Below are 203,777 nucleotides of genomic sequence, written 5' to 3'. Positions count from 1 at the left end.
CGCCGGCAGCGGCCCGCAATGCCCGCAGTTTGACGAACCCGGTCAGCTGCCCCAAGATGATCCGGCAGCCGCACGGTGGTCCCTAGGTCGTGGCAACACCCTGGTCCCATGCTCCTGGCAAATGACAACAACGATCCCCGGAACGTTGAAACGATGTGGCAGGGTATCAGGGACTTTCGTGACCTTATGGATAGTCGCATAGATGCTTACACGGATGATCGGTCAACGGAGTTTACCCGCGCGCTACTGGTTATCGATGAACTCAGCCAGTTCTCAGCAATGAGCAAAGTTTACTGGGATTCCAGACGGGAGAAAAGCGATAGGGCTACCCCTCCCATGTGGAATGACGTTGCGGCTATCCTCTGGCAAGGAGCACAGTTTAAATGCTCAGTGCTGGTATTCGGTCAGAGGATTGAAAGCAGCACACTGGCCGGATTGACGGACAGTTTCGGGACGCGCCTACTGGCAGGATTCACGAAACGCACGTATGAGCGGCTGATAGCCATACCTCCCGTACCTGTCTCGCAACGTCAGCGCGGCCGGTTTCTCTACTTCGACGGTGAGCGGCCAGAGTGGATACAGCGGCACTCCGCAGAGCAAGCCGGGAGCCAAGAGCAAGCCAGCCGGTAAGGCAAAGCGGGATTGGTGGGAAGACTGAGCATAGCGATCACTGTCAGGTTATGAGTAAGCCCGCGCTGCCGAGGGTGGCGGTAGCGCGGGCTTACGTATGCGAGGTTAGCGTATCACGCAGAACCTTCAGCGGCTTTCGTATCCGGGAAAGGTGCATTCTGTATCAGGAATTGCAAGTCTTGGAAAATGGATATTTCGAAGTTCACGCCGTAGGCCGGAATGCCTGGCACTCGTGGTTGCGCGCGAAGGAGCGCAGGTGTACCGGACGCCTCGCGAAATATTGTCCGTAGGTGATTGACATGGATTATCAGCTCTGGGACTGTGGGCTTCACCAATTCTAGAAGGACCGAATTAATCGCGAGCATTGCCTGATCGATTATGACGGGTAGGCTGAGTTCCTGGTCTGGATTGTCGCGGAAATCGTTCTTGACCGTTGCAGGACACTTTGACGAGCTGACCATGTAGGACGCGGGGAAAGTGTAGGAGATCTCAGATACCGATTTGCCTGTCGTGTGCTCTAGTCGCTTTGACCGTTTAAGGCGGAGCGGCGGCATTTCTCTGTGTTGAACGAGATTCCGCAGGGCCTCAATTACTCGGTACGCCTGGGAACTGTCATATGCGTGGTTCCTTGCCAAGCGGAAATCGGCTAGCTCACTGCTGTCCTTTCCGAAACGCGAGCTAAGATCATGCTCGGATTGGTCAAGGACAAGACGCCAGACTAGAAGCCAACCAACGAAGGCACCAAGGAGATCTTCTGCTAGTTCAGGCTGCCATTGTTCCCGGGGAGCGTTAGAGACGTGCTCGAAAGTCTGTTTCCAGACTCTATACGATGAACTGAGCAATCGGTATGTGGGAATAGTTGCATACTCGCGGCAGAACCTAGCGGCAGCCTGTATTCGCTGGGCCTCATCCATGTCGACACAGCGCACAAATTTTGTCGTCTCGGGCCCGGTACTTTGCAATGTCCATTCCGGGCAAGCGCCGAGGTCAATCTGAAACGTCCGCTGTGGTTTGCGCGGCTCTCCAATGAAAACGGTTTGTTTCCAACTCTGACCAGGCATTATCTCTTCTTTATCGCCGATAACGATAACCGATTCGCCATCGGCAAGTGTGATTGCGTCTCCAATCTCAAGAGGCTGGTCTCGTTGCATGGTGCCCAGGATGGCACCGCCCTCATGTGAGCCTTGGCTGCGATTTCGGCTCGCCCTACCATCGCGGATCGTTATTTCTATCATCTGATCAAGGTAGCGCGATCCCTATCGAGTTGACCCCTACTTGTCAAAGGTGGCGAACCCCCACGGGGATGCTCACGGCGTATCTCCGCCACTGTCGCACCTGACTCGCCGGATGGCAGGCTTGAGACCAGGAGCGACACACCCTTAGTCCTCTGGCTGTGCCCACCTGGCCCGCGGCGTAACGATCATCCCGATACCGGGAGACGGTACAGCCATGCCACGCTCAGCCAGTCTCGCGTGTGCCTTGCTTGCGGTAGTCCTGGCAATCTCGAATCTCTGGTACAGAACGGTGACAGACGGTACGGCACTGCCGGGTTTCCAGACACCAGAGCGAATCTCACTCTCAAGTATCCGGGCAACCTGCACATAACGGGGCACTCCCGCATAGTCGTCAAGCTCTGTCACGCGGCCAGTCGTACCCGTAGACTCCGTGGCCTGATCACGCGGCGTACACGTAGGAGACGTGGGAGACGTAGGAGGGTAGAATCCTGACCAGCCACAATCGCAAGCGGAGGGTCAGACGATGGCAGGCTCAGGACCATGCTGGAACGGCGCTACTTCCCCTACTCCTGACACGTTCGGCTACGGAGCTGGCCGGGCTCGATGGCTAGATCAGGTAGCCCGTAAGGATGCGTTCCTAGCGGCACATCCCGAGTGGACTGTCACCTTCCAGCGGGACAGGGACATCTTCGAAGCGGTCAGGGAAGACAGGGCAGGACAGACCATCATCACTGACCGTTGGCTAGGGCCGTGCCTAGACAGGATGGAAGCGGCAACGCCTACGCAGGATCAGGAGTGAAGTCACAGTTCAGCGGGACAGTTGCCACGCGGGCACTCATGAACCCTGATCCTCGCACGGTCATCATAGACGGTTATGACTTCGCACTCACCGTGCGGCGCGGACACGTAGTCGTCAAACAGGGCAATCGAGAGCGTGTGCTGTCTCGCATCGATGCTGCCAAGACCAGTGACGGAATAGCCCGTATTATCATCCTGTCTCACCCGGATACGTGAGCATGGAAGTTCTGCGATGGGCGGCCGGGCTAGGCGTGGCAGTCTTCCAGGTAGACAGAGACGGAACTATCGGTTTCTGTTCTCCCGGTTTGCTCACGACAGACGCACGGCTTTACAAAGCTCAGGTTCTAGCACAGCCTGAGATGCCTAACGCGGCTACCGGACTTGAAATCGTGCGGGAACTTCTCACGGCAAAACTAGCGGGACAGCTAGAAGTCCTGCGGCTGACAGGCCAGGACTCACCGCGCATAGCCGAGTGCATCACTCAGCTAGCTACTAGTTCCAACCTGCGGTCAATGCTGGCCGTAGAAGGTAACGCAGCTATCGCCTACTGGAAACACTGGGAAAACCATGTGTTCGTGCCATGGAATCCCGATGCAATGAGATTCCTCCCGGCACACTGGGGAGTATTCAACGGCCGGGCCGGTAACGTCACACTCGGCAACGGTCACTCCAGAGCATCAAACCGCAACGCAACCGACTTTGTTAACGCATGCCTCAACTACGCTTACAAAGTCTGCGAGACAGAAGCAATGTACGCCTGTTACGCACTCGGCTTGCATCCCGGCATAGGACTATCCCACGGGGCAGTTTACGAGGATCAGCCAGCCATGTCTCTTGACATCATGGAACCGCTCAGGCCAGTAGCCGACAGAGTTGTACTCTCCTATTTCGACTACGGGAACGGCATACCATTTTCGGAAGACGGCAAGCCAGCCTATCTCGAAAAGGAATGCGCTTACGAACTGGAAGACGGAACCTGCCGCCTGTTTCCCCCGATGACAAACCGGCTAGCGTCTGCGGTTTCCATGGCGGTAGCGCCGCACGCGATGACATGGGCAGAGAGCGTAGCCCGGAACCTGGCCACGCGGGCACACGTGGCAGTGCTGGCACCGTTTGATCCCCGGATCAGGGAACGCTCAGCCGCACGGCAAGAACTGAACCCATCTCTCACAGCGTCAGACCTCATACCTGACGCACTCTGGGAACGCCTACCGCTCGACCCGGCCCCGGGGCAGGAGCGGGCGCTGCGCTCGCACGCGGGGGCGGCGCGGTTCGCCTGGAACTGGGCCCTGGCGGCGTGCCTGGAACGCTACGCGGCGGAACGCAGGTGGTATTCCGGTGCTGAGCTGCACAGGGATGTTCGACTACAAGACCGCCTGGCGCGGCGGGACGCTCGTCACCGCCGACCGGTCGTATCCGTCCACGAAGACCTGCTCGGGCTGCGGCACGGTGAAAGCCAAGCTGGGCCTGGCCGAGCGGACCTACCGGTGCGACGAATGCGGCCTGGTCCTGGACCGGGACGTGAACGCCGCCCGGAACCTGCTGCACCTCGCCGCCAGTGGGGCGGAGAGGCGAAACGCCGGGGGAGGGACGATAAGACCGCGCCCCGCGCGGCACGACCCGCCGAACCCGGAACCCGGCACCCCGCACGGGGACAAGACCGGGACCGCCGCCCGGCAACAGGCGGCTGCGGCATGAGCGCCCCTGAGCACTCAGCCGCAACGGGTAGGCGTGCCGGTACGACGACGCCCGGATTGGGATCGACGCCGAAGAAGAACGAGAAGCTGTACGTTCCTGGCGGGGTCTTCCAGTCGCCCTCGCGCTTGCGGCCGGCCAGGGCGATCCCGTGGTAGTCGACGCGCGCGGTCCACGGGCCGAAGACGAGGACCTTCTTGGTGCCGGTGACCCGTTCCGCCTTGCGCGTCGCGTTTGCCAGCCTAACAAGCGCGTCACTGTCGCCTCATCGGCAACGCCGCCGAAAAACTCATCGAGCACCTGACGGAACACGGTGCTGTCCGTCTCGGCGGTACCGTCGGTCTCAGTGCTTTCCGTCTCGGCGGCTGCGGCGAACAGCGTCATCGACGAGCGGAGTTTCATCGCGTCGACTGAGCCGAAGATCCGCTCCGCCGGCCTGCCCCTGGTGTCCGCGACCACGTGGGCACACTCCCGCAGCCGCGGGCCGAGCACCGGATGGCCCAGGTAAGCGCGGGCCTCGTCGAGCGAGGAGATCGCGTACTCACGGGCCATCGCACTATTGCCAAGGCCTGCGATCTGCGGGAAGACGAACCACATCCAGTGACTGGTCTTCGCGCCCGCGCGCAGTTCGGCGAGGGCGCGGTCGTAGGTGCCGTAGCGGTCTTGCGCCGCCACGAAACGTTCCAGCCGCCACGGGTCGCTCGGTGCGTCGCTCACCCGGCCATTGTGGCGCACCGGCCTGCTGTCAGGTGGCCGGGGCCGCGCCCAGGTAGCGCAGCACGGCGAGCACCCGGCGGTGGCCGGTGTCGCCCTGGTACAGGCCGAGCTTGGCGAAGATCGAGTTGATGTGCTTGGACACCGCGCTCTCCGTGATCACCAGCGCGGCGGCGATCTCCGGGTTGGACTTGCCCTCCGCCATCAGCGCGAGCACGTCGCGTTCCCGCTGGGTCAGCGCGGCCAGCGGGTCCGCGCCGCGGCGCAGCAGCAGCTGCGCGACCACCTCGGGGTCGAGCGCGGTGCCGCCCGCCGCCACCCGGCGCAGCGCGTCGAGGAACTCGGTCACGTCGGCCACCCGGTCCTTGAGCAGGTAGCCGACGCTGCTCGTGTTGGCGGAAAGCAGGTCGGCGGCGTACCGCTCCTCCACGTACTGCGACAGCACGAGGATCGCGATGTCCGGCCAGCGGCCGCGGATGGCGAGCGCCGCCCTGATGCCCTCGTCGGTGTGCGTCGGCGGCATCCTGACGTCGGCGATTACCAGGTCGGGCAGTTCCCGTTCCACGACGGCGAGCAGTTCCTCGCCGTCGCCTGCCGTGGCCGTCACCTCGAACCCGGAGCTCTCCAGGAGCTTGACCAGGCCGGCGAGCAGCAGCACCGAGTCTTCGCCGATGACCACTCGGAGCCGCTGCTCGCTTGTCATGCCCGTCACCCTATCCCTCGGCTACTCGGCTCGCAGCGCCGTGGCGGCGCGGGCACGAGCGGCCCAGCTCGCAGGGAGCAGCGCCCCGAGCACCGCGATGCCGAGCGCCGCCAGGGAGAGCAGCGCCAGCCGCACGATCGGGAACACCGCGGAGAAGCTCGCCGGGATCCCCGTGCCCGCGGTGCTGCCCATGGCGTGCAGCGTGGCGGTGTTCAGCGCGATCGCGGCCGGCGCGGCGATCGCACCCGCGATGATGGCGGGTGCCACGATCCAGCACACCACCATCAGCACCAGCTGGCCTGGCCGCATCCCGAGCGACTTGAATATCCCCAGGTCGTGCACCTTGTCCCGGGTGCTCATCAGCACGGTGTTGAGCACGCCGAGCGCGGCGGCGACCGCGACCATCAGCGAGAGCAGGCCGATCAGCGCGATGGCGATCACGTAGAACTGGCCGCCGGACGGGGTGAATGCGCGGAACGGGCTGTTCACGTTGGCGAGCGCGCTGTCGACCGAGCTGACATAGGCCGTCGTGCTGACCCCCGGCTTGAGCCCGACGTCCACCTGCCAGAAGTTGTCTGTGCGGCCGACTCCTGGCAGGGTCCGCGTGCTGCCGTAAAGGTGCGGATTCTTGTTCGGCTGGAACACCTCGCCGACAATGCGCACCGGCACCTGCGCGGCGCCGATCCGCAGCGTCGTCGTGTCTCCCACCGTCAGGCCGCTCTGGGTGAGGAACGAGGTGTTCACGTCCACCTCGTCGGTGCCCCGGTACCAGCGCCCGGCGATGAGCGAGTAGCCCGTCCAGGCGGCGGCACCGCTGAACGCGTAGGCGTGCACATTCTGCCCGAGGCCCGCGCCGCTGATCAGCGTGTTGTAGACAGTCACCCGGTGCGCGGTGCCCGGCTGCGCCCGCAGCGCCGCGTCCAGCGCGGACAGCTGCGCCCCGGACGGCCCCTGCTGCGGGCCGGCGCCGGGGCCGTTCTGCTGAATCTGCACCGGGACGGTCGTGGTCAGCTCCTGCGCCACAGCGGCCCTGCTCAGCGAGGAGTGCAGCCCGACCGCGAAGATCACCGCGGTGGCACCGAATGCGAGCGCGGCGAGCGTCACCACGGTGCGCGCGGGCCTGGAGAACGGCGCGGCGAGTCCGAGGCTGACCGGGCGCGGCAGCGGGAGCCGCGCGGCGAGCCGGTGCGCGGCGTACCCGCCGCGGCCGGCCGGCGCGCGCCCGTCGGCGATCGCCTTGACCGCGGACAGGCGGCCAGCGCGCAGTGCCGGGCCGAGTGCCGCGAGCAGGGTGAGCGCCAGCATGCCAAGCGGGGCGATCACCGACGCCCACCACGGGACCTGCTGCCCGCCGACGCTGTAGGCATCCGCCGACTTGCGCAGCACCGGTATCGCGAGCGCGTTGCCCGCGATCACGCCGATGAGGCAGCCGCCGAGTGCCGGCCAGCCGATCCTGCTCAGGTAGACGGCGACCACCTGGCCGGGCGTCATCCCGATGGACTTGAGTACGCCGATCCGTTGGTACTGGGCGACCACCGCGCCGCTGACCACGTTGGCCACGATCAGCACCGCCATGACCAGGCCGATCAGCGCGAACGCGACCACGAACGGCTCCATGATGGCCCCGTTGCCCGCCTCGTCCTGCTGAACCGTCAGCCAGTTCCTGCTGTCGGCGACCGCACCCTTCGGCAGCGCATTGGTGACCCGGTCCAGGTCCGCGCGCAGCTGCGCGAAGCTGGCGGCGCTCGAGAAGCGGTAGAGCACCTGCTCCTGCGTTCCCGAGAAGGACTGGACGCTCCCCGGCCCGGACTGCTGCACGCCGAGCTGTCCCGCCTTCTTCAGCGCCGCCTGTAGGTACGCGGCCTCGGCAGGGGTCACCCAGCCGTCGGCGGTGTTCGTGATCGAGTTGGCGAACCCGACAACGGTGAGCACCGGCGAGCCGGGCACGCCGAGCACCGTCAGCTTGTCACCGACGTTGCCGAAGTTGCCCGCGCTGCCCTCAAGGACCACCTGGCCGGGCCCGTCGGCCCAGTGGCCCGCGTTGAGCACCAGGTCATCAACGGGCCCGTCCGGTCGTGCCCGGCCTGCCAGGTTGTACCCGCCGAACGGCTGTCCCTGTTCGACGTTGACCGATGCCTCGGTGAACGGTCCGGAAACCGCGGTCACTCCCGCGAGCTTCGCCGTCGCGGCAACCTCGGCGGGAGTCACGACAGCCGAGTTCATGGTGAGCGTCAGGTCGGCGCCGCGCTGCGCGGCGAACGCGTGGTCGAAGGGGCCGCTGCTCGCCGCGAGCAGCGCCAGGCCCAGCGTCGCCGACGCGGTGGAGACAAGCAGCACCATGCCGAGGACCGCCGACTGTGCCTTGTGCCGCAGCATGCCGCCGGACGCGGTTCTGATCACGCTCAGCCACCGGGTTCGCGTCCCGGCGGCGGCGGTGGTCATGACCAGGCCCCCTGACCCGCCGCGCCCGCGCCGCCCGCCGTTGCCAGGCTCGCCCCAGAGAGCCCGGTGGCGACGCGCCCGTCAACGATCGCGATGGTCCGTGCCGCGTGCCGCGCGGCGAGGGCGGGATCGTGGGTGACGAGCACTAGCGTCTGGCCCGCCGCGTTCAGCTCGCCGAGCAGCCGACCGATCTCCTGGCCGGTGGTGCTGTCGAGTGCGCCGGTCGGCTCGTCGGCGAGCAGCAGCTCGGGAGCGTTGACCAGGGCACGTGCGATCGCGACCCGCTGCCGCTGGCCGCCGGACAGCCGGGCCGGATAGGCGTTGCGCTGCGCCTCGATGCCGAGCCGTGTGAGCAGCTCCCCTGCCCGCGCCCGCGCCTGGCGCCGCGACGCGCCGGCGAGCTGGGCGGGAAGCAGCACGTTGTCGGTGACGGTGAGGTCGTCGAGCAGGTTGAAGAACTGGAAGATGATCCCGATGTGCCGGGCGCGAAAGCGCGCGACCGCCCCCTCGCCCAGCTTGTCGATGCGCTGCCCGGCCACGGTGACCGTGCCCGCGGTCGGCCGGTCGAGGCCGGCGATCAGGTTGAGCAGTGTCGACTTGCCGCTGCCCGACGGCCCCATGATCGCGGCGACTTCACCGGAGCGCACGCCCATGCTCACGTCGGACAGCGCTGGCTGGGCGCCCGCCTGGTAGGCCTTGGTCACCCCGTCGAGCCGGATCACGTCGCCGGGACTACCCGGCGCGTCCTGCTGTCGTCTCATTACGAACCCTCCCCGGGAACGAATGCACTAAAAGCCGCGGCCACGGCGGCCGGACCCTCCGGTTACGATGCCAGCGGCGGCGGCCGCGCACAGTAGCCAAGGGCTCCGGATCGGAGGTGCAGCCAGCTTCACCATCGAACGGAGCCGCACTGCATGGCACCTCAGCGACCAGCGCAATAGCGTGGAGGTCATGGAAACCACGGTTGACGTTCCGCACCCGGCGCCGGGCAGACCCCATGCGCCCCGGGTGCCGTGGTCGCCGCGCGCCTGGGGCCAGGCAGTCCGCCTGGCCGGGGGCATCGTCGTCCAGGTCATCCCCTGGCTGCTGCTGACCCTGATCGTCGCCTGGGGCACGAGCGCTTCGCACGGCCAGTGGCGGTACCGGGGATGGCTGCTCTTCGTCCTGCTTCTCGCGCTGGTGACGCTGCTCCTCATCCCGGCACTCACCCGCGTCCACCGGCACCGGCTGCGCACGGCAGGGATCTTCATCCCCCCGCAGCCGAGGCGGCCAGACCAGCTGACCCCCCGCGGGATCGTCGCGACGCTGCGCTCCCAGCCGCTCTGGCGGCAGGTGGCCTACCACTTGCTCGCCGGGCCGCTGCTCGGCATCGCGGCGGCCATCGCCCTCGCGCTGTGGCTCGGCGGCCTGCTGTCCGCGACCGTCTACCTGTACGGCTGGGGCCTGCGCCCGGGCAGTGTCTTCCGGCGCGCGACCTACCCCACGGACGGCATCAACGCGCAGCACCTGGGCCACATCCCGGCCGGCGTGTTCCTCACAGCGGCCGGGATCATCGCCCTGGCGGTGGCCCCCGCGGTGACCGCGGCCGTCGCGGAGCTCGATGCCCGTGTCGGCAGGTCCTTGCTCGGCCCGAGCCGTGCAGAGGAACTCGCGCACCGGGTCGAGCACCTCACCCAGACCAGGGCCGGCGCGGTCGACGCCGCCGACGCCGAGCGGCGCCGCCTCGAGCGTGACCTGCACGACGGCACGCAGCAGCGGCTCGTCTCGCTGGCGATGAATCTTGGCATGGCGCGCACCCAGGCGGCCACCGCCGAGCAGGCGCAGCAGGCGATCGCCGACGCGCACGACGAGGCCAAGGCCGCGCTCGCCGAGCTGCGCGACCTGATCCGCGGCCTGCACCCGGCGGTGCTCGAGGACCGTGGCCTCGACGCGGCGCTGTCCGGCGTGATCGCCCGGACGCCCATCCCGGTCCGGCTGACCGTCGACATGACGCGCCGCCCGGCGCCGGTGGTCGAGGCGGTGGCCTACTTCGTGGTCTCCGAGGGCCTGACCAACATCGTCAGGCACGCACAGGCCAGCCAGGCCGAGGTCATCGTGCAGCGGGCCGGAGACCGGCTGCACGTCATCATCACCGACGACGGCGTGGGCGGCGCCGACCCGGCGCGCGGCACCGGGCTTGACGGCCTGCGCAAGCGGGCCGAGTCGGTGGACGGAACGTTCGACATCAGCAGCCCGCCAGGCGGGCCGACCCTTCTCACCGTGGACCTGCCATGCGTCAGATGATCACCACCGGCCAGTCAGGACCCGGCGTACAAGACGGCCCCGTGCGCGGCGGCTGGATCTGGGGCGCCGTCGGCATCGTCACCATCCTCGCCCTCGCCGTTCCCGGGACCTGGGCGTTCACCAGGGCCGGAAACGCTGGCGGCTTCGACAAGCCGCAGAGCGCGGTCCCGACAAGAACCGTCGTCATCACCGAGCCGGTAACCAGCATCAACCTGGAAAGCTACGGTGCGCCCATCAGGGTCATCGGCCGGCCGGTGAGCCAGGTGACCGTCATCGAGGCGATCAGCTTCAACCCGGACATGCCGCGGCCGCGGCAGGCGACTGACACCGACACGCGCGGCCTGCTGACCCTCGCGGCGCCCGCGTGCCAGACGCAGGACTGCAGCGTCGGGTTCACGGTGATCGCGCCGCCTGGCGTCACTGTCAACGCGACAGGAGACGGCGGCCCGGTGAGCGTGGCCGGCGTGGCGGCGTCCACCATCAACTCAAGCGGCGGACAGGTCAGCGCCACCGACATCAGCGGGCCGCTCAGCATCTCCGCCGGCGGCGGGAACGTGACGGTATCCAATGCGCCCAAGGCCTCCGTTGACTCCGGCGGCGGCACGGTGGAGGTGACCGCAATCGCCGGCCAGCTCAGCGTGCACGCCGAGGGCGGCCAGGTGAGCGTTAACGGCGCCGGCGCGGCCGATCTCGACTCGGGCGGCGGACCCGTCACCGTGGCCGACGTCACCGGACCGCTCCGGGTGTTCGCCGAGGGCAACAGCATCACCGTGACGAAGGCGCCATCGGCGGACCTCGACTCGGGCGGCGGCGCGGTGACCGCAACCTCCATCCACGGGGCACTCACCGTGCGGGCCGAGGGCGGCACGGTGCAGGCAACCGACGTGACGGGCGCGTTGGACGTCGACACCGGTAGCGGGCCGCTGACCGCGGTCGCCATCTCTTCCGTCACGGCGTCGGTGCGGAGCGAGGGCGGCGGCGCCGTGCTCGCGTTCGCCCAGGCCCCTACCTCCGTCCACGTCCAGACGGACGGTGGCATGGCCACCCTGTCGGTGCCAGGCGGCCCGTACGCGGTGTCGGCCGACAGCGGCGGCGGGCCGGAGTCGGTGGCCATCGCCACCAGCCCCGGCGCGTCAAGCACGATCAATGTCAGCACCGACGGCGGCCCGCTGCAGATCGGCCCGGCCTAGCCAGGCCGCCGGCGGGGCCGCTGCCCGCTGGCCCGCGAACTCGCGTCATCGCGCGATCGCGGGCCATCGGCGGCAGCCGCGAGCCAGATCCCGGCGGCCGCGTGGCGGGGGTGCCACGGGGCGATGCCGTCAGCGGACGAAGATCATGCCCTTGGTGCGGAGCACGGGGCCGGTGGTCGGCACGCGGGTGAGCCCGCCGGTCTTCATGCTGACGGTTGCCAGGTAGTTGGCCGGGAAGCCGGGACCTGGGCAGGTCGCCGGCGCGCTGCTCGAGTCGCACGGCGTCACCGACGCGTACATGGCGCCGGGCGCAAACGTGCCCGTCACCGTGTCCACCGTGTCATTGGTTCCGTCGGTGACGTACAGGGCGCCGCGCGGCGCGGTCGCCCAGGCGCTGTCGTCGACCGACGCGCGCAGGTGCAGCGCGGTCAGGAACTGCCGCGGGCCGGCGAAGCGGTCGAAGATCAGCTCCTGGTCGCCCTGGGAGTCGAGCATGAAGTCGCCCGCGTACTGGCGGCGATGGCCGGCACGACCTCGTTGGAGTCGGGGTCGGTCAGCGCCAGGCGGATCGTCTTCCCCGCGGCGGGACCGTTGGCCTGCCTGGCCCACGCCTCGTCGCCGAACAGCGGGCGCATGTGGGCGACCCTGGTCCGCGCGCTGAGCGTCACCACGTAGACCGCCGGATACTTCGGGTTCGGCGCCGCTGCCCCGGTGGTGCCCGGCGCCGACGCGGAGATGAGGATGCTGCCCCGGTAGATCGAGATGGCGTCGGTGCCGCCGTTGTGCGGCAGCGGCTTGCTGTAGGCGTAGTGGAGGACCCGGCCGGCGCGCGGCGCGATGGCGTACAGGCTGGAGTGCGCGTCCTCGTTGACGGTCGCGAGGACCTGACCCAGGTGCGGGTCGGCGGTGAGCCCGTCGCACTTGCCGTGCAGGTCCCACTGGGCGACCTCCCGGCCGGCCAGCGTGAACTCGACGATCGTGGAGTCCAGGTTCCCGACGGGCGACGCCTCGCCCTGTGGGCCGACGCCGTTCTGGAAGCTGACGAAGATGTCCTTGCCCAGCTGGGTGATGTCGTCGGGGCTTGCGAGGGCTTCGGTGCGCGCGGCACCCTTGCCGTCGGGCCGAAACCGGTGACGCAGGTCCTTGCCGTTGGCGATCCTGGTGACGTGAAGCGGCCGGACGGCGAAGCCGTCCGTCCTGGCGGGTGCCGGCTGCGCGCTGGCGGGCGCGGCGAGCGCACAGGCCGCCGCCACCACCCCCGCGGCTGCCGCGGCCGCGGCGGCGAGCATCTTGGCGTTGCGCTTGCTGTTAGAAATCATCACAAACGCTTATTACGCCGCTCTTGTGACACCGACGCTGCGCGACCCGAACACTGGGTGAAGCTCCGCCGTCCGGCAGCGGTCGGGAAACTGTGCCTCTTGTTAAGCGACCGGCATGGCCGCGGGGCCCCACGCCGCCTTTCCCGTGATGAGGTCGGCGGCACGCTCGGCGACAGCGACAACCGCGGCCTGGATGTCACCCGCGGGGATAACCGGGATCACCGAGGCGTCGGCGACGCGCAGGCCGGCGACGCCGATGACGTTGAGCTCCGGGTCGGTGACCGCGTCCGATCCCGTGCCCATGGCGGCGGTGCCGCAGGGATGGAAGGACGTCGAGCAGTGCTCGCGCACGAACGCCTCCTTCTCCCTGGCGGAAAGCCCGACCGCTGCCAGCAGCGGCTTGTCGATCAGCTCGGCGTAGGCGGCGGTGGCGGCCAGGTCCATGATCGTGTCCAGCGCTTCGGCGAGCGTGTCAAGGTCCGCACGCTCGGCGAGGAAGCCGGCGTCGATCTCCACCGAGTCCGGTCCCGTCTTCTCGGGGTCGCGGACAGTCAGCCTGCCCCTGCTCACCGAGCCGAGCAGTGCCGGGCAGATCGCGAAGACCCGGGGATCGCCTGCCAGGCCGTCCGGCGCAGCTCCGCCCGGCCCCGCGTGCGGACCCTGCACGACGAAGGCGTGCAGGTCGGGCCGGGGCGCGCGCGAGCTGCGCCAGTTCATGAGGGCGCCGCCGCCGTCATCGGTGACCAGGCCTAGTCGGTGCCTGGCCAGGAACTGCACGCCGCAGAGCAGCGGATGGTCCTGCAAGTTGCGGCCCACGCCCGGCAGGCAGGCCACCGGGTTGACGCCGAGCGCGCGCAGTTGCGCCGGGTCGCCGATGCCGGACCTGATCAGCAGTTCCGGCGTACCGAACGCGCCGAGGGCGAGCACCACGCCTGCCTGGGCGCGGGTCCTGCGAAGCGCTCCCCTGACGGTGTGCACCACCGCGTCGCAGCGCGGCCCGGGGCCGAAGCCGAGCCGCAGCGCCGTCGACCCGGTGAGCACGGTGAGGTTGGGCGGCGGCTCCGGCGCGGCGGCCCAGGCGCCGACCGGGACCTGGCCGGGCGCTGGCGGCGGCGCCCAGGCGGGCAGGTAGCCGTCGACCACGCTGAACCTGCGGCCGTCGGCGATGTTCAGGTTGGCGAGCGCCGCGCCTGCCGTGTCGCCGGCGTTGAGGTCATCGAGCCTGGCGAGGCCGAGTTCGGCGGCGCCCTCGACGAGCGCCGACGCGACCGGGTGCGGCTTACTCGGGCGGGTGACCCGCAGCGGGCCGCTCCCGCCGCGGTGCTCCGACGGGCCGCCCTCCCAGGCCTCGCTGCGCCGGAAGTAGGGCAGCAGGTCCGCGTAGTTCCATCCGGTCGCGCCCGCCCGCCCCCAGGCGTCGTAGTCGCCGGGGTGGCCGCGGAACCAGCGCATCGCGCCGGTCGCCCCGCTGCCGCCGAGCACCTTGCCGCGCGGGATGGGAATGCCACGGCCTGCCACATGCGGGGACGCCCGGTAGCGGTAGCCCCAGTCGAGCGCCGTGCCCGGCAGCTTGGTCCACTGCGGCGGGTCGACGATCTGCGCCACGCCGCGGCCGTAGGTGCCCGCCTCGATCAGCAGCACCGAGGCGGCAGGCAGTGCGGCGGCGAGCCGGGACGCGACGACGCTGCCCGCACTGCCGCCGCCGACGATGACGTAGTCATAGGCCGGCTCTGTCGCGCTCACCGTGCCCCCTTGGTTCGGCTCCGCCGTCCGGTGATCCCGGCGTCATCTTCCGACGATCGGCACTGGGCATTTCGGCTGCCGCCGTGAGCCGTTAACGCCCGGTTACGGCTGTCACGGCCCGGCGGCACAGTCACGTCCTCCTTGCCGGGAACCTACGGGGGCGCGGCGGCGCCCAAGTGGCATGCGACTCGGGATGCGGTTCTCACCCCTACTGCTCGCCGCTTCGCTGGTGATCTGCCTGTCTGGTCCGTGTCAGTGGTTCCTCCAGACGGGAGATGATCATGGAGACGGACATGGACGTCGGCCGCAGGCCCGCGATGGACGGGTGCGGGGAGCCACAGCCATTCACGGCGCCCGCCCAGCTGAATGCGGTTACCGGCCTGCCGTAATTCTCCGATGGCCGATGCGGCCTGTCGGTGCCATGATGTCTGCTGAGGGAATCCTTAGGATTTCCCAGGTCCGATGGGGAGCACGGAACCATGACGCGACGTGCGGCACTCATGTTGGCGACGGCCATCGCCTTCCTGCTGGTCACGGGGATCACGGAACCGGCAGAAGCCGCCCAGTCAGCGGCGTCCACCTGGGGCGGGGCAACCGATCCGCTCCGCGCCTCGATTGGCATCCAGAGCGCGCTGATCGAGCAGCTGTCATGCGCGTCGGCGGGGAACTGCACGGCGTTCGGGATCTACCAGACGGCCGGCGGACCGCAGACGCCGTTCGCGGTGACGGAGAAGGGCGGTAGGTGGCAGCCGCCGCAGGCCCTGGTCACCGGCAACACCGCCAATTACCTGACCTTCGCGGTGTCCTGCGCCTCGCCAGGCAACTGCGCCGCCGGCGGGTCAGCGCCCGGGCCATCCGAGGTCTACTCCGCCTTCGTCGTCAGCCAGGTCAACGGGAAATGGGGGCCGGTCACCGACCTCGTCGGAACGGCCAACGCGGCGGCTGCGGACTTCACCACGACCACGGCGATCTCCTGCTCCGTGCCAGGCCGGTGCACCGCGGGCGGGCAGTACACCGACGCGGCGGGCCTAGTCCAGGGCTGGGTCAGCGACGAGCAGGCGAACGGAACCTGGACACCACGGTTGCGCACCGCGGCCAACCTGAACGCCGGCAAGGGAACGGTGACCGCGGTGTCCTGCGCATCGCCGGGAAACTGCGCCGTCGCCGGCCAGTACACAGACGCGTCCAACGTCACCAGGGCGTTCACCGCCGACAAGCGCGGCGGCGTCTGGTTCCCCGCACACCCGGTGCCAGGTCCGCTGACCGCTGGAACGGCCGCGCTCCCCTCGGTCTCCTGCGACGCGCCAGGCGACTGCGTCGCGGGCGGCTACTACAAAGCGGCGTCGGGAAACGAGGCCTTCGTCGTCAGGGAAAAGAACTTCACCTGGGGCACAGCCACCGAGCTCCCCGGCACCGGCGCGCTGAACAAAGGCGGGGACGCCCGGGTCACATCGGTATCCTGCCGCGCGCCAGGCAACTGCTCAGCCGGCGGCCACTACACCGACGCCGGGCACCACCAGCAGGCGTTCGTGGCTGCCCAGCACGCCGGCCTCTGGGCCAAGGCGGTCGAGGTTCCCGGGCTCGGCTCCCTCAACGCCGGCGGCACGGCCGAGGTCACTTCGCTGTCCTGCGCGTCCGCGGGCAACTGCGTGGCGGGCGGGTACTACTCCCCAAGCGCCAATGCCCACGACGCCTTCGTCGTGAGCGAGCGGAACGGCAGCTGGCAAGGCGCGCAGCTGCCGCGCGGCGCGGCCGCCCCGGCGGGGCGGGACACCAGGGTGCTCTCCGTCTCCTGTCCAGCGGTGAGCTACTGTGGCGCCATCGGCTTCTACATCGGCAGCAACCATTTCTTGCACTCCTGGGTGGCCAGTGGGTCGGTCAGCCAGCGGACGACGGCCGCGGAGAAGCTGTCGGCCAGCACGGTGAAATACGGGAAGGAACAGAGCGTCCGGGTCAGCGTAACGGTCGCCGCGAAGTTCCACGGCCCGGCCACCGGGACGGTCACCGTGATCGCCGGCTCCGTCAAGATCTGCGTGATCACGCTGAGACACGGGGCTGGGTCATGCACGCTAACCGCGCGCAAGCTCGCGCCAGGCGCCCACAAGCTGACCGCCAGGTACGCGGGCAACGTTACCTATCAGCCAGCGCTGTCCGTCCCACGCACGCTCACTGTCAAGAGATAGCGGGCCGGTCGGGCGTTAAGACACGGCTGGCCAGGTAGTCGACGGGCCCGAGCCGCATCAGGTCGTCCTTGACCAGCGTGCCCTCGGCGGCGACGAGGCGGCTGGCCTGCCCGAGGCGGGCACGCTCAAGCGCGTTGCCCAGAGCGGGGCGTTGGCGAACCTGGGCTGGGTCATCCGGCGGGTCAGGTAGTCACGAGTCGTCTTCGCAGTGGCGGTCCCGTTGGCCTGCCTTGCCCACACCTCGTCGCCAAACAGCGGGCGCATATGGGCGACCCTGGTCCGCGCGCTGAGGGTAACGACATAGACCGCCGGGTACGTCGGGTTCGGCGCCGCGGCCCCGGCGGTGCCCGGCGCCGACGCGGTGATGGGCACGCGCATGGAACCGGCGCGGGTCCGACGGCGTCCAATGAGCATGCGACTTGGGATGCGGTTCTCACCCCTACTGCTCGCCGCCGGCCTGACGGCGGCTGTCGCCGGGTGCGCGAGCGCCACGGCACCTCGCCCCGCGCCGTCACCGGTCGAGGCCCGCGGGGTCGCGGCGATCGAGCCGGCCGCCGACCCGCGCCCGTTCGGCGCCGCGGACACCGCGTTCGGACTCGACGTGCTGCGCGCCTGGTGCGCGCAGTACCCGGGCAAGAACCTGGTGTTCTCGCCGTCCACGCTTGCCAGCGCCCTCGGCATGGCCTACGCGGGCGCCCACGGCGCGACCGCCGCCGCGATGGCCAGCGTGCTGCACCTGCCCGCGGCAGGCGGCACGAACCTTGCGGCCGGGCTGCAGGCGCGCGCGGACGCGCTCGGGGCACTCGGCGGGCCAGGCGTGACCCTCGCGCCGAGCGACGAGGTGTGGGCGGACCCGTCGCTGCCGCCGCTGACGAGCTACCTCAACGCGGTGGCGACCGGTTACCGAGCAGGCCTGGCCAAGGCGCCGTTCCTGAGCGACCAGGCCAAGGCCGCCGACGAGGTGAACGCGGCGATCGCGGCGGCCACCCGCGGGCACATCCCGCACCTGGTGTCTCCCGGCATGCTCAGCGACGTCGGCTGGGTGCTCACCTCCGCGCTCTACATGAACGCCAAGTGGGCAACGCCGTTCGACCCGGCCAAGACCACCAAGGACGACTTCACGCTTGCCAACGGGAAGACCGTGCTGCCCTTCTACCTGGAGGGCAAGGGGTTCGCCTACGCGAGGGCCGCAGGCTGGACCGCCGTCGACCTGCCATACAAGGGCGGGAAGCTGACCATGACGGCGCTGCTGCCGCCGGCTGGGTCCGCGTCCGGCTCCTGCGCGCTGCCGAGCCAGGCGGCGCTGACGTCGCTCACCGCGGTGCTGCGGGGCAGAGGTCTCGGGGCATCCAGCATCCAGGGCGCCGCCAGCTCGGCCGAGGTGGACCTGCCCAAGGTCAGCCTGAGCACGGGCGGGGACCCCGGTGACATGAAGCCGGTGCTGCAGCGGCTCGGCATGGGCGTGGCGTTCACCGCGCAGGCGGACTTCACCGGGCTCTCGAAGCTGGCGGGCAACCTGGCGTTCGTTCAGCAGGCGGCCACCCTCCAGGTCGCGGAGAAGGGCACGGTGGCCGCCGCGGCCGCGGCCGTGGGCGTCACGCCGACCTCGGCCGAGGTCAACCCGGTCACCGTCAGGTTCGACCGCCCGTACCTGATGCTGGTGACGGCCACGTCGACCGGCGAGCCGCTGTTCCTCGCCGAGGTGGCCGACCCGACCGCGAGCTAGCGGCATCGGTTCACGGGAGGCGTCCCGATGGCACATTCATCATCACGCCATGGCGGAGCGGGTCGGGGCCGGTTAGGGTCTGGGTAGTTCCTGAAGAATTCGCCTTGGGCCGTGGCGGTGGCCGGTGCCTGGCGCGGTAGGGCAGCGCGGTGCGGGCCGCGCAGTGGGAGGCCTGGGACAGTGTTCGGGATCATCCGGCCATGCAAGCACCGGCTCGGCGGGGAACTCGGGGACGCGTGGCGGGCGCACCTGTGCGGGCTCTGCCTGTCGCTGCGCGACGATCACGGCCAGGCGGCGCGGCTCGCGACCAACTACGACGGGTTGATCATCTCCGTGCTCGCCGAGGCGCAGGCGGACGGCCCGCCGGAGCGGCGCATGGCCGGACGCTGCGCGCTGCGCGGCATGCGCCGTGCCGAGGTGGCATCGGCGACTGCGCGCGGCTCGCCGCCACGGTGTCGCTGGTCCTCGCCTCGGCCAAGATCCGCGACCACGCCGACGACGGCGACGGCGCGCTCGGCACGCCAGGGGTGCGCGGCGCGGCGACCGCGCTGGCGGCGCGCTGGGCGGCGGCGAGCGCGCGGACCGGGCGTGAGCTCGGCTTCGAGGTCGGCGTGCTTACCGAGGCGATCGGGCGGCAGACGGCCGTCGAGGCCGCCGCCGGGCCCGGCACGTCCCTGCTCACCGTCACCGAGCCAACGGAGACCGCGACGGGCGCCGCGTTCGCGCACACCGCGGTGCTCGCGGGCAAGCCGGGCAACGCGGCGGCGCTCGCCGAGGCCGGCCGGCTGTTCGGCAGGATCGCGCATCTCGCGGACGCGGCCGAGGATCTCGCCGCCGGCCGGGCAGCCGGCGCGTGGAATCCACTGCTCGCCACCGGGACCGCCGTGGCCGAGGCACGACGGCTGTGCGACGACGCGCTGCTCGGCATCAGGCTCGCGCTCGCCGAGGCCGAGTTCCGCGACAGCCGGCTGGTGCACACGGTGCTCGTGCACGAGCTCACCCGTTCTGTGCACCGGATATTCGGCGGCGTCGCCCGCACCGAGCTGCCCGACGCGGCGGACGCCCCCGAGGATTCCTGCGCTTCCGGCGCGGCTGAATCGGGTGACCAGGCGGACGCCGCGCACGGCCACGGGCGCGGGCGCGGCCTGCCGCTGGCGGGCCTGGCGGCGCTCGCCGCCTTGCCGGGACTGATGTCGCTGCGCCGCCGGCGCGGCTGCTGCTGCGACTGCGGCGAGGACTGCTGCTGTGAGTGCAGCTGTGAGTGCTGCGGGGATGCCTGCTGCGACGGGTGCTGCGACTCCTGCGACTGCGGCTGCTGACCGCAAACCGCGCTGACCCGGCGCGCGCAAACCGGGCGATACTGCCGGGAATCTGGTGGGCGTGCTTGCTCGCGTACTTCTGCCTGCTGTCGTTCGTCCCGGTGGGGGCGGCGCATCGAGTGCGGTCCGCTGGGCAAATGCGCCAGCGACTAGGGGACTGAACCAGGCCGAAACGTTTCGAAAGTTTCGAAAGTCACTGGAGTCACGATAAGCGTCTCCAATCATTAACTTCTCGGTATGAATGCGGGAGTTGGCCATTGACAGGGATTATCAAACACGTTTAGCGTGCGCTCAATCAACAGATTCGTCCGAAATATTTCGGATTAGGCCGAAATATTTCGGGTTGAGCGAGAGGCGAACACATGGACGTGAAACGCCGTAGCGTTCTTGCTGCCGGCGCGGCGGGTGCCGCGGGCTTGGCGGCGACCCTCGGCGGCGTGACCGACGCGCGCGCGGCCACCGCCCAGGCGGGCAGGGCGGCCGGCCAGCAGGCGCCGGCCAGCGATTCGCTGCGCGACCTGGCCGCGGCGATCGGCCTGCGGGTCGGCAGCGCGATCATCCCGCAAGACCTCAACACCCCCGCGTGGGCAGCCGTTGCCGCCAGCCAGTTCTCCGTGGTCACCCCGGGCAACGAAATGAAATGGCAGGTCGTCGAGCCTACGCAGGGCAATTTCGACTGGTCGGGCGCGGACAACCTCATGGCGTTCGCGAAGGCCAACAACCAGCTGGTCCGCGGGCACACGCTGTGCTGGCACAACCAGCTGCCCGACTGGCTGACCACCGGCGTGTCGAACGGGACAATCAGCTCGTCGCAGCTGCGCGGCCTGCTGCAGCAGCACATCTACACCGAGGTCGGCCGGTACCGCGGCCGCATCTGGCAGTGGGACGTCTGCAACGAGTTCATCACCGACGCAAACCCGCAGATCAACCCGAACAACTTCTGGATCGCCAACGCGGGCCCCGGCATCATCGCCGACGCGTTCCGCTGGGCACGCCAGGCCGACCCGCACGCGCTGCTGTTCTACAACGACTACAACATCGGCGGCGAGGACGGCACCAACGCAAAGGCCGACGCCGCCTACGCCCTCGCGCAGCAGCTGCTCGACCAGCACGTGCCGATCGACGGCATCGGCATTCAGGGACACCTGGACACCCAGTACGGCTGGAGCCCGCAGCGGCTGCAGGAGGACATCGAGCGGTATGCCAGCCTCGGCCTCAAGGTCGCGATCACGGAGGCCGACGTCAGGACGTTCGTCAACAACGCCACTGACCAGGTGCCGACGGACAGCCTGTCGCAGTTCGCGCAGCCTTTTGAGTTCTCCGAGATGCTGAAGGCCGGCCTCGCGGTGCCCGAGTTCATCTCGTTCACCGTCTGGGGCTTCACCGATGCGGACTCCTGGGTGCCCGGCTTCTTCACCGGCGAGGGATACGCGACGATCTACGACGTCAACCTCAACCCCAAGCCCGCCTACTACGCGCTGCAGTCCGACCTCGCCATCGCCGCGCACGGCGCACCGCGCCGGGTGCGGACGTACTCGCCGCGCGCCTGATGCCGCCGGCCTGACGCCAGCGGCCCCACCCTCCACCGCTACGACGGCCGTCAGGGGTCATGGCGCGGGAACGGAGGCAGCCCCCGGGAGCCTCCCCTCGGCTTCCGGGGGCTGCGGACGGGTGCGGCGGAGCCACGCACCCGTTCCGAGTAATGACCTTCAGTGGCCTGCGAGATCGGCGCGGCGGATCCGGATTATGGTGACCGCCGTGACAAGCAACAGCAGCGAGATGGCCGCCGCCGCCAGGAACGCGCGGTCGAAGCCGGCCGCGAGCGCGTGCTGTTAGGCGGTAGGCGGCCGCCCGCCACGCCGCCGACGACGATCCGGCGGCGGTCCCCGCCGCGGTGGCCTGGGCGCGGGCGCTGTCGGAGACCACCGCCCAGGCCATGCGTTTCACGGGGCGAGGCGGGCGGCCTCGGCGGCGATGCGGGCCGACAGCGCGCGCTTGCCGTCGTCATCGAGCCAGCTTGCCGCCACGCCATCCAGGGCGAGGTCCACCATCTGGTCCCACGACCAGTTCCACGCCGCCGCACACGTGGCGTACTCGGCGGCCAGGTCCACGCCGGTCATCGCCGGGTCGTCGCTGTTGAGCGTGACAAGGACTCCCGCGTCGCGCAGCCGCGGCAGCGGGTGGCGGCCCACTGAGCCGCACGCGCGGGCGATGACCACGTTCGATGTCGGGCACATGGTCAGCGGGATGCCGCGGCCGGCGAAGAACGCGACCAGGTCCGGGTCGTCGATCAGCGACACGCCGTGGTCGATCCGTTCGGCGCCAAGGCCGACGGCGACGACGCCGATGGACGCCGCCGGGGCAACCTGGCCCTGGTGACCGCAGCGGCGCAGCCCGGCGGCGGCCGCCTCGCGGTAGGCGGGCGCGAACGACAGCGGGTCCACGGTGAGCTCGGCGGAGTCCATGCCGATGCCGATCACCCGGTCCGCGCCCGCCGCGTTCGCCCGGCGCAGCCCGATGAGCTCGGTCATGAGCTGCAGACCGGCCTCGCCGCCGTAGCTTCTGTCCATGTTCACGATGAGCCGGGTCGTGGCGCCGGTCTCCGCGTCGCCCGCCGCGAGTCCGGCGGACAGCCCCTCGATCACGGACGCGAGCGTCTGACCGGCCGCCAGGTGCCTCATCGGCGAGACGAAGACCTCGGCGTAGACCCGGCCCGTCGCGGCGCCGTCGAGCACCGACTCGTAGCCGAGCCGCTCCCAGTCGGACTGGTCGCCAAGGACCGACTGGATCAGCCAGAAGACACGCAGGAACTCATCGAGCGATTCCCAGCGGTACAAGTCGCGGACGTCGCCGGGCGGCAGCGGCACGCCGTTCTTCCTGGCCAGGCCGGCCACCGTCTGCGGTCGCAGCGCCCCTTCCAGGTGGCAGTGCAGCTCCACCTTGGGCAGCGCGCGCAGCGCCTCAGCCAGCGACAACCCTGATCCGGTCACGGGTGCCAGGCTAGCGGGCCCGCAGTCAGCGGTGCACGGCGGCGAGCAGTGCCGCATACGAGCGGACCAGCGCGGCGTGCTCCAGCGGAAGCAGTCCGCTGTCTGGCTGGCAGCCCTCGCGAATCCACTGATCGGACAGGTCCATGGCCCTGGCTCGCTCCACCGCCGCCTGGCGGAGCGCGGATTCCGGCTCGCCGTACACGTAGGAGTACAGACGGGTCAGTGCACCGGTCAGCTCCTCGCCGGGTTCGGCGTCGCCGGCGGGCTCGCCGCGGTCGCCCGCGTGCTGGCCCTCGCGATGCGCTCGCCACCAGTCGACCTCGAGTTCGGCGGCCCTGGCCGGGTCGTCGGGCTCGCCGTGGGCAAGCTTGACCAGGGCGTAAAACCGCCGCATGCGGGCGCGGGCGCCCGCCGGGTCGTTGCCGGGATACGGCGCCCACAACTGGTTGGCCCGCAGTACCAGCCAGGCGCCGCGCATGGTCCGGTACCAGCCCAGGCCGAACCCCACCCTGACCAGCCCGACCGAGGCGATCAGCACCCGCGGCCAGCGCCGCAGGTAGTACCCCACCCAGGCCTGGTACTCGAGGTCGGCGAGCCGGACTGGGTCGAAGGACCGCAGCCGGCTCGGCGCCCCGGCGCTGACCTTGACCGTGCCGATCATGACTGCCCTCCGGTACCGTGCGCGGCCGCCCCGTCAGGCCCGCGCTGCCCGCACTTGGTACTGATACGTCACATGCAGGCGCCAGGGATCACCCGGTTTTCTCTAGATGGGCTTGCGCCGCCTGGATGCCGTCACCTGCCGGTCGCGGGCTCTTCGCGCCCGGGTGCCGCGGCGCGGGCCAGCGCTTCTTCGGCCTGGGCGGCGAGAACGGCGACCAGGCCGGCCGCGGGCGGCAGGTCGGCGATCAGGCCGATCGCCTGGCTTGCCCAGTTCGGCGGCGGCAGCTCGCCGCTCGCGACGCCGGCCCTGAAGGCCTGCCTGGCGCGGGCGTCGGCGGCCAGCTCATCCTCGCGGCCGCGCCACTCGTCGAGGTACGGGTGGCCGAAGGTGCGGGCGGGATACTTCGCCGGCCAGGGGGCGCCGCGGGCGATGTCCAGGATGCGACTGCGTTCCGTGTCCTCACCGCCGCCCGCGACGATCGCCTGCTTGACCGCGTCATCGGTCAGGGCCTCCGCCGTGGCCTGGAACCTGGTGCCGATCAGCGCGCCTGCCGCTCCGACCGCCAGCACCGCGGCCGGCCCGTGCTCGAGTGCGAGGTCGACCACGCCGACAGCGGCCGACCAGCTCTGGAAGCCGACGCCCCAGGGCCTGCTCGTGCCCGCCGCGACGACCGGCAGTTCCCGCGCCAGCCAGGTCTCGTCTCCGGTCCCGCCGCCGAGCAGGCCGAGCCCGCCGCCGTTGGACACCGCGGCCGCGAGCGCACCGCCCGCCGACCCGCCCATCGGCGCCAGCGCGATCGGGTGCGTCAGCCCGAACATCCGGGTGAACTCCGTGGACAGTGCCATGACCGCATCATCCTCACTGGCCGACGGCAGGACAAGCACCGTCCGGGGCCCGGCCCCTCGCGCGGCGGGCCGCTTTAAGCGGCGCCGAGGCGCTGCAGCAGCAGGGCTTCCGCGAGCACCGCGCGCTCGAACTCGGGCAGGTGCAGGCCCTCGTTCGGTCCGTGCGCGCGGGTGTCGGGGTCCTCGACGCCGGTGACCAGAATGCTCGCGGCGGGGAACATCTCCTGGAACTCCGCGATGAACGGGATCGAGCCGCCGATGCCCATGTCCACCGGCGCCGTGCCGTCCCACGCCTCGGCGAGGGCGGAACGCGCGAGGTCGTAGGTCACCCCGGTGGTCCGCAGCACGGTCGGCTCCCCCTTGTCGACGACCGTGGTGGTGAGCTGGGCGCCGAACGGCACGTGCCGTTCCAGGTGGTCCTGGAGGCGGGCGATGCCGTTCGCGCTTGTGTCACCGGGCGCGAGGCGGATGGTGACGCGGGCGCGGGCGACGGGGACGAGAGTGTTGGAGGCGCCGGCGACCTTCGGCGCGTCGAACCCGGTGACGGTGATGGCGGGTCTCGTCCACAGCCGCTCGACGACCGGGCCCGCCCCGATCCAGCTGGTTCCCGGTGCGGCGCCGGACTCGGCACGAAGTCGTTCCTCTGGATACTCCACGTCGGCGGCGGGACCCGAGACAAGTCCGGCCACGGCCGGGCTGCCGTCCTCGGCCCATAGCGTCGCGAGGAGCTTGGTGAGCGTCATGATGGCGTCGGGGACGACACCGCCCCACATGCCCGAGTGGACGGCGTGCGTCAGCGTCCGCACCTCGACGTCCACCCGCACCAGGCCGCGCAGGCTCGTGGTGAGCGCCGGGGCGCCGATGTCCCAGTTTCCGGAGTCGGCGATGACGATGACATCCGCCGCGAGCCGGTCGCTGTACTGGCGCAGCAGCTCCGGCAGGGTCGCCGAGGCGACCTCTTCCTCGCCCTCGATGAAGAACCGCACGGTGACCGGCAGGTCGTCGCCCAGTGCGCGCAGCGCACCCACGTGCACCGCGATGCCGGCCTTGTCGTCGGCCGCGCCCCGGCCGTACATGCGATCGCCGCGGATGACGGGCTCGAAGGGCGCGCTGTCCCAGTCGGCCGGGTCGTTCTCCGGCTGCACGTCGTGGTGGGCGTAGAGCAGGACCGTCGCAGCGCCCTCCGGCCCCTTCCGCTCGCCGATCACGGCCGGCGGCGCGCCGTCGTAGGCGCGGACGATTTCCGCGCCAACGCCCTCGGCGGCAAGGAGCTGCGCCGTCTTCTGCGCAGACTTCTCCACCTCCGCCAGGCGCTCCGGGTCGGCACTGACGGACTGGATGCGCACGAGGTCTTCGAGGTCGCCAAGCAGGCCGGGCAGCAGGTCGTGTACACGGTTCTTCAGATCGCTCACACAGGCCACCCTACGATCCCGTGGTTCTGCCCGATCCGGCGGATCAGCCGATCGGGCAGCCTGGCTTCGCGCGAGCCTGGCCGGAATTGCGGTTGACCATGAGGCAGGATTCGTTGACCGCCACGAAAGACTTGGCCGGGATCTGCTTGAGCAGGGACACCAGGGCGTCCGGCCACTGCGGGTAGGCCGCGCCCTGGAAATACCAGTCGCTGCCGTTGTCGGCGAGTATCAGGCCGTAGTGCTGCATTTCCACGAGGACGGCCTTGGCGTCCGCGCAGTTCGGCTGCGACGAGCGGCAGAAGCTCGCCACGTTGAATGACGTCTTGAGCCTGAAGCGGGCGCCCATCGGCGGCAGCTTCGCGATGCTCCCCGAGCCCGCCTGATGCCTGGCCGGCCAGATGTAGGCGGCCGCGCTGCTGTCGGCGGTGAACCTGATCGCGTGCTTGATCGGCTTGCCGGCGCGCACCGCCGCCTGGATCTGCGCGAAGTTCAGCAGCCCGGGCAGGATCGGCAGGCCCGCCGCGTCGGCCGAGGTCCAGCCGGCCGGGCGCAGCGCGTCGGAGCGCAGGTTCCACACCGCGCCTGAGCCGGCCGTCGAGCCGTTCGCCGAGTAGCGCGCCTGCCACAGCTCATACAGCGTGCAGGTGGTCTTGTTGACTATCAGCGCGTGGCGGTCGGTGTCGGACGGCGCGTTCTTGCCGCCCTCGATCGGGGTGTCGGGGCCGAGCGGATACGGCACCCGGTTGCTCTCGCTGGCGTACCTGAACTTGACCTGCACGGTCTTGTGCGCGCTGGTGACGACCGCGTACGGGATGCCGTAGGGGTAGCCGCCATCGTTCGGGCCGAAGTCGGGGTGCAGGAAGGCGGTCGACGCGTGCATGCTGTGCAGCCAGGCGGTGCTGTGCGGGTCCACCGGGAGCTTGGAGATGTCGGTGTTCCATACGTTGTCCGCCGGGAACACCGGGCAGGCGGCCGCGCCGGGGAGAGTTGGCGCGCCGGGAAGAGTCGGCGTACCTGGCAGGGCGGGTGCGGCACCCGCGCTCGTGCTGGCGAACACGGCGCCAGCGGCGAGCAGGGCCGCCACGGCCACGGCACCGAGGGAACGAAGGCTGGCATGACGCGCAAACGGTCGCATTCGCCCAATGCTGGCACAGCGCTGGCGGGGACGCTGGCTCATCGATGCCGGTGGATTTATTGGTGGTTAACCGGGAATCTGGCCGCTAGCCAAGGATGTAGAACGCCTGGCCAGGGCCCGGCCTGATGACCTTCACCGACGGGTAGTTCGTGCCTGGGCGCCATGATGCCAGCTCCATCTTGGTGGTGAAGCTGAACTCGGCGACCAGGCTGTCGCCGCGGGCGGGCCAGCCGAAACCGATGAGGGCGTCGCTGCTTACCCAGGTGCCTGGCACGACCGCCAGCCTGCCGGTTGTTACCGGCGCGACCTCGAGCTGCATGGCCAGCTCGCCGCCGTCTCCGGTGCTGCCGAAGCTCACCTGAAGCGCGAGGTAGCCGCCGTCTGGACTGAACGCGCCGCTGACCGCCGAACTGCCCGCCGGCAGCGGTACCACGGTGTGCCTGCCTGTCGCCAGGTCGAGCAGCTGGATGCCGCACCGGGCTCCGGGGGGGTTTGGGGGGGTCGTCCCCCCGGGGCGGGGGGCGCACCGTGACGTCCAGGCGATCTCAGCGGCACTCGTCGCGAGTACCCCATGGAATACCTGGCTGGCCTGGGGAGCGGACGGGTCCCACAGCAGGTAGGCCGCCGTCCCTGGCGGCTGGCTGACCGGCGCCAGCAGCAGGCCGCGGTCCGTTCCCCGGACGATCGCATAACCAGGCGGGAGCCGCACCGGCCGGGACCGCTCCGGCGCGCCGGTGTCGCCGGCTTCCCGCGCCGCCCCTGCCGCGGTGATCATGTTGGCACCAGGCCGATAGCTGGTCAGCCAGGCGGCGCCGGCGGTGGCGGCCGGCGCGACCAGGTTGGCGGTGCCGAGTTGCGTCGCCGACCGTCCGCCGTCGGCGAGGAACCAGACCGGCGCCTGGGCCCCCGCGCAACTGCCGCAGCGGGCTGGCGCGGCAGCGCTTGACCGCACCGCCCAGCCGCCGGCGACGCGGGTGAACTGGTAACCGGACGGGTCAGCGGGCAGGCCAGCGATCGGCTCGGAACGGCCGGAGGCAGGCGAGAACCAGATGGGCCGCGATCCCGCGGCCGGCAGCCGGAGGCTGCGGTCCCAGGCCAGGGTGTGCCCGGTGATGCCGTTCGGCCCAGCCGGCACGGCGGGCGGAGCCGACGGAATCACCGGCGATGGCAGAGCGGTACCCGGCGTCTGCCGGACAGCCGCCGGAGCACCGTGGTGGCGCGGGATGCTGAGATAGACGGCACCGCCGACGACGACGGCGATGAGAGCCGCGATCACCGTCAGGCGACGCCGCCACTGACTGGGCCCGCGGTCATCGCCCTGGCTGAGGATGTCATCCGTCACGCGCGCCCCCCCACAGCATGCTGGACGCCCCGCATCAAGGATACGCGCCGGCCGCCTGCCCGCCCCGGCGGGGAATAACGGCCCGGGCGGGAGATGCCGCAACCCGTTCGGTATCGATGTTTGTGACTTCGGTGCGGCCGCGCGGTCACCCGTCATAGAGGGAGTCGATGACGTCGGCGTACTTAGCGTGCACGACGCGGCGCTTGATCTTGAGCGTGGGGGTCAGCTCGCCGGTGTCCGCCGTCCATTCCACGGGCAGCAGGCGCCACCGCTTGACCTGCTGCACCCGGGCCAGCCGCTCGTTGGCGGCGGCCACCCCGGCGCCCACCTCGGCGAGCACCCGCGGGTCGGCCGCCAGTTCGGCGAGCGACCCGGCGGTGATGCCCCGGGCCCTGGCCCAGGCGGGCGCGGCCTCGCCGTCCAGCGCCAGCAGGGCGACCACGTAGGGCCTGCGGTCGCCGTAGGCGAGCGCCTGGCCGATCAGCGGGTGGGCCACCAGCGCGTTCTCCACGCCGGCGGGTGCGATGTTCTCACCGCCGGCGGTGATAATCAGTTCCTTCTTCCGGTCCGTCACCGACACGAACCCGTCGGCGTCGATCGAGCCGATGTCGCCGGTGTGCAGCCACCCGTCGGCGTCGATCAGGGCTTCCGTCAGGGCGGGCAGCCCGAGGTAGCCGGGGGTGTTGTGCGGCCCGCGGGCCAGGATCTCGCCGTCCTCGGCGATCTTGACCTCCATCCCGGCGACCGGCCGTCCCACCGTGCCGAGCTTGAACTCGTCGGGTGTGTTGGCGGTGAAGGCCCCCGTCGTTTCCGTCATCCCGTACACGTCGAGGATCTTCATGCCGAGGCCGGCGAAGAACGCGGCCACGTCCGGCGGCAGCGGGGCCGCGCCACTGGAGAACGCACTGGCCTCGCCGAAGCCGATGAGACCGCGGATCGGCCCGAGCATCACCTCGTCCGCTATCCAGAACTCGCGCGCCAGTTCGTCGGACGTGACATGCCCGTACTGGCAGCTTTCCACGTAGCGGCGGCCGGTCTCCATGGAACGCGCCACGTGCGCGCGGACGTGCTCGTCCTGCTGGGCCGCGGGGTGGGCCTGGATGCCCGCCCTGATCTTCTCCCACACCCGGGGCACGCCGAAGAACGCGGTGGGGCGCACCTGCCCGATCACCGGGACGAGCCGCGTGGCATCCGGGCAGAAGTGAATGTGGCCGACGTTGCGGATGGGCAGGTAAACGCTGAACATGCGCTCGGCGATGTGCGCGAGCGGCAGGTAGGAGACCCACCGGACGCCGTGGGTGATGACGCCGACCCGGCCGGCCGTCTCCAGCGCGAAGAGGATGTTGCGGTGGGTGAGCAGGACGCCCTTGGGGTTGCCCGTGGTGCCAGAGGTGTACAGCAGGGCCAGCGGGTCGTCGGGCTTGATCGCCGCGACGCGGGCCGCGATCTCGCCCGGATCGGCTTTCAGGCGCTCCCTGCCAAGCTCCATCAGGTTCGCCCAGGTCAGGTACTGGTCACCGGCCGGGCAGGCGGACTCATCGCGCACGATGACCTTCGCGATCCCCGGCAGCCGGTCAAGGACCGGCTGCCAGCGGGCGAGTTCCGGCGCCCCGTCGAGCACGGCGATACGTGCGTCGCAGTCCGCGGCAACGTAGGCGATCTGCTCGGGCGCGAGCGTTGAGTAGAACGTCACCCCGAGGCCGCCCGCGTGCACCGCGCCGAGGTCGGCGATGACGTGCTCGCTTCGGTTCGGCAGCATCAGCGCGACCCGTCCGCCTGACGCCAGGCCAAGCGCGGCGAACCCGGCCGCCGCCTCGAGCACCCGCTGCCTCGCCTGCTCCCAGGTAACGGTCCGCCAGTCACCGCCCGCTTCGGCCTGGTCGGAGTACGCGCCGGCATCACCCGAGGTCTCCGCTACCTGCCGCAGTTCATCGCAGAGCGTCCGGCCCGCTATCGCGTCCTCGATCTCGGCCCGCTGCCGAGCAGTGTCACTGGTCATCCGTCATCTCCACGCTCGTCCGCACGGCGGCGGCTGCCGCCGTGCGGACGCTGGCGGCAGTGCCATGACGGAATCATCCCCACGGCCCGGGTACGGCACAAGGCCTGCACGCGGCTTGCTCGGCCCGGCCCGGCCGTTCAGTCTGGTTACGCGGCTGCGGTGTACCTGTTCTTCCTTGGTGCGTGCTCCTGATCCGGGTGATAGGCCTTAGATGACTGGCACCGTAGCCGACAGGGGGAGGCATCCCGATGAACGCACCCGACGCCAACGTCGCCGCGAAAGACCTGCGCAGCTGGTGGCTATCTCCCTCGCGACCCGGCACGCACCGCCTGATCAGTCCGTGGGAGTATCGCCACCTCGGCGTCTCCGGTGCCACGCGTGCCGCCGCCGGCGGCTTCCAGCTCGGCATCGGCCTCGTTCTGCTCTCGCTCGGCCGTCAAGCGGAAACAGACCGGGAACGGCGCAAGATGTACCTGTTGTCGGCGTTGTTCCTAGCGCCCGCGGCGGCGAATCTCGCGGCTGGCTACTGGTACACCGCTATTGCCAGCTCCGCGCCTGACCAAACCTGACCGAACCTGAGCGACCAGCTCCTGGCCCGAGACAGGTCACCGCCTGACGGCCATGAGCGGCAGTGGCTGCGACAATGGAGCCATGCGCTTGCCAGTGTCCGCACGCTCCCAGCAGGGCTCGGTTGGATCGATCCTGTCCATCGGCTCGACCGGGTCCATCCTGTCCATCGGCTCGAGCGGGTCGATCCTGTCCATCGGTTCCGCGGGCTCGATCCTGTCGATCGGCTCGGCGGGCTCGTTCGCCTCCGTGCTCTCGGTCTGTTCGTTCGCCAGCGTCGGCTCGCTGCTGTCGGGCATGTCCCGCTGGTCCGTCCTCGCCTGGCGGTCACAGGGGCGGGAATGAGTTCGCCGGGAGTGTTCGCGAACCTGACCGCTCAGCGGGCGTGCTGGCATCCGGTCGCGTTCGCCAGCGAGATCACCGACCGCCCGGCGCACGCCGACCTGCTCGGCGAGCCGCTTGTGGTCTGGCGCGGCGCCGACGGCACCCCGCGGGCGATGTCCGACCTGTGCGTGCACCGCGGCACCGCGCTGTCGCTCGGCTGGGTCAAGGGCGACGAACTGGTCTGCGCCTACCACGGCTGGCGGTACGGCGCGGACGGGCGGTGCACCGCGATCCCGCAGAAGGAGGACCCGGCGGCCGTCCCCGCCAAGGCCCGGGTGGCGGCATACCGCGCGCAGGAGCGGTACGGGCTCATCTGGGTCGCGCTCGACGAGCCCCGGTGGCCGCTGCCCGAGGTACCCGAACTGGAAGACGGCGAGTGGATCATCGTGCCCGCCGGCCCTTACCGGTGGCGCTGCGACGCGGCGCGGCAGGTGGAGAACTTCACCGACTTCGGCCACTTCCCCTGGGTACACCCGGGCCTGCTCGGCGACCCCGAGCGACCGGTGGTCCCGCCGTACCAGGTGGAGACCGACGGCCACGTGCTGCGCTATCAGATCGTCCGTCCCGAGGCGCCCAACAGCGACGACTTCCCGGTCTTCGCCAACGAGCAGGCCGGGCCGCCAGAACGGCGCAGCCGCTACGAACTGCACCTGCCCTACACGATCGTGCTGCGGCTCGGCTGGGGCGGCCAGCGCGGCATGGTGTACTTCTTCGCCTCGCAGCCGGTCGCCGCCGACCAGTGCGTCGGATACGTGGTCATCGGCCGCAACTACAACACCGACCAGCCAGACCGGGTGATCCAGGAGTTCGAGGACACCATCTTCGGCCAGGACCAGGTCGTCGTCGAGTCGCAGCGGCCAGAACGCGTGCCGTTCGACCTTGCCGCCGAACTCCACCTGAAGTTCGACGCGGTCGCCGTCGCCTACCGCAAGACCATGCGCGACCTCGGCCTTGCGGCAAGCGACGCGATCGGGATCACCGCCAAATAGCGGCGATCGTTCACGTTAGGGTGGGGCGGGACTGGTGAGGAGCGGTGATGCCGGTACTGCCGAGTTTTGAGCTGGACGACCAGGTCGCGCTTGTGACGGGCGCCGCCCGCGGGCTTGGCCGGGCCATCGCGCTGGCGCTCGCCGCGGCAGGCGCTGATGTCGCGCTCGGGCTGCGCGACGCGGGCGCCGACGGCGGCGTCGCCGCTGAGATCGAGGCGCTTGGCAAGCGCGCCCTGCCGCTGCAGATGGATCTGGCCGTGCCCGGCCAGATAGCCCCGGCGGTCGACGCGGCGGTGGCCGGGTTCGGACGGCTGGACATCCTCGTCAACAACGCCGGCATCGCACCGCAGAACCGCGCAGAAGACGTTCGCGAGGAAGACCTCGACGCGACCCTGGCCGTCAACCTCAAGGGCACCTTCCTGGCTAGCCAGGCCGCCGGGCGCGTCATGATCGGGCAGGGGTCGGGGCGGATCATCAGCATCGGCTCCCAGGCCGGCGCGGTGGCACTGCCAGGAGAGTCCGTGTACTGCATGACCAAGGCCGCCATCGCGCACTTGACCAAGTGCCTGGCCGTCGAATGGGGCAGCCATGGGATCACCGTCAACGCGGTAGCGCCCACGTTCATCCGCACCCCTGGCACCGAGCCCGCGCTGTCCGATCCGGAGTTCCGTGCGGACGTCATCGAGCGGGTCGCCGCGTTGCACCGCATCGGCGAGCCCGTCGAGGTGGCCGGCGTCGTGGTGTTCCTCGCGTCCCCGGCCGCCTCGCTGATCACTGGCGAGACCATCATGGTCGACGGCGGCTGGACGGCCCGCTAGTCCTCGCGACTGCTGGCGTGATTGTGGGTCATAAGCGGGGGCTCGCACATCCGGCGACACTCTTTGCTTAACCGCCGACCACTTTTCCCACCCTTGCTTAACCGGCGACCACATTCCCGTCCGCTTTGCACCCCTTATCTCACCGGTGGTTAAGCAAAGCCGGCAGACCCGGCCTCGGCAGCCGGCCCTCCCCGCGACTTTACATACCCGGCGACCACAGCGAGTCGGGTTGTGCACACGCATGGGTCGCCGCCCAGCAGCAGACGAAACCGCCCAGTGACCGGCGGGCCGCAGATAGCCCAGTTAGATCCGAGTGCGCCCGAGCCCAAGGATCTCAGGGTTCCCGAGGAAGAAAATACGCACGGGCCGTGGGTCTAGCCGATGTCGGCGGGGATACTTTATCGCCAGGCCAGCGACCTTACCCGCAGTGTCAAAGGCCACCTTGCCGATTGCTTCACCACGCCCGGCAATTAGAGGGACATCCACCACGGTGTAATCGCCGGACCGGCGGGCGAGAGGCGCGCCGATGCGCTTGAAGCTGCCAGCGGAGTCCGCCATGTCCCTCCACCCGCGGGCGAACCGATCCATGAACACGTGATCGCCCCACCTCGCGTCGAATTCGGGGCGTGCCTCTCCCCAGCGACGCTCGATGAAGTCGCCGAACAGCGCACGTGCCCGGTCCGCCGCATCCGGTGGGATGTCCTGGGTCACTGCCTTGCCCCTGTTCTGCCCGGTCGGCAACCCGGTTCTTGCCGCCGATCCCTAGTGTGCGCTGTCCGTCTCGTCGGCGCCAGTCCATCGTGGCCGGTGCAGCCGATGCAACGGACGGCCGGGAGAAAGGCTGGCCGCGCGGTGGGCTCCCCCCCGCAGGGTTGCCGTGCAACAAGGTTGCCGGCGAGGTCGGTGCTGGCGTCAGGGTTACTTGCGTCGACAAAGACCATCCGCGGCGCATATCGCCGCCGGTAGCCCACGATCAGGGAATCGGGCGGCCCACCTAGGGGAGGCCGTCACCGGCGACTGGGTCAACGCCTGGATCCGCCTCACGGCGGAGCGCCTGCTGTCGTACGCGGACGAGGCACCTCGCCGGAGGGACACCGGCCTTAGCCACCGCGGCTGGCGTCCGCGGCGTCGCTGCGCAGCGACCAGGTGGCGATTTCCGTCCGCGTTGAGTAGCCGAGCTTCGCGAGGATGCTGCGGACATGCGTCTCCACGGTGCGCTCGGAAAGCACGAGCCGCTCCGCGATCTGCCTGTTCGACATCGCCTGCGCGACCAGCGATGCCACCTCGCACTCGCGCGGCGACAGCGGGCTCGCCGCGCGAGCCCGCGCGTCGATGCCGGCCAGCAGGGCGTCCGCGGCGGCGAGCTGGCCAGGCAGGTCGAGCCGGCGGAACTCCGCGGCGGCCTCGGTGACCATGGCGCGCGCCGCGGTGAGGTCACCGCGATCGTCACTGGCCGCCAGCGCCCGCGCCAGGCCAAGCCTGCTCAGCGCGAGGAATGGCCTGGCGCCGATCCGCGCGTTCATCTCGATCGCGCTGGTGTAGCGGCGGATCGCCTCGTCCACCCGGCCGGCGGTCAGGGCGAGGTCGCCCATGGGCCGCTCCAGGGAACCGGCGCAGAACGCCGCGCCCGAGCCGTCGCCCATGTAGCAGGGCGCGAGCCCGGACAGCTCCCGGTAGACCCGGTCGGCGGTGTCCGCGTCGCCGAGCAGCACCGCGACGACCCCGATGAAGATGAGCAGCGCCCCCCAGCGCGGCCCGACCTCGATCGTGCCCGGCATGTGCCTGAACTCCTCGAACGTGGCGCGCGCCAGGTCCAGGTCGCCGGTCAGCGCGTGGACCATTGGGACGAAGACACGCACCAGGGCGATGCCAGACGCCTGACGCAGCATCGCGATCGCCGCCTGGGACGTCTCGCGGTCCATGGTGCCGCGCAGCAGCGCGAGCTGGTTCAGGAAGGCGTAGTACATGCCGAGCGTGCTGACGGTGCCGATCTGCTCGGCGACCGCGCGGGCGGCCTCGTTGTGCTCGATCGCCGCGCCCAGGTCGCCGACGAGCGCCGCCCTTGTCGCCCGCAGCCGGTGCAGGTGCCACCAGGCGAGGCCGTGCCTGCGAGTGACGGCGAACTGCTCGATGCGGCCGAGTTCGTCGTCCACCGCGGCGAGATCTCCGGCCTGGAATGCCGCGTCGACCAGCCAGACGTGTCCCCACAGTTCGGCGAGCGGCTGGCGGGCCTGGCGGGCGACCAGGCAGGCCCGCTCCGCGAGTTCGACCCGCTGCGCGAGGAACTGCGGCGCGGACAGCGCCAGGTGCCGCGCGTGGATGCCGTCGAGCAGCGCGTCGGGGTCGCCGCCGCGCTCGGCGAGCGCGAGAGCCTCCGCGGACAGTTCCCGCGCCAGGTTTCCCGCGCCCGCTTCCGCCGCGAAGAGCGCCTGCCTGGCGCGCAGCCGCGCACGCAGCGCGGTGTCCTGTTCGGCTACTGCCCCGAGCGCCTCGGCGCACAGCGTGTCCACCGCCGTGGTCATCGCGGGGTCGCCGATTCCGGTGATCACCAGGGCGGCGGCCACGCGGATGTCCGGGCGGCCGGCTTCCGGCGCCAGCCGGGCCGCCGCCTGGCAGTGGGCGAGGCTGGCGTCGATGTGTCCCGCGGCGAATTCGGCGCGTGCCGCCTCCAAAGTCAGCTCGGCCCGCGTGCCCGCCGGCTGCGCGGCGTCCGCTTCGGCGGCCCGCAGCGCCAGTGCGGCGAACCGAGCCGCCTCGTCGTAGGCGAGTGACGCCGCCGCCGACCTGGCCGCCGCGTGGGCCTGCCGCTGGCAGTGTTCCGCCCAGCCCGGTGCGCCCGACCGCTGCCAGTGAACGGCGGCCTGTGCGGCGCAGCCCGAACCCCGTTCCGATTGCTCGAGAGCGCGGGCGGCGCGCTCGTGCAGTGCCATCCGCCGTGACGGCGCGAGGTCGTCGTAGACGGCATCCCTGACAAGGGCGTGCGCGAACGACAACTGCGCGGCCTCGGGGCTCGACGTCAGGACGCCGAGCGCGGCGGCCCTGTCGAGCGCGGCGGCGACCCCGGCGCCGGACAGCCCGGTGACCTCGCGCAGCAGCGGCGGATCGATCCGCTCACCGAGCACGCTCGCCGCGTCGAGCAGCTCCCGTTCCGCGCCGTCAAGGCCGTCCAGGTGGGCCAGGGCCAGGTGCCGCAGCTCGGGAACACCCGCGCCTCGTCGTCGGCGCCGGCCGCCGCGCCGTGCTCGATCAGCATCCGGACGAAGAGCGGGTTCCCCGCGGTCCGCGCGCGCAGCCGGCCGGCGAGGTCGTCCACGTCGCCGCTGGTGCCCAGCCGGCGCAGCCACTGCGCGATCTCCGGCCGCGGCAGCCCGGTCAGCCGGATCAGCCTGGTGCCCTCGCCGCGCAGCAGCGCGGGGAGCAGCCCAGCGAGCGGCTTTTCTGCCGTTTCCCTGAAGGTAGCGACGACAAGCAGCCTGCTGCCCGAGAGCTCGCCCGTCAGGTGCCGCAGCAGCAGGAGCGACGTCCGGTCGGCCCAATGCAGGTCTTCGAGTACGACCAGCAGCCCACGCTCTCTGGCTGCATCGGCGAGCGCACGGCTGGCCGCGGCGAACATCGCGAATCGCTCGGACCCAGAATCCGCTGAACCCTGTGCCCCGCCGGCTGAGCCTGCCGTGCCATCGAGCATGGCGGCAAGCGGCGGGACCGACCGGGACACTGCGTGCCATGGCCACAGCGGCGGCATGCCCGGGTCGTCGATCGCGCCGCCGGCGGCCGCCGGCACCTCGTATTGCGCGGCCATGTCCGCGAGGCTGGCGGCCAGACGGGTCTTGCCGATCCCGGGCTCGCCGCTGACCAACACAAGCCGCCCCGCGCCGCCGGACGCGGCGACCAGCGCCGCCCGCAGCTGCGCCAGCTCATCGCCTCGGCCGACGATCGGCTCCCCCATGCAAGCAGTATCGCCCTGCGCCCGGTTACGTACCAGCGATACGTGCTGGCACTGATCCGGCGCGGCGGCCGCGACGGCAGAGTCGGCGGTAACGGATCAACCGCAACAACAGGAGGCTCGCCATGTACGCACAGCTCACCTACTTGGACGGCCCGCGCACCGCGGAGCAGATCGCCGCCGACGACTTCGCGACCAGCGAGCGGATCGTGCCCGCCGTCAGCGCACTAGGCCAGCGGTTCCGCGTCTACGTGCTGCAGCGCGAAGACGGATCGAAGGTCGTGGTCTCGATCGCCGACACCGAGCAGGCGCTGCTCGACGCGCAGAAGGCGATCATGGGCAGCCAGCTGCTGCCGGGCGAGGACCCGGCGCTGCTGCCCGGGCCAGACCGGGTCGAGCTGTACCCGGTGACGGACGTTCGCGACTTCGAGCCCGCCTGAGCCGGCGCGGCTAGCTCCGGGAAGGCTCCGCCTCTCGGCCGGCGTGGCGCCAGTGGGGCGCGCGCTTCTCGAGGAACGCGCGGATGCCTTCCTGGGCGTCGGGAAGCTGGCTGGTCGAGGCCATGACCTCGACCGCGTAGGCGTACGCCTTCTGCTGGTCGAGGTCGATCTGGGCGTACAGCGCCTGCTTGCCGATCCCCTTGCTCTCCGCGGAACCCCGCGTGGTGCGCCGCAGCAGGTCGAGAACCGCCTCGTCGAGCCGGTCGGCGGGCACGACGCGGTTGACCAGGCCCCAGTCGAGTGCGGTGGCCGCGTCGATGACATCGCCGGACAGGGCCAGCTCCATGGCGCGCTTGCGGCCGACGTTCCTGGCGATCGCCACCATCGGCGTGTGGCAGAACCAGCCGCCCTTGCCGCCGGGGGCCGCGAAGCCGGCGTCCTCGCTCGCCACGGCGAGGTCGGCGGTCGCGACCAGCTGGCAGCCCGCCGCGGTGGCGAGGCCGTGCACCCGTGCCACCACCGGCTGCGGCACCTGCTGCATGAGCGTCATCAGCTCGGTGCAGGTGAGCAGCAGCGCGCGCACCTCGGACAGGTCGGCGCCTGCAACCGCGGCGAAGTCGTGCCCCGCGCTGAACACCGGGCCGTTGCCTGCCAGCACGATGCCGAGTGCGTCGCTGTCGCCAAGGTCGCGGAAGGCCGCGATCAGCTCGCGCATGTGCTCGAGGGACAGGGCGTTGCGGCGCTGCGGCCGGTTCATCGTGACGGTGGCGAAGTCGCCGGTCCGCGCGACGAGGATGTGCTCGAATTCCATGGTCCTAAGCATCGCCGGTGCGCGCGGCCGCGCCTAGGCCGGCCCTGCTGGTCAGTTGGCGGCGAGCACGGATTCCAGGCGGTCGCCGACAGCAGCGGCGGCGTCGTGGCCGGGATGCCAGGTGCAGGCGATGCCGACCGCGGCAACCCGGCCGGTCGCCAAGAGCATGCTGAGCGCCGCGGTGACCTGCGCGCAGTTCGGGCCGCCTGGCGCCGGATAACGCAGGCCGGGAACGCCAATCGGGTCGATGACGTCAAGGTCGAGGTGCACGTAGAGCGGCCCGTCAGGCAGCTGTGCCGAGGCGAGGCCAACGACCTCGGCGCGGCTGATGCCCGAGCCTTCCAGGTAGGCGACCTCGGGCGGGTCGAGGTCCCTGGCACCCGCGAGCACCACCCGGTGCTCGGGAACCGGTCGCAGTCCGAGCCGAGAGGCGACCCACTCCGGCCGGTAGCCGAGGAGCATCCGCAGCGCGAAGCCGCCCACAAAGCCGGAGGCAGTGGTTTCCAGCGTCTGCACATCGCCATGCGCGTCGAACCAGACCACCGCCGGGTCAATGCCCGCGCGCTGCAATCCGGCCACCGTGCCGAATGCGGTGGTGCAGTCGCCGGAGACCACGACAGGGCGCTCGCCGCGGCCCGCCGCCACGGCCACGGCGTCGGCGACAGGAGCCAAGAGCGCCGCGAGCCGGACCCAGGTATCTCCGGCTGGCAGATCGGACAAGATCACGTCGTCCCCTTGGAGGGGCAGGTCCAGCTCTGGTAGGTACTCGCCGAGGAAATGTGGAACCCGCAGCACGGTCACCCGACCACGCTAGTGCATCTGCATTTAAGTCCTTGACGGGGTGTCTCGGGCTTGCGTGCTCCTCGCGGTTTCCGCGAGCGACTCCCCCAGTGCCTCCCCGGCCGGGTGGCGCGGGCGTGGGGGCGGGCCGGTGCCGGCCAGGTGCCTCCGGGGTGCGGGCCATGATGGGGGCCTGCGCCGGGGGTCACGCCGCGCGTTAGGTCCTGCGCCTGGCAGGTTCCGTCCCGCACGACGGTGCGTGACCCCGGTCCCGCGGGGGACCGGGGGGATGATCCCGCCGCCGGGAACCCGGGCGGCGATGTTCGCGGCGCCGACAAGGTCACGGTGGCCGCTTTGCCCGCAGTGCGGGCACGTGAAGACTCTCCCCGTGGGCTTGGGGATCCTGCGAGCGCAGGCAGGGCAGGTCGAGGACGTGCCCCGCTCGTCCACCCTGTGCACCGTGATGCCGGCTGCGGCCGCTTTATCGGCCAGGGCTTGGGCCAGCTGCCCGGGCGCCCAGTCCCGGACCCGCTTGTTATGCCGCGGCCCCGCGTCCAGCTTCAAGACCCCGGCGGGGTCGCCGACCACCAGGGTGCCGATCTGGTTCTGCACAGCCCAGGTAACGACCTCGCGGGCGGCCTCGTGGCGGACCTGGACGACCCTGCGGGCGTGGCGGGCGTCGGCGGCCCTCTGCCGCCGTCGGTGCTTACGCCAGCGCCGTGAACCCTTCTGCCCGGGCTTTGGGGCGCGGGCAGCGGCGGCGTGGGAGCGGCCCTTGCGGTCACGCAAGTGCTGACGGTGCTCGGCCCGGACCGCCCGCCCGGACACCAGCAGCCCTTCACCGCCGGGGCCGGCGACCGCGTAGGGGTGGATGACGCCAAGGTCAACCCCGGCGACCCGGGCCGGGTCCGGCCCCTCACCTGGCGGGTAGACCGCGACGGGCACCTCGGCGGTCACGTCCGCGTACAGGCGCCCGTCGGCGAAGCCGAGCCTGACCGAGCGGATCTGCTCTACAGGGGAGGGAACGTCCCGGTCCAGGCGCAGCACCAGGCCGGGGCAGCCGCGGGCGACCGGGACCGTCAGCTCCCGCCCGCTGAGGGTGAAGGTGCCGTGGTACCACGAGACCGGGACCAGGGAGCGTCGGCGACGCGGGTAGCGGGCCGTCAGATCCCCCGCCTTGCGCCGCTTCGCCGCGGCGAACCAGGCGGAGGAGTAGCGGCTCAGCACCGAGCGCGCCCCGGCGGCGTCGAGTTCCCCGAACGTGCCCGGCCGTAGACAGCTCCCGGCACAGCGCCTGGAAGCCGACTACCGGGCGGTGGCCGCGCTGGCGACGCCACCGGTTCAGTTCCAGCACGGAGCACCACACGTCGCCCGCCGACCGCAGCAGCGCGAACAGCCTGCCCCGTTGGGCAGGAGTGGCGCGCAGCCCGCACCGGGCGGTACGCAGCACCACCTTTGGGCCCCCCGGGTCGCGTTTCCTCGGCATGCGCACCACGGAACCACGGCCCACTGACATTCCAGGGCCGTACTGCTGCCGACTTCGCGACCTCCGGTCACCCGATGTGACCGCCACCCTGGAAGGCAACCGGGAAGGAACTTATGAGTTTCTACTAGCAGCCTTACGCGGCCCGGCCCCGGCCGAATGGTCCGGGGCCGGGCCGCGATCGCGCCGCTCGTCAGCTGGTCAGGCTGGCGAGCATGCCGGGCTGGTAGGAGCCGCCCTTCTGCCGGACGATCACGCCGAGCCGGTTGGCCGCGTTGATCATGGCGACCAGGCAGACGAGCGCGGCGACCTGGTCATCGTCGTAGTGCTTGCGGACCTGCGCCCAGGTCTCGTCGGAGACGCCGTGGCTGGCGTCGCCGAGCCGGGTGCCCTCCTCGGCGAGCGCGAGCGCTGCCTGCTCGGCCTCGGTGAACACGGTGGTCTCCCGCCAGGCGGCGACCAGGTTGAGCCGGACCGCGGTTTCGCCTGCCGCCGCTGCCTCCTTGGTGTGCAGGTCCGTGCACCAGCCGCAGCCGTTGATCTGGCTGGCGCGCAGCCCGACCAGTTCCTGGGTGGACCTCGGCAGCGTCGACTGCGCGATCACCATGCTGGCGCTTGCGAACCGCTTGCCGAACCTGGCGCCGAGCTCGTTGCTGAACATGTCGAACCGGGATTCCGTCATTTCGTCTCGTCCTCACTTGTGGGTCGCCGGACTGTACGAACACGAGATGCTGCCGCCGCGCCGCTTGTGACAGTGCCGCAGAGGTGACGTGGCACACACGGAGCAGCTGCCCTGCCGCTGTCACATCACGGTGGAGTGCGGTGTCTGGTGGGTATACGCCGTCGAGAGTTGAAGGAGAGCCAGCCATGGCAGGCATGGACCCCGCCACCGAGGCGTTCCTCGCCCACCGCAATCTGCTCTTCACCGTCGCCTACGAGATGCTCGGCTCGGCCGCCGACGCCGAGGACGTCTTGCAGGAGACCTGGCTGCGCTGGGCCGGCGTCGACCTGGATGCCGTGCGGGACCAGCGCGCGTACCTGGTTCAGGTCACCACGCGCCAAGCGCTGAGCCGACTGCGCACGCTCGGCCGCCGCAAGGAGTCGTACGTCGGCCCGTGGCTGCCAGAGCCGCTGCTCACCGCGCCCGACGTGGCCGAGGACGTTGAGCTCGCGGACAGCGTCTCGATGGCGATGCTGCTGGTGCTCGAGACGCTCACGCCGACAGAACGAGCGGTGTTCGTGCTGCGCGAGGTGTTCGACCTGCCCTACGACGAGGTCGCCGAGGCGATCGGCAAGAGCCCGGCCGCGGTCCGGCAGATCGCCCACCGGGCGCGGGAGCACGTCGCGGCGCGGCGGCCGCGCGGGCCGGTTTCCCCGGCGCAGACCCGTGACGCGCTCCAGGCCTTCCATCTGGCGACGGAGACGGGCGACCTGCGGCACCTGCTCGACATCCTCGCGCCCGACGTGGTCTTCCTCGGCGATGGCGGCGGAATCGTCGAGGCCGTTACCACGCCGATCGTGGGCGCCGACCGGGTGGCTCGCCTGCTGACGATCGGTCTCGGCAGGATCGCCGGCGTCGCCGCGGTGGAGCCCGCGCAGGTCAACGGCTACCCCGCGCTGATACTGCGGTTCAACGGCGAGGTGGACACCGTCATCGCGCTGCGCGTCGAGGAGGGTCTCATCACCGGGCTGTACGCGGTGCGCAACCCCGAGAAGCTGTCCCGCCTGGAGCAGGCGACCAGCCTGCGCCGCTGACTCCCGCTACATCACGGAAACCGAAAGCCCGGCCGCCATCGAAGCTCGCGATCCTAAACGCAACATTCGTTAGTAATCTGAGTAGGAATGCTCGTTAGCGTCCGTATTCGCCGGGTACACGGGGCGACATGGATGTGGCTGGGGCAGAGCGCTTGATCATGGGAAGATACCGGCTTGGCACGGTCCTCGGCCGTGGCGGCATGGGCGTCGTGTGGGGAGCTCGGGATGAACTCCTGAGCCGTGACGTGGCGGTGAAGGAGCTGGTCTGGCCGGCTTCCTGGTCCGCGGAGGAACGGCTCGCCGCGTGCCGCAGGGCCACCAGGGAGGCTCAGGTCGCCGCCAGGCTCAGTCACCGCAATGTGGTGCGGGTCTTTGACGTTGCCGAGGAAGACGGCCGCCCCTGGATCGTCATGGAACTTCTTCCGCCAGGCTCGCTGCGCGACATGATCGACCAAGAGGGTCCGCTCAGCCCGGAGCATGCGGCCAGGATCGGCCTCGACATCCTCGCCGCGCTGCGGGCCGCGCACGCGGAAGGCATCGTGCACCTGGACGTCAAGCCGGCGAACATCGCGATCGCGCCGGACCGGGCGGTGCTGACAGACTTCGGCATCGCGCGGACCGTCGGCCCCTCGACCATCACCGCGGGCCTGCTGATCGGGTCGCCGTGCTACATCGCACCGGAGCGCGCCAGGGGCGGACGGCCCAAACCCGCGTCGGACCTGTGGAGCCTGGGTGCGTCGCTGTACGCGACGGTCGAGGGCCACGCGCCGTTCGACAGGGATGGCGACGCGCTCGCCAGCCTGACCGCCGCGGTCGCTGACGAGCCCGAGCTTGCCATCCACGCCGGCCCGCTGCTCTGGCCGGTGATCAGCGGGCTGCTGCGCAAGAACCCGGACGAGCGTCTTGACGCCGCGGCGGCCGAGCGGATGCTCCGCCGCGTGGCCTATCCGCCTGCGATGGCCGCGACTCCGCCTGCGATGGCCGTGACCAGCCCCGCCGCACCTAAGACACGGCGATCCTTGCTCTCCGCGGCCGCGCTGGCCATCGTGGCGTCCGGCATCTCTGCCGGGTTCGCGCTGAATGCCTCGCCACGGCACGCGACGGCCGCCGGCTTGCCGGCCGCGGCAAGCACGCCAACTCCGCACGGCACGCACCCCAAGGCACCGGGAGCTACCCGCGTGTCCGACCGGCCGCGGCAGACAGCGCCCATTCGGTCCGCCACCTCGCCGGCCGCCAGGGCCGCGACCGGACACGCCGCCGCCAAGGACGGACTCGCCGTCCAGACGGCCAGCGTCGTCCGCGCCGCACCGCACCGCGCGGCGCCTGGCAAACGGCACGCACATCACGCTGGCGGCCCGCCCGGAGCAGGGCATGGCAAGGGGAAGGGCAAGGGCTAGCGCAGCCGTTGCGCAGCTGACCTCAGGCCTGCATCATGCTGGCTGCGCGCGTGCGCCTTAACGCGCTGCGACGGGATCATGCTCGCTGCGTGCGCGGCGCCCTCCCCCGGCCGGTCAGTCATGGTCATTGCCGCGGATCACGACAACGGGGCAGCGCGCGTGATGCACGCAGTGCTGGCTGACCGAGCCGAGCAGGGCCTCGGTGAATCCGCCGTGCCCGCGGCTGCCCACCACCAGGAGGTCGGCGTCGGCGGAGGCATCCAGCAGCACCTGCGCGGGATTGCCCTCAACGGCGCGGGCGTGCACGGGGACACCGCTGCCCGGGTCGACGGCGCTGCTGATCGCGTCGGCAAGGACCTTCTCCGCGTTCTCCTTGAAGTCAAAGCCTCCTGCCGTAACCATTGGTGCCACTCCGTAGCCGCCGCCGACGATGACCGGGTAGTGCCAGGCGATCACCGCATCCACGGCCGCGCCGGTGAGCCCGGCCTGCCGGACCGCCCAGCGCAGGGCGCTCAGCGACGAGGGCGAGCCGTCGACCCCCGTCACGATGCGGGACTCGGCGCGGTGTTCGTGTCCTGGCATTCGCTGCTCCTCTGTATCGGTCTCGGCCGGTTCCTGCCGCGGCGTCCCGCCGGTGCCAACTTGCCTCGGCGGTTCCGCCGGCGGCCGTTCACCGGGTCTCTAGGCGGGCGGGAGCCCTGGAAATGCTTGCCTCCGCGGAAGGCCGCGGTCCTGGCCACCTATGCGGCCTGGGTGACTCCTGCCGGTGCCGGCACGGGTGCGGGCGCGGTGCTGAGGGACGCTGCCGCGGTGCTCGCGGCGGCCTTCTCGCGGGCGAGGAAGGAGCCGAGCTCCTCGATGGTGCTCATCAGCGGGGCGGGGAACACCACGGTGGTGTTCTTGTCCACGCCGATCTCGACCAGGCTCTGCAGGTTGCGCAGCTGCAAGGCGAGGGGGTGGGACATCATGGTGTCGGAGGCGTCGCCCAGCGCGGCGGCAGCCATTGCCTCGCCCTCGGCGTTGATGATCTTGGCCCTCTTCTCCCGCTCGGCCTCTGCCTGCCTGGCCATGGCGCGCTTCATGCTGTCGGGCAGCTGGATGTCCTTGAGCTCTACCAGGGTCACCTCGACGCCCCAGTCGACAGTGGTGACGTCCAGGATCTGGCGGATGTCCAGGTTGATCTGGTCGGTCTCCGACAGGGTCTGGTCGAGGGAGTGCTGGCCCACGACTTTACGGAGCGTGGTCTGGGCGATCTGGTCGATGGCGGCGCGGACGTTCTCGATCGCGACGACCGACTTCACCGCGTCCGTCACCCGGAAGTAGGCGACCGCGGACACGTCGACGCTGACGTTGTCCCTGGTAATGATGCCCTGGGACTGGATCGGCATCGTGACAATCCGCAGCGACACCCGGTGCAGCACGTCGATGAACGGGATGATCAACCGCAGCCCCGGGTTCCGCGGGCCCCGGACCCGGCCGAGCCGGAACAGCACGCCCTGCTCGTACTGCTTGACGATCTTCAGCGCCATCGCCAGCCCGATCACGACCAGCACCGCGACGATGACAAGAACGATGACCAGAACTTTCATGACGAATCCCCTCATATTGCCTTGAGGCCAGCATCACGCCGCAGCTGCTGGCTGGTCAGGGGCGAAGGTCCCCAATAGCGGCCCTCCCAGCCCTCCCGGCCCCGCGGACAGGCTGGTGACCAGTAGTCCCAATGCCAGTCATCCAGCGGGCTCGCCAAGGCCAGCCGCAACGGGAGCGCGTGGCCGCGCGAAGGTCATCATGGAGCCGGATCGCAGCCATCGCCGCGGCGGCTCTGCAGCCGGTGCCTAAGCCTGCTGCAGGCCAGGCTGTGGTGGCTGGTGCAGGCGGGCCGTCCAGGTCAGGCGGGTGCCGCCGCCGGCGGGGGCGGTGTGCTCGAAAGTACCGCCGTTGCGCTTGGCGCGGCGGCGCATGCTGGCCAGGCCGCTGGAGCGAGCGGGCGTGCCGAGGCCGATGCCGTTGTCGGTGATGTCGAGGGTGACTAGCCCGTCCTGGAGCACCAGGGAGACGGCCACGGCACTGGCGCGGGCGTGGCGGGCGCAGTTGGACAGGGCTTCGCGGGTGACGGCGAGGATGTCGTGGGCCAGCGCCTCGTCCGGGCCGGCGTCGAGCGGGCCGGCGAAGCTGACGTCGGCGGTGAAGCCGAGCTGCGCGGTGTGCTCGTCGATGATCTCCATCACTCGGGCGGGCAGCCCGGCAGGGACCTGACGGGGCTGCTGAAGCCCGAAGATGCTGGTGCGGATCTTCTTGATGACCTCATCAAGGGTGTCCACGTAGCCGCTGACCAGCGCCGCGGCCGCGGGATCGGAGCGGGCGGCATGGCCTTGCAGTGTCATGCCGAGGGCGAACAGCTCCTGGATGACATGGTCGTGCAGGTCGCCTGCGATCCGGTCGCGGTCTTCGGCCTGGGCCAGCATGATCTGGTCGGCGCGGGCCTGGGCGAGCTCCATCGCCACGGCGGCATGGGCGGCGAAGGACGCGGCCATGTCCAGGTCCGTGCCGGTGTATCCCGGGCGCGAGGCCAGCCGGCCCAGCATCAGGGCGCCGTGGACCTGCTCGCTGGCGGCCAGCGGGACGATAACCAGCGGGCCAGTGCCGGCACCCAGCGCAACGGCGATCGCCTCGCGGCCCTCGCCGGTGACCAGGACGGGCTTGCCGGTGCGGATCGCCTGCCCGGCTGGTGAGTCCGCCAGCGCCGCTGTCTGGTTGAGCATCCCGGCGGCGAGCACTCCGGCGACGCTCGTGACGATGACCTGGTCCGCGCCGCAGGGCACTGTCAGCGTGGCGAAGTCAGCGTCCGCGGCGGCCGCGGCGAACCGGGTCATCAGCGCGTGCGGCTGCATTGCCTCCCCGGACAGCAGCAAAGGCGTAAGCTCAGCGGAGGCATCCAGCCAGCGGCGGCGCTGCTCGGATTCGGCGAACCGCCGTGCGTTGGCGATTGCCGCGCCGGCGGCCGCGGCCAGCGCGATCGCCAGCTGCTCATCGTCGGCGGTGAACTCCCCGCCCCGGAACCGCTCGGTGAGGTAGAGGTTGCCGAAGACCTCCTCCCCGATGCGGACCGGGACGCCGAGGAACCCGCTCATCGGCGGATGCCCCGGCGGGAACCCCGCCGATGCCTGATGACCAGACAGGTCATCGAGCCGCAGCGGGACCGGCTCGCTGACCAGCAGCCCCAGGATCCCCCGTCCCTTTGGCAGGTCACCGATCGCGGCGACCAGTTTTTCGTCCATGCCGGCGTGCACGAACTGTTCCAGTTCCCCGTCGCGGCCCAGCACGCCGAGCGCCGCGTACCGGGCACCGACAAGGTCTCGGGCCGCATCCACGATCTGCCGCAGCACCACCGGCAAGCTCAGATCCCCGGCGACCAGGGCGTTGGCGCGCAGCAGCCCGCGCAGCCGCCCCTGGGCAGCGAGCACGTCATCAGCGCGGTCCCTCAGCTGCACCAGCAGCTGATCCAGCTCCAGCCGCGGAATATCAGGAAAACCCAGCCCGTCCGCCGCGTCGGCGGCCTGGGCACCGCCCGGTGCTTCCGCAGCCGGCGGTGAGCGGAGCGCGTCTGCCCGCGCACAATCCGCGAGAACGTCAATTGCAGCACCCATAACCTCAGCCTCTTTCCGCGGTCACCTCATAGCGGCGAGGTCTAGGCCGGGCGGGCCGCAAACCCAGTTAACGCCATCAGCGAGCGGGGCACAAGGTCACGGCCTACCGGGCTCGTCGGCCCAAACGGCTGGCAGGGTACCCTGGGCAGGCAAAACGCGGGCACGCTCAGGCTTGCGGGCTGGCCTTCGCCATGCGCGTGCGCGCAGTCATTGTTTCGGGCATGGCAAGTTTTCTGGACCGCGACCGCAGCGGTCGCCCGTCTACCGGGCCCGTACCGGGCGGGGACATACCGCACGCTCCCGACGACACGCGGACAAGCCCCGGGAAGCGTTGTGCCACGGCCGCGGTCCGCGTCAAAGCCCTAGCGAACGATCAGCACAGGCCGGTCGGTCAGGTGGATGACCTTGTGCGCGGTACTGCCGAGGACCAGTCCGGCTAGGTCGCTGCGGCCGCGCGAGCCCATGACGATGATGCCGCAATCAAGCTCGATTGCGTCAGCGACGATCTCGCGCGCAGCGTAGCCGTACCCGGTGTTCTTTACCACGCCGTGGGCCTTGACTCCGGCTTGAGTCAAGATCTCGACGGACGCCTTGACCTCGGCCTCGGCCTCACTTGGGGTCTCGCGGGGAGGCAGCGCGCCGGCTCTGCCGCCCCACTCAAACTCGCGGAGGTGCAGCAGCCACACTTCGCCCTTGGACAGCTGGGCCAAATCCCGGGCCGCCAGGACCGCCCTGTCGGAAATCGGTGACTGGTCGACCGCCACCAGGATCTTCTCGTACACGACCCTCATCTCTCTCCTGTACGCGGGGATAAGGGCAAGCCTGCTGCTTTCCCTTTCCCCTTTCTTCATTACCGCCGTATTAGAACCAAATGAAGTGGCTTTGGTCCCGGACTTACGCCCTTTCGACATGGCGCCAGCCCCAGGGCACGTACGTACGGCTGGCGCGGCGTCCGGGAAGGGCGAAGCCGGTTCGTTTCTCGATCCACTTGCTGACGGCGAGGGACTCAGGTGAGACCTCAGGGCTGACTCAGCACCTCGCGCAGTGTGGCGGCGAAGGCGTCCGGCTTGCCGGTCTGGCCGTACTCGCCGCCGAGGAATCCGGCGTGGCCGCCGGGGAACGTGACCGGCGGCACGCCAAGCCGCTCGGCGACTGCGGTGGCGGCGCGCCCGGTGACCGTTGCGCCTGACTCTTCCCCGACACCCACGATGACGCGGGTGGCCGCCGCCCGGAGCGCATCGAAGTCGTGTCGGTACGCCGGGCACGACGGCATGTTCTGTCCCAGGAGCGGGTCGTCGCGCGAGCCGTCGTCGTCGGCGGGCAACCCGAAGGCCGCGGGATCCGGAGCAGGCCGGCTCAGGTAGTCGGCGGGAAGCGGGCCCTGCTGCATGACGACGTCGATGAACTTCGCCATCGCCGGCCCGTGGCCGCGTCGCTCGTACGTCTGGCGGATGTCCGCGCAGACGGCGAGGACCGTGTCGGCGTCGGGCAGTTCGCCGAAGGCGGGCGGCTCGTGCGCGACCAGCGTCCTGACCTGTTCCGGGTGCCCGGCGGTAAGCACAAGCGCGTTGACCGCGCCGCCGCTACTCGCGAAGATGTCCGCTGGCCCGGCACCGAGCGCGGCGATGAGCCGGTGCAGGTCATCGGCGTGCTCCTGCGGCGTGGTCACCGGGGCGCCATCGGTGCGCTGACTCCGCCCTGACGAGCGGGGGTCATAGGTCACGACCGTGCGGTCAGGGAAATGCCCGGCGAGCGTCGCGCGTCCAGCGTGTCGCTCTTCATCTCGGTCACCGATGGCTCCTTCCGGCGAGTTGGCTCTCTGTTAAGACGTGCCGGGCCAGCCGTAATCATCGCTCCGGCCGGGGGCGGCGCCGGTTGACGCCCGGCGCGGCGTCGAGACGACCCCCGCAGCGGCGCGGGGTGCCCGGCCGGCCGCGCGCCGTTATCGTCGGAACATGGACGAGCTTGGTGATGACCTCCTGCTGCTTGCCGCGCGCGCCGACGGCAGGCTGCCCATTGGGACCACGCTGCGCTTCGGGCTTGCCGGGTCGGAACTCGTCCGGCTCGCCGCCGCGCGCCGGGTCGATGTCGTGGGCGGCCGGATCGAGGTACTCGACAGCGCGCCGACTGGCGACGCGCTGCTCGATGACGCCCTGGGCAGCATGACCGGCGGCAGGCGTGGCGGGCCCACCGCGAAGGCCTGGGTGGCGCGTGACCGGCGGGGGCTCGTCGAGCGGTACCTCGCCAGGGCCGAGGCCACGGGGATAATCCGCGCGGAGCGGCGCAAGGCGCTTGGATTCATCCCGGTCACCCGGTGGACGGTCGTCGACAGCGGGCGGGCGGCGCAGGCGCGGGCACGGCTTGAGATCATCGCGGTGAGCACCGGCACCGTCGACAGCGCACAGGTGGCGCTGGCCGGGCTGGCCTCCGCGATCGAGGTGACCGGCATCGTGTTTCCCGGCAGGGCCGGAAGCGCGGCGCGCAAGCGGCTGCGGCAGGTGGCGAAGGGCGATGCGGCGAGCGCCGGCGTGACACGGGCGGTGACGGACGCGGCAAGCGACGATGCGGCTCGGGCGGCGAGCGACGCCACCAGGGCGGCCACCGCGGCGGCCACGGAAGCGGCGATCAGGGCTGCGACCGACGCCGCCGTCCAGGCCTCGGTCGACGCCGCAACGCAGGCCGCCACCCAGGCCGCGATCTCGGCCGCCACCGAGGCGGCGACCCACGCGGCGAGCCAGGCCGGACATCACGGCGGGGCGGCCGGCGGTCACCACTGACCGCAGCCGCTGACAGTCAACAGGCAACACGCAACAGGCAACAGGCAACAGGCAGCCGGCTGCCGCCCCGCGCGCCGACGGCTACCGCCGAACCCGACTCAGTCCGCCGGCCGGGTCAGGCGCGGCCGGTGGCTGCCCAGGCGACGGCGGTGATCTCCACGGCATCACCGGGGAGCAGGCGCCGGCAACGTTCACGCAGCGCGGCCGTGCGGTCTGGCGGAAGGGACGCTACGTAGTCACCGGCGGGACCGACGCCGAGCGTGAACCGCTGCCACCACTCGTCGAAGCCCGGGTGACGGACGCGGACGGTCAGCGTGCTTTCCCGCGTGCTGCCGAGCCCGGCCTCGGTGAACAGGCTGGCCAGGTGACCTTCGCGGACGCCGGGCAGGCCCGACTCGTCGGTGACAGCAGGATCTAGCTCGCGCGCCGCGGACCAGAACGCGGCGAGCGGCCCGCGCTCGCCCGCGTGATCCCACACGCATGCCGCGACAGTGCCGCCCGGCACCGTCACCCGGCGCATCTCCCGCAGGCCCCGCACCGGGTCGGCCATGAAATGGACGACCAGTTGCGCCATCGTGCCGTCGAACGCCGCGCCGGGAAAGGGCAGCTTCTCGGCGGCCGCCTGCCGGACATCCACGCCAAGCAGCCGTACCCGCACCGCTGCGGCGAACGACGCCGACGGTTCCGCGGCGCTGACGTTATCCGGGCCGACCCGGCTCGCCAGCTCAGCTGTCAGCGCGCCAGGGCCGCATCCCACATCGAGCACGCGCTGGCCGTGGCGGACCCCGGCCAGATCAGCGAACAGCGGCGCGAGCGGCTCGGAATACTGCCCCATGAACCGCGCGTAGGCGTCCGGGCTGACTTCGAAGCTCACGCCCGCCAACCTACCCCCCGGAGGCCGCCCGCGCCCGGCCGTGCGGCCGGGCCCGTCACGCCGGCCAAGCCGGCCGCGCCGTCGGGCATTGCACGGCGGAAACGCCGGTGAAACCCGGCGGGGTTAGCGTCGGGGCCAGAGGCAGCCGCATCCGTTCGGGATAATAAGGGGTTTTGGCATGGATTTCTCCCTGGCCAGCGTCGTTCCGCAGCGCGTAGGCAGCCCAGCGGAGGCGCGCGCCGAGGTTGGTGAGCGCGGCGCGGCGATCCTGCCCGGATGCCGCGACCAGGATGCCGCCCTGGCCGCCGGGCGGGCGTTTCTCGGCGGCGACCTGCGCCGGTTCGGGCTGCAGTTCGAGGCGACGAAGGCGAAGCAGGAGGCGGAGGCCGCCGTCGTCGACGACCAGCCGGCCGACGAGCGCGGCCGCAAGCGCCGGTTCACCGCGACGGCGGAGCGGATGACACCGCACAACGACGGATTCGGGTTCGGCGACTTCGGTCCCGACTACCTGTTCCTGTGGTGCGGGCGGCCTGACGGGTACGGCGAGGGCGCGTCGTTCTTGGTCGACGGGCTGCGCTTGCTCGAGGCGATGGCTGAGGACCCGGAGTACGCCCCGGTCGCCCGGTTCGCCTGGCACACCGAGATCGACCAGTCGGAGCCTAACTTCCCGCTCGCGGCGCACGCGCCCATCGCCCGGTGGCTGCCCGGCTCGGGCCGGGTTCAGGTCAGGCATCATCCCTTCCAGGCGCCGGTTCCCGGCCAGGCACCGCAGGACGAGGCGGCGCACGCGGCGCTGATCGAACGCTGGTCGCGGGCGGTGACGATGGCACGCGACGCCGGGCCGATGTTCCAGGCGGCGGCCGGGGACCTAATCTGCGTCGACAACTACCGGCTCACGCACGGCCGTGACGGCTACCGCGACCCCGCGCGGGTGATGCTGTCCATCTGGGGCTGGTCGGCGGCGGCGATCGCGGTGCCCGAGGGGCCGCTGGACATCGTCCGGCCGGTGATCCCGCCGGCCATGGCGGCGGGAAAGGCAACGTAACAACCATGACATATCCGGATCATTTGTTGGAAATTGCCCCACTTTAGCGTCGGCTCAATCCGGGCGCTATGGCGCGCCGTGCGCATAAAAGTGAGAGGGGCACTTTCGTCTCGATGGCTACCAATAGAACCTCCGCCACGGTGAACGTCGCGGACGCCGGCCTTGGCAGGCGGCGTCTGCTGATCGCGGGCGGACTGGCCGCGCTGGCCGGCCCGGTGCTCGCGGCCTGCTCAAGCTCGTCAAGCTCGTCGACGTCGTCCGCGGGAGCCACCGCCGACGCCTCGACAAGCGCGTCCTCGACCGCGGCGGCTGACCTGGGCGCGCTGAGCTATCGCCTGTCCTGGATCAAGAACGTGGAATTCGCCGGCTCCTACATCGCCGACAGCAAGGGCTACTACAAGGCCCAGGGCTTCAGCGCGGTCAACCTGATCGCGGGCGGCGCGTCGGCGACCCCGATGGAGGCCGACGTCCAGTCGGGCAAGGCCCTGTTCGGCGTCTCCTCCCCCGACATCACCGGCGCCGCGATACTCAAGGGCGCCGATTTGAAGATCATCGGCGCGCAGTACCAGAAGAACCCGTTCGCGATCATGTCGATGACCAAGTCACCGATCAAATCCGCGCAGGACATGTACGGCAAGAAGATCGGCGTGCAAGTCGCCAACACCTCGGTGTGGAGCGCGTTCATCAAGGCCGCCAAGCTTGACGCGTCCAAGATCAAGGTGGTCCCCGTCCAGTTCGACCCAACGCCGCTCACCCAGGGCACCGTCGACGGCTGGTTCTCCTTCATCACCAACGAGCCGAACGAGCTGCGCTCCAAGGGCTTCGACGTGACCACGTTCCTGCTCGCCGACCAGGGCTACCCGTTGGTGTCGGAGACCTACTTCACCAAGACAAGCACGATCTCGTCCACGCCCGACGTGGTCAAGGCGTTCCTGACCGCCGAGATCAAGGGCTGGAAGGACAACATCGCCAACCCGGCGCTCGGCGCGACGCTCACCGTGAACACCTACGGCAAGGGTCTCGGGCTGACCATCCCTGAGCAGACCCTGGAGTCCAAGTCGGAGAACGAGCTCATCCTCACCGCTGACACCACCAAGAACGGGCTGTTCACCGTCACCCCGGACCTGATCGAGGCCAACCTCAAGACGCTCGCCATCGGCGGGCTCGACTTCACCGCGGACAAGCTGTTCGACCTGTCGGTCCTCGAGGGGATCTACAAAGACGACCCGAGCCTGATCTGACCGACGATGACCATCGAGACCGCCGCGACCTCGACCGCCTCCGGGCTGTGCCTGACCGGCCTCCGCAAGGAGTTCCCGATGGGCCGCCGGAGCGTCGTCGCGCTGGACGGTGTCGACCTGGAGAGCCGGGAGGGGCAGTTCCTGTCCCTCCTCGGCCCTTCCGGGTGCGGCAAGTCCACCGTCCTGCGCATCCTGGCCGGCCTTGACTCCCCGTCGGCCGGCACCGCCCTGGTGCACGGCGAGCCGCCGGAGACGGCGCGCCGCCTGCACCACCTCGGCATCGCGTTCCAGGACAGCGCGCTGCTGCCGTGGCGCTCGGTCGCCGCGAACATCCGGCTGCCGCTGGAGATCTCCGGGCTGAAGGTGCCGCCCCCCGCCGTCGCGGACCTGATCCGGCTGGTCGGGCTCGACGGGTTCGAAAAGGCACGCCCCGCCCAGCTGTCCGGCGGCATGCGGCAGCGGGTGGCCATCGCCCGCGCCCTCGTGGTCGAGCCGAAGGTGCTGCTGCTCGACGAGCCGTTCGGCGCGCTCGACGACATGACACGGCAGCGGCTCAACCTGGAACTGCAACGAATCTGGGCGGCTCGCCCGGTGACCACGCTGCTCGTCACGCACGCGATCTCCGAGGCGGTGCTGCTGTCGGACATGGTCGCGGTCATGACGCCGCGCCCCGGCCGAGTGCTCAAGACCGTCCCCGTCGACCTGCCGCGGCCCCGCACCCCGGCGATGATGCGGACGCCGGAGTTCCACGCATACGCCGACCAGCTGTCGGAGCTGCTGTTCGGCGGCGGTGACCCGGGAGAAACCCCATGAGACAACCAGTCCGCCGAACGGGTTCTGGTTCCTCGTGAACCGCCTCCCGTCTTGGCTGATGTCGCTGACCGGCATCGTCGTGCTGCTCGCGATCTGGGCCGTGCTCGCCGTCACGGTGTTCTCCGGCAACGGGTCCGGCGTGCCGACCCCGTGGGCGGTGCTGTCGCAGCTCGGCAACGACGGCTGGTCGTTCTATCAGCCGCTCATCGCCGCCACGCTCGGCGAGGCGCTGCGCGGCTACCTGATTGGCAACGGCCTCGCGCTCGTCTGCGCCGCGCTGGTGCTGCTCGTCCCCTGGCTGGAGCGGCTTGTCGTGCAGCTCGCGGTGGCGTCCTACTGCCTGCCGCTGGTGGCGATCGGCCCGATCCTTTCGCTGCTGCTCACTGGCGACGCGCCGATGATCACCATCGCCGCACTGTCGGTCTTCTTCACCTCGCTGATCGGCGCGCTGCTCGGGCTCAGGTCCGCCGACCCGGTCACGCTCGACGTCGTCCGCGCCTACGGCGGCGGGCGGCGGGCCGAGCTGGCCAAGGTCCGGCTGATGTCCGCGCTGCCTGCCACCCTCGCCGCGCTGAAGATCTCCGCGCCCGCCGCCCTGCTCGGCGCGATCATCGGCGAGTACCTCGGGCACATCGACATCGGGCTTGGCGTCGCGATGACGGTCAGCGAGGCGGCCGTCGAGGTGCCGCGGACCTGGGGCATCGCGCTCGTCTCCGGCCTGGTCGCCGGGCTCGGCTACGGGCTGACCGCGCTGCTCGCCCGCCTGGCACTGCCCTGGTCGCGTGCCACAACGCTCTCCGGAGGTGACTTGTGAGCGGCAGCGGAGGTGCCGTCGACGCGCCCGATACGATGGCGGTTTCTGCCATCGGGCGCGCATCGGGGGGTACGGGGGGTCGTCCCCCCGGGAGACTCCTGCGGCTGGCACGCCCGCTGCTCAACGCGCTCGTCACGCTGGCGGTGATCATCGGCCTGTGGTGGGCGTTCGTCGCGGCGTTCAACCTGGACCCGCTGATCGCGAAGACGCCCGCCGATGTGTGGAGCTACCTGATCCACGGAGCGAACGCCGGGTCGGGCGCGCAGTCGGTGTGGGGCGGCCTTGGGCGCACCCTGTTCGACGCGGTGCTCGGCTTCGTCGGCGGCCTGTTCGCGGCGGTCGTCGTGGCACTGTCGTTCGTGCTGTCCCGGCTTGTCGCCGGGATGCTGCTGCCGCTGGCGGTGCTCGTCAGGTCGGTGCCGCTCGTGGCGATGACGCCGGTGCTCACGCTGGTCTTCGGCCGGGGCATCCTCGCCACGACCGTCATCTCCGGCATCGTGGTCTTCTTCCCCGCGCTTGTCACGATGACGTTCGGGCTGCGGTCCGCGTCCCGGCAGTCGGCGGACCTGGTCCGCGCCTACGGCGGCGGCACGCTGGCGGTCGCGCGCAAGGTCATGCTGCCCTCCGCGCTGCCCGCCCTGTTCGCCTCGGCGCGGATCGCGGTGCCCGGCGCGGTGATCGGCGCGATGCTCGCCGAGTGGCTAGCCACCGGGCAGGGCATGGGCTACGGCATGCTGCAGGACGCGAACTCGTTCAACTACGTCGACATCTGGGCGTCCGTCGCGCTGCTCACCGGGGTGTCGGTGCTGCTGTACAACGTGATCGCGATCGCCGAGTCCGCGGTACTCGCGCGCTTTTCGCTGCGCGGTGCGGCTTAGCCGCACAGTGCAGCCTAGTAGCAGAGAGCGGCCTGGTCGCGGGTGGTGTTCAACGGGGATCGCGGGAAAGATGGGACCCGGCCGTGGCGCCGACGGGGCGGGGCGAAGCGGTTACGGGGGAAGGCGAAGCACGAACCCGTTCGGGATGATGGTTGTGGTGTTGACTTTGATGTTGGGGGCGACTCATGAACGACCGGGCTGACCTGCTGGTGCGCAACGCAAAGCTGGTGGCGACCTGCGACGCGGCCGGGCGCGAGCTCGCCGGAGGGTGGGTCGCGATCACCGGCGGTCTCGTGTCCGGCGTGGGCGCCGCCGGCGATCCGCAGCCGGAGGCGGCCGAGGTTCTCGACGCCGCCGGGTGCCTGGTGACGCCCGGCCTGATCAACACCCACCACCACATCTACCAGAACCTCACCAGGTCCTACGGCCCGGCGATCAACGGGTCGCTGTTCTCCTGGCTCACCGCGCTGTACCCGCTGTGGGCGAAGATCGACGAGGAGGCCGCGTACCTGTCCGCCTGGGTCGGGCTGGCCGAGCTGGCGCTCGGCGGGTGCACGACCACGACCGATCACCTGTACGTCGCGCCGCGCGGCGGCGGCGACCTGTGGACCGCGGAGATCACCGCGGCACGGGAGGTCGGACTGCGGTTCCACCCGACGCGCGGGTCGATGACCCTGTCGGTGAAGGACGGCGGGCTGCCGCCCGACTCGGTGGTGCAGGACGACGACGAGGTGCTGGCCGACAGCGAGCGCCTGGTGAAGCTGCACCACGACCCGTCGTTCGGCGCGATGGTGCGGGTGGCGCTCGCGCCATGCTCGCCGTTCTCCGTCTCGCCCGCCCTGATGCTTCGCACCGCGGAGCTTGCGGAGAAGCTCGACGTGCGGCTGCACACGCACCTGGCGGAAGACCCGGACGAGGACACGTACTGCCTGGAACGGTTCGGGCGGCGGCCGGTGGAGCAGTTCGAGGAGGTCGGCTGGCTTACCTCCCGGTCCTGGGTGGCGCACTGCATCTACCCCTCGCCCGCCGAGGTTTCCCGGCTCGGCTCGGCCGGTGTCGGGGTCGCGCACTGCCCGTCGTCCAACATGCTGATCGGCGGCGGCGGGTTCGCGCCGGTGCGGGAGTTCCGCGCGGCCGGGGTGCCTGTCGGGCTCGGCTGCGACGGGTCCGCCTCGACCGACAGCGCATCGCTGTGGATCGAGTCCCGGGCGGCGCTGCTGCTCGGGCGGCAGCGGCTCGGCCCGACCGGGATGGACGGGCGGACCGTCCTTGACATCGCCACGCGCGGCGGTGCTTCTTGCCTTGGGCGTTCCGGCGAGATCGGCGAGCTTTCCGTCGGCGCCGCCGGCGACCTGGTCTGCTGGCCGCAAGTGGGGGTGGCGTACGCCGGGGCCCTCGTCGACCCGGTCGAGGCGTGGCTGCGCTGCGGGCCGGTGGCGGCCAGGCACACCGTCGTCGCGGGGCGGACGCTCGTCAGGGACGGTGCGCTGACGCTGCCCGGCGTCGAGGAGAAGCTGCGCGCGCACGCGGTGGCGGCCGCGCGCATCCAAGGGCTGGATTGACGTTTTATGCATTATGGCTGGCGCAAGCGCTTGTTGCTGTTATCAGGGCCTGCGCGGGTGCGGCCTAGCAATGATCTTGGAACTTTTGATTACCGTGGAAACTTTTCCCCCGGATCGGGGTTTTTGTTTCCATCAGGAGAAAAGTTTCCAAGATCACGAACGACTTCTTGCTGTTATTGAGCAAGAAAGGCGGGAGCTCCCCGGCCGGACCGACGGCACAGGCAGTCACGCGGCAGCCGAGGAAGAACGCGGCCTGCGTCTCTTGACGCGAAAACGCGGGATGTCAACTGTCGATACGAAGCCCGAGGATTCTTCGTTCAGGTTTCGGGCCTGTCTGCGAGCTTGGTTCTCCCGCCTGCTGCACGTTCTCGCTGCGGATCAGCGCGCAGGCCACCAGGCCGAGCCCGAGGCCGGACGAGCCACTGAAGAAGAGCACCCAGAACACAGTCGACCCCATGCTCGGGTACAACGACTGCGCCGCTGAGTTGGCTGTCTCGAAGACGTGCAGTGAAATCGCCAGGCATGCGCCCAGCCCTAGGCCCGCGAGAAGGCCACCCCACAGCGCCACACGTCGCCTGCCCCTGGAACCCATCGCAAGAGAATACAACCCCCTCATGTGACCACAAGTGAGCCGGGACTGGCGTGGCTAGCCGCGTGGGAGGGCGGTAAGGATTGCGGACCCCGCTCGGATGCGGGCTGTCCCGTGGTGCGTGCCTCGGTCCCGGCGACCCCGGGCACCCAGGCCATTCATTCGAAGGAGGGTGCGCGGTCGCGGGAACGCTTGAGCTCGAAGAAGCCGTCCGCCTTGGACACAAGCACCAGGCCGTCCCACAGTTCGCCCGCCGCCTCGCCCTTCGGCGCGGGGGTGATCACCGGGCCGAACAGCGCCTTGCCGCGGATCCGCAGCACCGGGGTGCCGACGTCGAGGCCGACCTGGTCGAACGCCTCGTGGTGCGACTTCTTGATCGCCTCGTCGAACTCGTCGGTCTCCGCGGCGTCGACTAGCCACTCCGGCAGCCCTGCCTCCTGCAGCGCCTCGGTGAGCACCGCGGGGTCCTCGCGGCGGCCCTGGTTGTGGAACCTGGTACCGATCGCGGTGTACAGCGGGCCGAGGATGCCGGGCCCCGCGTCGGCGGCGGCCGCCGCGCAGATCCGCACCGGGCCCCACGCCCGTGCCATCCGCTCCAGGTACTCCTCGTTCAGCCCCTTGCCCTCGTGCTGCACGAGGTTCAGGTAGGCCAGCGACATGATCTTCCACTCGGTCCGCACCGGCCGGACCTTCTCCACCTCGTGCATCCAGCGGGAGGTGATCCACGCCCACGGGCACAGCGGATCGAACCAGAACTGCACGTCCTCACGGTCCTGCGCGTCTGCCGTCATGTTTCCCTCCACTGCGCTAGGAAAGTCTGCCCAACCCGAACCTACGCGCGACCCCGCGGTTTCGCCACCGCTCAGCTGCGTCCTGGCGCGGGGGTGAGGGGCTCCAGTCTCACCGGCTGCCCCGTGGCCGCGTCTATGATCACCCGGCCTGCCAGGGGCACACTCAGCGCGACTGTCGCCGTGCGCATGACCAGCACCGCCAGGCACCCCCCATGGGGGTGCGGGTTGTGCATCCAGCCGCCGACCACCACGGCACCGCCGACCTCGTCGTCGAGGGCGCCCCAGGTCGTGTCGCAGAAGCCTCCCGGGAGCCGCAGGGTCAGCGCCCGCCCGTCGGCGGAGATGATCGGCGCGAACGCGCCGACGAACTCGGCGCCAAGGCGACCGAGTGCGTTGCGCGAGGGCGTGTCCTGGCTGCCCGGGATGACGTAGCTGCCTGGCGGGAGAGCCGCCTGGATGACCGGGGCGGATACGCCCTCGATCGTGAACGCCCAGGCGGGCACCTGGGCGCGTCCGCGGCTCGTCGCTACGGCGAGGGTGGTGGGCCGGACGGCCGTCACGGACAGCGGCGTGGTCACGCAGGACGGGCATTGCCTGCTGCTCGTCAGCTTGCCGAAGGCCGCCGGCTCGCTGAGCACGGGCACCTTGATGCTCGAGCCGTCGGGCCAGGTGACGATGCCGGCCGGCGCGCTTGACGGCGGCGGCCCGGTGAAGACGAGGTCGCCGTTGCCGAAGGCCTCCTTGGCCGCGAGCGACGGGAACCCCGTGCTGGGACCGGAGGTCAGCTCGTCGGGTATGAAGACCACAAGGCCGGTCTGCCATTCCTTGGCGAGCGGCGACCTGGCCCAGGCGGTTGCCTCCCGCCGGGCGAGGGCATCGAAGGCGGCGACGTTCACCCCTGCGGGCACGCTGGGAGTAGGCGAAACGGAAGCCGATGGCGCGGCAGCCGGGGCTTGAGGCCGGGTCGCCTGCGCCGCGGCGGACTGCGGTGAGCCGCCGGCGGACGTCAGTGAGCCGCCGGCCCGCGCCGCGCATCCCGCCGCAGCCGCCAGGGACAGGATCGTGGCCGCCACGGCGAGCGAGCGGCGTCCGGCGAGCACCATCAGGGCCTCCTTCACCCCCACGTCGATTGTCCATCAGACGTCAAGACCGAGGCAGCGGTCCGCTTGCCGGGGTCGTGGCCGAAGATCAGGGCGTCCGCACGTGACAAACTGGGCGGGTGCGGACGTACGGGCTGCGGTTTGACGTTAACTGCTCGATCCTCTACGCCGAGCTGCCGCTGGTGCGGCGGGCGGACGCCGCGAAGGCGGCGGGGTTCGGCGGGGTCGAGTTCTGGTGGCCCTGGGATGCCATGGCGCCGTCCGATGCGGAGGCTGACGCCTTCGTGCGATCGATCGCGGATGCCGGCCTTGAGCTGGTTTCGCTTAATTTCCATACTGGAGACATGGCGGCTGGAGACCGCGGCATCGTGTCGCATCCAGCGCGGACGCGAGAATTCAGGGAGAATGTCGCTGCGTGCGTGGACATCGCGGCACGGACGGGGTGCACCAGGCTGAACGCACCGTACGGGCTGCGGGTGCCGGGGGCGCACGGCGCGGAGCAGGACGCGGTCGCGATCGAGAACCTGGCGTTCGCGGCGCGGGCGGCGGCGGGGATCGGGGCCTCGGTGCTCGTTGAGGCGATCAACTCGGTCGATATCCCGGGCTTTCCCGTCGACACGAGCGACAAGGCACTGGCGGTGATCGAGGCGACCGGGGCGGGGAACGTGGGTTTCCTCGCCGACCTGTACCACCTGGCGAAGATGGGGGAAGACGTGGCTGACGTGCTCTCGGACTGCCGGGAGAGGATCCGGCATGTGCAGGTCGCCGACCCGCCGGGGCGCGGGGCGCCGGGGACCGGGACGCTTGACTTCGAGCCGCTGTTCCGGCAGCTCGCCGGCCAGGGGTATGACGGGTGGGTGGGGCTCGAGTACGTGCCCGTCGACCCGGCCGACTCCGCGACAAGCTTCGGCTGGCTATGAGCGAGACGCTGCTGATCAGGTCCCGGCGAATGGTGCTGCCCGGTGGGGTGACGGAGGCAGCCGTATTCGTTCGGGATGGCCGGATTGAGGAGGTCGGTGACTACGACCTGCAGCGGGAGGCGGACCGCACCGTCGACCTCGGTGACCTTCCGCTGCTGCCCGGGCTCGTGGACTCGCACGTGCACGTGAACGAGCCGGGGCGGACCGAGTGGGAGGGGTTCGCGTCCGCGACGCGGGCGGCGCTCGCGGGCGGTGTCACCACGATCTGCGACATGCCGCTGAACTCATCGCCCGCCACCACCACGGTGGACGCGCTGCGCGCCAAGGTGGCGGCGGCGGACGGGCAGTGCGCGGTCGACGTGGCGTTCTGGGGCGGCGCGGTGCCCGGCAACGCCGAGTCGATCGGGCCGATGCTCGACGCGGGCGTGGTCGGGTTCAAGTGCTTCCTCATCGATTCGGGTCTGCCCGAGTTCCCGCCGCTGTCGCGGGCGGAGCTGCGGGCCGCGATGAAGGCGCTCGCCGCCTCCGGCGCGCCGATGATCGTGCACGCCGAGGACCCCGCCGAGGTGCGCCCGCCCGCCGGGTCGTCCTACGGCGAGTTCGTCGCGTCGCGGCCGCCGGTGGCGGAGCGGCGGGCGATCGAGACGGTGATCTCAGCGGCCGCCTTCTCCGGCGCCCGCGCGCACATCGTGCACCTGGCCGCGGGCGAGTGCGCCGCGCTGATCTCTTCCGCGAAGGCGGCGGGGATCGACCTGTCGGCGGAGACGTGCCCGCACTACCTGTTCTTCGCGGCCGAGGAGGTGCAGCCGGGGCACACCGAGTTCAAGTGCTGCCCGCCCGTCCGGTACGCGGTCAACAGGGAGGCGCTGTGGCGGGCGCTCGGCGACGGCGCCATCGACGGGGTGGTGTCCGACCATTCGCCGTGCACGCCCGCCCTCAAGGGGCTGCCGGACGGGGATTTCCGGACCGCGTGGGGCGGGATCTCCTCGCTTCAGCTCGGGCTGTCGGTGATCTGGACGGTGGCGCGGCGCCGCGGGTTCACGCTGGCCGACGTGGCGCGGTGGATGGCCGCGTTCCCCGCCTCGCTCGCCGGCCTGCCGACCAAGGGGCGGATCGCGGTGGGGTGCGACGCGGACCTGGTGGCCTTCGATCCGGACGTTTCGTGGGACGTGCGGGGCGCGGAGCTCCTGCACCGGCATCCGGTGACGCCGTACGAGGGGCGGACGCTGACCGGGCGGGTGTCACGGGTGTGGCTGGGCGGCGTCGAGGTGACGCCCGCCGACCCGCCTCGCGGGCGGCTGCTTGCACGCGGAGGCGAGCCGCTTGAGCACTGACGACGCCTCTGGCGCACTGGCCTTCCCCGATCTCGCCTCGCGGGCGCTGCGCGGCTCGGTGGTGGCGGCGTCCGATGAGTTCTTCGCGGAGAAGGAGAACCTGATCAAGCCAGGCACGGCCACGTTCCGGCCGGCGACGTTCGGGCATAAGGGGCAGGTGTACGACGGGTGGGAGACCCGGCGGCGGCGCTCTCCCGCTGGGGGGCTGCCCGCGGCCGATGAGCATGACTGGGCGATCGTGCGGCTCGGCGCGCCCGGGGTGGTGCACGCGGTGATCGTCGACACCGCGCACTTCACGGGGAACTTCCCGCAGGCCTGCTCGGTGGAGGGATGCTACCTGGCCGGGTACGCGCCGGCTGCCTCCCTTGCATCGGCTCAGTGGACGGAGATCGTGCCCAGGTCACCCCTGACGGGCGACGCACGGCACGTGTTCACGGTCGCGCCCGGGCCGCGGTTCTCGCATGTGCGTCTGACGATCTACCCCGACGGCGGCGTGGCCCGGCTGCGCGTGCACGGCGAGGTGGTGCCCGATCCCGCGCTGCTCGACGGGCTGACATTCGACCTGGCGGCGCTGGAGAACGGCGGCGACGTGCGGGCGTGCAGCGACCGGTTCTACTCCTCTCCGCGCAACGCGATCTCGCCCGGGCTGTCGCGGGTGATGGGCGAGGGATGGGAGACCAGGCGGCGGCGCTCCGACGGGAACGAGTGGCTGATCGTGGGGTTCGCGGCGCCCGCCTTCGTGTCGCTGGCGGAGATCGACACCTCCGGCTATATCGGCAACTCCCCCGGCATGGCCTCGCTTCGCGGCTACGCCGGCGGTGACTGGGAGCAGGACTCGTCGTGGACGGAGCTGCTGCCACGGACGGCATTGCTGCCGGACACGGTGCACCGGTTCCGGCTGAGTCAGGCGGAGGCGTGCGACCTCGTCCGGCTCGATGTCTTTCCCGACGGCGGCGTGGCGCGGCTGCGGCTGTACGGGTCGCCGACGCCGGACGGTCTCGCGGAAATGCGGCGGCGCTGGGCGGCGACGCAGGCGTGAGCGTGCTGCTTGTGCACGGCGGACTCTGGGAGGACATCGGGGCCGACTGGTTCTGGCGGCGGACCGGGGTGATTGACGGCCTCGAGCGTCGAGGCTTCGCAGTGACCGCGCCGGACCGGCTCAGGCGAGCGCCGGACTGGGCGGCCGAAGCCGCGCACCTCGCGGCCGCGGTGCGGGCCGGGGGTCTCGCCGGGCCGTCGCTCACCGTGCTCGCCGGATCGTTCGGCTGCGCGGCGGCGGTTCGGCTGGCGCTCGACTTTCCCGGACTGGCTGGGCGGTTGGTGCTCGCCTGGCCGGCGTCCATCGCGGATCAGTTCACCGCGATCCGGTTCCGAGCGGGGCTGAGCCGACTTGGGGCGAAAGGTAAGACGCTCGACGCGCTGCTCGGGACGGGGACCCTGCCGAGCGCCAGCGATGCGGAGCTGCGCAGCCTCGGGCTGCCTGCGGGCATCGTTCCCGCGGTGCCACCGACCCCGCTGCACCCCAGGTCCGCGGTCGACACACTGCTTCGCGTGCTGCCCGCCGCGGTGGAGTTGCCCGGCTGCCCGGAGGCGCCCCGGCCGGAGTTCGCGGCCCACCTCGACGCGTTCCTCGACTCGGTGACGGCCTTCATTAGCCCGTGACCGCGGAACTTGCCGCTTGCACCTCGTCGATTGCCCGCCGCGCGAGCCGGCTGAAGTCGTCGCCGTCGGCCGCGGCGGTCCAGCGCTGGTAGGCGATCTCCCAGGCGAGCGCGCCAAGCTCGGCGGCCACCGACGCGGTCAGGTCGGAAGCGCCGCGCCGCTTGAGCGCGCCGGCCATTGACGCGATGAGGCCGAGGCCCTTCAGCGCTTCGCGCTCCCGCAGTTCCGGGGTGGCCGCGATCACCGCCCGCCTGCGGGCCACGAATGCGCGGCGGTCTTGCGTGAAGACCTGCTGCCCGAGCGCGTCCAGCGCATGAGCCACCGCGTCGAGCGGGGTCGCGGTCGCCGGCGCCGCGGCGATCGCGTCGGCGACAAGTCCGGCCATCGTGCCGCCGCCAAAGAGCACTTCTCGCTTGTCCTGGAAGTGCCGGAAGAAGGTGCTCTTCGTCAGTCCCGCGCGCTGCGCGATGTCGATCACGGTCGTGTTCTCATAGCCCCGCTCCGCGAACAGTTCGAGAGCGGCCACGGCTAGCCGCTCTGTCGCGTTCGGTTGCCAGCGAGCCATGGGACACAGCTTACGGCACTTGGTCCCATCACTGATATATAGTGATGGGACCAAGTCCCATCACCTTCCTGCTGGAGGCCCGCCATGAGCCGAGCTGTCATGTATGAGACGTTCGGAGGTCCCGAGGTCCTGGAGCTGCGAGAAGTGACGGAACCGCACGCCGGCCCTGGCGAGGTCCGAGTCCACGTGACGGCGGCCGGGCTGAACCCGATGGACGGGGCCATCGCCTCGCGGCCCGAGGCGGCGGCGCGGTTCGGCATCACGGTGCCGTCTGGCTTCGGGTACGACTTCGCCGGTGTTGTCGATGAGGCCAACGGCGACGGCTTCGCCGTGGGCGACCGCGTCTTCGGCGGCGCGCTGGGCAGAGCCGTGGCCGACTTCGTGGTCGTCAGGACGCCTGCCTCGGCGGTCGAGGCACTCTTTCATACGCCCGACGGCATCAGCGACGAGGTGGCGAGCACGCTGCCGGTGGCGGGCCTCACCGCCGTCGCGGCGCTGGCGGCGATCGGCCTGCGGTCCGGCGACACCGTGCTGATCGGCGGCGCCGCCGGCGGCGTCGGCGTCTTCGCCGTGCAGCTCGCGAAGCTCGCGGGCGCCACCGTGATCGGCACCGCCTCGGCGGGCACCTTCGATTTCCTGCGGCAGCTCGGCGCCGAGCCCGTGGCATACGGCCCGGGGCTCGCGGACCGGGTTAAGGCGCTGACGGCCGGCGGCGTGACCGCGGCGACGGACTTGTTCGGCACCGAGACGGCCGAGGCCGCGCTGGCGCTCGGCGTGCCGCCCGAGCGGATCTCCACGATCGCCGCGGGCCCCAACCCTCCCGGCGGTGCGCGCGCCGCCGGCGGCTTCGACGCGGGGCCGGATGCCGTGCAGCGGATCACCGACGCGATCCTGGCCGGCGCGATCACCGTGCCGATCGCCGCGACCTTCCCGGTAGAGCGGATCCGCGACGCCGTCACGCTGCAGGCCGGGCGGCACGTGCACGGCAAGATCGTGGTCACGCTGTGAGTCGCGGGCCGTTAGCGGCGCGTGCCCGCTGGGGCGCGGGACTGGCTGTTCCGGGTTTCCGCCGCCCTGGCAGCGGAAACCCGGAACCGGTCACGCGAACACCACGGCCGGCGGCAGCGTCACCAGGAGAGCGCATGCGGCAGTCTGACCACCGTGGCGTAGATCTCCGAGTTCGGGGACTTTCCGATGGCGCTGCCGAAGGTCAGGCCGACTCGCTCCGGGGCGGATTTACCGTGCGCCGCTGGCAGCAGCGCGAGGCCGAACGTGTCCCCCGGCCAGATCTTCGGGTTGCCGAACCCGTTGGACACCCGGATGGCCGGCGCCAGCCACCCCTTCTTGATGGAGAACGGCCGCAGGAAGGTCGCATAGCCCTTGGGCGAGTTGTCGGACTGCCAGGCGACGTCGGCCACGCCCGGGTCCGCCCCCACCGACTCCACGATGTGCACGGCGTTGTCCTTGTCCTGCGTCACCCGGCGCGGCTTGGACCAGGTTTTGCCGTGGTTAACCGAGTAGGAGAGCCAGCCGATGTCGCCGGCGGACGTCTGGGTGTCCCAGGTGGCGTAGAGGATCCCGGCCCGGTCCATGCTCAGGTCACCGTCGATCCACCAGGTGAGCTTGGCGATCGATCCGGCGCTGCTGCCCACCTCCACCGCTCGCGCCCACGTCTTACCGCCGTCCCGCGAGGAGGTGAAGTACTCATGCCCGGGCTGTACGGCAAAGGTGACCGGGTTGAGGTGGTGGCCCCATATCAGGGCGTCGATCACGCCATTGGGCTGGACGAGAACGGAAGCGTCGTAGCCTCCGCCTGCCGGGAATCCCGGCTGCATCGGGGTGATCGGGCCCCAGGTCTTCCCGTGGTCAGTCGACTTCTGGATGACCGCGGTGGCGTCCACCGCCGAGTAGGCACAGCTGCCGATCGGGCTGCAGACGATCTTCACGTCGCTGGCGCTTGGCCCGTAGTCCCAGGTGACGTATACCGCGCCGTGCGGGCCGGCGGCCAGGAAGTCCCTGTCACCCCAGTTGCCCTTTTGGTGCGGGATGAGGGAGGCCGCGGTGAACGTGGCCCCGTGGTTGAAGGACCTCGCCACGACCGGGTAGGCGTAGACGCCGTGGTAGCGGAGGTAGGAAATGTACAGGGTCCCGTCGGACGCCACGGCCACGGCGGGGTCGTCGGAGCCGCTGGAGTCCGGCAGGGTGATCGGCTTCGAGAAGTGGGCGCCGCCGTCGGTTGAGCGGGCGAAGCCCTCACCGCCGCAGCCGATCCATGCCACGTAGACGTAATCCGGCGGCGCCGTGGCCTCCTCGGTCTCGGCGTTCTGGCCACCGCAGGCACTGCTCACGTCGGTCACCGGGCCCACGCCATAGCCGGACCCAGGCTGGCCGGGCGCGGCTAGCGCCGATGGCGCGGCGAAGCCCAGGATCGCGCAGGCGCCAGCCAGCAGGGTGGCGGCGAGGAGCCCTCTTCGTCTGCGGCGCGTGCCGACCTTGGCTGCTTTCCCAACCTTGCTCACAACTACCTCCCGTTTACTGCTGTGAGAACGCATGGTCGCTTTTGCCGATGGTGCACCATGACAAAATTAGAGGAAATTCGCTTGATCATGTACCGCTGGACGCGACCGATGCCAAAAAAATTGTCGTAAACGGAAGTTAATCGCGGGATTCAGCAGTGGCGTAGTCCGCGCGGTTAGGCAAAACGAAATTCGCACGCGCTTGCGGCTTGGGGAGTAGACAGAACCCGTTTCGAGTATTGCTGGTGAAAGCGGCGGTGACCTGCGTTAATTCTTGCCCAGTGCGAGCGCGGACAGCAGCTCGTAGCCGACGTGGGCGGCGGCGATGCCGGTGATCTGGGCGTGGTCGTAGGCGGGTGCCACCTCGACGATGTCCGCGCCGACCAGGTTGAGCCTGGCGAAGGAGCGCAGCACGGCGAGGAGCTCGCGGCTGGTCAGGCCGCCCGCCTCCGGGGTGCCGGTGCCGGGGGCGAAGGCGGGGTCGAGTACGTCGATGTCGACGCTGACGTAGACCGGGCGGTCGCCGACGCGGGCCGCGATCGCCTCGATCATCCCCGCGGTGCCCAGCTGGTCGGCCTCGGTCGCCGGGAGCACGCGGAAGCCCACGTCGGCGTCGCGGACCAGGTCGTCGGCGCCGTAGAGCGGGCCGCGGATGCCGACGTGCAGGCAGCCCTCGGGATCGAGCAGGCCCTCTTCGAAGGCGCGGCGGAACGGGGTGCCGTGCGTGTAGGCGGCACCGAAGTAGGTGTCCCAGGTGTCCAGGTGCGCGTCGAAGTGGACGACCGCGACCGGGCCGTGCGTCGCCCGCATGGCGCGCAGCAGCGGCAGCGCGATCGTGTGGTCGCCGCCGAGGGTGAGCAGCCGTGGCGCCGGCTCGAGCAAGCCGCGCGCGCCGTGCTCGATCATGGCGATGGCCTCGTCGATGTTGAACGGGTTCACGCCGAGGTCGCCCGCGTCCGCGACCTGCTGCACTGCGAACGGCGAGACGTCGGCCGCCGGGTTGTAGGGGCGCAGCAGCCGGGAGGACTCCCTGATGTGGCCGGGGCCGAACCTGGCGCCTGGGCGGTAGCTCACGCCGGAGTCGAACGGCACGCCGAGGATGGCCACGTCGGCCGCGGGCACGTCGGTCAGGCGCGGCAGCCTGGCGAACGTCGGCTCGCCGCCGTACCGCGGCACCTGGGTCGCGTCGATCTGGCCGATGAAGCCGTCGACGGTGACGCGCGGGTCGCTCTCAGTCATGGAATCCTCCGGGTGCGCGAGGGCAACCCGGCGCTTGCGAGCTCCCGGGTTTCCTCGTGGTCAACTCGTGTTGCCTATTTTAGGGATGCCTGCCGATGGCGAAGTCAGGTCAGCGGCGTGATCGTCGCCGCCGCGACGGTCTCGTTGTCCGCCGCGTAGCTGAAGGCGGCGCGCAGCCGTTCGCCGTCGAGCACGCGGGGCAGCCAGCGCTTGCCGTCGTCCCACATCCGGTCGAAGGGCAGGGCGGTGACCGGGAACCAGCACGGCCGGATCTCGGCGGTCTCCGCCGGCTCGCCGGTCCAGTCGGTCGCGGAGAAGACCGCCACCTCCATGTCCCAGGCGGGACGTTCGGGAAACAGGAACGTGATGCGGGCCGACTCGGTCAGCGCGTCCGCCGCGACGAGGAGGCCGGATTCCTCCTTGACCTCGCGCGCCGCGGCCACCGCCGGCGACTCGCCCGGCTCGACGTGACCGCCGAGCGCGACGATCTTGCCGCGGCCGAAGCCGGTCTTCTTGTGGCCGAGCAGGATCTCTCGTACGCCGTCGGCGCCGTCCCTGACAAGCAGGCACAGGCAGGTGGATTGCAGGGGCACGTTCTCAAGTATCGCGCAGGAACCGGCGTGCCTGGCGGCGGCTCAGCGCGAGCGCCGCGGTGGCGTATGACGCGAGCGCGGCCTCGATCGCGTCGTTTTCACTGGGCAACGTCGCGGCCGCCTCGCGGGCGGCGGCCCGCAGTCGCGACGCGAGCGCCTGGTCGCCGAGCACTTCGCGGACCGCGGCGGCGAGCGCCGCGGCGTCGCCCGGCTGGACAAGCAGCGCCGCGTCATCGCCGGTCAGGGCCGGAATGCCGCCGGTTCGGGTAGCCACGATGGCCGTGCCCGCCCGCAGCGCCTGCTGGAGCACCAGCGGCTGTCCCTCCCAGCGGCTCGGCAGCACGAAGACGCGTGCGGCGGCGAGCAGCGCCGGCACGTCATCGCGCTGGCCGAGGAACCGCACGCCCTCGCCGAGCGGCGCGGCCGTTGCGCGAAGGCTGCCGGCGAGCGGGCCGTCTCCCGCGATCGCCAGGAGTGGCGTTGGGCGCAGGTCCTGCCAGGTCGCGGCGGCCTCGAGGAGGGTGGCGAACCCTTTCTGCGGTGCGAGGCGGCCGACGGCGAGGACGAGCGGGCGGTCCGGCGGGAGGCCGGCGGGCCCGTGCGCGGCTGGTGGCTCCGTGGCCTGCGGTTCAGCGGTGCGCCGCTGGGGGGCAGCGACGACCGCCCTGCCGATGCGGCGCGCGCCCGCGGCGCGCATCCGGCGTTCCAGGTCGGGTGAGACGCAAAGGATCAGGTCGGCGCTCCGGGCGACGATCTGCTCGAGCAGGCGATAGATCAGGGCGCCCGCTCGACCGGCGGGCGGCGCGTTGTGCACCGTGACGACGAGGCTCAAGCGGCCGGCGCCCGCGCCGCCACGGCCGACGCCCGCGCCGCGCAAGCTGGCGCCGCGGCGACTGGCACCACGGCGGCCGGCCAGCGCGAGCACCGTGAGCGCACCGGCGCGCAGCCCGTGCGCGTGCACCAGGCGCACCCCGGTCAGCGTCCGCCGCAGCCGCGCGATCGCCGCGAGATCGCCCGCGCGCGGCCGTACTGCGAACTCCACCGGAACGAACGTGACCCCGGCCAGCGACGCGAAGCCGAAGCGCGCGTCCGCCGACGAGGGCCCGGCGACGGTCACCATCGTGCCGCGGCCGGCGAGGCCCGCCGCGAGCATCCGCACGTGCGCCCCGGTCCCGCCCGCCGTGGTGCCGATGACGAAGGTCACCGCCGCGTGGCTCGTCACGGCGGGACCGGTCACGCGTCCGCCGACGGCCTGGTGTCCGGCACCGGTGTCCTGCGCAGCTGGGACAGGACGCTGCGCAGGTCACCGCCGTCGAGGCCGAGCACAACCACCGCGAACACGCCGGCCACCACGACCGTCACGAGCACCGACAGGCCGACGTTGACGAGCAGCCCCGACTCGGCCGGAAGGAAGGCGCTGAGCGCCGAGCCGGCGACCGCCCCCGCCGCGCACCCGGCGAGCCCGGCGAGAAACGCCCTCGGCACCCCGCGCAGCGCCGCTGGCCCGCGCTCGCGGCGGACGAGGATGAGCAGGGCGATACCGGAAACCGTCAGGCCGAACGTGGTGCCGAGCCCGAGCACCGGCACCACCCGCGGGGCGGGCACGAACGGCACGACGAGCACATCCGCGACGAGGACGAGCAGCCAGCCGCCGGCGATGGCCGCGGCCGGCGCGCCGTTGCGACGGCGCGCGTAAAGCACGCGGGACAGGTTGGCGGAAAGGCCGTAGCCGACGAGGCCGAGCGCGAAGGCGGCGAGGGCGAGCGCGAGCACCGACGTGCCCTCGGGCGAGCGCGACTCGAAGACGCGCGCGATGGGCTCGCGTGCGCCGATGAGCACCGCGGCGCCCAGCCAGGAGGCGACAAGGGCGGCCCTGGTGGACGCGGCGGCGGTCGCGTCGAACCCGGGGCCCGCCTGCGCGTCGTGCATGGAGAGCTCGGGGAAGGCACTGGTCGCGATCGGGATGGCGAGCACCGCGTAGGGCACGACGAACACGGCCCACGCGAACCCGTAGATCACCAGCGACCCGTCGGTGCCGTAGCGGTTGGCGAGCACGATAACCACGGCGACCGAGGCATCCTGCGCGATCAGGGCGGCCACCCCGGCCATGGCGAGACGGCGGACCCGCGAGCCCACCCCGGTCGGGAAACGCAGGGTGGGCCTTGACCTGATGTGCAGCCGCCACACCGGGATGATGGCGGTGAGCACCAGCGCGAGCACGCCGAGCGTCGTGCCGCCGGACAGCAGGTACTCGGCTCGCGGCGGCAGTTCGCCGAGCTTGTTCACGTAGGCGCCGCCGACGGCCCCGAAGCCGGCATACGCCCCGATCACGACGAGTGACGACAGCAGCGGCGCCAGGGCGGGCGCGCCGAACCGGCGGTGCGACTGCAGGATGCCGTACAGCACGACCGCCAGGCCGTACAGCAGCACCTGCGGCGCGAAGACGATGAGCATCCGGGTGCCGACGCTGGTCAACGTGCCGCGGGCGCAGCCGCTGGCACCGGAAAGCAGCATGGAGACGATCGGGTGCGCGGCCAGCGCGAGCGCCGCGCTGACCGGGACGAGCAGCAGGACGGTCCAGGTGAGCAGCGCCCCGGAGATCCGACGAGCCGCATCGCCAGACTCCGCGCCCGCCCCGGGTCCCGTGCCGGCCGGCCCGGCCAGCACGGGCACGACGACCGAGGTCAGCGCGCCGCCGAGGACGATGTCGTAGATGATGTTCGGCACCATGTTGGCGGTGGTGTAGGCGGTGCCGAGACAGGTGGTGCCGACCGTGTGCGCGAACACCACCTGACGGCCGAATCCGACGAGCCGGGCGAGCACGGTGATGACTCCGATCATCACCGCGGCACGCCCGATCCCCGGGCCGCGCCGCCGAGCCGTGCCGCGCTCGGCCAAGTCCCTGGTCACGGCTCCTGTCGCGCTGGCGGCTTGAGCAAAGCCAAAATCCATCCGCCCGAACGGTTGCGGCTGTCCCCCTCCGCCGCCCTGCGATGCCGACCCGGCGGCCGGCGCCGCGAGGCGGGCGTCGTCATCATCGGCAGCTGGCCGCGGTGGACCTGGTCCGCCGCGACAGGAGCCGCCTGGACAGGCGGCGCGGTGAGCGGGTCGCCGGTGAGCGGGCCATTGGTGAGCGGTACCGCGCGCGGCACGGGACGCCGTCCGAGCATGTCAAGCCAGCGCAACGGGGGCGTCCGCTCGATCACCCGGGTGAAGCTGACCTTCTCGCTCGCCAGGGTCAGCGCGACGATCGCGACCAGCAGGCCGGCGCGCGCGGGCCGCGGCAGCGTCCGGGCCGCCGACGCGCCGAGGGCGGCGCCGAGGGCGTTGGCGCCCGCGTCGCCGAGCATGGCCCGCTCGGCGAGGTCCTCGGGCAGCAAGGCGAGCGCGGCGCCGGCCGGGGCGGCGACGGCGGCGATGCCGCGCGGCGAGCCGTCGCCGGCGAGCACGGCGGTGCCCGCGATGAGGGCGGCGGTGCCGGTGGCGACCTTGATGGCACGGCCGGGACGCAGGTCGAAAAGGTTGAGCAGGTTCGCGGCGCCGGCGATGAGCCCGGCGTTGATCGCCACGTCCGCCGGGTCGCCGCCGTCGATGAGCGCGGCGCCCAGGCCGGTGACGGCCAGGCCGGCCAGCTTGACGGCGCCGGTGGTGACCTCGCCGTGCGCGAGCGCCCCGAGATGCCCGCGCAGTCCGCGGCGCTTGCCCGAGCCGCGCAGGTCATCGAGCACGCCGAAGCCGAGCGCGCCGAGGGTTGCGGTCGTGACCGCCAGGTCACGACGGCTGGCGCCCAGGGTCCCGGCGACCACGCCGAGCGCCACCGCGGGGCCCTCAAGCAGCGTGACGAGTTCGCCCCGGTGGTTGGTGCGGGTCCAGGTCTTCTCCCCGGCCGGGGGCCTGCGCCGCAGCCCGGCGTAGGCGCCGCGAGCCGCGAGCGCCGCCACTGTGCCGGCTACCAAGGGGCCGGCTACCAAGGGGCCAGCTCGCACGGGGCCGCGGGCTAGCACGCCGCCGCCCTGCTACGCGAGAGGCGCCGCGGACGCGGCGGCTTCTTGCTGTTATCCACCGTGTCTCAACTCTTCTTCACGGTCTTGGTGGGCTTTCCCGTCGGCGTATTCGATGCCTTTGGTGTCGACGTGGCTGTCGGCGACTGCGACACGGTCGGCTCAGTCGACGCTACCGGGGTCACCGGGCCCACCGCGGACGCACCCGAAATACCGTAGCTGTTTGGCTTCAGGCCCGCCAGCTGATCGCCGAGTGCCCACATGGTGACGATCTGGCCGAGCACCGTGTCCGCGTTGTCCACGCTCGACACCTCACCGGAGACGCTGCTGCTGCGCAGCACCGCCATGGCGTTGCCCTGCTGGGAGGAGGCCGCGACTGAGCCTGCCACCAGGGTGGCCGCGCTCTGCGTCGCGAACTCCGCGGCAACCGCGAGCAGCACCTGGTTGCCCGGGTCGCTCGCGGCCGCGGTCGGCGCGCTTGCCGAGGTGACGATGACGGCGAGCGTGGCCCGGTTCGTCGGCGCACCGCTGATGGTCAGGTAGCCCGCCTGCGCATAGGCGCTGAGCAGGCCCTGCGCGTCGGCGACAGCCAGCCCGGCCTGGCCCGCGCTCTGGTTGAGTATCGCGGTGGCGATCAGCTGCGCCGCCTGCTGCTGGTACATGGTCTGGCTGTCCGCGGCCGGGTCGAGCACGGTGCTGTCGTGCGAGGCGAACTGCGCGTTGATCGCGTTCAGGCTGGACCGGGTCGTCCCCGACAGGTCGTTGAACTTCGGCTGCAGCGCCACCGTGCCGGTGACCGTGGCTCCCGCGGTCCCCGCCGCCTGCTTGATCCCGTTGACGACCGCCGACGGCGCGCCCGGCTCGGTCACGATCACGAGCCGCTGGCCGGACAGCGTGCCGTCGAGCAGCTTCGGCTCCGCGGCGGTCAGGAACGAATCGCTCGCACCGGACAGCGTCTGGTATCTGTCGCGGTCCGCCCTGACCGCGTTCAGCTGGTTCGTCAGCGAGTTGCTCGAGGACCTGAGCACGTCAATGGTGTGGCCCTGCAGCTCGGTCGAGCCGAGGACGATCCCGATCGCGAGGGCGAGGAACACCGCGACGATCGAGACAAGGTGGTAGCGGAAGTCGATCACTTGAACAGTCCTGTAAACCAGTAGGCGAACGTGTGCCAGGTAGCGCTGATCCAGTTGCCGAGGATCGGCCCGGTGGGCGAGTAGGCGATGGCCACGCCGATGGTGACCGCGGCCGCGATCATCAGCGCGGCGAGGGCCCATCCGGAGATGCGGCTCTGGTATAGCTGGTGCACGCCCCTGGCGTTCACCAGCTTGCTGCCGACCCGCAGGTGGGTGAGGAACGTCGAGGCCATGCCGGGACGGCCCTTGTCGAGGAACTCCTCGAGAGTCCAGTGGGTGCCAACGACCGCGATCAGGCTGGCGCCGCAGGCGTCGGCTACCAGCAGCGCCACGTCCTCGCTGGTGCCTGGCGCCGGCAGCGACACGCCGTCGAGGCCGAGGCCGCGCAGCCTGCCCATGCCGGGCGCGCGGCCGTCCGGGTAGGCGTGCACCACCAGTTCCGCGCCGACTTGGAGCGCCTCATCGGACACCGAGTCCATGTCGCCGATGATCACGTGCGGCCGGTACCCGGCCTCGAGCAGCGCGTCCGCGCCGGCGTCCACGGCGAGCAGTACCGGCCGGTACTCGCGGATGTAGGGGCGAAGCGCCCGCAGGTCCTCGCGGTAGCGGTAGCCGCGCACCACGACGAGGACGTGCTTGTCCAGCATGCGGGTGGTGAGCCTTGGCACGTCGATGCCGTGGGTGAGCATGTCGCGCTCGCGCCGCAGGAATTCCAGGGTGTTGGCGGCGAACGAGTCGATCTGGGTGGGGACGCCGGCGTTGGCGTCCTCCATCGCCGCGTCCAGCGTCTCCTCGGTCATCAGCACGCCCTTGGCCAGGACCTGGTCCCTGGCGTTGTACAGGACGTCCTTGTCGAGGCGGACCGTGGCGCCGTCAGCGATCCGGGACAGCACCTCGGCGCCCACGTCGTCAATGAGCGGGATGCCGGCCTCGAGCAGCAGCCGCGGCCCGAGGTTCGGGTACCGGCCGGTGACCGACTTCGCGGCGTTCACCACGGCTGCCACCCGGCAGGCGATCAGCTCGTCGGCGGACACCCGGTCCAGGTCGGCGTGGTCGATGACAGCGATGTCACCCGGCTCCAGCCGGCGCACGAGCACCTTGGTCCTAAGGTCGACACGCGCAACGCCGACAATGCCGGGCGGCTCTTCGGCCTTACCCCGCCTGACGTGCGGAAACCTCATGGACGGTACTCTCATCGCCCTTCATCCTGGCATACCGGCGCGACCACACCAGTCCTCGTTGACATGACGGCGTGTTATGACCCGCGATTCTCCGTAGCCGACTGCTTCTTCGGCCGGTGACAGTTAACCGCGTGCGGACCCGTTATTCGGCGACATGGCGGCCACGTGGGCGCCGGCATACGGTGGCACCATGACTGCCCAGCCTGACACCGCTGCCATCCGGCTCACCTCGTTGTCCCACGGCGCCGGCTGTGCGTGCAAGCTACCACTGTCTGCTCTGGACGAGCTTATGGCTTCCCTCGGGCCCGGCGTGCTCGGTGCGGCCGGCGCCACCCCTGGCGGCCCTTCCGCGCTGGCGGCGGGCGACCTGCTCGTTGGCGCGGCCGAGGGTGACGACGCCGCGGTGCTGCGACTCGACGACGAACGCGCGCTGGTGCTCACCACCGACTTCTTCACGCCGATCGTCGACGACCCGGGCGACTGGGGGCGAATCGCCGCGGCGAACGCGCTGTCCGATGTGTACGCGATGGGCGGCCGTCCGCTGCTGGCGCTGAACCTGACCGCGTGGCCGGGCGAGACGCTGCCGCTGTCCATCCTCGCCGACGTGCTGCGCGGCGGTGCCTCGGTCGCCGCGTCGGCCGGCTGCCTGGTGGTTGGCGGGCACACCATCGACGATCCCGAGCCCAAGTACGGCATGGCGGTCGTCGGCCTCGCCTCCCCTGACCGCCTGTTCACCATCGACGCCGCGCGGCCCGGCGACGCCCTGGTGCTCACCAAGGCCATCGGCACCGGCGTGGTGGCCACCGCGCACAAGCGCGGCGCGGCGCCCGCCGACGTCCTGCGGGCCGCCGTCGCGTCGATGACCACGCTGAACGCCGCGGCCAGCGAGGCTGCGCTTGCCTGCGGTGTGACCGCGGCCACCGACGTGACCGGTTTCTCACTTCTCGGCCATCTGCACCGGATGCTCCGGGCGAGCGGGGTGTCCGCGGCGGTGTCCGCCGGGGCCGTTCCGCTGCTGCCCGGTGCGCTCGAGCTCACCGCGGCCGGCTACGTGTCGGGCGGCACCCGGAACAACATGTCCTACCTCGAGCCCTGGGTGTCGTTCTCCGACGCCGTGCCCGCCGACGTGGCCGTGCTGCTGCGCGACGCGCAGACGTCGGGCGGGCTGCTCCTCGCGACCGCCGCGCCGGACGCGCTGGTGGCCGAGCTCACTTCGCGGTCCACGCTCGCGGCGGCTGTCATCGGGCGGGTGGAGCCGGGGCCCGCCGGGCGCATCACCGTCAATCCATGACGGCTGCCTCGTCGGCATCTCCCGCGACCCCGCGGGCACCCGAATGAATTGAAGGGAAATTCTGCGCCAGGGCGGCACCCGGCCCGTCCGGCCGGCACACCGCCGGTTACCTGCGATGGCGGGTCGGCGCGGGCGTGTAACGGACGGCGGGCACCGCGGGACTAATCGGGCATGCGAACTCCCCAGCGCCCAGGAATGTCAGACCCTCGGGTTACGGTGAAACCATGACGGTCATCGATGAGGACCAGGCGGCCGGTCATATCCACGGCATCTGCCTGAAGACCGGGCCGCCGCGGCGGACCGGGGTCGAGCTCGAGTGGCTGGTGCGGGACGTGCGCGATCCCGCCCTTCCGGTGGCGGCGGGGCGGCTGGCGGCCGCCGTGGCCGCTTTCGGCGCCGCGGAACGGGAACCGGACGGGAACCGAGGGGCGCGCGATCGGGGCGGTGCAGAACAGAATCGGGGAGATCCCGGCCGGGTAAAGCCCGGCCGCGAGAAACAGAGCAGGGGAGAACGGGTCCCGGACAGGCCTGATCGGGAAGCAGGAGATCAGGAGAAACGGGGCCGGGACGGACTTTACGGGAAAAGTCCTGATAAGCGGGGTCAACAGGCACATAACGCGGGAAAACGCGACTGGCCCGAGCTCCCCACAACCGCACGGCCCGGAATCCTGCCTTCCGGGGCGCTGCTCACGACCGAGCCCGGCGGGCAGCTTGAGCTGAGCTCGCAACCCGCCGATTCGCTGGCGGGCCTGGTCGACGCCACGGTCGCCGATCTCGCCGCGCTGCGCGCCGCACTGGCCGCCGACGGCCTCGAGCTCGCCGGGATCGGCCTCGATCCGCTGCGCTCTCCCCGCCGGGTCCTCGACCTGCCGCGGTACGCGGCGATGGAGGAGTTCTTCGACCGGGGCGGGCCGTGGGGCCGTCAGATGATGTGCGGCACCGCGTCGGTCCAGGTCTGCCTGGACGCGGGAGACGACTCGGACGGGCCGGACGGCTACCGCCACCGCTGGCGGCTGCTGCACGCGGCGGGGCCGGTGCTCGTCGCCGCCTTCGCGAACTCGCCGCTGCGCGACGGCAAACCCACCGGCTGGGTCTCCTCCCGGCAGCAGGTGTGGACGCAGATGGACCCGCGGCGCACCCGGCCGCCTCGTCTCAACGGCGACCCGCGCGCCGCCTGGGCCAGCTACGCGCTCGACGCCGACCTGATGTGCGTGCGCAATCCCGATTCCGCCGACTGGTCGGCGCCCCCGGGACTGACGCTGCGCGACTGGATCCGCGCGGGCCTGCGCGGATCCAGTCGCGGCCAGCCGCGGCATCCGACCACCAGCGACCTGGAATACCACCTGTCGACGCTGTTCCCGCCGGTGCGACCGCGCGGGCACTTCGAGCTGCGCATGATCGACGCGCAGCCCGGCGACGGGTGGATCGTCCCGCTCGCCGTCACGGCGGCGCTGCTTGCCGACGCGACGGCCGGCGAGGCCGCGCTCGCCGCGCTCACTCCGCTCTGGGACGGCAGCGCGGCGAGCGATAGCGCCGCGATCGAGCCGTGGGTGCGCGCTGCCCGGTTCGGCCCGGCGGACCCGGCGATCGGCGGGGCGAGCAGGGAGTGTTTCGCCGTGGCGCGGGAAGCGCTGGACCGGATGGCCGTTCCCGCCTCGATCGCGGCGGCCGTCGACGCCTTCAGCGCGCAGTACGTGAGCAAGGACCGATGTCCGGCCGACGACCTAATTGAGGAGTTCGCATGACACAGCCCACAGGCCGCACACAAGCATCACCGGCCGTGGCGTCGCCGGACGCTCAGGCGACCGGAGACGCGCTGCGGGAGGCGGCCGTGGCCGAACTGCTCGCGGCACGAGACCGCACCACGCTGCTCACGTCGAGCGTGGACGACGCCGACCTGGTCAAGCAGCACTCGCCGCTGATGTCACCGCTGGTGTGGGATCTCGCCCACGTCGCCAACCAGGAGGAACTGTGGCTGCTTCGCGCGGTCGGCGGCCGCGACCCCATGCACCCGGAGATCGACCCGCTGTACGACGCGTTCGAGCACCCGCGAGCCGAGCGGCCCACGCTGCCGCTGCTGACGCCGCGCGAGGCGCGCCGCTACGGCACTGAGGTCCGCGGCCGGGTGCTTGACCTCATCGAGCGGATGCACCTGCCGTACGGCGAGCCCGTCGGTTTCGGTGCCGACCTCGCGCACGCCGGTTTCGCGTTCGGGATGGTCGCGCAGCACGAGGCGCAGCACGACGAGACGATGCTCGCCACGCATCAGCTGCGGTCGGGCCCCGCGGCGCTGACGGCGCCGCCGCCCGCCGCGCCGGCCGACGCTGCGGCGCTGCCCGCCGAGGTGCACGTGCCGGGCGGCCAGTTCACTATGGGCACCTCGGCCGAGCCGTGGGCGCTGGACAACGAGCGGCCCGCGCACCAGGTCGACGTGCCCGGCTTCTGGCTGGACACGACACCGGTCACCAACGCCGCCTACGCGGAGTTCATCGCCGCGGGCGGCTATGACGACCCGCGGCTGTGGACGGCGGACGGATGGGCGCACCGGCAGCGCGCCGGGCTCAGCGCGCCGCTGTTCTGGTCGTGGGATGGCGAGTGGGTTCGCCGGTCGTTCGGCGTGACCGAGCCGGTGGTGCCGGGCGAGCCGGTGCTGCACGTGTGCTGGTACGAGGCCGACGCGTACGCCCGGTGGGCCGGCCGGCGGCTGCCGACCGAGGCCGAATGGGAGAAGGCGGCGCGCTGGGACCCCGCGGCCGGACGGTCCCGCCGGTACCCGTGGGGCGACGAGGACTGGTCACCGACACGGGCCAACCTCGGCCAGCGGCACCTGCGGCCCGCGCTCGCCGGCGCCTACCCCGACGGCGCGGCGCCCTGCGGCGCGCGGCAGCTGATCGGCGACGTGTGGGAGTGGACGAGTTCCGACTTCCTGCCCTACCCGGGGTTCACGGCGTGGCCGTACAAGGAGTACTCGGAGGTGTTCTTCGGTCCCGAGTACAAGGTGCTGCGCGGCGGCGCGTTCGGCGTGTCCCCGGTTGCCTGCCGCGGGACGTTCCGGAACTGGGACTACCCGATCAGGCGGCAGATCTTCGCCGGCTTCCGCACCGCCCGCTCGGCGAACGTGCCGCCCGCACCGCGTCGCGGCGGCGTGACGGCCGCTGGGGAGCGGGCCTGATGTGCCGTCACCTGGCGTATCTGGGGCCGCCAGCCACGCTGCGGTCACTGCTTACCGACCCGCCGCATTCCCTGTTCCGGCAGGCCTGGGCGCCCCGGCGGCAGCGGTACGGTACGGTCAACGCCGACGGCTTCGGCATCGGCTGGTACACGGACGGCGATCCGGTCCCCGCCCGCTACCGGCGCGGCACGCCGATCTGGGGCGATCCGTCCCTGCCCGACCTGGCGCGGGTGATCAGGTCGGGCGCGGTGCTCGCCGCGGTCCGCTCCGCCACGGAGGGAACGGCCGCCGGGGAGCAGGCCGCCGCGCCGTTCGCTGACGGCCGCTGGCTGTTCAGCCATAACGGGCGCCTTGACGGGTGGCCGGAGTCGGCGGCCGGACTGGCGGCCCGGCTGCTGCCGGCGGGCCCGTCAGGAGCCGCCATTCTGCTGTCGCTCGAGGCGATGGTCGACTCCGCGTTCTTGTGGGCGCTGATCAGCCGCCGGCTGCGCGCCGGCGAAGCCATGGCGGCCGCGCTGGCCGCGACCATCGCCGCCGTCGAGGCGGCGGGTGGGGCCGGCCGGTTCAACTTCCTGCTGACCGACGGGCAGGCGATCGCGGCCACCGCCAGCGGCGACATGCTGTGGTACCGCCGCCGCCCGGCCGGCTCCGGCGCGCCCGGCTCCGGCGCGCCCGGCTCCGGCGCGCCCGGCGACGCGGCACCGTGGTCGGTCACCGTCGCGTCGGAACCGGACGACGACGGGCCCGGCTGGACCGAGGTTCCCGCCAGGCACGTGCTGACCGCGACGCCCTCCGGTGTCAGCGTCCGCCCGCTCGCGCCGGCGGCACCGGGCGGTCCCGCCTCGCCGGGAAGTCCCAGCACGCGAGACCGTGCCGCGTCGCCCGGCCTGCCCGCATCACCAAGCCGTCCAGCATCACCCGGCCTTCCAGCATCAGCAAGCGTTCCAGCATCGCACGGCCGCCCGGCGCCGCACAGCGTCCCGGCCTCGACAACGACGTCCGCTTCGAAGGGATTCTGACCCGATGACCAGCATCGAGCTCCGCCTGCCGCCTGACTACCGCGCCGCATCGCTGCGCAAGGACTCCCTCGCCGGGCTCACCGCCGTGCCGAAGTCACTGCCGCCGAAGTGGTTCTACGACGCGCAGGGCAGCGCGCTCTTCGAGAAGATCACCGAACTGCCCGAGTACTACCCGACCAGGGCCGAGCGGTCCATCCTGCAGGCGGTCGCGCCGGACATCGCGGCGCGGACCGGGGCGGCCGTGCTGGCGGAACTGGGCTCGGGCTCGTCGGACAAGACGCGGCTGCTGCTGTCCGCGCTTCGCGAGGCGGGAACGCTGCGCGCCTATGTGCCCGTCGACGTGAGCGAATCCGCCCTCATCCAGGCCGGCGACTCGCTCGCCGCCGAGTACCCGGGGCTCGCGGTGCACGCCATCGTGGCCGACTTCGGCCTGGACCTCGGACTGGCCGGCGACGGCACCAGTGCCAACGGAGATGGCACCGCCGGACCGCGGCTTGTCGCGTTCCTCGGCTCCACGATCGGCAACATGGAGCCTGCCGAGCGCGCCTCGTTCCTGCGCCGGGTGCGGGCGCAGCTGCGCCCCGGCGACACCTTCCTGCTCGGCACCGACCTGGTCAAGGACCCGGCGGTGCTCGTCGCCGCCTACGACGACGACGCCGGGGTGACCGCCGCGTTCAACAGGAACGTGCTGTCGGTGCTCAACGCCGAACTCGGCGCCGACTTCGACCTCGACGCCTTCGAGCACGTCGCGCTCTGGGACGCGCGGAACGAGTGGATCGAGATGCGGCTGCGGTCGACCGCCGCGCAACCGGTGCGGGTCCGCGACCTCGGCCTGACCGTCGAGTTCGATGACGGCGAGGAGATGCGGACGGAGATATCGGCCAAGTTCCGCCGCGACGGCGTGCGGGCCGAGCTTGCCGCGGCCGGCCTGGCGATGCGCGACTGGTGGACGGACGCCAACGGGCAGTTCGGCCTGTCCCTGTCGGCTCCCGCCTAGCCTGGGTCAGACCCAGATGTTGTCGTGGCGCAGGTAGAACTCCAGTCGCTCCTCCTCGGTCATCGTCACCGTGCCCGCGGCCAGTTCTCCCAGCGTCTCGAAGTACTCCTCGCGCGGCGCGCCGGGGGCGAACAGGATGAGCATGGACGCCTGCTCTCCCGACTCGTTGCGGAACCCGTGGATGCCGCCCTCGGGGACGTAGCAGTAGTCCCCCGCCGTGGAGTCCACCCACTCCTTGCCGTTGTAGAGCCGCACGGTGCCGGAAAGAATGAAGAACGACTCAGAGAGACTGCGGTGGAAATGCGGACCAGGCCCGCTGGGCGTGGCGGCGAAATCCCAGCGGTAAAGGCCGAACCGGCCGCCGGTGGACGCGCCGGTGGCGAGGTAATGGACGGCGTTCCCTGAGTGGTAGGGCAGTTCAGGCGGCTCGCTCGCGCGCCGGAACCTGGCGCTGACCTCGCCGCCGTCGCCGGTGTAGCTCGGTTCTGGGTAAGACATGCCCAGCCTCCTTCTCAGCGAATAGCTACAACTCCGGCACAGCGCCGGCTCAGTCCAGAGCACTCTGGATGAAGGCGCGGGTGGCCTCCTCGAGGCGATGGCGGGTGGCGTCCGGGACGTCACGCAGCGGTCCCTGCCCGGTGAGCACCGCGAGACCGTGCACCGTGGACCAGATGGGGTACTCCATCCCGGCGCGGCGCCGCGGGCTGATCACCCCGGCGCCGGCCAGTTCGTCGAGCACCGCGCGGAGCTGATGAAGCGGCGTAGGGTCCTGCCCCCGCGCTCCGTCCTCGACGTCGTAGGCGTGCTGCTGCGGCAGCGCGAACGCGGTCGCGAACAGGCCGGGTTCCTCGCGGGCGAACTCCAGGTACGCCTGGCCGACCGCGCGCAGCCGGCGGCGAGCCGCGGCGGCGTCGCCGTGCTTGCCGCGCACCCGGCCAACGCCGGCGGCCATGCGGGCCGCCAGTTCGCGCATGGCCGCCGTGCAGACCGCTGCGAGCAGTTCGTCTCTGTCCGCGAAGTGCCGGTAGGCGGCGTTGGGCACCACCCCCACCATTCGCGCCGCCTCGCGGAGCACCACCGCGTCGGGGCCGCCGGCCCGCGCTAGCTCGAGTCCCGCGGCAACCAGGCCGTCGCGGACGGCGCCGCGCGGACGGCGCCTGGTCGCGGTCACCGCACCGGCTGGTCCATCGGTCGTCATGAAGGACAAACTTAGTGGACACCATCCACTAAGGCAAGTAACGTGGACAGCGTCCACAATTTAGTGGTCAGCGTCCACATACTCGCGGCATCAGGACCGCGAGCTCGCGACAGAACGGAGCCCGCCATGACAAGGATCACCCCGCTGCTCGAGCGCAACGAACTGTTCGCCCGCGACTACACCCCGGTCGCGCTCGGCCAGCCCGCCGCGCAGACGGTCATCGTCACCTGCCTCGACCACCGCGTCGACCCCGCGATCACCCTCGGGCTCCGGCTCGGGGACGCGCCGATCATCCGCAACGCAGGCGGCCGGGTCACCGAGGCCGTCATCGACGATGTCGCTTACCTCGCCTTCCTCGCCGGGCAGCTGTTCGCCGGCCAGGGCGGGGACGGCACGCTGTTCGAGGTCGCGGTCATCCACCACACCCAGTGCGGCACGGGCTTCCTCGCCGACCCCGGCTTCCTGCACCAGGCGGCCGAGGCGACCGGGCTGCCCGAGGCGGTGCTCGCGGACTCCGCGGTCGCCGACCCGCACAGCACGGTCAAGACCGACGTCGAGCGCCTCCTCGCCTCTCCCCTGCTCTCGCCGAAGGTCAGCGTCTCCGGCCACGTGTACGACATCGCGACCGGGCGCCTCACCACCACCGTCGACGCCAGGTACCCGTAGCCGGTTCTGATAGGAAGGGAGGCATGCGAGCAGCGCTGGCAGCGGAACTGAACGGGATCGACTGCGTCAGCCTGGGCGAACGCCCGGACCCGTCACTGGCGGAGGCGCAGGTGCTGGTCCGGGTCCGCGGCGCGGGCGTCGGCCCGTGGGACGTCGGCTTCCTCGGCGGCGGCTTCCCCGGAGTCGCCCTGCCGTTCGTGCCTGGCCAGGAAATAGCCGGCGTCGTCGAGGCGGCCGCCGACGGCACCGGCTTCCGGCCAGGCGAACGGGTGTACGGAAGCCTGTTCCCGGCGGGTGGCGGGTTCGCCGAACTGGCGCTAGCGGCCGCGGAACGCCTGGCCCCGATGCCCGCCCGGGCCGGCTTCCATGAGGCGGCGGGGCTGGTGATCGGCGCCGGGACCGCCCACGAGGGCCTGGTCGACCGGGGGCGGCTGCAGGCCGGCGAGACCGTGCTCATCACCGCCGCCGCCGGAGGCGTGGGCAGCGCCGCAGTGCAGATCGCGGCCGCCATCGGCGCCCGCCCGCTGGCGGTCGCAAGCCAGGATAACCACGACTACCTCCGGAGCCTGGGCGCGAGCGAGGTATTCGACTACCACGACGCCGACTGGGTCCAGCGGGTGCGCGCCGCGACTTCCGGCGGCGTCGACCTGCTGTTCGACGGTGCCGGAGGACAAACACGCGACCAGGCCATCGGCGCCGTCAGGGACGGCGGCCGTGCGATGTTTATCGTCCTGCAGGGTCCTCCCGCCCAGCTGGAGCGCGGCATCACCGGGGAACCGTTCGCCGCCCGTGTCGCCCGGCCTCGCCTCGAGGCACTGAGCCACCTGGTCGACGCAGGCCGGCTGCGCGCCCAGATCGGCGCTGTGCTGCCGCTCGAGCAGGCCCGCGAGGCCCTGAACCGAGTCGCCGGCCGGCACACCCGGGGCAAAATCGTGCTGGACATCGGCCAGTAGCCACGACGCGGCATCAAGAACGAGGCTTGCCGAACCGGAGATGCCGCCGGCGCCGGGACGACCTCGCGATGGACACGGAACGCACAAGCGCGCGGACAGGTTAATTGTGCCGTTCCGCACATTCGGGACATATGCCGGTAAGAGGTGTTGACAGGATATGGGCCGGTTTCTACCGTGAACGCTACCGGAGCAGACAGGCCTGCCTAACTGGTGAGCCATCCGCATCCCGCCCCGCCGGGAGATCCGACGAAAGACCGGCGCCGGGACGAGGAAAGGCTCGCAGCTGACATTGACGCACCGCCCTGTATTTCCACGAGAGGTGCCGGAATATGGCAGAAATCGTGATTGGCATTGCCTCGTCTCACACACCACAGCTCAGCTCCGGCGTCGATATGTGGCCCGATCACGCGGAACGCGACCGGCGGCACCCCCAGCTGCTCGGCAAGGACGCGCGCTATCACTCCTACGCGGAACTGCTTGACGGCGCCGACCCCGCCATCGCCAGGCAACTGCTTCCCGAGGTCTGGGAGCGCAAGTACCACCGGGTGCAGACAGCGGTCGAGATGCTTTCCGCCACGCTGAGCGCGGCAGACGCCGACCTGGCCGTGGTGATCGGCGATGACCAGCGCGAGCTCTTCGTCGATGACGGCATCCCCGCCTTCGCCTGCTTCACCGGCACGGAACTGGTGGACATGGCGCCGGACGCCGAGGCGATGGCCCGCATACCGCGCGGCATCCTCGCCGCGTTCTGGGCGGTGCACGGCGACGAGCCTGCCAGCCATCCGGTCGCGACGGAGCTGAGCGCGCACATCGCCGAGCGGCTCGCCTGGGACGACTTCGACCTCACGGTGTTCAGCAGGCAGCCGGCCGGGCGCACCCTCGGGCACGCCTTCACCTTCCCCCGGTACCGTCTCGGGCTGCCGGCGACGGTGCCGATCGTGCCGGTGTTCGTCAACACCTACTACCCGCCGAACGTGCCGTCCGCGGCGCGCTGCTACGACCTGGGCCGGGCGCTGCGCCGGGCGATCGAGTCCTGGCAGTGCGACGCGCGGGTCGCCGTCATCGCGTCCGGCGGCCTGACCCACTTCGTCATCGACGAGGAGCTGGACCGCCTGGTTCTCGACTCGATCGCCGCCGGTGACGACGCCGCCCTCGCCGGGATCTCCAGGGACAGGCTCCGATCGGGCAACTCGGAGATACTCAACTGGGTCACCGCCGCCGGGGCGCTCGAGGGCCTCTCCCCCGCCATCATCGACTATGTGCCCGGCTACCGGACCCCGGCCGGTACCGGCACCGGCATGGCGTTCGCCCGCTGGGACTGACCGAAGGGATCATCGCGTGTATCACAACGTCCCCGTGCTCGACGTGCACGGTCACGTATCGGTGCCGTTCGGCGCCAACGCGTTCCTCATGCTGATGATGGGCTCCAACACGCCGATGGACTCGCCCATTGGCCAGGACAAGGCCGGCCCCGCCGGGCCGAGCGTGCACGACTTTCACGAGGCGGCGCTGGCGCACGCGCGGTACATGGACGAGCGCAATATCGACGTGCAGGTCATCGGGCCGCGCCCGTTCCTCACCATGGGCTGGATGGAGCCGCACCTGATCCCCGCCTGGACCCGGTACGTCAACGACATGATCCACCAGCAGTGCCAGATGTTCCCCGACCGCTTCCTCGGCGCCGCGATGCTGCCACAGGACTCCGCCGCGGCCGACCTGTCCGGCTGTCTCGCCGAGCTCGACCGCTGCGTCGGCGAACTCGGGTTCGTCGCCGCCTACGTCTCACCGGATCCGGCCGGGCGCCGCACCACCCCGGGGATGCACGAGCCGTACTGGTTCCCGGTGTACGCGCGGGCGCAGGAGCTCGGCATCCCGCTGATCGTGCACGGGACGAACTCGCTCGACCCGCGGTTCCGCGTGGTGCCGCACAACTACCAGCTTGGCTTCCTCACCGAGCAGTACCTGGCCGGGCAGCTGCTGTCGCACGGCGAGGTGTTCAGCAGGTTCCCCGGCCTCAAGGTGATCATCTGCCACTGCGGCGGCGCGCTCGACCGGTTCATACCGACCGACCACCACCTGGCGCAGCAGGACCTGTCGGAGAACCTGTTCTACGACACCTGCGGCTATGACCTGAACTTCCTCGAGGCGGCGATCAGGCAGCGCGGCGTGCCCCGGATGCTGTTCGGCACCGAGGCGCCGGGCTCCGGCCGCGCCGTCCGGCCCGAGACCGGCCGGACCAGCGACGACCTGGTGCCGGTCATTGGAACCTTTGACTTCCTCACCGAGGATGACAAGATCACAATCTTTAACACCAACCCAGCCCGGGTGATCCCCGCGCTCGGCAAGGTCCGCTGACGCGACCCGTTCGGAGGAAACACGTGACACTTAGCGACGATGCCCCCCGGGCGGAGACGGTCGGCAGCCTGCTGCGCGTCGAGGCGGTGGCCAGGGCAGCCCGCCGGTCGAGCCTCGCCGACCAGGCGCTGCTCAACGACGCCGCCAGGGACGCGATCCGGCTCCAGGAGGACATCGGGCTCGACGTGATCACCGACGGCGAGGTGCGCCGCGTCGCCTGGGCGCAGACGACCCGGTTCGTCGACGCGTTCGCGGCCACCCAAGGGCGCGGCGCGCTGAACTGGCGCGGCGCCATCGGCGGGCCGAGTGGCCTGCCCGGCGACACTCCGGCGACCGGCGGGTACCCGGTGTTCAGCGGGTACCCCGCGGTGGTCCGCCGGGTGGCGGACGCGCCGCGCACCGGCGACATGACCGACGAGTACGCGTTCCTCGCCCGTTACGCGCGCTCCAGGACGAAGTTCACCATGCCGGCACCCAGCTACCACCGGCGCTACTGGTCACCCGAGCACTCGCCCGCGGCCGGCTACTCGGGCGCGGACGAGTACCTCACCGAGATCCGCGACTACCTGCGGTCGGTCGCCGAGAAGCTGGTCTCGCTCGGCTGCGACTACATCCAGCTCGACGCGCCCAACTACGGCTCGCTGTGCGACCCCGACACGATCGAGGCGATGCGGGCCGAGGGCCGCGACCCGGAGGCGGAACTCGAATTCGACGCCGCGCTCGACGGCTCGCTGCTCGACGGCCTGCCGGTCACCTCGGCGCTGCACGTCTGCCGCGGCAACGGCCCGGCGGGCGCGTGGCATTCGGTTGGCGGGTACGGCGCGATCTCCGCGCGGCTGTTCCCGAAGCTGTCGGTGGACCGGCTGCTGCTCGAGTACGACTCGGACCGCGCCGGCGGCTTCGAGCCGCTCGCCGACGTTCCCGACGGGACGGCCGTCGTGCTCGGCTTGCTGACCACGAAGTCGCCGCGCGTTGAGTACGAGGGCGACGTCCTCGATCGCATCAAGGAGGCGGCGCGGCACAAGCCGCTCGCCGAACTCGCGCTGTCCACCCAGTGCGGCTTCGCGTCGGTGCCCATCGCGAATCCGGTCACGCCGGAAGCCCAGCGGGCCAAGCTCGGACTCGTCGTCCGCATCGCCCGCCAGGTCTGGCCCCGCTAAGCGTCCTCGGCGGCCAGTTCGACCTCGAACGTGTCGCTGTTGGCCAGGTAGGCGGCGTAGTGGTCCTCGCCGCCCGCGAACGGGTGGCGGTCGGGGAACAGCAGCGTCCAGCCGTTGCCACGGGCGTCGGCCACCAGGGCGTCCACGTCGTCCCGCGAGCCCGCGTGGAACGCCAGGTGGTTGAGGCCGGGGCGGCACCGGTCGTGGCCGGCGGCGGTCATCGCCTTCGACTGCTCCACCACCAGGTAGGTGCCGCCGAGGCGCCAGCTGCGGCCGGTCGGCCAGTCCTGGAACAAGACGTAGCCGAGCCGGCCGAGTAGCCAGCCCCATTCGCGCCCGGCCCGCGCGATGTCGGGCACCCAGAGCTCAACGTGGTGCAGGCTTCCGCGCCGCGGCTCGGTCATTCCCCGATGGTAGCGATGGCGCGCTGCGGCGGAGGAAGAGGCGGCGTTCCGCGACGGTCCAGGCGACGGTGGTGAGCAGGTAGATGGCGGCGGCCAGCGGGGCGAACGCGGCGATGACCACGGTCAGGTACTGCAGGACCCCGGTGAGCAAGCCCGCCGCCTTGCCGCTGGCCGGCGCCTGGGCGGCCGAGGGCGACGCGGCTGGACCCGCCCGTCGTGCCAGGCGGGCCGACAGCCAGCACAGGGCGGTGAGGACCGCGAAGACGGCGAGGAACAGCGCGTCGTGCACGCTGACCAGGCTGGTGCCGGACAGCCAGTGCGCGCCGAGCGGTACGCCGAACAGGCCGTCGGACAGCAACCGGTTCGGCGCGCCGTCAACCGTGCCGGAGCGGAACAGCAGGTACAGCACGCTGAGGAACGGCCACTGGGCGAGCAGCGGCAAGAAGCCGGCGAACGGGCTTGCGCCCTCCCGCTTGTACAGGGCGGCGAGTTCTTGGCTGAACTTCTCCGGCTGGCGGGCGAATCGGGTGCGCAGCGCCTGGACCTGGGGCGCGAGCCGCGCCATGGCGGCCTGGCCGCGCAGCGCGCGCAGCGATAGCGGTGAGAGCACGAGCCGCACCACGGCGGTGAACAAGACGATCGCGGCCGCGGCGGCCAGGCCGCCGGCGACGGGCGTGAGCAGTTGCGTGAGGGCGAAGACGAGATGGTATGCGGCGCCACCGGGGACGCCGAGGAATCCGGACATGGCAGAGGGCCTTCCAGCTGAAGATGGACATGGGCTGGAGGCGGCCGCGGGCAGCACGACAGGTTCGGCCGTCAGGCGGGATGCCTGCCGACGGAGCTAACCGGGACGCGGGCGCGATGCCGGCAATGGCGGTAACCGGTTCGGGGCCGGGCCGCCGGGCACGGTGAAACGGGCCCGCGCGGACGCTGTCAGGCGGCCGCCGGGGTGGCCGCGGGTGCTCTCGGCCGTGCCCTGCCACGGGCACCGGGGTCGCGCAGCCGGAGGAAGGCGACGCGCCAGGACTTGTCGCGCAGCGCGGTGACACGCCGGACGGCGGGGATCGCGGCCGGAGCACGATCGACGCGGACCCCCGCGGCGACGCAGCCCGCCGCGATAGCGGCCAGCACGGCGACCGCGAGCGCGGCCAGGCGCTGCGGCGTTACCTGATCGGCAAGCAGCAGCTGGCCCGCGACCTCGCCAAGCGAGAGCAGGCCGACGGCCGCAAGCAGGCCGGCAACCCCGGCGCGCGCCCCTATCCGCACCGTTTCAGCATAGAGGGTTCTGAACTGCTCGGCATTTCGTAAACAAATGTGATCAAACTTATGTTTTAATTAGTGCGTGAAGCTGGCTGAGTGGGCACGTGCGAACGGCGTGCATCCGCAGACGGCGTACCGGTGGTTCCGGGAGGAGCGGATGCCGGTGCCCGCCCGCCGCCTGGAATCGGGCACGATCTGGGTGGACGCAGTCCCGGCTGATGAGTCCGGCCGGGTGGTGGTGTACGCGCGGGTGTCTTCTCATGACCAGCGGCAGGACCTGGATCGTCAGGTGGCCCGGCTCACAGGCTGGGCCGCGGCCAACGGGCATGCGGTTAGCGAGGTAGTGACCGAGGTCGGGTCCGGGCTGAACGGGAAGCGGCCGAAGCTGCGGCGCATCCTGTCGGACCCGTCTGCGAGCGTGGTCGTGGTGGAGCACCGGGACCGGCTGGCCAGGTTCGGGGCGGAGCACCTTGAGGCCGCACTGGCGGCGCACGGCCGGAAGGTCGTGGTCGCGGACCCGCGCGAAACCACCGATGACCTGGTGCGGGACATGATCGAAGTCCTCACGTCCATGTGCGCCAGGTTGTACGGCCGTCGCGGCGCGCGGAACCGGGCCATGCGCGCGGTGACCGCCACCAGGCACGAGACGGCAGAAGCCGGTGGCTAAGTTCGAGGTCCCGGAGGGCTGGACGGCGCAGGCGTACCGGTTCGCGCTGGATCCCTCCCCGACTCAGGTTCGGGCGTTCCGGTCCCACGCCGGCGCCGCGCGGAAGGCGTACAACACGATGCTCGCGCTGGTGAAGGCCGTCATGGACCAGCGCCGGGCCGAGCGTTCCTACGGCATCGCCGAGGCCGGTCTGACCCCGGCATTGAACTGGTCGCTGGCGGGGCTGCGCAAGGAGTGGAACCGCCGCAAGGACAAAGCGGCCCCGTGGTGGGCGGAGAATTCAAAGGAGGCGTACAACACCGGCCTGGATGCCCTCGCCCGCGGGCTCGACGCGTGGTCGAAATCGAGGAAGGGCGAGCGGGCCGGGGCCGCCGGGTTCCCGGTGTTCAAGTCTGCCAGGTCGCGCCGGTCGGTACGTTTCGCCACGGGGAGCATCCGCGTGGAGGCTGACCGGCATCACGTCACCCTGCCGCGTCTCGGGCGGATCAGGACGCATGAGTCCACCCGGAAGCTCGCCCGCCGGATCGAGGCGGGCACCGCGCGGGTCCTGTCCGCGACCTTGTCCGAGGACCCGGCCGGCCGGTGGCACGTCGCGTTCCAGGCCATCGTCCGGCGCTCCGCGGGCGTCCCCGGGCACATCGGCGCGGGCGCGCCGGCGGTGGGCGTCGATGTCGGAGTGAAGGCCGATTCCCTCCTGGTGATCGCTACCCCGGACGGCCGTGAGATCGGGCGGGTTCCGGCCCCGAAGTCCCTCACCGCCGCCCAGGCGCGGCTGCGGGGGCTCCAGCGAAAGGCCGCCCGCCAGCAGGGCCCCTGGGACCCGGGCGCCAAGACCAGCAAGCCGCCGTCGAAGCGCTGGGCCAGGACGAACCGGCGCATCGGGCGCACCCACGCGCACGCCGCCGCCGTGCGCCGGGACGTGCTGCACAAGGCCACCACCTCCCTGGCGCAGCGGCACCAGGTCATCACGGTTGAAACGCTCAACGCATCCGGGATGCGCTCGGCCGGCGGCGCTTACAAGCGCGGCCTGAACCGCGCCCTCGCCGATGCTGCCCTCGCCGAAGTGCGGCGCATGCTGACCTACAAGTGCTCGTGGTACGGCTCCACACTCGTGGAGGCCAGCCGCTATTTTCCATCGAGCAAGCTCTGTTCGGGCTGCGGCAGGCGAAAGCCAAGCCTGACCCTGGCCGACCGGACCTATGTGTGTGATCACTGCGGCCTGAGGATCGACCGTGACCTCAATGCCGCGGTCAACCTCGCCCGGCTCGGCGAACCCCGCCTGGGTGAACAGAGTCCCGCCGGGAGTGGCCCGGTGGCAGGACGTGGAGCCACCCGTGAGACCGAACCTGCGCGAGCAGGCGACGCAGGAGGCCGTGAAACGTCAACCCCGCACCGGCAGCCGCCGGGCAAGACGGGGACCGCCTCACCGCAAGGCGAGGCTGCCTGACGAACAAGCAGACTCACATTTGCTCATCGAAAGGCAACGGCTGTGCCGCCAATTCAAGCAAAACAAGCCTGGCCCGCTGGACGAGTGGCGTTCTTGGCCCCCACCGGGCAAGGCCCTATCCAATCGACTGGTGGAAGGCCCAGGCGTCGGCCACGATGTCGAGCAGGGCGGGGCGGGCCGGCCGCCAGCCGAGCTCGCGGCGGGCCTTGTCGCTCGCGGCGACGGTGGCGGCCGGGTCGCCGGGCCGGCGCGGCGCCAGCTTGACGGGGATCGGGTGCCCGGTGACCTCGCGGGCGGCGTCGATAACCTGCTTGACGCTGTAACCGTCGCCATTGCCGAGGTTGTAGATCTCGTGCCTGCCTGGCGCGATCGCGCCGAGGGCTAGCAGGTGGGCGGTGGCCAGGTCGGCGACGTGGATGTAGTCGCGGACGCAGGTGCCGTCCGGCGTCGGGTAGTCGTCGCCGTACATCATCAGCTGCTCCCGCTGGCCGCCCGCCACCTGGAGCACGATCGGGATCAGGTGGGACTCGGGAGTGTGCCGCTCGCCGAGGCCGCCCACCGCGCCTGAGGCGTTGAAGTAGCGCAGCGAGGTGGCGCCGAGGCCGAAGGCCTCGCACTCACCCGCGAGCATCAGGTCGACGGCCAGCTTGGTCGCGGCGTACGGGTTGAGCGGGCGGACCTCGGCGTCCTCGCCGAGTTTGCTGAACCCGCCCCCCGCCAGCGGGACCACGCTCGTCGGGTCGTACATCGACCCGGTCGAGGAGAAGATCACCCGCGGCACGCCCGCCGCGCGGATGGCGGTGAGCAGCGCCATCGTGCCGCCCACGTTGATGTCCCAGTACAGGTCCGGGCGGGCCACCGACTCGGCGACCTCGATCTTCGCGGCGAAGTGCAGCACGCCGTCGAAGGCCGCGTCCGGCGTCAGCACCTGGGCTACCTGGTGGACGGGCAGCCGGTGGAACTCCACCCCGACGGGAATGGTCTGCGCGAAGCCGGTCGACAGGTCGTCGAGCACGACCACCTGGTGGCCCGCCTCGACCAGGGCATGCGTGACCACCCCGCCGATGTATCCCGCCCCGCCCGTCACCAGTAGCTTCACCCGTGCTCCTCCAATGACCGCCGATTGGACCGCTAGCCAGACGATACCTGGCCAACCTGGCCGATTCTTCTCAACGCGACGGGTCACAGCGATGGCGCCCGCCCATCCGGGGCAGGCGCCATGCTAATGCGGTGCCGGGTTACTTCTTGTTGTGCTTCCCGGCCATGGCGTCCTTACCGCCCTGCCGCGGCACCTGGCCGTTGGGCGTCGCCTTGTCCACGATTTCCGGCAGCACCTGGGCGATCTGTTCGCACAGCTGGTCGGGCGAAACGCCCTGCTGCTGTGCCGCCTTGGCGAGCTGCTGCTGGTTGACCGCCTTCTTGATGTCGGCGCCGGAGACGGGCAGGTTCTGCCCGTTGCCGATCCAGGAGTGCACCTGCCGGCCCATGCCGTTCGACTGCATGGTCCCGACGATGCCCTGCAGGCCTTTGGCCTCGAAGAGCTGCGCGATGGCAGCCATTGCACCCTGTTCGCCCTGCTCGCCGCCGAGCTTGTCGAAGATGTCGGTCAGAGTCACGTTGTTCCCCCGTTGATTGACTCTTGTGCCGATTGTGACCCTCTGTAGTCACAATCGCATCATTGATTTCCCGTCCGATCAACGCGTAATCATTCAGTTACCCCTGCATTACCGGGTGCACGTGCGTTCGGCGGGCCGGCCGGCCCTGTCCCCGCGCGGGCATTTCATATACGATCTCCTCCGATGACTGAGCAGCCGGCGGAGCATCCCCTGACCGGGCAGCCGCCCTCGAAGATCGTCGCCGTGCACGTGAGCTACCGGAGCCGGGCGATGGAGCGCGGCCGCCTGCCGTCGTGGCCGTCGTACTTCCTCAAGCCGCCGAACACGCTCGCGGCGAGCGGCACGCCGGTGCTTCGCCCGCCGGGGTGCGAACTGCTCGCCTTCGAGGGCGAGGTGGCGCTGGTCATCGGGACACGGGCCAGCCGGGTCTCCCCCGCCGACGCGTGGCGCCACGTCCGGTGGGTGACCGCGGCCAACGACTTCGGCGTCTACGACCTGCGGTACGCCGACAAGGGGTCCAACGTCAGGTCCAAGGGCATCGACGGGTTCACCCCCATCGGGCCCGGGCTGCTCGACGCCGCCGCGCTCGACCCGGAGCGGATCAGGCTGCGCACCTGGGTCAACGGCGAGCTGGCGCAGGACGCGGTAAGCGGCGACGACCTGCTGTTCTCCTATCCCGAGATCGTGGCGGACATCTCCAGGCTGACCACGCTGGAGCCCGGCGACCTGATACTCACCGGCACCCCCACCGGGTCGACCGTGGTCCGGCCCGGCGATGTGGTCGAGGTCGAGGTGAGCCGGGAGGGCACCGCCCAGGACAGGACAGCACTGAGCACCGGCCGGCTGCGCAGCCCCATCGCGGAGGCGGACTACGAGCTGTCACCACCCGGGGCGATGCCGGCCGCGGACGACGCGCAGCGCGAGGCCGCCTACGGAGCGGGCGGCGGGCCGGGGCCGTCAGGCTCGGCTGCCGAGTTGCTGCGCGCGGTCAGCCGGGTAAGCACCGCCACCCTGTCGTCGCAGCTGCGCAAGCGCGGCTTCAACGCGCTCACCCTGGACCGGCTGCACGCCACCCGGCCGGGACAGAAGATGGCCGGGTTCGCCAGGACGCTGCGCTACGTGCCGTTCCGCGAGGACCTGTTCACCACCTACGGCGGGACGCTGCCCGGCGGCGGGCTCAACGCGCAAAAGCGCGCCGTCGAGCAGGTGCGGCCCGGCGAGGTGCTCGTCATCGAGGCGCGCGGCGACTCGACCGCGGGCACCGTCGGCGACATCCTGGCGCTGCGCGCGCAGATGCGCGGCGCGGCGGGCATCGTCACCGACGGCGCGATCAGGGACAGCCAGGCGCTGCACGCCATGGACATGCCGGTGTACTACGGCGCGACCCACCCCGCCGTGCTCGGCCGTCGGCACGTGCCGTGGGAGGTCAACACCGCGATCGCGTGCGCCGGCGTCACGGTCATGCCTGGCGACATCATCGTCGGCGATGGCGACGGGGTCATTGTCATCCCTGCCCACCTGGCCGCCGAGGTCGCGCGGGACGCCGCGGAGCAGGAGCTGCAGGAGGAGTTCGCCGCCGCGATGGTCACCAAGGGCGAGTCGGTCGACGGGCTTTACCCGCTCGGCAAGCGCTGGCGGCCCGCCTACGACGCTTGGCGCACCGCACGTGATGATGAAGGCAGCGGGCAAACCTCCTAGGCAGGAAGGAGCGGGCCAGTGCGGTTCCGCAGCGACCCGGCGACGATCAGGGGCTCCATCGCCCCGGTGGTCTCGCCGTTCACCGCCGACGGCGCTCCCGACCTCGACGGGCTGCGCAGCCTGATCCGCTGGCAGCTCGAGTCGGGCAGCCACGGGATCTCGCTCGGCGGGTCGACGGGCGAGCCGTCCGCGCAGAGCACCGCGGAGCGGGCGGCCGCGATCAGGGCCGCCGCCGCGGAGATCGCCGACCGGGTGCCCTTCGTGCCAGGCACCGGCTCGGCCAAGCTGGATGAGACGCTCGAGCTGACCGCGATCGCCGCCGAGGCCGGCGCGGACGCGGCGCTGATCATCACCCCGTACTACGCCAGGCCAACCCAGGAGGGCCTGTTCCACTGGTACGACACGGTCGCCCGCGAGTTCCCCGGCCTGCCGCTCATCGCCTACAACGTGCCGTCGCGCACCGCGGTCGACATCGCGCCAGAGACGGTCGCCAGGCTCAGGAAGGCGCACCCCAACATCGTCGGGGTCAAGGAGACCACGAAGGACTTCGAGCACTTCTCCCGGGTGCTGCACGTGGCAGGCAGGGACACGCTGCTCTGGTCGGGCATCGAACTGCTGTGCCTGCCGCTGCTTTCGCTCGGCGGCGTCGGCTTCGTCTCCGCGACCGCCAACCTCGCCCCGGCGGCGACCGCGCGGATGTACGACCACTGGATGGCCGGCGAGTTCGACAAGGCGCGCGATCTGCACTTCGGCCTGCATCAAGTGACCGACGTGATCTTCACGGAGACCAACCCCGCGGCCGCCAAGTGGGTCCTGGCGGCGGCCGGGCTGATCGGCTCGGGGTACGTGCGGCCGCCGCTCGTACCGCTCACCGAGGCCGGCCAGGCGAAGGTGCTCGCGCTGCTGCGCGAGGGCGCGCCGGTGCTCGCCGGGCCGGTCGCAGCCGTTGGCCGGACGACGGGGGCGGGTGGTAGCGAGGGTAGCGAGGGTAGCAGCGGGTTAGCGGGGAACGCGAAGCACGAACCCGTTCGGGATGATGATTGGAGAGTTACCCGTGACCGAGATCCCGGACAAGATCGAGCACTTTATCGGCGGTCGGCTGGTGCCGAGCGTGAGCGGCGGCACGTTCGACGTCGCGGATCCGGTATCGAACCGGGTGTACGCGCGGGCCGCGGCCGGCGACGCCGACGATGTCGGCAAGGCGGTCGAGGCGGCCGCCGCGGCGTCCGACGGGCCGTGGCCCGGCCTGGCCGCGCGCGCGAGGGCGAGGATACTCAACAGGATCGCCGACGGGATCGAGGCGCGCGGCGAGCGGATCGCCGCGGTGGAGACCTTCGACACCGGGCTGCCCATCACCCAGGCGAAGGGGCAGGCGGCGCGGGCGGCGGAGAACTTCAGGTACTTCGCGGACGTGATCGTCGCGCAGCACGAGGAGGCGTTCTCCCAGCCGGGGCAGCTCGGCTACGTGCTGCGCCGCCCGGCCGGCGTGGCGGGGCTCATCACACCGTGGAACACGCCGTTCATGCTCGAGTCGTGGAAGCTGGCGCCCGCCCTGGCGTCCGGCTGCACCATAGTGCTCAAGCCGGCCGAGTGGACGCCGCTGTCCGCGTCGCTGCTGCCGGAGATCATGACAGAGGCGGGCGTGCCCGACGGTGTGTTCAACATCGTGCACGGCATCGGCGAGCAGGCCGGCGCCGCGCTCGTCGCCCACCCCCGCGTGCCGCGGATCTCGTTCACCGGCGAGACCGCCACCGGGCAGGTCATCATGCGGTCCGCCGCGGACAACCTCAAGGGCCTTTCCATGGAGCTCGGCGGCAAGTCGCCGTGCGTCATCTTCGCCGACGCGGACCTGGACGCGGCGGTCGACTCCGCGCTGTTCGGCGTGATGTCGCTGAACGGCGAGCGGTGCACCGCGGGCTCGCGCATCCTCGCCGAACGTTCGGTGTACGACGCGCTGGTCACCCGGCTCGCCGAACGCGCGGACCGGGTCCGCGTGGGCGACCCGTCCGACCCCTCGACCGAGATCGGCGCGCTCGTGCACACCGAGCACTACGACCGGGTGATGTCCTACGTGCGGCTCGGCGCGCGCGAGGGTGCGCGGCTGGTTGCGGGCGGGCGGCGGCCGTCCGGGCTGCCCGCGGGCAACTACCTGGCGGCGACGGTGTTCGCCGACGTCACGCCGTCGATGCGGATCTTCCAGGAGGAGATCTTCGGCCCGGTCGTGTGCGTCACGCCGTTCGACTCGGAGGAGGAGGCCGTCCGGCTCGCGAACGCCACCCGCTACGGTCTCGCCGCCTACCTCTGGACGTCGTCGCTGAACCGCGCGCACCGGGTCGCGGCGCAGGTGGAGTCCGGCATGACCTGGGTGAACTCGCACAACGTGCGGGACCTCCGCACCCCGTTCGGCGGGGTGAAGAGCAGCGGGCTCGGCCGTGAGGGCGGGCAGCACTCGATCGACTTCTACACCGAGTCCCGGATCGTGCACATCGCGCTCGGCGAAACCCACGTCCCGCGTTTTGGAGTTTCCTGATGCCCGCAGATTCTGCTTTGCCGCCGGCACCCGACATCGTCCGGTCGGCGTACGGGACGCTGGTCGTCACCGACCTGGCGGAGGCGCGGCACTTCTGGGTCGACCTGGTCGGCTTCGTCGTGACCGAGGAGGATTCGTCCGCGCTGTACCTGCGAGGCTACGACGAGCTCACGCACCACAACCTGATCGTGCGGGCCGGGCCGGTGGCGGCGGCGGGCGCGCTCGGCTTCCGCGTCAGGTCGGACAGTGACCTCGCCCGTGCCGAGGCGTATTACGCGGCACTCGGCTGCCGCACGCAGCGACTGCCCGCCGCGACGGTGCGCGGGCTCGGCGAGGTGGTCCGGGTCGAGGACCCGCTGGGGTTCCTGGTCGAGTTCTTCGCATCCGCCGCTCATCCCGAGCGGCTGCAGCAGCGCTATGACCTGCGGCGCGGCGCGGAGGTGGCGCGCCTTGACCATTTCAACATCAGCGTGCCCGACGTGCCGAAGGCGCAGGCGTATTACGCCGGGCTCGGATTCGGCCTGTCAGAGACCATCGAGGACGAGCAGACCGTCTACGCCGCCTGGATGTACCGCAAGCAGACCGTGCACGACGTCGCGTTCACCGGCGGCGGCGGTCCCCGGCTGCACCACCTCGGGTTCTTCGCGCACGAGGCGCACTCGGTGCTGCGCATGTGCGACATACTCGGGTCGCTGTCGCTCGAGTCGCACATCGAGCGCGGTCCTGGCAGGCACGGCGTGTCCAACGCCTTCTACGTGTACCTGCGCGACCCCGACGGGCACCGGATGGAGGTCTACACCTCCGACTACTACACCGGCGACCCGGACCACCCGGTGCTGCGCTGGTCGGTGCACGACCCGCGGCGGCGCGACTTCTGGGCCAACCCGGTTGTCCCCTCGTGGTACTCAGACGCCTCCGTGGTGCTCGACCTGGACGAGGCGGTCCGGCCGGTCACCGAACTGGCACAGACCGCCGAGGTGACGGTCGGCGCGGACGGCTTCACCGCGCCGTCGCCTGCTCCGCCTGAATAGGCGGTGCGGCCGGGAAACTGACGTCGCAGAAAACCGGAGACCGGGCGGATAACGCGATTGCCGCTGGGCAGACAAGCACCAGGGTCGATGCTGCGCCAGGGAGAGCCATGAGCGGGATGACCGATGACGGTGCCGCGTTCCAGCCGGGCGTGGAGGAAGTAACGTTCCCGTTCCGGCCGCGCGTCACGTACGTCGGGTACCGAGCGTTCGGCAGTGGTGACGGCCCCGTGCTGGTGGACCCCAAGATCGCGCAGAAACTGCGTTCCGCGGCGGAGTTCGCCGCCGCGGAACGGCGCATCGCCGGCGGCCTGCTCTACGGCCGGGCCTGGAGCGATGACCAAGGCGCCTACCTGGTCATCGAGGGTTACCTGGAAGCCGGCCCCGGAGAGAACAAGGACGACAGGATCCGCGGCGACGGTACCGACGACTTCACCCTGTCCGAGGCCGACCTGCGGCTGCTGCGCGAGGACGCCGCCCGGATGTACTCCGCCTTTCTCGAGGCTGGCTGGTGGCGGACCCGTGCCGCACTTGGCGAATTCGGCCCGCAGGATTTCGCGACACAGGCCTCGCTGGTCAGCCCCGGCGGCGTCGGCCTGCTCGTGTACGGTTCCGGCGTCCACTGGGGCACCGCCTACCTGGGACCCGACGGACACGCCCCGGACTCCGCGGGGACGCTCGCCGCCACCCAACCCGTCACTGAACCGCCGTCAGCGGCCAGCCTGGCCCTGGAACCTGAGGCGGCGCTCGCGCCCGGGCCGGAACTGGTGGACATCTCGGCAGGGGAAAGCCTGTTGGGCGAGCCGCTGCCTGGCGACGTCGCGGCGGCAGCAGCCCAGGCAGCAGCCCCGGCACCCGCGCGGCGAGCGCGGGTCAGGCGGCTGCGCGTGGCGCCTTCCGCCCGCGTGACGTCACGCGTGACATCGCGCGTTACGTCACGGAGGTCGGCGGTCGAGCCGGCCAGCGAGGAGTACCCGGGGCCGAAAACCCCGGCGGACGTCCGGTTCGTGTTCTGGGCGCTGATTGCCGTCGTCATCGCCGTTGCGGTCATCATCGCGATCCTGGTGACGCGGTGATCAGCACCGCGATCGGCCTGCCCGTCAGCTGACTGAATTACGGTCTTGATGCAGCACCGTTAAGTGCCGCGGGCTCGCCGGGCACCGTTCCCTGAGTCCCGGTGTACGGGCTAAACAGGCGGCAGTGTTGCCGGTAATCTCTCAGTTGAGCCGCGCACTGCCGACCGTCGCCTGACGGACGGCCACCTCAGGGAGAGGGAAAGCGCCGATGACCGACGGCGGAACTGCGTTCCAGCCGGGCCAAGCCGAGCCGTCGCTGCCGTACCGGTCGCGCGGCGCGTATGCCGGGCACGACGCGCTCGGGGCCGGCGCGGGTGCCGTGCTTCTCGATCCCGAGGTCGCGCATGACCTGCGGTCCGCCGCCGAGTTCGCGACCCAGGAGCGGCGGATCACCGGCGGGCTGCTGTACGGGCGCGCCTGGATGGACGACGAGGGGCCCTACCTGGTGGTGGACGGCTACCTCGAGTCCGGGCCTGGCGAGAATCCCGGTGACCGGGTCATTCGCGACGGCCAGGACAACTTCACGCTGACCGACGCGGACCTGCGACTACTGCGGCAGGACGCCGCGCGGATGTACTCCTCGGCCCTCGAGGTCGGCTGGTGGCGGACGCTGCCCGCGCCCGGCGGGTTCAACCCGCGTGACTACCTGACGCAGCAGGACCTCATCCAGCCCGGCGGTATCGGCCTGGTCGTGTTCGGTTCCGGTCTGGAGTGGGGCGCCGCCTACCTCGGGCCCGACGCCCGTCCGCCGGGTCCGCTCATCCCGGCGCCCCGTCCGGCTTCCCACGCCGGGCCGGCCTACGACACGGACATCGCCGCCGAGCCAGGGCCGGAGCCGGTGGACATCGCGGCGGGCGAGAGCCTGCTGACGCCGGACGACGAACTCGACGCCGACCTCGAACCTGAGCCGGTGACGGGAACGGTGGTGGCGACGCGCCTGCCGGCGCTCACGCCCGCACCGCAGCGGGCTAGCCGGCCGGTGATCTCCCCGGTCCCGGCCGACGACTGGCGGGCCAGGCCGGCCAGTCCCGGCAACATCGGGCCCCGGATACCCACCGACGTCAAGATCGTGGTGGGTGCGCTCGTCGTCGTCTCCTGTGCCGTGGCCGCCATCATCGGCGTACTGCTGTCGAGCGCCATGATCGCCGTGATTGTCGCGGTCATCGCCTTGCTCGCGATCACCATCTTCGTGTCGGTGACGCGCCTGTAGACCCCCCGCCCCTCAGTCGCCCGAGTGACGGTCGAGGAACTCGTAGATGTCCACGTCGTCCACGCCGGGGAAGGCGCCGGACGGCAGCACGGACAGCACGTGCGAGTGCGCCCGCGCCGACGGCCAGGCCATGCCGTCCCAGCGCTCGGCGAGGGTCGCGGGCGCCCGCTGGCAGCAGTCACCGTCGGGACAGCGCGAACGGGTGCGGATCTTCGACTCACGGCCGCGGAACCAGCGGGAGTGGTCGAACGGGACGCCGAGGGTGATCGAGTACCCGGCGTCGCCCGAGCCCGGGTCGACTTGGGCGACGCAGAAGTACGTGCCGGACGGCGTGTCCGAATACTGGTAGAACGGCGAGTAGCGGTCCTCGGCGGTGAACACCTGGCGGCCCGACCACTGGCGGCACATCCGCTGTCCCTCGATCGCGCCGGTGCCGTCGGCGGGAAACACCACCCCGTCATTCTGGTAGGCCTTGTAGATCACGCCGCTCGCGTCGTTCTTCACGAAGTGGCAGGGCACGCCGAGGTGGTGGGTGATCAGGTTGGTGACCCGGTGCGCGGCCATCTCGTACGACACGGAGAACACGTCGACCAGGTCCTCGACCGCCAGGTCGCGGCGGTCCTTCGCCGAGCTGAGGAACGGGACCGCGGCCTGTTCGGGTATCAGCACCGCCCCGGCGAAATAGTTCGCCTCCACCCGCTGCCGCAGGAAGTCGGCGAAGTCGCGCGGCGTGCCGTGGCCGAGCAGGAAATGGCCGAGCGCCTGCAGGATCACGGTGCGCGGCGAGTGGCCGCCGACCGGCTCCTGCTTGACGTAGATCCGGTTGGCCCGCAGGTCGGTCAGCGACCGGACCGAGCGGGGCAGGTCGGCGGCGAACCGCACGGAAAAGCCGTGCCCGGCGACCACCGACAGCAGCATGCCCTGGGTGAGGGCGCCGCCCGCGTAGCCGGCCTTGGCGAGTGCCGCCGCGGCCGCGCGCTCGAGCGGCGCGAAGTAATTGTCTCGTTCCCGCTGCGAGCCGCGCAGCGCCGCGTTCGCGGTGCGCGCCTCCTCGGGGGTGGCGGTGGGCTTGGCGCGCTGCGCCCGCAGCTCGCCGGCCAGGGCGACCAGGTGCTCGAGCACGTCGGTGGGCACCCGGGTGCCCACCCGCAGCTCCGGCAGGCCGAGCGCGGTGTAGGAGGAGTCGCGCTGCGCCTGCTCAAGGGCGATCTCCAGCTGGGCGCGGCGGCTCGGCGGCTGCTTCTTGAGCAGCTCGGACACGGGCACGCCGAGTGCGGAGGCGAGCTGCTCGACCAGCGACAGCCGCGGCTCGCGCTTGCCGTTCTCGATCAGCGAGAGCACCGAGGGGGTCCGCCCGACCTTGGCGCCGAGGTCGGCGAGCGTCAGGCCGCGGGCCCGCCGCGCGTGGCGGAGCCGCTGGCCGAACATCGCAAGGTCTAGACCTTCGGTCTCTACCAATTTTCTTGATTCTTCCATTGGTCAAAAAGTGTAACACGCAGTCGTTTGGATAAATAGTGGAGTTTTTTACGGACGAAAGTCCTGGGCTGGCCACTGCCGTGTCCCGCACTGTGGGTGTACCAACCCGCTGGTCCAGGGGTTCCTGGTTCGCGGGGGAAGGATCTGAGTGAGAGGCATGAGCATGGAAACGATCAGCCAGCAGGCGGCCAATCTGCGCGCATCGTGGGAGACCGACCAGCGCTGGGCGGGGATCAAGCGTGACTACACCGCCGAGGACGTGATCCGGCTGCGCGGCTCCGTCGTCGAGGAGCACACGCTTGCCAGGCGCGGCGCCCACCGGCTTTGGGAGCTGCTGCACACCGAGGACGCCGTGCGGGCGCTCGGCGCGATCACCGGCAACCAGGCGGTGCAGATGGTGAAGGCGGGGCTGCAGGCCATCTACCTGTCTGGCTGGCAGGTGGCCGCGGACGGGAACCTGGCCGGGCACACCTACCCGGACCAGTCCCTTTACCCCGCGAACTCGGTGCCGCAGATGGTGCGGCGGATCAACAACGCGCTGCTGCGCGCCGACCAGATCGCCTGGTCGGAGCGGTCGGTTGACTCCACCGCACCGCGTCAGCAGTGGCTCGCGCCGATCGTGGCCGACGCCGAGGCCGGCTTCGGCGGCGTGCTCAACGCGTTCGAGCTGATGAAGGCGATGATCGAGGCGGGCGCGGCGGGCGTGCACTTCGAGGACCAGCTGTCGTCGGAGAAGAAGTGCGGCCACCTCGGCGGGAAGGTGCTCATCCCGACCGGGCAGCACATCAAGACGCTGACCGCGGCGCGGCTCGCCACCGACGTGCTCGACGTGCCGTCGCTGGTGATCGCGCGGACCGACGCGCACGCGGCGGCGCTGCTCACCGCGGACGTCGACGAGCGCGACCGTCAGTTCGCCACCGGGGAGCGCACCGCGGAGGGGTTCTACCGGGTGCGGCCAGGCATCGAGCCCTGCATCGCGCGCGGGCTCGCCTTCGCGCCCTACTCCGACCTGCTGTGGATGGAGACATCCACCCCCGACCTCGCCGAGGCGCGGGAGTTCGCCGAGGCGATCCACGCGCAGTACCCGGACCAGATGCTCGCCTACAACTGCTCGCCGTCGTTCAACTGGCGCGCGCACCTGGACGACGCGACGATCGCGAAGTTCCAGAAGGAGCTCGCGTCCATGGGCTACCGGTTCCAGTTCATCACGCTGGCCGGCTTCCACGCGCTGAACGAGTCGATGTTCGAGCTTGCCTACGGGTACGCGCGCAACGACATGTCCGCCTACGTCAAGCTGCAGGAGGCCGAGTTCGCGCTTGAGGGCGCCGGCTACACCGCCACCAGGCACCAGCGCGAGGCGGGCACCGGGTACTTCGACCTGGTCACCCAGGCGATCTCGCCGAACGCGGAGACCGTCGCGCTCGCCGGGTCGACGGAGAGCGAGCAGTTCGCCACGGCGTAAGCGGCGTCACCCGTCAGTCGGGATACGACTCGTTCCCCCGGTGCGGCTCTCCCGCCGGGTAGGGCGCGGTCTCGGCCCATTCGCTGGTCACGTTGCTCACATTGCCGAGCAGTGACGTGGCAGGCTCCTGGGCCGGGGCCGCGCTTTCGTCGTCCATCCGCGCGATGCCAAGCGGCCTGGTCTGGGACCGCCAGCGGGAGGGGATGAACAGCGGTACGACGAGCGCCGACCCGGCCGCCGCGAGCAGGCCGTTGATGCCCATCGCCTCGAAGCCGTAGCCGAACGCGTCGCCCCGAAGCGGAATGTAGTGCACCGCCCGGCTGACGTTGAACCCGTAGACGACCGTCCAGCCGAGCAGCGCGAGACCGGGGAGCCCGGCGGCGAGCGGTGAGATCCTGCGCACCGCGATGCAGATCCCGGCGAACAGCGCGGGCCACGCCAGGGCGCCGACGGCCTCAAGGACGCTGTTGCTGTGCAGCAGGCTGCCGCCGTTCGCCGGCAGCGTCGACGCGCCGCCGTTGACCACGGGGATCCGGAGCAAGCGCACGTAGCCCCAGCTCGCGGCGAAGAACACCGCGGCCGCGAGCCCGATCGCCAGTCCAATCCCGATCAGATGCCGCACCATAACCGCCTCCTGTTCCGCCCCCTGTCCCGACATAGTCCGGCATATACTCCCGCCCTCCAGGCTTCCCGCGCAGCGAAACGCCGCTCTTGTCATCGGGGGGTGCGGGGGGGTCGCCCCCCCGGGGGAAAGCTGAGAAGCGGCTGAGACCGTGAAGGGCGCCGAGAGCGGGCCCGCTATTGTGGGCGCGTGCACGCCGATGACATTTTCCGGGGTATAGGTAAGTTCGCCGTCAAGTTCCGCTGGGTAATCGTGGTTCTGTGGATTGTGGCGGCGGCGGCCATACCGAAAGCGCTGCCCTCGCTGGCCAGCGTGACGCAGGGTAACAACAGTGCTTTCCTGCCTGCCAGCGCGCCGAGTGAGCACGCGGCGAACCTGGCGGCGCCGCTCGGGTTCTCGACGTCGACCGTGCCGGTCCCCGTCGTCGCGGCGGTGAGCACCGGATCGTTCAGCGCCGCCGACCAGACCTGGCTGAACGGCACCCTCGTGCCGGACCTCGCCAAGGTCAAGACGGTGACGAAGGTCCGCGAACTGGGCCAGTCCGCGGTGCCGGGGCCGAACGGCGTGGCCGGACAGGCGGCCCAGATCCAGGTCCTGTCCGACGTCTCGACGAACGACGAGAACGCGATGACGAAGCTCATCGACGACCTGAGAGCCACCATCGCGTCCGCGCACCCGCCGGCCGGCATGCAGGTGCACCTGGCGGGCCAGCTGGCCATCAACGCCGACCAGCAGAAGCAGTCGGGCAGCACCGGCAACCAGGTGCAGGCCCTGTCGTTCGTCTTCATCCTCCTGCTGCTGCTGGTGATCTTCCGGTCGCTGCTCGCACCGCTGATCACGGTGATCCCCGCGCTCGTTTCCGTGTCCATTGCCGGGCCGATCATCGCCGAGCTCGCCAACCACGGGCTCAAGGTCTCGCAGCTGTCCCAGCTGCTGCTGATCGTGCTTGTGCTCGGTGCGGGCACCGACTACGGGCTGTTCCTCGTCTTCCGGGTGCGCGAACGACTGCGGCTCGGCGACTCGTCCAAGGACGACGCCGTGGTCAACGCGCTGACCAAGGTCGGCGAGTCCATCACCTTCTCCGCCTTCACGGTCATCGCGGCGCTGCTCTCGCTGCTCTTCGCCACCTTCCAGATCTACTCCAACCTGGGCATACCGCTGGCCATCGGCATCGGCGTGATGCTGCTCGCGGGTCTGACCCTGCTTCCCGCGCTGCTCGCGATCTTCGGCAAGGCCGCGTTCTGGCCGTCCAAGCAGCGGGCGGGCGCGGAGACCTCCGGGGTCTGGGGGCGCATCGCCGCCCGGGTCGTCAGGCGGCCGGGCGTCGCGCTGTCCATCGGCGTGATCGTGTTCGGCGCGCTGTCCTTCGCGGTGACCGGCTATGAGAGTGCCGGGTTCGGCGGGACGATCACCGCGCCGGCCGGCACCGACTCCGCGGCGGGCACCGACCTGCTGAACAAGTACTTCCCCGTTACCGCGGCCAACCCGACCAACCTCGTCTACAAGCTGTCCACGCCTGCCTGGGATGACGCGAGCGCGATCGCCACCGCGACCACCCAGCTGCAGAAGGACCCGTTGTTCATCGGCGTCACCGGGCCGCTCAACCCGGTCGGCACGACAGGCTTCACGCCCGCCCAGTACACCCAGCTGCACGCGCTGCTGGGCTCCGGGCCGCTGGCGGCCACCGCGCCCGCGGAGCCCGCCGCCGCGGCCAACGCAGGGATCACCGCCGCGCAGTGGAGCGAGGCGTACCAGCTGTACCGTGCGACGTTCCAGTTCGTTTCGGCCGACGGGAAGACGATCCAGTTCCAGACCTCGCTCGCGGCGGGCGATCCGTCGACGACCGCCGCGCTGAACGCGATTCCCGCGGTGCGCGACGCGGCCGGGGCGGCGGAGCCCACGCTGCACGCGGTCGACTGGGGAGTTACCGGCGAGGCGCCTGCCCTGTATGACATCAGCTCCATCTCCAACAGCGACCTGGCGCACGTCATCCCGATCGCGATCATCGTCATCGGGGTGCTGCTCGCCCTGGTGATGCGGTCGCTCGTCGCGCCGCTCTACCTGATCGCGTCGGTGGCGCTGTCCTACTTCGCCGCGCTCGGACTCGCCGTGATCTTGTTCATTAAGATCGGCGGCGACGGGGGCATCACCTTCATCCTGCCGTTCCTGTTGTTCATCTTCCTGCTGGCGCTAGGCGAGGACTACAACATCCTCGTCATGACCAGAATCAGGGAAGAGGCGCACCGGATGCCGCTGCGGGATGCGGTGACCCGGGCCGTGGCGGTGACCGGCACCACCGTCACCTCGGCCGGCCTCGTCCTCGCGGGGACGTTCGCGGTGTTCGCGATCGTCGGCGGGCGCGGCTCCGGCGGCTCGCAGATCCGCGACGTCGGGTTGGGCCTCGCCGTCGGTATCCTCATGGACACGTTCGTCGTCCGCACCGTGCTCGTGCCATGTACCGTGGTGCTGCTCGGCAAGTGGAACTGGTGGCCGTCGAAGCTGCATGAGGTGCACGCCGCCGGCGCGCAGGATGAGGTGGGAACCTCCGCCGACGCGCTCGGCCTGAGCTCCGCGGCGGACGGCCCGACGACAACGGACGACTCAGACAGCGAGTCACGAAGAAAATCCTGACAGTAATACCCTCCAGTACCCCGCCCGAGCGTCCGGACATGGTAAATGCCACCATGTTCTACGGACATGCCGGGCGGGGTGCTTTTCTTCTGGCACGCTGACCGGAAGACTGCGACCTAGGAATTTAACCCGAGGGCAGGCAAGACTTAGTGACGACGCGCAGCCCCGGGCGGCAGGGAAGGGACCCCGATGCAGGAACTGCGCTTCGTCGCGGTCAGCGAAGACGGCAGTTACGCCGTCCTCGCGGTCCCCGGGCGAAGCGGGCGGTACATCCTGCCGATCGACGAGCGGCTGCGGGCGGTCGCTCAAGGCCAGACCTCCCGGCTCGCCCAGTACGAGATCGAAGTGGAGAGTCCGTTGCGTCCCAAGGAGATCCAGGCACGAATCCGCGCCGGCGAGACGGCGGAAGAGATCGCGGACGCCGCGGGAATCCCGGTCGAGCGCGTGCGCTGGTTCGAAGGCCCCGTCCTCGCGGAGCGCGGGTACATCGCCCAGCAGGCGCAGGCCGCCTCGGTGCGGCGGGCAGGCGACTCTTCTGGCCCTGGTCCGCGCCTTGACGACATCGTGACAGCGCGGCTGACGGCGTCGGGCACCGACCCGGCCGACGGGCAGTGGGACTCACGCAAGCGCGGCGACGGCAACTGGCAGGTTTCGCTCACCTTCCCGTCCGGCGGCAGGCTGCACGTCGCGGAATGGGTATTCGACCCGCGCCGCCGGCACGTCATGCCCGATGACGACAACGCCGCCCGGCTTTCGCTGCCCGAGTCGGAACTGCCGCCTGAGCCCGTGTCGCTGCCCGGCGAGGCGACGGTGACGCCGATCGCGTCGCGGCTCGGCGCCGCCGCCGGGATGGGCGGCGGATCGGTTCCCGCTCCCGGCGGGTACGCCGGGAGTTCCGGTGTGTCCCGCTTCCGGCCGGAGCGGTCGGTCATTCCCGACCGGTCCCTCGGCGGTGACCGGTCGCTCGCCGACCGGCCTGCCACGCCGCCAGTGCCGGCACCGTCGATGCCCTCGCCCGAGCGGTCCGGCGGTTCCGAGCGTCCCGCCGCGTCGCGGCCCGAGCGTTCCGACCGGTCCGGTCACCAGGAGCGTTCCGCTTCGTACGGCTACGCGGAGTTCCCGGAGTCGGCGCCCTACCGTGCCTCGGCCCCGGCTCCCGAACCCCCGGCCTACCGCGCCCCGGCGCAGGAGCCGACCGCGTACCGCCCGCCCGCCGAGCCGCCCGCCTACCGTGACGAGCCGGAGTCCTACCGACCGCCGCCGCCGCCGCAGCCCATCGGGTACCGCGACCCGGAACCCGCACCGCACCGGGCACCGGCCCCTCCCGAGCCGAGGGCCGAGGAGTTCCCGCTGGTGCAGGCCCCCTCCGGTCCTGCCATCGACGATACGGAACGGGTTCGGCCTACGCCCCCGCGCCCCGTCGTCTTCGAAGACCCCGAGCCGGCGCTACTGGAAGAGCAGCTCGAACTGACGCCGCCCGCTCCGCCAGCGCAGCCCGTTCCGTCGCCGGCGCCGCGGCCGGCGGCTGCCAGCGCGCCGGTTTCGCCACCGGCCGCGGCCCAGGAATCCTTGAAGCCGGCGGCCCCCGCGCGGACCGCGGCGTCGGCTCCCGCGAACACCCGTGCCGGGTCCGCCGCGGCAGGCCAGGTGGCCGCCGTCGCGACGGATCAGACTCGTGCCGTCGCGACGGCGACGGAGCGCACTGCTCAGCCCGTGACCGAAACGCCGGAGCCCCGTGCGGCCGAGCCGACGGCGCCCGCACCAGCGGCGGCAGCACAGAGGGCGTCGGTCGAGCCGGTTTCGCCGGTCAGGGCCGCCGAACCCGCTTCTTCTGCCACGCCTGCGGCACCGGCGGCTGCGACGGCCGAGCCGTCGGCGCCCGCTGAGGCCGCTGAGGCCGCGGCGGCCGAGCCCAGGCCAGAGGTGCTCGAGCCGGCCGCTTCCCCAGCCGAGGAGGATTCGTCGGGTCGTCCGCGCCCCGGTGCGAAGAAGAACGCCAAGAGCCGCCGGTCCTCGGTCCCCTCCTGGGACGAGATCATGCTGGGCAGTACCCGCCAGCGCGACTAGACCCGCCCGCTGGACGCAACGGGATCCGTCCGGCCGGCGGACGCGAGGTGGGCGAGCAGGTGTCGGCGGCGCGGCAGGGGCCGCGCGCATTATCCGCCTCGCGGGACGGACGGCGCCTGGCGGCGAGCTAGCTGGCTTGTTTGAGGGAGAAGGCCCAGGTGAGGACCTTGGCAGCGTCCTGGGCGCCGGCGCCGGCGCCGGTGGGGGGCGAGCCAAGTACGTCGCCGATGAGGACGCGGCCGTCGCGGACCGCCTCGAAGAGGAGAGTGTGGCCCGCGGCATCCGTGAAGCCGGTCTTGATGCCGACGACGCCGGGGTACTGGCCGATCAGCTCGTTGGAGGAAGTGACCGAGTAGGCGCCGTGCCCCTTGCCCTTCTTCAGGGTGTAGTAGCGGAGCTTGACGATGCCGCGGAACTCGGGGTATTCCATCGCGACCTCGCCGAGGTGGACCAGTTCCGCGGGGGTGGAATAGGTGGAGGTCTCCGACGGGTACGGGAGCCCGTCCGGTGAGGTGAAGTGCGTGTGGGTGAGGCCGAGCCGCGTCGCCTCGGCGTTCATTTTGCCGATGAAGGCGGGCAGGCCGGGGCCGTAGGCGTTGGCCAGGGTATAGGCGGCGTCCGCGGCCGACTCGATCAGCATCATGTGCATCAGCTCGTCGACGGTGAGGACCTGGCCGGGGATCAGGCCGACGGCGTTGGCGCCGTACTTGGCCACGTAGTTCTTCACCGCCTTCGGAACGGCGATCCCGCGGTTCGGCTGATTCGCCTGCATGACGACGAGCGCGGTCATCACCTTGGTGATGGAGGCGATCGGCCGGACCTCGGTGGCGTTCCTTGCCCACAGCACCTGGCCGGTGGTGGCGTCGACGAGGATGCCGGCCTTCGCCTTGACAGCCTTCGGCGCGCCGACGACCGTGATCGACGGCCCGGCGGGAGCAGTCTTGCTCTGCTCGGCGGCGGGCACCGTCGCGTTGACGGCCCCGACCGTCGGGCTGGCCAGTGACGAGGCGGACGAGCCCGATGAACCAGCCGAAGCCGGCGAGGCGGTGCGGCTGCTGGTCACGCCCTTCGCGTAGGCGAGGCCTGGTGTCGCGGAGCAGCCGGCGGCCGTCCCCGCGATGGCAAAGGCCAGTCCCGCGATCACCAACCGTGCTGCCAGGCGGCGCATAACACTCCATCGCGTAGGGGCCGGGATCAGACTAGATGCTATGGTCCCGTATCCGTAAATATCCGGCCAATCAGCTCTATTTCTCCTGCTATGACAGTCCAGAGCATTTGGCATCATGCGGCTGCCAGTAGCCAGATGATTCCCAGATGGATACGTACGGTAACCGGTGTGCCCTGCACGGCGCAGTGGCAGCGGTCAGCCGGCGGCTCGCGCCACGACCCCGTCCAGGGCCATGCGGGCGGCACGGGTCACGGCGGGGACGTCGAGGGCGGTGACCCGCCCGTCTCGCTTGAGTATCTGGCCGTCGGCGATGACTAGTTCCACGTCCCTCGGGCTTGCCGCGGTGACGAGCAGCCGCGCCGGATCGGTGAGCACGCCCAGGTTCGGCGCGTCGGCGGAGACGACGATCAGGTCGGCGCGCTTGCCGACCGCGAGGGAGCCGGTGACCGCGCCGAGGCCCAGGCTGCGGGCCCCGTCGATGGTGGCGAGCCGCAGCACGTCGCGGGCGCGGAGCGCGAACTCGTGCCGCGCCTGACCATTGGCGCAGGCATGGACCGCCTTCATGATCGCGAACATGTCGGCGTTGCCCGACAGCATCGTGGTGTCGACGGACAGCCCGACCGTCAGCCCGGCGGCGAGCAGCTCGCCGGTGACCGGCTGGCCGTAGCCGATCTGCAGCTCGGTCCACGGCGACACGGACACCGGGGCGCGCGCCTGCGCGGCGAGGGCGATCTCCGCCGCGGAGGCGTTGTTCAGGTGCACCAGCTGGAGGTCCGGGCCGAGCAGCCCGCATTCGGCGTAGGTGCGGACCTGGCCGGCCGCCGCGGCGGGACCGCACGCGTGCACCGAGACCGGGAGGCCGAGATCGCGCGCCGCCATGATCTCTGTCTCGTACAGCCGCCGCGGCACCCGCATCGCCGGGTTGGAACCGCCGGTCCCCCGCCAGGCCACGCCCAGGTGAATGCGGCCGTCCGTGCTATAGGCGTGCCACCGGGACGCGAATTCCGCCAGGTCATCCAGGTCCATAAGCCGGTCATTGGGATGGCCTGCCCGGTAACCGTAGGAGAAACGCGCGCGCAATCCCGATTCGGCTAGCGCGCGCAGGCCGGCTTCGGCCCATTCCCTGCCCCTGACGTTATGTGCCCAGTCGTGCACGGTGGTGATACCCGCGTCGATCGCCTCGGCCGCGGCAAGGCGCGTTCCCGCATAAGTGTCATCGGGCAGGAAATGCCGGCCGAGACCGGCGCAGGCCGTGAAATAGCCGCTTCGGTCGGGGCCGTCGGCCGACGGCAGGCCGTCGGACATCCCGCGCAGCAGGGCGTTCCAGAGGTGCCAGTGGGTATCGACCAGACCCGGAGCAACTATTTTCCCCGAGGCTTCAACCGGCTGCGCGTCAGGAGCGTCTAGGTTTATGCCGATTGCCTGGATGACGCCGTCCCGAATGTGGACATCCCCGCCGGGGATGTCTCCCGCGGCATCCATTGTCAGGACGTAACCGCCGCGAATCAGCAGATTAACGCGAGACATGGATGCTGTGGATGTCATGGACGCCCAGCATTCCAGAAACGGAGCGGATGGACCATGGTGATGCGGGCGCTCTTGGCAGGCTCCGCCGCGCTGACGGCGGGGCTCATGGCGGCAAGTGCCGGGGTGACGGTGGCCTCGGCGACCACGCCGGCCGTCCGAACGGCGCGGGCGGCATCGTCGCCGTCGGTCCGCGGCGGCAGAACTTCGGCAGGCAGGGCGGAGACCACGGGACAGCCGAAGGCGGCAGCCGCCGACGCGGTCTCGGTGGGGACGACGACGGCGGCCGCCGTCATGGCCGCGACAGGAGCCGTCTCACCCGACCGGCGGGTGCGCGAGGGAATCTGCACCGTGCCTCCCGCCCGCAGGGCGCTCGCCGCCGCGCTGTCCGCCGGCATCCAGGACGCGCTGCGCGGGCGAGCCGGGCACCACGCGGTGACCGTCTACGACACGGTCACCAAGGTCTCCTGCTACATCGACAGCGGCCGTCACTTCGACTCGGCGAGCATCGTCAAGGCGATCATCCTTGGCGCCCTGCTGCGCTGGCACCAGGAGACCGGGCGGCCGCTTTCCACGGCGGAGAAGGAGAAGGCGCGGCTGATGATCACCCAGTCCGACAACGATGCCGCGACGGCGCTGTGGGACGAGGTGGGCATGAGGCGGCTGCAGCACTTCCTCGACCTGGCGAAGATGCACCAGACTCAGCTGGGCCAGGACGGGTACTGGGGGCTCACCCAGGTCACCGCGCACGACGAGATGCTGCTGCTCGAGCTGCTCGCCATGCCGAACTCGGTGCTGACCGCCTCGTCCCGCTCCTACGAACTCGGGCTGATGGCGAAGGTCATACCCGGGCAGCGCTGGGGCACCCCGGCCGGGGCACCCGCGAAGATCAGCGTGCACGTGAAAAACGGCTGGCTGCCTGACGGTACGGGCTGGCACATCAACAGCATCGGCGTGTTCACCGGCAAGGACAAGGACTACCTGATAGCCGTGCTGACCGACGACAACCCGTCGGAGCAGTACGGCATCAACACGATCGAGCGGGTGGCCCGGCTGGTGCACAAGGACCTGAACGCGGTCAGCGCTCCGGCGCTGCCGTCGGGGTCGGATCCTCGGTAGCGGCGGGCCCCAATGGCCCGAACACCTCGGACGGCACCTCCGCGGGCTGGTCCCGAACATCGCGGAACACCACCCAGCGCATCATGCAGTAGAGGTAGACGGCCTCGCAGCACGCCGCGATAATCCGGGAGAACTCGTAGTACACGCCGAGGACCGACAGCAGGTCGGTGAGGCCGAGCACGAATATCAGGTAATTGCTCGCGCTGACCGCCACGTAGACCGGAAACTGCCTGCCGACCGCTTCGTGGCTGCCGAAGTTCAGCACCCGGTTGAGCAGGTAGCTGAGCACGGAGGCGGTCCCGTAGGACAGCGTGACGGCGACCGGGATCGGCCACCGGAAGGTGCCGTGGAACAGGCCGAGCAGCCCGAGGTCGACGAAGAACGTGCAGAGGTTGATCAGCAGGTAGCCGACAAGACTCGGCGCCACCACCTCGGACAAGCCGAACGGGAGCCGCCTGGTGATCGCCGTTACGACGGCGGCGAATCGCTCCCGGTATGCCACGCTATCCATTGTGCCCGCTCCCCGGCGCTGCGCGGCCCCTCAGCGGCCGCCATTCCATTTTCTGAGCTTTTTCCCAGGTTTCTTTCGCCAGGTACGGGCCCGGCCCGGTGTAGCGTGGTTCTCAGGTTTGTGAAGGTGATCACATGAGGGGCGCGACCCGGTTACGCGTAACGGCGGCGCCCCAGGGCCTTGGTGGCCCCGCCGCGGCAAAAGCGGATTAGCCAGGCAGCCGACGGGAAGATTCGGGACAAGATCACCGAGTAATATCGCTGAAGATCAGCGATGTCTTGGGTGCGTGGAAGCAGGAGGTCCGTAGCGTCCGCATAGCGGGCGGCGATCCGCACGGGAGGAATATCGAATGGCCGTGTTGGTGGACCCGCCGCAGCGCGACAGCGCGGGCGAGGGGCCCTCCGACGACATGACTGCCCCCGTGGTGACCACCGCTAGCGCGCCCGTCACCGACGTCGGTGAGCCCAAGCTCGCGGAACCGCCGATCACCGGCGGCCGCGTCGAAGAGTTCATGGGCAGGATCATCCGGGTGCTCTCGCACAGCCGGCTTGCCCGCCCGCTGCCCGCGGTCATTCTCAGCGTTCTCGGGCTGTGCGGCGTCGCCTTCGTCGGGCTGTGCGCCACCGCCTACCGGCCGAGCGTGGCCACGCCGCCGGTGCTGCTGCCGCTGACCACGGTCGCGCGGAACCTGGGCGCGCCGCACCTGCCCGACCTGGTGGCCAACTTCATCATGTACTTCTCGGTGGCCTTGTGCGCCCTGGGCCTGGCGATGATGCTGTGGGCCAACAGCCGGGGCTGGTCACCGAACCCGCGCAAGGTCTTCTGGACGGCGGCCGGCGGGATAGCCGTGCTGGTGAACATCACCCCGGTCGGGTCGTCGGACGTGGCGAGCTACGCCGCCTACGGACGGATCGCGGCCCTCGGCTACAACCCGTACACGTTCACTCCCGCCATGCTGCCCGGCGGCAAGGACAACGTGTATACGGAGCTGGTCAGCCGGCAGTGGCAGGGCACTGCCTCGGTCTACGGTCCCGTGGCCACCTGGACGCACCTGCTCGCGGCGTGGATCGGCGGCGACAAGCCGTGGCTCACCATCTGGGTGCTGATGATGATGGTCGGCGCCGCGTTCCTCGCCACCGGCTACGTGCTGCTGCGCACCGCTGAGAACCCGGTGCGCGCGGCCCTCCTGTGGGTGGCCAACCCGCTGCTCATCGTCGAACTGGTGATGGGCGGCCACCTGGACGCGTTCCTCGCGCTGTTCGCCATCGCGGCGGTCGTGGTGGCCCGGTCCGGGGAGGCGCCCCTGCGGACGCCTGGGCAAGTCGGGACCGAGTGGGCGGCCGCCGACCCCCTGAGGTCTCATCCGGGGTGGCAGCGCGCCGTGCTCGCGGGCGCCAGGAACAGGCTGGCCCAGGACTTCATCGTTGGCCTGTTCGTCGGCCTGGCCCTCGGCATCAAAGTGAACGCCGCGTTCGTCGCGCTCGCCGTCGCGATCCCGATCATCCACGACCGGGCCTGGGCACGGCTGGCCAGGACCGGCGCGGTGGCCGCGCTGACCGCGTTCAGCCTGTACTTCTTCAGCTACGGCCTGTCGGCGCTCGAGCCGCTGCGCAAGGCCTCCACCATGGTCATCTCGCCGACGCTGTGGCGGCTCGTCCAGGTGATGGTGCAGCATTTCTTCGGCAATGGCGCCGAGGCAACCGTGACGAGCGCGTTCGGCATCATCTGGCCGCCGCTGATGCTGCTGCTCGCCTGGTACCTGTACAACAGGCTCTCCCCCGACGTGCCGACCGTCCTCGCCGCGACCTGCGCGCTAACGTTCGCGTGGATCGTGGTCGCGCCCTGGTCGCTGCCCTGGTATTCCGCCATCGCCTGGGTGGCCCTGGCACTGCTGCCCCGCAACTCGCTCACCCGCTGGCTGACGATGGCGACCCTGGCACTAGGACTGCTGCACTTCAATGGTGGCCATCTCACTAACGAGCGGATAGGCCCGACCCCGTAGGTTTTCCACGCATTTGCGGCGGCTATCTCCGAGGGCATGAGTCGCAACGACATCACACCGCCCGTCCCCGATCCCGTCGCGCCCGGCCGGGTCGCCGTCGTCACCGGGGCCGCGAGCGGCATCGGGCTTGGCCTTGCCGAACGGTTCGCCGCCGAGGGCATGCGGGTCGTGCTGGCCGACGTGGAGGAGCCCGCCTTGTCGAAGGCCGCCGAGCGGGTCGCCGCGAACGGTGCCTCCGTGCTCCCCGTGGTGACCGACGTGGCGGACCGCGCCGCCGTCGGCGCGCTGCGCGACGCGGCCCTGTCGGCGTACGGCGCGGTGCACGTGGTGTGCAACAACGCCGGTGTCGGCGGCCCGCACGGACCGCTGTGGGAGTGCCCGCCTGCCGAGTGGGACTGGGTGCTCGGGGTGAACCTGGAGGGCGTGATGAACGGCGTGAGGGCCTTCATGCCGGTGCTGCTCGAGCAGGACACCGGGCACCTGCTGAACACCTCGTCGATCTTCGGCGTGTTCGCCGGCACGCTCGGCCCGTACGGGGTGTCCAAGCACGCGGTCACCGCGCTGACCGAGACGCTGCACTTCAACCTCAGATCACTCGGCGTCAGCCATGTCGGCGTCTCCGTGCTGTGCCCGGGCGCTGTGCGGACCAACTTCGGCACCTCGGCGCGGAACCGGCCGTCGTGGGCCGGGCCGCCCGCGGTCAGGGATGAGGCCGAGCGGGCGTCGGCGGAGCGGTTCGACCAGCTCTCCCTGCTCGGCGCCTCCCCCGCGGACGTCGCCGGCCTGGTCGTGGACGGGATCAGGTCGCGCCGCTTCTACATCCTCACCTCGGACAACAGGCACGAGCCGGTGCTGCGCCGCGGCCAGGAGATCGTGTCCGGCGGCCCGCCCGAGGCGCCCGTGTCGTTCGTGTAAGCCGGTCGCCCGGACGACCCGGGCGGTTAGTGATTGCGGGGGTGCCGGGGTAACGGCGCACCCGTTCCTCGTGCTGAATTTGATTTTTACCCGGGGTTAGACTTTGCGGTCATGAGCACCGTGCCGTCGCCTGAGACCTCGTCCGTGCCGACTCCCCCGATCGCCAAGCAGGTTCCGACCGAGCGCACGCATCATGGTGACACGGTCACCGATCCGTATGCTTGGCTGACCGATCCGAAGGATCCCGAGGTCATCGCCTACCTGGAGGCGGAGAACCGGTACACGGACTCGCTGACCGGCGGGCTGGCGGGCCTGCGTTCCGACGTTTTCGACGAGATCAAGGCGCGGACGCAGGAGACCGACCTGTCTGTCCCGGTGCGCAAGGGGAACTGGTGGCGGTACTCGCGCACCGTGGAGGGGCAGCAGTACGCGATCAGCTGCCGCCGCCGGGTGCACGACGGCGAGGTCACCCCGCCGATGCCGGAGGACGGAAAGCCGCTTGACGGCGAGGAAGTGCTGCTCGACGGCAACGAACTGGCCGAGGGCAAGGCGTTCTTCTCGCTTGGCGCGTTCGCCGTCTCACCGGACGACAAGCGGCTCGCCTACTCCACCGACTTCGCCGGCGACGAGCGGTACACGCTGCGGATCAAGGACCTCGTCACCGGCGAGGTGCTCCCGGACGAGGTGCCTGACACGCACTACGGCTGCGCCTGGTCGCTTGACGGGTCCGCGCTGTTCTACACCACGGTCGACGAGGCGTGGCGGCCCTACCGGGTGTGGCGGCACGTCATCGGCACGCCGACGTCGGACGACGTGGTGGTGTTCGAGGAGAGCGACGAGAAGTTCTGGCTCGGCGTCGGCACCTCGCGCGACGACAAGTGGCTGGTGATCGGCACCGCCTCGAAGCTGACCAGCGAGGTGTGGCTACTCGACGCGGCCAACCCGGCCGGCGAGTTCTCCGTCGTCGCGCCGCGCCGGTTCGGCGTGGAGTACGAGGTCGAGGTCGCGAGCGACCGGCTGCTGATCCTGCACAACGACGGCGCGGAAAACTTCGAGCTGGCCTCGGCGCCGTTGCCGGGCGCCGGCGACACCGCGGTGTGGACGCCGGTCATCGCGCACCGGGCCGACACTCGGCTGCTTTCCGTGGACGCGTTCGAATCCTGCCTGATGCTGTACTACCGGCGCGACGGGATGACGGGCCTTTCCGTGCTCCCGCCCTCCGGGGCTGGCGAGGAGAAGCCGATCACCTTCCCCGAGCCGCTGTACACGGTCGGCCTCGGTTCCAACCCCGAGTACTCGCAGACCCGGTTCCGCATCGGCTACAACTCGATGGTCACCCCGTCGACGGTGTACGACTACGACATCGCGGACGGCTCGCTGACCCAGCTCAAGCAGCAGCCGGTACTGCCCTCCCCGGCCGGGGTCGCGTACTCCGCCGACGACTACGAGCAGTTCCGTGAGTGGGCAGCGGCACCCGACGGCACGCTGGTGCCGATCTCGATCGTCTGCAAGAAGGGGACGCCGCGTGACGGCTCCGCGCCCTGCCTGCTGTATGGGTACGGGAGCTACGAGCACTCGATCGACCCCGGTTTCTCCATCACCCGGCTTTCGCTGCTCGACCGCGGGTTCGTGTACGCGATCGCGCACATCCGCGGCGGCGGCGAGATGGGGCGGCCGTGGTACGACCACGGCAAGATGCTGGAGAAGAAGAACACCTTCACCGACTTCGTGGCCTGCGCCGCGCACGTCGTCGCGGCCGGCTGGACGTCCGCCTCCCGGCTGGTGGCGCGCGGCGGTTCCGCGGGCGGGCTGCTGATGGGCGCGGTGGTCAACCTGGCGCCGTCCGCGTTCGCCGGAATCGTCGCGCAGGTGCCGTTCGTGGACGCGCTCAACTCGATACTCGACCCGACGCTGCCGCTCACCGTGACGGAGTGGGAGGAGTGGGGCGACCCGCTGCACGACCCCGCCGTGTACGCGTACATGAAGTCCTACACGCCGTATGAGAACGTGCGCCCGGTGGCCTACCCGGCGATCTTCGCGCTCACCTCGCTCAACGACACGCGGGTGCTGTACCACGAGCCGGCCAAGTGGGTGGCGCGACTGCGTTCCGCCGCCTCCGGCGGTCCGTTCCTGCTGAAGACCGAGATGGAGGCGGGGCACGGCGGGCGAAGCGGACGGTACGACGCCTGGCAGGAGGAGGCGCTCGTGCTCGCGTGGATCATCGAGACGGCTACCGGGTCTGCCTCCTGAGGGTTCTGCCTTGTCCGCGACTTCGCTTGGCCAGGTCCCGCTGCACGGCTCATTTGCCGTGCAGCGGGACCTGGCGGCATCCTCGGACAATGTCTTCGCCGCGTACGCGGACGTTTCCCTGCGGCGGCGCTGGTTCCGGATTCCCGGCGACCCTTCCCGTGCTTTCCATTCGCTCGACTTCCGGGTCGGCGGGGGCGAGGAGTCGCGCGGCGTGTTTGCGCCGCTCGGCGATCTTGGGCCCGAGGAGCGGGTTTCCTATCGGTCGGTGTTCTGGGACGTGGTGCCCGGCTCGCGGCTGGTGTTCGGCTATGAGCTGGTGCTGAACGAAGTGCGGCGCTGGGTGTCGCTTGTCACGGTTGAGCTGTCCCCGCTTGCATCCGGGGCAGGTACCCGGCTGCGTCATTCCGAGCAGTACGTGTTCCTGGCGTATTCCGAGGATGGCGCGCAGGATGTGGCGCACCTGAAGGGCAGCACGCAGCTGCAGCTCAACGGGCTGGCCGCCGCTCTCGACGCCGTTGGGTGAGCGCGATCCTTTCAGCGTGCGGGCAGCAGCACGCTCAGGCAGGTCACGCAGCCTTCGAGTTTCTCGAACTCGGTGATGTCCGCCACGACGGGGGTGAAGCCGAGGTCTTCGATCAGCGCGGCGGTGCGCGGGGCGGACGCGGCGATCATCACCCGGTCGCCGCCAAGCGGCACGACGTGACAGCCGCTTTCCTCCTCCACCGGGCGCACCGCGGGGAACAGGTCGGCCGGCACCAGGTGCGGCATGAGCAGGAAGGTACCGTCGGGCAGGGCGGTCACCGCCGACTTCAGGTGCAGCACCCGCCCGAGCGGCACGGCGACCACCGTGCGGCCAAGCGGGGCTAGCAGGGCGCGCAGCTGGCGGATGCCCTCGGCGTTGGTCCGCCCGCCGCGCCCGACATACACCGTGGTCCCGGCCTGCAGTACGTCACCCCCGTCCAGCGTCCCCGGATCGGTGATCTCCGCCGTGCGCAAGCCCAGCGACGCAACCGTCCCGGCGGTCCCGCCGACTTCGGCCCGGCGGGCGACAGCGCCCGGCCGGGTCAACACCGCCAGGTCCTCGACCACCACCACGGTGTCCTCGACGAACACCGAGTCCGGGCAGTCCTCCGCGGCAGGCACCTGCCCGATCTCCCAGCCGGCGGCCGCCAGCGCCGCCGCATAGGCGGCATGCTGCTCCCTGGCCAGGGCGACATCGACCGCGGAGCGGGCGACATGGGTGACGATCCCCTCGGCCAGCCTGCCGCTAGGCGCCCGGACCAGCGCCGTACCGTACACCAGGTCACTCACCCCACCCGACAAGCCAGCCGACGTGACAACGGGGCCGCCCGGACAACTTCCCGAGCACCCGCAACCTCATCATCCCCCGCGGGCAGGACGCTGGCCAGCCGGTACCGCCTCATGGGTTCGCCTGGTCCAGTAGCGTGCGGAGCGCGGCGGTGTAGCGTTCGAGGCCTGCACGGCCCGGCGGCACCGCCGGCCATCTCTGCCTGCCCGCCATCTCATCACCGTGGGCCGCGATTGACCTGGTGGACCATGACCAGCCGGGTACCGTTCCCGGGGGTGCGCCAGTAGTCGCGGTGCGCGCATTCGTCGCAGATGACCGGCGGCGGCGAACAGCGCCGGAGCTGGTCCACGGTGATGCCGGGGGCGGCAAGGGCACGCCGGCCCGGTTACCCTGGCCGGCCCGGCTACGGCTGGCCGGACAGCCGGGTCGTTGCCCGCTCGGCGAGCATGGGCATCAACCGCTGGCGCCAGGTGTCGAGGCTGATCATCCCGCTGGACATGCCGCCGTGTGCGTACTGGTCCCGGTGCACCGAGGTGGCCGGGTCGCTGGCGAGGTCGGTACCGACAAGCTCGCGGAACGCCTCGTGCGGGAGATCGGTCAGCTCGCCGGCCGAGGCCGGGATGTCCCGGCCGGCCAGGTGCGCGCGCAGGTCCTGCCACAGGTAGGGGTCACCGCGCAGGCCCCACGTTCGCGGCTCGGGGTCAAACAGGGCCGATACCTTCATGGCCGGTCTTTCGTCGTGTACCAGAGTCGGCCGGCGAGCGGCTCCGCCCCGAGTACCGCGATCGCCGACAGGACTGCCGCGGAGGCGGTCACCGGGTCCTTGCCCAGTGCCAGCTCCTCGCCGAGCCGCTGCAACTCGAGGTGCACCCGCAGGCCGAGAGCATCGACGTAGGCCGGGTCCAAGATCCCCGCAGCAGCCGGGATCGCCGACACGATCGCGGCGGCGCCACGCTGGCCGCGCCCCCGCAGCGCGTTCAGCACATCCGCCTTCATCGCCGGCACGGGCGCACCGCGGCTGTCCACCGGCCACAGCAGGTCCGTGATCTCAAGCAGCCTGGCACCCATGACGCAATTCAACACCACGCGGAATAGGCTCGAAAGAGTGAGCGACGAACGGTCCGCGGCGGAACAGGCCGCGGGTTCCTCCTCCGGCGGCACCTGGGGGTCGGTGCTGACCTGCCAGGAACTGGCGGCCGTCGGCGGCGTGGGCTTCACCCCGGTCGGGCAGGTGTTCGGTGCCGCCGTCTACGCGGCCGACTATGCCGGCGGGTCCCAGTGCCCGGGTGCGGCAGCGCCTGACGACGGGATGCCGGTGCCGCCGGCCGCCCAAGGTCCCGAGGTTGGCGATCCGGACGGGTTCGGGCCGCTGGTCGAGGCCATGTATCAGGCCCGGCGGACGGCCGTTGATCGGATGGCGGCGCAATGCGACGCGCTTGGCGGTCACGGGGTGGTAGGGGTCCGGTTTTCGCGCGGGCCCTTTGTCTTCGGCGGGCTTGGGTTCACGGTGGCCGGGACCGCGGTCCGCGCCACCGGCAACGCGGTCAGGCCGCGGCGTCCCTTCATCGCCGGCGTGTCCGGGCAGGACTTCGCGCGGCTCGTGATGTCGGGCTGGATCCCGGCCGGGCTGGCGCACGGCATCGCGATCGGGGCACTGCACGACGACCGGGCGACCGTCCGGCAGGCCCGCCCGTGGTCAGGCAACGCCGAGATGGCCGGCTGGACCGCGATGGTGAACCGGGCCCGGCGGGGCGCTAGGCACCGGCTGGAAGACGACATCAGGCGGCTCGGCGCTGAGGGCGCGGTGATCGCGGGCATGCAGATGCACGCTCATGTTCGAGACTGCCCGGTAGCGGTGGGCCGGCGCGACCACATCGTGGAGGTCACGCTGATCGGTACCGCCATCGTCAGCTTCTCCCGGGCTGACCGTCCCCCTGCCGGGCCGGTGGTGACGGTCACACCGCTTGGCACGCCGCCCTATCAGCCGGTCTGGGCCCGTAACCTTTAAGAGCCGCGTGACCGGGTATCCCCGGTTTGTGACCGACAATGACGCGACCGGTGCGAAGCCGCAGGCCGAAGACCCGGGTCAGTCGCGGGAGCAGGAACCGGACAGCTCTCCGCCCGACGAAGACCCTGGGTACTTGACCACCACTGGCGAGACTGTCGGCGAGGACGGTTCTGTCGTTCCCATCATCGGCGGCCTGCCCGCCGTCGAGGGGTCTGCCTGGGACATCGGCGCCCCGGCGGCGGAGCGCGGCGCGGGCCTGGCCGAGGAACTGGACGATTCGGCAGACCACGATGACCGGGACGCGGACGGCAGCTGACCCGGTCTCGCGGGCGGCTATTCCAAGATCTCTACGGGGTCGCCGGGATGGAGTACAGCGTCGGGACCGTGGTTGTCGGGGATGAGGTTGACGCCGAACCAGACCTTGCCGTCCCAGCAGCGGTGGCGGGCCAGGGTGGTGATCGGTTCATGGCCCTTGGCGGCGGTGTCGGGGTTGATGGTGGTGAGGACACAGCGGTCACAGCCCTTGACGGACCGGAAGGTGACGGGGCCGATGCGCAGGCGGCGCCAGCCGTCCTCGGCCCACGCCTCGGCGCCGGAGACCACGACGCTGGGGCGGAAGCGGCGCATGGGGACCGGGCCCTCCTCCGCTTTCGGGCCATCGGCGATCCAGCCGTTCAGCGACACCAGGGATTCCTCGGTGGTCAGCAGCAGCGGGAACGCGTCGGCGAGTGATACCCGGTCGCCGGGGTCACTGTAATCGGGGCGGATCGGGCGCCGTGTCGGGTCGTCAAGGTAGACCAGGCGCACCGGCTCGCCGATGATGCCGGTCAGCCACGCGGCCGCCTCGTCGCCCGCCGGGCTGGCGAGCAGGTCTGCTCCCCACACGTTGGCCGGGACCAAGTCCGCGCCGGACGGGACGGGGACCACCAGGTCGGGCAGGTCAGGACTGGACAGCGTGATCTTGTCGCCGCCGTCGAGCTGGGGCGTGATCAGCAGCATGCGCGGGTGCTCGCGCGCGGTGACCGGGTTGCCCTCGGTGTCCACCACCATCCACCGGCGGTCGCCTGCCAGGCCCCACGGCTCCACCCGCGCCTCGGCGAGCCGCTCACCGCGGCATGACTTGACCGGATACCGCCAGATGTCGGTGAGTTGAAGTGACATAGACCAATATTCGCATCTCGGGCGTCCTGACGGCATCTCGGTAACCGGCCGCCCTGGCAGTCTCGTTCACCAGAATGTCGCAGGGCCGTGCGATGCTCGCGAGTATGGCGAACGCACGAGTCAACCCGCCGGTCAGCCTGAGCCAGGCGCTGGCCTCCTTCAGCGACATCTACAGCCCGCGGATCGTCGGCCGGGTCAACGACTACGACGTCCGTATCGCGCATGCCAGCGGCGAGCACGTCTGGCACGTGCACGAGCACACCGACGAATTCTTCCTCGTCATCGACGGAACCTTCGACGTGTCCCTGCGCGAGGACGGCACGGAGCGGACGGTGCACCTGAGCGCCGGCGATATCTTCGTGGTGCCGCGGGGCGTCGAGCACAAGCCGTCTTCTACCGGCGGCGCCATCCTGATGTTCGAGCCGTCCGGGACGGTGACCACCGGCGACCGGCACGAGGGCGACATCCCGGACCACGTCGACAGCACGGCGGGGCACGACCTGACGGTGGCGGCCGGCGACGCCTAGCACGCCGGCGCCCCGCCTGTCAGATTCTGAGCAGGGCGACCTCCTGCTCGCGCGCCTTGGTGTGGCGATTCTCCGGTACCGGCAGGCCGAGGTTGCCGCGCAACGTGCTGGCCTCGTACTCGGTGCGGACGATGCCGCGCTCCTGGAGGATCGGCACGACCTCCTCGCGGAAGCGGCGCCACTGGGCGGGATGGCCGACGCCGACGTTAAGTCCGTCGAGCGCGCGGGCCTCGAACCAGCGCTGGATCTGATCGGCGACCGTGGTCGGAGCGCCGGCGAACGCTGTGGGCCGTGGCGCGGAGATGAACTCCACGGTCTGGCGCAGCGTGAAGCCGTTGTCCGCGGCCAGCTTGGCGATGTGCTCGGCGTTGGTGCGGAAGCCGCGCTCGGCGTGCACGAGTGCCTGCTGCGGGAATGGCGCGTCTAGGTCGTACTGGCGGAAGTCGTGCCAGGCGAACGGGCGGCCGAGCTCCGCCAGGGCGCGGTCGAAGTCGCGGTCCCTGGTCTGCAGGTCAAGCTCGATCTCGCGGGCTTCCTTGTCGGTGTCGCCGATGTACACCGACACGCCGGGCATGATGACGATCTCCTGCGGGTCGCGGCCCTTGACGGCGGCGCGGCCCTTGAGGTCGTTGTAGAACGCCTGGCCCTGCTCGATCGTGGCGGCGTGGGTGAAGATCCCCTCGCCGATCGTGGCGCCCAGGTCCCGGCCCTGGTCGGAGTCGCCTGCCTGGAAGATGACCGGCTGGCCCTGCGGCGAGCGGGACACGTTGAGCGGTCCCGTCACCTGGAAGTGCTCGCCCTTGTGGTTGAGCTGGTGCTGCCTGGTCGGGTCGAGGAACGTCCGCGACGCGCGGTCGCGGGGGAACGCGTCCGCCTCGTAGGAGTCCCACAGGCCCTGGGCGACCTGGACGAACTCCAGGCCGCGGGCGTACCTGGTGTCGTAGTCGAAGTGCTCCGCGCGGGAGAAGTTGGCCGCCGCGCCCGCGTCGCCGCTTGTCACCACGTTCCAGCCCGACCTGCCGCCGGAGATCAGCTCAAGCGAGGCGAGCCGGCGGGCGATGTTGAACGGGTCGTTGTAGGAGGTGGTCATCGTCGCGACGAGGCCCAGGTGCTTGGTGGTGACCGCGAGGGCCGACAGCAGGGTGAGCGGCTCGAGCCTGTTGAGGTAGTGCGGCGGCGAGTCGGCGGTGATGAACTGGCTGTCGACGATGAAGATCAGGTCGAACTTCGCCTCCTCGGCGAGCCTGGCCTGCTCGATGTACCAGTTGATGTCCACGCTGGCGTCGACCGGGATGTCCTCGTCAAGCCACAGGTACGGCTGGCCGGGCCCGCCGGTGCCGTAGGTGACGGCGCCGAGCTTGAGCTGACGCTGCTTGACCGCGCTCATGCGGACACCGCCTGCGCGTTGGCGGCTGCGGCCCGCGCGTCCGCCTGCGCGGTGGCCTTCGCCGCCGCGGCCCGCTCGGCGTCGCGCTTGGCGACCTCCTCCCGGACGATGGGCAGCAGGTAACGGCCGTAGTCGATCGCGTCGTCGTACGGGTCGTAGCCGCGGATCAGCAGCGTGGTCGCGCCGATGTCCACGTAGTCGAGCAGCGCCTGGGCGACGGTCTCCGGGGTGCCGACAAGCGCGGTGGAGTTGCCGCCCGCGCCGGTGGCGGCGGCCAGCGGGGTCCACAGCGCGCGGTCGTGCAGTTCGCCCTTGGCTGCGGCGGCGAGCAGCCGCTGTGAGCCGACGTTCTCCGGCTGGTCGCCGCCGAGCGGCCACGTCTTGGTGCCCCACTGCGCGCGGAACGCCTCGATGTTCTCCTTGGTGGTCTCAAGGATGCGGTGCGCCCGCTCCCAGGCCAGTTCCTCGGTGGGACCGAGGATCGGGCGGAAGGAGACGGAGATGCCCGGCACGTCACCGCGGCCGGCCGCGTCGGCGGCCGCGTTGACCGAGTCGATCTGCTGCTTGGTCTCCGCGAGCGGCTCGCCCCACAGCGCGAACGTGTCGGCGTGCTTGCCGCCGACCCGGTAGGCCGCCTCGGACGAGCCGCCGAAGTACAGCCTGATCCGCGGCTGCTGATCGGACTTCACGTAGGAGACGAAGTCCTCGACCTGGTAGTACTTGCCGTCGTAGCTGAACCGCTCGTCGCTGGTCCAGGCCAGTTTGACGATGTCCAGGTACTCGTCGGTGCGGGCGTACCGCTCGTCCTTGGTTAGGAAGTCGCCGTCATGGCGCTGCTCGCTGTTGCTGCCGCCGGTGATGATGTGCACCGCGATCCTGCCCCCGGTGAACTGGTCCAGGGTGGCGAAGGTGCGGGCGGCGAGCGTGGGGGCGACGAAGCCCGGGCGGTGCGCGACGAGGAAGCCGAGCCGCTCGGTGTGCGCCGCGGCGTAGGCGGCCACCTGAGTGCCGTCGGGCTGCGTTGAGGCGTAGCCGATCAGCACCCGGTCAAAGCCGGCGTCCTCATGGGCGCGGGAGAACCGGCGGACGTAGTCGCGGTCGATGACCGGCCCCGCGGCGTGCCTGATTTCCGACTGGTCTTTGGTACCGATCATGCCGATGAACTCGACAGGCATGGAGCTGATTCCTTCCTTACTGCCTTGCTGCGGTGGAACTTCCTGATGGCTGGCTGCGCGCTGGCTATCTTCGTGCCGTCGCCGTGCGGGCCCTGGCGAGCGCCTGCCAGGCGCTTTGCCGGTGACAGGCCACGGTCCAGTGGCCGTCCGCGGGACCGTCGGCGGCAGGGCTGCTGGCAGCGAGGCTGCTGGCAGCGGGGCGGGCGACCACGGCGCCGGAGACCGGAGCGAGTGGTGGCTGGACGGCGCACGCGTCGACCGCGAACGGGCAGCGGGCGGCGAAGACGCACGCGCCGGGGCTGGCCGGCGGCGCGGGGTCGGCGGTGGTCCTGCGCAGCTGGTGAACCGACAGCTCACCGTCCGGGTCGCCGCCGGGTGCCTCGACCCGGGGAGCGGAGGCCATCAGCAGCGCCGTATACGGATGCCGTGGGGCGGTGAACACCTGCTCAACCGGGCCGTCCTCGACGATGCGGCCGCGGTAGAGCACGACCACCCGGTCGGCGATGCCCGCCAGGGAGGACAGGTCGTGCGAGATGATCACGATGGACAGGCCGAGGCTGTCGCGCAGCCCGGCGAGTAGCCGCAGGATGTAGTTCCTGTTGCTCGCGTCGAGCGCGCTGACCGGCTCGTCGCACAGCAGCAGCCTCGGCTTCGCCGCCAGGGCCCTGGCGATGGAGACTCGCTGCCGCTGGCCGCCGGAGATCTGGCCGGGCTGGCGGTGGCGCAGCGCGGGGACGAGTCCCACCGCGGCAAGCGCGTCCACCACGCGGGCATCGACCTCGGCGGCCGGCAGGCCGCGGATCTTCAGCCCCTCGCCGACAATGTCGCCGACGGTGAGGTCGGGGTCGAGCGAGCGCAGCGGGTCCTGGAAGATCAGCTGGATGTGACCGGAGCGGCGTTCACGGCGCCGGGCGGCGCCGCGCAGCCGGGAGATCTCCGTTCCGTCGAAGAGCACCCGGCCGCCGCGGGGCCTGGCCAGGCCGACCACGGTCCGCGCCAGCGTGGTTTTGCCTGAGCCTGTCTCGCCGACCAGGCCGACGATCTCGCCCGGCCACACGGTCAGGCTGACCTCGTCCAGCACGCGGCTCGCGCGCCAGCCGTTGCCGAGCACGACACCGACGTCGGACACCTCAAGCAACGGCCGCGCCTTGGTCGCCGCCGCGGCTGTCGTCTCAGTAAGCTCCGCGGTCATCGGCGGGCCAGTTCCGGCTCGGCGGCGGCGGATGCCGCGGTGAGGCCGGGATCGTTCACCCGGACGCAGCGCGCCTCGTGCGCCGGGCCGAGCCTGGTTAGCGCGATGTCGCCCGCTCGGCAGGCGTCGATGGCCGAGGGGCAGCGCCCGGCGAACTTGCAGCCGGCTATCTGGGCGCCCACCTGAGGCGGCTGGCCGGGGATGACCTGAAGCTCGCGCCGCTGGAAGTCGCCGACCGAGGCGACCCGCAGCAGCGCCTGGGTGTAGGGGTGCCTGGGCCGTTCGATGATCTCCGCCACCGGGCCCGCCTCGACGACCTCGCCGGCGTAGAAGACCACCACCCGGTCGCACAGCTCCCTGATCACGGCCAGGTCGTGCGAGAGGAACAGGACGGCGAGGCCGCGCTGGTCGCGCAGGTCCTTGATCAGCTCGATGATCTCCGCCTGGATGGTCACGTCGAGCGCGGTGGTGGCCTCGTCGGCGATGAGCAGCTCCGGGTCACAGGAGATCGCGATGGCGATCATGACCCGCTGCAGCATGCCACCGGACAGTTCGGCGGGGATCTGATGGAAGACCCGCGCCGCCTGATGCAGGCCGACCGCGGTGAGCAGCTCGATCGCCTTGGCGTGCGCCCGCTTGCGGGACAGCCCGCGCTTGACGCGCAGCACCTCGGTCACCTGGCTGCCGATGGTCAGGTTGGGGTTCAGGTACGAGGCGGGATCCTGGAAGACCGCGCCGATGTGCGAGCCGTGCAGCCGTTCCCAGCGCCGCGGCGGTAGCCCCGTCACGTCTTCGCCCGCGAAGGTGATCGTGCCCTGAACGACGTCGACACCCGGCGGCAGCACGCCGAGGGCGGCGCGGCAGGTCAGCGTCTTGCCGCTGCCCGACTCGCCGACCAGGCCGACGATCTCGCCCGCCTGCACGCCGAGAGAGACGCCGCGCAGCGCGGTGGCGGCACCGCTGTGCACGGTGACGTGCAGGTCCGCGATGGCGAGCACTTCGGCGGGGGGTCGCTCCCCCGGGAGAAAACTGCTAGGCGGCATCGGCGGCCTCCGCTGGTGTAAGGGTCGAGTGGGTCTTGATGACCGGGTCGGCTGCTGGCAGCAGCAGCGTGCCGGGACCGGTCCGGTCGCGGTAGGCGTCGGCGAGCGCGTTGAGCGCGCCCACCGTGATCGCGATCAGCGCCCCGGGGATGAACGGCGCCCACGGCGCCAGGTTCAGGTAGTTGAGATCGGAAGAGAGCACGCCGCCCCAGGTCGGCGCGGGCGGCTGGACGCCGATGCCGAGGAAGGTGAGGAACGAGACCGACAGCAGCGCGGCGCCGGTGACCGTCGCGGTGGTCACCGCGATGGTCGGGAACACCTTGCGCATCACGTGCACCCGGATCACGTGCGGCTTCGAGCCGCCCATCAGCTCCGCGGCCTCCACGTACTGGGCGCCCGTGAACTCCAGGGTCGCCGACCTGGTGATGCGGAAGAACGCGGGCACCAGCAGGATCCCGACCGGGAACATCGCCTGGACCAGGCCGTTGCCGAGCGCCGCGGTCACCGCGACGACGAAGAAGATGGACGGCAGCGTCAGCAGCGCGTCGGCGACCCGGTTGGCGATGAAGTCGAACACCCGGCCAAGGAAGACCGTGGCGACGCCGAGCGGGACCCCGGCCACCAGGCCGATGCCCACCGCCTCGAGGGCGGTCAGCACCGACAGCCTGGTGCCCGCCATCAGCCGGCTCAGCACGTCCCGGCCGAGGTAGTCGGTGCCGAGCCAGTGCGCCCGGCTCGGTCCCTGGAACAGGGCGCTGGAGTTGATGGTGAGCGGATTCTGCGGTGCGAGCACCGACCCGAAGATCGTCAGGAACAAGATCCCGGCGAGAATGACCAGCGCGATCCTGGCTGAGGGCATGCGCAGCAGCGAGTTTCCCGACCGTGGCCTACCGCTCACATGCCCACCCCCTCGCTGGACCGGTAGATCCACGCGAGCAGCGTGTTCACCACGAGGTTCACCACGATGACGAAAGCGGCGACCACCAGCAGCAGGCCCTGCACCACCGGGATGTCCCTGCTTTCCGCCGCGTTCAGCAGCAACTGGCCGAGCCCGGGCAGAGAGAACACGGCCTCCGCGGCCACGGCGCCCGCGAGCATCTGCGGGAAGTCATAGCTGATGGTGACCAGGGCCGGCCCGGCGGCGTTGCGCAGCGCGTGCCGCAGCAGAATCCGCCGGTACGGCAGGCCGCGCACCCGCGCGCCGGTGATGTAGTTCTGGTCGAGCACGGCGACGAGCGATGTGCGCAGCTGACGGGCGACGTCCGCGGCCAGTTGCAGTGCCAGCGCGAGCGCCGGCAGGATGATGTGCTCAAGCCACGGTCCGACGCCCTGTGCGGGTCCGACGTACCCATTGGCGGGCAGCAGGTGGACGGTCACCGCGAAGATGACCACCAGGATGATGCCGACGACGAACGCGGGCAGTGTCGAGACGGCCGAGCAGACGATGGTCAGGCCCCGGTCGAACCAGCCGCCGCGCCGGATTCCGGCGACCGTCCCTGCCGTGCCGCCGATGACGACCGCCAGGATGACGGCCGTGATCGCGATCGACAAGTCGACAGGGAGCCGCTGCGCGATCGACTGGGAGACCGGGATCTGAGTGAAGTAGGAGGTGCCAAGGTTGCCGCGGACGGCCCGGGACAGCCAGTCCCAGTACTGGACGATGAGCGGCTTGTCCAGGCCGAGCACGTGGTTCAGGTGCGCCACCGCGGCGGGGGTCGCCGAGTCCTGGCCAAGGATCGTCGCCGCGGGGTTGCTGTTCGACAGCGCGCCCAGCCAGTAGGTGATGAAGGAGCTGATCAGCACGATGGGGACGAGGATGGCGAGCCCGCCGCCGATCCTGGCGGCGACGGCACGAGCCCGGCGCCGCCGGGGCGCCATGGCCCCGGCGGCACCCGTCAGTTCAGGGCTCGTCAGTTCGATGACACTCGGGGGGTACGGGGGATCGTCCCCACGGAGGATGACTGCCACCGGTCAGCCGCCGCTCACGGTGACGCCTTCCCAGCGCTGCTGCACCAGGTCGGACGGGATGCCGCTGACCGCGGAGTTGTAGGCGAAGATGCGCGGGTTGGTGTACAGCCAGATGTGGATCGGCTCCTGGCGCACCGAGGTCTCCACCGCGCCCTGCAGCGCGGCCGCATAGTCGGGCGAGTCGAGCGGGACAGTGAGCGCCTTCGCCAGCGCGCTGCTGACCGTGGCCGGCGTGGTGGTCGCCTTGCCCGTCACGTTCATCAGGCCCTGCTGGCTGTAGAGGACGTCGAGCATCTCGACCGGAGACATCCGGCCCGCCGTGCCGTCGATCGCGAGCGGGATGGTCTTGTCGAGGTAGAGGAACTGGGTTGAGGTGTCGGCCGCGATGTCCTTGATGGCGACCTTGATGCCGACCTCGGCGAGCTGGCCCTGGATCTGCTCCGCGAGCGAGTCGGTCGAGGACGTCGAGGTGAGCGTGATGGACAGGCCGTTGGCGTAGCCCGCCTGGGCGAGCAGCTGCTTGGCCTTGGCGGGGCTGTACGGGTACTCGTTGGCCAGCTTGGCGCTGTACCCGACGAATCCTTCGGGGAACGGCTGGTAGGAGATCGCGCCGTACCCGGAGGCCTGGACCTGGAGGATCGCCTGCCGGTTGATCGCGTAGTTGATCGCCTGGACGACCTTCGGGTTGGTGAACGGCGCCGTGGTGGTCTGGATGTCGAGCTCGTTGACGACCTCGGATGGGATCACGTCGATCTTGAAGCCCGCCGCCTTGGCCGCCGCCACCTGGTTGCCCGCGATGTAGGCCACGTTCACCTGACCGGACTCGAGCGCGGAGAGGATCTGCTCGGGCTGGGTGATGGACAGCACGTTGAAGTTGGCGACGTGAATCTGGCTCGCGTTCCAGTAGCTGGGGTTGCGCACCAGGTCGGCATGCGAGTCGGGCACGTAGCTCGACAGCGTGAACGGCCCCGCGCCCTCCGGCTTGGTCGGCAGGGAGCCCACGTTCTTGAAGTAGGCCGGGTTGACGATCATCCCGTCCTTGCCGGCGAGCAAGTCGGGCACCTGGTAGTCGACCTGGCTCAGGTCGAAGGTGAAGCTCGTCGGGCTGTCAACGGTGACCTTGGCGATGACCGACAGCTCGGAAGCGACGGTCGAGTTCGCCTGGGTCTGCCCGCGCTTGATGTTCTGCTCGACGGACGTCGCGGTGAGCGGGCTCCCGTCGGAGAACTTCAGGCCGGGCCGCAGCGTGAACGTGACACTCTTGCCGTCGGCCGCGTACTTCCACGAGCTGGCGAGCCCCGGCTGGACATCGCCCTTGGCATTCAGCGTGGTGATCGAGGCGTAGACGAGGCCGAGGGCGTGCATGTCCCAGCCGGCGGACGAGGTGACCGGGTCCCAGGACGTGGGCAGCGCCCACTCCCAGTTGATGGTCCCACTCGCGCCGGCCGCGGCCGCCGAGCCGGCTCCGGTGGCGGACGAGCTAGCGGAGCTGCCGCAGGCGGCGAGGGCTGAGATCGCCACGATGGAGGCGGCAGCCGCCGCGCTCCGGTAGGTCGGGCGCGCTCTGAGGCGAGCGTGCGAGCGAGAGCGAATGACAGTCATGCGGAAGCTCCGTAATTGATGGCATGGCGGTAGCGCGGCCGGCGCGTTGCGACGGCCGTCAGGGAACACGGTTGGACGGACGGGACGAGAGCTCGCGACGGCGGGAGCCTCGCGTCAACGAACGCCTGGGGGCGACATCCGTCGACGCCTGCCGGGGCGACTCGGCCGCGCCGCCCCGGTAACGACAGCATAAATCACATAATGTCGATCGATCAAGTAGGAATTAGGACAAGCCCTGCCTCATGCCGGCCGAGCCGGTGAAGGCGCTGGTCAGGCGGGCTGGCCGGGGGACTCCGTGCGCCACAGGCTGTCCAGGTTGACCACGATCCCCTCCTGGCTGCTGCGCGCGATCACCACGACGGCCTCGCCGTCACCCGGGTTCTCCTCGCGGTGCGGCACATACGGCGGGACGAAGATGTAGTCGCCCGGCTTGGCCTCGAGCCTGATCTCCTTGTCGCCGTCGGCGAAAACGAAGGCCGGGGTGCCAGATACCACGTAGATGGCGGTCTCCGCCTCGCCGTGATGATGATCGCCCGACTTGGCGCCCGCCGCGACGTGGGTCTGTCCCATCCACAGCTTCTCCGCACCGACGGTCTTGCCCGAGATGGCCTCCCGGCGGGACATGCCCGAGGTCTGGCCGGTGTCCCCCGTCAGCTCACCCGCCTTGATCTGGAACAGCGGCCGGTGCCAGTGGTCGTCGCTCATGCGCGGTCCCCTTTGTCTTCTTTATCGATAGATCTACTAGGTTATATACCTCGCCGCCTCACGAACCATGCTGCCACGTACCCAGGACCCCCTGCGGCTGCCGGCCCGGCACCTCCGCTAATCGAGAGGAATCAATTTAGTCAGCGGCCGGCCCGGTATCCGTGTCACCGAATGCGATTGTTTGCGTCAAATCGGTTAATTGCCTGCTAAAAGCCAGCGACTGCTAAAGAATCAGCTTCCGTCCGTTCATCGGACACTGTAAAACCGGGGAACTCGGAGGTAAGAAAAAGTGAGCGGTTCCTACACCCCTTACGGCGCACCGCAGGGCGGGTACGCGCCTGGGGGGCCTCAGCGGGGATACCTGCAGGGCGGTCCTGTCGACTTCCAGAACGCCATCAGGATGCAGATCGACAACGTCCTTAACTTCAACGGCCGCGCCTCGCTGTCCGCCTACTGGTGGTACGCGCTCGGTCTGTTCATCGTCAGCGTGGTGATCTCGATCATCTCCGCCGTGATCGGCGTCCTGGCCCTGACGCTCCTGCTCGACCTCGTGAGCTTCGTCATCGGGCTCAGCGGGCTGTCCGTGGGGGTCCGGCGCCTGCACGACAGCGACAAGACCGGCTGGCTGCTGCTGCTCGGCTTCATCCCGATCCTCGGCTGGATCGCCGTGATCGTCCTGCTCGTGCTGCCTGCCACCCCGGGGCCGAACCGCTTCGGCTGACACGCGGGCGGATACGCGACGCCACGAACCCGTTCGGGATGACTGGCCGTCGAATTACCCGAGCCCGGCATCGCCTGATGCCGGGCTCGTGCGCTTTCCTGGCCGCGTGACTATTGCTCAAACAGGACGCTGACGGACTGTCCGTCGTGGGTGCGCCTGATCGCTTCGGCGAGGGCCGGGGCGACAGACAGCACGGTCAGCTTCGGATGCGAGACGGGGACGGGGACCGAGTTCGTGCAGACCACCTCGTTGACATCCTCGGCGGCGGTGAGCTTCTCGAGCGCGCCGTCGGCGAACAGCCCGTGCGTGCAGGCGATGCTGATCGAGCGCGGCTCGTGGTGACGCAGCACGGAAAGCAGTTCGAGCATGGTCGTGCCGCGCGCGATCTCATCGTCGAGGACGATCACGTCACGGTCGGCCACCTCGCCGATGATCGCGGAGATGGACACCTTCTGGTCGCTGAACCGCTCCTTCGCTCCTGCCGCGACCGGGACGCCGATGCGGCGCGCGAAAGCCGAGGCGGCCTTGGCGTAGCCCAGGTCGGGTGACAGCACCACCGCGCGGGACAGGTCGCGCTGCCTGAAGTGCGCGGCGAGTTCGCGCAGCGCGTGCAGGTGGTCGACGGGAACCGAGAAGAAGCCGTGCACCTCGGGCGAGTGCAGGGTGAGGGTGAGCACCCGGTTCACCCCCGCGGTGACGAGCAAGTCGGCGACGAGACGGCCGCCGATTGAGATGCGCGGCGCGTCCTTCTTGTCCGAACGGGCGTAGGCGTAGTGCGACATGACCGCGGTCACCCGGGCGGCCGAGGCGCCGCGGGCCGCGTCCGCCATCAGCAGCAGCTCGACCAGGTTCTCCTGCGCGGGGGGAACCAGCGGCTGTATCAGGTACACGTCGCGCTCCCGGCAGTTGGCCTGGAGCTGCACCTGAAGGCAGTCGTTGGCGAACCGGGTGGTCCGCACCGGGCTGCGCCGCACGCTAAGCTGCCGGCAGATCTCGTCGGCCAGCTCAGGATGGGCGTTTCCGCCGAAGATGACGATCTCCGCGTTCAACCCTTGCTCCCGCTCCATTCGTTCCGGATGACGTCACGTTGGCACATCAGCCGACGGGCGATCAGCGCCCTTGCCGGGCGCGATACGCTCGATGGCATGGAAACCCCCGGTTCAGCGCCCTCGCCCCAGGCCGCGCCGGACACGACCGCCCTGGACGCTCCGGTAACGCTCGACGCCCCGCGTCGGGTCTCAGGCCCAGTATGGCGGTTCCTGATCGAGCCACGCTGGCTGGGGTGGCATGCCTTCACGGTCCTCGCGATCTGGGGAATGCTGTGGCTCGGTGACTGGCAGTTGCACCGCGCCATGGCAGGCAACGGGCTGAGCTGGGCGTATACGTTTGAGTGGCCGCTGTTCGCCGGGTTCGGCATTGTCTTCTGGGCGCGGACGGTGCGCGATGAGTTCCGGCTGCGGCGGGGCGTGATGCCGGCCGCCGGCGACGCGAGCGCCGCCGCTGCCTCCGCCATCGCGCTGCCCGAGGGAATCGGCACCAGGCAGATCGAACGCCCAGGCGACGACGCGGACGACGGGGACCTCGCCAGTTACAACGCCTACCTCGCCAAGCTGCACTCCGAGGTCAAGGGCAGCGGCAAGCGGCGGAGCTTCTGGTAGGCGGCACCGGCAGGCCCGTCCGGTCACGGGCCACTGTGACATAGCACGCGTCATTGCACGCAAACAGGACATTGCACGCAAACAGGAAGGACACCGACCATGCACGCGGCCGTACTGCGCTACCGGGTGATGGCATACATAACCGGCGTGGTGCTGATGGTGCTGTGCTTCGTCGGCATCCCACTCCAGGTGGCCGGGCACCCCGCGGTCGCCAACGACGTCGGCGTTGTGCACGGCATCCTCTACATCATCTACGTGATCGTCGCTTACCTGCTGTCGCGGCTGCTCAAGCTGGCGGTGGGGCCGACCGTGCTGCTGCTACTCGCCGGCACGATCCCGGTGCTGACGTTCGTCGTTGAGCGCTGGCTCACCCACCGCTACATCGAGCCGGCGATGGCCGGGTCGGACCCGGCGCCCCAGCAGCCCGTGGGCCGGTGACCGGCTCCTCGCACTATTTCGCGGCCCAGCCGGATGCCGCGCACCGCCCAGGTCTTGTCCGGGTGGTGCTCCCCGACCTGTACCTGGAGCTCGCCACCGACTCCGGTGTGTTCTCCCCCGGGCGCCTCGACCCTGGGACCCGGTTCCTGCTGGAAAAGTCGCCACCGCCGCCCGCGTCAGGCGACATCCTCGACCTGGGCTGCGGCTACGGGCCGATCGCGTGCACGCTCGCGGCCCGCTCCCCCGGCGCGACCGTGTGGGCGGTGGACGTGAACGAGCGCGCGCTCGCGCTGTGCGCGTCAAACGCTGCTCAGGCGGGCCTCGCGAACGTGCGCTGCGTGCTCGCTTCGTCACCGGAGGTCCCCGCGGTGCTTGCCGGGATCTGGTCCAACCCGCCGGTCCGCATCGGCAAGCCTGCCCTGCACGCCATGCTCCGCGGCTGGCTGGCCCGGCTCGCGCCGCAGGCGGCCGCGACCCTGGTGATGGGCCGCAACCTCGGCGCCGACTCGCTGCACGCATGGCTGGCGAACGAGGAAGGATGGTCGGTGACGCGCCTGTCCGCGCGCAGCGGTTACCGGCTGCTGCGGGTGACCGGCCCCGATGATCGCAACGGATGAGGGAGACTCCCGATGGCCACTGACACTCCCGACGCCTCCGAGGCTTCCGGTGACCTTGAGACTTCAGGCGACACTGTGGCTGGCCGTCCCGCAGGCGGGCCGCCGCGGCAGCTGCGGATGACCGACGTGAAGCGGCTCAACAGGGTGTGGCGGCGGCAGACCGAAGGGCGGCTCGCGCTCCTGCTTGACTCGGTCAGCCAGCCGTTCAACGTGGGCTCCATCGTGCGGACCGCCGCCGCGTTCGGCGTGGAGTCGGTGTGGCTGTGCGGCATCACGCCCGACCTCGACCTGCCCGCGGTCGGCAAGACCGCCCTCGGCACCGACCGCTTCCTTTCCGCCTACCGCGAGCCGTCGCCGGCGCAGGCGGCCAAGGAGGCTGCCGCGGACGGCTTCCGGGTGGTCGCGGTGGAACTGGCCTCGGGGGCCGTGCCGCTGTTCGAGGCGCCGCTCGACGGCGACATCTGCCTGGCGATCGGCAACGAGGACCACGGCTGCTCACCAGCGCTGCTCGGCGCGGTGTCGTCGGCGGCCTACATCCCGCAGGTCGGCCGGGTCGGCTCGCTCAACGTCGCCGTCGCCGCCGCGATCGCACTCGCCGAGGTCCGGCGCCGCGAATGGAGCTCGTCCCCGTAGGCCGGCTAGCCGGGCGTGTTGGCGCTCCGCGCTTGTTGCTGTTATCCGGGCGGCTGGCGTGCGGTCTGAGCATGATTATGGAAATTCGGTTTTTCGTGGAAACTTTTCCCCCAAATGGAGGGTTTTATTTCCATCACGAACAAAGTTTCCAAAATCATTTACACTTCTTGCTGTTATCCGACTGGGCGCGGGCGATGGAGGGTGAAATGGGGTCGGCGGTTCTGTGTCGGGAGTGTGATGTTGCTCGCGATGCACGAGGGTTGGGTGGGGTGAGGCGGCCCGCGGCGAGGATGGTGGACGGTGAGGATGGGGCGATGAGCTTGTTTTCCACTGGGGGATACGCGGGCGACAAACGCCGTTTACCTATCGTGCCTGGTCAGCGGGGAATAATTAGTGACGTGGCAGCTTACTGTCCTTACCTGGACCATCCCCGGCCGGTTGCGTTCGCGCACCGGGGCGGGGCGGCACACCGCCCGGAGAATTCCTGGGCCGCCTTCGAATACGCCGCGAGCCTCGGCTACGCCTACCTGGAGACGGACGCGCGCTCCACGGCGGACGGCGCGCTGATCGCCTTTCATGACGCGGACCTGGACCGGGCGACCGACCGGACGGGAACGGTCAGGAAGCTCAGCTGGCGGGAGGTCTCCGCGGCGCGGATCGCGGGCACCGAGGAGATTCCGCTGCTCGAGGACCTGATCGGCTCGTTCGGTGAGGCGCGGTTCAACATCGACCTCAAGGATGAGGGGACCATCGCGCCGCTCGCGGGCCTGCTCAGGCGCACCGGGGCATGGGACAGGGTCTGCATCACCTCGTTCTCCGGTGCCCGGCTGCTCGCCGCGCAGCGCTCACTCGACCGGCCCGTCTGCCTCGCGGTCACGCCCGCGGCCATCGTGGCCCTGCGGTACCTGGGACTGCCCGGTGAACTGCTCGCCCGCGGCCTTGCCAGGTACGGCGCGCAGTGCGCCCAGGTGCCGCGCAAGATCGCCACGCGCGGGTTCATCAGGCGGGCGCACGAGCTCGGGCTGCAGGTGCACGTGTGGACGCTGAACACGCGGGCCGAGATCGAGGAGGCGCTCGACCTCGGGGCCGACGGCGTGATGACCGACGAGGTCGTGCTGCTCAAGGAGATCCTGATGGAGCGCGGCCAATGGCACCCGCGTGTCCCCGCGACGCCTGGCACGCCGGTGGGGTGAACACCGGTGGCGTGAATGCCGTCCGCGTCGACATAAGGGACATCGCGGACTCGGGCGGCTGCTGACACCGGTTTGCGGCCGCACGCAGCGGCAATATTTTCAGCACCCGGAACCCCGGTGCCGCCGGAAGACTTTCGAGTTACCTGCGCGAAACGGGGTTGGACTCACCGCGTGACGGGAATCTTGTCCGGGTATCCAGTGTTGCCGATAGAGATCGCCAACCGCCTGGGAGGCAGCAAGTAATGGCCGAACGCGCACTTCGCGGAACCCGGCTCGGCGCCACGAGCTACGAAAACGACCGGAACACTGACCTGGCCCCCCGCCAGGACGTCCCGTTCGATTGCCCCAACGGACACCATTTTAGCGTGCCCTTCGCCGCCGAGGCGGAACTCCCCCCACTATGGGAGTGTCGCGTTTGCGGTGCGATGTCCACGGCGAGCACGGGCGATTCGCCCTCCCCCAAGAAGGTCAAGCCCCCGCGTAGCCATTGGGACATGCTCATGGAGCGACGGACCGTCGAGGATCTCGAGGCAGTCCTCGCCGAGCGGCTCGAGGTAGTCAAGCAACGCCGCGCCATGGAGGCGCGCGCGATCGCCGACGTGGCGAACCGCCGCAGCGCCTGACCCGCGTCAGCAGCACGCAGGGCGGAAACGCGCAAGGCGGCCCGGAGTACCGGGCCGCCTTGCGGCATGCCTGCGGCTAGCGCCGGATGCTCGCGGCCGAGTGGCCGTGCAGCCGTGCGCTGATCCCCCACTTGGCGACCCTGCTGAACGCCTCGAAGATCACCGTGTTGGACATCTTCGATGCGCCGCGCTCCCGCTCCACGAACGTGATCGGCACCTCGGTGATCGTCAGGCCCGCTTGGAGAACGCGCAGCGTCATGTCGATCTGGAAGCAGTAGCCCGCGGACTCGATGCCGTTCAGGTCGATCTTGCGCAGCGTCGCGGCCCGGTACACGCGGAAGCCGCCGGTCGCGTCCTTGACCCGGACGCCAAGCATCGCCCGGTTGTAGACGTTGGCGCCGCGTGACAGGAACTCCCTGGACTTCGGCCAGTTCACCACGGTGCCGCCAGGCACGTAGCGCGACCCGATGACCGCGTCCGCCTGCTCGGCGGCGACGAGCAGCCGCGGCAGGTCCTCGGGCCGATGTGAGCCGTCGGCGTCCATCTCGACAATCAGGTCATAGCCCCGCTCAAGCGCCCAGGCGAAGCCGGCCACGTACGCCCTGCCGAGACCCGCCTTCTCCATCCGGTGCATCACCTGCACCCGCGGGTCCGCCTCGCAGAGCTTGTCCGCGAGGTCCCCGGTGCCATCGGGGCTGTTGTCGTCAACCACGAGCAGGTCAGCGCCGGGAACCGACTCGCGGATCCGGCTTGCCATGATCTCCAGGTTCTGCCGCTCGTTATACGTGGGCATCACAATCACAACGCGGCGCGCGACCGCGTCCCGTTCACCCATCGCCTGTCTTCACCTTCTTCATCCGGCCATGTCCGCTTTGTCAAGTGGAAGAGAGCCCGGGCGAGCGCCTTCGGTCCGCGAACGGCTCGTCGGCCACGAGCACGGTCGCGTTTTCTACTGAGCCGCCCAGGCCCCTTCCAGGCCCAACTCCCCCTGACAGCCGGACGCACACCGGCCCCTGCCGCCGCGCCACAGCCACCCGGAGACTGGCTGTCTCCGGCCCCCGCCGTAACGCTCATCCAATGCTACGCCAGCCGCTCTGCCCGTGAGCCGCTGAAGGACTGAGGTGAAAACATACCGTTGTTCCGCCCATTGTCAACTGGCGTCACGTAAGGCCCTTTTGCCACCAAGAAACGGTAGCGGGGCCTCGGCGGCAGTCAGGCATAGCTCTTGATTACTGAGGGAATATGTTCCATTACACCGCGTAATTTTTCGCTGATGAGATGCGGTTAAAACAGTGCAAAGGAGCAATGGGGGGAGCACTGGTGATTCACCTTTCGCGTAAGACCGCGGCGTGGGCATCGGGTGCGGTACTCGTGATCGGCGGCTGCACGGCGGGAATCGTGCTCGCGGCACAGGGCAGCGGCTCCGGCCGCGGTCACCCGGTGAGCGCGGCCTCGAGCCCGAGCGTCGCCAAGCCGGTGGCGCTGCGCCTGGTCTCGGTCAATCCCGGCGACGGCGACCGGGCCGTCGACGGCGCGCGGACCATCACAGTCACCTATAACCAGCCGTTGCCGGCCAGCGCGCCGCTGCCCGTGCTGTCCCCGGCGATCGCCGGAACCTGGCAGCGCGCGGGCAACGCCGCCATCTTCATGCCGGACACTGGCTATCCTGCGAACTCGCATGTCACCGTCACGGTGAGCGGCCTGGCCGACCCGGGCGCCGCTACGGAGAAGTCCACGTTCAAGACCGGCGCCTACAGCATGCTGCGGCTGCAGCAGATCCTGGCGGAGCTCGGCTACCTGCCGATGACCTGGACGCCTGGCGCGGGCGCAGCGGTGCCCGCGGGCAGCGGGGCGGCGCAGCTCGCCGCGGCGTACGCGCCGCCGCCGGGCACGTTCACCTGGCACCACGGCTATCCGTCGGCGCTGTACTCCTTCTGGGATCAGGGCAAGGCAAACACCCTTGACCGCGGCGCGATCACCGGCTTCGAGGCCGATCACGCGCTGCCGACCGACGGGGTGGCCGGGACGGCCGTGTGGAAGGCGCTGCTCGCGGCGGCCGCCAAGAACCAGCGCAACACCCACGGGTACAGCTACGCGCTCGCCAGCGATCATGTGCCGCAGCGCCTGACCATCTGGCACAACGGTCACGTGGTCTTCTCCTCGCCGGCCAACCTCGGCATCTCCATCGACCCGACGCCGGTGGGCACCTTCCCGGTCTACGAGAAGCTGCCGTTCCAGGTCATGCAGGGCACCAACCCGGACGGCTCGCACTACGCCGACCCGGTGTCCTGGGTGTCGTATTTCTCCGGCGGTTCCGCGGTGCACTATATCCCCCGCGGCAGCTACGGCTCCCCGCAGTCGCTCGGCTGCGTCGAACTGCCCTACAACGCCGCCAAGGAGGCCTACCCGTACCTGCCCTACGGCACGCTGGTCACCGTTACATAGCGGGCAACGGGGCACCTAGCGGGCAACGAGGCCACCTAGCGGGCGACGGGCCGGCTCAGGTCGGTGACCTGGAGCTCGCCGTCAGCGCCTGACGGCGAGCTCCACGGCTCGAACCTGGCGCGCACCGCCGGGTCGTGCCCGGCGACCAGGTGCGTGCCCGGCTGGCTGGCCAGCTGGGCGAGGGTGTCGTAGGCGCGGTACATCCCTGGCAGGTCGGCGAGTATCGCGAACGGGCGGTCCCGCTCGACCTCCTCGTAGAAGTGCAGCGCGTCCGAGGCGAGCACCACTGTGCCGGCGGATCTCGCCCTTGTCCCTGTCGACACCGTGGCGATCAGCTGGCCGGGCGTGTGCCCGCCGACCTCGATCAGGTCCACGCCGGGCGCCAGCGCGTGCTGCCCGGTGAACAGGGTGATCCTGCCCTCGGCGCGGGCCGTGGCGAGCAGGGCGATCTCCTGCGGTTCCGCGTGCGCCGCGAACTGCGCGCGGGTGGCCATGGGCGAAGTCCAGAAGGCGTACTCGGCCTCAGCCATGACGATGGCCGCGCGGGGCAATTGGCCGAGGTTGCCGATGTGATCCCAGTGCGCGTGACTGATCACCACGGTCGTGACGTCATCGGGCGCGATGCCAAGACCGGGCAGCGCGTCTGCGGGCGTCGCCCAGTGGGCCCGGCGGCGCCGGTCGCCGGTCTCCGGTGCGAACCCGGTGTCGACCAGGGTGACCGCTCCCCCTGGCTCGCGGATCACCCAGAAGAAGTAGTCGATGTCCAGCGGCGCGTCCGGCTCGCCGTACAGGTGGAAGTTGAGGTAGCTCTCCGCGCGGCTGGTGACGCGGCGCCCGTACCTGACCGCGAGTACCTCCCGTGCCCCGCTGTGCGGGCCGGGTGCGGCAGCGGCCATCACTGGCCTTCGAACGCGCTTCTGTACTGCTCCTCGCCGACTTCCTCGTGCCAGCTGGTGAGGCCGAGGGAGACCGCGGTGTGGCTGAGGAAGGAGTCGGGCGCCGCGCCATGCCAGTGCACCTCGCCGGGCGGGGCCCAGACCACGTCGCCGGCCCCGACGATCCGCCGGTCGCCGTCCCTGTTCTGCACCATGCCCCGCCCACTGGCGATGAGCAGCGTCTGCCCGGCGGCGTGCGAGTGCCAGTAGGTCCGCGCGCCCGGCTCGAATACCACGCTGTAGACCCGGACCTGGCCCCTGTCACCGTCGTCGAGCAGCGCGTCCTGCATCGCGTTCCCGGTGAACGTCGGCTTGGGCCCTACGTTGGACGGCACGCCTTCCTTGCGGCCCCGCTCGTACTCCACCTGATCCGCCCTTCACCGCGCGTTCCGGTTCCCTGCGGGTTCCCCCGCCACTGCTGTAACGCTAGACGCGGGCCGGGCGGCGCGCCATAGGGGCCGGCACCAATGTCGGCGGGGCGTAACCCAGACGAGGACCAGTGAGTCTGTCTAGGGCAGGCGGTAGACGGTGACCCGCTTGACCGGGGCGTCCTCGAGCACGGTCAGCACCGGGATGTCGTAGCTCAGCAGCGCGTTGAGCGACCCGGCGGGGACGAAGGCGCGGCCCGGGTCGGCGACTAGGACGTCGGCGCCGCCGTCCCTGGCCTCCCGCAGGAAGCGCAACGCGGTGGCGGCCAGGTCGCGCTGGTAGAACACGTCGGCGGCGAGCACGACCTGAGGTGCGTCCGTGCGGCCGTCCCGGCCCCCCAGGGCGCCCGTTTCCCGGTCAGGCAGGGCCATATCGAGGCGGCGCGGGATGATCCAGGCCGCGTCGTTGGCGGCCGCGTTGAGCGCGATCGCGGCCAGGGCGTGATCGTCGATGTCGCCGGCGGTCACCGCGGCGGCGCCCGCCTTCGCGGCCGCGATGGCGACGAGTCCCGAGCCCGAGGCGACGTCGAGCACGCGGCGGCCGGCCACCGTCTCGGGATGGTCCAGGAGGTAGCGGGCAAGCCCCTGGCCGCCCGCCCAGGGGAACGCCCAGAACGGCGGCGCGTCGCGCCGCGTGCGGTCCCACAGGCCGAACGGCTCGGCGGCGGTGAGCAGCCTGACCTCGGGGACGAAGGGCACGGGCGCCCATGCGGTGGCGGACCTGACCAGGGCCTCGGGCGCAACGGAGGTCTCGGGTCTGGCCAGCGTTTCGGCTCCGGCTAGGGCCTCGGACCTGACCGTGGCCTCCTGCTCCGGGGTCATCGCCCGAGCATACGCCGGCCGCTCCTCCGGGTCAGCCGGTGACGGTGCGTGCGTAGACCCGCACGCGTTCGGGAAAATCTTTGTTCTGGTTACCGTTCTCCTGTATTTTTTTCTGACTTGGCAGGGTATAACGCAAATACTGAGTTCAGTGGCGCAGGAGGCCGGATGGTGGAGCAGCCCTACCGATACCAGCGACGTGAGCTGGCGGAACCGGACTGGCGGCGGCTGCCCGGGTGGTCCGCGGTGACGTCGCAGGAGTGGGAGTCCGCGCAGTGGCAGCGGGCCCACTCGGTGAAGAACCTGCGCCAGTTGCGCGACGTGACGGGCGGCGGGCTGTCCGAGGCGTTTCTCGCCGACCTGGAGCGGGACCAGCGTGAGCACGCCACGATGTCCATGCTCATCCCGCCGCAGATGCTGAACACGATCGCGCCCGCCGTGGCGGCCTCGGACGCCGCGTTCAGCGACGCCTGGTACGGCGACCCGGTGCGCCGCTACATGCTCCCGGTGGCCAGCGACCGGCGGCCGGACTGGCCGTCGCACCCCTACGCCGCGCGCGACTCGCTGCACGAGGCGGAGATGTGGGCGGTCGAGGGGCTGACCCACCGCTACCCGACCAAGGTGCTCGCGGAGCTGCTGCCGACCTGCCCGCAGTACTGCGGGCATTGCACCCGGATGGACCTGGTCGGCAACCCCACGGCGTCCTGGGACAAGCACAAGTTCACCATGGCGCGCGACGACCGGCTCGAGGCGATGCTCGACTATCTGCGGCGTACGCCGACGGTGCGGGACGTGGTGGTGTCCGGCGGCGACGTGGCCAACCTGCCCTGGCCGCGGGTGGAGGCGTTCGTGTCCGCGCTGATGGACATCGAGTCGGTGCGCGACATCCGGCTGGCGTCCAAGGCGCTGATGGGGCTGCCGCAGCACTGGCTGTCGCCTGACGTCCTCGCTGGGGTCGGACGGCTGGCCGCGACGGCACGCTCGCGCGGCGTGTCGCTCGCCCTGCACACGCACGTCAACGCCGCCCAGTCGGTGACGCCGCTGGTGGCGCGGGCCGCGGGGGCGCTGCTCGAGGCGGGCATGCGCGACGTGCGCAACCAGGGCGTGCTGCTGCGCGGCGTGAACGACTCGGCGGGCGCGCTGCTCGACCTGTGCTTCGCGCTGCTCGATGAGGCGTCGATCACGCCGTACTACTTCTATATGTGCGACATGATCCCCGGCGCCGAGCACTGGCGGCTGACCGTCGCCGAGGCGCAGGCGCTGCAGTCGGCGATCATGGGCTACCTGCCGGGCTTCGCGACGCCCCGAGTGGTCTGCGACGTGCCGTACGTGGGCAAGCGCTGGGTGCACCAGGTGGCCAGGTATGACGCGGAACGCGGCGTCTCGTACTGGACCAAGTCTTACCGGACCGCGCTCGAGAGCGACGACCCGCTCGCGCTCGACCGCGAGTACCCGTACTACGACCCAATCCACCTGCTCCCCGCAGCGGGCCAGGACTGGTGGCGCGGCGAAGCGCAAGGCAGCGCGGATTTGGCGCTGCCCGCTACCGCGACGGCTAGCTAATACCGCTGTCTCCCGCCACGCAGGGCGGGAGACAGTACCTCGCCGACGGCCTCGACGAGCAGGGACATCTCGTAAGAGATGAGCTCCGTGTCGCAGTCGGGCGCGGCGAGCACGCACAGGCTGGAACCGTCGCTGATCGACTTGACGACCATCAGGCCCCACTGCATCTCCACCAGCGCCTGCGTCGGCGAGCCCGCCTCGAAGATCCGGGCCGCGCCCTGCATCAGGCTGGCGAGGCCGGAGGTGATGGCCGCGAGCTGCTCGGCGAAGAACTCGGGGATGTCGTCGGACAGGGCGAGCGGCACGCCGTCGGCGGAGACGACGGCCGCGTGCGCGGCGTCGGCGACCCGCGCCGTGAAGTCGCTGACGAGCCAGTTCAGGTCCTGGCGGTAGACGTAGCTCAACTCAGAGTCCCCTCTCCCGCGCGCGGCGGTTGGCCGCTGTGGCCGTTCTGGCCGTTATGGCCGTTCGGGCCGGTGTCCTGACCGTTGTGGCCGTTGCCCTGGCCTTCCGCCCGGCGTGCTCCGCGCTGGAACCCGGTGAGGCGGCTGCGTACCTGCTCCGCCGACCGCACCGGCAGCGTGCCGCCGTGGCCGAAGGAGGGACCCCCCGCGGGGACAGCGGCCGCGGGGATGGCCGGGCCGTCCTGGCCACGCGGCGTGCGTACCGGCAGACCGGCCGCCGCACGCGCGGCCCACTGTCCGGTGTCAGTGCTCACCCGCTCGATCACGCTGTCCGGCAGCCAGACCAGGGCCGACACGCCCTGCGGCGACGCGGCCCGCAGCCGCACCCGGACCCGGTGCCGTTCGGCGAGCCGGGCGACGGCGAACAGGCCCATGTGCCTGGAGACCGACACGTCGATCGTCGGCGGGTTGTCGAGCCGCCAGTTCATGTCCGCGAGCCGGCTCTCCGAGACGCCGATGCCCTGGTCGATGATCTCGATCAGCACACCGCCGCTGGTTAGCTCCCTGGTGGTGAGCATGACCTGGGTGTCCTTGGGCGAGAAGATGGTGGCGTTCTCGACCAGCTCGGCGAGCAGGTGCACCACGTCGGACACGGCCTGGCCGACCACCGAGATGCCAGGCGCGATGGTCAGCGCGACCCGGTTGTACTGCTCGATCTCCGAGGTGGCGGCGCGCGCCACGTCGGCGAGCGGGACCGGGTCCGACCACTTGCGCGGGTTCTCGTGCCCGGCGAGCAGCAGCAGGTTCTCCGAGTTGCGCCGCATTCGGGTGACCAGGTGGTCCATGGAGAACAGGCTGCCGAGGCGGTTGGGGTCGTCCTCGGTCTGCTCCAGGTTGTCGATCATCCGCGCCAGGCGCTCGATGAGCGACTGGGAGCGGCGCGACAGGTTGACGAACATCGCGTTGAAGCTCGACCGCAGCAGCGCCTGCTCGCCGGCCAGCCGGACCGCCTCGGAGTGCACCTGGTCGAACGCGCGGGCGACCTGGCCGATCTCGTCCCGCGTGGTCACGTTGATCGGCGCGACCTCCATGGTCGCCGCGGAGTCCGGGTTGTCCGACAGCAGCCGGACCCGCTCGGGCAGCTGGACCGAGGCGATGTTCAGCGCGCCCGCCCGCAGCCGGCGCAGCGGGCGGACCAGCGACCTGGCCACGAGCACCGCGGCGAGCATGACGAGGAGCAGCACGGCCACGGTGATGATGCCGAAGGTGAGCGCGGACTGCTGCGCGTTCGAGTGGAGCTGGCCGGCGCGGGTGACGATGTTATCCGCGATCATGCCCTCGGTGGCCTGCAGCGCCTTCATCGCGTCGCCCATGCCCGCGGTCCAGACCGCCTGGCCCTGCGGGAGGGTCATCGGCGGCATGATCCCCTGGTCGAGGTGGTACTTCTTGTTGTCCGCGGAGCCGGGGGCGGTGCCTTGTGCGATCTGCACGTCCGTGCCCACGGCACTGACGTCGTCCACCAGGTGGACGGTCGGGTCGCTCAGGTTCCCGAGGACGTTCATCTCGATGTCCTGGGCCAGGGAGATGTCTGGCTTGTTCAGCGCGTCGGTGAAGAAGGCCCGCTCGGCTGCCGTGGCCGACTGCTGGAACGCCGCCTCCTCGGTGAGCTCGCCGTTCGACGCGATCGGCAGGGCGCCGGCGGTATTGTCGTCCACCGCCCCGACGGCTGGCGGGGCGGAGAAGCTGTAGTTGAGCAGGGCACGCTGCCGCGACACCTGCTCCTTGGCGAGCGACAGGGCGTTGAGCGCGCGGACGTCGCTGGCCAGCGAGGAGTCGGCGACGCCCTGGGCGACCTGGTCCGACAGGGTGATCAGGTCGCTGATGTCGGCGCCGTAGTCGGCGATGACCGCGAGTTCGTTCGCCGGCGCAAGGGGGTTGACCAATGAGTGCAGGACGCCGATGCGCTGGGTGCTGATGTCGGCGAGGACCGCGGCGGCGTCGTTCCTGATGTTGACCGGATAGGCGCCGCCGATGCCGTTGGCCAGCGCCTTGACGGTGTTCGCCTCGGCGTTGGTCGCATCGTAGTACGGCGTCATCGTCTTGGACTGGCCCGAGATCAGCAGGCTGAGCGTCGCGTCACGCTCGTTCTGCAGGTCGTCGACCATGATCGTGAGCTGCTGCGAGAGCTGCGCGAGCTGGGACACGCGGCTGAACTGGGTGGCGCTCGACTCGGCGTCGGCCACCCGCAGCCCGCCGAGGATCAGGCCCATCAGCAGCGCCGCCACAATGACGGCGAAGAGCCTGCGGGCCACCGGCCACTCGGCCAGGTTCAGGCCGGGCCTGCTGGCCCGCGTCGGATTGGCGGCCGATTCCGTCGCCCGCTGGGCGGGCGGGAGCGCGCGTGGTCTCGTGCTCGCAGCACCATGGGTTCCCATTAGTCAGTGTCCTCGCTGGAAAAAGCGATGTTCTCGCACGTCCTGCCGCTGAAAAAACGGACGCGAAGAGACTCGCGCGTCCAACTGCCGCTAAGCGTCTTGCCACCCGGCACCGCCCGGAAGGTGCCGCAGACATTCCGCTGAGGCCACCTTAGTGCGTTTATCGGTGCACTTTCCGACAAATGACCTCTAATGTTCCGGCTGTTGCCTTGGCGTGAGGAGACAACCGCATCATTGTTAACAATTTCTGAACTATCTCTGAGATGGTTCAGATTTTCTTCACGGTCCCGCCCAGATAAAGTTCGCCGATCTCCGGGTGCTCAAGGACCTCGCGGCCCGTTCCGGCCAGCCGGACGGTGCCGTTCTCCATGACCACGCCGTGCTGGCTCAGCTTGAGCCCGGCGCGCGCGTTCTGCTCGACGAGCAGTACGGTCGCGCCGCTCGCGTTCATCTGCCGGGCCGCGTCGAACACCGACTTGAGCACCAGCGGCGACAGGCCCATGGACGGCTCGTCGAGCAGGATGAGCACCGGGTCGAGCATCAGCGCCCTGGCGAACTCCACCAGCCGCTGCTGGCCGCCGGACAGCGACCCGGCCTTCATCCCCGCCCAGCCGCGTACCTGGGGGAACAGGTCGTAGACCGCGTCGATACGCTTGCCGACCGTCGACCGGTCCTTGATCGTGTAGCCGCCGAGGTCGATGTTCTCGTGGACCGTCATGTCCTTGAACAGGCTGTGGTTCTGCGTCACCTGGACCACGCCGAGGTCCAGGATCTGCCGGGGCGTCTTGCCGTTGAGCTTCTCGCCGCGCAGCGTCACGGTGCCGAGACGCGGCCGGAGCAGGCCGCTGATCACCCGCATCACGGTCGACTTGCCCGCGCCGTTCGGCCCCACCACGCAGGTGATGGCACCCTCGGGTACGCCGAAGGTGACGCCGCGCAGCACGTCGCCGCCGCCGTAGCCGGCCACCACGCCGTCCATGGCGAGCAGCGGTTCGCCGCTCATCGGGCCTCCTCCTCGTCGTCGACGCCAAGGTCGTCCAGGTCAGTGCCGAGGTAGGCGTCGAGCACCCGCTTGTCGGTCTTGACGATGCCCGGCGGGCCGCTGACCACCGCCGCGCCCGATTCGAGCACGGTGATCACCGAGCACAGCCCCATGACGAACTCCATGTTGTGCTCGACGAGCAGGAACGTCTTGCCCTGCTCGGCGTTGAGCTGCCTGATCCGGTCGGCGATGTGGTTAATCAGCGTCGGGTTCACCCCGCCGGCCGGCTCGTCGAGCAGGATGACCGCCGGATCGGCGACCAGCACGTAGGCAAGCTCGAGCAGCTTGCGCTGGCCGTAGGACAGGGAGCCCGCAAGCACGTTCGCGTGTCCCTCGATGCCGACGAATTCGAGCAGTTCGAGCGCGTGCCTGCGGTGGTGCGTCCAGGCGTCCTTGCCGAACCAGGACAGCAGGTTCCGCGGCCGGTCCCTGGCCTGCGCCGCGATCAGCATGTTCTCGATCACGGTGAGGCGGGGGAAAATCCGGGTGAGCTGGAAGGTCCGGCCGATGCCCGCGGCGAACACCTTGTCAGGCGCGAGATTGGTGATCGCGCGGTCGCCGAACCACACCTGCCCCGCGTCCGGGGTCTCATAGCCGGTGATCACGTTGAACAGGGTGGTCTTGCCCGAGCCGTTGGGCCCGATGAGCCCGGCAACCGTGCCTTCCTCGACCGCGATCGTCGCGCCGTCGAGCGCCTGGACGCCGCCGTAGGCCTTGCTGATCCCCTCGGTGCGCAGCAGGGCGGTCACCGGGCACCTCCCGAGTTGACGGACGGGCCTGAACCGACGGACGGCCCTGAGCCGGAAGACGAACCGGACGCAGCGGGCGGCACCTGGCTGGCGGGCGGGCCGCCCGGGGCGGCCGGGACGACCGCGGGGCGGCCCCGCGTCCTGATCCGGGTGATCAGCTCGCCGCCGGTCGGCACGATACCGCGGGGCATGAACAGCACCACGATGAGGAAGACCGCGCCGAGCAGGATCTCGCTGACCGAGCCGCCGCTGAACGCGGGCTGGGTGTTCAGCCAGAGCGTGAGCGGCTCAAGGAGCAGCGCGCCGAGCACCGGCCCGGCGATGGAGCCGTAGCCGCCGAAGAACGCCATCAGCACCAGCGTGAGGTCGAAGATCGGGTCGAATCCGGTCTGCGGCTCCACCTGCTCGATGTAGTAGAACCAGACCGCGCCGATCATCGCGGTGATGGCGCCGGAGATGACGAACGCGGAAAGCTTCACCCGCATGGCGCGCACGCCGAGGCCACGCGCACGGTCCTCGTCGTCCCTGATCGCCCGCAGCTGCAGGCCGAACCGGGAGCGCCTGATCAGCCAGGCGAGGGCGATGGAGCCGGCCGCGTAGGCGAGCGCGATGTAGTAGAAGGGCGTGTTGTAGCCCGCCGCCGGCCAGCTGAGGAACGGCGAGGCAAGCCCGCTCGACCCGCCGGTGAAGGGCAGGTTGAACGCCATCAGCTGAAAGATGAAGAACACGGCGATGGTGATCACGATGAACGTGTGCCGCCGCACCCGCAGCGCGATCAGGCCGAACGGGATCGCGATGAGCGCGCCGACCGCACCGCAGAGCGGCAATGTCGTGAACACCGTCGTCCCCGTGAGGTGCCAGTCGCGGGCCGCGATGCCCATCGCGTAGGCGCCGCTGCCGAAGAACACGGCCTGGCCGAGGGAGATGTAACCGGTGTTGCCGGAGAAGATGTTCCAGGCGGTGGCCGCGGTCACGTAGATCAGCGCGAGGACGCCGTAGTTGGTGACCGCAGGATTGGTGAAGACCTTCGGGAACGCGATGAACGCCAGGAGCAGGAGGAGCAGAGCGCCCCCCTTGACCGCCGTGCCGAGCCCGGCCGCCTGGCCGTCCGCGTGTCGTGGGTGCCTGGTCACTGTGCCCGCACCGCCTTCTGGCCGAACAGGCCCGTCGGGCGGTAGAGCAGCACGATGACAAGGGCCGCGTAGTACACGGCCACCGCCCACTGCGGCTGCCAGATAGACACCACCGACTCCAGGGTGAGCATGAACAGCGACGCGCCGAGCGCGCCGCCGACACTGCCCATGCCGCCGAGGATGATGATGGACAGCAGCCGGGAAATGAGGTCATAACCGCTGTTGGGGTTGAACGCGTTGGTTATGCCGAAGGCCATGCCGCCCGCAGCGGTCACCGCGACGCCGATGCCGAAGGTCAGCGCCGCGACCCGGTTCACGTCGATGCCGACAAGCCGGGCCGCCGTCTGGTCCTGCATGGTCGCCCGGACGCTGCGGCCGAACCGTGTCCGGTACAGCAGCACGTAGACGGCGCCGATCAGGAGCACGGCGAGCAGGAAGTCCCAGACGTACACCCACTGCACGTAGTTGCCGAACAGCGAGAAGCTGCTGTTGCCGTACGAGGGCAGCAGCTGCACGTTGGTGGCGCCGTAGAGCTTGTAAAGCACGCCCTCGATGATCAGCCCCACCGCGTAGGTGACCAGCAGGGTCATCGACGTGCGCTCGGTGCCGCGCAGCCGCCTGATGAACGCCCAGTGGATCACCACGCCGATCACGAACATCGCGGGGACCGTGATGAGCAGCCCGATGTACGGGTCGATGTGCGCCTTGGTGAACAGCGAATAGCTGAGGTAAGCGCCCAGGATGACCAGGACACCCTGGGCGATGTTGATGATGTCGAGTACCCCGAAGATCAGCGTCAGGCCCACGGCCATGAGGGCGTAGACACCGCCTACGAGGATGCCATCGATGATGGCAAGAACCATTAATACTCCGTCCTGGTCGGTCATTGCCCGCCCCCGTAGGCCCGGGGGCGGGCCGTCATGTCACCTCTTAGGTCAGCTGACCCACTGCGGCTTCGTGGGGATGATCGCCACGGACGCCCCGCCGGCCGGCAGCACCTGCGCGTACTTCGTCCCGTCGTTCTGCCACTGGAAGATGAACGCCGCGGCGGCGCTGTTCTCGCCGAGCGAGTCGAACTTCACGTCACCCTGCACCGTCTTCAGCGTCACCGCGCTGTGCAGGTAGGAGATGATCTTCTGGTTGTCGGTGCCGCCGGTCGCGGTGATCGCGGCCTGGACTACCTGGCCGACCGAGTAGGCCTCCGCCACGTCCGCGTTGACGCCCGAGGCGTTGACCTTGTACAGCGCTTCGTACTCGGTGACCATCTTCTTGCTCGCCGGGTCGTTGTAGTCGGGGTACCAGCCGTTGGGCACCATCATGCCCTGGGCGTTGCCCGGCTTGACGGCGCTGGTGAAGGCCGCACCCTGGTCGGGGCCCGCCGCGGCGATGAACATCTTCGGCGTGTAGTGGTTGGCCTGGAACTGGGCCATGAACGCCGCGACGGTGGGCACGTCGGTGGAGCCGAGCACCACGAGGTCCGCCTTCTTCTTGGCCACCTGGTCGGCTACCGGCTTGTACGAGGATTGCTCCTCGGCGAAGGGTGCCACGGTGTAGACCGGCTGCACGCCGAGTGCCGTCAGCTTCTGCTCGGCGAGCTGCACCGGCGGGTCGGCGAACGGGTCGTCCGCCATCGGGTACGCGGCGGTCTTCGGCCGCTGGCTCGCCGGCAGGCTCGCGATGTAGTTGACGAACGGCATGAGCGAGTCCGCGACCGGCAGTGACACGTCGAAGACGTTGTGGTCCGCCTGGTTGGCGGGAGTGTCGAAGACCGACGGCGCGCCGCCCGCGCCCTCGACGAACGCGTACCCGTTGCGGGCCGCCACGGCCGAGGCCGGCTTGGTCAGCAGCGAGGAGAACGGGCCGAAGGTGAGGTCCACGTGATCGGAGTTGATCAGCGTCTGGTAGTTGGTGACGACCTGGTTGGGCGAGCTGGCGTCGTTGAGGATCGTCAGCTTGACCTTACGCCCGAGTATGCCGCCCGCCGCGTTGACATCCTGGGCCCACAGCTCATAGCCCTGCTTGAACGCCACACCGTCGGCGGAGAAGTCGCCAGTCAGGGACAGCGAGGCGCCGATGTTGATCGGCGTCGACGACGACGGCGAGCCGCTCGCCGAGGTGGCCGCCGACGACGAGGCTCCTGTCGTCGCGCTGCTTGAACTGGTCGTGGTGCTTGGAGTACTGCTGCTGCCGCTGGTGCAGGCGGCAAGAACGCCAACGGAAAGCGCAACGGCGCCCAGCGTGGCAGCGTTCTTGGAGAACCAGGGGAGGGGTGCGCTCACGCCCGGTTCCTCCTTCCTCATCGCTCATGCTTCTCGGAATAGAGCCCTTGGGATGGCTCCGAGTGCTCATCCTCTCGGGGTTATGCCAGCGGGGTCCGCCTGTTGTGCGAAAAATGCAACGAAATGACCCCACCGTGACCGGCGCGATGCACGGGGCGGTGCACGGCGGGCGACTACAATCGTTTGCATGTGAGATTGAACCCGATGGCTCGGGTTTGTCAATAACGAATGTCCAATTCGTTATCATGAAGATTCAGAGACATCTCAGAAGAAATCCATAGCAAACGGCAACCGCTGGGACGTGTGTGGCGAGATATCACGGCAGATTCCGCTTCCCCGGATGAATGACGCGCATATCTGGCATACATGCCGCAAGCGGCCGCAATCGGTTGCATCCGGCCGAAACCGGACACGAAGGCGGCGCTGACGCTACCCGCGTCCGCGACGGGCGGCGGTGGCGCCGCGGTGCAGCGGGACAGCGCTGCCTGCCTCCGACGCGGTCCCTGGCGGCGCGGTCGAGCCGCGGACAACGAGCTCGGGTGCGAGAAAGAGGATCTTGAGCGGGCTGTCCGGTGTTTCGATCCGCTCGATGAGCAGCGTGGCCGCCTCGGTGCCGAGCTGGTAGTGCGGGAACCGCACCGTGGACAGCGGCGGGCGGAGCCGGTCGATGAACGGCATGTCGTTGAACCCGATGATCGACACGTCCTTGGGGCAGTCAAGCCCGAGCTCGTCGAGCGCGCCGTAGCAGCCGACCGCGAGCAAGTCGTTGGCGACAACGATGGCGGTGAGGTCGCCGCGAGCGGCGAGCAGTTCCCTGCCGCAGCGCAGCCCCTCCTCCATGGAGTACCCGGCGGCGTACACGATTTGGTCATCGCCCACGGGGAGGTGGTGCGCGGCCATGCCCGCGCGGAAACCGCGCAGCCGCTCGACGCCGGTCGAGATGTCCTGCGGGCCGGCGATGTGTCCGATCCTGGTGTGCCCGAGTGCGACCATGTGGGCGACCGCCGCCCGCTCGCCCGCCTCGCTGTCCGCCGAGACCGACGAGAAGGGGTAGTCCTGCGCGGTGCGGTTCATCAGCACCACGGGCAGGTCGGACTCGGCGGCCTGAGCGATGATGGGGCTGCCGGCGATCGCGGTCGCCAGCACGAACCCGTCCACGTGCCGCGCGCGCATCTGGTCGAAGACAAGCTGTTCTTTGGCCAGGTCCGCGTCGGTGTTACCGAGCAGTGCGACGTAGCCGCGGGTGGCGAGCCTGTCCTCGAGACCGCGGACGATCGGCGGGAACAGCGGGTTGTTGAGGTCGGGAATCAGCACGCCGATGGAGTGCGAGCGGCGGGTCCGCAGGCTCCGCGCCACCGGGTTGGGCCGGTAGCCGAGCCGGTCGGCCGCCTCGCTGACCCGTCGTGCGGTGTCCTCGCTGACCAGGAGCCGCGTCTCCGGGTTGAGCGCGCGCGACGCGGTGGCCGGGTGCACGCCCGCTGCCGTGGCCACGTCCCGCAACGTGGCCGGGCGGTCATGGTGGGCCATCGCGTTCCTCGATTGTCTGGTGATCGCCGGGGGATGTGCTTCACAGTACTCACGGAGCGCATCCGCCGCTAGACAATGCCTGGTCGAAGGCTGTGCTGGCGCTTACTGCGTGCGGGTCGCCGAGATGACGATGACGTAGGAGCGGCCGCGACGCCGGCCCGCGGCGGCGAGGGTGGTCCACGACCAGGTGACGCGGAGCTTCGGCACGGTGAGGTGCGGTGCGCGGCGCCGCGCGGTACGCGCCGGCATCGGGCGGTACGCGTTCAGGTCGGCTTGCATGTCACGGCGGCGTTCTGTGGCCAGGGACAACATGAGCTGCGGGTACATGGCGGGCTCCTTCTTTGGTGCTGACCCGGGTGCACGGGTCGCTAATTAAGATGTATCGCGTTTTAGGCATGAGTTCAAGATGTATCGCGTTTGCTGGACAGGCTTTTACTTGGGCGCGTCCTCGCCCGCTTCGCCGGCGGGCGGCTCGGCCCAGTCTGCGACCGGGCTGGCGAACAGCGCCCACTCCACGGGCCGCGCACCGTCCGGGCGCCGCGCCGGGTTGGCCAGCCGGTCCTTGTACTTGTCGAGCATCAGGCGCATCTGCTCCATCAGCTCCTCGGTCTCCGCCGCTGTCAGGAACACGTGACTGCGCGTCCAGCCGGTCGCGTCCTCCCAGCCCGGCAGTGGCGCAGCGCTGCCCTGCACGCTCCTGGCCCGCTCGACCCAGCGCTCGAACATGAGCCGGCCGAGTTCGCCAGCGGCGAGCGCCGCCTGCGGGTCGGGCAGTTCCGTGGTGATCCGCACGTGCCGGCTGGCCAGCATCCACGGGCGCTCGCGGCCGCGGCCACCGCCCGCCTCCTTGACGAACCCGTACTTGGCCAGGGTCCGCAGATGGAAGGCGCAGTTCGCGGGCGACTCGCCGAGCGCCTCGCTCGCCTGCGTCGCGGTCAGCGTCTCGCGGAAGCCGAACAGCTCAAGCAGGGCCATCCGCACCGGGTGAGCCATGGCGCGCATTCCGGTGGCGTCGGTGAGGACGCTCAGCTCCTCGGCCTCGGTCTCCGCCCCGGCGCCGGCGGCGCCCTGTCCTGGAATCTGTTCGGAACTCATGTTTCGAAACACTACGCTCGAAAGGATTGTTTTGACAAGAGCTCTCGGAAGAGTTCTTTCGAGAGGCCGATTTGCCCGTCTTGAGATCGTCGCGGTGCCCCGGGCGTGCGACGATGAGGGCATGCGCATCACTGGGGTCGAGTCGACGGATCTGTTCACGGGAAGCGCCGGACACTCAGGGCGGGCACTCCAGGTCATCCGGGTCACCGTTGAGGCAACAGCGGCGGCCGAGGCCGGGTCGGCGGCGACACTGCGGGTCGTGGGGGCCGGGGCGGACACCCCGCAACCGTTCGGGATGAGCCTTGGCGAGCCGGGGGTAGGCCGCACCGGCGAGGTGAGCGTCGCCCTGACCGGATCGCCTGGCATCGAGCTGCCCGTGACGGTCATCGCGGAGAGCGAGTCGGTCGGGCGCACCGAGCAGGCGGCGACGATCACGGTCGCCGAGACCGGCTGGACGATGTGGATGGTCTCGCACTTCCACTACGACCCGGTCTGGTGGAACACCCAGGGGCAGTTCACCGAGGCACGGCTCGTGCTGCCGGACGAGGACGGGGACCTGCCTGACACGCGGACCGCGTTCGACCTGGTGCGGCTACACCTGGAGAAGGCGCGGCGGGACGCCGATTACAAGTTCGTGCTCGCTGAGCTCGACTACCTCAAGCCGCACTTCGACGCGTTCCCCAGGGACAGGGAGTTCCTCCGCTCGCTGCTGCGCGGCGGGCGCGTGGAGCTTGTCGGCGGCACCTACAACGAGCCGAACACCAACCTCACCGGCGCGGAGACCACCATCCGCAACGCGGTGTACGGCATGGGCTTCCAGCGCGGCGTGCTTGACGGGGAGCCGGCGTCCGCGTGGATGCTCGACGCGTTCGGGTTCGACCCCGGATTCCCCGGGCTGATGGCGGCCGCGGGGCTGACCTCTTCGTCGTGGGCGCGCGGGCCGTTCCATCAGTGGGGACCGGCCGAGAACAGCCGGATGCAGTTCCCCGCCGAGTTCGAGTGGCTCTCCCCCGATGGTTCCGGACTGCTCACCGCCTACATGGCCAACCACTACGGCGCCGGCTGGACGCTGCACACGGCCAAGGACCTGCCCGGCGCCCTCGCCGAGGCGTACGCGCAGTTCCGCTCGCTCGCGCCGGTCGCCGCGACGCGCAACGTCATGCTGCCCGTCGGCTCCGACCACGTGATCCCCGCCCGCTGGGTGACCGACGTTTCCCGCGCGTGGGCGCAGCGGTACGTGTGGCCGCGGTTCGTGCCCGCACTCCCCCGCGAGTTCTTCGCGGCCGTGCGTGCTCAGTCCGAGTCCGAGCCGCAGCGGTACTGGATCATGCCGCAGACGCGCGACATGAACCCCGTCTACACCGGCAAGGACGTCTCCTACGCCGACACCAAGCTCGCCGCGCGGGCCGGGGAGACCGCCGTCCTCGAGGGCGAGCGCCTCGCCACCGTCGCCTGGCTGCGCGGCGCTTCGTATCCGGCTGAGTCACTGGACAAGGCGTGGCGGCAGCTCGCGTACGGCGCGCACCACGACGCGATCACCGGCACCGAGTCCGACGAGGTGTACCTCGACCTGCTGGCCGGCTGGCGGGAGGCGTGGCAGCGCGGCGACGCGGCGCGGGGGGACGCGATCGCGTTCCTGACCGGCTCCGCCGGCCATGCGGACACCGCCGGCTCCGCCGGCCATGCGGGCACCGCCTCGTCCGGGCTCGCCGTCACGGTGGTCAACGGGCTCGCGCGCGAGCGGGACGGTATGGTCACGGCGACCGCGCGTCTCGACGCCGCGGGCACCCCGTGGCTGGCCGTCATCGACCCCCGGTCCGGCTCGCCTGTCCCGGCGCTCGCCGAGGGGGTGCGCAGGCACGCCGACGGGTCGCTCGCCGAGGTGACGCTGACGTTCTGCGCCCGCGGCGTCCCGCCGCTCGGGTACCTCCGCTACCCGCTGGCTCCCGCACCGGAGCCGTCTGGCTCGTCTGCTGGCGGCTGGGCCGACGTCGAGGGCCTTGTCATCGAGAACGACGCCTTCGCGGTGACCGGCGCCGCGGGGCACGGGGCGCTCGCCTCGGTGCTCGACAAGGCCACCGGGCGGGAGCTGCTGACCAGGCCGGGCAACGACCTGGTGCTCCAGGAGGAGTACGAGCAGCACCCGCGCTGGAACGAGGGCCCGTGGCACCTGTCGCCCAAGGGCCCGGGGCTCGCGGCGTCGGCCGTGGCGGCGACGGTGCGGGCGCAGCGCTCGCCCGCCGGCTCGCGCCTTGTCGCGGACTACGCGCTCGGCGACCTGACGGTGACGACGGAGACGCTGCTGTGGCACGGCGCGGACCGCGTCGAGTTCCGCACCCGCGTGTCGGGGTCGATCGGCAAGAACCGGCTGCTGCGGGTGCGCTTCCCCGCCAATCAGCCGGGCGGCCTGCCGGTGTACCAGACCGCGACGGCGGTGATCGGGCGGCCGTTCGGTGCGCCTGAGGCAGACGTCGCGGCGCACTGGTGGACGCTGGACAACCCCGCCAACCACTGGTTCGGCGTCGGTGCGGTCGCGCGGGCGGCGCTGCCGTCACCGGCCGGGCTGCCCGCGCCGGGCGGCGGCGTGTCCGTCGCGCTTGGGGTGGCCGAGGTCATCACGCCCGACACCGTCCCTGCCGAATCCCGGCCGGTCATCAGGGACCTGGTCGTCGGTCTCGCGCGGGCCGGCGCCACCGCGACCTGCTCCCGCCCGTCAGGCACCAGGTACGGATGGCTCGACCTCGACTCCAACCTGCCCGACTTCCGCATCGCGCTCGGCGGCCCGTCGGAGAACGCGTTCACCGCGGAGGTGCTCGCGGCCGGCGATCCCGCGGTGGCCAAGCGACTGGCTCAGCTGGTCGCCGACGGCGGCGCGGCGCGGCTGTGGATTCCCGCGTCCAAGGCACGCGCCGCGGCATTCGGGCCCGGTGCGGACCTGCGCGGGCCGCGCGACCTGCCCGTGCTCGTGGTGGCCACCGCCGATCCCGGCGCGCTGGAGGCGGCGGTCCGCGAGCTGATACGGGACCTGCTGGTGCAGCGGGTGCCCGCGGAAGTCGCCGACATCGGCGCGCTCGCGCCTGGGGACGCCGCGCTCGCGGACGGCGCGGTCGCGCTGTTCAACCGGGGCACGCCAGGAGGCGTGGTCACGCCGGACGGGACGCTGTGGATGTCGCTGTTCCGGGCCTGCGCGGGCTGGCCAAGCGGGGTGTGGATCGACGGCGAGCGGCGGACGGTGCCCGACGGGTCATCATTCGCCTGGCAGCACTGGTCGCACACGTTCGGCTATGCGCTCGCATCGACGGGTGCGCGGCTCGACTGGCGCGCTGCCGGGTTCAGCGCGGCCGCCGAGGAGTACAACCACGACCTGATCGCGACCGTGACTTCGGTTGGCGAGCCCGCGGACGCCGACGGCGAGCCGGCAGCCGCTGGCGGCCCTCACGTGGGCGGCTGGCTGGCCGTCGACGACGCGCCGAACGTGACGCTCAGCGCGCTGAAGCCGGTCGGCAACCCGCTGGCCGCCATGCTGCCCGGAGCCCCGGCGGAGGCGCCGCGCGAGGTGACCGTCCGGCTGCGGGAGACCGACGGGCGGCCCGCAATCGCCCGGCTGCGCCTGGCCGGCGGCATCGAGGCGGCCTGGTTCAGTGACCTGCTCGAGGAACGCTACGGCGACGCGGTGCCTCCCGGCGACCGCGGTTCCGCGGACGACGGACAGGACGCTGCGGTGCTCCGGGTTGTGGACGGGATCGCGTACGTGCCGCTGGGGCCGTTCGAGACCGTGACGCTGCGGGTGCGGCCGACGGCCGGGACGGGCGAGGAGGCCGGCACGGGCGCCGGCGTCAGCGCCGCAGCGGAGCTTCCCGAGCCGGCCCAGCCGGTCTACACGCGGTACTGGCTGCACGGCAAGGGGCCGGCGCCCGCGGGGAACATGCCGGTCGCCGTGCACTTCTCTCCCACGCGCGTCACGCTGCGCGGCGCGGACGCGTCCGGCCAGTCAACGCTGGCGCTGACGGTCGCGGCCGGCCCGGCTGGCGGCAGCGGAGAGGTCAAGATCATCATGCCGGATGGCATGGTGGCGGCGGTGCGGCGCTCGGCCGACCCGGACGACCCGGACGGCCTGGCTGGCGTGGCCGCCCCGGACGGCCACGGTGCGGCAAGTGCCGCCGTGCAGGACGGAGTGCTGTCCTATGACCTCGCGCCGAACGGGTTCGCCGCCTGGGACGTGACGGTGACTGCGCCGGCCAGCACCGCGGACGGGCGGTACTTCGTCACCGCGCGGATCACCGACGCGCTCGGGCAGGAGCTCGAGGACACCGCGCTCGTCACGGTCGGCGAGCCGGGCGCGCCCGACCCGTCCCAGGAGCCCGAGGAGCTGTTCTTCCGGCTGCAGGCCGACGTCTGCGCTCTGGCGGAGGAGGCCGAGATTGAGGTCCTCACACCGGCGCTGCGGCTCGCGCCAGGAGAGAGCGGCGAGCTGACTGCTCGCGTCTCCAGCCGCCTTGCCTCCGAGCTGCGCGGCGAGGCACAGCTCGTCTCCCCCATCGGCACCTGGCGGTCCACCGCGCCGTGGACCCAGGCGGTCACGGTCGAGCCGGGCGGCGCGGCGACGGTGCGCTTCGGCGTCACGGCCCCGGCGACGGCAGCCCCTGGCTGGGAGTCGTGGGTGCTTGTCAAGCTGATGTACTTCGGCCGCGTCCGCTACTCCCAGTCGGTCCCGCTCGTCGTCACCTAGCGTGCCCCCGGCGGGCGCGCTGGGGGGTAGCGCGTCCTGCCGGGGGCACGTGCCCGGGCCGCAACCGGGGGGCTGGCAAGGGCTAGTCGGGAAGGGCGCCCGCCGGCACGGTGTCGTCGGCTAGCTCGGCGGGCGAGCTTGGCACCGCGGGGCGCCGCTCGCGGAGCAGGGTCGCGATGACCAGCAGGGCGGCCAGGTCGAAGATGGCCGCGAGCAGGAACGCCGTCGACATGCCGTGCGCCAGGACGTGCTGGTGGAACGCCGCCGCGGACAGGCCCGCGACCGGGTGCGCCTGCGAGTCGCGCGTCGCGGTGCCGAAGACCGCGACGAGGACCGCGAGGCCCACCGAGCCGCCGAGCTGCTGCATGACGTTGACCATGCTTGACGCGGCGCCCGAGTCCTGCGGCGCCACCCCGGCGAGTGATGCCGTGGTCAGCGGGACGAAGACCACGCCCATGCCCGCGCCGAGCAGCACCATCGGGCCGAAGACGCCTGACCAGTAGGTGGTGTCCGGCGACACCCGCGACAGCCAGGCCATCCCGGCGACCACCGGGAGCATGCCCAGCATCATCAGCCGCCACCCGCCGACGCGCGGCATCAGCCGCGGCGCGAGCCTCGACACCGCGAACAGCAGCAAGGTCATCGGCAGGAACGCGATACCCGCCCGCAGCGCGCCGAAGCCGAGCACGTCCTGGAGGAACTGGGTGAGGAAGAAGAACATGCCGAACATGCCCGCCACGACCAGCAGCCGCGCGATGAACGAGCCGGACCGGGCGGCGCTCGCGAACAGGCGCAGCGGCGTGATCGGCTGCGGCGCCCGCCTCTCGTTGAGCACGAACGCCACAAGCAGCACGGCGGCGACGGCGAACGCGGCTATCGCGACGTGGTTGCCCCAGCCGTCCGAGGCGGCCCTGATGAAGGCGTAGACGAGAGCGGCGACGCCGGCCGTCGAGGTGACGGCGCCCGGCAGGTCGAAGCGGCCGGGCACGCGCGGCGTCTCGGTGACGAACATCGGGGTGAGCACGGCCACAGCGATGCCGATCGGCACGTTGACGAACAGCACCCAGCGCCAGGAGGCCCACTGCGTGATCAGGCCGCCAAGCACCAGGCCGAGCGAGCCGCCCGCGGTCACCACGCCCGAGTAGATCGCCAGCGCCCTGATGCGCTCCCTGCCTTCAGGGAAGCCGCTGACTACCAGCGCCAGGACGGCGGGCGAGGCGAGGGCGCCGCCGACGCCCTGGACGGCGCGGGCGGCGAGCAGCACGCCGGCGTTCGGCGCGAGACCGCCGGCCAGCGAGGCCACGGTGAAGAGCCCGATGCCGGCCAGGAACATGCGGCGGCGGCCGAGGATGTCGCCGGCCCGGCCGCCGAGCAGCAGCAGCCCGCCGAAGGTCAGCGTGTAACCGTTCATCACCCAGGACAGGCTGGTCGCGGAGAAGTGCAGCCCGGCCTGGATGTGCGGAAGCGCGATGTTAACGACGGTGGCGTCAAGGATGATCATCAGCTGCGCGCCGAGCATGATCGCTAGGGCGACGCCCGGGCGAGTGCCCGCGCGGCGCGGTGCTGGACGGGCGGAGTGGTCAGCTCCGGCATCTGCTTCCCGGTGCGCCAGGCCCGAGGTACTATGAGGAAAGATACGGAGGTTCACTCCGCTTACTATACGGAGGGTCCCTCCGTTTTGCAAGCCGGTAGGGTGCGTTACCGATGGACATGATGGATCTGGCCCGCAGCGACGCGGCCGAAGAACCCCGGATGCGGGCCGACGCGCGCCGCAGCCGCGCCAAGCTTCTCGAGGCCGCGACCGCGGCGTTCGCGGAATACGGAGCGGACGCGCCGCTCGAGGACATCGCCCGGCGGGCCGGGGTCGGCATCGGCACGCTCTACCGGCACTTCCCGACGCGGACCGACCTGCAGGCCGGCGTGTTCCGCAGCCAGGTGGACGCCGTCTGCTCGACGGCCGACGAACTGATCGGCAACGTGACGCCCGAGCAGGCGTTCGCCGGCTCGGTGCGGGCCATCGCGGGCTACCTGATCACCAAGCGCGGGCTCGCCAAGGCGCTGATCGACTCACTCGGCCGGGATTCCGAGCTCATCTCCGTGTGCTCGATGCGGATGCGCGACACCCTGGACCGGCTGCTCGGTCACGCCCAGGAGGCGGGCGTGCTGCGCACCGACGTCACCGCGCACGACGTGCTGCGCCTGGTGCACGGCATCGTGATGGCGACCGAGCAGTCGCCGCAGGACACCGACCGGCTGCTCGGCATGATGCTCGACGGGCTGCGCACGTCGGCCGCGGGCCGGTTCGCCCCGCCCCCGGATTGATTCGCCAGCGGGGCGAAGCACGCAACCGTTCGGGATGATCCCGGCTGTTGACTTGCGTCAGATCTCCGGCGGGCGGTTCTCGTAGGCGGTGGAGAGAACGACCGTGGTGCGCGTGGACACATTCGCGATGGTGCGGATCTGCTGGAGCAGGTCCTCGAGCGCGCTTGGCGAGGCGACACGGACCTTGAGTATGTAGCTCTCGTCCCCCGCGACGCTGTGGCAGGCCTCGATCGCGGTGACGCCGGCCAGGCGTTCCGGCAGGTCGTCGGGGGCGGCGGGGTCGAAGGGCTTGATCGACACGAAGGCGGTCAGCGGCAGCCCGATCACCACGGGATCACACAACGCTACGTAGCCGGTGATGACCCCGTCGGTCTCTAGCCTGCGCACCCGCTGGTGCACCGCGGACACCGAAAGGCCTGCCTGCCTGGCAAGTTCCGTAAAGCTCATACGGCCGTTGCGAGACAACAGGGACACGATTCGGCGGTCGATCTCTTCCACTACAGCAACTTAACGTGAAATGTACGCTGGTGAGACGGCATGCGGTAACGGCTTAGTCTCGGCGGCTGTCGCGCGCCGGCGCTAGGCGGAGGCGCCGAGGTACCGCAGGACGGCCAGTACCCGGCGGTTGTCGCCGGCACTCGACTCCAGGGCGAGCTTACCGAAGATGCTCGCGATGTGCTTTTCCACCGCGCCCTCCGACAGCACGAGCTTGGCGGCGATGCCGGCGTTCGACCTGCCCTCGGCCATCAGGCCGAGTACCTCGCGCTCCCGGCCGGTCAGCGACGCCAGGCCCGGGTCTGGCCTGCGCAGCAGCATGCTGACCACCTCCGGGTCGAGCGCGGTGCCGCCGTCGGCGACGCGCTCAAGGGCCGCGACGAACTCCCCCACGTTCCCCACCCGGTCCTTCAGCAGGTAGCCGACTCCCCCGGCGCCCGACTCGAGCAGGCGCGCGGTGTAGCGCGTCTCGATGTACTGCGAGAACATCAGCACGCCGACCGACGGGAACTCGCGCCTGATGGTCTCCGCGGCGCGCAGGCCCTCGTCGGTGTGCGACGGCGGCATCCTGATGTCCGCGATCACCGCGTCAGGCCGGTGCGCCCGCACCTGCTCGAGCAGGGCTTCCGCGTCGCCCACCGCCGCGCTGACCTCGTGGCCGCGGTCGGCGAGCAGCCGGGTCAGGCCCTCCCGCAGCACCACGGCGTCCTCCGCGATCACGACACGCATCAGGTTCCTCTCCCCGTCATTTGCATGGGCAGTTCCACGGTCACGCTTGTCGGCCCGCCCGGCGGGCTCGACACCGTCATCGACCCGTCGACCGTCGACACGCGCTGCGCCAGCCCGGCAAGGCCCGTGCCGCCGGACGGGTCCGCGCCGCCCCGCCCGTCGTCGCCGACACGCAGCCGCAGCACATCCGGTTTCCGCGTGTCGATGTCTACCTCGATCCTGTTCGCCGAGCTGTGCTTGATCGCGTTGGCGAGCAGCTCGGCCGCGCAGAAGTAGCCGATCGTCTCGATCGCCGGCGATGGGCGCCGGGCGGCGTCGGCGCGCACCGTGGCCGGGATCGGGCTGGACGCGGCCAGCGATTCGAGTGCGTCGGCCAGCCCGTTGTCGAGCACCGGCGGGTGGATGCCGCGGGCGATGCGGCGCAGGTCGGCAAGCGCCTCGCTCAGCCCGGCCTGCGCCGCGTCGAGCAGCTCGCGCACGGCCGCGTCGCCGGTCTTGTCCTGGGCCATCCCGACGTTCATTGCCACCGCGGCGAGCCGGACCTGGGCGCCGTCGTGCAGGTCCCGTTCCACCCGGCGCAGCGCGGCCGCCGCGTCCTCCACGGCGATCGCCCTGGTCCGTTCCAGCTCGCTGACCCGGCTCGGCCCGAGCAGCGCCCGCGCCAGCCGCCGGTCGGCGATGACGATCGCCCTGGCCAGCCACACCCCGCCGATAACGCAGGCCACGCCAATCACCACGGCGAGCAGCGTCCCCGGCAGCGTATCGATCGCCACCTGGACGTCGGGAACCGGCGTCACCGCGATCAGCGGGCCGAGCCTGGTGCCCGCCGGGTGGTTGCGGAACAGCGGCCACACCAGCGGGTAGGTCATGTCGACCAGGCCCATGCCGACCGACACGACGGCCCACCCCTGGAGGATCGCCACCGGCAGCTTCAGCTCCGCGTAGCCGACGGCCCGCCAGCCGTCGCGGTCCCGCAGCCGCCTGTCCAGCCTGCCGAGCACGCCCTCGCCCCGCTGGAACGGCGCGGGCGCGGTGATGCGGTAGCCGATCACGCGCCGCAGCAGTATCCGGTGCAGCGCGCCGAGCCGCCTGGCCATGATCAGCACGAACACGATCATGAGCAGGCCGACGACGGTGCCGAGCACCGACGCCGAGATGAGGAGCGCGGGCGCGAGCGTGAACAGGACCAGGAAGAACCCGGCCACGCCCGCGATCGCACCCGCCGCGCAGTACAGCAGTTCCCGCCAGGCCCGGCGGGTGAACGGGGCGCGAACCACCTCGCCTGCCACCCGCCGGATGCCGTCCATAACGATCTTCAATTGCCTGGGTTACGGGTCTGGCGTGTGTCGCGGTGGTGGGTTATGCCGGTGTCATGAGGTATCCCGATGGCGGCGGGCTGACTGCTGCGGATCGTGCCCGCCGGGAGCAGGTGCGGCTGGCGGCGGCGGAGATGATCGAGGCCGGGGCGAGCGATGGTGAGGTCGCGCGGCGGTTGCGGGTGAGCCGGATGTCGGCGAACCGGTGGCGGCGGGCGCTGGCGGCCGGCGGCCGGGAGGCGCTGGCCTCCAAGGGGGCCGGCGGGGCGAAGTGCAAGCTGACGGAGGCCCAGGTCGCCGAGCTGGAAGCGGTGCTGGACGCGGGGCCCGCGGCGTGCGGTTATGAGGATCAGTGCTGGACCCTGGCCCGGATCGCCGATCAGGTGTGGCGGCGGTTCAGGGTGGAGTACACGCTGGGCGGGGTGCATGTGCTGCTGCACCGGATGGGGTGGAGCGTGCAGGTCCCGGCGCGGCGGGCGGCCGAGCGGGATGAGGCCGCGGTCGCCGCGTGGAAGCAGGAGACGTGGCCGGTTATAAAAGGGCGGCTGAGCAGCAGGGCGCCTGGCTGGTCTTCGAGGACGAGTCCGGGCAGGGTTTAAGGCCGCCGAAGGGCCGCACCTGGGGGCGGCGCGGCGCGACCCCGGTCGTCAAGGTGACCGGCGGCAGCAACAAGCGGGTGTCGCTGGCCGCGGTGATCGCCGTCAAGGCCGGGCAGCGGCCGCGGCTGATCTACCGCGTCCATTCCGGCCCCCGGCGCGGTGACAAGCGCAAGGGGTTCACCGAGACGGACTACGCCCGGCTGCTGGACGCCGCCCACCAGCAGCTCGGCGGGCCGCTCGTCCTGATCTGGGACAATCTCAATACGCACGTCAGCCGGGCGATGCGCGAGCTGATCGCGGCCCGGGACTGGCTCACCGTCTACCAGCTGCCGGCCTATGCCTCCGAGCTCAACCCGGTCGAGTCGGTGTGGTCGCACCTGAAAAGATCCCTGGCCAACCTGGTCAAGCATGACCTCGCCCAGCTCACCGCCCTGGCCAAGTCCCGGCTCCGCCGCATGCAGTACCAGCCCGGCCTGATCAACGGGTTCCTCACCGGAACCAGGCTTGATCTCACGTCCCTTGCGTAACCTCCGCAATTGAAGATCGTTAGTCGTCAATTGTCCTCGTCACGCGTCCCGGCACGCCATCGCGTATCCGCCGGCCGCGAGCGCGACCGCCGCGTACAGGCAGAGCATGGCGAGCCCGGCCGCCGGCGACAGCGACGCCGCGACCGGCTTGACCGCGGTCAGCGAGTTCTCCGCGATGATCTCCGGCAGGAACTTCATCGCGGGGTTCTGCTGGCCGAACGGCAGCAGGATGAGCGGCAGCACGAACACCACCCCGACGACCGCGGCGATCGCGCCCGCCGTGTGCCTGATAAGCGCGGCCAGGCCGAGGCCGATGAGCGCGATCAGGGCCGGGTAGACGCCGGCCATCAGGATGGCGCGCAGCACTCCCGGCTGGCCGAGGGTGGCGTGCGCGAGGCCGTGCGGCACGGCCAGCTGCCGCGCGGCGAACGCCGCGAACGCCAGCACCTCGCCCGCGATCAGGGTCACCGCGGTGAGCACGGCCGCCTTGGCGGCGAGCACCAGGCCGCGGCGCGGGACCGCGGCGAAGGTGGCGCGGATCGAGCCGCTGGTGAACTCGGTGCTCAGCGCAAGCACGCCGAGAGTGCCGAGCGCGAGCTGCCCGATCGCCAGGCCGGAAAAGCCGTCCTCGGTGGGGTCAAAATCAGGTCCAGGATGAACCGGCGCCTTGAGGCCGAGCAGGATCGCGAGTCCGGTCATCCCCGCGGCGAAGGCCGCGAGCGTCCACCATGTCGACCGGACGCTGCGCAGCTTGCGCCACTCCATCCTGGCGACTCCGGTAATGCCGTACGCCCCGGTGGCACGGCCGGTCTGACGGTTCAGCGTTGCGGTGGTCACGCCGCCCTCCCCTGGTACTCGCTGACCGAATCGGTCAGCTGGAAAAATGCTTCCTCGAGCGAGCCCGCCGACGCCGACAGCTCGGCCACCGTCGTCTGCGCGAGCAGTTGTCCCCTGCCGATCACGATTAGCTCCTCCGCGGTCATCGCGACCTCGCTGATCAGGTGGCTGGAGATGAGGACCGCGCGGCCCTGCTCCGCCAGCGAGCGCAGCAGGCCGCGCATCCAGCGGATGCCCTCGGGGTCGAGCCCGTTGACCGGCTCGTCGAGTATGACGACGCCGGGGTCGCCGAGCAGCGCGGCCGCGATGCCGAGCCGCTGCGCCATGCCGAGCGAGAACTTGCCGGCCCGGCGGCTCGCGACGCTGGTCAGGCCGGTCATGGCGAGCACCTCGTCGACTCGCTGGGCCGGGATGTCGTTGGACGCGGCGAGCGAGCCGAGGTGGGCCCTGGCCGAACGTCCCGGGTGGAACGCCTTCGCCTCGAGCATCGCGCCGACCTCGCGCAGCGGCCAGCGCAGCTCGTGGTAGCTCTTGCCGTTGATGGTGGCCTGGCCGGCGTCGGGCCGGTCAAGCCCGATGATCATCCGCATCGTGGTCGACTTGCCCGCGCCGTTGGGGCCGAGGAATCCAGTTACCGTCCCCGGGCGGACGGTGAAGGACACATTCTGGACGGCTACGGTGCGTCCGTAGCTCTTGGTGAGGCCGCGCGCCACGATCGTGGCGGCCGCCCCCGTGCTATCGCCGTTCGTCACGAGATCCTCCCAGGCGTGTTCGTTCGTCTCGAACAAGACGCTACGAACTGCGAGCCTGCGGCGGAACGCGGCTAATCCCCGTCATTAGCGGGGGTTTTCCCCATAGCGACTGGCTGGGGGGACAAAGCTGTCGGAGGCGGTGAGAGACTGGAGGCATGCAGCCGGAAGAACTCTACGAACTGGACACCAACCAGACATCCGAGGTTAGTGAAGCCGGCCCCGAGGGGATGGCGCTGCTCGTGCACCTGGAGGGGTTCATGGACGCGGGTGCGGCCGGGCGCCTGCTGACCGAGCATCTGCTCGATGCCTTCGAGCACACCACGGTCGCGCGGTTCAACATCGACCGGCTTCTCGACTACCGCTCCCGGCGGCCGCTGATGACGTTCGACGACGGCAAGTGGGAGACCTACGACGCGCCCGAGCTGTCGGTCTTCCGGGTCGCCGACTCGGCGGGCAAGCCGTTCCTCCTGCTCACCGGCCCCGAGCCGGATCATGAGTGGGAGGCCTTCGTCGCCGCGACGCAGGAGATCGCCGAGCGGCTCGGCGCGGGGCCGATGATCACCTACTTCGGCGTGCCGATGGGGATACCGCACACCAGGCCGCTCGGCGTGATCACGCACGCGACCCGGCCGGGGCTCGTCAGCTCAAAGCTGCCGCTGCCCTCCAAGCTTCAGGTGCCGGCGTCCGCGTCGTCGCTGATGGAGTACCGCTTCGGCGAGGCGGGCAAGGACGCGATCGGCCTGGTCGTCCAGGTGCCGCACTACCTGTCCCAGGCCGCCTACCCGACGGCGGCGCTCACGCTGATCGACGCGCTCACCGAGGTGACCGGCCTTGACCTGCCCGCGCTCGAACTGCACGAGGCGGCCGACAGGACCAACACGCTGATCGACCGGCAGGTGGCCGAGTCGGCCGAGGTCGCCGAGCTTGTCCAGGGCCTTGAGGCGCAGTACGACGCGGCGCTCGCGCACGACGGCGAGAACCTGCTCGCCGACGGCGAGGAGATGCCGACCGCGGAGGAGCTCGCCGCTCAGTTCGAGCAGTTCCTCGCCGAGCAGGGCGGCTCGGAAGACTAGACGATCACCAGTTCCCGCGGGGCGTTGTTCATCCGCTGGTAGCCGGTCTCGGTGCACACCACGATGTCCTCGATGCGGGCGCCGTGCGGGCCCGGGTAGATGCCCGGCTCGATGGAGAACGCCATGCCGGGCTGGAGCGGGGTCGTGTTGCCCTCGACGATGTAGGGGTCCTCGTGGGACTCCAGGCCGATGCCGTGCCCGGTGCGGTGGATGAACCATTCGCCGTATCCGGCGTCGTCGATGATGCGACGCGCCGTCCGGTCGACGCTCTCCGCGGTGACGCCGGGCCTGACACCGACGGTCGCCGCCTCCTGGGCGGTGTAGAGCACGTCGAAGTACTTCGTGAAGTCGTCGGGCGGGGTACCGACCGCGTAGGTGCGGGTGCAGTCGGAGCAGTAGCCGGACGGCATCGTGCCGCCGATGTCGACCACCACCACGTCGCCGTGCTCGATCACCCGGTCGGAGACCTCATGGTGCGGCGAGGCGGCGTTCGGCCCGGAGCCGACGATCACGAAGTCCACCTGGACGTGCCCCTCGGCGAGGATCGCCTCGGCGATCTTCGCGCCGACCTGGCGTTCCGTCAGGCCGGCCCGCAGCCAGTTCGGCACTCCTGCGTGCACCCGGTCGATTGCGTCGCCCGCCTCCTTGAGCGCCGCCACCTCCGCGGCCGACTTGCGGATCCGCAGCGGCGACAGCACGGCGCTGGCCAGGTGCTGGCTCGCCGTCGGGAAGATGGCGGCGAACTGCAGCACGTGCAGGGCCCACATCCGGTCGGACAGGGCGACGTAGTGCGGGTCGCCCATCGCCTTCTTGATGATCCCGAACGGGTTCTCGGTCTCCCCCCAGGTGACCATGTCAAGCTCCAGGTCGCCGGCCGGCGATGCCTGCGCCGCCCTCAGTTCCAGCTGCGGCACGAGCAGGAAGGGGTCACCCTGCGCGGGGACCGCGAGACAGGTCAGCCGCTCCAGCTGCTTGGCGTCGTAGCCGGTGACGTAGCGCAGGTCGGGTCCCGGGCTGAGCAGCAGCACGTCGATGCCCTTGACGCGAACCGCCTCTGTGACCTGGGTCAGGCGCTCGGACGGGTACAGGGCGGGCTCAGTGGTCACGTGTCTCCCTCGTTCGACGGTCTTACTGGCGTTTGGTGGCGGTGGCGAGGAAACGGGTCAGCGAGGACCCGAGTCCGAGCTCGTCGCCGATCTCGGCGATGAGGTCCGGGTCCGGCGGGACGGCGGGAAGCGTGCCGTCGATGTCGTCGCCGAGGGGGACGTCGGTGGCCGTCGCGACCACCGCGGGCGCGACGTCCAGGTAGTCCCTTGCCGCCTCGAGCTTCTTCCTCGTGCCAGGCGGGAAGCCGCCGTGCCCCTTGTCGAGCGCGTTCTTCATGCTCTCCAGGTCACCGAAGGCCCTGATCAGGGCCGCCGCGGTCTTCTCGCCGATGCCGGGCACGCCGGGCAGGCCGTCGCTCGGGTCACCGCGCAGCACCGCGAAGTCGGCGTACCGGTCACCGGGGATGTCGTATTTTCTCGCGACTTCATCCTCGGTGACCGGTTCGAGACGGCCGAGGCCCTTGACCGTGTACAGGACGCGGACCTGGCGCTCGTCATCGACGAGCTGGAACAGGTCGCGGTCGCCCGTCACCACGTCGACGGGCTGGGTGGCGCGGACGGCGAGAGTCGCGATGACGTCGTCGGCCTCGTAGCCGTCGTGTTCCGCGATGGCCACGCCCGCGGCGATGAGGACCTGGGTGATCAGCGGGATCTGCACGGCCAGGCCGGGCGGCGTCTGCTCGCTGCCGTCGGGCTCGGCGCGGTGCGCCTTGTACCCGGGAATGGCCTGGACGCGGAACGCCGGGCGCCAGTCGGCGTCGAGGCAGGCGACAAGCCGCTGCGGCCGGTGGTCCTTGACCAGCCGGGCCATGGCGTCGAGCAGGCCGCGGATCGCGTTCACCGGCGTACCGTCCGGCGCGGTCACTGTCTCCGGCATCCCGTAGAACGCCCGGTAGTACAGCGACGCCGTGTCAAGCAGCATCAACGAGCCCACTCGGACATCCTGCCACCTTCCGCGAGGACGACCGTCCGTAACCCCCGATGTGGCGTGGATCGGCATTTCGTTGTCACGGTCCGGGCCGGTGGCCTTGATGCTGCATAATCTCTGCGTGCCGATTCAACGCTGGAGTTCTCCCGTCCTGGGACGCGTCAAGGGAGTCATCGGCGGCGGGCTGTGCGCCGCGGTGGCCATTGTGTTCTTCCAGCCCTGGTTCGGCATCACGGTCGCCGCGGTCGTCGGCGTCGCCTGCATCGCCAACCTGCTGCTCGGCGCGGGGGTGACCCTGGACACCGAGGCCGGGCTGCTCGGGCTGCGCTGGGGGCTGATCGTCCGGCGCGTCCGGCTCGCCGACGTCACCGCCGTGCTCGTCGAGGACTCGAAGCTGTCCATCGGCCGCGCCAGTGGCGGCGAGATCTCGATCTACCTGTGGGGACGCGGGAGCTTCGACCGCTGGCTCGGCATGCCGGTGGTCGCCGGCGACATCGGGCACGCGGTCGCCAGGGCGTCGAATGCCGCCCGTTCGGCCGCCGAGGAGGAAGCTCCGGACGCGGTGACCGCGTCAGGCGCGTCGGCTTCAGGCGCGGCGGCCACGGCGGGCGCGGGCCGGCGCGGGTCCTCCGCGGCGTCGCGATCCGCTTTGGCGACGATGCTGCTCGGCTGCCTCGGCCTGCTCTCGGTCGGGGCGGCGCTTCTGGTCAGGCACTCCTGGCATAACCCGGCGATGAGCGTGATCGCGGTGATCCTGGCGCTGCTGCTCGGCATCGGCGGCGTGTTCTACGTGTGCCTGTCGGCGGCGCTCTTCGCCAGTTCCGCCCGGGTCGGCCGTCGGAGCCTGGCCGACGCCGAGTACTGCAAGTCGCGATCGTTGTCCTGAGAGCCCACCCGGGGCGGCGGGTGGGCTCCCAGGCGACTAGGGGCTCCTCGGGTAGCCGCGGGTGGTTACTGGAGCAGGATCTTGCCGTTGGTGACCGTGATGGTCTTGGCGGCGAGCGCGGTCGGGGCGGGGCCGGTGACGACGGAGCCGTCGGTGATCTTGAACTTGCTGCCGTGACAGGGGCAGTTGATCGTGCCGTCCGCGACCTGGTTGCAGAGGCAGCCGACGTGGGTGCAGATGGCGCTGAACGCCTTGTACTCGCCCTTGGACGGCTGGGTGACCACGATCTTGGCCGCGGTGTAGATCTTGCCGCCGCCGACCGGAATGTCCGCGGCCATGCCGAGCAGGGTGCCGGTCATCTTGCTCTTCGCAGTGCCCTTCTTCGCGCTGCCCTTCTTCGCCCCCGTGCCCGACGGCATGGTCGCGGCGCTGCCCATGCCGCCGCCCGCGCCGCCCGACGAGGTGGCGGCCATCGACGGCGCGCTGCCCGCGCCGTTCGCGTCGTAGGGGACGAAGGCGGTACTGCACGCGGTCAGTGCTCCGGTGACGCCGAGTGCTCCGGCGCAGAGCAGCACGCAACGCCGGGTGGCGGACTGATCCCGGTCGTCCCGCTGAGACTGGTCGGTCATCGAACTCCTTCGCTCGTGGGGTGGGCCAGCTGCCCCGCATCCGCTATGTCCGTTTTACGAGACCGGGACCGGTCCCGTGGATGATCTCCAGACGCGTAATCGGCCGGTAATCGGGTCCCTCTGCCGAGGGAATGCGGCCATCAGGGACGCACGGGCCGGGGAAAGCGAACGCCCGCGGGACACAGGGGCGGTCCCGCGGGCGTTCGCGGCTAGACGAAGCTAGCCGTGGTGGTGATGGCGGTAATAGTGGCGCACCGCCGAGGGAGCCATGCCGGTCGGCGACGGGCTCGCCGAGGGCTGGGCGGTACCCGCGCCGGCCGCGCCGCCCTGGGCCGGGGCGCTGGCGGAGGCGGACGCGGAGGCCTGGCCGCCCGTGGTCGCCGGGCATCTCCTAGTGCCCCGCATGGGGTTGCCCGGACCCGCCGTGCGGGGCGCGACCCGGTTGAGGAAGCAGGCCGCGACCACCACGCCGTTGCCGTCGGCGGTCGTGGAGACGAGGTTCGGCATGCGGAACGAGCCGCAGTTGAGGTTGCCGTAGGACTGCTGCAGGCGCATCGACAGGAACATGAACAGGTTGCTCGCCGCTCCCGGGGCCGGGCTCGGGCCGTTCATGAACAGGTTGACGTCCTGCTGGAGGCGGCGGCTCTGGATCGTCTCCATGTCGTAGCAGTAGGTGGCGGGCGACTGGCCGGCGGGCAGCTGCGGCATGTCGACGAGCGAACGGTAGGTGTTCGTCTTGTCGGTGCTCGTGTTACCGTTGTCGTCCAGCGTCATCGGGTCGTTCAGCGGGACGAGGGCGGCGGGGCCGCTCCCGTTCCGTCCGGCCCAGACGGCCGCCTGGATCTCGTCGAGCGGCAGAGCGGGCGCGGGCGCGCCCGCGTCGGCCAGGTCTGGCGCCTGCCACGGTGAGCAGCCAAGCGCCGGGTCGACGAACAGGTCGAGCAGCCCGTTGTCGCTGCCGTTGAACATCGTGCTCGCGCCGCCGAGCGAAGCCCTGTTGGCGGCGTTGTCCTGCGCGGTCTGCCCGTTGCCGGTCGACAGGTACTCGGTTGTCACGTTGTCGCTCTGGTCCTGGTCGATCACGCCGAAGCTGCGGGTCGTCATGCACGCCAGGCCGTCCTTCGCCCTGCCGGGCGAGGGAACCGTCAGCTTGCCCGCCGAGATCGCGGCGTTGACCGCGGTGAAGAACGCGGGCGCGTTGCAGGCGCCGACCTGGGTGAACGAGGAGAACTGGCCGCCGAAGTCCTCGCCCGCCACGCAGCTGGCCTGCTGCAGGATCGCGTCGGCGACCGGCGCGGCGGCTGGGCCGGCGGCCGGATTCGCGGTGGCGCTCGCGGTCGGGTTGGCAGTTGCCGTCACGGTGGGCGCGGTCGCGGTGGGCGCCGCTCCGGTGGGCGTCGCGGTGCTGGTCTGCATCGCTGTCCCCGACGCGGACGCCGACGCGGCGGGAGCCGTGGACCCGGACGCCGACGCGGTAGGGGCCGCCGTGCGGTGGTGCTGGCGCCCCGTCGCGGTCGACCCGGCGCTGGTGACCGTGGCGTCAAGCGATCCTGACGAGCTGTAGGAGCCGGGCGGCAGCGGCGCGGAGCCAACGGACTGGACGGACGCCCTGGCCGCGGCGGCGCCCGCCGCCCCATCGCCCTGAGTGCCCTGATTGCCCTGATTGTTCTGACCCGACAGGGCGACGCCGGACTGGGTGGCAGTGGGCGTCCCGGTCGGGGTGGCGCCGCCCGTGTCGGTCGCGGTCGGGGTGGCGGTCGCCGTCGGCGCAGCGGTGCCGCTCGTGTCCGCGGGCGAGGCGGAATCCGTCGGCGCGCCGGACCCGGTGTCAGTCGGCGTGGCCGACCCGGAGTCGGTCGGCGTGGCCGACGTCGTGGGCGACGCGGTGCCGGTCGACGAGGCGCTCGCCGTCGCGGAGTCGGTCGGCGTTGCGGAGTCGGTCGGCGTCGCGGAGTCCGCGGGGGCGGAGGCGGTCGGGGCCGCGGTGCCCAGGTTCTCATCGGCGCCCGCGAGGGTGAGCGTGTTGCCGTTGTAACCGAACCACAGGGCGACCACGGCGCCCGCGGGCAGCGTCGGCACCATCGGGGCCACCGCGGGCTGCGTGCCCGCGTTGACGACCAGCGGGTTGTAGACGGAGATCTGCCCGGTGGCCGGGTCGAGCACGGCGCCCTGGACGAATGCCGTCTGCGCGCTGTTCGTCTCGTCGCACGGGCCGTCGGCCGGGTTGGTGGCGGTGAGCTGGTACGGCGTCGCGAGACCCTGCGCGGTCAGCGGGTTCGCCGGCACGATGATGGTGCAGTTCGGGTTGTCCGTCGCGTCGGCGGCCGGCGCCGCGGTGAGCATCCGGCTGACGCCGACGCCCGCGGCCACCAGGGCGGCGCAGGCGACGATCGCCACCACGGAAAGCACGGACGTCGGGTAGTTGCGCAGCCACCGGGCGGCACCGCGCCGGCCTGGCCGAACCCGCCTGCCGGACCCGCGCCTGCCTGACCGGTGGCGGCGGTCGAACGCGACCGTCTGCCGCTCGCCGGCGAACTGGTCGCCGTAACCGCGCCCATCGCCGTAGCCGAGCTCGCCGCCATAGGCGGGCCCGGTCTCGCCGTAGCCGAGTCCGTAGCCAAACTGGTCACCGTACCCGCCGGCCTGCTGGTGGCCCGCCCGGCGGTCGTTGCCGTGAACACCTCGATACCCGGCATCCTGACGGCCACCACCGAGCAGGCTGGTGCGGTCGTAACCGCCGTCCTGCCTGCCGTCACTCCCGTGGCGGCGTCCGCCGCCTCGGCTACCTCGGCCCGAGGTCACTCCCATAATCACGGTCCTTTCGAACGGCTCCGTTCATTGCCGCGACGCCCAGAAGGGAACGTTAGCGATTCGTGACATTTGGCGTGGCGTTTCACTGATAAGTGGTTCTTACGGGGTTATTACGGGCCATCCGAGGTGACCCTGGTGCGCGCGCGCCGGCCTTGACCGCTGCTGGGCTGGGTAAATTTGATCTGGTGATGCACCAGCGGCGGGTCAAGTGAACGGAACGCCGACGATGTCGGGACACCAGCATGACGGGCACGCCCATGCGGCGTCGCCCGACGCGGACTGGCGATGGCTGGCCGCGGCGGCGGCGCTCATCGTGGCGTTCATGGCGGGCGAGGTCGTCGCCGGCCTGGTCGCGCACTCCCTGGCGCTGCTGTCCGACGCGGCGCACATGCTCACCGACGCGGCCGCGATCGGCCTTGCCCTCGCGACCATCCGGATGGCGGCTCGGCCGGCGCGCGGTGACTACACGTACGGGTGGCGCCGGCTGGAGATCCTGTCCGCGCAGGCGAACGGCATCACCCTGGTCCTGCTCGCGCTCTGGCTCGGCTACGAGGCCGTCCGCCGGCTGATCACGCCGCACCAGGTCGACGGCGGGCTGATGCTCGGCGTCGCCATCGCGGGCGTCTGCGTCAACCTGGCGGCGAGCCTGATGCTCGCCAGGGCCAACAGCGCGAGCGGGCGGCGCAGCCTGAACATGGCGGGCGCGGTCGCGCACGTGCTCACCGACCTGTACGCGTTCGCGGCCACCGCGGTCGCCGCCATCGTGGTGCTGGCCAGCGGGTTCGACCGCGCCGACCCGATCGCCACGCTCGTCGTGGTGGCCCTCATGCTGTACGCGGGCATCGGGCTGATCCGCGCGTCCGGGCGGATCTTCCTCGAGGCGGCGCCTGCCGGGCTCGACCCGGCCGCGCTCGGCGCGGCGATGGCGGCCCGCCCGAACGTCGCCGAGGTGCACGACCTGCACATCTGGGAGATCACCACCGGGATGCCCGCCGCGTCGGCGCACGTGCTCGTGCAGCCGCGCGAGGACTGCCACGCGGTCCGCGCCGACCTCGAGGCGCTGTTCGCCAGAGAGTACGACATCACGCACCTGACACTGCAGGTGGACCACCTGACGGAAGGCCACCCCGACGACCGGCACCCGGAGCCACCGCCGGAGAGCGACACGGCGCATGCGGCCACGCACTCGCACTGCGAGGACGCGCACGGCCCGGCGTACCGCCCGGCCGACGATCGCTGAGCCAGGGATCAGAGGCTGCGGAACTCCGGCGACCGGCGCAGCGCGTCCGCGACGACACGGGCCGTCCCGTGACTGGCGATCGGCACGCCCACGGCGCGGACACGGAACACCGTGGCGCCTGGCACGCTGGTGATCCGCACGACAGCGGCGCTGAGCGCCGAGCGGCGGGCGAAAACCCCGTCGGCGTCGGCGCCGACCTCAAAACCCGTGAGCCGCCTGCTGAGCACCGCGGCGACTTCTGCCTGTGTCACGCCCTTGCGCGGCACCCGAACCTTAGCCACGAACGCACGCTACCGCAGTCCCCCGGCGGTTCGCGGCGCGGGTGGTCACACGGCGAGCCACACCGCCGTGTCCGACGGCAGCGAGCCGCCGGGCAGCCCGGCCTCGCCGGGCAGCAGCGGGCCGCTCGCGAGCAGCACCTCACGGAACTCCGGCAGCCTTAGCGGCGCCGTGCCGAGGTTGGCGAGGAAGGCGAACCCGGGGTCGCGGCCGAAGTGCAGCGCGTCGTCCGGCGCCTGGCGCCACCGCATCGCGCTGCCGCTGGCCGGCCCGATGCCGAGGGCGGGATGCTCGCGACGGATGCGCAGCGCCCGCCGGTACAGGGTCAGGAACGAGTCCGGGTCGCCGTCCTGCGCGGCGACGCTGCGCTCCCCCCAGCCCGCGGGCTGCGGGAGCCACGGCGGGGCGGGCGAGGATGCCGCATCCGTTCGGGAAAATCCGTACGAGGCGCCGTCGCGGTCCCACGGGAGCGGCACCCGGCTGCCGTCGCGGCCCGCCACCTTCCCGCCTGTCCTGCGGAAGGTGGGGTCCTGGCGCGCGGAGTCGGGAATGTCGGTCACTTCGGGAAGTCCCAGCTCCTCACCCTGGTAGATGTAGGCGGAGCCGGGCAGCGCGAGCAGCAGCAGCGCGGCGGCGCGGGCCGCGGCGCTGCCCCAGCGGCTGGCCGGGCGGTCCACGTCGTGGTTGCCGAGCACCCAGGGGGCGCGCGATCCGTCCGCGAACGCGTTGGTCGCGTCGATCGCCGCGCGCAGCGCCCGCGCCGACCAGCGGGCGCGGACCAGCTCGAAGTTGAATACCTGCGGCAGGCCGCCCGGCTCCAGGTAGGGCCGCAGCGTGTCGGCCGAGTCCGCCCAGACCTCACCGATCGCGGTCCGCGGTCCAGGGAATCCGGCGGCGGGGTAGGAGTCGAGCAGCCGTCGCCAGGAGCGGTAGACCGCGTGGGTCTCCTCGCGGTGGTAGTAGGCCGAGGGGCGGTTGGTCAGCGTCGCGTCGGCAACGTCCGCCAGGTCCGGGTCCTTGAACAGGCCGTGCGCGACGTCGACACGGAACCCGCCGATCCCCCGGTCCAGCCAGAACCGCAGGATCTCCTCGAACATCGGCGCGACGCGCGGATCGCGCCAGTTCCAGTCCGGCTGGCTCGAGTCGAACAGGTGCAGGTACCACTGGCCGTCGGGAACCCGGGTCCAGGCCTGGCCGCCGAAGCGGGACGGCCAGTTGTTCGGCGGCTGGTCGCCGCCGGGGCCTCGGCCGTCGCGGAAGAGGAACAGGGCACGTTCCGCGCTGCCCGGCGGCGCCGCCAGCGCCTTGGCGAACAGCGGATGCTCCGACGAGCAGTGGTTGGGGACCAGGTCGACGATCACCCTGATGTCCCGGTCGGCCGCGCCGCGCACCAGGGCGTCGAAGTCGGCCAGGGTGCCGAGCCTGGGGTCCACGCCCGTGTAGTCGCTGACGTCGTAGCCGCCGTCGTTGAGCGGCGAGGGGTAAAACGGCGTCAGCCAGATCGCGTCGACGCCGAGGTCAGCCAGGTAGTCGAGGCGGCCGATCACGCCGGCCAGGTCGCCGATCCCGTCACCGTCGGAGTCCGCGAAGCTGCGCGGGTACACCTGGTACACCACCGCGCCTGCCCACCAGGGCCCGCCGGTGGGTGCGGGGGATCGCTCCCCCGCTTGGAAACTGTCGTTTGCCCGCACCGCCTGTCCCTTTCCCTGTGACTTCGATTGTTAACTCCCCCCGGCTGACTCAGTAGAGTCTTCGCTGGAGGCGTCTGGGTTCCTGGTGGTCCCCCTGGTCTTCAAAACCAGAGAGCGGCGTGCCGCGTCGCTGGCGGGTTCGATTCCCGTCCGCCTCCGCTACCAGCACTAACGCCAGATGAAGGGCAACCTGGACACTTACTGGCAGGCGGCGGTTTGGGCATTCCCGGCGACATTGGGAACGTTATGGGAACACGCGATCACGATGATGCGCTTTCCACGAGCTTTGCGACCGCCTCGGCGGCAGCCTTGTGCGCCTCGGCCTCGATGTGCGTGTAGTGCGCGGTCTTCGGCGTGCTCTCAGTGACCGCGCCCCGCACGAGCACGATTGGACGCCGCACGCGCACGTAGCCCGAGTCCAGGTCGGAGTCTGGCCACCGCAGGCCGGCCGCCTCGCCTCGCCGCGCGCCGCGCAGCAACACTATGCGGAATAGCGGGCCGAGCGGATCATCCTTCGTGGGCTCGCGGGCCTGCAGGTCCTCATCCCGCTGCCAGTCGCCTTCTTCAGCAAGGCCGGGTGAACCAGCCGACCAGCGGGAGCTGGTGCAGGCCACCGATACGTGCTAGGCGGAAAGGGATTCCTTCGCCGCGTTGCCGTCGGACGGGACCGGCCCGAATACGGCCGGTGGTGCGGGCGGCGTCTCGAGAAGGGCGCTGAGCCGCGGTACCTGAGCGGCGATGGCTGAGCTGTGGGCGGTGAACGCCTCGGCCGAGGCGAACATCTGGATTACCAGCAGCGGGCCGTCATCATGGCCGCGCGGGCTGTGCACTGAGTAGCGGATGCATCCGGCCTCGGCGCGGATCTGCGGTGCGAGTTCCGCCAGCAGCGCGAGGAGGTCGTCGCGTCGCCCCTGCTTAGGATCCAGCGTGGACACGGCAACGACCGGGCCGACCGGCCTGGGCTCGGTGTCGTTGAGTAGGGCCAAGGCCTGGACGAGTTCGGCCTGGTTACCAAGCCTGACCTCGCGGCCGCTGATAGTGGAGGCTGAGGCCGCGACGGCGACGGAACCGACCTGGTCGGCGGTGATCCAGTCCGCGCCGCTGCCATCGGCTGTGCGGGTGCGGACCGGGCCGAGCACTAGGGCGAAGACACGCTTCTGGCCGGCGAGCTCAGTGGCGAGTACCTGCTGCATCATCAGCAGGGCAGCCTGCTCCATGCTTACCAGCCCGCTGCCGAGGACCGGGGTGGACGCGGAGGCGCCGACGATGAGCGAGTAGGCACCGTCAGCCTTCATCCGAGGCAGGGCGGCGCGCGCCACGGCCATGTGCGTGGTCGCGAGCCGGACGAACGCGTCCTGCCAGTCGCTTTCGCTGATCTCCCACAGGCGTTTGCCGGCCCACCAGCCCCCGATCGGCGCCACGACGTCGTCGATGCTGCCCAGCCGGTCCTCCATCGTCGCGGCGAGTTCCTCTGCGCCCGCGAATGTCGTGTAGTCATGGACAACCAAATGCAGCCGGCCGGTGGCTGCGCCGCCGAGCAGACGGCGGAACTCGTCGGCCCGCTCCTGGCTGCGGGTCGGGACTACGACGTCGGCGCCGGCGGTGAGGTAGGCGCGCACCGCTCCCTCGCCGACCCCGCCGCTGCCGCCGGGGATCACGACGTGCCGGCCTGCGAGGTCCGGCGCATAAGTGCCGCTTGGCATGAGTTCGCTCCTCGGGTCGTGCGGCCGGTCAGTACATGAACGACCGGGTCCTCACTATGTTGGTGTCATCAACGTTGGTAGAGACAACGTTGATGATTACAACATAGCAGGTTTCGTTGTTATTCCCAACGGTTAAGATCGGAGATCGTGGACGACGAACGGCTGGGTGACGACGGGCGGCAGCCCCCTGCCCGCCTGCGCAGGCTTGCGAGCTGGCAGGCGAACAAGGTCTCGATTCTTGGCGCGCGGTTGACCGCGCGCCACATGCCGCTCACCGCGCGGTCCGACTTCGCTGTCCTGGCCGCGCTGGAGGAATACGGAGCACTGAGTCAGGCAGACCTCGGCCGGCGCCTTGGCCTGGACCGGAACGAGGTCAGCGGCATCGTCACCCGCCTCGCGAGCGGCCGTCACGTCGACCGTCAGGCCGACCCAGCCGACCGGCGCCGCAACGTCGTCACGCTCACCGAATCAGGCAAGAGGCATCTCGAAGGGATCCAGCGCCACGCCGACGCCGCCCAGGACGAGCTGCTCGCTGGCCTGGACCCAGCCGAGCGCCGACAGCTCAACGAACTGCTCGCCAAGCTTCTCAGCAGCCACAGGGGGCAATCGGCTTAGCAACGGCGCTCACCGACGACGGCCGCGTGCCGCAACTTTGACCCATGATGCGATCGACCTACTGTGAGCTGTAAGGCGCGTTCTGAGGAATTGGCCAGTTCGATGCCCGCACGCGCGGCGAACCGATCCCGCTGGTCTTCTTCCGCAGCGGTTACGGGCAGTTCTGGCGCGGCCGCGGCACAGGACACCAGCCGACTGGGCACTAACGGGCACGGGGCTGTACGGTTCCGTTCATCCGCCGGTCGAGGGGCACCAGTCCCTTCTGTCATAGAGGAGGCCGCGATGCCCGCCCCCGCCCGCAAGTCCCGCACGCCATCCGCCGGTCCCGCGACTGGCACGCCGAGGCCGACCAAACGCGAGCGCGAGCTGCGGGCCGGGATGGAGCTCTTCCTCAAGGACGGATTCGACAACACCTCGATGGATGCCATCGCGGCGTCGGCCGGTGTCTCGAAGACGACGCTGTACGCGCACTTCGGCGACAAGGCCGGCATGTTCCGCGCTGTCTTCGAGGAACGGGGTAGCGCACTCGATCTCGACCTTGACCAGCTCGCGCTCCGGGAGAGCGCCAGCGCCGAGGAGCGGCTGCATGACGTGCTGCTGACCGTGCTGCATGAGGCGCTGTCCGGGCCGGGGCTCGCGTTCTTGCGCGTCCTGGTGACCGAGAGCGCACGGCAACCCGAACTCGCGCAGACGCTGTTCCGGCGCGGCCAGCCGCATGTCTTCGATGTCATCGGCGCCCTGCTCGAAGAAGACGCGCGCGACCACGGCTACCGGCTCGCCGACCCGGCCGCACACGGAATGCTGCTGGTCCGGATGACCGTCGGCAGCCTGCAAGTCGACGCCCTGTGCGATACCGCCTTCCGGCCCGCGCCGGGTTTCCTGGCCAGGCACGCGCGCTGGGTCCTCGACATGTTCCTGCGTTCCCTGCGCTCCCAGGACGGGGCCGAGCTTGCCGCCCCGCCGAGCCCCCACCGCTATCCGTGGATGCATCCCGACCACGGCGGGGAATGAGAGCAAGGTCCCGACGGCGCCAAGGCGGCGGTCGCCTGCGGAGTTACCCGCACCCGTTCGGGATAATGCTTGCTGTTTCATACCGAACGGGTGCGTGCGCGTCAGTTACCGTCCGGGGCGAGCACGCCGGGCGGCGGTGCGTCGGGGCGGCGTGCAGTTCCCAGATTCCGGACTTGCCCGGGCTGAGGATCCGTTGGGGGCAAGCGCGTTCTTGATCCGCTCGCGGACGAGGGCCTTGGCGCCTCCGCCGAAGTCCTGCGCGCCGAGAACCTGGTCCATGAACAAGGTGCCGGCCCGGTAAGGAACCGGCCGAGGTTCGCAACGGTCGTATAGGGCACGGGCTTGTCAGCCTTCCTGTCGTGACGGGCCAGCTGACCCGTGGGCGCTGGCCATTCCGTGGGCGCTGGTCATCAGGCCGGCCAGGTCCTCGGGTTCGATGAACGACGGCGGCGGCGGCGGGCCCCAGCTGAACAGGGCGCGTGAGTCGGTCCAGTCGCCTGCCGTCCACAGCGCGTCCTCCACGATGCAGTCCATGTCGGAGTAGTACTCGGAGAAGTTTCCCGCCGGGTCCTTGAAATACCAGAAGAAGTTGGAGCCGATGTGGTGCCTGCCGAGGCCCCACACGTGGCGGCCCGGATCCTTTTCGAGCAGCGTCTTGGCGCCGCGGCCGATCTCGTCGACGTCGTCCACCTGCCAGGAGGTGTGGTGCAGCATGGTGACCGGCGCCTGCTGGATCATCAGGTTGTGGTGGTCGGTGGAGCACCGCATGAAGGCGGCGACGCCGGGGATGCGGTCGCTCACCTTGAAGCCGATGCCTTCGGTGAAGAACCGGTGGCTGGACTCGGCGTCGGTCGATCCGACGACGACGTGCCCGAGCTTGCGCGGCCGGACGGGCCTGTCCCGCAGCACGCCTGGCGCCCGCTGGGTGGTGCGGACGATGGCACCTGGGCCGTTGTGGCCCGGGGATGGGACGGGCTTCTGCCGCAGCCGCGATGCGATCTCCACGGTGGCCCGCACGCCGGTGCCCGGGTCGGTCACGTGCAGCGAGGCGGCGGTGCGGGTGACCGGCAGCCCGAGCGCGCCGACGCTGACCGCGATCCTGTCGAGGTCGTCGGGGTCGTCGACGCCAACGCCGATGTCGAGCAGCCGGCGGCGGGGAGCGGCGGCCAGCGTGAGCTGGTCGCCGCCGTCGGCTGTGGCGAAGGTGACGGCCTGCCCGCCGGCCGCAGCGCCGGTTCTTGTCAGGCCGAAGTCCGCGTAATAGGCGGCCGTCTCGATGACGTTCGGTACGCCGATGGTGATGCCGGTGAGCCGGTGCAGTGGCATGTCAGTCTCGCTCGATGTAGCCGGGCGCGGCGACCAGGCGCGTGCTGATTTCCCCGATGCCGCCGATTGTGCTTGTGAGGGTCTCACCGGGCCGGAGCATCCGCTCCGGCTTGCGGCCCATGCCGGTGCCTGCGGGCGTGCCGGTCCAGATGACGTCGCCGGGAAGCAACGTGCAGATCGCCGACAGCCTGGACACCAGGGCGGGCACGCTGAAGATCAGGTTCTTCGTGTTGCCGCTCTGCAGCACCTCATCGCCGACCCGGCAGCTGATGTCCAGGTTCTCCGGATCGGGAATCTCGTCAAGCGACACCACCGCGGGTCCCGTCGGGCCGAACCCTGGGTAGGACTTCCCCATCGAGAACTGCGGAACCGGGCCGGCCAGCTGGACGGTGCGCTCGGACAAGTCGTTGCCGACGGTGAGGCCGGCCACGTAGCCCCACCCGTCGGCCTCGGCGGCGCGCTCCGCCCGCCGGCCGATGACCACCACGAGCTCCACCTCGAAGTCGACCCGGCTGCTCGGCAGCGCGACCGTGGCCTCGGGCCCGGTGTGGCAGGTCGGGAACTTGGTGAAGACCACCGGCTCCGGCGGGAGCAACGTCACGCCGGTCTCCTCGGCGTGGTCCTTGTAGTTCAGCCCGATGCCGAAGACCTGGCGGGGCAGCGGCACGGGGGAACCGAGGCTCGCCGGGTCGTACGGCGCGGGGAACGCGGTCGTGGCCGCGGCGAAGTCCCGGACCTCGTCCCAGCGGGAGTAGACCTCGAGGAAGTCGGGGTCGAACGTGCCGTCGCTGGCGCGTTCCAGGTCGATGGCGCCGCCGTCGGTCAGCAACACCGGGCGGTTCCCCAGGTTGGCGAGTCGCATGCGATGATCCTCCGATTCAGAAAGCGGCGTGGCGGAGGTCTTCCGCCGGTTCGACGATGCGCTGCCCGTCACCCGAGATGACGTGTCCGGGCAGCGCGGCCTGGAAGTACGCGGCCCCGCGGTACTCCACGACGTCGAGGTCGGCCAGGCCATTGACGACGTGGAAGGTCGTCGGCAGCTGCTCGAACTTGGCGTGGTGCCAGGTGAGCTCGCCGGCCCCCTCCCAGCGGCGGTAGCCGCCCGCCGGATTCTTGCCCGCGGCCTGTCCGCCTCCGTTCGCGGCGGCGGCACCGGTCGTGACGTGCGCGATGTCGGCGCCGCCCGCGCCGTGCCGTCCGGTGCGCGGAACGTACTTGAAGGTGATCATGGGCGCGCCCGCCGGCGGCCGCGCGTCGCGCACCTCGGTCAGGCCGGCCAGCGCGGCGGAAAAGAACTCAAAGCCAAGCCAGGACGCTGTCCCGGTCACGCTGCCGTGTTCGAGGTCAACGTCCAGGTCAGCGAAGTCGGCGGCGAGCTTGGGGAAGCCGAGTTCGTCGCGTCCGGTGACGACCGCGTCGGCCAGCCCCTCCCAGATGACCGGCATGTAGTTTCCCTCGATCGTCTCCGTCCTGCCTTCGTAGGTGACGGGGATGAGGGGGTGGAGCACTCCGTAGCCCCGGCCGGCCAGCCAGTACAGGTCGCGGAAGAACCCTAGCTGGACCGATACGACGGGCTCGCCGCGGAGGCGGAAGCCCGGCGGCAGCAGCCGCTCGAGCTGCTCGGCCCGGCCGAGGAAGTCGAGGGTCACGAACTCCTGCCGCATCGTCCCTGTCTGCTCCGCTGTCCACTCGGTGCCGTCGGCCTTCTGCCGCGGGCCCGGCGCCGGGCCGAAGCCGACGGGCATCCGGTAGCGGGTGGACGGGGTTGTCATCATCAGTTCCTCCACGGGTAACGACGCCACGGTTCCGTACTTGCTGGCCCAGAAGACGAGGGGCGCCGCCTCCTCGCGCCGCTCGAGCGCCACGACCCGGCCAAGCGCGATCGTGTGGTCTCCGGCCCGGATCTCGTCGTACAGTTCGCAGTCGAGCCACGCCGCGGCGTTGCCGATGGCCGGCCCGTGCGAGCGCGGGCGCACATCGACGCCGGCGAAGCGGTCAGCGCCCTTCCTGGCGAACTGGGCACAGATCTCCGCGGAGTCCGAGGCCAGCACGCTGACGCAGAAGCGCCCTGCCTCGCGGATGCCTGGCCACGTGGTCGAGGTGTCCGCCGCGCACACCGCGATCAGCGGCGGGCTCAGCGACACGGCGGTGAAGGAGTTGCACGACATGCCGACCGGGCCGCGCGGCGAGTCCGCGCATACCACCACGACGCCCGTGGGATATGACGACAGCACGCTACGGAAATGCGCAGCATCTACGCTATTCATATCTGTACTGTACGGTTCAGTATGATTCATGTCAATCACGCTCACCGGCTCAGTGCGCATGGTGGCAGGCCACCACGCGCCCCTCCAGCTGACGCGCGAGCGGCCGCTGCGCCCGGCACACCTCCGAGGCGTCCGGGCAGCGCGGCGCGAACGGGCAGCCGGCACTCCCCTGTTCACTGCTGTCACTGGCCTGCACCGTGCCAGCGCTGGCCCGCACGGTGACGGCCCGCCGTACCGCCCGGCGCCTGCCCTGCTCCCCTGGCCGCGGAACCGGGGCCGCCGCGGTCAGCGCGATGGAGTACGGGTGCTTCGGCCGGGCGGTCACATCTGCCGCGGTGCCCGACTCCATCACCATGCCGCGGTAGAGGACGATCACTCGCTGGCACAGGAAGCGCACCACGCCGAGGTCGTGAGCCACGAACAGGATCGCGTGGCGCCGCCGGTCGCGCAGCTCGGCAAGCAGGTTGAGCACCTGGGCCTGCGTGGACAGGTCAAGTGCGCTTACCGGCTCGTCCATCACGATGACGTCCGGGTCACTCACCAGGGCCCGTGCCAGGGCGATACGCTGGCGCTGGCCGCCGGAGAACTGGTGCGGATAGCGGCCGAGCGCGTCCTCGTGCAGGCCCACGGAGGTGACCGCGTCGGCCGCAAGTTCCCGAGCCCGGCCCGCGCTAACCTGCTGCCTGCGGAGCGGCTCAGTGACGGTCTGCCCGACCGTCTGGAACGGGCTCAGCGACGAGAAAGGGTCCTGGAAGACCGCCCGCAGCTCGCCCACCATCGCGCGCCGCTGCCGGACAGAGGTGTGCGTGATATCGCGATCGTTCAGGGTGATCTTGCCGGCGCTCGGGCTTTCCAGTCCGAGTACCGCCTTGACGATCGTGGACTTCCCCGACCCTGACTCGCCCACAAGACCGACGGTCTCGCCCGCGGCGATCTCGAAGCTCACGTCGTCCACCGCGGTGACGGGCTGCTGCCGCCAGCCGGACCGGTAGCACACCGACAGGTTCTTTACCGTCAGCGCATGCGCATGGGATGCCTCGTTCATGAACGCTCCCTCCGCAGCTCCCGGTCGCGGGACCGACACTGGCCTGCCGTTCTGAGTTCATGGAGCTCCCCTGCCCGGGTGCAGCGCACCAGTGTGCCGTTGACTGTCCCGTCGACTCGGGCGGTGAGGTCGACCGGGGTCTGGCACTGCTCCTGCGCGAACGCGCACCGCGCCGCGAACCGGCAGCCAGCCGGCCAGCTGCCCGGCGCCGGGACGTGGCCGGGGATCGTCGCCAAGCGCCCGGGAACCGGCTGGTCCGCGGCCAGATGCGGATTGGCGGCAAGCAGGGCCGCGGTATAGGGGTGCCGCGGGCCTTCCAGGACTTCCGCGGCCGGGCCCTGCTCGACGATGTGCCCGGCATACATCACGGCGACCTTGTCGCAGATGTCCGCGATTACGCCGATGTCGTGGCTGACGATGATGACGGCCACGCCCGTGTCCTCGACTAGGCCGCGCAGCAGGTCAAGTATCTCCGCCTGCACGGTCACGTCCAGGGCCGTCGTGGGCTCGTCGGCGATGAGCAGCCTGGGCTGGCCGGCCAGGGCCATGGCGATCGTCACCCGCTGGGCCATCCCGCCAGACAGCTCGTAGGGACGGGCGCGCAGCACCCGCGCGGGGTCGGCGATGCCGACGAGCCTCAGCTGCTCGATCGCCAGCCGGGTGGCTTCTTTCCTGCCGATCCGGCGGAACCGCCGCAGCTGCGCGGTTAGCTGGAACCCGACCGTGAACAGCGGATCGAGCGCGAGCATGGGATCCTGGGGGATCATCGCGATCCTGCGCCCGCGCAGCGGGCGGAGCTGCCGCTCGCTCAGTCCCGCCAGTTCGCGCCCCTCGAACCGGACCGATCCGCCGGCCAGCGACACCTCCGGCGGGAGCAGCCCAAGCAGGGCAAGCGCGCTGAGCGTCTTCCCGCACCCCGACTCGCCGACCAGGCCGATGACGTCGCCGGCCTCCAGGGAGAGCGTGAGGCCGGTCACCAGGTCCGGCCCTCCCGTGAGCCCGAGGCTGAGGTCGGTCACCTCGAGCAGCGGTGTGCCGGGCGCGGGGGCCGCCGGCGTCAGCGGACGGCTCGCCTGCGTCAGCAGGCGGCGCGCGGGCTTCAGCGGGTGGGGTCCGGCCTTTCGGCGAGCCCGCTGAAGCCGGCGCTTGCGCTCATGGTCCAGCGGAGAGGCCGCCAGCGCATCACCGAGCGTGTTGGCGGCGATCACCGTCAGCGCCAGCACCACGCCGGCCGGAACCATCATCCAGGGATCGGTGTAGAGGTACTGCGACGCCGTGGCGATCATGCCGCCCCAGCTCGGCGTCGGCGCCGCGGGACCGAATCCCATGAACGCCAGGCCGGACTGGATCAGGAGTGACATGGCGAACATCTGCGAGGCCTGGACCGCGGTCACGGTCGCCATTCCCGGCAGGATGTACCTCATACCGATCCGTGCCGCCCCGACGCCGTCGACGCGGGCGGCGTCGACGTACAGCCGCCGGTGCAGGCCCTGCGCCACGCCGAGCAGGGTGCGGTAGACCGCGGCCGACATCAGCAGACCAAGGACCGCCATGATCAGGTAGATGTCACCGCCTCCCACCGCGCCGATCAAGGCGAGCAGGATGATAGTGACGGGCAGCGCAAGCATGACCTCGGCGCACCGGCTGGTCAGGCGCTCGACACGGCGCCCGTGCTCCGCGGCCGCCAGTACCAGCGGGATCGCGACGGCGAATGCGACCACGACGCTCAGCGCGGCGGCCAGCAGGGCAGGACCGCTGGCCGCGAAGATCCGCGTCAGGATATCCCGGCCCAGGTCGTCGGTGCCGAGCCAGTGGCTGCCGCCCGGGCCCTGCAAGCGACCGGTCAGGTGCTGCGCGTCGGGCCGGTAGGGCTGCCACAGCGACGCGGTCGCCGAAAGGATCGCGAGGAGCAGGAGCCATCCCGCGCCGAAGATCCCACCCGCGCGCCGGAGGAACCGGGGCAGCCGCCTCCGGCCGGGCGCCGGCCTGGCCGCCGCCTGGGCCTGTGCCCGTTCCGTGGTGCTGCTCACGTTGCCCTCACTCGCGGGTCGATGCCTGCGACGAGCAGGTCAAGCAGGAGGTTCACCAGCACTACGACCAGCGAGGCGATGATGACGACGCCTTCCACCCCGGGAAAGTCGTAGGAGGTGATGGCGTTCGATGCGGCCTGCCCGAGTCCCGGGAGGGCGAACAGGTTCTCGATGATGACCGAGCCGCTGAACAGCGCCACGAACTGGACGCCAAGGACCGACACCACGGGAACGCTGGCCGACCGCAGCGCGTGGATGAGGAGCAGGCGCCATGGCGGCTCGCCAAGCGATCGGAGCATCTGGATGTGCGGCTGGCGCAGCGCCTGGGCCAGCGCTGCGCGTGCCGTCCGCGCCACGATCGCGGTGGCGGGGACCGCCAGCGCGATGACCGGGAGGGTGATGCTCTGCAGCCACGCGGTCAGACTCTGCCCTGGTGACACATAGCCCGTGGCCGGCAGCAGGCTGGCCTTGATGGACAGCGCGTACACCAGCAGGACGCCTGCCCAAAACGGTGGCAGCGAGAGCGCCATCCCGCTTGCGGTGTCGATGACCCGGTCCGCGGCACCTCGGCGGGTGGCCGCGATCAGGCCGAGCGCGGTCCCGGCGACCGCGCTACTGGCGGCGGCCAGGACCGCGATCAGGCCGGTGACGGGCAGTCTCTGCATTAGGTCATGCCCGATGGAATGCCCGTCGATAATCGACGTGCCGAGATTGCCCCTAGCCACATCGCCGAGGTAGCGGCCGAGCTGTGTCAGCAGCGGCTGGTTCCAGCCGATCTCGCTGTTCTTGGCAGCGATCTGCGCCTTTGTCGCGCCCGCGCCGAGAATCAGCTGACCGGGGCTGCCCGGCGCCAGGTGGACAAGCAGGAAGCTGAGCACGACCGCCACGGCGATGGTCACCAGCGCCAGCAGGGCGCGGCGGGCCAGGTAACCCGCCATTACGCGCCGGCGGGAGCGACGCTCGACAGCAGCGGGAAGACCGACGCGCCGGACGACTTGGGGACCTGGACCTGGGACGAGTCGTAGCCGATCTCGGCCGGCTGCGCATAGAAGGTGAACATCCAGCCCTCGTTGACGACCGCGTCATCGAGGCTCTTGAGCGCCGCGGTGTCCGAGTTGCCGCCCTCGCTCTCCGCCACCTGGAGCGCGCTTGTGATCTGCGCGTCAGTCGCGTGCTGCGGGTTGAACGTGCCGCCGAGCAGGAAGGCGTTGACGAACCCCAGCGGGTCGCGGCCGATCGTGAAGTCGTTGTACCCGATCGGGGTCGTGGACTGAGCCTGAAGTCCCTCGGCGTACGAGGTCGCGTGCTGGATGGTCATGTGTACGTCGATGGCCTGCCAGTCCTGCTGGAGGGCCTGGAGATCGGTGTCCATCTGGGGGCCGACGGTGATAACGGAGAACGAGAAGCCGTGCGGGTAGCCCGCCTCGGCCAGCAGTCGCTTAGCCTTCGCGGGGTTGTATGCGTAGGTCGTGTCCAGGTTGGAGTCGTAGCCCTGAGTGCCCGGGGGGAAGAAACTGGCGGTGGCGACGGCACCGGGATGCAATTTCGCGATGGCAGCGCGGTTGACCGCCATGGACAGGGCCTGGCGGACCTTGACGCTCGCGAACGGTTCGGAGGTCTTGCCGAGCTTGTCGAACAGGGGGGAAGCGTAGATGGTGCCAGCGAATTCGACCACGCTGTCCTTCGACTTCACGAACGAGATAACGGACGGATCGAGCTGGGCGACCTGGACCTGGCCGGACACCAGCGCGTTGGCCATGGTCTGTGAGTCCTGCAGGACCTTGAACACGACCCTCGAGTACGGGAACGAGCTCGCGTCCCAGGCGCTGGTGTTCTTGGCCAGCGTGTAGCTGCTGCCCTTGACAGTGCCGGAAGCGGACAGCGTGTAGGGTCCGGAACCGTCCGGCTGGGTCATCAGCGACTTGGGGTTGGCGATCGCCTTGCCGCCCACGATCCGGCCGGCGTCGTCGGCCAGCAGGGAAGGAGCCGACGCCTGGGACTTGGCGAAGGTGATGACCACCGTGGACGGGCTCGGGGCCGCGACGCTCACGATCGCGGCCGTGCCGCCCGCGGCGAACATGCCGTAGGCGCCAAGCGTGGGGTCCGACCTGCGGTCCAGGTTCTGCTTGACGAGCGTCGAGGTCAGGGTGGTGCCGTCGGTGAACTTCACCCCCTGGCGAAGCTGCAGGGTCAGCACGGTCTTGTCCGCGTTGAACGTGTAGCTGGTCGCGAGCTGCGGCTCGACCGCGCCGACCGACGTGGTGGTGAACAGCGAGCTGTACAGCCCCTGCCAGAACGTCGTCTCGCCGCCGCCGGACAGCGCCGCGGGGTCGTATCCGAACGCTGCCGGGTCGGCGTTGGTCCCGATCGACACGGCGGTGCTAGCGGCCGCACCCGTGGACTTCACGGAGCTCGAAGATCCGCACGCGGTGGCCGCAGCAGTCGCTCCGATGACCGCGACGGCCAGGCAGATCTGCCGGCGTCTCGGTATGCCGTTCTTAATGCCGTTGGGCATTCTCTCCTCCTCGAGAGTGAGCGCTATCCCGGCGTCTCCGCCGGAACAGGCAGCATTAGCCATAGGGTCCCGAAGCAATTCGTCAGGCCGTCACGTGCCGACTCCCGGAGTGACCTATTGCGGCGACAGTCCCGCACCGCAGGAGTCAGCGAGCCGAGACATCCGGCACCGCGCCGCCCATCATCAGGAAGGGCTCGAGGCCGAGCAGCCGCCTGCCGGTGATCTCTGCCTGCGGGTCGAGCCGCAGCGCGCCGTGCGAGTTCAGGACGCGGGCATCCCGGGCGAAACGCTGGATCGGGTTGTTCAGCGATGCGGTCGACGAGCCCAGCGTCCGCTGCAGGCCATTGATCGCCCCTTCGCACAGGCTGGACGCGTACGCGAGACCGAGAGTGATCTGCGATTCTTCGTCGGGGCCAAAGCCGCGGTCCTGTTCGGCCCGCGCGTCAACCTCGCTCGCCCATCCTTCGATCACCGCGGCGGCGGTGTCGATCATCGCCCGGGCGCGGCCGGCGGCGACGTGCACCGAGGGCATGTCGGCCACCGTCGGATAGGGGAGGTTGAACGGCTTGCGCTTGGGGGCCTGCTCGATGAAGGCGGCGAGCGCCCCTCGTGCCATCCCCAGCGTGACGGCAACACCGCTCAGGGAAACGACGAGCAGCAGCGCGGGACCGCTCTGGCGGAACGCCAGTCCCGAGTACCGCTCGCGGACGGTCTCCAGGCGTGCGGGAACCTCCGCGAGGTCCATGAACCGGTAGTCAGGGACGAAGACCTCCTCGTCCGCCTTCAGGCCGTTGCTCGAGGTGCCGGCAAGCCCCATCACGTGCCAGTCATCGACGATCTCGTACTGACCGCGCTCCAGGACGCACACGCCGCGCCCGCTTCCGTGCGCGGGGTCGAACTCGACACCCACCAGCGCGTACGGCGCGTGCCTGCAGCCACTGCCGAAGGCCCACTTTCCCTTGACCATCCAGCCGCCGTCGACGCGGCGCCCGGCGCCGACGGTCGTCGCGAACACCGACGCGCCGACCACCAGCGGGCCGGCGTGCCCGGCGGCGTTCGCCGCGATCTCGTCGACCGCCCGCTGGTCCAGCATCAGGGCGTTCCGCAGCCCGACACCAACGAAGGCGTACCACCCGGCGGACCCATCGCCCTCTGAGACGGTGGAGATGACCTCCACGAGGTCGCGGGCGCCGAGGGCAAGGCCACCCCATTCCAGTGGCATCGTCATTTTGAAGATCCCGGCTGCCGTCAGCGCCTCGATCGCGGCCGAGGTCAGATGCGTCAACTGCTCGCTCGCCGGCGCCTGGTCTCGCAAGAGCGGTATCAGGTTCCTGGCCTCGGCGCTGATACGCCTCCCGGTAGCGCTCAGGAACCGATCCGACGCCGAGCGGGCAGCCGAGCCCCCGCCGGGAGGCAGGCTCATCTCGCTGCCGGCCGCCATCGTCTCTTTCGTAAATGCCGTCATCGCGTACGAAAACCTCTCTTACCGGAGAATTGTTGTGACCGTACTGCACGGTACAGTTTATTGTCAAGGACATCGTCAGCAGGCGGCCAAGGTCTCGGTAAGCAGGCTCTTCGCGCAAATAATAAATCCATTGACAACACTGCACCGTACAGTACTATTCGGGAGACGTAGCGGGGCCACGACAGCAATGGAACTGGCTGGAGGAGAGTTGCAGGAGTACACGGTCGTTGGCGGAGTCGCGCAGATCAGCGATCCCGCTTTCTTCGAGACCTGGATGGACCGCGAGGACTTCGCCGAGGCGATGTCCCAGGCGGCGACACCAGCGGTGGCCGCGTTGAAGCGCCTGGTCTTCGAGTTCGAGGCGGCACTCGCGCGGATGGTTGTGAGCCGCCGGGTTGAGGAGGAGATCGACGGGATTCTCGAGCGGTTCCTCGTCGAGGACTACATACAGCACGACCCGAACGTGCCGGGCAACGGGCGCGCGGTCCTAGCCCAGGGATTCCGCATGCTCCCGCTCAACGGTGATGTGCCGCCGCCCCCGGTCGCGCTCATCGTCGAGGGCGACCTGGTCTGCCTGATGATGCAGAAGCCGATGCCCGATCCGACCGCACCAGGCTCGACGTACGACTGGTTCATCCCGACCATCTTCCGCGTCAGGAACGGGAAGCTCGCCGAGCACTGGGGACCGGGCCAGAAGGGCAAGCCCGGCGTGGGGCCGGCACCGGAATAGCGTGCGGCCACCCCGGTACGCCGACCGACAAGGAGATAGCACCCAGTGCCACAGCTACAGGTCACTATCGCGAGCACGCGGCCCGGTCGGGCCGGCCTGCCGATCGGCCGCTGGGCCGCCGAGGCGGCGGCCGAGCACGGCGGGTTCGACGTCGAACTGGTGGATCTCGAGGAGATGCGGCTACCGCTCCTGGATGAGCCCAACCACCCGCGGATGCGCAAGTACACGAAGGAACACACGCTCCGCTGGAGCGAGAAGGTCAGCACGGCTGACGCCTTCCTGTTCGTCACGCCGGAATACAACTACGGGCCGCCGCCTGCACTGCTCAACGCGGTCAACTTCCTCCACGACGAATGGGCATACAAGCCGGCCGCGTTCGTGAGCTACGGCGGCGTGGCGGCCGGGCTGCGCTCCGTCCAGGCACTCAAGCAGGTCCTCACCACCCTGCGGATGGTTACGATCCCTGAAGGTGTCGCCATCCCGTTCGTGTTCGAGCACCTCAGCCCGGCCGGCCTGAACCCGCCGCCGCCCGTCGCGGGCGCGGTCGGCCCGATGCTTGACGAACTGCTCCGGTGGACCAATGCGCTCAGCGAGCTGCGCAACAGCCCGCCGCCGCAGCCACCGCCCCCGCCGCCGGCCGGGCGCGGCATGCCAGTCGGCGCACGGTGACCTGCGCCATCAGTGAGTGATCTGGGAGGTTGAAGATGAGTCAACAGGCCGTTACGGAGATCGACGGCCCCGGCGCAGCGCCGGTTCCGCAGCGGCGGGAGTCGGAGTTCCTGAGCGCGACCGGGCGGCGGATCCGCGACGAGATCAGGGAGCTGATCCCGGTCCTGCGCGCGAACGCCGCAGAGGGCGAGCGGACCGGGGCTCTGACGCCGGAGACACTCAAGGCCGTGAGCGAGGCAGGTGTCTTCAGGCTCACGCTTCCCGCCGAGTACGGCGGCACCGCCCTGGGCGCCCGGGATATAGCCGAGATCATCACGGCCCTGGGCAGCGGCGACGCCGCCGCAGGCTGGCTGACGGTCGTCGCCACCGCCACCCGCAACACCCTCGTGTTCCCGGAGCTGACGGTCGCCGAGGTGTTCAGGGACGCACTGAACTGGCTGGGGCCGATCATGTGCGGCGCCTCGCTGCTTTCACCCGTGGTCGGCAAGGCGCGGAAGGTCGACGGCGGCTGGATGATCAGCGGCAAGTGGACGTTCGGCAGCGGATCCAAGCACGCGGCCTGGGCCACGGTCGGCATCGAGTACGCCGACGCCGGCGGGCGGACGCACCGTGCGATGGCGCTGCTGCCGCGCGAGGAGTTCCGTATCCTCGACGACTGGCACGTGATGGGGCTACAGGGCACGTCAAGCAACAGCATCACGACCATCGGCGATGAGGGCTTCGTTCCGGAGCACCGGGTCCTCGACATGGCCGGGATCCCCCCGATGATTGACGCGCTGCGCGGTCGCTACGAAGGCCCCGGGTTCAAGTTCGGCGCCTTCGGACTGATGCTGCTCGTCCCTGTCAGCTTCGCGGCCCTGGCACTCGGGATGGCGGAGGGCTGCCTCGAGTGCTTCACCGAGCAGGCCGGGCGCCGCAAGCCGTTCAACCTCCCCTACCCGACGGTGGCGGACATGCCGTCGGTCCAGGTGACGGCCGGCAAGGCGCGTGCCGCCATCAACGTGGCGCGGGCGACGATCTACGGGTACGCCGACGAACTGGACCGCCGTGCGCTGCGCGGTGAGGATTACACCCCACAGGATGAGCCCGCGGTCACGCTGGACCTGATCTTCGCGATCAGCATGCTGGAGGAGGCCATCGACTCGCTGCAGATCGCGCTCGGCTCATCGACGGCTGCCCTGTCCAACCCGATTCAGCGGTTCGTGCGCGATGTCCGCATCCTGGCGACGCACGGTGCGCTGCGGCTCGACCCGATGGCGGAGATCAACGGGCGGGAGATCCTCGGGCTCGAGCCGTTCATGAAGATGGCTGGCTTCGAACCCCCGGCGCCCGGGGCAGGCTTCCGGCCCGCGCCGCCCAGACGCTGAAGCAGGCCACCGCTTCTGTCGAGCAGCACAGCAGAGTGACTAGCCGGCCTTCCTGCACAGCGTCCGCGGCGAGGGCCGCGGGCGCTGTGGCTGCCCCTTGCTACCGGCGGCCCCCCGTTTCCGGTAGCCAGGGGTAGCCGTAGCTCCCGGCGGGCGGCGCCACTTCGCGGGCGTCCCCCGTCCGCGGCTGGATCCCGCGCAGGAAGATCGCCGTGATCCAGCGGGCGTAGGAATCAAGCAGCGTGTGCTCGGGCCGGAACTCGGGGAACAGCAGCGAGTCCAGCTGCGGGCCCGACGCGACCATCCGCAGCAGGACAGTGGCGAACATGCGGGCGTCCGCGAGCTCGTAACCGTGGCGCTCCGCCTCGTCTTCCAGGGTCGACGCGATGAGCCCGATCACGTCGACCAGTCCCGCGGACTCCCCCGCGAACGCCAGATCGGGGTGACGGCCGCTCTCCGTGACCATCACCCTCAGGAAAGCCTGGAACTCGGGGGATGTCGTCGCCTCGAGCACGATGAGGACGATCTCAGCGAGCCGCACCTGCGGATCTTGCTCCCCGCGAAGCCGCGACTCGTCCATCTGCACGGCAAGCGCCCGGCCCGAGCGCTCTACCACCGCCCTGAAGAGCGCGAGCTTATCCGAGTAGTGGGCGTACACGGTCGTCTTCGACACACCCGCCTGCGCCGCGATCGCGTCCATCGACGTCTGATCAAAACCGTTCGCCAGGAAAAGCTGCACCGCGGCGTCCAGCACCTGCTTGCGCTTGTCGCGGGCACCGGGCCTGCGCCGTGCGCTCACCTGCCTGCCAGCAGTGGGAGTACTCGTCATAACTGGACTGTACCGTACCGGTTAGAAACCGTGCCGAAATGAGCCATGCTCCGCGCCCACTCACGGGTACCTTGACACGTCTCTGTGCTGGTCGGTACAGTCCATCTGCACTGTACCGATCAGTACGGTCAGCGCGACCATCTATGACGAGGTAGGCAATGGCAGACACACTTGAGCTGACGGCGCAATCCGAAGCGGGCAGGCGGCTACGGGACGCAGCCGCCGCCATGGTGCCGATGCTGCGCGGCGAGGCGGCGGAGATCGAGCGGCAGGGAGCGATGACCCCGGCCGTCCTGAGCGCCCTGACGGACGCGGGCATCTTCAAGATGGCGGTGCCGCCTGAGCTCGGCGGGTACGCGCTCGGCGCCCGCGACGTGGTCGAGATCGTCAGCGCGCTGGCCCGCGGCGACGGCTCCGCGGCGTGGATGGCCTTCGTCGGCAGCGGGCTGCGGATGGTCTCGATGTTCCCGCAGCCGCTTGTCGATGAAGTGTTCGCGCAGCGGGACACGTGGGTCGGGCCGCTGTGCATCGGCGCGTCGGTGTTCTCCACCAGCGTCGGCACGGCCCGCCGCGCTGACGGCGGCTGGCTGGTGAGCGGCCGCTGGGCGTTCGGCAGCGGCTGCAGGCACACCGCATGGGCAGCCGTGGGCGTCGAGTTCGAACTCGGCGGCCACCCGGGCCGCGGGATGGCGCTGCTGCCGCGCGAGGACTTCGAGATCCTCGACGACTGGAAGGTGATGGGCCTGTCCGGCACCTCGAGCAACGGGATAACGACCAGCGGCGAAGTCTTCGTGCCCGACCACCGCCTCGTCGACATGGCCGAGCTCGGCCCGATCATGGACGAGGCGCCGAACCGCTACAGTGGGCTCGCGTTCCGCGCCGGGATGCGCGGCGCGATGCTGACGGTATGCCTCTACAACGTGTCGATCGCTCTCGGGATGGCCGCAGGCGTGCTCGAGTGCTTCGCGAAACAGGCCCGCAAGCGCAAGCCGTTCAACCTGCCCTACCCGTCCGTGGCAGAGATGCCGTCCGTGCAGGTCGTGGCCGGCAAGGCGCGGGCCATGATCAACAACGCGGGCACGCTGATGCGGGCGCACGCGGACGAGATCGACCGGCGCTCGCTGGCGGGCGAGGACTTCTCCGCTCCCGAGGAGTCCGAGATGACGATGGACCTGGTGTACGCGACGAACCTGTGCGAAGACGCGATCAACAGCCTTCAGGTGGCGATCGGCTCCTCGACCGCTGCGCTGTCCAACCCGATCCAGCGTTCGGTCCGCGACATCCGCGTGCTTGCGAGCCACGGCGCGATCCGGATTGATCCACTGGCAGAGATCAACGGGCGCCAGGTGCTCGGACTCCCGCCGTTCTCGATGTTCGCCGGCGGCCTGGCGAAGGTGGCGGGCTGAGCGATGGCCGCGACCGGCCAGGCCGAGGCCAACAAGCAGGTCGTCCTTGACTTTCTCCGGGAGTCCGTGGAACTGCCCACCCCGGTCTTCTTGGTGGCAGAGGAGGACCTCGTAACCGTCTGCTTCTACATGCCGCAGCCCGAACCCGGTAGTCCCGACCAGACGTACGACTACTACTCGTTCAACACCTACCGGGTCCGTGACGGCAAGCTCGCCGAGCGCTGGCCGAACACCCACAAGTACGTGCCGCTCTACCAGCCGCCCGACCCTGCCGTCGGGCGTGACCGCGCAACCCAGCCCCGCCACGTCGGCGCGACCAACCTCGAGGCCAACAAGCAACTGGTGCGCGAGTTCTACGACCGCGTCTTCGGCGCCATGAACCCCGGCGCCGTCGGCGACTTCGTCGCCGAGGACTATCACCAGCACTCTTCGCACATGCCGCAGGGCCGGAGCGGGCTCGAGGAATTCGTAAGCAGGCTCGCCTCCTCGACACCGCGCGTGGCGGGGGCCGTCCCCGCGCCGGTGGCGGCCCCGCCTGAGCCCGCTGTACTGCTGGCCGAGGGAGACATCGTGGTCACCGCCGCGTGCCTGCCGCAGCCTGAGCCCGGCGGCTCTGGTTGCAGCTGGCCGTATTACGCCTACGACGCTTACCGCGTCAAGAACGGCAAGCTCGCCGAGCACTGGAGCGGAATCAACAAGGCAGCCCCACCGCGGCACGGCTGACAGCGCCGGCCTTATTCTCCCCTGGCCTGGCGGGCGGCGCTGACTGCGCGGTCGAGGACGGCCGCGCCGGCCCGGCTGCCGTGGAACCCGGACGGGACCCGGGCGGGCAGCCTGACCCGGAGGGTGAGCAGGTCGCGGGCCAGGCCGCGGGAGGTGACGGAGCCAGGCGCCGCCACCTTCGCATCTCTGGTGAAGCCTCTCGGGCCTGGCCGGCTGGCAAGCCGCTTCGGGCGGCGGATCTCGCCGCGCCGGGGCGGGCCGCTACGATTTCCTCGTGGCCGTCCCCGCGCGAACGCATCCGCGATCGACGGCCGCGAGGCCAGGGTGCTGCGGCGCTTCGACCCGCAGGACTAGCTGGCTGGACGGGCGCCGCAGCAGCGATTCTTTTCGGAGGTCTGGCGATGCGTTTCATGATGACGGTCAACGGCGGCGGCGCACCGGCGGATGAGCAACTCTACGCGGAGATGGGGCGGTTTGTGGAGGAGCTGACCCGGGCCGGGGTGCTGCTAGCGACGGGCGGCCTGGACCGTGGCACGCACGTCGCGGCGTCCGGCGGGAAGCTTACGCTGACCGACGGGCCGTTCACCGAGTCCAAGGAGGTGATCGTCAGCTTTGCGCTGATCGAGGTGCGGTCGAAGGAGGAGGCGGTGGAGCTGGCCGGGCGGTTCTGGAAGATCGTCGGCGACGGTGAGGGGGACATCCGTCAGGTGTTCGGCCCCGACGCTTAATGACCACCGACCCCGCGGCGCATGGCGCGGTCGAGGCGGTGTGGCGGCTGGAGTCGGCCAGGATCATCGCCAGCCTGGCCAGGCTAGTCCGCGATGTCGGCCTGGCCGAAGAGCTGGCGCAGGACGCGCTGGTCGCCGCGCTGGAACAGTGGCCGGCCGACGGCATCCCGGCCAACCCCGGCGGCTGGCTTATGGTCACTGCCAGGCACCGCGCCATCGACCGTATCCGGCGCGACGAACGGCTCGGCGGCAAGCTCAACCTGCTCGGCCGCGAGCTGGAAATCGCGCAACACGATGTCCCGGCGGAGTTCGACGCAGTGCTTGACGAGGAGCGGATCGATGACGACCTGCTGCGGCTGATGTTCATCTCTTGTCATCCGGTGCTATCCACCGAGGCGAGGATCGCGCTCACCCTCCGCCTGCTCGGCGGCCTGACCACCGAGGAGATCGCCCGCGGGTTCCTCGCACCGGAGCCGACGATCGCCAAGCGGATCGTGCGGGCCAAGCGGACGCTGGCCAGCAAGCAGGTCCCGTTCGAGGTGCCGCCGCCGAGCGAGCGGCCGGCCCGCCTGGCGTCCGTGCTCGAGGTGCTCTACCTGGTGTTCAACGAGGGCTACTCGGCGATGGCCGGGGACGACTGGATGCGACCGGCGCTTTGCACCGAGGCGCTCCGCCTCAGCCGCGTGATCGCCGGGCTGATGCCTGCCGAACCCGAGGTACATGGCCTGGTCGCGCTGATGGAGATCCAGGCGTCGCGGATCCCGGCCCGGCTCAGCCCGGCAGGGCTGCCGGTACCGCTGCTCGAACAGAATCGCGGCCGCTGGGACCAGCTGTTGATCAGGCGCGGTTTCACCGCCCTGCTCCGGGCCGAGTGGCTGGGCCGCCCCCCAGGCCCGTACATGCTGCAGGCGGCCATCGCAGCCTGTCACGCCCAAGCGCACATCGCCGCGGAGACCGACTGGGAGCGGATCGCGACGCTTTACCACGTCTTGGCCGTGCTCACGCCGTCCCCGGTGGTGGAACTGAACCGTGCCGTCGCGGTGGCGATGGCGTTCGGCCCCGCGCGCGGCCTGGACATTGTGGACCGCCTGACGGGGGACCCCGCGCTGGCGGGCTATCACCACCTGCCCAGCGTGCGCGGCGACCTGCTGGCCAGGCTCGGGCGGCACGACGAGGCGGCCGGCGAGTTCCGCCGGGCCGCCTCGCTCACCAAGAACAACCCCGAACGGACCGTCCTTCTGCAGCGCGCCGCCGAATGCGACCCGAATACCTGACCGACCAGGCCGCCGTCAGACCTTGCGTCCTGAGTCATGGAGTGGGCGTCAGGACTCCGGCGCGTAGCGGAGCGCGACGACACCGTTGCGGTGGGCGCGAGATTCCAAGAGCGTGAGCGGCACATGCCCGCTATCGTGCTCAAACAGGCGCGTGCCAGTGCCGGCCACCACGGGGTGGACAAGGAGCCGGAGTTCGTCAAGCAGGCGCTCGGCGAGCAGGAACCGAATCAGGATGCCGCTGGCTCCGACGGTGATGTCCTTGCCTGGCTGCTGCTTAAGCCTGGCCAGCGCGGCGGCGACGTCGCCGCCGATCACCGTCGTAGGACCCCAGCCGGGGTCCTTCATGGTCGTGGAGACGACAACTTTCGGGGTAGTGGTCATCATCTCCGCATGCGGCGGGGCCGCCGGGCCGGTGAACACCCTGCGGAACAGCTCGTAGGAGCGCCGTCCGTACAGGTGGGTGCCCGCACCGGCGAGCAGTGGCATGACCGCCTCGCTCAGCTCGTCGTCGTAGTAGGGCAGGTTCCACTTCTCCGGGGCTTCCACGACCCCGTCGAGGGTGATGAACAGCCCGGCGATGATCTTCCTCATGCGCGTTCTGCCTTTCCGGAAGAGGGTGTCACGACTTCAGTTCCGTGCCGTCGACGTCGCGGTGAGTTAGGGCATAGCCGACCAGGGCGGTGGCGTGCCCGTGGCCGATGCCGTGCTCGGCCTTGAGCCAGTCGACCAGTGGCTTGTGCCTGGTCAGATGGCAGGAGTTGATCAGCTCAAGCCAGTAGTCGATGGGCTTGCCGTACTTCTTCTCGATGGAAGGAAAGTAATAGGCGGGACCCTGGACGCGTTCGGTCATGATGGTCTCCTTGTCACATGGCTGCGCGGCCACCGGCGGGGGTCGACGCCCGGGGTCCGGTGTCGGTGAGGAACTCGGTGAGGGTAGCCGCGATGACCTTCGGCGTGAGCTTCTTGGCGTGGCCGAGGCCGCGGCGCTCGACGAGGCGAGCATCCGGGAGCGCGGCCGCGACCGCCGCCGAGCCGTGGCGCAGCAAGCCGGGGCTCTCCTTCTCGGGGCCGCACATCACCAGTGTGGGGATGGTGACAGCAGCCCACTGGCCGGCCGAAAGCTGCCGCCCGGTCTGATAAGGCTCGACAAGCTCGGCGTCGTAGGGCAGGGTGTGCGCGACCGCTGTCAGCCGCTTCCAAACCCCCGGCATCAGGCGCAGCAGGCCGGGGACGAACGGCGGCGCTCCCATGCCGTCCACCATGTAGCAGCGGACCGCCTCGCCGCGCCGCCCGGCCTCGATCAGTCCGGTGAGGCGCGGGCGCAGGTCGTCCGGCAGCCGCCGGTCGGTGGGATCGACCCCCAGTGGCGGCTCCTGCACGGCCAGCTTGCGGATCGGCAGGCCGGCCGCGGCCGCCTCCAGGGCGAGGACCGCCCCGGACGACAGGCCCCACACGTGGGCGCGCCCGCCAGCCGCCGCGATCACGGCGGCGAGGTCCTCAATCTCGCGTTCAACGGCATAAGGAGGCGTGTCCCCGCTATCGCCGCGTCCCCGGCGGTCGTAGCTGTAGACCGCGAACCGGGCGGAAAGCAGCTCGGCCAGTTTGACCTGACCGGGGTAGCGGCGATAGCTGAAGGCGCCGCCGATGAGGATCACGGGGTCGCCGGAACCGGTGCGGTCGTAGGCGACCTTGGTTCCGTCTTGTGACGTCACTGTGTTCATGATGGTTCTCCATGTATTCCTCGTGGTTGCTTTGCTGGTGCTACCGGCCGCCGCAGCGTGAAGACTGCGGCGGCCGGAGGTCAGGCGCTGTCGGCGTGATAGGTCAGGTGCACTACGCCGGTGCTGAATGCGTCGCAGCGGGCCAGCGTCAGCGTGGCGGGGCTGCCCTCGCCGTCGAACAGGCGCATGCCGGCGCCGACCACGACTGGGAACAGCAGCAGGCTCAGCTCGTCCAGCAGGCCCTGACGCAGCAGATAGGTGACCAGGGTGGGGCTGCCGCTGATGTTGATGTTCTTGCCCGGCTGTTCCTTGAGCCGGGTGATCTCCTGAGCAACGTCGCCGCAGATCAGGGTCGAGTTCTCCCACTCGGCCTGCTCCAGGGTGGCGGACACCACCACCTTGGGAACGGCGTTCATCCCGGCCGCCATCGGGTCGCTGGTATTCCCGGCGAACGAGGCGGCGAAAGTCTGGTAAGTGACCCTGCCCAGCAGCATCGTGTCACCCGCGGCCATGACCGACCCGATCACCTGGCCGATCTCGTGGCTAAAGTACCGGCCGGTCCACTTCTCCGGCGCCTCTACCACGCCGTCGACCGACACCATAAGCCCCGCCACGATCTTCCGCATGACATCTCCTTCAAGGACTCGGGCGGCCAGGTCTTCCGGCCGCTGCTACTTATGCCTCGAACGGGGGGTCCACGAATGGACACGGCGGCGCAACATCTCTGCCGGATTCCCGCGGGTCCTGACCCAGCCTGGGCCTTCGGCGGCATTGCCGCCTTGTGAGGAGCTGCACGGCTGGGCGGGAAACCCAGGCGACAGGCAGGGCACTGTCGCCTGCGTGGCTCCTGCTTACATCCCTTGTTCCGGCTTGCCCGCGAGTTCTACGCCGCCGTGTCTGCCCGAGCAGCGGCCAGGGCAGAAGTTGGCGAAACCAAGGTGCGGATAAGCCACTGGCTCGCCGAAACCCACACCGTGCCCGGCGGCGGTCGAAGGCGTTCGCGCGGACATCGTGCGAGCGCTCCGGATCTGAGTCCGGACCCTGGTAGGAAAGAGCCTGTGAATACGGGCGAGGGGACGATTGGGCCGGTCGAGCATCCTGTTCCAACGGATGCCACTATCAAGGCACTGTACGGGAGTGCTCTCCGGTGTGGCTTTCCGGAGTGCATGCAGTCGCTGTACCGGGTGAGCGAGACCGGCGAAAGGATTCTCAACAGCGAGGTCGCACACATCCACGCCCGTCGCGAAGGCGGCCCCCGGTGGAACGCAGCGATGAGCCGGGAAGAGAACCGCGGGTTCGGCAACCTGATCTTGCTGTGCAAGCCGCATGCCTCAGAGGTAGACGACACACCCCAGCATTTCCCGGCTGAGCTGCTACGCGAGTGGAAACGAGCCTAGGTAGAGATCCAGCAGCAAGCCGCGATCACGCAGCCCGCGCTGACCGACGCCGAGGTTGTCGAGGTTCTACGGCAGTCGTTCGGCCTGGATGAAGTCGTCGATGCGATCGCCGCCAAGCTGCCTTTCTCGCCTCGCCTCCGTACACGCGACGAAGCGCTGGACCGTGCGGTGCGGGAGTCGCTGGCACGACGGCGGACCCGCTCCCTGTCGCTGACGACCATCTTGACGCCGTCCTGGTGTGGATGGCCGAGCACGCTGATCCCCTAGTCCAGGTGCCCGATGGCGCGCTGCGGGTCCTAGTCGCCCCGATGGGGTCCGGTAAGAGCGAGCTTGCTGCTCCCCGCAACGGCATGTATGGACATCTCGCCTCGTGGCCATGTCAACTTCTTGTCCCACAGGACCCGCCACAGGTCGCGGTGCTCAACGGCGTGGCGGAAGCGCTCGATCAGCGATCCGATCCATGCGGGAAAGTATCCTTGGCCAGGATCGCGAACAAGGATCCCCGCGGGAAGCCAGTGGCCCAGCCAGTACAGCCGTGCGTTATCGCCCGAAAAAGCCATCCGCCCGTGTCATCTGCCATGAGCATGGGACCACCTGCCGAGGGTTATTGCCACGGGGATGGGACCACCCCGGTTGCCAGTTGATGGACCACCCCTGCCAGGATCGCCCGGTTTGCACCGTTCTGCGAGAGAT

The 203,777-nt window shown here is 70.5% G+C and carries 186 protein-coding genes, 1 tRNA gene and 6 pseudogenes; 83 read left to right on the top strand and 110 right to left on the bottom strand.

Going from position 1 to position 203,777, the window contains the following annotated elements; genetic code table 11:
• Nucleotides 1-743: 743 nt before the first annotated feature.
• Together EAS64_RS40735 and EAS64_RS47785 are read right to left on the bottom strand one after the other, a co-directional pair.
• Complete coding sequence (locus EAS64_RS40735) at nucleotides 744-1,865, bottom strand: hypothetical protein (protein ID WP_145862065.1); 1,122 nt, start codon at nucleotides 1,863-1,865, stop codon at nucleotides 744-746.
• 144 nt (nucleotides 1,866-2,009) lie between these two features.
• Nucleotides 2,010-2,231 (bottom strand): GntR family transcriptional regulator, encoded by a 222-nt coding sequence (locus EAS64_RS47785; protein WP_369333576.1) that lies wholly within the window; start codon nucleotides 2,229-2,231, stop codon nucleotides 2,010-2,012.
• A 650-nt stretch (nucleotides 2,232-2,881) separates the two neighbouring features.
• Between EAS64_RS47785 and cas1 the strand changes: the two are divergent.
• Both cas1 and EAS64_RS40720 read left to right on the top strand, forming a co-directional pair.
• Nucleotides 2,882-3,976, top strand: a pseudogene (gene cas1 / locus EAS64_RS47780) (CRISPR-associated endonuclease Cas1); the annotation flags it as partial.
• A gap of 25 nt (nucleotides 3,977-4,001) precedes the next feature.
• On the top strand, nucleotides 4,002-4,361 hold the full coding sequence (locus EAS64_RS40720; protein WP_145862063.1) for a zinc ribbon domain-containing protein: 360 nt from the start codon (nucleotides 4,002-4,004) through the stop codon (nucleotides 4,359-4,361).
• A 255-nt stretch (nucleotides 4,362-4,616) separates the two neighbouring features.
• Here EAS64_RS40720 and EAS64_RS47775 read toward each other — a convergent pair.
• From EAS64_RS47775 to EAS64_RS40700, 4 genes and pseudogenes are all read right to left on the bottom strand, one after another.
• Nucleotides 4,617-5,075: pseudogene (locus EAS64_RS47775) on the bottom strand (DUF1810 domain-containing protein); the annotation flags it as partial.
• A 28-nt stretch (nucleotides 5,076-5,103) separates the two neighbouring features.
• Nucleotides 5,104-5,775: a response regulator gene (locus EAS64_RS40710; RefSeq protein ID WP_145862062.1), complete on the bottom strand. Its 672-nt coding sequence runs from the start codon at nucleotides 5,773-5,775 to the stop codon at nucleotides 5,104-5,106.
• A gap of 21 nt (nucleotides 5,776-5,796) precedes the next feature.
• On the bottom strand, nucleotides 5,797-8,217 hold the full coding sequence (locus EAS64_RS40705; RefSeq protein ID WP_145862061.1) for an FtsX-like permease family protein: 2,421 nt from the start codon (nucleotides 8,215-8,217) through the stop codon (nucleotides 5,797-5,799).
• The gene (locus EAS64_RS40700; RefSeq protein WP_145862060.1) at nucleotides 8,214-8,978 is read right to left on the bottom strand and encodes an ABC transporter ATP-binding protein; all 765 of its coding nucleotides are present in this window, start codon (nucleotides 8,976-8,978) and stop codon (nucleotides 8,214-8,216) included. Before EAS64_RS40700 ends, EAS64_RS40705 begins: the two co-directional genes overlap by 4 nt.
• 190 nt (nucleotides 8,979-9,168) lie before the next feature.
• On the opposite strand from EAS64_RS40700, the gene EAS64_RS40695 reads away from it, so the two are divergent.
• Both EAS64_RS40695 and EAS64_RS40690 read left to right on the top strand, forming a co-directional pair.
• Nucleotides 9,169-10,500 carry a sensor histidine kinase gene (locus tag EAS64_RS40695; RefSeq protein ID WP_145862059.1) on the top strand — a complete coding sequence of 444 codons (1,332 nt, stop codon included), beginning with the start codon at nucleotides 9,169-9,171 and terminating at the stop codon, nucleotides 10,498-10,500.
• Nucleotides 10,497-11,690 (top strand): DUF4097 family beta strand repeat-containing protein, encoded by a 1,194-nt coding sequence (locus EAS64_RS40690; protein ID WP_187366541.1) that lies wholly within the window; start codon nucleotides 10,497-10,499, stop codon nucleotides 11,688-11,690. The genes EAS64_RS40695 and EAS64_RS40690 overlap by 4 nt, the downstream gene beginning before the upstream one ends.
• Nucleotides 11,691-11,819: 129 nt before the next feature.
• Here the strand turns inward: EAS64_RS40690 and EAS64_RS40685 are convergent, their stop codons facing one another.
• The 3 genes from EAS64_RS40685 to EAS64_RS40675 form a co-directional block, all read right to left on the bottom strand.
• Nucleotides 11,820-12,185: a hypothetical protein gene (locus EAS64_RS40685; protein WP_145862057.1), complete on the bottom strand. Its 366-nt coding sequence runs from the start codon at nucleotides 12,183-12,185 to the stop codon at nucleotides 11,820-11,822.
• A complete protein-coding gene (locus EAS64_RS40680; RefSeq protein WP_145862056.1) occupies nucleotides 12,155-13,009 on the bottom strand; it encodes a hypothetical protein in 855 nt (284 codons plus the stop codon). Before EAS64_RS40680 ends, EAS64_RS40685 begins: the two co-directional genes overlap by 31 nt.
• Nucleotides 13,010-13,111: 102 nt before the next feature.
• Entirely contained in the window at nucleotides 13,112-14,752 is a 1,641-nt protein-coding gene (locus tag EAS64_RS40675) for a GMC family oxidoreductase (RefSeq protein ID WP_145862055.1), read from the bottom strand.
• Nucleotides 14,753-15,231: 479 nt separating this feature from the next.
• On the opposite strand from EAS64_RS40675, the gene EAS64_RS40670 reads away from it, so the two are divergent.
• Nucleotides 15,232-16,935 (top strand): Ig-like domain-containing protein, encoded by a 1,704-nt coding sequence (locus EAS64_RS40670; protein ID WP_145862054.1) that lies wholly within the window; start codon nucleotides 15,232-15,234, stop codon nucleotides 16,933-16,935.
• 57 nt (nucleotides 16,936-16,992) lie between these two features.
• Here EAS64_RS40670 and EAS64_RS40665 read toward each other — a convergent pair whose 3' ends face one another.
• A complete protein-coding gene (locus EAS64_RS40665; RefSeq protein ID WP_187366540.1) occupies nucleotides 16,993-17,313 on the bottom strand; it encodes a hypothetical protein in 321 nt (106 codons plus the stop codon).
• A gap of 46 nt (nucleotides 17,314-17,359) precedes the next feature.
• Between EAS64_RS40665 and EAS64_RS40660 the strand changes: the two genes are divergently transcribed.
• The 4 genes and pseudogenes from EAS64_RS40660 to EAS64_RS40650 all read left to right on the top strand — a co-directional run bounded on the left by EAS64_RS40660 (nucleotide 17,360) and on the right by EAS64_RS40650 (nucleotide 21,530).
• Entirely contained in the window at nucleotides 17,360-18,661 is a 1,302-nt protein-coding gene (locus EAS64_RS40660; RefSeq protein ID WP_222849987.1) for a serpin family protein, read from the top strand.
• A gap of 111 nt (nucleotides 18,662-18,772) precedes the next feature.
• Nucleotides 18,773-19,027 (top strand): annotated as a pseudogene (locus EAS64_RS47250) (DUF5685 family protein); the annotation flags it as partial.
• A gap of 86 nt (nucleotides 19,028-19,113) precedes the next feature.
• Entirely contained in the window at nucleotides 19,114-19,980 is an 867-nt protein-coding gene (locus tag EAS64_RS40655; protein WP_342782117.1) for a regulator, read from the top strand.
• A 362-nt stretch (nucleotides 19,981-20,342) separates the two neighbouring features.
• The gene (locus EAS64_RS40650; RefSeq protein WP_145862051.1) at nucleotides 20,343-21,530 is read left to right on the top strand and encodes an endo-1,4-beta-xylanase; all 1,188 of its coding nucleotides are present in this window, start codon (nucleotides 20,343-20,345) and stop codon (nucleotides 21,528-21,530) included.
• Between the two features lie 393 nt (nucleotides 21,531-21,923).
• Here EAS64_RS40650 and add read toward each other — a convergent pair whose 3' ends face one another.
• The 7 genes from add to EAS64_RS40615 all read right to left on the bottom strand — a co-directional run bounded on the left by add (nucleotide 21,924) and on the right by EAS64_RS40615 (nucleotide 30,364).
• Entirely contained in the window at nucleotides 21,924-22,970 is a 1,047-nt protein-coding gene (gene add / locus EAS64_RS40645; RefSeq protein ID WP_222849986.1) for an adenosine deaminase, read from the bottom strand.
• Nucleotides 22,971-22,995: 25 nt separating this feature from the next.
• A complete protein-coding gene (locus EAS64_RS40640) occupies nucleotides 22,996-23,631 on the bottom strand; it encodes a hypothetical protein (protein WP_145862049.1) in 636 nt (211 codons plus the stop codon).
• 131 nt (nucleotides 23,632-23,762) lie between these two features.
• Nucleotides 23,763-24,476, bottom strand: coding sequence for a nitronate monooxygenase (locus EAS64_RS40635; protein WP_145862048.1), 714 nt, complete (start codon nucleotides 24,474-24,476; stop codon nucleotides 23,763-23,765).
• 74 nt (nucleotides 24,477-24,550) lie between these two features.
• Nucleotides 24,551-25,888: a dipeptidase gene (locus EAS64_RS40630; RefSeq protein WP_145862047.1), complete on the bottom strand. Its 1,338-nt coding sequence runs from the start codon at nucleotides 25,886-25,888 to the stop codon at nucleotides 24,551-24,553.
• A 43-nt stretch (nucleotides 25,889-25,931) separates the two neighbouring features.
• Nucleotides 25,932-26,978, bottom strand: coding sequence for a hypothetical protein (locus EAS64_RS40625; protein WP_145862046.1), 1,047 nt, complete (start codon nucleotides 26,976-26,978; stop codon nucleotides 25,932-25,934).
• A gap of 130 nt (nucleotides 26,979-27,108) precedes the next feature.
• The gene (locus tag EAS64_RS40620; protein WP_145862045.1) at nucleotides 27,109-28,365 is read right to left on the bottom strand and encodes a hypothetical protein; all 1,257 of its coding nucleotides are present in this window, start codon (nucleotides 28,363-28,365) and stop codon (nucleotides 27,109-27,111) included.
• A gap of 145 nt (nucleotides 28,366-28,510) precedes the next feature.
• Nucleotides 28,511-30,364, bottom strand: coding sequence for an AMP-dependent synthetase/ligase (locus EAS64_RS40615; protein ID WP_145862044.1), 1,854 nt, complete (start codon nucleotides 30,362-30,364; stop codon nucleotides 28,511-28,513).
• Nucleotides 30,365-30,612: 248 nt separating this feature from the next.
• Here EAS64_RS40615 and EAS64_RS40610 point away from each other — a divergent pair, with 248 nt between their 5' ends.
• The 4 genes from EAS64_RS40610 (at nucleotide 30,613) to EAS64_RS40595 (ending at nucleotide 33,122) form a co-directional block, all read left to right on the top strand.
• Nucleotides 30,613-30,933: a hypothetical protein gene (locus tag EAS64_RS40610; RefSeq protein WP_145862043.1), complete on the top strand. Its 321-nt coding sequence runs from the start codon at nucleotides 30,613-30,615 to the stop codon at nucleotides 30,931-30,933.
• Nucleotides 30,934-31,015: 82 nt separating this feature from the next.
• Entirely contained in the window at nucleotides 31,016-31,276 is a 261-nt protein-coding gene (locus EAS64_RS40605; RefSeq protein WP_222849985.1) for a hypothetical protein, read from the top strand.
• A complete protein-coding gene (locus EAS64_RS40600; RefSeq protein ID WP_145862042.1) occupies nucleotides 31,273-32,304 on the top strand; it encodes an aromatic ring-hydroxylating dioxygenase subunit alpha in 1,032 nt (343 codons plus the stop codon). Before EAS64_RS40605 ends, EAS64_RS40600 begins: the two co-directional genes overlap by 4 nt.
• A gap of 47 nt (nucleotides 32,305-32,351) precedes the next feature.
• Nucleotides 32,352-33,122 carry an SDR family NAD(P)-dependent oxidoreductase gene (locus EAS64_RS40595; RefSeq protein ID WP_145862041.1) on the top strand — a complete coding sequence of 257 codons (771 nt, stop codon included), beginning with the start codon at nucleotides 32,352-32,354 and terminating at the stop codon, nucleotides 33,120-33,122.
• A 303-nt stretch (nucleotides 33,123-33,425) separates the two neighbouring features.
• Here the strand turns inward: EAS64_RS40595 and EAS64_RS40590 are convergent, their stop codons facing one another.
• The 3 genes from EAS64_RS40590 to EAS64_RS40580 form a co-directional block, all read right to left on the bottom strand.
• Nucleotides 33,426-33,833, bottom strand: a complete 408-nt coding sequence (locus EAS64_RS40590) for a DUF3887 domain-containing protein (protein ID WP_145862040.1) — start codon at nucleotides 33,831-33,833, stop codon at nucleotides 33,426-33,428.
• A gap of 389 nt (nucleotides 33,834-34,222) precedes the next feature.
• Entirely contained in the window at nucleotides 34,223-36,244 is a 2,022-nt protein-coding gene (locus EAS64_RS40585; protein ID WP_145862039.1) for a helix-turn-helix transcriptional regulator, read from the bottom strand.
• Nucleotides 36,139-37,068 (bottom strand): AAA family ATPase, encoded by a 930-nt coding sequence (locus EAS64_RS40580; RefSeq protein WP_145862038.1) that lies wholly within the window; start codon nucleotides 37,066-37,068, stop codon nucleotides 36,139-36,141. The genes EAS64_RS40585 and EAS64_RS40580 overlap by 106 nt, the downstream gene beginning before the upstream one ends.
• Nucleotides 37,069-37,190: 122 nt before the next feature.
• Here EAS64_RS40580 and EAS64_RS40575 point away from each other — a divergent pair, with 122 nt between their 5' ends.
• Nucleotides 37,191-37,505 (top strand): hypothetical protein, encoded by a 315-nt coding sequence (locus EAS64_RS40575; protein ID WP_145862037.1) that lies wholly within the window; start codon nucleotides 37,191-37,193, stop codon nucleotides 37,503-37,505.
• 10 nt (nucleotides 37,506-37,515) lie between these two features.
• On the opposite strand, the gene EAS64_RS40570 is transcribed toward EAS64_RS40575, so the two are convergent.
• From EAS64_RS40570 to EAS64_RS40555, 4 genes and pseudogenes are all read right to left on the bottom strand, one after another.
• Entirely contained in the window at nucleotides 37,516-38,316 is an 801-nt protein-coding gene (locus EAS64_RS40570; RefSeq protein ID WP_187366538.1) for an enoyl-CoA hydratase-related protein, read from the bottom strand.
• Nucleotides 38,317-38,367: 51 nt separating this feature from the next.
• The gene (locus EAS64_RS40565; protein WP_145862035.1) at nucleotides 38,368-39,117 is read right to left on the bottom strand and encodes an arginase family protein; all 750 of its coding nucleotides are present in this window, start codon (nucleotides 39,115-39,117) and stop codon (nucleotides 38,368-38,370) included.
• A 24-nt stretch (nucleotides 39,118-39,141) separates the two neighbouring features.
• A pseudogene (locus tag EAS64_RS40560) lies at nucleotides 39,142-40,326 on the bottom strand (RNA-guided endonuclease TnpB family protein); the annotation flags it as partial.
• Between the two features lie 446 nt (nucleotides 40,327-40,772).
• Nucleotides 40,773-41,261, bottom strand: coding sequence for a carboxymuconolactone decarboxylase family protein (locus EAS64_RS40555; protein WP_145862033.1), 489 nt, complete (start codon nucleotides 41,259-41,261; stop codon nucleotides 40,773-40,775).
• 185 nt (nucleotides 41,262-41,446) lie between these two features.
• Here EAS64_RS40555 and EAS64_RS40550 point away from each other — a divergent pair, with 185 nt between their 5' ends.
• Nucleotides 41,447-42,334: an RNA polymerase sigma-70 factor gene (locus tag EAS64_RS40550; RefSeq protein WP_145862032.1), complete on the top strand. Its 888-nt coding sequence runs from the start codon at nucleotides 41,447-41,449 to the stop codon at nucleotides 42,332-42,334.
• Between the two features lie 158 nt (nucleotides 42,335-42,492).
• On the top strand, nucleotides 42,493-43,731 hold the full coding sequence (locus tag EAS64_RS40545; protein ID WP_187366537.1) for a serine/threonine-protein kinase: 1,239 nt from the start codon (nucleotides 42,493-42,495) through the stop codon (nucleotides 43,729-43,731).
• A 114-nt stretch (nucleotides 43,732-43,845) separates the two neighbouring features.
• Here EAS64_RS40545 and EAS64_RS40540 read toward each other — a convergent pair whose 3' ends face one another.
• From EAS64_RS40540 to EAS64_RS40520, 5 genes are all read right to left on the bottom strand, one after another.
• The gene (locus EAS64_RS40540; RefSeq protein ID WP_145862030.1) at nucleotides 43,846-44,313 is read right to left on the bottom strand and encodes a universal stress protein; all 468 of its coding nucleotides are present in this window, start codon (nucleotides 44,311-44,313) and stop codon (nucleotides 43,846-43,848) included.
• Nucleotides 44,314-44,471: 158 nt separating this feature from the next.
• The gene (locus EAS64_RS40535; protein ID WP_145862029.1) at nucleotides 44,472-45,320 is read right to left on the bottom strand and encodes a slipin family protein; all 849 of its coding nucleotides are present in this window, start codon (nucleotides 45,318-45,320) and stop codon (nucleotides 44,472-44,474) included.
• A 246-nt stretch (nucleotides 45,321-45,566) separates the two neighbouring features.
• On the bottom strand, nucleotides 45,567-47,378 hold the full coding sequence (locus EAS64_RS40530) for a GAF domain-containing sensor histidine kinase (RefSeq protein ID WP_145862028.1): 1,812 nt from the start codon (nucleotides 47,376-47,378) through the stop codon (nucleotides 45,567-45,569).
• Between the two features lie 362 nt (nucleotides 47,379-47,740).
• Complete coding sequence (locus EAS64_RS40525) at nucleotides 47,741-48,169, bottom strand: universal stress protein (RefSeq protein ID WP_187366536.1); 429 nt, start codon at nucleotides 48,167-48,169, stop codon at nucleotides 47,741-47,743.
• A 227-nt stretch (nucleotides 48,170-48,396) separates the two neighbouring features.
• The gene (locus EAS64_RS40520; RefSeq protein WP_246116120.1) at nucleotides 48,397-49,101 is read right to left on the bottom strand and encodes an alpha/beta fold hydrolase; all 705 of its coding nucleotides are present in this window, start codon (nucleotides 49,099-49,101) and stop codon (nucleotides 48,397-48,399) included.
• 232 nt (nucleotides 49,102-49,333) lie between these two features.
• On the opposite strand from EAS64_RS40520, the gene EAS64_RS40515 reads away from it, so the two are divergent.
• Nucleotides 49,334-50,155 (top strand): GOLPH3/VPS74 family protein, encoded by an 822-nt coding sequence (locus tag EAS64_RS40515; protein WP_145862025.1) that lies wholly within the window; start codon nucleotides 49,334-49,336, stop codon nucleotides 50,153-50,155.
• Between the two features lie 115 nt (nucleotides 50,156-50,270).
• Here the strand turns inward: EAS64_RS40515 and EAS64_RS40510 are convergent, their stop codons facing one another.
• Nucleotides 50,271-51,029: a class I SAM-dependent methyltransferase gene (locus EAS64_RS40510; RefSeq protein ID WP_145862024.1), complete on the bottom strand. Its 759-nt coding sequence runs from the start codon at nucleotides 51,027-51,029 to the stop codon at nucleotides 50,271-50,273.
• A gap of 178 nt (nucleotides 51,030-51,207) precedes the next feature.
• Between EAS64_RS40510 and EAS64_RS40505 the strand changes: the two genes are divergently transcribed.
• From EAS64_RS40505 to EAS64_RS40480, 6 genes are all read left to right on the top strand, one after another.
• Nucleotides 51,208-52,074 (top strand): TauD/TfdA family dioxygenase, encoded by an 867-nt coding sequence (locus tag EAS64_RS40505; RefSeq protein ID WP_145862023.1) that lies wholly within the window; start codon nucleotides 51,208-51,210, stop codon nucleotides 52,072-52,074.
• Nucleotides 52,075-52,187: 113 nt separating this feature from the next.
• The gene (locus tag EAS64_RS40500; protein WP_145862022.1) at nucleotides 52,188-53,315 is read left to right on the top strand and encodes an ABC transporter substrate-binding protein; all 1,128 of its coding nucleotides are present in this window, start codon (nucleotides 52,188-52,190) and stop codon (nucleotides 53,313-53,315) included.
• A 6-nt stretch (nucleotides 53,316-53,321) separates the two neighbouring features.
• A complete protein-coding gene (locus EAS64_RS40495; RefSeq protein WP_145862021.1) occupies nucleotides 53,322-54,128 on the top strand; it encodes an ABC transporter ATP-binding protein in 807 nt (268 codons plus the stop codon).
• A 58-nt stretch (nucleotides 54,129-54,186) separates the two neighbouring features.
• Complete coding sequence (locus tag EAS64_RS40490) at nucleotides 54,187-54,942, top strand: ABC transporter permease (protein WP_145862020.1); 756 nt, start codon at nucleotides 54,187-54,189, stop codon at nucleotides 54,940-54,942.
• Complete coding sequence (locus tag EAS64_RS40485; RefSeq protein WP_222849984.1) at nucleotides 54,939-55,820, top strand: ABC transporter permease; 882 nt, start codon at nucleotides 54,939-54,941, stop codon at nucleotides 55,818-55,820. Before EAS64_RS40490 ends, EAS64_RS40485 begins: the two co-directional genes overlap by 4 nt.
• A gap of 185 nt (nucleotides 55,821-56,005) precedes the next feature.
• Entirely contained in the window at nucleotides 56,006-57,382 is a 1,377-nt protein-coding gene (locus tag EAS64_RS40480) for an 8-oxoguanine deaminase (protein ID WP_145862019.1), read from the top strand.
• A gap of 283 nt (nucleotides 57,383-57,665) precedes the next feature.
• Here EAS64_RS40480 and EAS64_RS40475 read toward each other — a convergent pair whose 3' ends face one another.
• From EAS64_RS40475 to EAS64_RS40465, 3 genes are all read right to left on the bottom strand, one after another.
• Nucleotides 57,666-57,974 (bottom strand): hypothetical protein, encoded by a 309-nt coding sequence (locus EAS64_RS40475; RefSeq protein WP_145862018.1) that lies wholly within the window; start codon nucleotides 57,972-57,974, stop codon nucleotides 57,666-57,668.
• Between the two features lie 155 nt (nucleotides 57,975-58,129).
• Complete coding sequence (locus EAS64_RS40470) at nucleotides 58,130-58,762, bottom strand: mycothiol-dependent nitroreductase Rv2466c family protein (protein ID WP_145862017.1); 633 nt, start codon at nucleotides 58,760-58,762, stop codon at nucleotides 58,130-58,132.
• Between the two features lie 71 nt (nucleotides 58,763-58,833).
• Nucleotides 58,834-59,886 carry a hypothetical protein gene (locus tag EAS64_RS40465; protein ID WP_145862016.1) on the bottom strand — a complete coding sequence of 351 codons (1,053 nt, stop codon included), beginning with the start codon at nucleotides 59,884-59,886 and terminating at the stop codon, nucleotides 58,834-58,836.
• A gap of 95 nt (nucleotides 59,887-59,981) precedes the next feature.
• Between EAS64_RS40465 and EAS64_RS40460 the strand changes: the two genes are divergently transcribed.
• Genes EAS64_RS40460 through EAS64_RS40445 form a run of 4 tightly spaced genes read left to right on the top strand, consistent with a single transcriptional unit; the run spans nucleotide 59,982 to nucleotide 63,778 of the window.
• A complete protein-coding gene (locus EAS64_RS40460; RefSeq protein ID WP_222849983.1) occupies nucleotides 59,982-60,782 on the top strand; it encodes a hydroxypyruvate isomerase family protein in 801 nt (266 codons plus the stop codon).
• Complete coding sequence (gene allB / locus EAS64_RS40455) at nucleotides 60,779-62,116, top strand: allantoinase AllB (RefSeq protein ID WP_145862015.1); 1,338 nt, start codon at nucleotides 60,779-60,781, stop codon at nucleotides 62,114-62,116. The genes EAS64_RS40460 and allB overlap by 4 nt, the downstream gene beginning before the upstream one ends.
• Complete coding sequence (gene alc / locus EAS64_RS40450) at nucleotides 62,106-63,155, top strand: allantoicase (protein ID WP_145862014.1); 1,050 nt, start codon at nucleotides 62,106-62,108, stop codon at nucleotides 63,153-63,155. Before allB ends, alc begins: the two co-directional genes overlap by 11 nt.
• Nucleotides 63,152-63,778 carry an alpha/beta fold hydrolase gene (locus tag EAS64_RS40445; RefSeq protein WP_222849982.1) on the top strand — a complete coding sequence of 209 codons (627 nt, stop codon included), beginning with the start codon at nucleotides 63,152-63,154 and terminating at the stop codon, nucleotides 63,776-63,778. Before alc ends, EAS64_RS40445 begins: the two co-directional genes overlap by 4 nt.
• On the opposite strand, the gene EAS64_RS40440 is transcribed toward EAS64_RS40445, so the two are convergent.
• Nucleotides 63,768-64,343: a TetR/AcrR family transcriptional regulator gene (locus tag EAS64_RS40440; protein ID WP_145862013.1), complete on the bottom strand. Its 576-nt coding sequence runs from the start codon at nucleotides 64,341-64,343 to the stop codon at nucleotides 63,768-63,770. The genes EAS64_RS40445 and EAS64_RS40440 overlap by 11 nt on opposite strands.
• A gap of 84 nt (nucleotides 64,344-64,427) precedes the next feature.
• Here EAS64_RS40440 and EAS64_RS40435 point away from each other — a divergent pair, with 84 nt between their 5' ends.
• The gene (locus EAS64_RS40435; RefSeq protein WP_145862012.1) at nucleotides 64,428-65,351 is read left to right on the top strand and encodes an NADP-dependent oxidoreductase; all 924 of its coding nucleotides are present in this window, start codon (nucleotides 64,428-64,430) and stop codon (nucleotides 65,349-65,351) included.
• 119 nt (nucleotides 65,352-65,470) lie between these two features.
• Here the strand turns inward: EAS64_RS40435 and EAS64_RS40430 are convergent, their stop codons facing one another.
• The 8 genes from EAS64_RS40430 to steA form a co-directional block, all read right to left on the bottom strand.
• On the bottom strand, nucleotides 65,471-66,862 hold the full coding sequence (locus EAS64_RS40430) for a sialidase family protein (protein ID WP_145862011.1): 1,392 nt from the start codon (nucleotides 66,860-66,862) through the stop codon (nucleotides 65,471-65,473).
• A gap of 264 nt (nucleotides 66,863-67,126) precedes the next feature.
• Nucleotides 67,127-68,098: an agmatinase gene (gene speB, locus EAS64_RS40425; RefSeq protein ID WP_145862010.1), complete on the bottom strand. Its 972-nt coding sequence runs from the start codon at nucleotides 68,096-68,098 to the stop codon at nucleotides 67,127-67,129.
• A 104-nt stretch (nucleotides 68,099-68,202) separates the two neighbouring features.
• A complete protein-coding gene (locus EAS64_RS40420) occupies nucleotides 68,203-68,691 on the bottom strand; it encodes an 8-oxo-dGTP diphosphatase (RefSeq protein WP_145862009.1) in 489 nt (162 codons plus the stop codon).
• Between the two features lie 4 nt (nucleotides 68,692-68,695).
• A complete protein-coding gene (locus tag EAS64_RS40415) occupies nucleotides 68,696-69,928 on the bottom strand; it encodes a glycosyltransferase family 4 protein (RefSeq protein ID WP_246116119.1) in 1,233 nt (410 codons plus the stop codon).
• Nucleotides 69,925-71,601, bottom strand: coding sequence for a murein biosynthesis integral membrane protein MurJ (gene murJ / locus EAS64_RS40410; protein WP_246116118.1), 1,677 nt, complete (start codon nucleotides 71,599-71,601; stop codon nucleotides 69,925-69,927). Before murJ ends, EAS64_RS40415 begins: the two co-directional genes overlap by 4 nt.
• Nucleotides 71,598-72,647, bottom strand: a complete 1,050-nt coding sequence (locus EAS64_RS40405) for a hypothetical protein (RefSeq protein ID WP_246116117.1) — start codon at nucleotides 72,645-72,647, stop codon at nucleotides 71,598-71,600. The genes murJ and EAS64_RS40405 overlap by 4 nt, the downstream gene beginning before the upstream one ends.
• A gap of 113 nt (nucleotides 72,648-72,760) precedes the next feature.
• On the bottom strand, nucleotides 72,761-73,825 hold the full coding sequence (locus EAS64_RS40400; protein ID WP_187366535.1) for a copper transporter: 1,065 nt from the start codon (nucleotides 73,823-73,825) through the stop codon (nucleotides 72,761-72,763).
• A complete protein-coding gene (steA, locus tag EAS64_RS40395) occupies nucleotides 73,822-75,006 on the bottom strand; it encodes a putative cytokinetic ring protein SteA (RefSeq protein WP_145862006.1) in 1,185 nt (394 codons plus the stop codon). The genes EAS64_RS40400 and steA overlap by 4 nt, the downstream gene beginning before the upstream one ends.
• A 190-nt stretch (nucleotides 75,007-75,196) precedes the next feature.
• On the opposite strand from steA, the gene selD reads away from it, so the two are divergent.
• From selD to egtD, 5 genes are all read left to right on the top strand, one after another.
• Nucleotides 75,197-76,297, top strand: a complete 1,101-nt coding sequence (gene selD, locus EAS64_RS40390) for a selenide, water dikinase SelD (protein WP_145862005.1) — start codon at nucleotides 75,197-75,199, stop codon at nucleotides 76,295-76,297.
• Nucleotides 76,298-76,521: 224 nt separating this feature from the next.
• On the top strand, nucleotides 76,522-78,042 hold the full coding sequence (gene egtA / locus EAS64_RS40385; protein WP_222849981.1) for an ergothioneine biosynthesis glutamate--cysteine ligase EgtA: 1,521 nt from the start codon (nucleotides 76,522-76,524) through the stop codon (nucleotides 78,040-78,042).
• Nucleotides 78,039-79,469 carry an ergothioneine biosynthesis protein EgtB gene (gene egtB / locus EAS64_RS40380; RefSeq protein WP_145862004.1) on the top strand — a complete coding sequence of 477 codons (1,431 nt, stop codon included), beginning with the start codon at nucleotides 78,039-78,041 and terminating at the stop codon, nucleotides 79,467-79,469. Before egtA ends, egtB begins: the two co-directional genes overlap by 4 nt.
• Nucleotides 79,469-80,488, top strand: coding sequence for an ergothioneine biosynthesis protein EgtC (gene egtC / locus EAS64_RS40375; protein WP_145862003.1), 1,020 nt, complete (start codon nucleotides 79,469-79,471; stop codon nucleotides 80,486-80,488). The genes egtB and egtC overlap by 1 nt, the downstream gene beginning before the upstream one ends.
• 4 nt (nucleotides 80,489-80,492) lie before the next feature.
• A complete protein-coding gene (egtD, locus tag EAS64_RS40370) occupies nucleotides 80,493-81,485 on the top strand; it encodes an L-histidine N(alpha)-methyltransferase (protein ID WP_145862002.1) in 993 nt (330 codons plus the stop codon).
• 6 nt (nucleotides 81,486-81,491) lie between these two features.
• Here egtD and EAS64_RS40365 read toward each other — a convergent pair whose 3' ends face one another.
• Together EAS64_RS40365 and EAS64_RS40360 are read right to left on the bottom strand one after the other, a co-directional pair.
• Nucleotides 81,492-81,983 (bottom strand): cupin domain-containing protein, encoded by a 492-nt coding sequence (locus EAS64_RS40365; RefSeq protein ID WP_145862001.1) that lies wholly within the window; start codon nucleotides 81,981-81,983, stop codon nucleotides 81,492-81,494.
• Nucleotides 81,984-82,032: 49 nt separating this feature from the next.
• A complete protein-coding gene (locus EAS64_RS40360) occupies nucleotides 82,033-82,683 on the bottom strand; it encodes a TetR/AcrR family transcriptional regulator (RefSeq protein ID WP_145862000.1) in 651 nt (216 codons plus the stop codon).
• Between the two features lie 126 nt (nucleotides 82,684-82,809).
• On the opposite strand from EAS64_RS40360, the gene EAS64_RS40355 reads away from it, so the two are divergent.
• From EAS64_RS40355 to EAS64_RS40335, 5 genes are all read left to right on the top strand, one after another.
• Nucleotides 82,810-83,349: a carbonic anhydrase gene (locus EAS64_RS40355; RefSeq protein ID WP_145861999.1), complete on the top strand. Its 540-nt coding sequence runs from the start codon at nucleotides 82,810-82,812 to the stop codon at nucleotides 83,347-83,349.
• 23 nt (nucleotides 83,350-83,372) lie between these two features.
• Nucleotides 83,373-84,302, top strand: coding sequence for a quinone oxidoreductase family protein (locus tag EAS64_RS40350; protein ID WP_145861998.1), 930 nt, complete (start codon nucleotides 83,373-83,375; stop codon nucleotides 84,300-84,302).
• Between the two features lie 329 nt (nucleotides 84,303-84,631).
• Nucleotides 84,632-85,624: a DODA-type extradiol aromatic ring-opening family dioxygenase gene (locus EAS64_RS40345; RefSeq protein WP_145861997.1), complete on the top strand. Its 993-nt coding sequence runs from the start codon at nucleotides 84,632-84,634 to the stop codon at nucleotides 85,622-85,624.
• A 16-nt stretch (nucleotides 85,625-85,640) separates the two neighbouring features.
• Nucleotides 85,641-86,657 (top strand): amidohydrolase family protein, encoded by a 1,017-nt coding sequence (locus EAS64_RS40340; RefSeq protein ID WP_222849980.1) that lies wholly within the window; start codon nucleotides 85,641-85,643, stop codon nucleotides 86,655-86,657.
• Nucleotides 86,658-86,680: 23 nt separating this feature from the next.
• Nucleotides 86,681-87,817, top strand: a complete 1,137-nt coding sequence (locus EAS64_RS40335) for a cobalamin-independent methionine synthase II family protein (RefSeq protein ID WP_145861995.1) — start codon at nucleotides 86,681-86,683, stop codon at nucleotides 87,815-87,817.
• On the opposite strand, the gene EAS64_RS40330 is transcribed toward EAS64_RS40335, so the two are convergent.
• The 3 genes from EAS64_RS40330 to EAS64_RS40320 all read right to left on the bottom strand — a co-directional run bounded on the left by EAS64_RS40330 (nucleotide 87,814) and on the right by EAS64_RS40320 (nucleotide 89,487).
• Entirely contained in the window at nucleotides 87,814-88,221 is a 408-nt protein-coding gene (locus EAS64_RS40330; protein ID WP_145861994.1) for a VOC family protein, read from the bottom strand. The two genes, EAS64_RS40335 and EAS64_RS40330, sit on opposite strands and share 4 nt — an antisense overlap.
• Nucleotides 88,184-88,966: a YidC/Oxa1 family membrane protein insertase gene (locus EAS64_RS40325; protein ID WP_145861993.1), complete on the bottom strand. Its 783-nt coding sequence runs from the start codon at nucleotides 88,964-88,966 to the stop codon at nucleotides 88,184-88,186. Before EAS64_RS40325 ends, EAS64_RS40330 begins: the two co-directional genes overlap by 38 nt.
• Before the next feature lie 188 nt (nucleotides 88,967-89,154).
• Nucleotides 89,155-89,487, bottom strand: coding sequence for a DUF6412 domain-containing protein (locus EAS64_RS40320; protein ID WP_145861992.1), 333 nt, complete (start codon nucleotides 89,485-89,487; stop codon nucleotides 89,155-89,157).
• Between the two features lie 76 nt (nucleotides 89,488-89,563).
• Here EAS64_RS40320 and EAS64_RS40315 point away from each other — a divergent pair, with 76 nt between their 5' ends.
• Together EAS64_RS40315 and tnpB are read left to right on the top strand one after the other, a co-directional pair.
• Nucleotides 89,564-90,148, top strand: coding sequence for an IS607 family transposase (locus tag EAS64_RS40315; RefSeq protein WP_145861991.1), 585 nt, complete (start codon nucleotides 89,564-89,566; stop codon nucleotides 90,146-90,148).
• The gene (gene tnpB, locus EAS64_RS40310; RefSeq protein ID WP_145861990.1) at nucleotides 90,141-91,595 is read left to right on the top strand and encodes an IS607 family element RNA-guided endonuclease TnpB; all 1,455 of its coding nucleotides are present in this window, start codon (nucleotides 90,141-90,143) and stop codon (nucleotides 91,593-91,595) included. The genes EAS64_RS40315 and tnpB overlap by 8 nt, the downstream gene beginning before the upstream one ends.
• Before the next feature lie 115 nt (nucleotides 91,596-91,710).
• Here tnpB and galE read toward each other — a convergent pair whose 3' ends face one another.
• Both galE and EAS64_RS40300 read right to left on the bottom strand, forming a co-directional pair.
• Nucleotides 91,711-92,694, bottom strand: coding sequence for a UDP-glucose 4-epimerase GalE (galE, locus tag EAS64_RS40305; protein ID WP_145861989.1), 984 nt, complete (start codon nucleotides 92,692-92,694; stop codon nucleotides 91,711-91,713).
• Nucleotides 92,695-92,833: 139 nt separating this feature from the next.
• On the bottom strand, nucleotides 92,834-93,211 hold the full coding sequence (locus tag EAS64_RS40300; RefSeq protein ID WP_187366534.1) for a YidB family protein: 378 nt from the start codon (nucleotides 93,209-93,211) through the stop codon (nucleotides 92,834-92,836).
• A gap of 183 nt (nucleotides 93,212-93,394) precedes the next feature.
• Here EAS64_RS40300 and EAS64_RS40295 point away from each other — a divergent pair, with 183 nt between their 5' ends.
• From EAS64_RS40295 to EAS64_RS40270, 6 genes and pseudogenes are all read left to right on the top strand, one after another.
• A complete protein-coding gene (locus EAS64_RS40295) occupies nucleotides 93,395-94,909 on the top strand; it encodes a fumarylacetoacetate hydrolase family protein (RefSeq protein WP_145861987.1) in 1,515 nt (504 codons plus the stop codon).
• A gap of 18 nt (nucleotides 94,910-94,927) precedes the next feature.
• Nucleotides 94,928-95,758 (top strand): annotated as a pseudogene (gene dapA / locus EAS64_RS40290) (4-hydroxy-tetrahydrodipicolinate synthase); the annotation flags it as partial.
• 205 nt (nucleotides 95,759-95,963) lie between these two features.
• Entirely contained in the window at nucleotides 95,964-97,439 is a 1,476-nt protein-coding gene (gene hpaE, locus EAS64_RS40285) for a 5-carboxymethyl-2-hydroxymuconate semialdehyde dehydrogenase (protein WP_246116116.1), read from the top strand.
• The gene (gene hpaD / locus EAS64_RS40280; protein ID WP_145861986.1) at nucleotides 97,439-98,470 is read left to right on the top strand and encodes a 3,4-dihydroxyphenylacetate 2,3-dioxygenase; all 1,032 of its coding nucleotides are present in this window, start codon (nucleotides 97,439-97,441) and stop codon (nucleotides 98,468-98,470) included. Before hpaE ends, hpaD begins: the two co-directional genes overlap by 1 nt.
• A 116-nt stretch (nucleotides 98,471-98,586) precedes the next feature.
• Nucleotides 98,587-99,543: a hypothetical protein gene (locus tag EAS64_RS40275; RefSeq protein WP_222849978.1), complete on the top strand. Its 957-nt coding sequence runs from the start codon at nucleotides 98,587-98,589 to the stop codon at nucleotides 99,541-99,543.
• Between the two features lie 208 nt (nucleotides 99,544-99,751).
• Nucleotides 99,752-100,753 carry a hypothetical protein gene (locus EAS64_RS40270; protein ID WP_145861984.1) on the top strand — a complete coding sequence of 334 codons (1,002 nt, stop codon included), beginning with the start codon at nucleotides 99,752-99,754 and terminating at the stop codon, nucleotides 100,751-100,753.
• Between the two features lie 12 nt (nucleotides 100,754-100,765).
• Here EAS64_RS40270 and EAS64_RS40265 read toward each other — a convergent pair whose 3' ends face one another.
• On the bottom strand, nucleotides 100,766-102,181 hold the full coding sequence (locus tag EAS64_RS40265; RefSeq protein ID WP_246116123.1) for a helix-turn-helix domain-containing protein: 1,416 nt from the start codon (nucleotides 102,179-102,181) through the stop codon (nucleotides 100,766-100,768).
• Nucleotides 102,182-102,386: 205 nt separating this feature from the next.
• Here EAS64_RS40265 and aceA point away from each other — a divergent pair, with 205 nt between their 5' ends.
• Complete coding sequence (gene aceA / locus EAS64_RS40260; protein ID WP_145861982.1) at nucleotides 102,387-103,691, top strand: isocitrate lyase; 1,305 nt, start codon at nucleotides 102,387-102,389, stop codon at nucleotides 103,689-103,691.
• A 13-nt stretch (nucleotides 103,692-103,704) separates the two neighbouring features.
• Here aceA and EAS64_RS40255 read toward each other — a convergent pair whose 3' ends face one another.
• The gene (locus EAS64_RS40255) at nucleotides 103,705-104,316 is read right to left on the bottom strand and encodes a hypothetical protein (protein WP_145861981.1); all 612 of its coding nucleotides are present in this window, start codon (nucleotides 104,314-104,316) and stop codon (nucleotides 103,705-103,707) included.
• A 186-nt stretch (nucleotides 104,317-104,502) separates the two neighbouring features.
• Between EAS64_RS40255 and EAS64_RS40250 the strand changes: the two genes are divergently transcribed.
• The gene (locus EAS64_RS40250; RefSeq protein ID WP_145861980.1) at nucleotides 104,503-106,944 is read left to right on the top strand and encodes an MMPL family transporter; all 2,442 of its coding nucleotides are present in this window, start codon (nucleotides 104,503-104,505) and stop codon (nucleotides 106,942-106,944) included.
• Between the two features lie 189 nt (nucleotides 106,945-107,133).
• Nucleotides 107,134-109,011: a septation protein SepH gene (sepH, locus tag EAS64_RS45315; RefSeq protein ID WP_222849977.1), complete on the top strand. Its 1,878-nt coding sequence runs from the start codon at nucleotides 107,134-107,136 to the stop codon at nucleotides 109,009-109,011.
• A 127-nt stretch (nucleotides 109,012-109,138) separates the two neighbouring features.
• Here the strand turns inward: sepH and EAS64_RS40240 are convergent, their stop codons facing one another.
• Complete coding sequence (locus EAS64_RS40240) at nucleotides 109,139-110,179, bottom strand: D-alanyl-D-alanine carboxypeptidase family protein (RefSeq protein ID WP_187366533.1); 1,041 nt, start codon at nucleotides 110,177-110,179, stop codon at nucleotides 109,139-109,141.
• Between the two features lie 195 nt (nucleotides 110,180-110,374).
• A complete protein-coding gene (locus EAS64_RS40235) occupies nucleotides 110,375-111,706 on the bottom strand; it encodes an amidohydrolase family protein (RefSeq protein WP_281283392.1) in 1,332 nt (443 codons plus the stop codon).
• A 54-nt stretch (nucleotides 111,707-111,760) separates the two neighbouring features.
• Between EAS64_RS40235 and EAS64_RS40230 the strand changes: the two genes are divergently transcribed.
• Entirely contained in the window at nucleotides 111,761-112,822 is a 1,062-nt protein-coding gene (locus EAS64_RS40230) for a serine hydrolase (protein WP_222849976.1), read from the top strand.
• Here EAS64_RS40230 and EAS64_RS40225 read toward each other — a convergent pair.
• Nucleotides 112,782-113,333, bottom strand: coding sequence for a GtrA family protein (locus EAS64_RS40225; RefSeq protein ID WP_145861977.1), 552 nt, complete (start codon nucleotides 113,331-113,333; stop codon nucleotides 112,782-112,784). The two genes, EAS64_RS40230 and EAS64_RS40225, sit on opposite strands and share 41 nt — an antisense overlap.
• A gap of 349 nt (nucleotides 113,334-113,682) precedes the next feature.
• On the opposite strand from EAS64_RS40225, the gene EAS64_RS40220 reads away from it, so the two are divergent.
• The 4 genes from EAS64_RS40220 (at nucleotide 113,683) to EAS64_RS40205 (ending at nucleotide 119,023) form a co-directional block, all read left to right on the top strand.
• Complete coding sequence (locus EAS64_RS40220; RefSeq protein ID WP_145861976.1) at nucleotides 113,683-115,335, top strand: MptA/MptB family glycosyltransferase; 1,653 nt, start codon at nucleotides 113,683-113,685, stop codon at nucleotides 115,333-115,335.
• 36 nt (nucleotides 115,336-115,371) lie between these two features.
• On the top strand, nucleotides 115,372-116,250 hold the full coding sequence (locus tag EAS64_RS40215) for an SDR family NAD(P)-dependent oxidoreductase (RefSeq protein WP_145861975.1): 879 nt from the start codon (nucleotides 115,372-115,374) through the stop codon (nucleotides 116,248-116,250).
• Between the two features lie 111 nt (nucleotides 116,251-116,361).
• Entirely contained in the window at nucleotides 116,362-118,500 is a 2,139-nt protein-coding gene (locus EAS64_RS40210) for a S9 family peptidase (RefSeq protein ID WP_145861974.1), read from the top strand.
• 10 nt (nucleotides 118,501-118,510) lie between these two features.
• On the top strand, nucleotides 118,511-119,023 hold the full coding sequence (locus EAS64_RS40205) for an SRPBCC domain-containing protein (RefSeq protein ID WP_222849975.1): 513 nt from the start codon (nucleotides 118,511-118,513) through the stop codon (nucleotides 119,021-119,023).
• An 11-nt stretch (nucleotides 119,024-119,034) separates the two neighbouring features.
• On the opposite strand, the gene ddaH is transcribed toward EAS64_RS40205, so the two are convergent.
• The 3 genes from ddaH to EAS64_RS40190 all read right to left on the bottom strand — a co-directional run bounded on the left by ddaH (nucleotide 119,035) and on the right by EAS64_RS40190 (nucleotide 120,877).
• Nucleotides 119,035-119,811, bottom strand: coding sequence for a dimethylargininase (ddaH, locus tag EAS64_RS40200; protein WP_281283391.1), 777 nt, complete (start codon nucleotides 119,809-119,811; stop codon nucleotides 119,035-119,037).
• Between the two features lie 401 nt (nucleotides 119,812-120,212).
• Entirely contained in the window at nucleotides 120,213-120,533 is a 321-nt protein-coding gene (locus EAS64_RS40195) for a hypothetical protein (protein ID WP_145861973.1), read from the bottom strand.
• Nucleotides 120,530-120,877 (bottom strand): hypothetical protein, encoded by a 348-nt coding sequence (locus tag EAS64_RS40190; protein WP_145861972.1) that lies wholly within the window; start codon nucleotides 120,875-120,877, stop codon nucleotides 120,530-120,532. Before EAS64_RS40190 ends, EAS64_RS40195 begins: the two co-directional genes overlap by 4 nt.
• Before the next feature lie 37 nt (nucleotides 120,878-120,914).
• Between EAS64_RS40190 and EAS64_RS40185 the strand changes: the two genes are divergently transcribed.
• A complete protein-coding gene (locus EAS64_RS40185; protein WP_187366531.1) occupies nucleotides 120,915-121,817 on the top strand; it encodes a heavy metal-binding domain-containing protein in 903 nt (300 codons plus the stop codon).
• 28 nt (nucleotides 121,818-121,845) lie between these two features.
• Entirely contained in the window at nucleotides 121,846-122,133 is a 288-nt protein-coding gene (locus tag EAS64_RS40180; RefSeq protein ID WP_145861970.1) for a hypothetical protein, read from the top strand.
• 17 nt (nucleotides 122,134-122,150) lie between these two features.
• Here EAS64_RS40180 and EAS64_RS40175 read toward each other — a convergent pair whose 3' ends face one another.
• Nucleotides 122,151-122,978 carry an MOSC domain-containing protein gene (locus EAS64_RS40175; protein ID WP_145861969.1) on the bottom strand — a complete coding sequence of 276 codons (828 nt, stop codon included), beginning with the start codon at nucleotides 122,976-122,978 and terminating at the stop codon, nucleotides 122,151-122,153.
• Nucleotides 122,979-123,082: 104 nt separating this feature from the next.
• On the opposite strand from EAS64_RS40175, the gene EAS64_RS40170 reads away from it, so the two are divergent.
• Nucleotides 123,083-123,505: a cupin domain-containing protein gene (locus EAS64_RS40170; RefSeq protein WP_145861968.1), complete on the top strand. Its 423-nt coding sequence runs from the start codon at nucleotides 123,083-123,085 to the stop codon at nucleotides 123,503-123,505.
• Between the two features lie 19 nt (nucleotides 123,506-123,524).
• On the opposite strand, the gene EAS64_RS40165 is transcribed toward EAS64_RS40170, so the two are convergent.
• The 8 genes from EAS64_RS40165 to EAS64_RS40130 all read right to left on the bottom strand — a co-directional run bounded on the left by EAS64_RS40165 (nucleotide 123,525) and on the right by EAS64_RS40130 (nucleotide 132,577).
• The gene (locus tag EAS64_RS40165) at nucleotides 123,525-124,892 is read right to left on the bottom strand and encodes an LLM class flavin-dependent oxidoreductase (protein WP_145861967.1); all 1,368 of its coding nucleotides are present in this window, start codon (nucleotides 124,890-124,892) and stop codon (nucleotides 123,525-123,527) included.
• Nucleotides 124,889-126,067, bottom strand: coding sequence for an LLM class flavin-dependent oxidoreductase (locus EAS64_RS40160; protein ID WP_145861966.1), 1,179 nt, complete (start codon nucleotides 126,065-126,067; stop codon nucleotides 124,889-124,891). Before EAS64_RS40160 ends, EAS64_RS40165 begins: the two co-directional genes overlap by 4 nt.
• Nucleotides 126,068-126,131: 64 nt before the next feature.
• Complete coding sequence (locus EAS64_RS40155; protein WP_145861965.1) at nucleotides 126,132-127,259, bottom strand: ABC transporter ATP-binding protein; 1,128 nt, start codon at nucleotides 127,257-127,259, stop codon at nucleotides 126,132-126,134.
• A complete protein-coding gene (locus tag EAS64_RS40150) occupies nucleotides 127,256-128,302 on the bottom strand; it encodes an ABC transporter ATP-binding protein (protein WP_145861964.1) in 1,047 nt (348 codons plus the stop codon). Before EAS64_RS40150 ends, EAS64_RS40155 begins: the two co-directional genes overlap by 4 nt.
• Nucleotides 128,292-129,200: an ABC transporter permease gene (locus EAS64_RS40145; RefSeq protein WP_222849974.1), complete on the bottom strand. Its 909-nt coding sequence runs from the start codon at nucleotides 129,198-129,200 to the stop codon at nucleotides 128,292-128,294. Before EAS64_RS40145 ends, EAS64_RS40150 begins: the two co-directional genes overlap by 11 nt.
• Nucleotides 129,197-130,270: an ABC transporter permease gene (locus tag EAS64_RS40140; RefSeq protein ID WP_222849973.1), complete on the bottom strand. Its 1,074-nt coding sequence runs from the start codon at nucleotides 130,268-130,270 to the stop codon at nucleotides 129,197-129,199. Before EAS64_RS40140 ends, EAS64_RS40145 begins: the two co-directional genes overlap by 4 nt.
• A 3-nt stretch (nucleotides 130,271-130,273) precedes the next feature.
• A complete protein-coding gene (locus tag EAS64_RS40135; protein WP_222849972.1) occupies nucleotides 130,274-131,791 on the bottom strand; it encodes an ABC transporter substrate-binding protein in 1,518 nt (505 codons plus the stop codon).
• Between the two features lie 351 nt (nucleotides 131,792-132,142).
• Nucleotides 132,143-132,577: a cupin domain-containing protein gene (locus EAS64_RS40130; protein WP_145861961.1), complete on the bottom strand. Its 435-nt coding sequence runs from the start codon at nucleotides 132,575-132,577 to the stop codon at nucleotides 132,143-132,145.
• Nucleotides 132,578-132,866: 289 nt separating this feature from the next.
• Between EAS64_RS40130 and EAS64_RS40125 the strand changes: the two genes are divergently transcribed.
• Nucleotides 132,867-133,298, top strand: coding sequence for a DUF805 domain-containing protein (locus EAS64_RS40125; RefSeq protein ID WP_222849971.1), 432 nt, complete (start codon nucleotides 132,867-132,869; stop codon nucleotides 133,296-133,298).
• Between the two features lie 110 nt (nucleotides 133,299-133,408).
• Here EAS64_RS40125 and EAS64_RS40120 read toward each other — a convergent pair whose 3' ends face one another.
• The gene (locus tag EAS64_RS40120; protein WP_246116115.1) at nucleotides 133,409-134,347 is read right to left on the bottom strand and encodes a ribose-phosphate diphosphokinase; all 939 of its coding nucleotides are present in this window, start codon (nucleotides 134,345-134,347) and stop codon (nucleotides 133,409-133,411) included.
• Between the two features lie 96 nt (nucleotides 134,348-134,443).
• On the opposite strand from EAS64_RS40120, the gene EAS64_RS40115 reads away from it, so the two are divergent.
• The 6 genes from EAS64_RS40115 (at nucleotide 134,444) to EAS64_RS40090 (ending at nucleotide 138,460) form a co-directional block, all read left to right on the top strand.
• Nucleotides 134,444-134,956, top strand: a complete 513-nt coding sequence (locus EAS64_RS40115) for a hypothetical protein (RefSeq protein ID WP_145861959.1) — start codon at nucleotides 134,444-134,446, stop codon at nucleotides 134,954-134,956.
• A gap of 99 nt (nucleotides 134,957-135,055) precedes the next feature.
• A complete protein-coding gene (locus EAS64_RS40110) occupies nucleotides 135,056-135,394 on the top strand; it encodes a DUF3817 domain-containing protein (RefSeq protein WP_145861958.1) in 339 nt (112 codons plus the stop codon).
• Nucleotides 135,391-136,011 (top strand): class I SAM-dependent methyltransferase, encoded by a 621-nt coding sequence (locus EAS64_RS40105; protein WP_145861957.1) that lies wholly within the window; start codon nucleotides 135,391-135,393, stop codon nucleotides 136,009-136,011. Before EAS64_RS40110 ends, EAS64_RS40105 begins: the two co-directional genes overlap by 4 nt.
• Before the next feature lie 117 nt (nucleotides 136,012-136,128).
• Nucleotides 136,129-136,644, top strand: a complete 516-nt coding sequence (locus EAS64_RS40100) for a TrmH family RNA methyltransferase (RefSeq protein WP_246116122.1) — start codon at nucleotides 136,129-136,131, stop codon at nucleotides 136,642-136,644.
• 398 nt (nucleotides 136,645-137,042) lie between these two features.
• On the top strand, nucleotides 137,043-137,837 hold the full coding sequence (locus EAS64_RS40095; RefSeq protein ID WP_246116114.1) for a glycerophosphodiester phosphodiesterase family protein: 795 nt from the start codon (nucleotides 137,043-137,045) through the stop codon (nucleotides 137,835-137,837).
• Between the two features lie 242 nt (nucleotides 137,838-138,079).
• Complete coding sequence (locus tag EAS64_RS40090; protein WP_145861954.1) at nucleotides 138,080-138,460, top strand: RNA polymerase-binding protein RbpA; 381 nt, start codon at nucleotides 138,080-138,082, stop codon at nucleotides 138,458-138,460.
• Between the two features lie 76 nt (nucleotides 138,461-138,536).
• Here EAS64_RS40090 and EAS64_RS40085 read toward each other — a convergent pair whose 3' ends face one another.
• Nucleotides 138,537-139,295, bottom strand: coding sequence for a polyprenol monophosphomannose synthase (locus EAS64_RS40085; RefSeq protein WP_145861953.1), 759 nt, complete (start codon nucleotides 139,293-139,295; stop codon nucleotides 138,537-138,539).
• 485 nt (nucleotides 139,296-139,780) lie between these two features.
• Between EAS64_RS40085 and EAS64_RS40080 the strand changes: the two genes are divergently transcribed.
• Nucleotides 139,781-140,905: a L,D-transpeptidase family protein gene (locus EAS64_RS40080; RefSeq protein ID WP_145861952.1), complete on the top strand. Its 1,125-nt coding sequence runs from the start codon at nucleotides 139,781-139,783 to the stop codon at nucleotides 140,903-140,905.
• A gap of 35 nt (nucleotides 140,906-140,940) precedes the next feature.
• Here EAS64_RS40080 and EAS64_RS40075 read toward each other — a convergent pair whose 3' ends face one another.
• From EAS64_RS40075 to EAS64_RS40065, 3 genes are all read right to left on the bottom strand, one after another.
• Nucleotides 140,941-141,801 carry an N-acyl homoserine lactonase family protein gene (locus tag EAS64_RS40075; RefSeq protein ID WP_145861951.1) on the bottom strand — a complete coding sequence of 287 codons (861 nt, stop codon included), beginning with the start codon at nucleotides 141,799-141,801 and terminating at the stop codon, nucleotides 140,941-140,943.
• Complete coding sequence (locus EAS64_RS40070) at nucleotides 141,801-142,205, bottom strand: cupin domain-containing protein (RefSeq protein ID WP_222849970.1); 405 nt, start codon at nucleotides 142,203-142,205, stop codon at nucleotides 141,801-141,803. Before EAS64_RS40070 ends, EAS64_RS40075 begins: the two co-directional genes overlap by 1 nt.
• Before the next feature lie 144 nt (nucleotides 142,206-142,349).
• Nucleotides 142,350-143,090 carry a class I SAM-dependent methyltransferase gene (locus EAS64_RS40065; protein WP_145861950.1) on the bottom strand — a complete coding sequence of 247 codons (741 nt, stop codon included), beginning with the start codon at nucleotides 143,088-143,090 and terminating at the stop codon, nucleotides 142,350-142,352.
• A gap of 165 nt (nucleotides 143,091-143,255) precedes the next feature.
• On the opposite strand from EAS64_RS40065, the gene EAS64_RS40060 reads away from it, so the two are divergent.
• Nucleotides 143,256-144,650 (top strand): KamA family radical SAM protein, encoded by a 1,395-nt coding sequence (locus tag EAS64_RS40060; protein ID WP_145861949.1) that lies wholly within the window; start codon nucleotides 143,256-143,258, stop codon nucleotides 144,648-144,650.
• Here EAS64_RS40060 and EAS64_RS40055 read toward each other — a convergent pair.
• The 10 genes from EAS64_RS40055 to EAS64_RS44270 all read right to left on the bottom strand — a co-directional run bounded on the left by EAS64_RS40055 (nucleotide 144,647) and on the right by EAS64_RS44270 (nucleotide 155,314).
• Nucleotides 144,647-145,054: a roadblock/LC7 domain-containing protein gene (locus EAS64_RS40055; protein ID WP_246116113.1), complete on the bottom strand. Its 408-nt coding sequence runs from the start codon at nucleotides 145,052-145,054 to the stop codon at nucleotides 144,647-144,649. The genes EAS64_RS40060 and EAS64_RS40055 overlap by 4 nt on opposite strands.
• On the bottom strand, nucleotides 145,051-147,489 hold the full coding sequence (locus tag EAS64_RS40050; RefSeq protein ID WP_145861948.1) for a sensor histidine kinase: 2,439 nt from the start codon (nucleotides 147,487-147,489) through the stop codon (nucleotides 145,051-145,053). Before EAS64_RS40050 ends, EAS64_RS40055 begins: the two co-directional genes overlap by 4 nt.
• Nucleotides 147,490-147,757: 268 nt before the next feature.
• On the bottom strand, nucleotides 147,758-148,492 hold the full coding sequence (locus EAS64_RS40045) for an ABC transporter ATP-binding protein (protein ID WP_145861947.1): 735 nt from the start codon (nucleotides 148,490-148,492) through the stop codon (nucleotides 147,758-147,760).
• A complete protein-coding gene (locus EAS64_RS40040) occupies nucleotides 148,489-149,280 on the bottom strand; it encodes an ABC transporter ATP-binding protein (protein ID WP_145861946.1) in 792 nt (263 codons plus the stop codon). The genes EAS64_RS40045 and EAS64_RS40040 overlap by 4 nt, the downstream gene beginning before the upstream one ends.
• The gene (locus tag EAS64_RS40035; protein ID WP_187366530.1) at nucleotides 149,277-150,413 is read right to left on the bottom strand and encodes a branched-chain amino acid ABC transporter permease; all 1,137 of its coding nucleotides are present in this window, start codon (nucleotides 150,411-150,413) and stop codon (nucleotides 149,277-149,279) included. Before EAS64_RS40035 ends, EAS64_RS40040 begins: the two co-directional genes overlap by 4 nt.
• Nucleotides 150,410-151,300 (bottom strand): branched-chain amino acid ABC transporter permease, encoded by an 891-nt coding sequence (locus EAS64_RS40030; RefSeq protein WP_145861944.1) that lies wholly within the window; start codon nucleotides 151,298-151,300, stop codon nucleotides 150,410-150,412. The genes EAS64_RS40035 and EAS64_RS40030 overlap by 4 nt, the downstream gene beginning before the upstream one ends.
• Nucleotides 151,301-151,348: 48 nt before the next feature.
• Nucleotides 151,349-152,692, bottom strand: coding sequence for an amino acid ABC transporter substrate-binding protein (locus tag EAS64_RS40025; RefSeq protein WP_187366529.1), 1,344 nt, complete (start codon nucleotides 152,690-152,692; stop codon nucleotides 151,349-151,351).
• A gap of 429 nt (nucleotides 152,693-153,121) precedes the next feature.
• Nucleotides 153,122-154,183, bottom strand: coding sequence for a LacI family DNA-binding transcriptional regulator (locus EAS64_RS40020; RefSeq protein ID WP_222849969.1), 1,062 nt, complete (start codon nucleotides 154,181-154,183; stop codon nucleotides 153,122-153,124).
• Between the two features lie 138 nt (nucleotides 154,184-154,321).
• Complete coding sequence (locus EAS64_RS40015; protein ID WP_145861941.1) at nucleotides 154,322-154,546, bottom strand: hypothetical protein; 225 nt, start codon at nucleotides 154,544-154,546, stop codon at nucleotides 154,322-154,324.
• Between the two features lie 105 nt (nucleotides 154,547-154,651).
• The gene (locus EAS64_RS44270; RefSeq protein ID WP_187366528.1) at nucleotides 154,652-155,314 is read right to left on the bottom strand and encodes a winged helix-turn-helix domain-containing protein; all 663 of its coding nucleotides are present in this window, start codon (nucleotides 155,312-155,314) and stop codon (nucleotides 154,652-154,654) included.
• Nucleotides 155,315-155,435: 121 nt separating this feature from the next.
• On the opposite strand from EAS64_RS44270, the gene EAS64_RS40005 reads away from it, so the two are divergent.
• Nucleotides 155,436-160,043 (top strand): glycoside hydrolase family 38 N-terminal domain-containing protein, encoded by a 4,608-nt coding sequence (locus EAS64_RS40005; RefSeq protein WP_187366527.1) that lies wholly within the window; start codon nucleotides 155,436-155,438, stop codon nucleotides 160,041-160,043.
• Nucleotides 160,044-160,125: 82 nt separating this feature from the next.
• Here the strand turns inward: EAS64_RS40005 and EAS64_RS40000 are convergent, their stop codons facing one another.
• Complete coding sequence (locus tag EAS64_RS40000; RefSeq protein ID WP_246116112.1) at nucleotides 160,126-161,691, bottom strand: MFS transporter; 1,566 nt, start codon at nucleotides 161,689-161,691, stop codon at nucleotides 160,126-160,128.
• 56 nt (nucleotides 161,692-161,747) lie between these two features.
• On the opposite strand from EAS64_RS40000, the gene EAS64_RS39995 reads away from it, so the two are divergent.
• Nucleotides 161,748-162,365 carry a TetR/AcrR family transcriptional regulator gene (locus EAS64_RS39995; protein ID WP_222849968.1) on the top strand — a complete coding sequence of 206 codons (618 nt, stop codon included), beginning with the start codon at nucleotides 161,748-161,750 and terminating at the stop codon, nucleotides 162,363-162,365.
• 57 nt (nucleotides 162,366-162,422) lie between these two features.
• Here the strand turns inward: EAS64_RS39995 and EAS64_RS39990 are convergent, their stop codons facing one another.
• From EAS64_RS39990 to EAS64_RS39980, 3 genes are all read right to left on the bottom strand, one after another.
• Nucleotides 162,423-162,863 carry an Lrp/AsnC family transcriptional regulator gene (locus EAS64_RS39990; protein WP_145861939.1) on the bottom strand — a complete coding sequence of 147 codons (441 nt, stop codon included), beginning with the start codon at nucleotides 162,861-162,863 and terminating at the stop codon, nucleotides 162,423-162,425.
• 81 nt (nucleotides 162,864-162,944) lie between these two features.
• Complete coding sequence (locus tag EAS64_RS39985; RefSeq protein WP_145861938.1) at nucleotides 162,945-163,589, bottom strand: response regulator transcription factor; 645 nt, start codon at nucleotides 163,587-163,589, stop codon at nucleotides 162,945-162,947.
• On the bottom strand, nucleotides 163,589-164,908 hold the full coding sequence (locus EAS64_RS39980; RefSeq protein WP_222849967.1) for a sensor histidine kinase: 1,320 nt from the start codon (nucleotides 164,906-164,908) through the stop codon (nucleotides 163,589-163,591). Before EAS64_RS39980 ends, EAS64_RS39985 begins: the two co-directional genes overlap by 1 nt.
• 53 nt (nucleotides 164,909-164,961) lie before the next feature.
• Between EAS64_RS39980 and EAS64_RS48025 the strand changes: the two genes are divergently transcribed.
• A protein-coding gene (locus tag EAS64_RS48025) for an IS630 family transposase (protein ID WP_439333581.1) occupies nucleotides 164,962-166,031 on the top strand; the annotation gives its coding sequence in 2 pieces (ribosomal slippage) (nucleotides 164,962-165,439 and nucleotides 165,439-166,031; 1,071 coding nt in all).
• Nucleotides 166,032-166,070: 39 nt separating this feature from the next.
• Here the strand turns inward: EAS64_RS48025 and EAS64_RS39965 are convergent.
• On the bottom strand, nucleotides 166,071-166,868 hold the full coding sequence (locus tag EAS64_RS39965; RefSeq protein WP_145861936.1) for an ABC transporter permease: 798 nt from the start codon (nucleotides 166,866-166,868) through the stop codon (nucleotides 166,071-166,073).
• Nucleotides 166,869-166,945: 77 nt separating this feature from the next.
• Nucleotides 166,946-167,584: pseudogene (locus tag EAS64_RS39960) on the bottom strand (ABC transporter ATP-binding protein); the annotation flags it as partial.
• 191 nt (nucleotides 167,585-167,775) lie between these two features.
• Here EAS64_RS39960 and EAS64_RS39955 point away from each other — a divergent pair.
• Complete coding sequence (locus EAS64_RS39955; protein WP_145861932.1) at nucleotides 167,776-168,693, top strand: proteasome assembly chaperone family protein; 918 nt, start codon at nucleotides 167,776-167,778, stop codon at nucleotides 168,691-168,693.
• Here the strand turns inward: EAS64_RS39955 and EAS64_RS39950 are convergent.
• Both EAS64_RS39950 and EAS64_RS39945 read right to left on the bottom strand, forming a co-directional pair.
• Entirely contained in the window at nucleotides 168,690-169,799 is a 1,110-nt protein-coding gene (locus EAS64_RS39950; RefSeq protein WP_145861930.1) for a M24 family metallopeptidase, read from the bottom strand. The two genes, EAS64_RS39955 and EAS64_RS39950, sit on opposite strands and share 4 nt — an antisense overlap.
• Nucleotides 169,800-169,821: 22 nt before the next feature.
• Nucleotides 169,822-170,733, bottom strand: coding sequence for a 5'-3' exonuclease (locus EAS64_RS39945; RefSeq protein ID WP_246116110.1), 912 nt, complete (start codon nucleotides 170,731-170,733; stop codon nucleotides 169,822-169,824).
• Between the two features lie 115 nt (nucleotides 170,734-170,848).
• Between EAS64_RS39945 and EAS64_RS39940 the strand changes: the two genes are divergently transcribed.
• Nucleotides 170,849-171,613, top strand: coding sequence for a hypothetical protein (locus EAS64_RS39940; RefSeq protein WP_145861928.1), 765 nt, complete (start codon nucleotides 170,849-170,851; stop codon nucleotides 171,611-171,613).
• A 65-nt stretch (nucleotides 171,614-171,678) separates the two neighbouring features.
• Here the strand turns inward: EAS64_RS39940 and EAS64_RS39935 are convergent, their stop codons facing one another.
• Both EAS64_RS39935 and EAS64_RS44265 read right to left on the bottom strand, forming a co-directional pair.
• Nucleotides 171,679-172,242: a Rieske (2Fe-2S) protein gene (locus tag EAS64_RS39935; RefSeq protein ID WP_145861926.1), complete on the bottom strand. Its 564-nt coding sequence runs from the start codon at nucleotides 172,240-172,242 to the stop codon at nucleotides 171,679-171,681.
• Nucleotides 172,243-172,461: 219 nt separating this feature from the next.
• Complete coding sequence (locus tag EAS64_RS44265; protein ID WP_187366526.1) at nucleotides 172,462-175,050, bottom strand: hypothetical protein; 2,589 nt, start codon at nucleotides 175,048-175,050, stop codon at nucleotides 172,462-172,464.
• Between the two features lie 211 nt (nucleotides 175,051-175,261).
• On the opposite strand from EAS64_RS44265, the gene EAS64_RS39925 reads away from it, so the two are divergent.
• On the top strand, nucleotides 175,262-176,293 hold the full coding sequence (locus EAS64_RS39925; RefSeq protein WP_246116109.1) for a cation diffusion facilitator family transporter: 1,032 nt from the start codon (nucleotides 175,262-175,264) through the stop codon (nucleotides 176,291-176,293).
• An 8-nt stretch (nucleotides 176,294-176,301) separates the two neighbouring features.
• On the opposite strand, the gene EAS64_RS39920 is transcribed toward EAS64_RS39925, so the two are convergent.
• Nucleotides 176,302-176,574 carry a hypothetical protein gene (locus EAS64_RS39920; RefSeq protein WP_145861922.1) on the bottom strand — a complete coding sequence of 91 codons (273 nt, stop codon included), beginning with the start codon at nucleotides 176,572-176,574 and terminating at the stop codon, nucleotides 176,302-176,304.
• 45 nt (nucleotides 176,575-176,619) lie between these two features.
• A complete protein-coding gene (locus EAS64_RS39915; RefSeq protein ID WP_246116108.1) occupies nucleotides 176,620-178,188 on the bottom strand; it encodes an alpha-amylase family glycosyl hydrolase in 1,569 nt (522 codons plus the stop codon).
• A gap of 141 nt (nucleotides 178,189-178,329) precedes the next feature.
• On the opposite strand from EAS64_RS39915, the gene EAS64_RS39910 reads away from it, so the two are divergent.
• Nucleotides 178,330-178,422: transfer RNA gene (locus tag EAS64_RS39910), tRNA-Sec, on the top strand.
• Nucleotides 178,423-178,523: 101 nt separating this feature from the next.
• On the opposite strand, the gene EAS64_RS39905 is transcribed toward EAS64_RS39910, so the two are convergent.
• Nucleotides 178,524-178,877 carry a site-specific integrase gene (locus EAS64_RS39905; RefSeq protein ID WP_145861918.1) on the bottom strand — a complete coding sequence of 118 codons (354 nt, stop codon included), beginning with the start codon at nucleotides 178,875-178,877 and terminating at the stop codon, nucleotides 178,524-178,526.
• A gap of 9 nt (nucleotides 178,878-178,886) precedes the next feature.
• Entirely contained in the window at nucleotides 178,887-179,966 is a 1,080-nt protein-coding gene (locus EAS64_RS39900) for an SDR family oxidoreductase (RefSeq protein WP_145861916.1), read from the bottom strand.
• 147 nt (nucleotides 179,967-180,113) lie between these two features.
• On the opposite strand from EAS64_RS39900, the gene EAS64_RS39895 reads away from it, so the two are divergent.
• Together EAS64_RS39895 and EAS64_RS39890 are read left to right on the top strand one after the other, a co-directional pair.
• Nucleotides 180,114-180,581 (top strand): MarR family winged helix-turn-helix transcriptional regulator, encoded by a 468-nt coding sequence (locus tag EAS64_RS39895; RefSeq protein ID WP_222849964.1) that lies wholly within the window; start codon nucleotides 180,114-180,116, stop codon nucleotides 180,579-180,581.
• 282 nt (nucleotides 180,582-180,863) lie between these two features.
• The gene (locus EAS64_RS39890; protein ID WP_187366525.1) at nucleotides 180,864-181,592 is read left to right on the top strand and encodes a TetR/AcrR family transcriptional regulator; all 729 of its coding nucleotides are present in this window, start codon (nucleotides 180,864-180,866) and stop codon (nucleotides 181,590-181,592) included.
• 345 nt (nucleotides 181,593-181,937) lie between these two features.
• Here the strand turns inward: EAS64_RS39890 and EAS64_RS39885 are convergent, their stop codons facing one another.
• The 8 genes from EAS64_RS39885 to EAS64_RS39845 form a co-directional block, all read right to left on the bottom strand.
• Nucleotides 181,938-182,918 (bottom strand): VOC family protein, encoded by a 981-nt coding sequence (locus EAS64_RS39885; RefSeq protein WP_145861912.1) that lies wholly within the window; start codon nucleotides 182,916-182,918, stop codon nucleotides 181,938-181,940.
• A gap of 1 nt (nucleotide 182,919) precedes the next feature.
• Entirely contained in the window at nucleotides 182,920-183,780 is an 861-nt protein-coding gene (locus EAS64_RS39880) for a fumarylacetoacetate hydrolase family protein (RefSeq protein ID WP_145861910.1), read from the bottom strand.
• Nucleotides 183,781-183,796: 16 nt separating this feature from the next.
• Nucleotides 183,797-185,185: a flavin reductase gene (locus EAS64_RS45310; protein WP_222849963.1), complete on the bottom strand. Its 1,389-nt coding sequence runs from the start codon at nucleotides 185,183-185,185 to the stop codon at nucleotides 183,797-183,799.
• A 49-nt stretch (nucleotides 185,186-185,234) separates the two neighbouring features.
• A complete protein-coding gene (locus tag EAS64_RS39865; RefSeq protein WP_145861908.1) occupies nucleotides 185,235-186,230 on the bottom strand; it encodes an ABC transporter ATP-binding protein in 996 nt (331 codons plus the stop codon).
• Nucleotides 186,227-188,260: a dipeptide/oligopeptide/nickel ABC transporter permease/ATP-binding protein gene (locus EAS64_RS39860; RefSeq protein WP_145861906.1), complete on the bottom strand. Its 2,034-nt coding sequence runs from the start codon at nucleotides 188,258-188,260 to the stop codon at nucleotides 186,227-186,229. Before EAS64_RS39860 ends, EAS64_RS39865 begins: the two co-directional genes overlap by 4 nt.
• Nucleotides 188,257-189,198, bottom strand: a complete 942-nt coding sequence (locus EAS64_RS39855) for an ABC transporter permease (RefSeq protein WP_145861904.1) — start codon at nucleotides 189,196-189,198, stop codon at nucleotides 188,257-188,259. The genes EAS64_RS39860 and EAS64_RS39855 overlap by 4 nt, the downstream gene beginning before the upstream one ends.
• Nucleotides 189,198-190,775 carry an ABC transporter substrate-binding protein gene (locus tag EAS64_RS39850; RefSeq protein ID WP_187366524.1) on the bottom strand — a complete coding sequence of 526 codons (1,578 nt, stop codon included), beginning with the start codon at nucleotides 190,773-190,775 and terminating at the stop codon, nucleotides 189,198-189,200. Before EAS64_RS39850 ends, EAS64_RS39855 begins: the two co-directional genes overlap by 1 nt.
• A 145-nt stretch (nucleotides 190,776-190,920) precedes the next feature.
• On the bottom strand, nucleotides 190,921-192,240 hold the full coding sequence (locus tag EAS64_RS39845) for an acyl-CoA dehydrogenase family protein (protein ID WP_222849962.1): 1,320 nt from the start codon (nucleotides 192,238-192,240) through the stop codon (nucleotides 190,921-190,923).
• Between the two features lie 208 nt (nucleotides 192,241-192,448).
• On the opposite strand from EAS64_RS39845, the gene EAS64_RS39840 reads away from it, so the two are divergent.
• The 3 genes from EAS64_RS39840 to EAS64_RS39830 are packed head-to-tail and all read left to right on the top strand — an operon-like array spanning nucleotide 192,449 to nucleotide 195,006.
• Nucleotides 192,449-192,970, top strand: a complete 522-nt coding sequence (locus EAS64_RS39840; protein ID WP_145861900.1) for a nuclear transport factor 2 family protein — start codon at nucleotides 192,449-192,451, stop codon at nucleotides 192,968-192,970.
• A gap of 45 nt (nucleotides 192,971-193,015) precedes the next feature.
• Entirely contained in the window at nucleotides 193,016-193,639 is a 624-nt protein-coding gene (locus EAS64_RS39835) for an NADPH-dependent FMN reductase (RefSeq protein WP_145861898.1), read from the top strand.
• A gap of 35 nt (nucleotides 193,640-193,674) precedes the next feature.
• Nucleotides 193,675-195,006: an acyl-CoA dehydrogenase family protein gene (locus EAS64_RS39830; RefSeq protein WP_145861896.1), complete on the top strand. Its 1,332-nt coding sequence runs from the start codon at nucleotides 193,675-193,677 to the stop codon at nucleotides 195,004-195,006.
• Between the two features lie 100 nt (nucleotides 195,007-195,106).
• On the opposite strand, the gene EAS64_RS39825 is transcribed toward EAS64_RS39830, so the two are convergent.
• Nucleotides 195,107-195,835, bottom strand: coding sequence for a TetR/AcrR family transcriptional regulator (locus EAS64_RS39825; protein ID WP_145861894.1), 729 nt, complete (start codon nucleotides 195,833-195,835; stop codon nucleotides 195,107-195,109).
• Between the two features lie 158 nt (nucleotides 195,836-195,993).
• On the opposite strand from EAS64_RS39825, the gene EAS64_RS39820 reads away from it, so the two are divergent.
• Nucleotides 195,994-197,241 (top strand): acyl-CoA dehydrogenase family protein, encoded by a 1,248-nt coding sequence (locus EAS64_RS39820; RefSeq protein ID WP_145861893.1) that lies wholly within the window; start codon nucleotides 195,994-195,996, stop codon nucleotides 197,239-197,241.
• Between the two features lie 3 nt (nucleotides 197,242-197,244).
• On the top strand, nucleotides 197,245-197,964 hold the full coding sequence (locus tag EAS64_RS39815; protein ID WP_222849961.1) for a nuclear transport factor 2 family protein: 720 nt from the start codon (nucleotides 197,245-197,247) through the stop codon (nucleotides 197,962-197,964).
• An 11-nt stretch (nucleotides 197,965-197,975) separates the two neighbouring features.
• On the opposite strand, the gene EAS64_RS44260 is transcribed toward EAS64_RS39815, so the two are convergent.
• Entirely contained in the window at nucleotides 197,976-198,140 is a 165-nt protein-coding gene (locus EAS64_RS44260) for a hypothetical protein (RefSeq protein WP_187366523.1), read from the bottom strand.
• Between the two features lie 225 nt (nucleotides 198,141-198,365).
• On the opposite strand from EAS64_RS44260, the gene EAS64_RS39805 reads away from it, so the two are divergent.
• Both EAS64_RS39805 and EAS64_RS39800 read left to right on the top strand, forming a co-directional pair.
• Entirely contained in the window at nucleotides 198,366-198,692 is a 327-nt protein-coding gene (locus EAS64_RS39805) for a YciI family protein (protein WP_145861890.1), read from the top strand.
• Entirely contained in the window at nucleotides 198,692-199,966 is a 1,275-nt protein-coding gene (locus tag EAS64_RS39800; RefSeq protein ID WP_145861888.1) for an RNA polymerase sigma factor, read from the top strand. Before EAS64_RS39805 ends, EAS64_RS39800 begins: the two co-directional genes overlap by 1 nt.
• Before the next feature lie 48 nt (nucleotides 199,967-200,014).
• Here the strand turns inward: EAS64_RS39800 and EAS64_RS39795 are convergent, their stop codons facing one another.
• The 4 genes from EAS64_RS39795 to EAS64_RS39780 form a co-directional block, all read right to left on the bottom strand.
• The gene (locus tag EAS64_RS39795) at nucleotides 200,015-200,557 is read right to left on the bottom strand and encodes a dihydrofolate reductase family protein (RefSeq protein ID WP_145861886.1); all 543 of its coding nucleotides are present in this window, start codon (nucleotides 200,555-200,557) and stop codon (nucleotides 200,015-200,017) included.
• 28 nt (nucleotides 200,558-200,585) lie between these two features.
• Nucleotides 200,586-200,816 carry a DUF4287 domain-containing protein gene (locus tag EAS64_RS39790; protein ID WP_145861884.1) on the bottom strand — a complete coding sequence of 77 codons (231 nt, stop codon included), beginning with the start codon at nucleotides 200,814-200,816 and terminating at the stop codon, nucleotides 200,586-200,588.
• Between the two features lie 13 nt (nucleotides 200,817-200,829).
• Complete coding sequence (locus EAS64_RS39785) at nucleotides 200,830-201,687, bottom strand: alpha/beta fold hydrolase (RefSeq protein WP_145861882.1); 858 nt, start codon at nucleotides 201,685-201,687, stop codon at nucleotides 200,830-200,832.
• 80 nt (nucleotides 201,688-201,767) lie between these two features.
• On the bottom strand, nucleotides 201,768-202,313 hold the full coding sequence (locus tag EAS64_RS39780; protein ID WP_145861880.1) for a dihydrofolate reductase family protein: 546 nt from the start codon (nucleotides 202,311-202,313) through the stop codon (nucleotides 201,768-201,770).
• Between the two features lie 540 nt (nucleotides 202,314-202,853).
• Between EAS64_RS39780 and EAS64_RS44255 the strand changes: the two genes are divergently transcribed.
• Nucleotides 202,854-203,084, top strand: a complete 231-nt coding sequence (locus EAS64_RS44255; RefSeq protein ID WP_187366522.1) for a hypothetical protein — start codon at nucleotides 202,854-202,856, stop codon at nucleotides 203,082-203,084.
• A 296-nt stretch (nucleotides 203,085-203,380) separates the two neighbouring features.
• On the opposite strand, the gene EAS64_RS48100 is transcribed toward EAS64_RS44255, so the two are convergent.
• A complete protein-coding gene (locus tag EAS64_RS48100) occupies nucleotides 203,381-203,644 on the bottom strand; it encodes a DUF8371 domain-containing protein (RefSeq protein ID WP_500691528.1) in 264 nt (87 codons plus the stop codon).
• Nucleotides 203,645-203,777: the final 133 nt, after the last annotated feature.

The organism is Trebonia kvetii (assembly GCF_007827045.1).
GTDB lineage: Bacteria > Actinomycetota > Actinomycetes > Streptosporangiales > Streptosporangiaceae > Trebonia > Trebonia kvetii.
Note: the sequence above shows the minus strand (reverse complement) of the source record. Positions and strands in the feature narration are given on the sequence as shown.

What these genes read in the sequence shown, in the direction of transcription:
- EAS64_RS40735 (WP_145862065.1), bottom strand. Translation starts at nt 1,865, where the DNA reads ATGATAGAAATAACGATCCGCGATGGTAGGGCGAGCCGAAATCGCAGC.
- EAS64_RS40710 (WP_145862062.1), bottom strand. Translation starts at nt 5,775, where the DNA reads ATGACAAGCGAGCAGCGGCTCCGAGTGGTCATCGGCGAAGACTCGGTG.
- EAS64_RS40705 (WP_145862061.1), bottom strand. Translation starts at nt 8,217, where the DNA reads ATGACCACCGCCGCCGCCGGGACGCGAACCCGGTGGCTGAGCGTGATC.
- EAS64_RS40700 (WP_145862060.1), bottom strand. Translation starts at nt 8,978, where the DNA reads ATGAGACGACAGCAGGACGCGCCGGGTAGTCCCGGCGACGTGATCCGG.
- EAS64_RS40695 (WP_145862059.1), top strand. Translation starts at nt 9,169, where the DNA reads ATGGAAACCACGGTTGACGTTCCGCACCCGGCGCCGGGCAGACCCCAT.
- EAS64_RS40690 (WP_187366541.1), top strand. Translation starts at nt 10,497, where the DNA reads ATGATCACCACCGGCCAGTCAGGACCCGGCGTACAAGACGGCCCCGTG.
- EAS64_RS40685 (WP_145862057.1), bottom strand. Translation starts at nt 12,185, where the DNA reads ATGCTCGACTCCCAGGGCGACCAGGAGCTGATCTTCGACCGCTTCGCC.
- EAS64_RS40680 (WP_145862056.1), bottom strand. Translation starts at nt 13,009, where the DNA reads ATGATTTCTAACAGCAAGCGCAACGCCAAGATGCTCGCCGCCGCGGCC.
- EAS64_RS40670 (WP_145862054.1), top strand. Translation starts at nt 15,232, where the DNA reads ATGACGCGACGTGCGGCACTCATGTTGGCGACGGCCATCGCCTTCCTG.
- EAS64_RS40665 (WP_187366540.1), bottom strand. Translation starts at nt 17,313, where the DNA reads ATGCGCGTGCCCATCACCGCGTCGGCGCCGGGCACCGCCGGGGCCGCG.
- EAS64_RS40660 (WP_222849987.1), top strand. Translation starts at nt 17,360, where the DNA reads ATGCGGTTCTCACCCCTACTGCTCGCCGCCGGCCTGACGGCGGCTGTC.
- EAS64_RS40650 (WP_145862051.1), top strand. Translation starts at nt 20,343, where the DNA reads ATGGACGTGAAACGCCGTAGCGTTCTTGCTGCCGGCGCGGCGGGTGCC.
- EAS64_RS40640 (WP_145862049.1), bottom strand. Translation starts at nt 23,631, where the DNA reads ATGATCGGCACGGTCAAGGTCAGCGCCGGGGCGCCGAGCCGGCTGCGG.
- EAS64_RS40635 (WP_145862048.1), bottom strand. Translation starts at nt 24,476, where the DNA reads ATGGCACTGTCCACGGAGTTCACCCGGATGTTCGGGCTGACGCACCCG.
- EAS64_RS40615 (WP_145862044.1), bottom strand. Translation starts at nt 30,364, where the DNA reads ATGACCAGTGACACTGCTCGGCAGCGGGCCGAGATCGAGGACGCGATA.
- EAS64_RS40610 (WP_145862043.1), top strand. Translation starts at nt 30,613, where the DNA reads ATGAACGCACCCGACGCCAACGTCGCCGCGAAAGACCTGCGCAGCTGG.
- EAS64_RS40605 (WP_222849985.1), top strand. Translation starts at nt 31,016, where the DNA reads ATGCGCTTGCCAGTGTCCGCACGCTCCCAGCAGGGCTCGGTTGGATCG.
- EAS64_RS40600 (WP_145862042.1), top strand. Translation starts at nt 31,273, where the DNA reads ATGAGTTCGCCGGGAGTGTTCGCGAACCTGACCGCTCAGCGGGCGTGC.
- EAS64_RS40595 (WP_145862041.1), top strand. Translation starts at nt 32,352, where the DNA reads ATGCCGGTACTGCCGAGTTTTGAGCTGGACGACCAGGTCGCGCTTGTG.
- EAS64_RS40580 (WP_145862038.1), bottom strand. Translation starts at nt 37,068, where the DNA reads ATGGGGGAGCCGATCGTCGGCCGAGGCGATGAGCTGGCGCAGCTGCGG.
- EAS64_RS40575 (WP_145862037.1), top strand. Translation starts at nt 37,191, where the DNA reads ATGTACGCACAGCTCACCTACTTGGACGGCCCGCGCACCGCGGAGCAG.
- EAS64_RS40570 (WP_187366538.1), bottom strand. Translation starts at nt 38,316, where the DNA reads ATGGAATTCGAGCACATCCTCGTCGCGCGGACCGGCGACTTCGCCACC.
- EAS64_RS40555 (WP_145862033.1), bottom strand. Translation starts at nt 41,261, where the DNA reads ATGACGGAATCCCGGTTCGACATGTTCAGCAACGAGCTCGGCGCCAGG.
- EAS64_RS40550 (WP_145862032.1), top strand. Translation starts at nt 41,447, where the DNA reads ATGGCAGGCATGGACCCCGCCACCGAGGCGTTCCTCGCCCACCGCAAT.
- EAS64_RS40545 (WP_187366537.1), top strand. Translation starts at nt 42,493, where the DNA reads ATGGGAAGATACCGGCTTGGCACGGTCCTCGGCCGTGGCGGCATGGGC.
- EAS64_RS40540 (WP_145862030.1), bottom strand. Translation starts at nt 44,313, where the DNA reads ATGCCAGGACACGAACACCGCGCCGAGTCCCGCATCGTGACGGGGGTC.
- EAS64_RS40535 (WP_145862029.1), bottom strand. Translation starts at nt 45,320, where the DNA reads ATGAAAGTTCTGGTCATCGTTCTTGTCATCGTCGCGGTGCTGGTCGTG.
- EAS64_RS40530 (WP_145862028.1), bottom strand. Translation starts at nt 47,378, where the DNA reads ATGGGTGCTGCAATTGACGTTCTCGCGGATTGTGCGCGGGCAGACGCG.
- EAS64_RS40525 (WP_187366536.1), bottom strand. Translation starts at nt 48,169, where the DNA reads ATGAGGGTCGTGTACGAGAAGATCCTGGTGGCGGTCGACCAGTCACCG.
- EAS64_RS40515 (WP_145862025.1), top strand. Translation starts at nt 49,334, where the DNA reads ATGGACGAGCTTGGTGATGACCTCCTGCTGCTTGCCGCGCGCGCCGAC.
- EAS64_RS40505 (WP_145862023.1), top strand. Translation starts at nt 51,208, where the DNA reads ATGGATTTCTCCCTGGCCAGCGTCGTTCCGCAGCGCGTAGGCAGCCCA.
- EAS64_RS40500 (WP_145862022.1), top strand. Translation starts at nt 52,188, where the DNA reads ATGGCTACCAATAGAACCTCCGCCACGGTGAACGTCGCGGACGCCGGC.
- EAS64_RS40495 (WP_145862021.1), top strand. Translation starts at nt 53,322, where the DNA reads ATGACCATCGAGACCGCCGCGACCTCGACCGCCTCCGGGCTGTGCCTG.
- EAS64_RS40490 (WP_145862020.1), top strand. Translation starts at nt 54,187, where the DNA reads ATGTCGCTGACCGGCATCGTCGTGCTGCTCGCGATCTGGGCCGTGCTC.
- EAS64_RS40480 (WP_145862019.1), top strand. Translation starts at nt 56,006, where the DNA reads ATGAACGACCGGGCTGACCTGCTGGTGCGCAACGCAAAGCTGGTGGCG.
- EAS64_RS40475 (WP_145862018.1), bottom strand. Translation starts at nt 57,974, where the DNA reads ATGGGTTCCAGGGGCAGGCGACGTGTGGCGCTGTGGGGTGGCCTTCTC.
- EAS64_RS40470 (WP_145862017.1), bottom strand. Translation starts at nt 58,762, where the DNA reads ATGACGGCAGACGCGCAGGACCGTGAGGACGTGCAGTTCTGGTTCGAT.
- allB (WP_145862015.1), top strand. Translation starts at nt 60,779, where the DNA reads ATGAGCGAGACGCTGCTGATCAGGTCCCGGCGAATGGTGCTGCCCGGT.
- EAS64_RS40440 (WP_145862013.1), bottom strand. Translation starts at nt 64,343, where the DNA reads ATGGCTCGCTGGCAACCGAACGCGACAGAGCGGCTAGCCGTGGCCGCT.
- EAS64_RS40435 (WP_145862012.1), top strand. Translation starts at nt 64,428, where the DNA reads ATGAGCCGAGCTGTCATGTATGAGACGTTCGGAGGTCCCGAGGTCCTG.
- speB (WP_145862010.1), bottom strand. Translation starts at nt 68,098, where the DNA reads ATGACTGAGAGCGACCCGCGCGTCACCGTCGACGGCTTCATCGGCCAG.
- steA (WP_145862006.1), bottom strand. Translation starts at nt 75,006, where the DNA reads ATGAGGTTTCCGCACGTCAGGCGGGGTAAGGCCGAAGAGCCGCCCGGC.
- selD (WP_145862005.1), top strand. Translation starts at nt 75,197, where the DNA reads ATGACTGCCCAGCCTGACACCGCTGCCATCCGGCTCACCTCGTTGTCC.
- egtA (WP_222849981.1), top strand. Translation starts at nt 76,522, where the DNA reads ATGACGGTCATCGATGAGGACCAGGCGGCCGGTCATATCCACGGCATC.
- egtB (WP_145862004.1), top strand. Translation starts at nt 78,039, where the DNA reads ATGACACAGCCCACAGGCCGCACACAAGCATCACCGGCCGTGGCGTCG.
- egtC (WP_145862003.1), top strand. Translation starts at nt 79,469, where the DNA reads ATGTGCCGTCACCTGGCGTATCTGGGGCCGCCAGCCACGCTGCGGTCA.
- egtD (WP_145862002.1), top strand. Translation starts at nt 80,493, where the DNA reads ATGACCAGCATCGAGCTCCGCCTGCCGCCTGACTACCGCGCCGCATCG.
- EAS64_RS40365 (WP_145862001.1), bottom strand. Translation starts at nt 81,983, where the DNA reads ATGTCTTACCCAGAACCGAGCTACACCGGCGACGGCGGCGAGGTCAGC.
- EAS64_RS40360 (WP_145862000.1), bottom strand. Translation starts at nt 82,683, where the DNA reads ATGACGACCGATGGACCAGCCGGTGCGGTGACCGCGACCAGGCGCCGT.
- EAS64_RS40355 (WP_145861999.1), top strand. Translation starts at nt 82,810, where the DNA reads ATGACAAGGATCACCCCGCTGCTCGAGCGCAACGAACTGTTCGCCCGC.
- EAS64_RS40350 (WP_145861998.1), top strand. Translation starts at nt 83,373, where the DNA reads ATGCGAGCAGCGCTGGCAGCGGAACTGAACGGGATCGACTGCGTCAGC.
- EAS64_RS40345 (WP_145861997.1), top strand. Translation starts at nt 84,632, where the DNA reads ATGGCAGAAATCGTGATTGGCATTGCCTCGTCTCACACACCACAGCTC.
- EAS64_RS40330 (WP_145861994.1), bottom strand. Translation starts at nt 88,221, where the DNA reads ATGACCGAGCCGCGGCGCGGAAGCCTGCACCACGTTGAGCTCTGGGTG.
- EAS64_RS40325 (WP_145861993.1), bottom strand. Translation starts at nt 88,966, where the DNA reads ATGTCCGGATTCCTCGGCGTCCCCGGTGGCGCCGCATACCATCTCGTC.
- EAS64_RS40295 (WP_145861987.1), top strand. Translation starts at nt 93,395, where the DNA reads ATGACTGAGCAGCCGGCGGAGCATCCCCTGACCGGGCAGCCGCCCTCG.
- hpaD (WP_145861986.1), top strand. Translation starts at nt 97,439, where the DNA reads ATGCCCGCAGATTCTGCTTTGCCGCCGGCACCCGACATCGTCCGGTCG.
- EAS64_RS40275 (WP_222849978.1), top strand. Translation starts at nt 98,587, where the DNA reads ATGACCGATGACGGTGCCGCGTTCCAGCCGGGCGTGGAGGAAGTAACG.
- EAS64_RS40270 (WP_145861984.1), top strand. Translation starts at nt 99,752, where the DNA reads ATGACCGACGGCGGAACTGCGTTCCAGCCGGGCCAAGCCGAGCCGTCG.
- EAS64_RS40265 (WP_246116123.1), bottom strand. Translation starts at nt 102,181, where the DNA reads ATGTTCGGCCAGCGGCTCCGCCACGCGCGGCGGGCCCGCGGCCTGACG.
- aceA (WP_145861982.1), top strand. Translation starts at nt 102,387, where the DNA reads ATGAGCATGGAAACGATCAGCCAGCAGGCGGCCAATCTGCGCGCATCG.
- EAS64_RS40255 (WP_145861981.1), bottom strand. Translation starts at nt 104,316, where the DNA reads ATGGTGCGGCATCTGATCGGGATTGGACTGGCGATCGGGCTCGCGGCC.
- sepH (WP_222849977.1), top strand. Translation starts at nt 107,134, where the DNA reads ATGCAGGAACTGCGCTTCGTCGCGGTCAGCGAAGACGGCAGTTACGCC.
- EAS64_RS40240 (WP_187366533.1), bottom strand. Translation starts at nt 110,179, where the DNA reads ATGCGCCGCCTGGCAGCACGGTTGGTGATCGCGGGACTGGCCTTTGCC.
- EAS64_RS40235 (WP_281283392.1), bottom strand. Translation starts at nt 111,706, where the DNA reads ATGTCTCGCGTTAATCTGCTGATTCGCGGCGGTTACGTCCTGACAATG.
- EAS64_RS40230 (WP_222849976.1), top strand. Translation starts at nt 111,761, where the DNA reads ATGGTGATGCGGGCGCTCTTGGCAGGCTCCGCCGCGCTGACGGCGGGG.
- EAS64_RS40225 (WP_145861977.1), bottom strand. Translation starts at nt 113,333, where the DNA reads ATGGATAGCGTGGCATACCGGGAGCGATTCGCCGCCGTCGTAACGGCG.
- EAS64_RS40220 (WP_145861976.1), top strand. Translation starts at nt 113,683, where the DNA reads ATGGCCGTGTTGGTGGACCCGCCGCAGCGCGACAGCGCGGGCGAGGGG.
- EAS64_RS40215 (WP_145861975.1), top strand. Translation starts at nt 115,372, where the DNA reads ATGAGTCGCAACGACATCACACCGCCCGTCCCCGATCCCGTCGCGCCC.
- EAS64_RS40210 (WP_145861974.1), top strand. Translation starts at nt 116,362, where the DNA reads ATGAGCACCGTGCCGTCGCCTGAGACCTCGTCCGTGCCGACTCCCCCG.
- EAS64_RS40195 (WP_145861973.1), bottom strand. Translation starts at nt 120,533, where the DNA reads ATGAAGGTATCGGCCCTGTTTGACCCCGAGCCGCGAACGTGGGGCCTG.
- EAS64_RS40190 (WP_145861972.1), bottom strand. Translation starts at nt 120,877, where the DNA reads ATGGGTGCCAGGCTGCTTGAGATCACGGACCTGCTGTGGCCGGTGGAC.
- EAS64_RS40175 (WP_145861969.1), bottom strand. Translation starts at nt 122,978, where the DNA reads ATGTCACTTCAACTCACCGACATCTGGCGGTATCCGGTCAAGTCATGC.
- EAS64_RS40170 (WP_145861968.1), top strand. Translation starts at nt 123,083, where the DNA reads ATGGCGAACGCACGAGTCAACCCGCCGGTCAGCCTGAGCCAGGCGCTG.
- EAS64_RS40165 (WP_145861967.1), bottom strand. Translation starts at nt 124,892, where the DNA reads ATGAGCGCGGTCAAGCAGCGTCAGCTCAAGCTCGGCGCCGTCACCTAC.
- EAS64_RS40160 (WP_145861966.1), bottom strand. Translation starts at nt 126,067, where the DNA reads ATGCCTGTCGAGTTCATCGGCATGATCGGTACCAAAGACCAGTCGGAA.
- EAS64_RS40155 (WP_145861965.1), bottom strand. Translation starts at nt 127,259, where the DNA reads ATGACCGCGGAGCTTACTGAGACGACAGCCGCGGCGGCGACCAAGGCG.
- EAS64_RS40150 (WP_145861964.1), bottom strand. Translation starts at nt 128,302, where the DNA reads ATGCCGCCTAGCAGTTTTCTCCCGGGGGAGCGACCCCCCGCCGAAGTG.
- EAS64_RS40130 (WP_145861961.1), bottom strand. Translation starts at nt 132,577, where the DNA reads ATGAGCGACGACCACTGGCACCGGCCGCTGTTCCAGATCAAGGCGGGT.
- EAS64_RS40115 (WP_145861959.1), top strand. Translation starts at nt 134,444, where the DNA reads ATGGAAACCCCCGGTTCAGCGCCCTCGCCCCAGGCCGCGCCGGACACG.
- EAS64_RS40110 (WP_145861958.1), top strand. Translation starts at nt 135,056, where the DNA reads ATGCACGCGGCCGTACTGCGCTACCGGGTGATGGCATACATAACCGGC.
- EAS64_RS40100 (WP_246116122.1), top strand. Translation starts at nt 136,129, where the DNA reads ATGACCGACGTGAAGCGGCTCAACAGGGTGTGGCGGCGGCAGACCGAA.
- EAS64_RS40090 (WP_145861954.1), top strand. Translation starts at nt 138,080, where the DNA reads ATGGCCGAACGCGCACTTCGCGGAACCCGGCTCGGCGCCACGAGCTAC.
- EAS64_RS40085 (WP_145861953.1), bottom strand. Translation starts at nt 139,295, where the DNA reads ATGGGTGAACGGGACGCGGTCGCGCGCCGCGTTGTGATTGTGATGCCC.
- EAS64_RS40075 (WP_145861951.1), bottom strand. Translation starts at nt 141,801, where the DNA reads ATGGCCGCTGCCGCACCCGGCCCGCACAGCGGGGCACGGGAGGTACTC.
- EAS64_RS40065 (WP_145861950.1), bottom strand. Translation starts at nt 143,090, where the DNA reads ATGACCCCGGAGCAGGAGGCCACGGTCAGGTCCGAGGCCCTAGCCGGA.
- EAS64_RS40060 (WP_145861949.1), top strand. Translation starts at nt 143,256, where the DNA reads ATGGTGGAGCAGCCCTACCGATACCAGCGACGTGAGCTGGCGGAACCG.
- EAS64_RS40050 (WP_145861948.1), bottom strand. Translation starts at nt 147,489, where the DNA reads ATGGGAACCCATGGTGCTGCGAGCACGAGACCACGCGCGCTCCCGCCC.
- EAS64_RS40045 (WP_145861947.1), bottom strand. Translation starts at nt 148,492, where the DNA reads ATGAGCGGCGAACCGCTGCTCGCCATGGACGGCGTGGTGGCCGGCTAC.
- EAS64_RS40030 (WP_145861944.1), bottom strand. Translation starts at nt 151,300, where the DNA reads ATGACCGACCAGGACGGAGTATTAATGGTTCTTGCCATCATCGATGGC.
- EAS64_RS40015 (WP_145861941.1), bottom strand. Translation starts at nt 154,546, where the DNA reads ATGTACCCGCAGCTCATGTTGTCCCTGGCCACAGAACGCCGCCGTGAC.
- EAS64_RS44270 (WP_187366528.1), bottom strand. Translation starts at nt 155,314, where the DNA reads ATGAGTTCCGAACAGATTCCAGGACAGGGCGCCGCCGGCGCCGGGGCG.
- EAS64_RS40005 (WP_187366527.1), top strand. Translation starts at nt 155,436, where the DNA reads ATGCGCATCACTGGGGTCGAGTCGACGGATCTGTTCACGGGAAGCGCC.
- EAS64_RS39995 (WP_222849968.1), top strand. Translation starts at nt 161,748, where the DNA reads ATGGACATGATGGATCTGGCCCGCAGCGACGCGGCCGAAGAACCCCGG.
- EAS64_RS39985 (WP_145861938.1), bottom strand. Translation starts at nt 163,589, where the DNA reads ATGCGTGTCGTGATCGCGGAGGACGCCGTGGTGCTGCGGGAGGGCCTG.
- EAS64_RS39955 (WP_145861932.1), top strand. Translation starts at nt 167,776, where the DNA reads ATGCAGCCGGAAGAACTCTACGAACTGGACACCAACCAGACATCCGAG.
- EAS64_RS39935 (WP_145861926.1), bottom strand. Translation starts at nt 172,242, where the DNA reads ATGACCGACCAGTCTCAGCGGGACGACCGGGATCAGTCCGCCACCCGG.
- EAS64_RS44265 (WP_187366526.1), bottom strand. Translation starts at nt 175,050, where the DNA reads ATGGGAGTGACCTCGGGCCGAGGTAGCCGAGGCGGCGGACGCCGCCAC.
- EAS64_RS39900 (WP_145861916.1), bottom strand. Translation starts at nt 179,966, where the DNA reads ATGCCAAGCGGCACTTATGCGCCGGACCTCGCAGGCCGGCACGTCGTG.
- EAS64_RS39890 (WP_187366525.1), top strand. Translation starts at nt 180,864, where the DNA reads ATGCCCGCCCCCGCCCGCAAGTCCCGCACGCCATCCGCCGGTCCCGCG.
- EAS64_RS39885 (WP_145861912.1), bottom strand. Translation starts at nt 182,918, where the DNA reads ATGCCACTGCACCGGCTCACCGGCATCACCATCGGCGTACCGAACGTC.
- EAS64_RS39880 (WP_145861910.1), bottom strand. Translation starts at nt 183,780, where the DNA reads ATGCGACTCGCCAACCTGGGGAACCGCCCGGTGTTGCTGACCGACGGC.
- EAS64_RS45310 (WP_222849963.1), bottom strand. Translation starts at nt 185,185, where the DNA reads ATGAATAGCGTAGATGCTGCGCATTTCCGTAGCGTGCTGTCGTCATAT.
- EAS64_RS39865 (WP_145861908.1), bottom strand. Translation starts at nt 186,230, where the DNA reads ATGAACGAGGCATCCCATGCGCATGCGCTGACGGTAAAGAACCTGTCG.
- EAS64_RS39855 (WP_145861904.1), bottom strand. Translation starts at nt 189,198, where the DNA reads ATGGCGGGTTACCTGGCCCGCCGCGCCCTGCTGGCGCTGGTGACCATC.
- EAS64_RS39850 (WP_187366524.1), bottom strand. Translation starts at nt 190,775, where the DNA reads ATGCCCAACGGCATTAAGAACGGCATACCGAGACGCCGGCAGATCTGC.
- EAS64_RS39845 (WP_222849962.1), bottom strand. Translation starts at nt 192,240, where the DNA reads ATGACGGCATTTACGAAAGAGACGATGGCGGCCGGCAGCGAGATGAGC.
- EAS64_RS39830 (WP_145861896.1), top strand. Translation starts at nt 193,675, where the DNA reads ATGAGTCAACAGGCCGTTACGGAGATCGACGGCCCCGGCGCAGCGCCG.
- EAS64_RS39825 (WP_145861894.1), bottom strand. Translation starts at nt 195,835, where the DNA reads ATGACGAGTACTCCCACTGCTGGCAGGCAGGTGAGCGCACGGCGCAGG.
- EAS64_RS39820 (WP_145861893.1), top strand. Translation starts at nt 195,994, where the DNA reads ATGGCAGACACACTTGAGCTGACGGCGCAATCCGAAGCGGGCAGGCGG.
- EAS64_RS39815 (WP_222849961.1), top strand. Translation starts at nt 197,245, where the DNA reads ATGGCCGCGACCGGCCAGGCCGAGGCCAACAAGCAGGTCGTCCTTGAC.
- EAS64_RS39805 (WP_145861890.1), top strand. Translation starts at nt 198,366, where the DNA reads ATGCGTTTCATGATGACGGTCAACGGCGGCGGCGCACCGGCGGATGAG.
- EAS64_RS39800 (WP_145861888.1), top strand. Translation starts at nt 198,692, where the DNA reads ATGACCACCGACCCCGCGGCGCATGGCGCGGTCGAGGCGGTGTGGCGG.
- EAS64_RS39795 (WP_145861886.1), bottom strand. Translation starts at nt 200,557, where the DNA reads ATGAGGAAGATCATCGCCGGGCTGTTCATCACCCTCGACGGGGTCGTG.
- EAS64_RS39790 (WP_145861884.1), bottom strand. Translation starts at nt 200,816, where the DNA reads ATGACCGAACGCGTCCAGGGTCCCGCCTATTACTTTCCTTCCATCGAG.
- EAS64_RS39785 (WP_145861882.1), bottom strand. Translation starts at nt 201,687, where the DNA reads ATGAACACAGTGACGTCACAAGACGGAACCAAGGTCGCCTACGACCGC.
- EAS64_RS39780 (WP_145861880.1), bottom strand. Translation starts at nt 202,313, where the DNA reads ATGCGGAAGATCGTGGCGGGGCTTATGGTGTCGGTCGACGGCGTGGTA.
- EAS64_RS44255 (WP_187366522.1), top strand. Translation starts at nt 202,854, where the DNA reads ATGCAGTCGCTGTACCGGGTGAGCGAGACCGGCGAAAGGATTCTCAAC.
- EAS64_RS48100 (WP_500691528.1), bottom strand. Translation starts at nt 203,644, where the DNA reads ATGGCTTTTTCGGGCGATAACGCACGGCTGTACTGGCTGGGCCACTGG.